Raw genomic sequence first — 165,183 nt, 5'->3', positions numbered from 1 at the left:
TGTGTGAATCCAAGTCTTATTGGTATAGCTCGACTTTTCTTATTTTTAGTAGACATTCGTATTTCGATTCGATTAATATCATATTCTTCATATACATATTGAATAAGTGCTTTAGTGCATCTAGTCATGATGCCTTTCTTTTGGAAATCTTCAGCTAAATAATAACCAATCGACGTGCGTTTGTTAACCAAGTCTAAATAATGTAAGCCAATGACTCCTACAAGTTTTTGGTCATACCAAATGCCACAATGGAATCCATCTCCACGCGCAAATTGTTGTAAGGCCGAATGAATAAACTTCTTACTGTGTTCAACCTCAGTTGTGTACGCTACAAATGGCAAGAACTCCCCTAGAGACTCACGATTACTATCTACTAATTTAAAAAGTTGATCCGCTTCACGTTCTTCCAAAATTTTCAACTTAACATGTTCATTGACCTCGTACCCAAACTTCATCCCGATCCCCCTTCAGTAAAAATTCCTAATTATTCAGTAAATTAAAGTCATAATAGCATAGATATATATATTGTAATAGTATAATTTACATTAAATTTTGAGTTTGAATTTATTTATATTTCCTTTTACTTTAATTTGTAAATAAAAAGCATCCCTTCAAAATGAGGGATACTTTCTTTTAATCCTCTAATATTAGAAATCTTTTTACTTTTTTATTTAATTCAGCTTCGTCTATTAAACTATTTAATATACTCTTTTGCTCTTCGTATTCTTGTTCTTTTTGAGTTTTATAATTATATAAATAGATATTTTCTAATTCGTTTTTATTAATATTATTAAAAATACCTTTTATATATATTAAATCGATATCCGCAAAACTAAAACCATAAAAATATATATTTTCAATTTTTTTGTCGGATAAATCTTCAAACCAATTTTGATTATCTTTATATATTCTAGAAGTATCTTTTATTAACTGATGTTTTAGGTAGTTATTAAAACCAAAGGCTGAATGGCCTATTGAATGAATATTTTCTACTTTTTTATGTCCAAATTCATAACCTACGCCATCTTTAACTACATGAATATATTTAATATTATTCTTATTAATGTTGTAAAGCATTTCCAAAGTAGGGGTATAATTCAAACTTAAAAATATATCTTCATTTTTATTAAATAAATATTTCAAATCTTTTTTAGGAGTTGCTTCAGAAATTTTATCATTTTTTAATTTTTCTATCCACTTTTTAAAAAAAAAGCTAAAACTTGTAGAAAAAGTAATAGCTGGATTTATATACTTATCGCTCTTTTTAACAACGTAATCTAAATCTAGTCTACCTATACTTTCTTCTAAATCTTTCCATAAATTTTCTTGATTTTCTTGATGAGCTATTTCAATTATTTCAAGCAATAATTTCGCATTATCATCATCTGAATCAGCTAAAGATTCTTTAAAGTTTGTATAAGCTGAAGCAATGTGATGGTCTATGTCAAAGCCATTCCCAATTACGTATAAATTCATTTTTGTTCCCCCTTAGTTTATGTTCTAACTAGTAATTACTCTCGTATTATCAAATATTACTGAACTAGCTATAGCATCTGTTAGATTTGTTTTAGTTATTTTTAAGCCTGAACTTGTCATTAGTTTATGTATTTTAGGATAAATCGTTTCTGATCCATCCATAATCGTTTGGACTGGATTATCGGTGTCACCTATCCCTCTCATTTTGTGAGGGACAGCACCAATAAATACATCCGTGTATTGTGTTGAATTTTCTAAAGTAGAAATATCAAAATTTGTTAAATCATCATATTCAACAATTTCATATCTATCTTTTAAACTCGCTTTTTTAAATATGCCGTTAATATCTTTAGCTTTTAAGCCCCCGTTTCTTACCCCTAAAATGAGAACTTTAGCATTGTCATTATAAAGATGACCTTGATTACTATCATTTTTCTCAAATTGATAACGTTCTAAGAAAGTATCAAATTCACTTTGTTGATTGTATAGCCTTGCTTCTTGTTTTAATCTCTCGAACAATTCTTCTAAAAAATCATTTAGTTCTTCGATACTTAATTTACCCAATCCTATTCCCCTCCGTTTTCATTAAAAAGTTGTGGTAATTTTTCTTTAAAGTTTTTGACTTTTTTCAGATAACTATAATATTCGAGTAATTCTTCTTCCATTTTAAAGGCGATGTCTTCTTGAGTTTCTTCATCTAGCATAGACACCTTATATTCTTGCAAAGATTTTTGTGAAATAACATTAATCACAGTTCCTGTCATTAGTTGTTTTAACTGTTCAACACCTATTTCACTTGTTAAAAATGCAAATAAATAGTAAGGACTCACTTTATCGTCTTTAATTCTTAAAATATTAAAATTAGAAGAAATAATTAGATTATCTTTAGCTAAACTTTCGGTAACAATAGCTATTTTTAAATCCGAACTTCTTGTACTTAATACAATATCCTTAGGTTTTAATAGATATCTCTCATATTCATCGAGTATATCTTGACTGATTTGTTGTTTAGGAGTATCAATTTTATAATCTTTTACATCAGATAAATTAAGTAAGTAACCTGATTTATCTTTACTTTCTTCCTCATCTAATCTTTTTTTAGATACATCTTTTCCACGAATCGTTTCTACGATGTTAGTTAACTCGGTAGGACTTACAAGACGATCTTCAATATTAACTAAATAACGAATAGGAGATAAATTATAGTCATTATCTTTGACTTCTTGTTTATTCACTTTTACAGAAATTTCAGTTTCTTCTTCTAGCGCTTTCATAATAGTTGTAATATTTTCATCTTCAAAAGTATTCTGCATTCTGCCCTTTTGAGTATAAATTTCTGAAGCATCAATAAATGTAATCTTATCGCTATTGTCTTTTTGCAAAATTAATAAAGTTGTAGGTATAGCCGTATTAGTAATCAAGTTCGAAGGAAGTTGAATAACTGCTTTTATTAAATTCTTCTCTATCAACTCTTTACGTATATCTTTAGCCATTTCAGTAAATGTAGCAGCGTTTCTTACTACAATAGTTCCTACACCCTTATCCTCTAAATTATTTAAAATACGATTTGTAAATATCCATTCAGAGAATTTACTTCTTGTCTTTAGATAACTGTTAGAAGCGGAATCTTCAATTTGTTTTAAACGTTTATTATCTGCATTTAAAAATAATGCATCTGAATAAATACATTCAAATTTATCATTGCTTCCAAAATTTAAAGTAGAATCAATTTTTTTAATTTCTATATTCGTTTCTGATTGAGATAGAAGCTGTTCGCTAATTTCAGCTACGTTATGATTAATTTCTTCACCCCTTAAGTATTTAAAATGACCTTCCTTATTCGCTCTCCATAGCATATGTCCTGTTCCCGAACCTAAATCTAATAGTGAATTTTGATTACTATAAGTTTTGAAAATCTCTAAAGATAGCGATTCGATAGACTCAGTATAAGTTGATACTGAATGACGATTCATAATTTGCAAGTCATAATAAATACTTTGTAATTCTTGAACTGTCTTATTTTCTAATTGTTTGATTATTTCTTTAGTCGAATTATCCTTAAACTCATTGTCAATTTCTTGTTTGCTAATTTTTTTAATTACTAATTCCTGTAATTCTTCTAATGTCATTGAACCCCTTAATGTGTTTACTTGTTTCAATAAATCCAACATAATTTCCTCCCTCGGTTAACGTTAACCTAAGTATATAGCACTACCCTTTAATTGTCAACGGTTAAATTTAACCTTTTAATTTTTAAACTGAAAAAACTAGCGACTTGATTTTATCGCTAGCTTATAAATCTACTTTATTTTAAATTTTCCATTCGTCACTAAATTCGCGGAGCGCCATAATTACAAATTTATCTTTTTCATCTTTATTTATATTATTTTCATTTATATTTACTGTAAAGCATAATAATATAATTAATTCTCTACATATTCTAATTAAATTAATCCCTAACTCATTTAATTCATCTGATGTAATAGTATATGATAAGTTATCATAATCACTAGTGGCTTGATCTATAAAATTACTATCTAATACCTTTAAATACCTATGTTCCATTATATTTCTTATCGTATAAGTACGTCTTAACTTTTTATCTATACAATCCAAATTCTTTGATTTAGTTTTAGCGAATAAATCTTTATACGTCCAATACATGCCTTTTAAGGCAATATTATTTTTAAACACCTCATATATTTCATTATTAGCACTTTGCCAAATTCTTTTAAAAGAAACTTCACGATCTTTCAATCCTAATTTGAAATATTTATTTAAAAAATATCCAATTCTATCAAACAATGCATAAGCACTTCTATATGCTGCCTTTACTCTTTCTATATTTAAACCATATTTAGGATAGTCAATTGTATTTACTAAATATACATTTTCATCTGAAAAATGATTCTTGTTATTATACATCCCTTCATAAAGTATATATCTGGCAGAACAATACTCTTGTTTAATTTGATTAAAAATTCCATAAAATGATGAATGATCATTAATTGACGTTAATATATTTGGCAAATGAAGAGTGTCTTGATTATTTTTAGTCATATAATCTATATCATTTATTGTGTTCAATGCTAAACTATTTTCTGCCACCCAATCCCAGTAGTCTTCATTAGTAATATTATTTGTAAAGTTATGATCATCTAATCTATCTTTTTTTAATATAGATTCCACATTGTACTCTGTATCATACGGATTAAAATTATCGATTTCATCGAGAATATCAATTTTACTTTGATAAAAAGCTTTTGCATTAGGATGTACTATACTATCCTCATAAGTTAAAGCCGTATCTAACAATTGATAAGCGTATTTATAAAGAGACTCTTTATTATCTGTATAATCAAAACAAGCATAATCAAAAATTTCTGTCCCTAAATTTCCAATTGCCATACCAAACTGAGAAGTTGCTAATTTTCTCATCTCAAATATTGCAGATGAATATTTCCCTATAGAAATAAGTAGATTACAATAATTGGTTTTTACACTATTATATATACCATTTAAATATATGTATTCTATCTCATCAATTTCAGTATCTTTTAAATATTCGTCCATTGAATTAATCGCAGTTCTAGCTAAAAACAAGCTTTTTTCAATTAGTTTTTCCCATTCTACGGTTTCTTTGTTATTAACTTTTATATCAATGTAATTATTTAAACTAGTAAAACTAATGTACAAATAATAAGCATACATCATCTTAGATTCAACATAATCGGTTGATAATTTTTCCAATTTCTCACTAATTTCATATAATGAATTGGGATCCTTTTTATCTAAAGCTTCATCAGCTTTCTTCGCGTAATTCAATAATTGTTCATTTTTATACCACTTCATTCACTTTACCTCTTTTAGTTTTTTGTAAGCTTTTACCTATTGTTCAAAATATATTAAAATAATTATACTCAAAAATGAAGGGAACTAAAATCAATGAAACCATTTTTTATTGATGAAAATTATTTTGAATATGAATACGATCAGCTACTTAAAGAATTAGATATATTCGACTTTTCTAAATTTAATGATTTGATTAATGGTTTGGATAGGTTAGGCTCAAATATAGTTTCTACTATTAATTCTATACATGATACCTGTGAATATTTCTGTAATTCTTTTGTAAATTTAAAATATTCAATAAATTTAATTGAAACTGTTAACGAAGAAGAAAGAAACTATTATTGGGTTTTTTATTTTCATAATATTACTTTACATTTTCTACATACATTAAATGATTTATTATATTCATTAGCTCAAGAATATACTTCACATTATGAAGTAAAAAAAGATATAGGTTTTAAACGAAATTTAGTAGAAAATTTGATAGCTTCAAATAACGACACACATAGACAAATCGGCAATATCCTTAATAAAGATGTTCCTATACGTACTATGAGATATAGAGATGAATACACACATAATATAATGCCTTACAGACCCAATAGTAACCCAACTGTAGAAAATGGCATTACTATGTTTCGAGGCTATTCTACCATGATAACAAGTTTAAATAGTTTAGTGGACGATATTGAATCTGATTTAAAAAAACTAAAAAAAAGAGCTAAGAATATTAAGCAAGTAGTAGGTTTAACTAATGATTAAGCTTCGTATAAATAAATAAAAAAGTATCTATTAATAAGGCTTTGGATTAATCAAAACCGCTATTAAAGCTATAGTAATGTTTGATACTCCTTTGTCTCGTCTAGAAAAATTAGAAACAAAAGAAGATTAGAAAATATGACTAATAGAGTTGCTATCAACAAAATATAAAAGAAGTAAAATTACATTTTTCTATACTTCAAAATTACATGGCTTACTAAGCACGAAAAAAAGCATTAAAATTACAAAACTTTGGGAAGATATGAATAATTATTTCATAATTTCTTTTTAATAATAAAATTTTTATATCTTCTCCCCTCATTTATATTTGTAATAATTTATTTATCAATTTCTTTATTAGTTACATATAATCTATAAAATTATTGAATTATTTGTTTAATAACAAAATATCCTTTTTAATAAAACTCAATTGTTGCTATTGCCTTAAATAATATATATTGATTTTTAAATTAACTTGTAAATGAATAATCAATATTAAATCTTTCTATATAAGAATAAAATAATAAGACCACTAGTCAAAATTGTTAGACTAATGGTCTTATTATTTTATATATTATTTGTAAATATTTTAATTACTTTCTCAATAGCTTTATCCCAAAATGCATAATCATGTTTTCCTGGGCTCTTTATAAAGTCATACTGTACATTTTTTTTATCTAAATAGTTAATAAAATCTAAGTTACCTTTATAAAGTTCATCTTCTGTACCACACATAATTAATAACTCTGGTAAATCAATATTTTTCTCTATAGCTTTATCAACAAGATAATAAGGATCAAAATTACTACCAACTATTTCTTTATTCGTTCCGACTATAGATTCTGGTGAAAAATCATACCATTTGTAATTTTTAAGCATGGAAACGTCGAATGCGGCAGATAAAGGAGCAGCTTTAGAGAACAATTGACTTTGTGTTAGTGCAAATTTAATTGTTCCATATCCTCCCATTGAATGCCCTGCAATAAAATTATCTTCTCTTTTTCTAGACAACGGTAAAATCTGGTGTACATAATTGTAAACTTCTAAAATGTAATCATAATAACTGTGTCCGAAAGCCATATTCGTATAAAAACTGTGATCTGCATTAGGCATTATAATCGCTAATTGATATTCATTAGCATATCGTTCTATACTTGTATATCTTATATACGAGTGAGTGTCGCTAGATAGTCCATGAAATAACAACATTGTTTTAAGTTTTTTTGTCTCGTTCGATGGATCAAAGTAACTGTCATCTTCAGGTAAAATAATATTTAAAGATTGATGCATTCCAAGTGTTTTTGATAAGTAATTCATCTGGATTAAAGCCATATTATCTACTCCTTAAATACTTTATTAATTATTCGTTTGTGTAGCTGGATCTAATTTTTTCTCTACTAGACGTAAAACAATATCTATAAGAACTACTATCACAACAATTGGTAATGCACCAGCCAAGATAAATAGTGTACCATCAGTAGCATTCGTACCACGAATAACGACATCACCAAGTGAAGGCGCTCCAATGAACGAACCAACAGCAACAACACCTATTGCAACTACGAGTGCAATACGTATGCCACCAATAATTACTGATAAAGAAAGTGGTAACTCAATCATACGTAAGACTTGATTACGTGTCATTCCCATTCCTTTTCCAGCATCTTTAATATTAATATCTACTTCTTTAATACCGGTATAAGTATTTTTTATAATTGGAAGTAAAGCATACAAGAATACTGTAAAAATAACCGTATTGATGCCTAATCCTATTACTAACATAAGCATCGCTAACATCGCAATGACAGGAACAGTCTGTATGATATTCGCTAAAGTAATGATAACGCCTGATAATTTTCCAAATCGTGCAATAATGATGCCTAAAGGAATACCTATAATTGACGCAAATAATACACCATACACTGACATTAGGAAATGATTAATAAACAATTCAAAAAGGTAGCCTGAATTTGTTTGATAGTAAGAAATAAGTTGTTCAAATAAATTACCATTCATTAATTTCGACCGCCTTTCTGTTTTGCATCATTTTCAAAATAATCATGTTTTTTCAAGAAATCTTCTGCTACTGTTGCTGGCTCTTTACCTTTTCCATCTGCTTGATAATTTAATTCTTGCATCTGTTCAGTTGAAATCTTACCTTCTAATTTTTCAATAATTGGTTTTAATTGTGGTTTTTCTTTTAATAGTTTATCTGTTGCTAAAGGACTAGCATCATAAGGTGGAAAGAACTGCTTGTCATCTTTCAGTACTTTTAAATCATAAGCCGCGATACGACCATCAGTTGAGTAGCCTACAGCGACATCTAAGTTACCTGAATGTAATGCGTCGTATACTAAACCAATTTGCATTGGTCTAACAGTACCAAAATGGATACCGTATTCTTGTTTAAATCCAGGATATCCATCACCCTTACGATTTTGCCATGAACTATCCATTCCTACTCTCAAATCTTTAGCATGTTTCTTTAAATCAGAAACTGTTTCTAAATTATATTTTTGTGCTGTTTCTTTTGTTACCATTAGTGCATATGTATTTTCAAAACCATATGAATTAAAGAAAGTCTGATTAAACTTTTCTTCAAATCCTTTTTGTGTCACTTTCATTGCTCTATCAGGATCTTTAATTGGATCTTCGCCTAATGCACCAGTTAAATCCGTACCTGTATATCGCGTACCTGACATATTAGCTTGGCCACTCGTAATAGCATTGTGTTGAATTACACTAGACCCTAAGTTATTGATTAAAGTTGGTTTAATCTTTCCATCTGTATCATGTTCAATGAGTAGTCTTAACATATGTGAAATAATTTGAGATTCACTTGTTCCTAGAGATGTAATTCTAACCTCATCATCTGAACTACTATTTTTTAAACCTGGCAAGCTACATCCAGATAACACAGTTAGACATAGCACTAAAACAACAATATACTTTTTACAATATTTCATAATGTCCTCCTTTATTGTTTATCTGGAAATTTTAAGTCCTTTTGGTATAATCCATTTTTCAATTTGAGCTAAAATTAAATCAACGATTAATGCTAACAACGTTACCAAAATCGTACCTACGATAATCATTTCTGGTTCATATAATGCTAAACCATTAAAGATTAAGTCACCTAAACCACCAGCGCCAACATAACTCGCAAGTGCTGCCCAACTAATCACATAGACTGACGACAAACGAATCCCACTTAGAACCATTGGTAATGCTAAAGGTAATTCAATATCTTTCATTAATTGAAAATTAGTCATTCCCATACTGCGGCCAGCTTCTACAATATTACGATCTATATTTTGAACACCCACAATTGTATTATTTAATATAGGTAGTAAAACATATATAAATAACGCAATAATTGCCGTTACTTTACCTACACCAAATAAGGGAATCATTAAAGCTAAAATCGCTAGTGTAGGAATCGTTTGTAAAATACCAGCTATAGTTAACGACACCTTTGATAGCTTTTCTTTCTTTGACAACAAAATACCTAAAGGAATGGCAACAATCATAGCAAGTATGAGAGCCATGATAGAAATGTAAAGATGCTCTAACGTTTTATTCAGTAACATACCACTATTTTCTACTAAATAATTCATACGTTATCAGCCCCAATTTCTTTAGGATCCACAATACCTTGATTTTCAGTAGTCGTTCCACCCCAAAGTGTATCATATACGATATCAACTAGGTTAGAACGTGTTACAAGTCCAATTAAAGTATGTCCGTCCGTATCAACAACAGGAACATTTCTTACATTACGCTTAAGAATGGTACGTACTGTATCTTGTAATTTACTATCTACCTTAACGCGATAAATATCACGTTGCATCGTATCAATTAATTCTTTTTTACTACGTAATCCTTGGTTGATATCTTCAATATCTAAATAACCAAGTAAATGATGTTGATTGTCAACGACAAAAATGGTATCTATACGATATTTTCTCATAATATTAACTGCATCATTTAATGATTCGTCAACATGTACAGTTATCGGCTTAATCATTGCGTCTTCTACAGTTCTAATATTTGGTCTATCTTGAATCAAGCGATTTTGTCCAATGAAGTCTTTAACAAAATCATTAGCGGGATAACGTAAAATATTATCTGGTGTATCATATTGCACTACTTTACCGTTCGTCATAATACAAATTTTATCTGCTAATTTAATGGCTTCGTCCATGTCATGCGTTACAAAAATAAATGTTTTTCCTAATTGTTGTTGTAATTTTTTTACTAAATCTTGTAATGTATCTCTTGTGATAGGATCCAAAGCACCAAACGGCTCATCCATTAAAATAATATCTTGTTCAGCTGCTAGTGCACGAATCACGCCAATACGTTGTTGTTGCCCACCAGATAACTGTGAAGGATATCGTTCTAAATACTCTTCAGGTAAATCAACAAGTTTAATTAGTTCTTTTGCTTTTTTATCTTTTTTTTCTTGCGACCATTTTAATAATTTAGGTACGAGTACAATATTCTCTTTAATTGTCATATGAGGCATTAAACCAATTTGTTGAATTACATAACCAATGCTTCTTCTCAATTCTACTGCATTGATATCTTTAATATTTTTGCCATTAATTGTAATTTCGCCCTCTGATGATTCAATCATTCGATTGATCATTCTTAATGCAGTTGTTTTTCCACTACCACTCGTTCCAATAAAAGCGATAAAGTCTCCTGATTCAATATCAATATTCATATTATCTACCGCTTTCTTACCACCTGCATAGACTTTTGATAAGTTTCTAATGCTTAACATATGTCCAATTCCTCTCTATCTATCATTTATTAAAAAAGAGAACTTAAAGTGAATGTTATACAAAGTTTACTAAGTAAAAACAAGGCACATTAAGTCCTCAATATTTCAAGCATTCGATTATCAATACAAACTTTATTTGTTTCTACTAATTCCGATTTGATGGCCTAATTGTTTAGGCACATTTACATCAGAAGTTTGGTTAAAATACGCTACTATAGATTCTGTAATACTTTTAGGAAATGGAGCCGGTCGGTTTGTGACTGTATCTATTCCCATTAGCATAACTTCATATACTGCGCTACATACCATGTCATCATTTAACATTTCCATAAAGATATGAAGTCTCTTACTATCATAATCATATAAACTCACTCTTACTTCAATAGGTTCATATTTCTTCATTTCTTTCAAAAATGTTATATGATTTTCTAATGTAAAAATGGTATAGTGTAACGATTGAATTCCTTCTTGATCAAGTCCAATGTATGCTAACCAAGCATCAGTTGCATCACTAAACACACGATTATATTCAGCATCATTCATGTGTCCATTGTAATCAACCCAAGATGATTTTACATCAGTATGATAAACAAACTGAGCTGTCATAGCTTTACACCTTCTGATGTTGCTTAGATTTTTTCATTGATGCTGTATCTTTAGGCCAGTATTCTTCTGCGAGTTGTTTTACTTTAATAAGGAATTCATTACGTTTTCGATCAAGTTCTGACATTGTATATCCTTGTGAAGTCGCTTCACTACCGCGTACCACTTTTTCATAAAGATCCTCTGTCAATTCGGGTGCAACTAACTTAGTCCATGGTTTTTTCAATGCAGGACCAAATTGTTTAAGCATATGTCTCATGCCACCTTCTCCACCTGCAAGATGGAATGTCATAAATGGTCCATATTGAGCATAACGTAAACCAGCTGCATGCGTAAATGCTTTATCTACTTCTTCTGTTGTTGCAATACCATCATTAACAATATGTAATGATTCTCTCCATAATGCTTCCATTAGACGATCTGCAATATGTCCTTCAATTTCATTTCGCACATGAAGCACATCCATACCAATACTCTCATAAACTTCTTCAGCCTTAATAACTGTCTCTTCTGAGGTGTTTTGACCTGGTACAATTTCAACAAGAGGTAAAATATATACTGGGTGAAAAGGATGTGCTACTACTAAACGTTCAGGGTGTTTTAAATTCTTTTGTAACTCAGTTGGCATAATACCAGAGGTACTTGAACCGATAATGGCAGACGGTTTCGCATAAAAATCGATTTCTTTTAAAACAGCATCTTTAATCGATTCTACTTCAGGAACGTTTTCTTGAATAAGATCTGCATCCTTAACTGCCGATTTTAAATCAGTAGTAAAGCTTAAATTATCCAACGATGCTCCCTCAGATAATCCCATTTCTTTAGCATAAGGCCAGTTTTGTTTAACTTGTGTTAGCATTCTTTCATAGGCACCATCACTAGGATCTGTAGCAATAACTTCGTGGCCGTGGGCGAGTATTCTTGTTATCCATCCGCTACCAATCACGCCTGTTCCAACTACTGCAAACTTCATTATTTATCTCCTTTATTATTTTTAAGATTAAATTTTTCTCTTGCTTCTGCAGGTGTTAATGGTATTAAATCATATTCTTTCATTATTTTTTTAGCTTCTTCAACTAATGCTTCATTTGTTGCTTTAACACCTTTTGAAATATACAGGTTATCTTCAAGACCAACACGAATATTTCCACCACGTTTAGCAACTTCTCTAACTGTTGGTAATTGCATTCTACCAATACCAAATGCAGACCATTGCGCACCTTCAGGGATTCTTGAAATAAGATAGTCTAACGTCTGAGCATCATTTTCAGCACCCCAAGGTATACCTAAACAAAACTGGAACATAGGTTGTTCGACTAAACCTTCATCAACAAGTTGCTTTGCAAAACTGACATGACCTGTATCAAAACATTCAAGCTCAGGTTGTACACCTGCATCTTTAATCATTTGTGCTTGTTCTCTCAGCCATGAAGCGGGACTAATATATATCGAATCTCCCATATTAACGCTGCCACAATCAAGCGTACACATTTCTGGTAATGTGTCTCCTACTGGTCTATGACGCTCTTTTGGTGTTTGAATCCAGGTTCCTTCACCGCCTGTTTCTGGGTGTTGTTGACTTGGGATAAAGTCGCCACCGCCACCAGCTGTTACATTAATAATAATATCTTCGTCTGCCTCTCTAATGAGTCTTACGGTTTCACTATATAGTTCTGGATCATGACTCACCCCACCTGTTTTAGGGTCTCTAACATGAATATGTGCTACTGTTGCTCCAGCTTTTGCACACTTAATTGCTGAATCAGCAAGTTCTTGAGGTGTTACTGGAACATTTTCATTTTTGTCAATTGTATCTCCAGCGCCTGTAATTGCTGCAGTTAATACCACTTTTTTCAAGGTAAGCACTCCTTTATATTTTAAATACGTTATAAACTATACCAACTGGTCGGTAAAGTTTCAACCATGACATAAAAAATAAGCTGAAAAGTTTCATTCTCACCTAACAGCTTAAAACCTGAAAATTTATTTTTTTTCTTTATTAATACCTACTTCTACTTTTTCTTTTAACCGATTTATTACTTTTTCACGCATTGCTTCGTCAACTGCACTTATTCCAAAAACTTCTGATAACCATAAACCATCAACGGCTAACCTAATGATTGTTGCATCTACTTCATCTAGACCGTCATTAACAATTTGAGATTGCCAATCTTCATATAAAGATTTTAATGGTAAGAGTAGCGCTTTATTTGAACCTTGTGCAGCAAGCATTGCAGAAGTAATAGGCGCATTTTCAACACGATGTTCTTTCGTTGCTTCAATAAACGCATTTAACCATTGTCCTTGTTTACAATGTGTATTATCAATATGGCTATTTACATTTTCTCGATATAATTCATTAGCATAATTGACAAGCTCTTTTATTAAACCTTCTCTATTTTTAACATGATAAAGCAAACCACCCTTGCTTATACCTGCTTCTTTTGCTACTGCATCTAATGTTAAATAGTCAGTACCTTGTCTATTTACTATATTAGCTGCAGATTCTAAAATATACTGTTTCTTAGATTTCCTTGCCACCAATTCACCTTCTTTCAATTAAAATCAATATTGTTTACATATTACTCTTAAATAGATAGAAATTATTATATTATATAAATTATTTTAAAAAAAGTTTTACGTTCTAATCTCTTTAACTATATTCAAAATGATTACACTTAAAAAATGTATAAAGTTAAGAGTAAGATAAAGAATTCAAAATGCTTTCTTCTTTCTATCTCAACTATGTATATAACCTAATTTATATTGAATGTAAACCTCCTTTATGAAAGTTTTAGTTCCAGAACTTAAATCAAATTGAACTTAAATTTTTAACCTTTTGTATTGATTGTATAAGAGTAGAAGCGAAAACTTAATATAAGTGTATTTTTCCATTTTAATTATTGATTACCTTTGTATTAAAATATAAGAAACGCTCATTTAAAACGCTTTCTGTCAAGTAGATAATTAAATAATTAAAAGCTATTATTAATTTTAAATAATTTCTCATCTTTAAATTTGACTTTCATATTCTTTTCTCAACAAGCTATACACATAACTATCTGAGAATTCCCCTTGTAAACATTCATCACTTCTCAATATACCCTCTTGTGTGAATCCAAGTCTTATTGGTATAGCTCGGCTTTTCTTATTTTGGGTATTCGGATTTTATGGTGGAAAAGGGCTTATAAATCACCCTTCTCCAAATTCTTAATAAGTGTGGAAAATCGACACCAAAGTTGTCTGTAATGTCGTGGTCATTCACTTCATACCAATTGAAAGTATCGTATAACATAGCTTTATTGAAAGCACTTGAATTAAATCGTGGCTTACGCTTTTTATGGAGCTTCTCATTGAAAAGGATTTTGGCTCGTAAGGCATCAAACGAGTAACCTCTACCCATTCGCTCTACCTGCCTAATAATGCTGTTAATTGACTCCGTATAAGCATTAGTGAGCCTTTTATCAAAGTAGTTGAATATTTCGACATGCCAGTTGTCTACGGCTCTCACGAGGTCTTTATATGCGTCTTTAGAGTTGCTGGACATACAACGGTGTCTCCATTGACTATAACGAAGATGACCTTCATCTGGATCAGGAGTATCCCATATCCAGTAAAACTCTTCTTTGAGTTCATAGGCTTCTTTTAAAGCAGGAAGATTACCTAACCAAGTATCTAAGAGGAATGATTCACGTTCATTTAGATCGTGTTTACGCTTTAGAAGGATAAACCTTTCACGCATAAGGGTACGTCTTTCTTTTTGGCTCATATGGGCTTTCAAAGACTTTCTGACGTTATCTAAGGCTTGATTAGCCATTCTAACTACATGAAACTTATCTACGACAACTTTAGCGTGTGGAAGGATAGTGTTCACTGCGTCTTTGTAAGGCTTCCACATATCCATTGTGACGTACTCAATGTAAGTCCTGTCACTGATTTCTGAAAGACGTTGGATGAATGTTTCCTTGTTACGGTTAGGCTTGATGTCATAAATAGTCCTGCGTTCAATATTAGTCAATACAAGCCGAGGTCTACGGATAATATGTATCTCGTCTATCCCAAGCCACTTAGGAGTTTCAAACTGGTATTCACGTTCTTTGAGTGCCACATAGTCCTTAAAAACGTTCCTAATGATTTTCTCGTCAACACCAACGCTTTCTGCGACTTCTACAAAGGTCTTAGACATGGATTGCTCTTGAATGGACTTTAAAAGCCTTTTGGTCATACTACGCTTTTCATCTACAGATATTAGGCGTTCCCAGAAGGTAGATCCGCATTCACGACACTTGTATCGTCTACGGTTCAATTGTAAGCCCACTCGCTTTAAACGAATGGGCAAATCCATAATTAGTTGATTTCTTGAACTGTGTTTGTACAACTTGTCAAAACCACATTCAGGACAACGTTCAGGTGGTCCAACTGCTTCAACTTTAAACATCATATCGGTTTCATTTTCTTGTGGCGGTTCTATTGTTTTAATGTCTGGTGGGGATAATAAGTCTGACATATTATTCATCCTTTATTACTCTGCGGTGTTAAGGTATCAATTATAGATTTGATGTCGAAATCATCAGTGTTAAATTATTTTTGTGACCACAAATGCACTTAGAAAATCCCTTAAAGCATTAGCTGGTTCACTTGAATAGGGAGTTGTAAAAAAGTTCCCTTAGCCTGCACAACAAGATAATTTCGAAATATCTTTATCGAACGTAAGTGCAGCTAATTTTAGCCCTTCAGCCATTGTTAAATATGGTGCTAGGGTTTCTGTTAAATCTTCTATCGTTAAGCCAAATTTAACAGCTAATGATGCAGCATAGATGACATCTCCTGCATTCTCAGATACAATATGAACCCCTAATACTTTTAGTGTTTCTGCATCTGCTACTAGTTTAAATACACCGGTTGTTTCACGGTTTACAATTGCTCTTGGAACAGCATCTAAAGGTAATACAGATGTCTTCACATCATACCCTTTCTCTTTTGCTTGTTCTTCTGTTAAACCAACCGTTGCAACCGTCGGATTCGTAAACGTAACAGCAGGAACTACCGATAAATCTATTTTTTTGTTTAATCCACCAATAGCATTATCAGTAATAATTCCACCTTCATAGGCTGCTACATATACAAATTGTGGTCCTAAAGTCACATCTCCTGCTGCATAAATCTTTTCATTACTTGTTTGACCAAAATCATTGATCAGGATTTCATTATTTTTTCCAGTTTCAACACCTGCTGCACTTAAATTTAAAGAATCCGTATTTGGTTTTCTTCCAGTGGCAACAAGTAACTGATCTGATTCAATGACTTCTCTACTGCCATTTACTGTTACGTAAACCCTTTTTATCTCTCCACTTTGTTCAACACACTCAAAAGTTGCCCCTTTGACAAGGTTTATACCCTGTTCAATTAACGCTTTTTCAACTGACTCTGAAATCTCAGGATCATATTAAAAGTCGCTCACTTCTTTGCATAAGCGTTATTTCTGAACCTAAATGATGAAATAGTTGTCCAAGCTCCATTCCAATGTATCCTGAACCAATTACAGTTAATCGTTTTGGTATTTTCTTTAACTCAAGAAGTGTTGTACTAGTTAAATAGTCCATTTTTTCAAGTCCCGAAATTTGGGGCAACGAAGGCGATGCACCTGTTGCAATTAAAAAGCGTTTTGCAGATAACTTTGCCCCATTGACCTCAACCGTACTAGCATCAACGAATTTTGCTTCACCTTTAATTAAATCAAAATTGTATTCATCAATTAAATCCATATATTTTTGATTCCGAAGTTCGCTCACCAATTTATCCTTTTGCGTGATTAAACTAGCTAAATCCACTTCTCCAGCGGATGTTTGTAAACCTATAAACGGATTGTCTTTTGATAAATGATTGATTTCCCCTGCCCTAAGAAGAGTTTTTGACGGAACACAGCCAATATTCACACAGGTTCCCCCAACCGTTCCACGCTCAATCATTCCAACTTTTGCACCGTATTCTATAGCTTTAATTGCCGAAGAAAAGGCAGCAGCACCAGAACCAATAATAAGAAGGTCATAATTGTCTTCATTAATTAACGCCACGTTTTCTAGTGATGATACTTCTTCAATTTCTCCGGCTTGGTAATTTGCTTCATCAATCGCCTTTATTGCACTTTCAACCTCAATATCATCGGGCAGTTCAAATACTGCTTCACCACGACGATAACTAGACTCAATATTTTTAGCACCTATCTTTTCAAGTGCTGATTCTACGTGTTTTTCACAACCCGTACAAGTCATTCCTGAAATGTTTACCTTAAATTTATTCATAAAAAAGCTCCTTTCGTTAATTAATCTCTCATGTTAATGTTTCTATTATTGGACACGAATGTAATTGCTTTTCATCTGGACATCGTTGTTTTAAGTCGTCTAACATAGTTTCAATTCGTTTTAAATCCTCTATTTGTTTTTGCACTTCCTTTTGTTTTTTAGAAACAAATTCGAACATATCTTGACAACGAACTTCATCTTTATCTACAACACCAAGTAATTTATAAATCTCGCTTAAAGAAAAACCAAGTTCCTGTATTCGTTTAATAAACCCAACACGCTTAACGTCATCATACGAATATATCCGATAACCAGCTTCCGTTCGGTGAGGTTCTTGTAATAAATTTTTTCGCTCGTAATATCTGATCGTTTCTTTATTAACTCCACATTTATCTGCAAACTCACTAATGCGATAAATCATCTTATTTCACCCCATGAATATTATAAACCGTGTACCATAGTACACGGTCAAGTAAATTGGACTATTTTATTTTTTTCCCAAAGTATCACTCGTATGTGATTGATACTTTTATATAATACTATTGATTATCCTAACATCCCGCCAGAAAATCCGATTTAAACACCAGTTGTTTTTAAACTATTAAGAAAGTAATTCCACTATATATTCCGAAGACCCCTTATTTTTAATAGACATTTGTATTTCGATTCGATTAATATCATATTCTTCATATACATATTGAATAAGTGCTTTAGTGCATCTAGTCATGATGCCTTTCTTCTGGAAATCTTCAGCTAAATAATAACCAATTGAGGTACGTTTATTAACTAAGTCTAAATAATGTAATCCAATAACACCAATCAGTTTTTTATCACTCCATATTCCACAATGAAACCCATTACCATCGATAAATTGTTGTAAAGCTGAGTGGATAAAGTGTTGACTATCTTCTACCCTCTTTGTATGTTCAACAAAAGGTAAAAATTCCGCTAGATATTTGCGGTTACTATCTACTAATTTAAATAACTGCCCTGCTTCTCGTTCTTCTAATATCTTTAATTTAATATCTTTATCTATTTGATAACCAAAGATCATAACTATCCCACCCGCTTATATAATTATTAATGAACCTTAAAGAAAAAAACCGCTACTAAAGAGGATATGGAAATCCATCTCCACGCGCAAATTGTTGTAAGGCCGAATGAATAAACTTCTTACTGTGTTCAACCTCAGTTGTGTACGCTACAAATGGCAAGAACTCCCCTAGAGACTCACGATTACTATCTACTAATTTAAAAAGTTGATCCGCTTCTCGTTCTTCTAATATTTTTAATTTTAAGTGGTCATTAATTTGATATCCAAACATAATTAAAACCTCCTATATTTTCAAAATATTCGATAAATTATAAGTATAATAACATAATTACATACATTAAAAACATAAACTTATTAAATATTTGTAAAATTTTAAACTTATTCATTATTCTTTTAACGATATATGTTAAGCTTTTATACATCTGTTTTATTAAATTTGAAAGGAGTTAAATACATGGAAAACAAATCTAAACAGTTTTCAAATGTATTTATTTTTGCTTCAGTTATTGTAGGGTTACTGGTAATTATTGGAGCCATCTTCCCTAATCAATTTGGTTCAATTTCTGGAGCAATCGGAAGTTTTATTACAGAAACGTTTGGTTGGTACTATATGCTACTTATTAGCATTATTCTGATATTTTGTATCACACTTATTTTTCATCCAATTGGAAAGCTTAAGTTAGGAAAACCTGATGATAAACCAGAATTTAATACCATTTCATGGTTAACAATGCTATTTAGTGCAGGTATGGGTATTGGACTTGTATTCTATGGATCTTCTGAGCCCATTTCACATTATCTATCGCCACCAACAGCGAGTAAAGAAACAGAAGCTGCTCTAGCTGAAGCCATGCGTTCAAGTTTCTTACATTATGGACTACATCCTTGGGCAGTTTACGGTATTGTTGCATTAGCTCTTGCATATACACAGTTTAGAAAAAATGACTTAGGACTCATTTCTCGTACATTACGTCCTATTTTCGGAAATAAAGTAGAAGGTCCATTAGGTACTGTTGTAGATGTTTTAGCCGTTTTTGCTACTATTATTGGGGTTGCAGTGTCACTTGGTGTTGGCGCCATGCAAATTAACGGTGGTTTAAATTATTTATTTGGAGTGCCAAACAATAAACTTATTCAAGGCATTATTATTCTTATTGTTACAGTTTTATTCTTAATTAGTGCTTGGAGTGGTTTAAGCAAAGGTATTCAGTATTTAAGTAATTTAAATATGCTTTTAGCTGCGATGTTACTTATTATTACTCTAATTGTAGGTCCTACAATTTTAATTATGAATATGTTTACATCCTCAATTGGTGAATATTTGAATACACTTATTTTTAATAGCTTTGATGTTGCTCCACTTAACTCACAAAAACATGAATGGTTACAGTCATGGACGATTTATTATTGGGGCTGGTGGATGAGTTGGTCACCATTTGTAGGTATCTTCATTGCCCGTATTTCAAAAGGTCGTTCGATTCGTGAATTCGTTATCGCAGTATTAGGCGTTCCTACAATTATTAGTATGCTATGGTTTACAGCCTTCGGTATTACTGGTATTGAAATTGGTAAGCAATCTAAACATATCTTTAGTATGCCACCTGAAACACAATTATTTGGTATTTTCAATGAGATGCCTATGGGTGCAATTTTATCGTTTATCGCTATTATCTTAGTAGGCTCATTCTTTATTACATCCGCAGACTCAGCTACATTTGTATTAGGTATGCAAACATCATTTGGTCGTTTAAATCCATCCGGTTTTGTTAAGATTGTTTGGGGCGTCATGTTATCAGCGATTGCCTACGTACTTTTACTATCTGGTGGATCGACAGGTCTAGATGCTCTGCAATCAGCTGCTATTATTTCAGCATTACCATTTAGTTTTGTTGTTATTTTAATGATGATTTCATTTTTCAAAGATGCAAATCAAGAAAGAAAATTCTTAGGTTTAACCTTACAACCTGATCATCAACGTAAAAAGGACTATATTAAACATAACACAAACCAACAATCTAAAATGAAATAGGACAGAACCGGAGACATCATTAAATGTCTCCGGTTTTATATATATTAGTAGTCGATGATTGAATTGAAAAATGCATTTGTCGCAAGCTTTTTTCAAGCTTAGTTCTCTTTTTTGGGGACGACAAATTCAAAATAAATTCTATTTACTCTTGTAGTTTGTATAGGATAAAAACTCTACTATAAAATAAAAGGTCACAACGAATTAAAAATGTTCGTTGTGACTTTATTTTTAAAATGTTCCTGGATTGAAGTTAGTTTTCCATTCATTAAATGGCCAATATCTCCAAACGACTTTACCTACAAGTTGTTTTTTATCTACTAGACCTACAACATCAAATCGGCTATCTATACTATTTTGTCTATTATCTCCTAAAACTAAATATTTATCTTTAGGAAGTTTCATTTCACCATTTGAACCTTTAATTTGACTTGATTTAAATGAGCCTGTTAAATATTGACCTTGTTTATGTTTCTTATTGTAATCTAAATACGGTTCAGACACTTTTTTATTATTTACATATAATTGGTCTCCCTTATATTCTACTGTATCCCCTGGTGTGCCAATCACACGTTTAATAAAATCACGTTTTGAATCTTCATGAAATACAACGACATCACCATTATCAATGTGATTCATAGATTTAGAAATTTTACTTATAATCACTTTATTGCGATCTTGAAACGTTGGATGCATTGAAGATCCAGATACTGTATAAGATTCGCCAATAAACTTTGTTACTACAATAACAACCAGTAGCCCCACTACAATGGATATAACCCACTCCATGATTTCTCTTTTCACATTTCATCCCGCCTATCATCTTTTCTTATTCTCGATTACTTCTACTCTATCATACATACTTTTCAAACACGTTTCATTCTTCTTACGACTGATTATTATTTAAATCTTTCACATTCGTAAGATACACCTCTTACTTTGTAAGGTTAGATAAAGGCACCGCTTCATTCACCCTTTTAAAATAAGAAGTGTAATAGAGATAAGGAGTGATGAGATTGAAATTATTATTAAGAATCATATTAACTATTCTTGTCATTATTGTAGTCATTATAGGTGGTTTATTTGGATTAAACGCATATTCAGACCAACATCCTAACAATCGTTCTATCAATGATTGGAATAAATTAAATCCCTTAGCACCAACGCATGAGTATTATGTTAAGACTCAAAAACCATCAAAAGTGGAAGTCGTTGATAAGGAAAAAGACTTCTATATCTACCATTACAATCAAACAGGTTACACCAAAGATGGTAAAGCTAAAAACATTGATTATACAGCGTCTAAAAAATTAAAACAACATCATTACTTAGTTGTAAGCGAAAAATCTCACACCATTACATCATATAAAGAAGTAAAACAATCAGACATTCCAATTAAAGCGAAAGAAAAATTATAAAACTTACAAGGAGTATGAAAATCATGCCTATTTTAAACGTTAATCATGTATCAAAAATTTATGGAACGAAACAAAAATTTAAAGCACTACACGATATTAACTTTTCAGTCGATAAAGGAGAATTCGTTGCCATTATGGGACCATCTGGTTCAGGTAAGACAACCCTTCTTAATGTTATCAGTTCGATTGATAGCATTTCAGACGGTACTGTAGAAATCAGTGGCAATGAGATAAACCAGTTGTCTAATAAAAAATTAGCACAATTCCGTAAGAAAGAACTTGGTTTTATTTTCCAAGATTATAGCGTTTTACCTACATTAACAGTTAAAGAAAATATTATGTTGCCATTATCTGTCCAAAAAATGAAAAAAGATGAAATGGAAAAAAACTATCAAGATGTCACAGAGGCACTTGATATTTATGATTTAAGTGATAAATATCCTAGTGAAATTTCTGGAGGTCAACAACAACGTACAGCTGCTGCACGTGCTTTTGTACATCAACCATCCATCATTTTTGCAGATGAACCAACAGGTGCACTGGATTCGAAAAGTGCACAAGATTTACTTCATCGCTTAGAAGATATGAACAAACAATTTAATAGTACGATTATTATGGTTACTCATGATCCTTCAGCAGCAAGTTTTGCACAACGTGTCATTATGTTAAAAGATGGCGATATTCATTCAGAAATTCTTCAACAAAGTAAAACAAAATCTAAATTTTATAATGAAATCATTCAATTACAATCAGCCCTAGGTGGTGTGGCAAATGACGTTTAATCAAATTACATTAAAGAATTTAAAAAGTAATATCAAACATTATGTATTATATCTTTTTTCATTAATCTTAAGTATCATCTTATATTTTAGTTTTGTCACATTACAATACACACATAGCTTAAATAATGGTACATCAAAAATAATCAATCAAGGTGCAAAAGTTGGTTCAATTTTTTTATTCATTACGATTATCATTTTCTTAATGTATACGAACCATCTATTTATTAAACGTCGTACACGCGAATTTGCATTATTCGAACTCATTGGACTAACACGTGGTAACATTCTTAGAATGCTTGCTATCGAACAAATCACTTTATTTATTAGTACAGGCATTATTGGCGTCATCGTTGGTATTTTAGGTTCAAAATTATTGCTTTCAATATTAATAAAACTGATGCATTTACATATTCATGCATCTATAGGATTTGAAGTAGCAGCTTTAATTCAAACAATGATCATGCTAATGTTAGCGTTTATTCTAATTATGTTAGAAGATACTATCTTTTTAAAACGAAGAACCATACTTTCTATGATGAAAGACAGTATGAAAACAGAGGCAGTAAAAGCGAAAATCACCACGCCAGAATGTATTGCTGGTATTCTTGGACTCATAATGATGATGTTAGGTTATTATATGTCTACAGAAATGTTTGGTAAATTTCAAGAATTAACAATGGCCTTATTAACGCCGTTTATTATTTTATTCTTAACTGTAGCAGGCGCATATTTGTTTTTCAGAAGTTCAGTTTCAATTATTTTTAAATCTTTAAAAAAATCAAAACAGGGTCGTGTCTCTATCACTGATGTCGTCTTTACATCTTCGATTATGTATAGAATGAAGAAAAATGCGATGTCTTTAACTATTATTACAGTCATTTCAGCAGTTACAGTAACAATATTGTGTTTCGGAGCAATTAGTAAAGCAAATGCTGACTTTAATATTCAATCATCGTCACCTCAAGATATTAACTTTACTAAAGCAAAGACGGCCCAACAATTTGAACATCAACTTAACCAACACGGTATACCCTATACAAAAAAAACGTATGAAAATGCCAATACCCATATTATTGAAAATGATGTCATTAAAAGTAAAACGGGTAATGCAATGCAAAATGAAAGTATATCGATTATGGCTGATCCTCATATCAAAGGTCATCACGCTACAATTACAAATTTACAAGGTCCACTTTCAATGATGTTTAATGTTCAAATTCATAAAGATTTAAAACTAAAAGGACAACAAGTAAAGACATTTTATGTAGATAAAAAAGATTTAAATGAAATCATTCCAATGGATGCTTCACTGGGTGGGCCAGTACTTAAAATTAGCGTAGACAACTATAATGCTTTAAAAACAAAAAATCAACTTACACATCATTATGGTTTTAATATTAAGCATCATAGTGATCTTTCAAAAGCTGAAACATTAGCTAAAAAAGGAAACCAAAATGTAGTTTTAAAAAGTGAAAACAAAAAAGCAATTGATGAAAGTAATGGCATTCTTATATTTGTCACTTCTTTCTTAGGTCTTGCATTTTTAGTAGCAGCTGGTTGCATTATTTATATTAAACAAATGGATGAAACTGAAGATGAAATAAATAATTATCGTATTCTGCGACGTATTGGTTTTACGAATACAGATATGATAAAAGGACTAGCTTTAAAGATTATATTCAATTTCGGTTTACCATTAGTGGTTTCTTTACTCCATGCCTTTTTTGCAGCAAACGCATTTATGATGTTAATAGGTAATTATACATTGACACCTATCTTCATTGTCATGGTTATCTATTCACTTGTATATCTGATATTTGCAGTTATTTCGTTCATTCATTCAGAACGCATCATTAAAGACGCCATTTAAATAATAGATTGAAAGGAAATGTTAAAATGACTATTAAAGAAATGATTCAACACGCATATTACGACTTATTAAGTTTAAAAGTAAATGGGTTTAATGGTATCATGTTAGCTCTGATAGTATTAGTTGCTAGTAGTATTACAACGCCATTTATTGGTGTGCCGGTAGGCTTACTTGGCGGTGGCTATATTTTGAAAAGATACGAAAAAAATAACCATTAGAATAAAAAAAGAAGCTCAAAATGAATTGAGCTTCTCTTTCATTAATATTTTAAAAATATCTCTGTTAAATATATACTCAAATAACACATACATAAAAATAAACCCACTATAAAAATAAAAGATAATATACTAGTAAATATATTCCTTTTTTCACTAGATTTTACTTCGTTTGGATCTTTACCATTCATAAAAGCTACTATTCTATCGTAGTTATCTAAATTATATTTATACTTAATTTTATCAATTTGAGTACCACTATAAAAGCTAATTAAAAAAAGAATAGCAATTATTATAAATCCCCATGAATTAAAATAATATAAGAGAGGACCTATAAGTATAGAAGACAAAGTAAATCCAATAATCATAACTAACGACCAAATGTTCATTTTTCTTTTTATAGATTCTTGTTTATTTGAATTTAAATCTCCTCTAACTAAATCATCTAGTGAGATATCAAACAACTCACACATTACTAGTAAATTATGAATATCTGGATAACTCTTTTCATTTTCCCAATTTGATATTGTCTGTCTAGAAACATATAATTTTTCCGCTAAGTATTCTTGAGAATATTCATCTCTTTCTCGATATTTTCTTATTTGTTGACCGATATCCATTCATTCACCTCGTTATAAATTAAACTATTTTTATTTAATTTTTAAAATCATAATACTATATTTATAAAAGCGTTTTTTCTAATAAAAAGCTATCAATTTTCTTTTACATTATCTTAGTTTTAGTGTAAAAAATGTTTTACATTTTAGTATATCGCAATATTTTAAGATCTTTAGAACAAATATAAGCAAAGTATTGGTAATGAAACTCCTAAAGGGGTAGGACAAATTAAAGATTGAGACCTTAATCATAAATAAACATGAAAAGACTTTGAGTTGACATAAACTGAAACTATCCCCTAGGAAAGCGAAATCGTATAATACTGATTATTAATAAAAAACCCATAGATTAAAATCATCTACGGGTTATATAAGAATAAGAATGATACTCTAATTTCTTATAGTTTCAATATTTTTACTATTCAACATTATATGCATCTAAAATTACTTTTAATAACTTTTTAATATAAGTTTCATTAAGGACGTGAGGTTTAATCAATATATTAAAATAAATCGGTGAAAAAATTAAATCAATAAATAAATCTTGGTCCGCTTCGTCAATATATTTAGAAATAATAGTCTTCAATATTTTACGATTGCTATCAAAATAACCTTTCATAAATATGTCACGTGCTTCAGATGGTTGATAACTAATTAATATTTCAATCACAGCACGACCTAAATGAGTTTGATAAATATTCATAATTCTTATTAGAAAATGATACAATTCCTCGTACATCGTTTTATAATCATTTTCAAAAACGTGGATTCGACTGACAAACATATCGACAATAATAGATGATTTATCTTTCCAACGTCTATAAATTGTCGCTTTAGAAACACCTGTATTTTCAGAAATTTGATCTATTGTTATATCTCTAAAATAAGTCGTTTCTAATAATTGATCAATTTCTTTAAATATTTTTTCATTGATTGTTGGATCTTTCGGTCTTCCAGCCATCTTTTCTCCTTCTTAAACGTGAAATAAATTCTACAATTTCAAAGATAATTACTGCACTAATAAACCATACAACAAAACCAACCAAAATACTAAGTAACCACTCATGTGTAGAATATAACATTGCCCATGTTGCTAAGATACTACATAATACACCTGTCATACCAAAAACTGCACCTCTACTAACATGTTTGGCAACGACATCTCCATGTTGCATACCAGTAATAAATAAAGAAACAAGAAATACTGCAGGTAATGTTGCAAAAACGCCACCTAATTCTTTCCAAGGTAGCATAACTGAAATAATATAACTTAACATAACAGCTAAACCACCCACGAGAAATTTGATAAAAGTTAATTTCATTAAAAAATCCTCCAAATATTAAGAAATGTGTCGTACCGCAAAAATAGCAATTGAAATGACTAACCAACAAATAAATGCAAACGCTGTACCTTTTTTATAATCTCGTTTATTTATATAAATCGACGTAATAAATACTGTAATGATGCAAGAAATAATACCTATTATAGCTCCTGAACTAAGATGTATCGACATTTGAATCAGCTGTTCTCCTCGATGATCTATGGCTAAAGCAATAATAGCTGCTAGGTAGACTGCCGGCATAGTCGCAATAATGCCACCCATTTTTCCTCCTACTTTCTCAGCCATAATCGATGCAAAGGCAACAGCGATACCTCCAATCACAAAATGAAGTATCGCACTTGAAATTGATATTCCGAACACATGAAACCCTTCTTACCTTAATTATTAAACGATACGTTTCGTTTAATAATATTGTAATTCTATTTTTAAACTATGTAAATATGAAATAAAGAATCCATTATTATAAAATAGGTGACAAAAAAAGAACAGGATACTGAATGCAACATTCATTCTACCTGTTCTTTTAGTCATTAACGTTTATATAGTTTTATTTTAATTTCATAATAATCCTCGTGATCTTTATCACGATGCTCAACATGAATACCCGAGTCTTCAATGGCTTGAATACTCTTACCAACTTCATCACGTGCTTGTGTCAAATCTTTAGAAAATTGGAATGTTTTTGCTTTTACTTTTTCAGGGCCTAATTTTTGTTTCACACGAGCTTCTGTCTGTTTGACATTCAATTTCTGAGCAATAACTTGTTCAATCAATTGTTCTTGATCCGCTTCTTTTAAGGATAATACTGCGCGTGCATGGCGTTCTGTAATTTTACCTTCACGTAATCGTACAATTACTTTTGGTGCTAATTTAAGTAAGCGTAATTTATTAGCTATAAAACTTTGGCTTTTTCCAAGACTTTGCGCTAACTCACTTTGAGTGGTTTGTCCAATTTCAAGTAACTTTTTATAAGCTTCGGCTTCTTCTATTGCAGATAAATTTTCACGTTGGATATTCTCAATAAGGGCCACTACAGCAGTTTCTTCATCATTCATATGACGAATAATGACGTCTGCTTTAGATTGATGCAAGGATTGTAATGCTCTAAATCGTCGTTCACCTGCAATAATTTCATACATATTCTCTTCTATAGGTCGAACGACAATGGGTTGTAATAACCCATGTTCTTCTATCGACTCAGCAAGTTCTGTAATTTTACTTGAATCAAACACTTGGCGCGGTTGATAACGGTTAGGTACGATACGCTCTATTTGAATGGATTCCACACTTGAATGACGATTTTCTTCAATATAATCAACGATGTCTTCTTTATTTTTTAAACCAAATAGTTTAGAAAAAGGTTTTTTCATTGTCCATTCACTCCTCTTAAAATCAATTTTAACATGAGTAACCGAAAAATTGATTAATTTTCTAATAAAGGAGCTTTATTAGGTGTACCAGGTTTTCTAGGATATTTTTTAGGCGTTTGACGGCGCTTATCAACTATAATCATTTGTCTTTCACCTGCATCTTCTGGTAAATCAAATGTGTAAGAATCACTAAACTCTCCACCTAAGATGCTTATACCAAATTGTGCTTCTGCTAATTCTTCTTCACCTTTTGCAGACTTTAATGCAATAAACTGCCCGCCTTTTTTAACTAACGGCAAGCATAACTCACTTAGAACAGTAAGTCTTGCCACTGCACGTGCTGTTACCACATCATATGTTTCTCTATTGACACCTTTACCAAATGTTTCTGCTCGATCATGAACAAAACTTACTTGTGTTAATCCAAGTTCAACTGCTAAATGATTTAAAAACTGAATACGTTTATTTAATGAATCGACAATGGTTACTTTCAATTCTGGAAAAACAATTTTTAAAGGAATACTTGGAAATCCAGCACCAGCCCCTACATCACAAAGTGTTAGTGGTTGATTAAAATCATAGTAAAATCCAGCTGTAATAGAATCATAGAAATGTTTCAAGTAAACTTCATGCTCATCAGTAATACTTGTTAAATTCATTTTTTCATTCCATTCAACAAGCAAACGATAATAGGTTTGAAATTGTTGTTGTTGTTGTTCTGTTAATTCAATCCCTTGCTCACTTAACGCTTTTGTTAACCATTCGATGCCACTCATTAATTTTTCACCCTTTGTAATTTACCTTGTTCTAAATATACAAGTAAGATAGAAATATCTGCAGGATTAACACCTGAAATACGTGATGCTTGCGCAATATTTAATGGTTTAACCTCTGCTAATTTTTCTCGTGCTTCAGTGGCTAAACTATCCACTTTACTATAATCTAAGTCTTCTGGAATTTTCTTTTCTTCCATACGTTTAACTTTTTCAACTTGTTGTAATGATTTATTGATGTAACCTTCATATTTCGTTTGAATTTCAACTTGTTCTTCTACCGCTTCTGGTAACTGATGTGTTTCTTCTAATATCTCTAAAATTGTATCATACGTCATTTCAGGACGACGCAATAAATCAATGGCTAAGATACCATCTTTTAAGCGTGAACCACCATGAGCTTCAATCACAGATTGCGTATGTTCATTTGGTTTAATACGGATATTTGATAAACGGTCAATTTCATCTTGAATTTGTTGACGTTTATCATTAAAACGTGCATAACGTTCTTCAGAAATCATGCCTAAGTCATAACCAATATCAGTTAAACGTAAGTCGGCATTATCATGACGTAATAATAAGCGATATTCAGCACGAGAAGTCAATAAACGATAAGGCTCATTCGTTCCTTTTGTTACTAAATCATCAATTAAGACACCAATATAAGCATCTGAACGACTTAGAATTTTTTCGCCTGTACCTAATACTTTACCTGCAGCGTTAATACCTGCCATAATGCCTTGGCCTGCTGCTTCTTCATAACCAGATGTACCATTAATTTGCCCTGCAGTATATAAGTTTTTAATCATTTTAGTTTCTAATGTTGGCCATAATTGTGTTGGCACAATCGCATCATATTCAATCGCGTAACCTGCACGCATCATATCTGCTTTTTCAAGACCCGGAATAGTAGCTAACATTTGGCGTTGAACATGTTCAGGAAGACTGGTTGATAAGCCTTGCACATAAACTTCATTCGTATTACGTCCTTCTGGTTCTAAGAAAAGTTGATGACGTGGTTTGTCATTGAAACGTACAAATTTATCTTCAATAGATGGACAATAACGTGGACCTGTACCTTTAATCATACCTGAGTACATAGCTGATAAATGTAAATTATCATCAATGACTTTATGTGTACGATCATTTGTATACGTGAGCCAACAAGGGAGTTGGTCTAAAATGTATTCGGTAGTTTCAAAACTAAACGCACGACTAACGTCATCGCCAGGTTGAATCTCGGTTTTAGAATAGTCAATTGTTTTAGAATTCACACGTGGCGGTGTACCTGTTTTAAAACGCACCACTTCAAACCCAAGTTCTCTTAAGTTATCAGCTAATGAAATAGATGGAAGTTGATGGTTTGGACCACTTGAATATTTCATATTACCTAAAATGATTTCTCCACGTAAAAATGTACCTGTCGTGATGACTACAGCTTTCGCATGATACTCTGTACCTATATTCGTACGTACACCTTTAACTTCATCATTTTCAATCAATAATTCGTCTACCATGCCTTGCATGATATCTAAGTTATCTTCATCTTCAATGACACGTTTCATTTCTTGTTGATAAAGCACTTTATCAGCTTGAGCACGTAATGCACGAACTGCTGGACCTTTACCAGTATTAAGCATACGCATTTGAATGTGTGTTTTATCAATGGCTTTAGCCATTTGGCCACCTAATGCGTCGATTTCACGTACTACTATTCCTTTTGCTGGGCCACCGACTGATGGGTTACATGGCATAAAGGCGATATTATCTAAATTAATGGTTAACATTAACGTTTTAGCACCACGTCTTGCTGAAGCTAATCCCGCTTCAATTCCAGCGTGACCGGCACCAATAACAATTACGTCATATTCTTGAACCATTGAATTGACCTCCCTATTTTTTCCTTAATTATTATTATTCATTTTAGACTAATGACCGTCTTAATTTTTATTATTTACCTAAACAAAATTGACTAAATAGCTGATTAATTAATTCATCACTTGCTGATTCTCCAATAATTTCTCCTAATATTTCCCATGTACGAGTTAAATCAATTTGAACCATATCCATAGGAATACCAGCTTCAGCTGCATCAATGGCATCTTGAATTGTTTGTCTTGCTTGTTTTAAAAGTGAGATATGTCTAGAGTTTGAAACATACGTCATATCTTGATTTTGTACTTCTCCACCAAAGAATAAATCTCTGATTTGTAATTCTAATTCGTCGATACCTTCTTGTTTTAACATTGATGTTTGAATAAGTGGTGTGTCCCCTATCATAGTTTTAACTTCTTCAATATCTAATCGACGTTCTAAATCTGTTTTATTAACGATAACAATAGCATCTTCAGTTTTTATTACTTCATATAATGTACGATCTTCTTCAGTTAAAGGCTCGTTATTATTTAATACAAAAAGAATTAAATCCGCTTCACTTAATGCTTTACGTGAGCGCTCTACGCCTATTTTTTCTACAATATCTTCAGTATCACGAATACCTGCTGTATCAACAAGTCTTAATGGGACACCACGTACATTAACGTATTCTTCTAATACATCTCGAGTTGTTCCAGCTACTTCAGTGACAATGGCTTTATTATCTTGAATAAGATTATTTAGCATTGAAGATTTACCTACATTCGGTTTACCGACAATCACTGTAGATAATCCTTCTCTCATAATCTTACCTTGAGTTCCCGTTTCTAATAATTGATTAATTTCATTTTTAATTTTTTTAGACTGCGCAAGTAAAAATTCCGTTGTTGCATCTTCAACATCATCATATTCTGGATAATCAATGTTCACTTCAACTTGGGCAAGAATTTCCAATATCGATTGACGTTGTCGTTTAATTAAATCACTCAAACGACCTTCAATTTGATTCATTGCAACTTTAGAGGCTCTATCCGTTTTAGAACGAATGAAGTCCATGACTGCTTCTGCTTGAGATAAGTCAATTCGGCCATTTAAAAACGCACGCTTAGTATATTCGCCAGGTTCCGCCATTCTAGCACCATGTGTCATGGTAAGTTCTAGTATGCGATTGATTGTCAAAATACCTCCATGACAATTAATTTCAATAATATCTTCACGTGTAAAGGTTTTTGGTGCACGTAAAACTGAAATCATCACTTCTTCTACAACTTCGTCTGTCTCAGGATCTATAATATGGCCGTAATTAATAGTGTGTGATGGAACATCTTTTAATTTTTTCTTTCCTTTATATAACTTATCGCCTATTTCAACCGCTTCTGGACCAGACAACCGTACAATACCAATTGCACCTTCTCCCATTGGAGTTGAAATACTTGTAATTGTATCAAAATCCATTATCCATTCTCGCCTCCCTAGTTAAGTAAAATTTCAATATAATATTGTAATAAGTTTCTAATTAAATTGCGAATATATTGTTTTATAACCTAATGGTTAGTCTTCGGTTTGTCTAACGTTAGACTTCCGTCAGTCTAAATTTAATTAATTCTCTTATTAAATACCTTTGCTATTTTCAATACATGTTCTAAACTGCCTTGAATCTCTAAAGTTGACATATTTTTAGCAGGTTGTCTCGCTATTACAATAATATCTTTTGAAATCATATCTTGCTTATGCACTTTAAAGTTTTCTCTAATGGCACGCTTAATACGATTTCGAGTTACAGCATTTCCGATTTTCTTAGAAACGCTAATGCCTAAGCGAAAATGTTCATACTCATTGTTTAATGTATACACAACAAATTGTCTATTGGCTACAGATTTTCCCTTTTTATAAATTTTTTGGAACTCACTATTCCTTTTTATACGATAAGCTTTCTCCACGCTTAAATCACTCGCTTACATTGTTCTTTATGTTACATTCATCTATTAAAATGTGTGGGTTTAAAACGAAAAAAAAGACCACTGAGAAGTCAGTGATCTTATGCTGATAAAACTTTACGGCCTTTACGACGACGACGCGCTAAAACTTTACGGCCATTTTTAGTGCTCATACGTTTTCTGAAACCATGAACTTTACTATGTTTACGTTTATTTGGTTGATAAGTACGTTTTACCATGCAAAACACCTCCATCTACATATTATATCTCGTTCACTAAATCTACTTCTAATGAACCTGACTATTTTAATAGATAAATGATAATTGTTAATATCAAATCATTTTGATTTAATTCGATTTTATCTAGTCATAATTCAAGCAACTACTACAATATAACAAATTACCATTTATAAAGCAAGCAGCTTTTGAAACCAATTAATGATTTTCAAGAATGTCTTTTAGTTATATCATTTTCATTTTTAATATTTATACATTTCATTGATTCAGTAGCTTCTCAATTTTATACATATTTAATACACGTTTATAAATTATTTCCCAAACCTGTTATAGTACATTGAATTATGGTATCATTTTTTATCCACTTATTCACATATAGTATTTAATTTTTTGTGGATAATCAATAGCATATTCACAGATTTATACCAAATTTACAAACATATTCACAGCCATTTGACATCTATTGCAGTTAAAAAGTATAATTGTGTGGATAAGTCGTCTGAATCATTTATCTTATAGGATTTTTTTATAAATTCTATACGTGTTTTTACTGTGTATAAATCATAGCATATATAAAGTTATCCACCGAATGTGATTAACTTGTGGATAATTATTAACATGCTGTGATTATTTTTATCCACGCTTATAAAAACTGTGTATAAGTCTTAAATTTATAGAAAGATGGAGTTTATATATGTCGGAACAAGAAATTTGGAAAAAGGTATTAGAAGTAGCTGAGTCAGAGATTTCGAAAACAACGTTTAATACGTTTTTAAAAGACACTGAACTTAAAGAAATTCGCGACAATGTTGCTTACATCTTTGTTATTCATGAGTTTTATGCTGATTGGTTAAACTCAAATTATAAAGATGTAATTCAAACAATTATGAAAGACATCATTGGTTATGAAGTTGATCCAAAATTTTACACTGCTGAACAACTCGCTGAACTTGATGAAACGAGTCGTAAACAATCAAATACTGTAAACAAAACGTCTGCCATTGATGATAGCCATGATGATATCGATCAATTTAATACGCATAATACGTTTGATACATTTGTGATTGGTCCTGGCAACCGCTTCCCACATGCAGCAAGCTTAGCTGTAGCTGAAGCACCTGCACAAGCTTATAATCCATTATTTATCTATGGAGGCGTAGGATTAGGGAAAACGCATTTAATGCATGCCATTGGTCATCACGTACTAAGTAATAAACCGAATGCCAAAGTGCTTTATACTTCAAGCGAAAAGTTTACAAATGATTTTATTAAATCCATTCGTAACAATGAACCTGAAGCATTTAGAGAAAAATATAGAAATATCGATGTATTATTAATTGATGATATTCAATTCATTCAAAATAAAGAACAAACACAAGAAGAATTTTTCCACACATTTAATGAATTACATCAAAATAAAAAACAAATTGTTATTTCAAGTGATCGTCCACCTAAAGAAATAGCAAAACTTGAAGATCGCTTACGTTCTCGATTTGAATGGGGTCTCATTGTTGATATCACGCCACCAGATTATGAAACACGTATGGCCATCTTGCAGAAAAAAATCGAAGAAGAGAACTTAGAAATTCCAGCAGAAGCATTGAATTATATTGCAAATCAAATTCAATCAAATATTCGTGAACTTGAAGGAGCTTTAACGCGTTTACTTGCTTATTCAAAATTACAAGGTAAACCGATTACAACAGAACTTGCTGCTGAAGCATTAAAAGATATTATTCAAGTTCCCAAATCTAAAAAAATCTCGATTCAAGATATTCAAAAAGTAGTTGGGCATTATTACAATGTACGCATCGAAGATTTTAGTGCTAAGAAAAGAACAAAGTCGATTGCATATCCACGACAAATCGCAATGTATCTATCTAGAGAATTAACTGATTTTTCATTACCAAAAATTGGTGAGGAATTTGGAGGACGCGATCATACTACAGTTATTCACGCACACGAAAAAATTTCGAATGATATTAAGGCGGATCCAATTTTCAAACAAGAAGTCGAAGATTTAGAAAAAGAAATACGTAAACAGTAATAGGAAATATGAATCTGTTATATAACAGCACTGCTAAAATATGACATTCAATATCAAAGATGATTGTGCTTCTAAATAATTTTATAAATATAGCAAGAATCTAGAAAAGGTTAAATTGTGGATAATGTGAAGAAGTAATACACATCATTAACAACTTATCCACATGTGTATAACTTTGATATAAAAGGCGTTTCATAAGATATCCACTAATCCACAAGCCCTACTACTATTACTATGATTTTAAAACCTATATAATTTAAGTATAAACGACTGGAAGGAGTTTAAATTAATAATGGAATTTACAATAAAAAGAGATTACTTTATCACACAATTGAATGATACATTAAAGGCAATCTCACCAAGAACAACTTTACCAATTTTAACAGGTATCAAAATTGATGCTAAAGATAATAATGTTATTTTAACTGGTTCTGATTCAGAAATTTCAATTGAAATCACGATTCCTAAACAAGTAGATGGAGAAGATATTGTTGATATTACTGAAACTGGATCAGTGGTTCTTCCTGGTCGTTTCTTTGTTGACATCATTAAAAAATTACCAGGCAAAGATGTTAAATTATCAACAAATGAACAGTTTCAAACCCTTATCACATCAGGACATTCAGAATTTAACTTAAGTGGTTTAGATCCTGAACAATATCCATTATTACCGCAAGTATCACGTGATGATGCCATTCAATTATCTGTAAAAGTACTTAAAAATATTATTGCGCAAACAAACTTTGCAGTGTCCACCTCAGAAACACGCCCAGTTTTAACTGGTGTGAACTGGCTTATACAAGATAATGAATTAATATGCACTGCTACGGATTCACACCGCTTGGCTGTAAGAAAATTAAAGCTTGAAGATGAATCGGAAAATAAAAATGTTATTATTCCAGGTAAAGCATTATCTGAATTAAATAAAATTATGAGTGATAATGATGAAGACATCGATATCTTCTTTGCATCTAATCAAGTATTGTTCAAGGTCGGTAACGTAAACTTTATTTCACGTTTATTAGAAGGTCATTATCCTGATACAACACGTCTTTTCCCTGAAAACTATGAAATCAAATTAGGATTAGATAACGGAGAATTCTATCATGCGATAGATCGTGCGTCATTACTTGCACGTGAAGGCGGAAATAACGTAATTAAATTAAGTACTGGAAATGAGGTTGTAGAATTATCATCTACATCACCAGAAATCGGTACAGTAAAAGAAGAAGTTACAGCAACTGATGTTGAAGGTGGCAATTTGAAAATTTCATTCAACTCAAAATATATGATGGACGCATTAAAAGCAATTGATAATGATGAAGTTGAAGTAGAATTCTTTGGTACGATGAAACCATTTATCTTAAAACCAAAAGCAGATGATTCAGTCACTCAACTCATTTTACCAATCAGAACATACTAGTCATTAAAGATTAATTAAAAAGTTAAAGTAGAACAGAGTTCTTATTGAATTACTGTTCTACTTTTTTATTGATTAAAACAGTAATTTTAAACTATCTCAGAGGTTCATAGTGAAGCTAAATTTAGTAAAACGTGGTTTTTATCTACAACTCATTATATTCGCTGAAATAGGCCTTAAAATTAAAAATTGAGATATTGTCTCTGATTATTTTTGTCATAATTTCAAAAAATCATCTATTTTTTACATAACAATTTAAAATAACAAAAACTTATTTAAAGGTAAACGGTTTCACACTTCATTTTAAATGAAATTTATTCCTAAAAAAGGTATAATATAGTAATGATATATAAAGAAATGGAGTGATTATTTTGGTTCAAGAAGTAATAGTTGAAGGCGAGATTACGTTAGGTCAATTTCTTAAAACAGAAGGTATCATCGAATCAGGTGGACAAGCAAAATGGTTCTTACAAGATTACGATGTTTTATTAAATGGCGAACGTGAAACACGTCGTGGAAAAAAGCTAGCTGACCAAGATCGTATCGACTTCCCTGATATTCCAGATATCGATTCATTTATTATTATTCATCAAGGTGAGCAATGAAGCTTAAAACACTCCAATTAGAAAACTATCGTAACTATGAAGGGGTTACGTTAAATTGTCATCCTGAAGTGAATATTCTTATTGGAGAAAATGCACAGGGAAAGACAAATTTACTTGAATCAATTTATGTCCTTGCTTTAGCTAAAAGTCACCGAACCTCCAATGACAAGGAACTTATACGGTTTAACTCTGATTATGCTAAAATAGAGGGTGAGCTAAGTTATAGACACGGAACCATGCCATTAACGATGTATATAACTAAAAAAGGTAAACAAGTTAAAGTGAACCACTTGGAACAAAGTCGACTAACACAGTATGTTGGACATCTAAATGTGGTTCTTTTTGCACCTGAAGACTTAAATATTGTTAAAGGTTCTCCTCAAATTAGAAGACGATTTATAGATATGGAATTAGGGCAAATTTCTGCAGTATATCTCAACGATTTAGCTCAATATCAACGTATTCTCAAACAAAAAAATAATTATCTTAAGCAGTTACAACTTGGTCAAAAAACAGATAAAACGATGCTAGAGGTTTTAAATCAACAATTTGCACAATATGCGCTTAATGTCACTTTAAGACGTGAGCAATTTATTGAAGAATTAGAGGCTTTAGCACAGCCTATCCACGCTGGTATTACGAACCAACGTGAAACATTATCTCTAAAATATTTACCAAGTATTAAACTTAGCGATACAAGTAAAAATAAGAGTGAATTATTAGATGAAGTCATCACGTTACTGAATGAATATCAACAACGTGAAATGGATAGAGCAGTATGTTTATACGGTCCACATAGAGATGACTTAGGATTTAATGTGAATGACATGGATGCTCAAACCTATGGATCTCAAGGTCAACAAAGAACAACCGCTTTATCAATTAAACTAGCAGAAATAGAATTAATGAACATTGAAGTCGGAGAATATCCGATTTTATTATTAGACGATGTCTTAAGTGAACTTGATGATTCTCGTCAGACGCATTTACTCAGTACAATTCAACATAAAGTACAAACCTTCGTAACAACTACATCGGTAGACGGTATTGATCATGAAATCATGAATAATGCGAAACTTTACCGAATTAATCAAGGTGAAATTATTAAGTAATAGAAAGTGATGGTGAATACATTGTCAGATGTAAACAACACAGATAATTATGGTGCTGGACAAATACAGGTATTAGAAGGACTTGAAGCGGTACGTAAACGCCCTGGTATGTATATTGGCTCAACTTCAGAAAGAGGTTTGCATCATTTGGTATGGGAAATCGTTGATAACAGTATTGACGAAGCGCTAGCTGGATATGCTAATCAAATTGAAGTAGTGATTGAGAATGACAACTGGATTAAAGTGACTGACAATGGTCGTGGTATTCCTGTCGATATTCAAGAAAAAATGGGACGTCCCGCAGTAGAAGTTATTCTTACTGTACTTCATGCCGGAGGTAAATTCGGTGGTGGCGGATACAAAGTATCTGGTGGACTACATGGTGTAGGTTCATCTGTAGTAAATGCGTTATCACAAGATTTAGAAGTGTATGTACACCGTAATGAAACAATTTATCATCAAGCATACAAAAAAGGCGTGCCTCAATTTGATCTTAAAGAAATAGGTAGTACGGATAAAACAGGTACAGTGATTCGCTTTAAAGCAGATAGTGAAATCTTTTCAGAAACAACAGTTTATAATTATGAAACACTTCAAAAACGTATTAGAGAATTAGCATTCTTAAATAAAGGTATTTCAATTACACTAAGAGACGAACGTGAAGATGAAGAACAACGTGAAGACACGTATCATTATGAAGGTGGTATTAAATCTTACGTTGAATTACTGAACGAAAATAAAGAACCTATTCATGACGAACCTATTTATATTCATCAGTCAAAAGATGATATCGAAGTAGAAATTGCAATACAATACAATAGCGGTTATGCTACAAACTTATTATCCTATGCGAATAATATCCACACATATGAAGGTGGTACACATGAAGATGGCTTTAAACGTGCACTTACACGTGTCTTAAACAGTTATGGGACTCAAAGTAAGATTATTAAAGATGATAAAGAACGTCTTTCAGGTGAAGATACACGTGAAGGTTTAACAGCAGTTGTCTCTATAAAACATGGTAATCCACAATTCGAAGGTCAAACGAAGACGAAATTAGGTAACTCTGAAGTACGTCAAATCGTTGATCGATTATTTTCAGAACACTTTGAACGCTTTTTATATGAGAATCCAAATGTTGCAAGAATCATTGTTGAAAAAGGAATCATGGCGTCAAGAGCACGTGTAGCAGCTAAAAAAGCGCGTGAAGTGACACGTCGTAAATCAGCATTAGAAATTTCAAGTTTACCTGGTAAACTGGCAGACTGTTCAAGTAAAAATCCTGATGAAAGTGAAATTTTCTTAGTTGAGGGTGACTCTGCCGGGGGGTCTACAAAAGAAGGTCGTGACTCAAAAACACAAGCGATTTTACCGTTGAGAGGTAAAATATTAAATGTGGAAAAAGCACGTTTAGATCGTATTTTAAATAACAATGAAATCCGTCAAATGATTACAGCATTTGGTACAGGCATAGGTGGCGAATTTGATATTTCTAAAGCCCGTTATCATAAGATTGTTATCATGACAGATGCTGATGTAGATGGTGCGCATATTCGTACATTATTACTTACATTCTTCTACAGATTTATGCGTCCATTAATTGAGGCTGGGTATGTATACATCGCTCAACCACCATTGTATAAGCTAACACAAGGTAAACAAAAATATTACGTCTTTAACGATCGTGAATTGGATAAATTAAAAGCTGAACTAAATCCTACTCCAAAATGGCAAATTTCTCGTTACAAAGGTTTAGGTGAAATGAATGCCGATCAATTATGGGAAACAACAATGAATCCTGAAAATCGTATGATGTTACAAGTAAAACTTGAAGATGCAGTAGAAGCGGATCAAACATTTGAAATGTTAATGGGTGACGTTGTTGAAAATCGTAGACAATTTATCGAAGATAATGCAGTTTATGCTAATTTAGATTTCTAATTTAACTTAATGTGAACTGACTATAAAAGGAGGATATCTTGATGGCTGATTCTCTACCACAATCAAGAATTAATGAAAGAAATATAACCAACGAAATGCGCGAATCATTTTTAGACTATGCGATGAGCGTTATCGTTTCACGTGCATTACCAGATGTACGTGATGGTTTAAAACCTGTACATCGTCGTATTTTATATGGTCTAAATGAACAAGGAATGACTCCAGACAAACCTTATAAAAAATCAGCACGTATTGTTGGGGACGTTATGGGGAAATATCATCCACACGGCGACTCTTCAATTTATGATGCTATGGTAAGAATGGCACAAACCTTTAGCTATCGTTATCCTCTTGTTGATGGTCAAGGTAACTTTGGTTCAATGGATGGTGACGGTGCTGCGGCAATGCGTTATACCGAAGCAAAAATGACCAAAATCACATTAGAACTGTTACGTGATATCAATAAAGATACTATTGATTTCTTAGATAACTATGATGGTACAGAAAGAGAGCCCGAAGTCTTACCTTCTCGTTTCCCTAACCTTTTAGTGAATGGTGCTTCAGGTATTGCGGTTGGTATGGCTACAAATATTCCACCACACAATTTAACAGAAGTCATTGACGGAGTCTTACGTTTAAGTCAAAATCCTGATATCACAATCTCAGAATTGATGGAAGATATTCAAGGTCCTGATTTTCCAACTTCTGGCTTAATTTTAGGTAAAAGTGGCATTAGACGTGCCTATGAAACTGGTCGTGGATCAATTCAAATGCGTGCACGTGCATCAATAGAAGAACGTGGCGGTGGTCGTCAGCGTATTGTTGTGACTGAAATTCCATATCAAGTGAATAAAGCAAGAATGATTGAGAAAATTGCAGAATTAGCGCGTGAGAAAAGAATTGAAGGTATCACAGATCTTCGTGACGAAACAAGTTTACGTACAGGGGTAAGAGTTGTTATTGATGTACGTAAAGATGCCAATGCAAATGTTATTTTAAATAATTTATATAAACATACACCATTACAAACATCATTTGGTGTAAATATGATTGCCCTTGTGAATGGTCGACCTAAATTAATTAACTTAAAAGAAGCGCTTGTTGAATATTTAGAACATCAAAAAACAGTTGTACGTCGTCGTACAGAATACAATTTGAAAAAAGCGAAAGATCGTGCACATATCTTAGAAGGTTTAAGAATTGCGCTGGATCATATTGATGAAATTATTTCTATTATTCGTGAGTCTGACACAGATAAAGTGGCGATGGAAACATTGCAAGAACGTTTTAAATTGTCTGAACGTCAAGCTCAAGCCATTTTAGATATGCGTTTACGTCGTTTAACTGGGTTAGAGCGCGATAAAATTGAAAATGAGTATAATGAATTATTAAGTTATATTGCAGAATTAGAAGAGATTTTAGCAAATGAAGATGTATTACTTCAACTTGTTCGTGATGAGCTTACAGAAATTAAAGAACGTTTCGGTGACGAACGTCGTACTGAAATTCAATTGGGTGGTTTAGATCACTTAGAAGATGAAGACTTAATCCCTGAAGAACAAATTGTCATCACTTTAAGTCATAACAACTATATTAAACGTTTACCTGTATCTACATATCGTTCACAAAACAGAGGTGGACGAGGTGTACAAGGTATGAATACCTTAGAAGAAGACTTTGTCAGTCAACTTGTAACATTAAGTACACATGATAATGTTTTATTCTTTACGAATAAAGGCCGTGTTTATAAGTTGAAAGGATACGAAGTACCTGAATTATCTCGTCAATCTAAAGGTATTCCAGTCATTAATGCGATTGAGCTTGAAAATGATGAAGTGATTAGTACGATGATTGCCGTAAGAGATTTAGAAGATGAGAACAGTTTCTTAGTCTTTGCTACTAAAAAAGGTATTGTTAAACGTTCTGCATTAAGTAACTTCTCTCATATTAATAAGAATGGTAAAATTGCGATTGGCTTTAAAGAAGATGATGAATTAATCGCAGTTCGTCTTACTGATGGTAAACAAGATATTTTACTTGGTACAGCACATGCCTCATTAATTCGATTCCCTGAAAATAGTTTACGCCCACTAGGTCGTACAGCTTCAGGTGTGAGAGGTATTTCTCTAAGAGAAAATGACGTAGTCGTAGGTTTAGACGTAGCCTATGCTGAAAGTGAAGATGAAGTTCTAGTCGTTACTGAAAAAGGTTATGGTAAACGAACACCTGTAAGTGAATATCGTTTATCTAATCGTGGTGGTAAAGGTATAAAAACGGCTAAAATTACAGAACGTAATGGTAATGTGGTATGTATTACAACGGTAAGTGGTCAAGAAGATTTAATGATTGTAACGGATGGTGGCATTATTATTCGTCTACAAGTTGAAGATATTTCTCAAAATGGCCGTGCCACACAAGGTGTGCGATTAATGAAATTAGGCGATAATCAAGCCGTATCAACCGTTGCGAAAGTCATTGATAAAACTGAAGATGAAGCTGCGACTGAAGCGGCACAACAAACAGAAAATGCGAGTGCTCAAACTACAGAAAGCGCAAATGAACAAGTGATAGATGATACGACACCTGGTAACGCTTTGCATACTGAATCTGATGAAGATGATGAACGCATCGAAGTAAGACAAGATTTCATGGATCGTGTAAATGAAGATATTGAGAATGATTCAGATCAGAATTAAATATAAAAATAAGACTTCCCACATATAGGGAAGTCTTATTTTTATTATTTATCGTTCTAATTCTTTCATTACATAAGGAATTTGATTAATTAATTTTGAAGGGGGCACAACGTACATTTTTTCAGAAAGTTTTTCACCAATATAACTGTGAATATAAGTTGCGCTCGTAACGGCATCTTGTAAGCTATCAAATTGACCTACAAAACTTGTAATCATACCAGCTAATGTATCACCCATACCACCTGTAGCCATTGCAGGTGTGCCAATTGGTAATTTGTATTCTTTATCTTTAAAGAAGATTTCTGTACCGTGTTTTTTTAGTACTACAGTAGCACCTAATTTATCCACAGCTTCTCTATTTCTTTCATACGTTTGTTCTTCAATAGGAATACCACTTAGACGTTCCCATTCTTTTTGATGTGGTGTAAAGATAACACGACATGTAGGAATATCAGGTTTAAGTTTACAAAATATTGTAATTGCATCACCATCTACAATTAAGTTTTGGTGGGGTTGAATATTTTGTAGTAAGAAAGTAATCGCATTATTTCCTTTAAAATCAACGCCAAGACCTGGTCCAATTAAAATACTATCTGTATTCTCAATCATTTTTGTTAACATTTTAGTATCATTAATATCTATTACCATTGCTTCAGGACAACGTGAATGAATGGCTGCATGATTAGTAGGATGTGTGGCTACAGTAATTAAACCACTTCCACTAAAAAGACATGCACGGGCAGCTAACATGATTGCTCCGCCTAAATTTGCACTACCACCAATTAAAAGAATTTTTCCATAATCACCTTTATGCGTTTCGTCATTACGTTTAGGAATTGTCACATTAGTTAATGTTTCCATATGATGAATCCTCCCTATTTAGATTCGAAAGTCATAACTTCTATATATTAAATTAATGAAATGATGAGTTATTAAGACAAGCGAAAATATCATGTGCATTTTAAATACAATAGAAAATATTATACCTGCTTAAGCGTTTCGTCAACACTATTTTAAATAAATTTATAAATGCTAAAATTGACAGAATTTTAACGTATGTAGTTTGTTATATTTGGTTGAGGTAACTGCTTGAAAATTATATATGACTTTGCTATATTAAAATTAACTTAATAAAGTATTGTTCGTAGGCTAAGTAACATAAGGGTATTAATTTCAGAGAGCTTGTGGTTAGTGTAAACAAGTAATTAATTTTTATGCGAATCTACCTACTTATATTGAACAATCGGTTTTAACCGTTATCGATAGTGGAGTGCAATTTAGTTTATTTAATTAAATTGTTAAATAGGGTGGCAACGCGTAGACCACGTCCCTTGTATGGGGACGTGGTCTTTTTTTATTTTAAATCGCTATGGTCACTCAATATAAATTTTTTGGAAGGATGAATATTATATGTTAGACATCAAGCAATTCAGAGACGAAACGGACAAAGTTAAGAGCAAAATTGAATTACGAGGAGATGATTCAAAGGTTGTTGATGAAGTATTAGAATTAGATAATCAACGTCGTGATTTAATTGGTAAAACAGAAGAAATGAAAGCACGTCGTAACAAAGTAAGTGATCAAATCGCTGAAAAAAAACGTAATAAAGAAGATGCAGATGACGTCATTAAAGAAATGCGTGAATTAGGCGATGAAATTAAAGAAAATGATGCAAAATTAAATGAAGTAGATAACAAAATTCGTGATATCTTAATTCGTATTCCAAACTTAATTGCAGATGACGTACCACAAGGTGCTGACGACACTGAAAATGTTGAATTAAAAAAATGGGGTACGCCTCGTGAATTTGATTTTGAACCAAAAGCGCACTGGGATTTAGTAGAAGAATTAAAAATGGCTGATTTCGAACGTGCTGCAAAAGTATCAGGTGCGCGCTTCGTTTATTTAACTAAAGATGGTGCTTTATTAGAACGTGCATTAATGAACTATATGTTAACAAAACATACAACACAACATGGTTATACAGAAATGATGACACCTCAATTGGTAAATGCAGATACAATGTTTGGTACAGGCCAATTACCTAAATTTGAAGAAGATTTATTCAAAGTTGAAAAAGAAGGCTTATATACAATTCCAACTGCAGAAGTGCCATTAACAAACTTCTATAGAAATGAAATTATCCAACCTGGCGTGTTACCAGAAAAATTCACTGGTCAAACTGCATGTTTCCGTAGTGAAGCGGGATCAGCTGGTAGAGATACAAGAGGTTTAATTCGTTTACATCAATTCGATAAAGTTGAAATGGTGCGTTTTGAAAAACCTGAAGATTCTTGGGATGCATTAGAAGATATGACTCAAAATGCCGAAGCAATTTTAGAAGAATTAAAATTACCATATCGTCGCGTGATCTTATGTACTGGAGATATTGGTTTCAGCGCAAGTAAAACATATGACTTAGAAGTATGGTTACCAAGTTACAATGACTACAAAGAAATTAGTTCTTGCTCAAACTGTACTGATTTCCAAGCTCGTCGTGCTAACATTCGTTTCAAACGTGATGCTTCTTCTAAACCAGAATTAGTACACACATTAAATGGTAGTGGACTTGCAGTAGGTCGTACATTTGCAGCTATCGTAGAAAACTACCAAAACGAAGATGGTTCAATTACAATTCCAGAAGCACTTGTACCATTTATGGGCGGCAAAACAGAAATTCGTCCAGTCAACTAATCATTCAATAGAATTCAACTCATAAAGTGATAGAGTGACATAGTCCTCTATCGCTTTATTTATTTTTATATTAAATAAGACTGCTTTGATAAAGGTAGCTTTTAAAAATATCGAAAATTTCTGATATTTTTAAAACATTGAATTATCAATATTTCTAAACGCCCTTCTCTCTAACCTCACTCAAACGGACGTCTAAAGATATTGAAGCGTCTATTAGATTATATTAGACTGAATTTAATTAAAATATATAGTCAATTTGAAAATACATATATAAAGAGGGAGCTAACATGACGTCACATGTAACATTTCAACAAGGAGTCAAAGAATGTATTCCAACACTACTAGGATACATCGGTATAGGACTATCATTTGGCATTGTGGCAGCTTCTCAGGATTTTAGTGTTCTAGAAATTCTTCTGTTATGTTTATTGGTTTATGCAGGCGCAGCACAATTTATTATTTGTGCTTTAGTTATTACTGGTACACCTATATCAGCAATCGTGTTAACAACGTTAATTGTGAATTCCCGCTTCTTTTTATTGTCTATGACATTATCACCTAATTATAAAGATTATGGTATATGGAATCGTTTAGCTTTGTCTTCTCTTCTTACTGACGAGACCTTTGGGGTTGCTATAACGCCACACTTAAAAGGGGAAACAATTAATGACCGATGGTTACATGGATTAAATATTACTGCTTATTCATTTTGGGCAATCGCTTGTGTGTTAGGAGCAGTCTTTGGGAAATACATCTCTCATCCTGAAATGTTAGGATTAGACTTTGCGATTACAGCTATGTTTATTTTCTTGGCTATGGCTCAATTTGAAACGATTACACGTTCCAAAATAAGTATATATATCGTATTAATTGCGTTCGTTATTGTAATGATGTTCATTTTAAGTTGGTTGATGCCCTCTTATGTGGCCATTCTTGTTACATCAATTTGTGCTGCAACACTTGGGGTGGTGATGGATCGATGACGATAACTGGACATATGCTTTTACTCATCGTTTTATGTGGATTAGTGACATTAATTGTACGTGTCGTACCTTTTTTAATGATTTCACGTATTCAACTGTCAGAAACAGTCATCAAATGGCTGTCGTTTATTCCAATTTCATTATTCACTGCGTTAGTTATTGATAGTTTTATCGTTCAACATAAAGGCATGCAGGGCTTTGAATTAAATATTCCATTCATTGTAGCAACCATTCCTACAGTCATTATCGCAATTGTGACGCGTAGTCTAACCATCACTATTATTGTAGGTATTATATTCATTGCAGGTATACGATGGTTCTTTTAACCCATTTATTTACTGCGCATTGAAGTTAACTAGACAATTGTATTAAAATAAATTTAAATTAAACAATGCAATCAATATATAGATACTCTTATTTTGAGAAGTAGAGGGAATTGGCCCTATGAAGCTTCAGCAACCGACAAATCATTGTACGGTGCTACAACCAACGAGATACTCGAATGATAAGTACTAAAGTATTATCGCTTCACACTTTTAAAATTAAGAGTAGAAGCGATTTTTTTATTCTAAGGAGGCATAGCATGACAAATTATACAGTAGATACATTACATTTAGGTGCTTTTACAACAGAATCAGGTGAAACAATTGAGAATCTAAAATTGCGTTATGAGCACGTAGGTTATTCGGGACAACCGCTTGTTGTGGTTTGTCATGCTCTGACTGGTAATCATTTAACTTATGGTACAGATGAACATCCTGGATGGTGGCGTGAAATCATTGATGGTGGTTATATGCCAATCTATGATTATCAGTTTCTTACTTTTAATGTTATTGGAAGTCCTTTTGGTTCAAGCTCCCCATTAAACGATGCTCATTTTCCTAAAACAATAACATTAAGAGATATAGTTAAGGCAATTGAATTGGGAATAAAGGCCCTTGGATTTACTAAAATCGATATTTTAATTGGTGGCAGTTTAGGTGGCATGCAAGTGATGGAATTATTATATAATCATCAATTCGAAGTAGATAAGGCAGTCATCTTAGCAGCTACAGATAAAACCTCTTCATACAGTCGTGCTTTCAATGAAATTGCACGTGAAGCGATTCATATTGGAGGTAAAGAGGGACTTAGTATTGCAAGACAACTTGGATTCTTAACATATCGTTCTTCAAAAAGTTATGACGCGCGTTTCACACCAGATGAAGTAGTCAATTATCAACGTTATCAAGGCAATAAGTTTAAAGAATCCTACGATTTATCGTGTTACTTAACGATGTTGAATGTCTTAGATAGTCATCATCTTGATCGTCAGCGCGATGATGTGGATGAGGTCTTCCAATCTTTAAATACAAAAGTACTAACTATGGGCTTTACAGATGACTTGTTATATCCAGATGATCAAGTTAGAGCAGTAGGAGAACGTTTTAAATATCATCGTCACTTTTTTGTTCCAGACAACGTAGGCCATGATGGTTTTTTACTTAATTTTAATGACTGGGCACCTAACTTGTATCACTTTTTAAAAGTTTCGAAATTCAAACGAAAATAATAGATAAGAGAACAGTTAACACATTTGTTTAATTTGAATATAGAGGTTAAAATAGACGTTATAGTCAAAAAAGTATAGGAGTGGCGAATGTGTTTTCAAAAGTACATCCTAAAGCAATAATTATAGGAACTATCGTGCTTGTAGCAGTTGCTTTAGTTACGTATGTATTGCCAATAATTGGTCTGATTCTATGTTTATTCGCTACCATTCCAGGGATTATCATGTGGCATAAATCAATTGCTACATTTGGAATTGGAGCTTTACTCACTGTAGTCATCACGACCTTATTAGGGAATACCTTTGTATTAAGTGCCATGATTCTAGTTTTATTACTAAGTTTTGTAATTGGCCAATTATTAAAAGAACGTACATCTAAAGAACGCATCTTATATATTACAACAATGTATATAAGTATTGTGACGTTAATTGCATTTATGTTATTACAAGCGTTCAAAAAGATTCCAAATACCGAAGTATTGATTAAACCAGCAAAAGACGCAATGAACAATGCGATTGTAAATTCAGGCGTTGAATCAGATTATAAGATCATCTTAGAAGAAGGATTTCGTCAAATGGCTGTTCAACTTCCAAGTTACATCATTATTATGGTCTTTCTTTTAGTTTTAATTAATATCATCATTACATTTCCAATTTTACGCAAATTCAAAGTAGCAACACCTATTTTTAGACCTTTATTTGCTTGGCAGATGAATCGCACATTATTATGGATTTACATGATTGTGCTAGTATGTGTGATGTTTGCGATGAAACCAAGTATATTCCAAAGTATCGTATTGAATTTCGAAGTTGTGTTATCATTATTAATGTATATCCAAGGATTGAGTTTGATTCATTTCTTTGGAAAGGCCAAACGATTACCTGATGCGGTATCTATATTATTAATGGTCGTGGGGACAGTGATTTCACCCTTTACGCATATCGTATCATTACTTGGCGTACTTGATTTAGGAATTAACTTAAAACGAATGATTAAAAAATGACTTTAAAAAGTGAATAGAGGTGGAAGAATGAACCGTCAATCCACTAAAAAAGCATTGCTTATTCCTTACATTTTGATGGTGCTTACGGCAATTGCAATTGTTATTGTAGGGTTTATATTTAAACCTTTAATTGCAACGTTTACGGCGATTGCTTTAATCATTATGATCGTCATTAGTGCGGTATTGATTAAACAAGCATTATCAAAAATGGATCATTATGTGGATAATCTGAGTGGTCATATTTCAGCAGGAAGTAATAAAGCAATTAAACGCATGCCAATTGGTTTAGTTGTGATTGATGCTGACGATCACATCGAATGGATCAACCAATATATGTCTGAACATCTAGAAACGAATGTCATCTCAGAACCAGTCAATGAAGTTTTTCCGAATATTCTTAAGCAACTTGAAAGAATACAAGAAATAGAAATCGAACATGGTCAGTACCATTATCATGTGCGTTATTCTGAAGAAGAACGTTGTTTATATTTCTTCGATATTACAGAAGAAGTACATACAAATGAATTATATGAAGAATCAAAGCCTATCATTGCAACGTTGTTTTTAGATAACTACGATGAAATTACACAAAATATGAATGACACACAACGTTCTGAAATCAACTCAATGGTGACACGTATTATTAGTCGATGGGCAACTGAATATAACATTTATTTTAAACGTTATAGTTCAGATCAATTCGTAGCGTATTTAAACCAAAAAATCTTAGCAGAAATAGAAGATTCTAATTTTGATATTCTAAGTCAGTTACGTGAAAAAAGTGTAGGCTATCGTGCACAATTGACATTAAGTATTGGTGTTGGTGAAGGTACCGAAGATTTAATTGAACTTGGTGAATTATCTCAATCAGGACTTGATTTAGCCTTAGGTCGTGGAGGAGACCAAGTTGCAATTAAAAACATGAATGGTAATGTCCGCTTTTACGGAGGTAAGACTGACCCGATGGAAAAACGAACACGTGTTAGAGCACGTGTTATCTCTCACGCATTGAAAGATATCTTAACTGAAGGCGACAAAGTGATTATTATGGGACATAAACGTCCCGACTTAGATGCGGTTGGCGCAGCTATTGGAGTATCTCGATTTGCGTCAATGAATAATTTAGAAGCATATGTGGTACTTAATGAAGAAGATATCGATCCAACATTAAGTCGTGTGATGGAAGAAATTGATAAAAAACCTGAATTGAAAGAACGATTTGTGACATCTGATGAGGCTTGGGATATGATGACGTCAAAAACAACGGTTGTTGTGGTAGACACACATAAACCTGAAATGGTATTAGATGAAAATATTTTAAATAAAGCGAATCGTAAAGTAGTCATTGATCATCATAGACGTGGAGAAAGCTTTATTTCAAATCCATTACTCGTTTATATGGAACCTTATGCAAGTTCAACTGCAGAACTTGTCACAGAGTTATTAGAATATCAGCCAACAGAACAACGTTTATCACGTTTAGAATCTACAATTATGTATGCAGGTATTATTGTTGATACACGTAATTTTACATTACGAACAGGTTCAAGAACGTTTGATGCGGCAAGTTATTTACGTGCGCATGGTGCCGATACAATCTTAACGCAACAATTCCTTAAAGATGATGTTGATACGTATATTAATCGTTCTGAATTGATACGTACAGTTGAAGTTCAAGATCACGGTGTCGCGATTGCTCACGGTTCTAATGATAAAATCTATCATCCTGTAACAGTTGCACAAGCTGCGGATGAATTGTTAAGTTTAGAAGGCATTGAAGCTTCTTACGTTGTAGCGAAACGTGAAGATAATCTTATTGGTATTTCAGCACGTTCATTAGGCGGTATTAATGTTCAATTAACAATGGAAGCCTTAGGTGGCGGAGGTCACTTAACAAATGCTGCAACGCAAATAAAAGGTGTCACTATAGAAGAAGCAATCGAGCAATTACAACAAGCAATTACTGAACAAATGAGTAGGAGTGAAGATACATGAAAGTAATATTTACACAAGATGTTAAAGGTAAAGGTAAAAAAGGTGAAGTTAAAGACGTGCCAGTAGGTTACGCAAATAACTTTTTATTAAAAAATAAATATGCTGTTGAAGCAACACCAGGTAATTTAAAACAATTAGAACAACAAAATAGACGTGCTGAAGCGGATAGACAACAAGAAATCGATGATGCTAAAGCATTAAAAGCAAAATTAGAAGATATCGAAGTTGAAGTAAGTGCTAAAACTGGTGAAGGCGGTAAATTGTTTGGTTCTATTAGTACAAAACAAATTGCTGACGCATTAAAAAATCAACACGATATTAAAATTGATAAACGTAAAATGGATTTACCACACGGTATTCACGCGTTAGGTTATACTAATGTACCTGTTAAATTAGACAAAGAAGTTGAAGGTACAATTCGCGTACACACTGTAGAAAAATAAAAAGATTTAGGACAAATAGGTAGTCCATTCTTTTAAAAGCAATTCATAGAAAGATATAATGTTGCACTAGCATGTCGAAAATTTTAAGATAGATGGGTGTAATGATTGATGGATAATATGTATGATCAAAGACAAATGCCCCATAACAATGAAGCTGAACAGTCTGTCTTAGGTGCAATTATTTTAGATCCAGAATTAATAGGTTCGACTCAGGAGGTATTACTTCCTGAGTCGTTTTATAGAGGTGCACACCAACATATCTTTAGAGCAATGATGAACTTAAACGAAGATGCTCATGAGATTGATGTAGTCACGTTAATGGAACAATTAACGAAAGAAGGTACATTAAGTGAGGCTGGTGGCCCTCAATATTTAGCTGAATTATCGAATAATGTACCGACGACACGTAATATTGAATACTATAGAAATATAGTTGCTAATCTTGCGCTTAAACGTCGATTAATTCAAACAGCTGATAGCATTGCGAATGATGGGTATAATAATGCGCTTGAATTAGATGCTATTTTAAGTGATGCTGAAAAACGTATTCTTGAACTCTCAGCAAACCGTCAAAGTGATGGATTTAAAGATATTAGAGATGTCTTAGGTCAAGTATATGAGACTGCAGAGGAACTTGATCAAAATAGTGGGCAAACGCCGGGTATTCCTACTGGATACCGCGATTTAGACCAGATGACTGCGGGCTTTAATAGAAATGATTTAATTATTTTAGCAGCCCGTCCTTCTGTAGGTAAGACTGCCTTCGCACTTAATATCGCTCAAAAAGTAGCCACTCATGAAGATAACTATACAGTAGGTATTTTCTCACTTGAAATGGGTGCCGATCAACTTGCGACACGTATGATTTGTAGTTCAGGAAATGTAGATTCTAACCGTTTAAGAACAGGGACAATGACAGAAGAAGACTGGAATCGATTTACGATTGCAGTAGGTAAATTATCGAGAACAAAGATTTTTATTGATGATACACCAGGAATTCGTATTACAGATTTACGATCAAAGTGTCGTCGTCTTAAACAAGAACATGGTCTTGATATGATTGTCATTGACTATCTACAACTTATTCAAGGGAGTGGCTCACGCTTTTCAGATAATAGACAACAAGAAGTCTCTGAAATCTCACGTACGTTAAAAGCCATCGCTCGTGAATTAGAATGTCCCGTTATCGCACTGAGTCAGTTATCTCGTGGCGTAGAACAACGTCAAGATAAACGACCAATGATGAGTGATATTCGTGAATCAGGATCAATTGAGCAAGACGCAGATATTGTTGCGTTCTTGTATCGTGATGATTATTATAATCGAGGCGATGGTGAAGAAGATGACGATAGTACGCAGTTCGAACCTCAATCCAATGACGATAATGGTGAGATTGAAATTATTATTGCCAAACAACGTAACGGCCCGACAGGCACAGTGAAGTTACACTTTATGAAACAATATAATAAATTTACAGACATTGATTATGCACATGCAGACATGTCATAAAAATATTTTTTTACCGTACATTATTATTATTTTTAATATAAATGTACGGTTTTTATTTTGTTTTTAAAAAGTAAAGTTAAGTGAAGTATGTGTATTAAACATTTGTAAAACTGACTTGAGATACTGGTAAATTAGCAATTTTAAAGGTTTTTTAATAAAAAATACGTATTTATTTGACTGATGTGAATGCTATTTTTAATGTTCGATTTTTATTTGCATTATATGAAACGTATTGATAGAATACTTAGTGGTTAATTGAGAAAACTTTGGAGGTGCTCACATGTCATCAATCGTAGTAGTTGGGACACAATGGGGAGACGAAGGTAAAGGTAAAATTACAGATTTCTTAGCAGAACAAGCAGATGTGATTGCGCGTTTTTCAGGTGGTAATAACGCAGGTCATACCATTCAGTTTGGTGGAGAAACATACAAATTACATTTAGTACCATCAGGTATTTTTTATAAAGATAAATTAGCAGTGATTGGTAATGGAGTGGTTGTAGATCCTGTTGCATTATTAAAAGAATTAGACGGTTTAAATGAACGTGGTATTTCTACAGATAATCTACGTATTTCAAACCGTGCGCAAGTCATCTTACCGTATCACTTAGCACAAGATGAATATGAAGAACGTCGTCGCGGCGATAATAAAATCGGTACAACGAAAAAAGGTATTGGACCAGCTTATGTAGATAAAGCACAACGTATTGGTATTCGTATGGCTGATCTATTAGAAAAAGATACATTTGAAAGACGTTTAAAAGAAAATATTGAGATTAAAAATGCATATTTCAAAGGGATGTTTAATGAAACTTGTCCACACTTTGATGAAATGTTCGATGAATACTATGCCGCTGGTCAACGTTTAAAAGAATTCGTTACAGATACAGCTAAAATTTTGGATGACGCTTTCGTAGCTGATGAAAAGGTTTTATTTGAAGGTGCACAAGGTGTTATGTTAGATATCGACCATGGTACATATCCTTTCGTAACGTCAAGTAATCCTGTTGCAGGTAACGTGACAGTAGGAACTGGCGTGGGTCCAACCTTCGTATCTAAAGTGATTGGTGTATGTAAATCCTATACATCTCGTGTAGGTGATGGCCCATTCCCTACTGAATTATTCGATGAAGATGGTCATCATATTAGAGAAGTAGGTCGTGAATATGGAACGACAACAGGACGTCCTCGTCGTGTAGGTTGGTTCGACTCAGTTGTATTACGTCACTCTCGTCGTGTAAGTGGTATTACAGACTTATCTATTAACTCAATTGACGTTTTAACAGGTTTAGATACAGTTAAAATCTGTACAGCATATGAGTTAGATGGTGAAACAATCACAGAATATCCAGCAAACTTAGATCAATTACGTCGTTGTAAACCCATCTTCGAAGAATTACCTGGTTGGACGGAAGACATTACAGGTTGTCGTACATTAGAAGAATTACCTGAAAACGCACGTAAATACTTAGAACGTATTTCTGAATTATGTGGCGTTCATATTTCAATCTTCTCTGTAGGCCCTGACCGTGAGCAAACAAACCTATTAGAAAAATTATGGTAAGAAAAGCGTATAAACCTAGAGCAATAACGTGCTAAGAGCGAAAATCGGTTTTTGATTTTAGAGATTAGCATATGATGGATGAGAGAATTACGTTTCGAAGCCCGTTAATAATAAAACATTTAATTGTATACATCTAACGTTGTTAAAGTGACTCACTTTAGCAACGTTTTTTATATATAAAATAAGATAATGATAACCGTATCATTTAAATTTGAATATGAATTAATAATGTAAAAGTAAAGAAAAAAAGTATATTGTTATGTAATCTATCTTCAAAACAACTCTTTTTTTCTAAAAATTAAGGAATTATAAAAAAATATTAAAATTATGTAAAAAAGTTCTTGTCTTTAAAATAAAAGCTATGCTATAATCTATCTTGTGCTTAAGAACGGCTCCTTGGTCAAGCGGTTAAGACACCGCCCTTTCACGGCGGTAACACGGGTTCGAGTCCCGTAGGAGTCACCATTTTAGGTCTCGTAGTGTAGCGGTTAACACGCCTGCCTGTCACGCAGGAGATCGCGGGTTCGATTCCCGTCGAGACCGTATTGCTTATCCAAAAGGGTAGGCATTTTTTTTATGCTTTTTTAATATTGCGTCTTTATTTTTATAAATATATAGACGTTATCATGAGTAAAACGATGTGTGTATTACAAATAGGTGACGTCGCAATATATTTTTAATATTTCTCTCTTTTTTTATACATCTTTTATATATCACTCTTAATTTTCAACGACTATCCTCTATCATCATTTTGTAACATTGTATCGTTTCAGTCTTCCTACGACTTTTGTCCAATATTCAAGGCGCTCAACTTATTTGTAATATAAAACGAGAGTGGTAAACTTTAAATTAATGTTATTCTATAATTTTAAATATGAAAATAGAATTAAGTGAATATTAATGTTAAATTATATAGTAGATAAACGTGCGTTAAGACGTAAGATAGCGCCATATAATACAGTTAATGTTTTACTCAAAATATAATAAACATTAAGGTTTAAACTACAATTTGAGAAATGAGGTTTATAGATATGGCTAGAAAAGTTGTTGTAGTTGATGATGAAAAGCCAATTGCGGATATTTTAGAATTTAATTTAAAAAAAGAAGGCTATGAAGTTCATTGCGCTTATGATGGTAATGATGCAGTCGATTTAATTTATGAAGAAGAGCCAGACATCGTATTGTTAGACATTATGTTACCTGGTCGTGATGGCATGGAAGTATGTCGTGAAGTACGTAAAAAATACGAAATGCCAATTATTATGTTAACAGCGAAAGACTCAGAAATTGATAAAGTATTGGGTCTTGAATTAGGCGCTGATGATTATGTGACGAAACCATTTAGTACACGTGAATTAATTGCACGTGTGAAAGCAAACTTAAGACGTCACTATTCTCAACCTGCGCAAGAATCTGAAGGTAAAACGAATGAAATTGCGATTAAAGATATCGTAATTTATCCTGAGGCTTATTCAATTAAAAAACGTGGTGAGGATATTGAATTAACACATCGTGAATTTGAATTATTCCACTATTTGTCAAAACATATGGGTCAAGTTATGACACGTGAACACTTACTACAAACGGTTTGGGGATACGATTATTTTGGAGACGTGCGTACAGTGGATGTAACCATTCGTCGTTTAAGAGAAAAAATTGAAGACGATCCATCTCATCCAGAATATATAGTGACACGTCGAGGCGTTGGATACTTCCTCCAACAACATGATTAGGGGTTGCAAACGATGAAGTGGCTGAAACAACTCCAATCCCTTCACACAAAACTCGTTATTGTTTATGTCTTACTGATTATTATTGGAATGCAGATTATTGGTCTGTATTTCACTAATAGTTTAGAAAAAGAATTAACCAATAATTTCATGAAGAATATTAAACAATATGCGACACAACTCGAAGTCAATATTGAGCGTATTTATAAAGATAATCCTTCAAATGCACAAAAGGAAGTTCAATCGCTACTGAATGAATACGCTAACCGACAAGAGATTGAAGAAATCCGCTTTATTGATAAAGATCAAATTATAATGGCTACAGCGAAGTTATCATCACATAGCTTAATTAATCAAAAGGTGAATGATAATTCTGTTCAAAAAGCAATCTCTCTTGGCGAAGCAAATAGTCATAACGTCTTAAAAGACTATGGTAATGGTAAAGAACGGATTTGGATTTACAACTTACCAGTTAAGAATGGCAATGATGTGATCGGTAATATTTACATAGAGTCAAATATTAATGATGTATATAACCAGCTTAACAATATTAATCAAATCTTTATTATTGGTACGGCTATTTCTTTATTTATCACGGTCATACTCGGTTTCTTTATTGCGCGAACGATTACGCGACCGATTACAGATATGCGTAACCAAACAGTTGAAATGTCAAAAGGGAACTATACACAGCGTGTTAAGATTTATGGCAATGACGAAATTGGTGAACTTGCGCTTGCGTTTAATAATCTTTCTAAACGTGTACAAGAAGCCCAAGCGAATACAGAAAGTGAAAAACGTCGACTCGATTCTGTCATTACACATATGAGTGATGGTATCATTGCGACGGATCGACGTGGTCGTATTCGTATTGTGAATGATATGGCGATTAAAATGTTAGGTATGGCGAAAGAAGACCTCATTGGTTATTACATGCTAAATGTTTTAAAAATAGAAGGCGATTTTTCATTAGAAGAAATTCAAGAGAATAATGATAGTATCTTAATTGATATGAATGAAGAAGAAGGTATTATTGCACGTGTCAACTTTAGCACGATTGTACAAGATACGGGATTTGTTAATGGTTATATCGCCGTATTACACGATGTTACAGAGCAACAACAAGTAGAACGTGAACGTCGCGAATTCGTTGCCAATGTATCACACGAATTACGTACGCCACTAACCTCAATGAACAGTTATATTGAAGCACTTGAAGAAGGCGCTTGGAAAGATGAAAATCTTGCGCCATCGTTCCTTTCAGTCACACGTGAAGAAACGGTACGTATGATTCGACTGGTCAATGACTTACTTCAATTATCTAAAATGGATAATGAGACAGAACAAATTACAAAAGAAATTGTTGACTTTAATATGTTTATTAATAAAATTATTAATCGACATGAAATGGCAGCGAAAGATACAACGTTTGTACGTGAAATTCCAAATGAAACGATTTTCACAGAAATAGATCCAGATAAGATGACGCAAGTATTTGATAACGTCATTACGAATGCGATGAAATATTCTCGTGGAGATAAACGTGTCGAGTTCCACGTGAAACAAAATGCACTTTATAATCGAATGACCATTCGTATTAAAGATAATGGCATCGGTATTCCAATTAATAAAGTGGATAAAATCTTTGATCGCTTCTACCGCGTAGATAAAGCACGTACACGTAAAATGGGTGGTACGGGTCTTGGACTGGCCATTTCAAAAGAAATTGTCGAAGCACATAATGGTCGTATCTGGGCAAACAGTGTTGAAGGACAAGGCACATCGATATTTATTACACTTCCATGTGAAGTGATAGACGACGGTGATTGGGATGAACAGTAAGGAACATATTAAATCAGTTATCCTTTTTCTTTTAGTCATGATGAGTATTGTCCTTACGTATATGATATGGAACTTTACTCCAGATTTAAATAATTTAGACAGCGCGGATAGTAAAAAAAATAATACTAAAACCATTGGTAAACCTTTAGCTGCAAAGATGGACACAGTGATTTCACCTTATCAAGTTGTGTCAGTTAAAGGAGATAAAGTAAAAGGATTGACACCATCAAGATCTCAACTCGCTCAAGTTATTGATCCACTCAAAGATCATGAAGTGAGTAAAGTGGAATTAATGCAAAAAGGGTATAATTTGCAAACTCCGATATTAGACCATGATTTTGTCGTGTTGGATTTTACGTATGATATGCCACTAACAACCTATTTAGGTCAAGTACTTAATAACTCAGCTAAAATTCCTAAACATTTTAGCTTTAATCGAATTTTAATTGATAAAAATCCTAAGGGTGATTTAGAATTATATGCGCTGAGTAAACGTCATCAACAAGTCATGAAAGTGACGATAGACGCTAAGGCAACGCCATTTAATAAAACCATTCATCATTTAGAAAAAGATATGGAAACCTATTCGGAAGTGATTACGAATAAGACGACGATTGATAAATCAACGCATATTTTTGCGCCGAAACATCCAAAAGACCTACGCTCATATCGTATGGTATATGATACGATTTCAGTCGAAACGATGAACTCAATTTTATTTGATGATTCTGTCATTATTCGAAGCGGAAAAAGTGGTTCAACCACATATAATAATAATACCGGCGTCGCAAACTATAATGATGACAGTAAAAAGTACCATTATAAAAACTTATCTGAAGATGAATCAGGTTCGAAAGATATGGATACCTCCATTCCAAGTACATTCGAATATATTAATAATCATGGTGGTTTCTTTAACGATGATTTCCGTCTGTTCAATACGGATAATATGTCAGGAGAATTAACCTATCAATTATTCCTCAATGGACATCCTACATTTAATGATCAGCAGTTAAATGAAATTAACGTGACTTGGGGAGAAAAAGGAATTTATGACTATAAACGTGCTCTTCTACGTTCAAGCGTGCCTTTAGAAGGTGCAACGACATCATTAGATAGTTTGGAAACTGTGCGTGCGTCACTTGCGAACAATCATAATATTGATTTTGAAAAAATATCGAATATGATCGTTGGCTATAAAGAAGATGATCAGCCAGATAAAGATGACATCGAAGTACAACGTAATAGTGAATTTATTCCAACGTGGTATGTTGAGTATGATGGTGAATGGTATGTATATCAGGATGGGAGGCTTGAATAAATGAACTGGAAACTAACCAAAACATTGTTTATTTTCGTGTTTGTTCTAGTCAATATTTTTCTCATTCTGATTTATATTAATAAGGTGACTAAATCGCAAATTAATGAAACTGAAAGCGATAATGAAGTCAACTTCCAGCAAGAAGAGATTAAAGTATCGACAGATGTATTAAATAAAGATGTAAGTGGTACGAAGATGCAAATGATTACTGCTACTTCTAAAAACTTTAAATCATACGCTGAAAATAAATCTTCATTAGAAACAAGTGATTCTGGTTTCACAGTAAGTGGTGACGTAGATAATACTGTAAATGTAAGTGATCGTAATCTTAGTGATTTAAAAGATTACATTATCAATCATATTTATAATGGTAAGGTCTATCAACTTGGCGATATTAATTCAAATGCTGTTACCTATGAACAAACATATGATGGGTACCCATTGCTTAATAACAATAAAGCACGCCTTCGCTTTAATATAGACGATGGTAAAGCGACAATGTATAAACAAACATTAATGAGTAAAATTGAACCTGCAAAAGGTGACAATAATCCTAAGAAGCAAGTCATTACACCGCGTAAAGCAATTGAAAGCTTGTATTTCAATCGTTACTTAAAAGCTGGCGATGAAGTATTAGATGCAAGATTAGGATATTACTCAGTAGTAAGAGAAACCAACGTTCAATTACTACAAGCAAACTGGGAAATCAAAGTGAAACATAAAGGTAAAGAAGAAACGAAAAAATATTATGTTGAAGCCACTTCAGTCAATCCAAAAGTGATTGATAACTAAAAAGTGAATCATTTTAAATAGAGCAAAATGGCGGTCAAATTTGCCCGTTGTTTTGCTCTTACATATTTAATATAAACAGAGAATTGGAATTTTTAGTTACAGGTTGGTATAGTATACTATAAAAGTACTTTTAGAGCGGAAAGTTTCGAACAGAGATACAAGTTCGAAACTATATTTTTTTAGAAAAAAGAGTAAATATAAAATAATTAGACTGAAGGCACTCTAAATAATTAAAACTTAAGATAATGAGAAAGGATGAACCATCTTGATTCGAATGAGCGTATTAGCAAGCGGTAGTACAGGAAACGCGACTTATGTAGAAAGTGAGAAAGGCAGTCTTTTAGTAGATGTCGGTCTTACGGGTAAAAAGATGGAAGATTTATTTAGTCAGATTGATAGGGATATGAAGAATCTGAATGGCATCCTAGTGACACATGAACATAGCGACCATATTAAAGGACTTGGCGTCATTGCACGTCGATATGGTTTACCAGTGTATGCGAATGAAAAAACTTGGAAAGCGATTGAAAAAAAAGATGATAAAATTCCGATGGATCAAAAATTTATTTTCAATCCCTATGAAACAAAATCTATTGCAGGTTTTGATATAGAATCGTTTAATGTCTCTCATGATGCGATTGATCCACAATTTTACATTTTCCATAATAACTATAAGAAATTTACGATGATTACAGATACCGGCTATGTGTCAGACCGAATGAAAGGTATGATTCAAGGTAGTGACGCATTTATGTTTGAAAGTAATCATGATGTGGATATGTTACGCATGTGTCGTTATCCTTGGAAGACGAAACAGCGTATTTTAAGTGATATGGGACATGTGTCAAATGAAGATGCAGGACATGCGATGGCGGATGTGATTACAGGTAATACGAAACGTATCTATCTTTCACATTTATCTCGTGATAATAATATGAAAGATTTAGCACGAATGAGCGTCGGACAAGTATTAAATGAACATGATATCGATACTGAAAAAGAAGTATTGTTATGTGACACAGATAAAGCACAAGCGACACCGATTTACACGTTATAAAATTGAAAAGAAGTATGAAGCTTAATGAAAATCTTAAGGGAATATGAGGTTTTTATTAAGCTCTTTTTTTGGAAAAATTAAAGATATGATCTAACAATTTGGACTATACATGAATATTCATTAAAAAGTGGATAATTAAAGTGATTTACTTAGAATCTGTGAATAAATATAAAAGACGGTCGTGAAGTTATCCCCAAATCTGAAGAAAGTTATCCACTATTGTGAATAATACACACAGAAATACTCACATTATACACAGACTTATCCACAAAAGTGATGGATGAATGAGATTTTTTGTAGATAAATCTTGAATTTTCCACAGAATTTATATACATTACTGTTATAATTAGAGGGAATTCTGTTAACAAGTTGATAACTTGTGGATAAGTCGAATAACTATTATCAACATGGAGGACTATAATGAAGATTACTATTTTAGCTGTCGGAAAATTAAAAGAAAAGTACTGGAAACAAGCGATTGCTGAATATGAAAAAAGACTCGGGGCATACTCTAAAATTGAGATGATTGAAGTGCCGGATGAAAAAGCACCTGAAAATATGAGTGATAAAGAGATTGAACAAGTCAAAGAAAAAGAAGGACAACGATTATTAGCCAAAATTAAACCACAAGCCACCGTTATTACATTAGAAATACAAGGTAAAATGTTATCATCGGAAGGTTTAGCTAAAGAACTACAACAACGTATGACACAAGGACAAAGTGACTTCGTCTTCGTCATTGGGGGATCAAACGGACTCCATCAAGACGTCTTAAATCGCAGCAACTACGCACTCTCATTTAGCAAAATGACCTTCCCACACCAAATGATGCGCGTCGTCTTAATCGAACAAGTGTATCGAGCATTTAAAATTATGAGAGGCGAAGCATATCATAAATGATGCGGTTTTTATTAATTAGTTGCTTAAAAATGAAGTATGCAATATTAATTATTACTAAATTTTGATATATTTAAGGAAAGATTAAGTTTAGGGTGGATGAATGAATGGCTTATCAAAATGAATATGCATTAGAAAATGAGGTACTTCAACAACTTGAGAGTTTAGGGTATGAACGAGTAAATATATATAATGTGAGATCAGAAATCAATGACTATCTTAAAGAACTAGGAGTGTTGAAACATGACTGAACGAGCAAATACTCCCGAACTAAGATTTCCTGAATTTAATACTGATTGGACCACTAATCAAGCAAAAAATTTATTTACTAATGTTTCAGATAAAAAGCATGATGGTGATTTATTAGTTTTATCAGCCACTCAAGATAAAGGTATGGTGCCTAGACAAGACTTAGATTTAGAAATTAAGTATGATAAAAAAATCTATCAAATTATAAAAGAACATTGCCTAATGATTTTATAATCAGTTTACGTTCTTTTCAAGGCGGATTTGAATTAAATACGATTGAAGGAATAGTTAGTCCTGCATATACTGTCTTAAGAGGTGAAGAGGAACTAGCACAACCTAAATTTTTTAAACAATACTTTAAAAGTATTAGGTTTATAAAAAAACTAGATTCTATGATTTATGGTATTCGAGATGGTAAATCTATTAGTTATAAGGAGTTTTCAACTTTCTCTATTAATTATCCTTCAATATTAGAACAACAAAAAATAGGTGATTTCTTTAGCAAACTCGACCGTCAAATTGAGCTAGAAGAGAAGAAATTAGAATTGTTAGAGCAACAAAAGCGTGGGTATATGCAAAAGATATTCTCGCAAGATTTAAGATTTAAGGATGAAAATGGAAATGATTATCCTAAATGGGTAACTCAAAAAATTAAAGAATTAGGTAAGGTTTATACAGGTAATACGCCTAGTAAAAAACAAAGTGCATATTGGAATAGTAATAACTATATATGGGTTACACCTACTGATATAAATAATAAAAAAATGTAAAAAATAGTGAATACATGTTGAGCGATGAAGGATTTAAAAAAGCTAGACAATTACCTAAAAATACATTACTTATTACTTGTATAGCTAGTATTGGAAAGAATGCAATTTTGAGAGAAGAAGGATCATGTAATCAACAAATAAATGCACTAGTTCCTAATAATGATAAGAACGTAGACTTTTTATATTATGCTTTTGAAAAAGTGTCAAAATATATGAAACGTATTGCAGGGAAAACAGCAACTCAAATTGTAAATAAGTCTACATTTGAAAATATTAGTATCGAAGTACCAAATATTGAAGAACAATTAAAAATAGGAAGATTTTTGAATAGTTTTGATAAATTGATTGAAAAACAGGTTTCAAAGATTGAAATATTAAAACAACGTAAACAAGGACTTTTACAGAAAATGTTTGTGTAATTCTGATAAAAACCTATTATGTCAATTGAAATTAGCAAAAAAATAAGCATTAGAGCATCCCTCACTGCAAAGTGAAGGATGCTCTTATTTTATTAGAATATAGCTTTTATTTTGATAAATAATGGTTAATAATCATCTGTAAATCATTATTAAGTACCGTTGTGATACAATCATCGTTCATAAACTCTTCATAGATTTTATCAAGTATTTCCTCGTCATCGATGGCTGTGAAATGATGCACCAGACCTTTTACTATTGAAATGTAATTTTGTGATGCTAAACAACTAGCAACCGTTCGCCAGTCTGAGTATGTGGTTTCATGGTTCATAGATAATCCTTCTTTTATTTCAATGTCCATTTTTGACGTGCTTTAGGGTTAAGTGGATGCATAATTTCATTTGTGGCTGGATTAATGAGCTTTTTGACTTTCTTTTTATGAGGTTTTAACATTTCCATCACTTGTTCGACGCGGTCGATAACAACTGGCCGCTTCGCATAGGCACCATAGGCTAGAATGACTGTTTCGCTCTCACTAATTGCCTTCATCAAGTGAATATCAGTGTGCTCATCGTATGGATTTTTGATATGTTTGAGATTTTCTGGACTTTTAATATTAGAGAATAAATTTACAAGATATACAGCACCGTATCGTTCTGAATTCGCTAATTGATTGAGAATGAGAACCGTAGTAAGATCGAGTGATAATACACCATCTAAATGAGGATACATCGTTATCACTGTACATGCGGGCTTCTTTTCATCCCATGTTTTCTTGAGTAAGTAGCGATGTTGTTCATCATCGCTAAAAATCGCTTCTGTGTGTATCGTATTTTTAATTATATTCATATATCGTCACTTCCTTTAGTATTCTTCGGGTAAAAGCATCACATAATAAAAAGCGTCTACATCATCTTCACGAATGACGTAGACTTTCTTAGGTAATGCATTTTGATTTTTTACATAGTTTGTATAGTGATATTCCAATTTGTATGCGGGTTGTTCTTGTTCATGTGAGATTGAGAGTATATTATTATCTTCGTCTTGTAGTCTGAAAATGTGTAGGTAATCTGTATGAGGTTGATTATCTCTTTCTTTTACCATATTCCAAAGTAAGATTTGAAGGTCTAGAGATAGTTGTTCACTAATGCCTCTTGTGATGTATCGATTGATTTTCATGTTATTTTACCTCGTCTTGAATTTCTTTCATGATGATAATTGCTTGACTAATAATCGTAACAGATATTTGTGCAACTTTGATCCAATTATTCATGGTCTTTCCCTCCTTCTTTTAATAAATGACGTTCATCGATAATCGTATTTTTAGTATCTGTGAGGTACAGAAAGTCCATATCAAAATGATCCAGATAACCAATGCTGATGAGTTGGTTATTAGCATACATTAAAAATGGATAGATACTTAGCTCATGTAGCTCATCATTATAGTAGGTATAAGTTTCAAGTGTAAGATGCGCAAGTGGAGAATTATTAATAAAACGTTCTGGTAGAATATTTTCTGCTGCTTCTTCAAGTGCTTCACATTCCCATGTTTCGCTGTTAGATAGTTGGAATAGACGAGTTATATATTGTTTGAGTTCTTGAGTGGTTGTTTTCATATCATTGCCTCCTAGATAGTGTGATAGTGATGTAGTTGATATACATCATTGGGATAATATATATTTGATTTGCCATTTATTACGGATCCCGTTGACAATATGAGAAAATTCCATATAAAAACCCGCTACAAACGTTGGTGTAACAAGGAAATCCCGAAATCCCACTCATTTTGACGAACAATCAACTCATTATTTATAAGTATTGATGATATGTGTAGGTCTCTCTGCTTCCTTATATATATTATTTATTTATAAAAAATAACGGGATTTTGGGATTGTGCTTGCACAATCCTTCTGCTTCTTCGAATCTGCAAATCCCATTCCTTTCCCGGTAAAAAATCATTGTGGGATGTTCTTTAGCAATTTCAATATAAGCATCGTGTAGTTATGAAAAAAATTACGACAATGACTGTTTCATTAGATAAGTGTTATTGAAATTGATAAAGAGAATTCTAAAACTGGTTAGATAAAATAAGTGAAAGAATAACAGAATAGTCATTGTTTATTCAATAGTTATATATAATGTTTGGGACAAAAATAAAGACGAAGTGCTGAGGAGCACTTCGTCAAGTGGATGATTATCAAATAGTTGTTTGATAATCTCATTATTCAGTTTGAGTGTAACGTAAAATTGCTTCTTACAATGCTCATCTTTTCTTATGTCAATGCGATCGATGACTGTTAGATATAGTGATTTCAATTGAGATTTCTCTAATTTATCTATATCTTTGAATATTGTTTGTAGTATATTGGCAATCATATCAGCATCATAATGTGGAGCTTCCGCTTGTTTATCTCGTTCTAGTTGATGGATTTGATTATTTATTTGATTCAATTCATCTTGGTAGCCAAGTATTGTTGGTTTCAATACGCTATCTAAGTCAGGTGAGTCTTCGATTGTTTTCGTTAGTGTATGCATTTTGGCTTTGATTTCTTCACATTGTGACTGTTTATAAGCGATGTCATGATTCAAAGAGGATTTATCTATTTGGCTTTGTTCATTTACTTTTTCAACCAATTGTTTCAATACCTTTTTACTTTTAATAATTTCTAATATCTGGTCCATAACGTATTTTTCTAATACATCTGCTCTAACACTATTGGCTGAACAAACTTTAGAACCTTTGTTTCTAAAATTACTACATGAGTAATATCTGATTCTTTTCTTAGTGCCATCTTTTAATGTATTGGTTGTATTACTTGCCGCCATTGCTGCGCCACATTTTGGACATTTTACAATGCCAGTCAGTAAGTTTGTCCCTTTACCGTGAACTTGTGGTTTCTTACGACTTTCTTTGCGTTTAAACTGTACTTTATCCCATAAAGCTTTATCAATTATAGGCGCATGTTTACCATCTGCAATAATCGGTTCTTCATTGAGTCCTTTTCGTCTTTTATCGCTCCAGTGTCTATACTTCGCAAACTGTATCTTTCCAATGTAAAAGGGGTTTGAGATGATGTAAGTAATGGACGAAATACTAAACGGTTTACCTTTTTTAGTCACATAACCTTTATGATTCAATGCGTTCGCAATCTTACGATAACCATGACCTTTAGCGTATGACTCAAAAATATATTTAACAATATTCGCTTCATGTTGATTGATTATGAGCTCTTTTTTACTGTCAGGTACTTTATCGTAGCCTAGAGGCAAATTACCTTGATAATAACCTTCAATCGCTCGTTGTCTTTGGCCATTGTAGACATTCTCTACAATCGTATTTCTTTCAAATTCTGCGAAGCTGGCTAAAATTTGGAGCATCAATTTACCTGTTGAGCTGGCAATTTCTATTTTTTCAGTGAGACTAAAAAATTCGACATTAATCTTATACAATTCCTCGACAATATTTAACAAATCTGAGGTATTTCTCGCTAAACGATTGGTTTTGTAGACCATAATACAATCTAATTTACCTTCGTTGGCATCTTTTAACATACGCTGTAATTCTGGACGTTGCATTGTTTTACCCGATATACCTCGATCGGTATATTCATCAACGACTTCATAACCTTGAAATTGACAATACTCTGTAAGTTGATTTAATTGACCATGAATACTGTAACCATCCGTTTGCATTTCAGTTGATACACGTGCATATAATCCAATACGTTTCTTTTTGAGTTGTTTCATATTACTTCATTCCTTTCGGGAGTTATTAAATGTGATTGTTCAACGATATTGAGTGGACTATTTTTAAAGTAGATTCCTTGTAACTGTTTAGTTTGAGTTATTGTAATGTCATCAATCAAAGGTGCTATATCCTGTAAAGTTATTTTATTTTTTATGACATATTTTAATTTGTCATCGATTTGGTAGGTTGAATAAGTAGGATAATTCTCTTCACTTTTACAACTAGCAGATAAACGTTTGAACGTTTTTACATCAATACGATTTTGAGCTAGCTTTTCAATCAATTGTGCTTGTGTTAGATGGGTTTCTTTATGCTTCATTTGTTGCTGTTTTAGGACTTTGAGTATTGTGTCATTCAGTCGATTATGAAACGATTGTTCTTCAAAATACTTTTTACAAGTGTCGAGCACTTTACTTTCAAGTTCTAGTGCATTCATACCTTTAAATGGACACGTATGATAGGCTTCATTCATATTTCTAGGACAGACGTAGTAACGTAGAGAATGATTCGCTTTTTTAATCGTTAAGTTTGTTAATGTTGATTGACAGTACGGACATCTAATTAGTTTCTTTAATTTGTTTTCAGAAATGTGTTGTTTATGATGTTTATTCAAGCGACGTTGCTGTACTTCTTCAAATGTATCAACGTCGACAATAGATGGAACGATATCATTAAACGTGCCATACTTATTGATGACACGACCGCAATAGTTAGGGTTCAAGAGAATATTTCTAACTTGATAGGGTTTACGAGGAATAAGCTTAGGATTTTTATCTAAATGTTGGGAAATCTTTTTGTAGCCTAGACCTTGTAAGTACCAGCGATAGACAGTTTTGACTGTATACGCTTCTTCTTCATGTACAACAAAATGACTTTGTCTGTAACGATAGCCAAAAGGTGCATGAGTTGTGATTAGTTTACCTTGTTTGGCTTTTTCTCTTATTCCATTTCGTGTTTGTTCACTGATATTATTAGACTCCATTTCTGCTAGACTCATGAGTATGTTTAAGCGAAAGCAATCAAACTCTTTAGACAAATCAAAATATCCATCGTTCACACTGATGATTGTGACATGATTCTTTTTACAAATTTCAAAGAATTGTATAGCGTTTTTCAAATTACGATGGAGTCGATTCAGACGATAACAACATAATACTTTACATTTTCCAGATGTAATCATTTCTACCATTTTTTGATAGCCCGAACGTTTTGTATGTCGACCTGTTTTCTTATCATCATAAAATGTTACATTGGACCATCCATATTGCTTAGCAGTGTCTATAATGAGGGATTTCTGAGTGGCTAAGCTTTGTTGTTTGAGTGTACTTTGACGTACGTAAGCAACGGCTTCTTCCATGTTATACACCTCCATAGAGATAATATATGTTTATGAATGAATTAGAATGAAAGGTCCAACGTGTTAAAAGCACGTTGGACCGCAATGATTAATTATCGTTCTGTAACTCTTCAATAACTAAATCAGCTAGTAATTCAATCAATTCATCCATTTTATCTACTCCTGTACGATTGCATCTTTAAGTTATTAAAAATCAATTAAATCATCATTCTGTTTTTTCCATGATTCAAGCATCTTTTTGTTATCCAAGTTAATTTTAGCTTTAATAGGTTCAGCATCTTTAGTTAGACCAAAAATAGATGCATATTCTGAATCTAGTTTTAAATGGTAAAAGACAAGTGACTGTTTCTTACCATAGTCATCTTTAACTGTTCGTTTTGTCGTAATTCGATCACGGTCAGATTCAATAAAACCTTTATCTCTTAGTGCATTCACGACATTGTTGACATCCTGAAAGTGCTGTTCTTTCAGCATATCTTTAAATACAGTCGCAATGATTTTGACTTCGATATAATCATCTTTTAAGGCAATTAGTCCATAATTCTCAATCATATTCTTTAACGCTGTGTCATCAGAAAACTTACCACGATTTTGTGCTACAAATTGCGTAACGACTTCAATCGCTTTATCTGCCAGTGATCGTTCAGAGACTGTATGAGTATGATAATCAATAAAGTAATCTTTTATTTTAGTGATATCAATATCTGTAGATAAAACATGACTAAGAATCTTGGCCGAAGTAGTGATAGCCGCATAGCGCTCAAACATACGAATACCAGTATTATTTGTTTCATCCTTCAATTTATCTTTAAACCAATGATGTAATTCAAAAACGGATCAAAAAACAAAGGGCCCTAGAAACTAGGAGCACACTTACACAAGAACAATTGATAGATAAATTAGCTAAAGGAGCCATCGATGTAGAAACGTTCAGAAAACAATCTCAATCGTTACTTCAACAATCAAAACCAACACTATCAATAAATGAGCAACAAATTCAAAAGTCTTTTGAAAATGTAATTCAACAACACTTCACGTTAAGCATGTTATACCGATATATTGATGAAATTCATATTTCTAAAAACAAAAGCCTTGTGGGAATCTATTTCAAAAATGAACCGCTAAACATTGTAAACCAAGCTACGCAATCATCGATTGCTTAATTAATGAAAGGATGAAAAATATGAAAGAAATGAAAAGAAAATCTGTAGGATGTTATGTTAGAGTTTCAATAATTTCTCAAGACATTGATAAATTTAGTATTAATGGTCAAATTACACAAATAAAGGAATATTGCCAACAGGGAAATTATGAATTGCTATACTGATAATTAAAAGTACCCCCGATCGAACGAAAATATCTTTTTGATGACTATTAGTGATAATTGTAATTTTATCCATTAATAGATGAATGGATTGGAATAATACTAAGCCTATTGCTATTCCACCGAGTAAAATTACCCACCCGCCTAATTCAATACTTTCCGGAATCATTTCAAAAAATAATAAGCCAATTATAAGGCCTGCACATAATGAATAAATAAAGCCATGACCACTTTGAAAACCTTCCATTATCCAAGCGAGTCCACCGCCAACACCAATTACAAGTGCGGAAGCTAACGCCCGATCATCCATACTGCACTCATCCCACTATTCTTAAAAAGGCTTTGTTTATTTTACTCTAAAAAATCAAAACAAAATATATGAATTCATATTAAATATTATTTGATTTTTTATTCAGATGGTTATATCATATATATGAACATATATTAATATATGTAGATAAATAGTGATTATTATATATAAGGTTTTGAATTGAAACCTAAAGTGAGGGAAGGATAATGGAAGAAAAAAAGGAATTAGAGGAAGTAAATAATAAGGATTTAGATGATGAAACATTATTTGTCGTATCGCAAACATTTAAAGCGTTAGGTGATCCTACGAGAATCCGGATTCTCCATTTGCTCTTTTATAAGGAGTATTCGGTAAACGGTATTGCTGAAACGCTACATCTTAGACAATCAACAGTTTCCCATCAATTGCGGTTCTTGAAAAATTTACGGTTAGTAAAATTCCGAAGGGAAGGCACAACATTGTTTTATTCCCATGATGATGAACATACTATGAATATGCTAAAACAGGCGATCGATCACGCCTGTCATCACTAGTATTCCGTAAACCAGTAATGAGTGTTAATAATAATTCACGTCATTAATATTGTTATATGATCATATAACAATATTATAGGCATATGAAAAGGGGGTTTTGCAATGGATATGGAAAACAAAAAAACAGAATGGAAAGCGTTGTATGATATCTCGAAGGAAAGTGAGATGGGTGTAGCAGAGAGGGTTAGTGAATACGGTTGATAAATTCATAGGATGTATTATTGGATACAAAAAGTTTGGATGTGGTCAATTAACGTCCTGGTTTAGTAAAGCTTACTGCGAATATATTGGAACCCGATATATCATATTTATTTAGAAAGGTGATAGAAATGAAAAATATTCAAGAGCAACAAGCACACGAAAGTCATAGCCACGATCATAGTCATGATCATGATCACGGAAAAATGCCAATTATTTCATATTTTATTGGCTTAGTGTTGGCTATAATTGGGCTTTTTTTAAGTGATGCAAATTTATTAATACAAAACATCTTATTTTCAATTGCCACAATCACAGCCGGCTACCATGTAATTATTCTCGAAGGAATTGGAGAGACAGTTGAAAATACTAAATTAAAGGGAAAATTCACTCCTAATTCTCATATTCTAATGGGATTAGCTGCAATCGGGGCTTCTCTGATAGGGAGTTTTTGGGAAGGAACCCTTTTGATACTTATTTTTTCCGGCGCTCATTTTCTTGAAGATTACGCTGAAGGAAGAAGTAAAAGAGAAATTACTAAGCTACTCGAAATGAACCCAACGACAGCTAAATTAATCCTACCTGATGGAAACACAAAAATTGTTGATGTCAGTGAATTAAAAGTTGGAGATCAACTCCAAGTGCTGAACGGTGATCAAGTTCCAATTGATGGGATTATTTTATCCGGTACTACCTCAATTGATGAATCTTCTATTAATGGAGAAAGTATACCGAAAGAGAAATCTAAGGGTGACGAAGTTTTTGGAAGTACGATTAATGGAACAGGTACTTTTACTATGGAAGTCACTAAGGAAAACAAGGATACTGTATTCTCTAAAATTTTACAATTAGTTAGTCAAAACCAAGATAATCAAACAAAAGCTGCCAGTATCATTCAAAAATTCGAGCCTAAATATGTTAATATAGTTTTAATCGCAATACCATTAGTAATGTTACTTGCTCCTTTTCTATTTGATTGGACATGGTCGCAAAGTGTTTACAGGGGATTAGTGATTTTAGTCGCAGCTTCACCGTGTGCTTTGGCAGCAGCTACTGTATCTGTAACATTGTCTACAACATCTAACCTAGCTAAAAAAGGCGTGCTTTCAAAAGGAAGTACTTACCTATCACAATTAGCGGATATAGATGCAATTGCCTTCGATAAAACAGGAACCCTTACGAACGGAGAACCTAAAGTAACAAATTACTATTTCACTCATTCTGTGAACGAAGAAAATATTATTGATATTATAGTCGCCCTTGAAAAGGAATCCAATCACCCACTCGCTAATGCTATTTTAGAAAAATTTGAAGTTAAAAATAAAATAGACATCGAAGTTACTAATCAAATTGGAAAAGGTCTGACAGGAGATTATAATGGAAAAAATTATCGTATTGGTAAGCCTACTTCTTTTGAAAGTGCTTCTGAAGAGTATACCCAGTTCAATCATGATTGGGCATCAGAAGGAAAGACGGTTGTATACGTAGCAGAAAATGAAGAAGTTATTGGGATTATAGCTCTAATGGATATTCCGAATGAGCATGCTAAAGAAACAATTAATTACTTTAAGAAACTTGGTATCCACACGACTTTAATTACTGGTGATTCGGAAATGACGGGAAAAGCTGTAGGCGAACAATTGGGAATAGACGAAGTTATCGCTAATGTAATGCCTGAAGATAAATCCAGAATTATAGAAGAACAAAAAGAAAAATTTGGAGTTACTGCCATGGTTGGAGATGGTGTGAACGATGCACCGGCCCTTGTTAATGCTGATGTTGGTATAGCTATGGGGGACGGTACTGATGTGGCAGTAGAAGTATCTGATTTGGTTTTAATGCAGAACAATTTATCTAAATTAGTACAGTCTCATAAAATTTCCTCAAATATGGGTCGTGTTATTAGGCAAAATATTATTTTTTCAATGGCAGTTGTTGCCTTTTTAGTTGTCGTTAGTTTGTTAGGATTAACTGATATTACAATCAGTGTAATTGTTCATGAAGGAAGTACTTTAGTTGTTATACTAAATGGACTTCGATTATTAAGATCTAAATAATGAACGAATCGATTGACATGAATGAACTTTGAAGTGTGGATTCTACAATGTTCCCATAACATTGGACACTAAAAAACAGAGCAATCTAATAAAGATGTTATGAGTAAAAACAATGCCTTGCATACCGTTTTTATCATACGGGCGGTCAAATAAGCAATTAAAGAGCATGGGAAGCATAAAATCATAAACAGTGACTTAAGGCAGCCAGTTTACATTCAAAAGTTAAATTGACTGTATTAAAAGTTTCGAAACGATTAATATCCGTATGGGGGCAAGCGTCGAGCCAAAGATAATGCCAGGACAGAGCGTCTTTTTCCGTTCTTTTAAGTGGGAAAGGTTTTACCTTCTCTATGCCAAGACAGTCCCAGAGCTAAAAGAGCCAGTTGCTCTTTTTGGGCGTTTGTGAACGGTAATCGCAGGAAGGGGATTTTCCCAACCGCACCTGGTTTTCCATCACAATAAAGTTGGCGGCATTTGTTCTGATATTCTTGGGAATACTTACACTATGAATGGCCGTATTAAGTGATACAGGAGCTGCTATTATTGTAATACTGAATGCTCTCCGCCTTTTGAGGGTAAAAGAATAAAAGTAAGGATAACTAGGTAAAGCTGTTCAATCAAAAATTGAACAGCTTATTTTTCATCAAAATCAAAAACGTTTATTATAATACCTACACTTGTTCTGTTAAACGTACCGATTTTTTAACCTTATTGTATCAGTAATATCTTGAAACGAAGTAAGCGACTAAAATTTCTCTTTTATCATACTTTTATAAAAATACACTTTTAAGAACGGTTTGAAAATTTTTGAAATAGATCAAAATAATCTTCTGGTTAAAAAACCTGTAGATATGATTTCTCTCTTAAATTTTTGTTTGATTAGATTAGATCCTAATAAGACGCATTCAATATGTCTACACGTGAATTTAGTCTTTGAAAATGTAAGGACCATTATTATTATAAAAACCCCAGTATAAAACGATACGCAGAAGCATATCATAAATAAAACTAAAAAATAGATTATGGAAAATATATCTTTGGAGAGTGTCGAATGAAAGACATAGAAGTAGAAAAAAGCCTATAAGATGATGAAAGAACAGGATAAAATAAATTTTGGTAGATATCATAAGACACTATTACATATACATACTCCAGGATCATATGATTTCAAATTATATGATGAATGGAATAAACAATATTTCTATCTATTAGCGAAGATGAAATAATTAGAATTGCTAAAAAAGAAAGTATTCTTTACAGTGAGTATTCTAATATAAATGATTTAAAGGAATTAGATATTTTTAAGAACTATAAGAATCTAAAGGAAATGCTTTCTTATTTTATTTTGATATACAGCATATATACTAATGGAATATCAATAGTTGTTGTTACAGATCATAATACTGTGTGAAGAGTGGAATAAAGAATTCTGTACGGCTTCTGTTCTACTCTTTTTTATTAAAAATATATAATAAAGAATTTTTTAAAATAGTAAAATTTATACTTTGATTAACTTTTGACATAATTATGAACATCTAAATAAGTAAAAATCAAATATTTGAAATTGTGTTAATATGAATGTAGAAACTAAAGTAATAATTTCATTTAAAATAACTTTTAAATTTTATATACATATTAGCGTTGTGATACACGTATAGAGGAGGAATCAAAAGTGGAAACGCTAATGATTAAAGCAATGGGGACGGTGATACGTTTATCGATTGAACATCAACATTCGAGCACATTACTTCAAGAAGCTGAATTAAAAATCCATGATTGGGAATCTCAATTTAGTGCTAATGATCCAAAATCAGATTTGATGAATGTGAATCAACATGCAGGTATCGCACCAGTCAAGGTTAATCCTGAGATGTTTAACATGATACGTTATGGTTATGAAACTACACTATCTTCTAATTTTAAGATGAACATATTGATAGGGCCATTAGTTAAATTATGGAAAATTGGTTTCAAAGATGCATTGAAACCTAAAGAAGAGGATATACAACGTGCTTTAATGTGTATGAATCCTGAAAATCTTGTTCTAAATTCAAAGACACATGAAGTATTTCTTACACAACCAGGAATGGAGATTGATTTAGGAGCCATTATAAAAGGCTATTTTGCTGATCAATTACAGCAATACTTTTTATCTCATGGTGTAGCTTCTGCCATTATCGATTTAGGTGGTAATGTTTTAACAATTGGTAGACAACCGGAAACTCTAGAAAAATGGCATATAGGTATACGCAATCCTTTTTATAAAGACGCATTATCACTCGTTACATTAAATGTAGAGCATCAATCAGTTGTTACTTCCGGCATCTATGAACGCTATTTCATACAAGAACATCAATTATTTCATCATATTTTGGATTCCAATACAGGGTATCCTGTAGATAATGATATCGCTAGCGTGACAATCATATCTGATCATGGGATTGATGGCGAGGTGTGGAGTACAATTTGTAGTTTTGGTCAATCACAACAAAATATTGAATTATTAAACCTCATAGATGGTGTTGAAGGCATCATTGTGACAAGAGATGGAAACGTTTTAATGACTTCAAAAATGCAGAGGTATTTATAAAATTTTAAAGAATACTCATAAAGAGTATTTTATTTTTAAGTATAAATGTGAAAAAAATCACAATGTATTAGGAGGAATTGCTATGAGTAAAGAATTATTTGATACTTTTAAATTTAAATGTGGTGCTGAATTAAAAAATAGAGTATTAATGGCGCCCATGACTATCCAAGCTGGATATTTTGATGGAAGTGTTACATCAGAAATGATTGATTATTATCAATTTAGGGCTGGTGATGCTTCAGCAATTATTGTTGAAAGTTGTTTTGTTGAAAACCATGGGAGAGGCTTCCCAGGAGCTATAGGTATTGATAATGATGACAAAATACCTGGACTTAAACGTCTAGCAGAAGCGATTCAATCTAAGGGGTCAAAAGCGATTTTACAACTTTATCATGCTGGAAGAATGGCGAATCCTAAGTTCAATGAAGGTGAACAACCCATATCTGCGAGTCCTATTGCAGCATTAAGACCTGATGCGGTACCACCAAGAGAAATGACACATGCTCAAATCAATCAGATGATAGAAGATTTCGGAGAAGCGACACGTCGTGCTATAGAAGCAGGATTTGATGGTGTTGAAATTCATGGTGCCAACACATACTTATTACAACAATTTTTCTCTCCGCATTCTAATCGAAGAGAAGATACATGGGGAGGCAGTCGTGAAAAACGCACGCGATTCCCAATCGAAGTACTAACAAAAGTTCAACATGTCGTTGCTGAAAATGAAGCCTCTCATTTTATAATAGGATATCGATTCTCACCTGAAGAAATTGAAGAGCCAGGCATACGTTTTGAAGATACCATGTTTTTACTAAATACTTTAGCAAAATATGAACCCGATTACTTCCATATATCAGCAAACAGTTACCAACGTACGTCCATAGTGAATCAAGAAGATACAGAACCTTTAATTAATAAATATCATAAAATGAAAAGTGCACAGTTGGCACAAATTCCATTAATTGGTGTTGGTAGTATTGCGCAACGAAAAGATGCAGAACATGCCCTTGAACTCGGTTATGATCTTTTAAGTGTTGGAAAAGCCTATTTAGTAGAACCTCAATGGATGGATAAAATTTCACAAAACGAAGAAGTTGAACAATTTGTCGATATACATGACCAAAAAGTACTTCACATACCATCTCCTCTGTGGAAAGTGATGGACTTCATGATTTTAGATAAAGAAGAAGAACATCGTAAATATGAAAGATTAAAAGCACTACAAAATAAAAAAGTGAAATTTAACAAAGGCACGTATCATGTTTATGCAAAAGGTCATAATGGCAATCTACCAATGAAAGTTCAATTGTCGGAAGATAAAATTGTAAGTATTGAAGTAGATGATAGTGGAGAGTCTGAAGGTATAGCGAACCCAGTTTTTGAACGTTTACCTCAAGATATCATCAATGGACAAACGTTAAATGTCGATGTCATATCAGGTGCGACAGTAACAAGTGAAGGCATCGTGCAGGGCATTGCAGATGCAATTGAACAAGCAGGCGAAGATCCAGATATTTTACGAGCACGTCCTAAACCAGTTGTTCAGTGGTCTGATGAGGTCGTTGAAGAGACGACTGACGTAGTCGTGATTGGTACAGGTGGTGCTGGTTTAAGTGCAGCAGCTACGGTTTTAGACGAAGGAAAAGAAGTCATCATGCTTGAGAAATTTGCGGCTATAGGTGGCAATACCATCCGAACAGGTGGTCAAGTCAATGCTGCTGAGCCTAAATGGCAAAGTGCATTCCCTGCACTCGCTGGTGAAAAAGACACATTGATACAGTTATTAAATCATGATGAAAAGGATATAGATGAGGCTTATCTTGAAGATTTCAATACTTTAAAGCGTCAAATTAAAGATTACCTTGAAAAAAGTAGCAATAAAGATGATTATCTTTTCGATTCTGTTGAATTACATCGCATTCAAACGTATCTAGGTGGAAGACGTAAAGATCGTAATAATGTCGAAATTTCAGGTGATTATGATTTAGTTAAAACACTCACAGATAATGTTTTGGAATCAGTATACTGGTTGAAAGATAAAGGGGTACATTTTGATCGTTCATTTGTAGATATGCCTGTTGGTGCACTATGGCGTCGTGGTCATAAACCAATGAAAGCACAAGGTTTAGAGTACATTGAAAATCTAGGAGATTACGTTAAACATCATCATGGTCGTATTTTTACAGAAACTACTGCAGAAAAATTAATTAAAGAAGGTAATCAAGTTGTTGGTATTGAAGCACGTAAAGCAAATGGTGCTAAAGTTAAGATTCACACTCGTCACGGCGTAGTGTTGGCCACAGGTGGTTTTGGAGCGAATACTAAAATGATACAACAATATAATACGTATTGGGATAACATTCCAGATGATATTAAAACAACAAATTCTCCTGCAATTACAGGTGATGGTATACGTTTAGGTGTGCAAGCAGGCGCTGACATTGTAGGTATGGGATTCTCTCAAATGATGCCGATTTCTGATCCTAAGACAGGTGCATTATTCACAGGATTAATCGTGACACCTTCAAACTTCGTCTTCATTAATAAGGAAGGACATCGTTTTGTTAACGAATTTGAAAGTAGAGATGTATTATCTAAGGCAGCATTAGAACAAAAAGACGGTATCTTCTATATTATTGCAGACGCAAATATTAAAGCGCTAGCTATGAATACGACTGAAGACAAAATCAATCAAGAATTAGAAGATGGCACTTTAATAAAGGCTAATACCTTAGAAGAGTTAGCTCAAAAATTAAACATAGATACAACTACTTTTGTGAATACGATTGAAAGATATAATACTTTCGTAGAACAAGGACATGATGAAGATTTTAATAAAAATGCATTTGATTTAAAAATCGAAAAAGCACCATTCTATGCGACACCACGAAAACCTGCAATACATCATACTATGGGTGGTTTAAAAATCAACACACATGCACAAGTCGTTGATGTAGAAGGTCATATCATTAAAGGATTGTATGCAGCTGGTGAAGTTGCTGGTGGTATACATGCAGGTAACCGTTTAGGTGGTAATGCACTGGCAGATATTTTCACTTTTGGTCGCATTGCCGGTCAAAGTGCTGTAATGAAATAAAGGAGAACAGGAGGGCGTTTAATGATGAGTGAACAGTTTAATAAAGGAAAACAACTCATTGTAGCGATTATTTTAGGGATTCTCACATATTGGTTATTTGCACAGTCTTTCTTGAATATCGCACCACATGTGCAACGTTTCTATGATGTAGATATGAGTATTGTTAACATTGCGGTCAGTCTTACATCACTCTTAACTGGTGTGTTTATAGTTGTAGCAGGAGGTTTATCTGATAAGATAGGTCGAGTTAAAATTACTTACGCAGGTTTGATACTTAGTATACTTGGGTCTATTGCATTGATTATATCTCATGCGCCACTTTTATTATTGGTAGGTCGTGTGTTACAAGGCTTATCTGCAGCATGCCTACTTCCGGCAACTATTGCGTTAATTAATTCATTCTTTCATGGTGAAGAAAGACAAAAGGCACTAAGTTATTGGTCATTTGGTTCATATGGTGGAACAGGATTAGCATCACTATTTGCTGGAATGATAGCCACTTTTATTGGGTGGCGTTGGATTTTCGTGTTGTCAATCATTTTCTCAATTCTTGCCTTAATATTGCTTAAAGGCATACCAGAATCTAAAGATGAATCTGCACATAATAAAAAATTTGATATTATCGGTATCATTATTTTTGTCATTATGATGTTAAGTATTAACATAGTAATAACGCAAGGTGGTAGAATTGGATGGTTAAATCCTATTATTGTAATATTAATTGCCATATTCATTGTGACATTAATAGCTTTCTATATATTTGAAAAACGTCAAAATGAACCTTTCATAGATTTTAGTTTATTTTCAAATAATATTTATATTGGCACAACATTAGCTAATTTAATGGTGAATATGGATATAGGCTCACTTGCATTATTTAATATCTATGTTCAAGATGATAAACATTTAACAGGCGCACAAGCGGGTTTAATTACAATTCCATATATGTTGTGTAGTTTGTTAATGATACGTGTAGGTGAACGTTTTATGCAAAATCGAGGGCCACAATTGCCACTTATGTTAGGTCCTTTATCAATTACAGTGGGTATTATACTTTTAGCCTTCACTTCGTTGCCTAACATGATTTACTATATTGTGGCGTGCATCGGATTTATCTTTATAGGTCTAGGATTAGGTTTCTTTGCGACACCAGCGCTATCTACAGCTGTATCTAATGTTCCGGCAGAAAAAGCTGGTACTGCATCAGGAATTATCAAAATGACTTCTACACTCGGTGCAGCATTCGGTATCGCTGTTATAACTACAATTTATACAGCATTGTCTGTCAATCATCCAGCACAATTTGCAGCTACAATCGCATTTATCGTGGGGGCAGGTTTAGTGTTTATCGCATTTATTGCCGCGTATTGTTTAATTCCTAGAAAGAATGTAGATGCTTAAATCGGGAGTTGGCGCAGTAAATATTATTGCTAGAATTTTGATCGTATGTTGAATGATGAATAAATGGTTAAACTTGATGATAGCCTCCAAATAGAATATGCGTTTGAAGCCTTTTCTTCAAAAATTAAACTTAGAAGATATCGAGAACCATCTGATGCTGCAAACTTAGTATCATTCCTAGCTTCTAATGATTCTGACTATATCACTGGTCAATTCATTTTAACTGATGGTGGATTAGTGTATAGATAAAAAGGGATACTTCGTCATGGTAATTAACGGATAAAAAAGCGTTTAAATATTTATATATAATGATTGTGTGCTTATACAAAATGTCAACTCAATGCATTCATGTGAGAGTGGGATGATGAGTCTGAGACATAAAGTCTCTGGATAAGTCAAAAAAGACAATTTCTATTGAAATAATATAGAAATTGTCTTTTTTATAATTTTTTGATTATTTTCAGATCAATTGAGCTGCTACTTTTCTCATATTGAGTGCCGTTCATACAAATCCAAATTCTCTTTTAACTTTATTTATTCCTCTTACGGACATTCGAGTGAAGCTCATTTCAATTTTAGTAGAAGTAATTTAGGTTTGAACCTACCTAAATGAATATATGAGTTATTTTTATGCTACAAAATATATTCAGATTTCAATAATGACATAAAATAGGCATCTTTATATTTACCTTTAGTATAGAATTGCTCTTTGAGTAATCCTTCTGTTTTAAATCCTTGTGACTCGTATATATGCACAGCTTTTTTGTTATCTGTATCAACATATAGATAAATTTTGTGCATGTTTAATATATCGAATGCATAATTTATCGCTTTTTCGAATGCGAATTTTGCATAACCTTTACCACTGAACTCAGGTTTAATAATTATTTGTATTTCACAATTACGATGGATGTAATTAATTTCTACTAATTCAACAATACCTACGACTTGATTTTCATCTTCAACAATAAAACGTCTTTCCGATTCATCTAATAAATGTTTATCAAATAAATATTGAAGTTCCGTTAAGGATTCATAAGGTTCTTCAAACCAATAAGCCATAATAGAATATTCATTATTTAATTCATGAATAAAAAGTAAATCACTATACTCTAATGCTCTTAGTTTCATAATTCCACTCCCAAGATTTTCTTATATATTTGCATTATAAATATAAATAACAAATAAGTCATCATTCACTGTGAACACTTTATTTTAACAATTCATCACATACTAATTCTCATTTTCTTGTTATTCTCGATTGATTACTCTTACTATGAAACCTATAAAATTCTCATATTTGATTGTATTAAGAATAAATACATCAATAGTAACAATAAAAAAATAAATAATAAAGCATCCCTCACCGTAAAATTGAAGGATGCTCTAGTTTTATTGTAAGTAGTATGATATTCATTTTGATAGATATTGGTTAATAATTGCCTGTAAATCATTGTTAAGTACCGTTGGAAATAAAACATTAAATAAGGAAAGGGATATTAAGTTTGACACGGGGACCAAAAAAAATTAGAAGTGATGCAAGACGAAATAAAAATATAATTATGTCATCAACAATTGAGTTATCACATAGCAATATAGATATTACAGAAATGAAGATGTCAGATATTGCTAAATATACTGGTGTAGGTGGGAGGACATTATATCGACATTTTGAGAGCAAGGCACGTCTATGCGAATCAGTTATGGACAAGTAGGTTGAAGCTATATTTCAAGAAATTGATACGTATTTAGAAAAACATAGAAATAATTCTCCTTATTAACGTGTTTTTGGCATTTTAAGCTATTTTTTGAATTTAAAAGAGACAAACTTTACAATTCTATCGTTTATTGAAAAGTCCTCAAACCCTGCTGGATCCTTAATCCATATTCCATTTTATCATTCACTAGCTGATTTGATTAAATTGCAATTTAAAAAAAGAATATTGAAAGTCTTGACTTTTAAGGTTGATATAATGCTCAATTGTTTTTCTTCAGACTTCTACTATTATTCAAAACATACATAGAAATTGTCTAGAATGGAATTTTTAGAACAAGTTTTAAACTTTATTTTTAAGTGAACATTGGATTCAAGAAATAGAAATATGAATTTTACAGATTTAGAAAAATATATTGAAATTGGTAAAAATGATAGAAATAGTTATTCTAAAAACAGGTCATGACGTGATATTTGTGAGAATGAAAGAAGAACACATGAAAAATAAATAATCTAACCAAAAATATAATTAACAGGTAGAGATAAATTTTATACAACTCAATAGAATTTGTCTTTTTTCACGTATTCAGAAACTTTACATTCCGGATTCCGCAATAACTAATAATTACGTTTCTGTCTTTCAATAAGATGATTAGTTAGTGATACAATAAGTTCATATAAAAAAGTATAAGAACCATTAAAATTCATATAAGTATAAAAAACCGCCTCATTAACCGATACGCAAAAGTACCTCACAAAAGCAATAAAAAAATAGATTGCATGATATATTATAAACTTACTTATTAAATAAAGGAGAAATGAATAATGACGATGTTTCGTGAAGCACTGATATGGATAGTGCTTCTCATATTTAACTTAATAAACACGTTTTTAGTACTTGTGGGAAAATCATCATTATTCAAGGTTCCACTTTGGAGTACATGGTTAGTTTGGGGAATAGTTACTATAATTATAATAGGTGTTTTGCTTTTTAGAAAACATTTACAAAAAAAGCATCCACGCATTAATAAACGTCTCAATAATAATAAAGATTTTGAAGCGGGAGAATTCTTTGTACAAATGCCTTTATATATCATTGAGAAACAAAGCAATGTGATATACGGTAACGAAACCATAACGTATAAACCCGTTTTTGTTAATATATTTCATAAATTATTGAGTCTCTTTGGTGTTCAAACAAAATATAGTCTATATATGACTTCTAGTGAGAACAATGTAAAAGTAATTCGTACAAATGTTGTGGCTAATAGACCTCAATATACGATGTATTTGAATAATGAAGAAGTAGGCACGCTTGAGATGAAACAGTTTTTCAAAAGTGGGGGAAAGCAACACATTCCTTATACGTTTAATTACAAATCTGAGGTATTTGATGTAAGTAGCCCATTTTTTAGTAATGAAACGAAAATCACATTTGAGAATGACGTAGTATTAACCGCAAAGCGTAGTTTTTTAGATATTTCAAAAAGTAAACGAACTAAAAAACGAGGAGAAAAACACGATATACACATTCACAGCACTAGCGTAGAGAAAGAAATATTACTAGCCATTTACTTACAATGCGTAATCAATAAGCAAACACGATAAATGAAGTATAGCGATAGTATAAGGCGACCCGTATATTAGCGAATAAAAATTTTAGTACAAATATACCCTATGATCATAACGGCTAAAAAAGATAGTGAGGGTAATAAAACAAACCATATTGACATAGCTATCTCTCCTTACTTACCATATTTTGTATTTAAAAGTTAAACTTATAAGTAAAAGTGATCGATGATTTTAAATATAGTTTAACAAAAATAATTAAAAATGAAATAACTCACAATTGATATATTAAAATGTATATAAAAGTGTTAAAGATAAAATAAGTTATATATCCCTCACTTGGAAATGAATGGACTAAGAATGTTACAATGCAAATGAGTAGAGGAGAGTGTTTATGAAAAAGATAATATTATTAGCTAGTCTACTGAGTTTGTCTTTTATCTTAGCAGCTTGTGGAACATCGGGAGAACAGAAAGAACCTTCTAAAGATAGTCAAAAGTCAGAGAAATATACATATGAGTATTATGAAGTGCTAAATAATGGTTCAGAAGATACACCCAATGTGGAAATAAAATATAAAGATAAAAATGGTAAATCACATTTACAAAAGACGGATTTAGAACACGTTTATGAACATATTTTAAATGATGGAAATAAAAAGCCTTATATAATTAAAGATGGCAAAAAGATTCATGTCTATCGTCCACCATATATGATTTATGGCGATGACGATATTGAAGGACAAGTTACTGCTAAAGATGAAGTGTCTAAAGAGTAAGAGGTGAGTGGGTGAAGTATAAAGTATTAAAAATGATAAGTATAATGATAATCTTTAATGTGACTTCGCTTTGTATATTGTCTACAAATTTAGAAGCTGTAACCTCAAGCACGAGTAGCTCAAGTTCGAGTAGTAGTTCGTCATCTTCTGCGGTTAGAAGTTCAACGTCTTCAAGTTCGTCAATGAGTCGTTCAAGTACAATGAATGCTTCACGAGTTGCAAAACAATCAAGTCAGCGTGCAGCTCAACAAGCACGATCAATGGTGTCTACAAGACATCGATATAGACCAGGAGCTTCATATACGTCACAATTTATAGCCACTTCATATTATAATAATTGGTTATATTTTTATTTTATTACATCCGGTATGTATAAAAATAAAACCAATCGTGTTGAATACCAAAAAAATATGTTGAAACAACAAATGAAAGCACATGAGAAATTATATACCATTACCGTTCAAACTAATAAAGGCAAACGTTTAGTTGTTGTCCCGAAAAAGCAATACGATAAAATTAAAACCGGTGAGAAAGTGAAAATTAAAAATAGTGTATTGCAATAACTCACATTGAGTCGTTCAACGTTCTTAATCGAAGGGAATTTTAGTAAAGTTAAAGTGTGTTCATCATTTTAAAACTCTGTAATCGTCTAAAATGGCATATTAAAAAAAGCGTCTCAATGATATTGAGACGCTTAAAATTTATCTAGCCTTAAATGAGTCAATGGCTGCTTTGATTTCATCTCTAACACGTTGGAATTCTGACCAAGGTTTGCCTGCTGGATCATCAAATCCCCAATGTTCCTTCTTTACATTAGGCGGCAATACAGGACAGTTTTGATCAGCATCGCTACATAGAGTTACTACTAAATCAGATTGGTTTAGTATAGTGTTGTCAATTAAATTAGAAGTATGGTTTGAGATATCAATTCCGACTTCTTTCATCGCTTCGATTGCTTTTGGATTGACACCGTGTGCCTCAATACCGCCAGAATATACTTGCCATTCATCACCTAAGATGTTCTTAGCCCAACCTTCAGCCATTTGGCTACGGCATGAATTACCTGTACATATAAAGTAAATTGTTTTTTTATCCATAAATAGTTTCCTCTTTTTTTAGAAAATAATAAGTGTTAGATATAACCCTAACAGTGTGATAAATAATACCGGAATCGTTATAATAATACCGATTTTAAAGTATTGTCCCCAAGAAATTTTAACACCTTTTTGAGTAAGCACATGTAACCAGAGAAGTGTTGCTAACGAACCAATTGGTGTTATTTTAGGTCCTAAATCAGATCCGATAACATTCGCATAAATCATGCCTTCCTTGAGTATGCTTGTTGTTTGAGATTGACCAATCGCTATTGCATCTATTAAAACAGTTGGCATGTTGTTCATAATGGATGAAAGGAATGCAGCTATAAAGCCCATGCCCATGATACTACTAAATAAGCCGTAATTTGAAATATTTGTTAGTACATCACTAAGAAGCGTTGTGATGCCCACATTTTTTAGACCAAATACCACAAGATACATACCAATAGAGAATAAAACAATATTCCATGGCGCACCTTTAATTACTTGTTTCGTATGCACAGCCTTAGACTTACTTGCTAATAATACAAATATTAAAGCAATGATACCAGCAATAATTGATACTGGAATATTTATAAACTCACTTATTAAATAACCAACTAGCAATACAGTGAGTACAATCCATGAGATATTAAAAAGCTTTTTGTCCTTAATCGCTTCTTTTGGTTCTCTAATATTTACTGCATCAAATTTTCTTGGGATAGACTTTCTAAAATAAAGCCATAAGACAAGAATACTTGCGATTAAAGAGAATATATTAGGTATAATCATTTTACTGAAGTACTCAACAAATCCAATATCAAAGTAATCAGCAGAAACAATATTAACTAAATTACTAACAATTAATGGAAGAGACGTAGTATCTGCGATAAAACCACTAGCAATAATAAATGGGAATATCGCTTTTTTATCAAATCCTAAACTACGTACCATTGCTAAAACAATAGGCGTCAGTATTAAAGCCGCACCATCATTTGCGAAGAAGGCTGCTACAACTGAACCTAAGAGCATGATAAAGATAAACATTTTCAAGCCATTACCCTTTGATGCTCTTACCATATGTATGGCAGACCATTCAAAGAATCCAATTTCATCTAATATGAGTGAAATAAGAATAACTGCAACAAAAGTTAAAGTCGCATTCCAAACAATTCCAGTAACTTCTAGTACGTCTGAAAAGCTTACAACGCCAGTGATTATAGCAACTACAGCACCAATTAATGCAGTAATACCAATATCTAGACCTTTAGGTTGCCATATAACAAAAATTAACGTTAATACAAATATTGTGATTGCTAATATCGTCATCATTAACACTCACCTTTCTCTACTGTTTCACATATACATGGGCCAGCACTGGAACTCAATAGAGTCAGTCGTGATGTAACGTCATCCAATACGTCATGATTCAATTTGTATAAAATTTTATTACCATCTTTTCTGGATGTAATTAAATTATTGTCTTTTAATACTTTCATATGATGACTTAATGTGGGTTGAGAAAAAGAAAAATGCTCTAATAAATCACAAGCGCATAATTCACCACAAGATAACAAGTCTAATATTTCAAGGCGGCTACTATCAGCAATCACTTTTAAGTATTGTGAAATTTTTTTATAATTCAATTTTTCTTCTTCCTTTCTACTTGAAACCTTTTATAACGTTGATAATTTTTATTACCACCTGACAAATTAAACACTTGTTTAAAACCTAAATTAATAAGTACGTTTTGTGCAGCATTCCCAGTAGTACCTTTATTACAATAAGTCACTATCTTTTGATTTTTATCTAATGTTTTTGCATAACTTCTCAATATTTTCAATGGGACGTTAATCGCTCCATCAACATGATTAACTTCAAATTGCTTTGGAGAACGTACATCTAAAATCAATAAGTCATTATTTTGTTTTATGACTTCTTCAGGCGTTATAATTTTGCGTCCTCGAGTAATATTGTGTCCAATCATCCCTGTATAAATAACAGGATCTTTAGTTGTAGAAAAAGGAGGCGCATATGCTAAATCTAAATGAAATAAATCTTCTGCATGGGCGCCAAACGTTATAGCAGTAGCTAGTACATCTATTCTCTTATCTACACCTTCATACCCAATAATTTGAGCACCCAGTAATTTAGAATTGTTTTTATCAAATATAGCTTTAATTACCATTTCTTGGCCTTGCATATATTCTGGACGATTCGGTTTCACATTGTGTAATACGTCAATATCAATATCTAAATCAATAGCTTCTTTTTCAGTTAAGCCTGTTTGGGCAATTGTCATATCAAATATACGAACAATGCCTGTTCCTAAAATGCCTTTATGTTCTAGATTTCCACCAGTTAATCGATCTCCTAAAATACGTCCCATTTTATTTGCTGTAGAACCTAGCGGTCTATATATAGGGTCACCAGTAATTAAATTATAACTTTCTGCTACATCACCAATTGCATATATGTGAGGAATATTTGTTTCAAAATACTTATTGGTTTGTATTGCTCCAGATTTTCCAATATTAATACCAATTTCTTTAGCTAATTTAGTATTTGGTGTGACACCAATCCCAATAATGATTAAATCTGTATCAATTAATTCGCCAGTTTTTAAGCTTACTCTATTTATTGTATGATTTTCATCATAATCAATACTATCTATTTCATTATAGGTATATACGTTAGCTTTATCTTCAATATATTCTTGAATCATAAAACTGATATCGTAGTCTAAATGAGGCATAAAAGTACTGCGTTGAATAATTGAAGTATTGTAGTTAGATAATTGTTCTAACATTTCTAGACCAATAAATCCACCACCAATGATTGTTATATTCTGAACATCATTGCTCTCAATATAATTATAAATTGCTTTCGCATCATTAATATTCTTAACTTTAAATACATTGTTATATTCTTCGCTATTTAATTGAGGAAGTTCCTTAGGCGATGAGCCTGTTGCTAATACTAATTCGTCATATTCTTGAATCATCTTTTCATCATTTACTAAATTGGTAACAGTTATTGTTTGATCAGTATCATTTATCTGATTCACTTCATATTTTGTATAAATATCTATATTAAAGCGCTCTTTAAACCATTTAGCATTTCTTGGCGTGAGTTCATCAATATCAGATACATTACCGCCTATATAGTAGGGGATACCACATACTGAATACGAAATATCATTATCTTTATCAAAAACGATAATTTCCACATCTTCACTATTTCTTCTTGCTTTAGCCGCGACACTTGTACCGGCAGCAACTGAACCGATGATTACAATTTTTTTCATTATGATACCCCCCCATAAGGTATGACAAAATAATTATCAAGACTTTCATTTTTAATCTTGTTTATCCAAAATGATTCATCTTCTTTTTTGTTACTAAAAAGGTCATCACGTTGATTTAGCGTAACTAACGATTGATTAACAACCCACCAATTATGGCCTATATTAGCTCTATTTAAATCTTCTACTAAACGTTTAGATTCTAAATAAGGTGTTTTTTCTGCTAGTGTTACGATTATCATCTGTGTTAAATTTTTATTTTGAATTTTAGGTAATAATGTTTCAACATTACTGGTAGTTTGAGTTGATTTTTTCTTTAATTCTCTATGATGATTTTCACTAGAATCAAGTAACAGCAAGGTATGGCCTGTAGGAGCTGTATCTACAATGACGTAATCCATGTCGTCTTGATTCTCCATAATGTCACTAAAGGCTTTGAAAAATGCTATTTCTTCTGTACAAGGTGATTTTAAATCTTCCATAATATAATCAATATCGTCTTGTGGTGTATCATCATTCACTGTGGCTAGTACTTCTTTTTTATACTTTTCTAATGCTTGTTCTTCATCAATATAAGCAGTATTTAAATTACTTGTAGTTTCAACATTAATTTCTTTAGTAGGGTCAGTAGTTGCTAAAAGAACACGATATCCTTTATTAGATAATGCTGTAGCTAATTGCGTTGCTACTGTCGTTTTACCAACGCCACCTTTTCCCATTGTAAATAAATATTGAACTTTACTATTTTCAATTTCATCGATTAATTTATTGAATTGCGGATGATCTTCAACAATAAAGTCATCATTTTCAATTAAGTTATCATCATTTAATAGATTAGTTAAATTTTCTATACCTTCTTCTTTCTGCTTTTTATATGGAACGTAATAAGCATGATTGTTATTTAACCATTCGGTAAAATGATTAATGTTTTTATCTTGTTCTGATTTCATCTGACTCGAAATTAAACCGTGACTTTCTTCTATATAGTTGTTAATGATTACTTTGAATTTAGAAATTGACAGTTGTTGTAATTCTTGTTGCGCTCTTTGAATTTCATATATAGAAGAGTGAGTAGGTCTCGCAACTAACATCATGGTCGTATCATCTTGGTTACGTAGTTTTTCAAGTGCTGAATTATATTTAACTCTATTTTCATTTAAACCTGATAATTGACCTAAGCAAGAAGCGTCATTACTCGTTGTATTTAAATAATCTGTCCATGCAGAAGGTAATTCAAGCATTCTCAAGGTGTGACCTGTAGGAGCTGTATCAAATATAATGAAATCAAATTCTTGTTCTAAAGTTTTATCGGATAAAAAATTTGTAAATTCATTAAATGCTGCTACTTCAACTGTACATGAACCACTTAACTGTTCTTTCATTTCAGAAAGCACATCTTCTGGTAGAATACCCTCATAAGGTTCTATAGATTGTGCTTTATAATCGTCTGCAGCAGCAATCGGGTCAAAATTGGCTATAGAGAGATTAGGTATAGGTTGATATTTAGTTAATTTATTAGATAATTCCATTTGAAATACATCTTGTAAATTACTAGCTGGATCAGTACTTACTAAAGCTACTTTCTTTCCATTCTCTGCTAAGTTTAAAGCAATAAAACTTGATATCGTTGTTTTGCCTACGCCACCTTTACCAGTAAAAAACAAATATTTTGTTAACTCAATGTTATCTAAATTCAATTTATTTAAGTATTTAACAGCATCCATCTCCACCACAGCATCCTCCATTTCTCATTTGATTAACTGTAATAATTTCATCGGCTTCTTCTTGGGTAATATAAGCGCCCGTTTTAGCTATACCGCCTTCTATAAAAGTGATGGGTAAAACTTCATCACCTTTTTCTTGAATTAAACGAATAACTTCTTGATTTTTAATGAATTCATTCGGATTATTATTCATATTATAACGTTGAACTTCTATTTGATTTTGTTTTAAATATTCATTGATTTGGTTCGCTTTTATTAGTGTTTCATCCGGTTCTGGACCACATACCCCAGTAGAACAGCACATAGCTTCTTCGTATATTTCAATATTTAACATTATACTCACCTCATTAATTAATTTACGATTATAGACTAACATCTATATAGATGGATGTCTATGTTTTTATTTGAGTTTTAAAAATTTTACTAAATTTAATTCTTAATAATACAATTTATAAAAAATTATTTTAGTATTTCTGTGAGCAATACCTAAGTTTATGTAAAATTATAGGTTTTCTTCTTGCGATAATATGGATATTGATTTATATTTAATACATCAAAAAAAATTGATGTATTAAATGATATAAAACTACGTTGACAATAAGGAGGCGTGCTTGATTGCGAGTAAACCATGCAAGTACTTTAACTGTTGGTTATTTTGTAAGTTATTTAAATCTTGTTATGCTATCAAGAGAAATCAATTTAAAAGAAGCTACAATATATATGGAAAAGGAGTTCTTTAAAGGGAACATTAATCAGTATGGCGAATCAACAAAAAATAACTATAAACAAGCAATTCAAGAATTGAAATAAAGATAATATAAACTCAATGAAATATTATAAAAAGGATGGTCTTTTATGGAAGTTATTAAAGCAAAGACTGATATGAGTGAAGATCAACAATTTGACTTTTATGAAAATATGTTTAATGCACTTGCCGATAAAATCAGATTAAAAATACTAAATCAAATTAGCCAAAGCTTCAATAAATCATTATGTGTATGTGATTTAGAAGAGTTATTAGATATAAAACAATCTAAACTTTCTTATCATTTAAAAAAATTAGTAGATGCAAATGTTCTTATTGCTGAAAAGCATGGCACATGGAATTATTATAAAATTAATGAGCAGCAAATACAGGTTGTTTTAAATGAAGATACTTGTTGTAAGATATTATGAGTATCTTTTTTAATGTAGTATTAATCAATTTTTTTTGATTAATACATCAAGAAATATTGATTAATTAAATTTGGAGGCATTATACTCATGTTAGATTCAATTATGGAATTTATAAAAACATTTGTGATGTTGTTTTTTGAACTATTCATACTATTTATCATCGTGAGCTTTATTGTAAGTATCATCCAGCAGATAGTTTCAGAAGAAAAAATAAAATACTTTTTAAGTAAACCTAATCAAGCTATTAATTATATTTTGGGAATGGCTTTTGGTGCGATGACACCATTTTGTTCTTGTTCTACAATTCCTATACTTGCAGGTTTATTAAATTCTAAAGTTCCATTTGGCCCTGCAATGAGTTTTTTAATTGCGTCACCTTTAATGAATCCATTAATGATATTTATGTTATGGGCCTTATTAGGTTGGAAAGTTGCTGTTGTTTATTTTATTGTACTAGCAATCTTTAGTGTCTTAACGGGTCTAGTATTTTCAAAAATGAATTTATCTAAAAGTTATAAAGGTGTAAATGTTAAAGGCGATGGGTTTTTCGCTAATAAACATGGATCTCGTTTTAAACAAGCATTAAATGATGCTTGGGCATTCTTATATCCAATGATTCCTTACTTATTTATCGGTGTATTTATTGGTGCTTTTATATATGGCTTTGTACCCGAAACATTTATTACTAAATATGCGAGTGGAGGCGGCATTATATCCGTATTTATTGCTTCTATTATAGGTATTCCTATGTATATTAGACCTGAAACCATGTTACCTATAGCTGAAGCATTAGCTTCAAAAGGAATGTCGCTTGGGACAGTTGTTGCTTTGATCATTGGTGGTGCTGGTGCAAGTATTCCAGAAGTTGTATTATTATCGAAACTATTCAAGAAAAAATTTGTAATCTCATTCGTTATCGCCATTTTAGTTGTAGCTATTTCTACAGGTTTGATGGTGAACATCGTTATTTAAAGGAGGTGAGATAATGGGAGTCAAAGACGTATTAAAAAAATTAAAACCTCAAGAACAATCTTGTTGTTCTGTAGAAATTGAAGAAAAAAAAGAGAAAAATGAAAAAGAGCAACAGGATAATAATTGTTGTTGTAACAATTAATTTAGAAGTCTGTAAAATATATGCTTCTAATAAATGAACGACAAATTTCAATGTAATAGTATGGAATTTGTCGTTCTTTCGTTTCAATTAAGGAAAATGATGTTGTTTATTTAGTATTTCTTTAAGACTTATAACAAAAAGACGTTAATTAAAAACCGCATCATTAACCGATACGCAGAATCATATTATAAATAAAACTAAAAATGAGGTTGTATATAACTCACTCTGAAATTGATTGAATATATAGTATCTTTAATAAAATGCAGCTATTGTGGCGTAGAATTTGAGAATCAAAAAATGATTAATTTAGTTTGAAAAGACTGAATATAAATACTAGAAAAATAGCCAGTAAATGAGTTTATTATGAATTCATTTACTGGCTTCATTAAATAATGATCTAGACAATTTGCTTTTCTAGACCTACTTTGAAATGCGTTATTTTCTTTAAGAATAGTAATATATGATTTGTGTTGATAATGCTAACCTTGGTCAGAGTGTATTGTCATGCGATAGTTCAGATGAGATTTTTTAATTAAAACCTTGTTTTAAACATCGATGACAAGGTCTAATGTAGGACGTGTAGACATCATTTTCAGAATGATATAAATAAATCCATAAATGGAGATAAATCGAAACTATTTATACCCTAGGGGGGTATATGTTATAGTATAAGTAGTTTTACTATAACATTTTTATTAGGAGGGGTTAATTTGAATAATAATGGTGAAGCGCATAATCATCAAAATCACATGAATCATTCCAATCACATGCATCATGATAACCATGAATCACATAATCATCATAGTGGCCATGCACATCATCATGGAAATTTTAAAGTTAAGTTTTTTGTTTCATTAATTTTTGCAATACCTATCATTCTTTTATCGCCAATGATGGGTGTTAACTTACCTTTTCAATTCACATTTCCAGGTTCTGAATGGGTAGTGTTAATATTAAGTACAATTTTATTCTTTTATGGTGGTAAACCGTTCTTGTCTGGTGGTAAAGATGAAATTGCTGAAAAAAAACCAGGCATGATGACCTTAGTTGCTCTAGGTATTTCAGTAGCTTATATTTATAGCTTGTATGCTTTTTATATGAATAACTTTAGTAGTGCAACTGGTCATACAATGGACTTTTTTTGGGAATTAGCAACCTTAATTTTAATTATGCTATTAGGACATTGGATAGAAATGAATGCTGTCGGAAATGCTGGAGATGCTTTAAAGAAAATGGCAGAACTGTTACCTAATAGTGCGATTAAAGTTATGGATAATGGCCAACGCGAAGAAGTTAAAATATCAGACATCATGACTGATGATATCGTCGAAGTAAAAGCCGGAGAAAGCATTCCAACAGATGGTATTATCGTTCAAGGACAAACATCTATAGATGAATCCCTAGTCACTGGAGAATCTAAAAAAGTACAAAAAAATCAAAATGACAACGTCATCGGGGGTTCTATTAATGGGTCTGGAACAATACAAGTCAAGGTTACAGCTGTGGGAGAAGATGGATATCTTTCTCAAGTTATGGGACTTGTTAATCAAGCACAAAATGATAAATCTAGTGCTGAATTGTTATCTGATAAAGTAGCGGGTTATTTATTCTACTTTGCTGTAATTGTTGGCGTGATTTCTTTTATTGTCTGGATGCTCATTCAAAATGATGTTGATTTTGCATTAGAACGTCTTGTAACTGTGTTAGTCATTGCTTGTCCACATGCTTTAGGCTTGGCAATACCTTTAGTCACTGCACGTTCGACTTCAATTGGTGCACATAATGGTTTAATTATTAAAAATAGAGAGTCTGTAGAAATAGCTCAACATATCGATTATGTAATGATGGATAAAACTGGTACTTTAACTGAGGGTAACTTTTCTGTGAATCATTATGAGAGCTTTAAAAATGATTTGAGTAATGATACAATATTAAGCCTTTTCGCCTCATTAGAAAGTCAATCTAATCACCCATTAGCTATAAGTATTGTTGATTTTGCGAAAAGTAAAAATGTTTCATTTACTAATCCACAAGACGTTAATAATATTCCGGGTGTCGGATTAGAAGGTCTAATTGATAATAAAACATATAAAATAACAAATGTCTCTTATCTTGATAAACATAAACTTAATTATGACGATGACTTGTTTACTAAATTAGCTCAACAAGGTAATTCAATCAGCTATTTAATTGAGGATCAACAAGTCATTGGCATGATTGCTCAAGGAGATCAAATTAAAGAAAGCTCAAAACAAATGGTAGCTGATTTACTATCAAGACATATTACACCAGTCATGCTTACAGGTGATAATAATGAAGTGGCACACGCTGTCGCAAAAGAATTAGGTATTAGTGATGTCCACGCACAACTCATGCCAGAAGATAAGGAAAGCATTATAAAAGATTATCAAAGTGACGGTAATAAAGTCATGATGGTCGGAGACGGTATCAACGATGCGCCGAGTCTTATAAGAGCCGATATTGGTATAGCAATTGGTGCAGGCACAGATGTTGCAGTGGATTCAGGTGATGTCATACTTGTTAAAAGTAATCCATCAGATATCATTCATTTCTTGACTCTTTCAAATAATACTATGAGAAAAATGGTGCAAAACTTATGGTGGGGTGCAGGTTATAATATTGTTGCTGTACCTTTAGCAGCTGGCGCATTAGCTTTTATCGGCTTGATTTTATCACCTGCAATAGGTGCTATTTTAATGTCACTAAGTACGGTTATTGTTGCAATTAATGCCTTTACATTAAAATTAAAATAAAAGATAGGAGTTTTATTATGATTAAAAAATTATTTTTTATGATATTAGGATCATTACTAATATTATCAGCTTGCTCCAATAATGATGAAAAAGATAAAGACACTAATGACCAAAAAAGTGAGAGCCATATGAAGCATAATGATGAAAGTAAAGTTCCTGAAGATATGACATCGACTAATGAGGGTGAATTTAAAGTAGGAGATAAAGTAACGATTACAGCAGGACATATGCCAGGTATGAAAGGTGCAGAAGCTACTGTAAAAGGTGCGTATAAAACATATGCCTATGTTGTAAGTTATAAACCCACAAATGGAAATGAAAAAGTAAACAATCATAAATGGGTCGTAAACGAAGAGATCAAAGATGCACCTAAAGATGGATTTAGTAAAGGCGATACTGTTAAATTAGAAGCAAATCATATGTCTGGTATGAAAGGTGCTACAGCCAATATAGATAACGTGAAAAAGACTACTGTTTACGTGGTTGATTACAAATCCAAAGATAATGGTAAAATCATTAAAAATCATAAATGGATGACAGGAAATGAACTGAAAGCACGCTAAAAATCTAGTTCTAAATTGAGAAATAAATAGATATAAAAATTAAAAAGAAGTCTTAGAAGAATAACATTTATCAAAAAACGCTTAATAGACGTGAAGAATATCGTCTATTAAGCGTTTTATATTAATATTTTATCAGTACATTGCATTTTTCTACGCCAAACAAGGTAGTTAAATGATACTAGTCTTAATTTTTCACAACATACTATTCGCAATCATAATGCGCAAATATCTTCTCGTAAACTATAAATGATGACCCTTAAATTATTCGTCGTGTTTAAGCACACGAGTCATTTCTTCAATCTTGCCGGCATGTAATGGAACATGGAAGGCATTTAGTACTAATAATTCATTAAGTGTTTGACAACCAGCAATAGGTTGTTTAAGTTCTTGTGATAATTGTTCATCCGTTAGTTTGCGCGCACGTTCAGGAAGTGTTTTTAAGTTTTCTTTAATCGTTTCGATTGCTGGAACATCTTGTCCTTCCCAGTTAGCAGGACTAGATCCATAACCAAATAGTTTAGTATATTTAGCGATATCTACGGCATTTTGACCACCTATTGATAAAGCAGAATCGAAAATCGTTAAAACGTGTCCAAATTGCCAATGTAACGTATTTGGAAAAACATCATTTTCTTTATCTAATACGCGTTCAACATTCCAATTATCATACACAGATAGTAAATGATTTACACCTATATCGATGACATCGTAAACTGTTTTATCATTCATTTAAGTTTCCTCCTATATTAAAAAGTGTATTACTAGAATTCTACCCGTTAAAAATTAGTCACAAACACTGTGATTAGAAGTATGAGTTTTAATTACTGTATAGCACAAATGGATGTAAAGAAGATGAAGACTAGACAAGTATCGAAGCTGTATTACTGAAAAAATGTTATTAAAACTGCAATAATAAATATTTATAACAGAGAGACTGACAACATCATCTATTGAATTTCTTAGAAGGTAACTTAAGCTAGTTATCCTTAGCTTGTTTTGTTTTTTCGAATTCTATTCTTACAATGAAGAAATTTCTTAATCATAGCATCAAAATAATTGAAAAAAAGAGTGGGACAGAATGTATTTTGAAATCATCGTCTCATTTCACCAAGTTTATCAAAAAGAATTAGGATTGAAAAAAGCTTAGCATAAGTGCATTTTCAACTCAGTCATCGACTGCTAACATATTAAAAATGCCCAAGATACTTAATAATGTCCTGGGCTTTTTTATCTATTTGTTCAATAAGTTACGTATATATTTTTTTATTTATATAGTCATTATTGTGGTTTTAAAATGACTTTAATATTGTTATCTTTTTTCTGATCGAAAATATCATACGCTTGTTTTGCTTCTTCTAAAGGCATGGTATGCGTTATAATTTCTGTTGGATCAAATACTTCATTTTTAATCATTTCATATAATTTTGGCATTTGATGAATAACTGGCGCTTGACCACTTTTTACTTGAACATCTCTATTAAAAATTAAATCTATTGGAAAATTATCTGCAGGTGTAGCATAAATACCAGTTAATTGAATGGTACCAAATTTTCTTACTGATTCTGCTGCTGTAATAATTGGACTAATATTACCGCGTTGTGCTGAATTTGAACTCATCTCTAAATCATCTTGAGCGACTTGTCCATCCATTCCCACACAATCTATCACAACATCTGCACCACCACGTGTAGTTTCACGAAGTAATTTTCCGATATTATCTTCTTTAGAAAAATTATACACTTCAGCACCATTGAATTTTTTCGCATGGTTTAATCTATGTTCCACATTATCAATGGCAATCACACGTTCAGCACCTTTTAATTTAGCAAATTTTTGTGCCATTAAACCGATTGGACCACAACCTAGAACAATAACAGTATCACCAGATTTTACGCCCGCATGTTCTACACTCCAATAAGCTGTTGGGACAACATCAGATAAAAATAATACTTGTTCGTCTTTCAAATCACTATCTGGAACTTTGAAAGAAGAGAAGTCAGCAAATGGAACTCTTAAATACTCTGCTTGTCCTCCCCAGTGATTCCCGTGCATGGCACCAAAACCGAAAAGTCCACCATTGTCCATTTTCCAATTTGCAGGGGATGGATTAGAGTTGTCGCATTGAGATTCCATATGGTTATTACAATAGAAGCAGTTACCACAACCGATGTTAAAAGGTATAACCACTCTATCCCCTTTTTTTAAGGTCTTAACGTCTTTTCCTACTTCTTCTACAATTCCTATTGGCTCATGTCCAATAACAAAGCCAGGATCCATAAATAAATCGCCTTGATGATAAAGATGTAAATCAGAACCACATATACCTGAAGCGGTTATTTTAATAATTGCATCTGTTGATTCTTCTATCGTTGGATCGTTTACTTCACGAACTTCCATATTTTTATGACCTTGATAAGTAACTGCTTTCATTAATATCGCCCTCCTCCTGCCAATCTACCCCTTGTAACATATTATAAACGCTGAAGAGTCATATATTATGTTGAGATGATATAGATATGTTCGAATTAGAGGTTATTTTAGTAGAAAGGATATAGACGCATCGATGTTACATTCATTTATGGAAATGAAGAAAAATTAGGGGAGAGTCTTGTAACAACAGGACTTAAACGTGAAGACGTATTTATCACTACTAAATTATGGTTAGACGATTTTAGACGAGACAACGTAGAAAAAGAATATCATTAATCATTAGACAATTTTAGTTTAGATTATTTGGAGTTATATTAAGTACACTAACCAGATACAAATGAGGTGGTAATGATTGATACATGAAAAGGGAAGAAAGATTGATATCAATCAGACAAAGTTAAAATATTGGATTAAGTTACTTTAATAGAGAAGTTTTGCTTTAGAAATTTACATGATGATGAGCAATACTATTGAAGAAGATAAAAAAAGAGATTATACCATCCGTATAATCCCCGTAGATACATAATATATAATTGAACTCCCAACTCATACATAATCTTTCCCCTAAGGCCATTATGCGACTATGCCTTGTATTTGTCTATGTTCAAATATGTTAATAATAAAAAAATGAGTATAACGTTTATATAAACGTGTACATGGTTTTTACACGATCTGCCTAGTTAGGTCATAAGAAATGAACTATCTATTCAAGACCATACGCAAATTTGATTTTATATAGTTCATGGTCGCTTAAATGAAATTCATTAGTATGGAATACATATTTGCCAAATATATTTTTAGCTTCTTTAGGTGAGATAATATATTCATTTTTTAATTTTTCTAACTCTTGAGCTACACTTGTTGCAAAATTATATTGATCATCACGTGTGTGATAATCATTAAAACCATTTTCTGATTGTTTTATTAAGTTTTCTATTTGAGTTGAATCCTTATTATTTCTTGATAATCTAGATTTTCTAAGTCTTTCTAACGTTTTCATCGCTTTAGCGTATTTATCTTCGATCGCTTTTACTCTATTTAATGTTTTTAATGAAGCTCTATTTGGTATAACGCGAGGTGATGAATCATAAGCATATTTATCTTCAATTGCTTTTAAAGTGTCATTAAATTTATCTGTAGCTTGATTTTCATTGTTTTGACTTGCTCTATTTAATTCACTATATGCATTTTGTATTTCTAATTGCTTGGCGACTTCTTTTAAATATTGTGTTAATTCATTCATCTAGACAAACTCCTTTATTTATTTAATTTTCTTTATTGAACATTTTCTTCATTTGTATATATATATATCACTTAATACATATAATAAAACATTATGATTTAATTATAAATTATTTAACAAGATATAATTATTTAGTATTAAGACTATTATATATATTAAATGTAAAAAAACGATAACAATCAATATTAAATATTGTAAAAAGTATAGTTGGAATCTATAACTGATGAACTGTTTATCTTAAATAGTGAGAGAAAGACTAACAGAAACTTAATATAATAGTTAAGTAATAAAAAATGCCCACATCTCATGGGCATTTTTATGATTACATTGTACTGATATCAATAACAAAACGATATTTAACTTTAGATGCCAACACTCTTTCGTAAGCTTCATCAATATCATCTGCTGTAATTAATTCAATTTGTGGGGCGATATGATGTTCGGAACAGAAATCTAACATGTCTTGCGTTTCTTTAATACCACCGATAGCAGATCCAGCAAATGAACGGCGATGACCAATTAAATTAAATACTTGTAAGGATACAGGCTCAGCTGGGGCACCAACATTAACGAGTGTACCATCTAAGGCTAATAATTTAAGATAGTCATCTATGTCTAATTTTGCACTTACAGTATTAATAATTAAGTCAAATGAACCAGCAAGTTCTTTAAATGTTGATTCGTCACTTGTTGCATAATAAGCTGAAGCACCAAATTTTAAACCATCTTCTTTTTTATTTAACGTACGTGATAACACAGTCACGTTAGCGCCCATTGCATGTGCAATTTGAACTGCCATATGTCCAAGACCACCCATACCAATGATTGCTACATTCTTTTTACCTTCATAGGCTTTCCAATGATTTAAAGGTGAGTAAGTTGTAATCCCCGCACATAGTAAAGGAGCAGCAACCTCTAAACTGATATTGTCAGGAATACGTAATACGAAATCTTCTTGGACAACAATATGTGTTGAGTAACCGCCTTGTGTTTTCTCACCATATTTGTCAGTACTTGCATAAGTACCTACACTTCCATTTAAGCAGTATTGTTCTTCGTTATTTTTGCAGTTTTCACATTCACCACAAGAATCCACCATACATCCAACACCTACACGGTCGCCAACTTTATATTTAGTGACGTTAGGACCGACTTCTTTAACAATACCTGCAATTTCATGACCTGGTACGAGTGGATAATCGACAGGCCCCCATTCTTCTCGAGCAGTATGGATATCAGAGTGACAAATACCCGCATATTTAATTTCTATTAATACATCATGTTTATCCAAATCACGACGTTTAATTTCAGTAGCGAAAAATTCAGAATCTGGGCCATTTACAGCTCTTGCTTTTACATTCATCACAGTCATTTCCCCTTATACATATAAGATAGAATATACGCGTTTGTATGATTCTTCATATTGACAATAGAGACTTAGATTAATTAAGTCAACACATTGAACTCAATATGTATAGCACAAGGTGATTTTAAACTAATCGTTGTGAAGCATGTTTCAATGACTTCATATTAGAAAGGAAAATAAAAACAGATCAATAGGCTTTTAATAGAAATGTAATTATATTGATAACATGTTGAGGGACATCCAAGAGACAGCTCTGATAAATATAGAAGTGGAGGAACAAACGATGAACATTGGTATTATTGGGGCAACAGGTAAATTAGGAACTAAAGTATTAGATGAAGCACAACAACGTGGACATGAAGTCACTGCGATTGTAAGAAATGTTGCTAAATTAGATGCTGATAAAGATGTTAAAGTGATTGAAAAAGATGTATTTGATTTAACTTCAGACGATATTAAAGATTTAGACGTGGTAGTCAATGCATTTGGCGCGCCATTAGGTGAAGAAGAAGTGCACGTTGAAGTAGGACGCATATTGATTAACATATTAAAAGATGTAGATACAAGAGCCATTATTGTAGGGGGTGCTGGTAGTCTATTCGCAGATGATGCGCATACTATACGTGTTATGGATACACCAGATTTCCCGGAAATAGTGAAACCAACAGCTAAAGGATCAAGTCGTAACTTACAAGACTTACAACATGCTGAAGGAATTACTTGGACCTTTATTAGTCCATCAGCGGAATTTGACTTTGAAGGTAAACGTACAGGCACCTATACGTTAGGAAAAGATCAATTATTATTTAATAGTAAAGGTAATAGTTATATCAGTTATGCAGATTTTGCTATTGCTATAGTAGATGAAGATGAAAATAAAGCGCATATTAATGAACGTTTCACAGTTGTTGGTGAAGAAGAATAATAGTGACTCTAGATGCCCTTTAGGAGAAATAATTAAAACGGCCAATCTAAATTAAAAGTAATTAGCCAAAATATAATGGTAGCCATAAAAACATTAAATGAACTGTTTAAAGAATGTCCTCCTATGTATCTACATGATGGTATTTAGGAGGATATTTTAGCGTGAGACTACATTATTTTGTTTTTTAATAATAGATTCATAACTCATTAATTATATAAAAGTAGGGTATTAAATATAGTAAGACTTTAAAGGAGAGAATGATGATTAATATTAAAAAAGTTACAAGAATTGTATTACCTTTAGCAGGTGGAATGGTTATTGGGAGATTAACAGCTAAAGCTCAAAATGATTATAAACATTATGAAAAACCACCTTTTTCACCTCCAGCTAAAGTATTTCCAATTGTATGGCCACTACTTTATACCTCAATGGGAGTAGCTTATCAATTATCATATGCGCATGCAGCTCATAAAAGAGAGAAACAGTCTATAACACGTGCTCATTATGCACAATTAGGATTGAATTATGCGTGGACGATACTTTATTTCAATTTAAAACTGAGAAAGACATCTTTAATTGAAAGTTATGTATTACTTGCAGCTGGAAATATTACTGCACATCGTTTTTATGCATCTAATAAGTATGCTGGTTTATTAATGTTACCTTATGTCATTTGGTTAAGTTACGCAAGTTATTTAAACGGAGGTAATGTAATCTTAAATGAAGATAAACCAGGTTATACTAGGGATTAACACTGAGTGATATGTATGACAGAATATATAGTAGGATATATTAAGTGACAGTAGGAGATTAATTTTAAGTATTATTCTTTTATAAATTATGTAAAAAAAGCACAAGCACGTATACATACATGCTTGTGCTAAAATTTATGTTTAAACAGGGACAACATTTGTTGCTTGTTTGCCACGTTGACCTTCAGTGATGTCAAACTCTACTTTTTGACCTTCTTCTAACGTTTTATATCCATCAGTAGCGATACCTGAGAAGTGAACAAACACATCGTCACCGTCTTCTCTTTCGATAAATCCAAACCCTTTTTCTGCGTTAAACCATTTAACTGTACCGTTATTCATATAGAATACCTCCAAGTGCTTTTGCACATCATATTTGTAACAAATTCATAAATTAAAAGAGAATATTCTATAAAAATATACTACAATCCAAAATACGAGCTTTTATTACGTGAAACCAACTATACACCTTTTGAATGAATAAGTACAGGATTATTTTGAAATTTAGCATAATTTCTTTTGGAATTATAAAAATACATAGATAACAAGACTAAGATTTATAATTTATTAAGATCGTTATTTTACATATATCGAATAAATATATGTAAAATGAATGCTACGGTGGCGAAACATCTAAGATTTTAATTACTTTTTAATATATCCTAAATTGCCACCAACAGTTTCATAAAAATCAAAACGCATGCCTGATTTGATAACTGAGCCATTTAAATCTTTATCTAAAACTGTAAGAGCTAATTTTCCATCAGGTAAATTCTTTGTTGTAAATTGAACAGTATATTCTCCAGATTTAAAACGATGTTTCTTAATATCTAATACGATGAATTGAGTTGGATTTTTTCGATGTTTTACTTCTAGATACTTTAACTCAGAGTTTTTAGAAAGTATTTTTAAGAACACCTTATCATTCTCTTGAGAGATTTTTAGTAATGTAGGATGCATTCTTTTTTTGTAATGTGTTCCTTTAAACGAATAGTAATATATATCGTTTTTCTCATGAAGCGGCTTATCATCTTTTTTAAGATAGAATTTAACAAAACTGATAATGTCTTCTTTATTCCCCTCACGTATTAGTTTGATGGCTTGTCGGTTTAAATCATCATCTGCATAGTCTAAAGCATCGAAATGTTCATCTACCATATGAATGATATTTTGAAAAATAGGAAGTAACTCATTTATGTTTTTAATAAAGCTTTTTTTATAGAATTTAGCTTCTAAAACATCTTTATTAATAATACGATATAGTAAATTAGGCATTAATTTATTATTTTTATACTTACTCATTAAGTGACGATAGGCTTCACCTTGCCATTTCATACGATTAATATGTGTTGATTTTTCTGATTTTACTAAAGAAATATTATCGTCGTAACGGTTAGCACAATAAACCACATCTTGTGTTGTACTAATACGTTTAGTATTGAAAAAGACTTCTGCGAAAAATTGTAAATCTTCTCCAAAAATCATTTCTGGAAATTGAATATGATTCTTTTTAATGACGCTAGCTTTAATCATACGACCAGCAGGTGCTAAATGATAAAATGATTTTCTAAAGTGTTTTAAATCTACTTTATTATATGCAATTTTAGATAGAGCAACGCCACTTCTAGCTATGCGATCACTATGTACATATTTTGTTAAGCCTGTAGCATAGTCTGTCTTGTTTGTTTTTAAAAGTGTATATAACTTTTCTAGAGCATCTTCAGGTAACCAATCATCACCGTCTATAAACATGATGTACTTTCCCTTACTTAAATCAATAGATAAATTTCGTGGTTTCGCAGGTGTACCCGAATTTTGATCTAATTGAATAAATTTGTAATTAGAAAAACTGTCTATTTTTTTAGAAACAATATCAACGGTTTGGTCAGTAGAACAGTCATCCACCACGATTAATTCAAAATCTCTCATATCCATCGATTGTTTTAAGACACTATCTAATGTTTTATTAATAAATTTTTCTTTGTTATACGTACTAATTAATACACTTACTTTAGGCCTATGATTGATTTCTTTACTCTTTATAACCTTCATTTTTATACTCCTTTAATTAGTAATCTTTTTGATAATCTAATGTATTTTAAAAAGTAGTTAAAATACAAATAATAATCTAATTATATTTAATATAATCAATTTTTTCTATCGTTATTTATTGTAATAATCTAATTATAGATTATGTTATATATTTTGTTTTTAAGTATTAATATATCTATTATCATCACAATAATCTTTAATTATCTATAAAAATACCTAAATTAGGTAATTATGATATATATGAGATTAGAAAATAAAATGAACTCTGATTTATTTATAGGGGATGCGAGCGTTTCCAAAGAAACTCAAAAATGTTATAATTACAGTTGAAAACGATTCCAATAAATTGTTATTTGATATAGCTATTTAATCATTGAATTAAATGACTATATCAAGTAATAAATAGGAGAGATAGAAATGAAAGATACAGATCAAATACATACTAAAAATACTGAAGAACAAGGTATCACACTACCCTATTTAAAAAAAGCAGTTATTTTTTCTATTACATTTGGTTTCTTCGGAGTAAACATGGCATTTGCACTTCAATCAGCAATGATGGGAAGAATATTTCAAACGCTAGGCGCCGACCCTAATAATTTAGGTTGGTTTTTTATTTTGCCGCCATTAGCAGGAATGATTGTACAACCACTTATTGGATACTATTCTGATAGAACTTGGACTAGATTTGGACGTCGGATGCCATATCTTTTAATTGCTGGTCCCATTGGAGCGATCGTATTAGTCCTACTACCTAATGCAGGTTCGTTTGGATTTGGATATGCATCACTTATGGCGTTATCATTTGGTGCAATCATGACGTTACTTATGGATTTGACTTCAAATGCGTGTATGCAGCCCTATAAAATGATTATTGGAGATATGGTAAACGAAAAACAAAGAGATATGGCCTGGTCATGGCAACAAATCTTCTCAAATTTAGGTGGTATTATTGCTACACTATTACCATTTTTACTAACAATTATGGGAATGAGTAATGTAGCGCCTAAAGGGGAAGTACCGATGACAGTAAAAATAGCTTATTATATTGCAGCAGCGGTATTACTCATTGCTTCTATTTGGACGGTTCTTTCCGTTAAAGAATATGAACCTAAAACATATAACTATTATCACGGCATTTCAGATGACAATAGGAATGAGAAATTAAATTTATGGCAACTGTTAAAAACTGCGCCTAAACAATTTTGGCAAATTAGTGTAGTTCAATTTTTTAACTGGTTTGCATTAATGTATCTCTGGACGTATTCAACAGGTGCAATAGCAAAAAATGTATGGAATGCGACAGACCCTTCTTCAGCAGGATATCAAGCAGCAGGGAACTGGTATGGTGTGTTATACTGTATACAATTTTTAAGTTCAGTTATTTTTGGTTTTGTCATTGCAAAATCTAAACCCTCTCAAAGAAAATTTTGGTATAGTTTTGGATTAATTTTTGGTGGATTAGGTCTTATTTCAATGTTCTTTATTCATAACCAATGGTTACTCATTATTTCATTTATATTCATTGGTATTAATAACTTAACGATGAATACTCAACCATTTACACTATTAACCGAAGCAATTGATGGAGAAAATTCAGGTGCTTATCTAGGCTTATTTAACACAAGTATTTGTCTACCACAAATTGTCGCTTCTGTAGTAAGCTTTGCACTTTTCCCACTATTAGGAAGTTCAATGCCTGCGATGTTATTATTTGCAGGAATCATGATGCTTCTGGGTGCAATCTCAGTTAAATTTATTAACGCAAAATTTGAATGAAATACTAAAAAATAAAAAATTTATTTATAATTTGTAAGAGCGAAAAATTATTTTTCGCTCTTTTTTTATAAAAACTATCAGCAATGTTTCATAAACAATATCATTGATGTCATTAAAAATTTAATACCTTTAAGAAATACCAAACTTTGAAGTATAGGTGAGGACATACTAATGATTACGCGGTAAATCACTCGCCATAGAAAAGTCATATAACACGTCATTCATTTAATTAACATTGACAATCTTAAAAATCATTGTACAATTTAAATCGTAATAATTACGATTTAAAAAGGAGAGATACAAATGAGTAAGATACCTGTAACTGTATTTAGTGGTTATTTAGGCTCAGGGAAGACAACGTTACTAAATCATATTTTAAATCATCGAGAAGGTCGTCGTATTGCAGTTATTGTAAATGATATGAGTGAGGTCAATGTTGATAAAGATTTAGTTGCTGATGGTGGTGGGCTCTCTAGAACAGATGAAAAATTAGTTGAACTATCTAATGGATGTATTTGTTGCACGTTACGTGACGATTTATTAAAAGAAGTTGAACGACTGGTACATAAAGGCAATATTGATTATATCGTTATTGAATCTACGGGCATTTCTGAGCCAGTACCTGTAGCGCAAACGTTCTCGTATATCGATGAAGCGATGGGAATAGATCTCACTTCGATTTGTCGTTTAGATACGATGGTTACGGTCGTTGATGCGAATCGATTTGTTAATGATATTCATTCTGAAGATTTACTTGTGGATCGTAATCAAGGTGCGGATGTGACAGATGAACGTTCAATTGCGGATTTATTAATAGACCAAGTTGAATTCTGTGATGTACTTGTATTGAATAAAACAGATTTAGTTACAAATGAAGCGCTAGATAAATTAGAACATATACTTAGAACATTACAACCAGATGCAAAAATAATTAAAACAACGCAGTCTCAAGTAGATATTAATGATGTCTTAGATACAGGACGATTTGATTTTGAAAAAGCTAGCAATTCTGCAGGATGGATTAAGGAGCTAACAGAAGGCGGCCATGAGGCACATACACCGGAAACTGAAGAATATGGTATGAGTTCGTTTGTCTATTCAAGACGATTACCGTTTCACGCGAAACGTTTCAATGATTGGTTAGAACAAATGCCTCAAAACATTGTTCGTTCAAAAGGTATTGTATGGCTTGCGCAATATAACGAGGTTGCGTGTTTACTGTCACAAGCAGGATTGTCATGTAATATCAGCCCAGTTACATATTGGGTTGCATCAATGCCTAAAGAAAAACGTGAAGAGATACTTGCTCAACGTCGTGACGTAGCGGAAAGCTGGGATATTGAATATGGGGATAGAAATACACAATTTGTCATTATTGGTACCGACTTAGATCAAGAAAAAATCGAAAAAAAACTCGATGAATGCCTGCTAAATAGTAGCGAAATGAATTCTGATTGGTATCAACTTGAAGATCCTTATCATTGGAAAATAAGAAAACCTTAAGAAATAATGGATATTAAACAAGTTATGATGATAAAAATATTGATTACAACTTTCATATAAACATCATACAACTTTTCGTAATATAGTATTGCAAGCGCAATCTAATACTAAAACGACCAAACCTTATTATAATTACAGTAGACAATCATAATGGAATAAAAGTATATATATAATTCTCACAAACAACATTATAGTATTGCTTTTTATACTGAAAACGATAAAGTTTAAAATATTTGATTGGTCATTTTTTAGTTTCATACAACAAGAGATTAATAAAATTAAAGAGGAAACGACGAGATTATCGTCACTTCCTCTTTTTTTTTATGGCATCATTAATTTAATACCTCTAATGATATTTTTTAAAAATAGCACAAGTGCCCATATAAAGAAAAGAACTGCGATGAGGATTGCAATGATCCAACCGATACCGCGTTCACTATTTACAAAAGCCGGGGAAATAGATAGGGTTACTAATCCTAATACCACCATAACCCAACTCATGATGTGATTGAATAACGCATTTCTAGCATGGGTCGAAGCTGGTGGTTGTGCGACGATCCATACAATAAGTGGAAATAATACTGGTGCAAAGAAGACACTTAAATAGCTAATGCCTCCTAAAATATCATTTTCTCTATAGTTTTCATTTGGCATATCATGATCACCTCAATTCTATAAAAACATATAATAAAATAAATAGTAAGTAAGATATTCTAAAATTACAACACTGTAAGTTAGTATAAGGTTGATGTTGAAAATAGTTAATTAAATATTTTGATGAATATAGCATATAAATGTATTAAATTGTACAATATTAATATATTAACTTTTAAAAGGTGGATATTATGCGGGAATTTTTAAATCTGTTAGGGGCATTACTAACAATGATCATTACATTTAGCATTTCAATTTTATTTAGTTTCTTAATACCTTTAATGGTCGAAGGAAATATTTTAAACATGGGGAAATTAAATCATCCGACATTTATTATGTTGTGGATTATTTTTAGTGTTATATTCAATATTATTATTCTTATTTTAGCTTTTTCAATGATTCAGTTTAGTAGTGACTTTGTAAATAAAATGAAATTAATGGCGATGTTAACTTTTTTTGTAATTATTAGTTATGCAAGCTTTAGTCATATAGATATGCAAGCTTTAACTGATCATTTAACATTAACGAGTTCTAAACATACCCGAGAGTTATCAATCAAACTTTTACCATTTGTTTTAACGATATCATTAGGATGTTATAGCGCTATTTTATCCTACTTACAGTATCAAATTGATAGCGAAGAACGTATGATATAAATTTTGAAAGCGCTTTACATATTAATACTAATTTTTTTGAAATAGTGCTAAAATAAAGATGAGAACAGATAAGGGGGAGATTAAAATGTTATCATACAAAAACATTTTAATTGCAGTTGATGGATCAAACGAAGCAGAATGGGCCTTTAATAAAGCCGTTGATGTAGCAAAACGTAATGATGCAAAGCTAACGATTGTGCATGTGATTGATACAAGAACATATACCGCTTATGAAGTGTACGCATCTCAATTCGATCCGTCTAAAGAGTATTCTGAGAAATTACTTGAAGGCTATAAAGAACTCGCTGTTAAAGAAGGCGTGACAAATGTAGAAACACGACTTGAACTTGGCCCACCAAAATTACTCATTCCTAAAAATTTAGCAAATGAATTGAATGTTGATTTAATTATGTGTGGTGCTTCAGGCTTAAATGCAGTCGAACGTTTTATGATTGGTTCAGTATCAGAAGCAATTGTACGTCATGCGCCATGTGATGTATTAGTCGTACGTACTGAAGAAATTCCAGAAGACTTTGAATCAAAAGTAGCAACTCCAGAATTTAGAAGACGATATTTTGAAAGTTCAGACCATAAATAATAATGATTTAATATATGACTTCATTCTCACGAAGTAGTGAGGATGAAGTTTTTTATGGGAAGTATAAATCAAGTGATGATTTTAGATAAAATATAAAATATGGTATCATTTTTATTTAAGTGTCGTGTTCTAAATAATGGCGCACAATCATTTAAAAATATAAGTATAAAAGGAGAATCATATCAACGTGAATCAAATGAAACAACTGTTTATTAAATTTGTTGAACCATTAACGAAGATAGAGTTTTATCAAAATTTACTAGCCAATATTTTAATTATTATTGCCTATATCTTATTAGGTATGATTGTTATTGCAATTTCTAGAAAAGTAGTAACAAAATTTTTTAAAGTCAATGAGAAGAAGAAGACACGTTATAAAATTAAAAGAAGTGAGACACTTTCAACACTTGTTCAAAATTTAATTAGTTATGTTGTTTGGTTTATTGTTCTTACATCGGTTCTCTCTCGTTTTGGAATTAGCGTCTCAGCTATTTTAGCTGGAGCCGGTGTCGTTGGTTTAGCCGTTGGTTTTGGTGCCCAGACTGTTGTAAAAGATATCATTACCGGCTTTTTTGTTATTTTTGAGGGACAATTCGATGTCAGCGATTATGTTCAAATTAATTCATCAGGTGTAACGATTGCAGAAGGAACCGTACAAACCATAGGATTACGATCTACTCGTATTCAATCTGATACTGGAGAAGTGTATACCTTACCTAATGGCACAATTAGTGAAATTGTAAATTATTCTAAGACAGATGTATCACCCCTTATTGCAATTCCAATTTCTCCAAATGAAGATTATGACGTTATTGAAAAAGAATTAAAAGCATTCTTACCAACATTAAAAGATAAATACGATATGTTCGTTGCGGCACCTGATCTACTCGGTTTAGATAGTATTGATGGTAATGAAATGGTAATTAAATTATTAGCTCATGTTAAACCGGGCATGCATTTCCCAGGCCAACGTTTATTAAGAAAAGAAATCATAAGTTACTTTAATGATGTAGGAATTCATACGCCTAAACCAACACTTGTGAAATTAGAAGATGAAGAAAAATAAACAAATGCTTATCATCATAGGTTTTTAAAATTTTTCCATAAGTTCTTTATAACAACTTTTAATGACCAAAAATTCATTTAATTATCATCATATAAACGGATAAATAATTAATAATTTCTAATTATTTAAGATTTGCCTACATTACACTTTGGGTGTAATATCAAACTGTAATAAATAGAAAGGGATGATAAGTAATGTGGGTGAAAGACTTTTATTATGATGGTAATGAGTACATCAATAAAACTGTATGGGAGTACATGTGTAAAGATAATGTGACGTTTGATAAAGCCATTGAGGTGCTTAATTTAAATTATAAAGATGCAGTTGCGAATGAGAGGGACATTCCAAATTTAGACATCGAGAGAAAAAGTATTGTAACAAGTGACTTTTGGTAAGCAATGGCTATATCAATAAACAGCAGTTTCTACGTCAAATACGTAGAAACTGCTGTTTTATTATGTTCTATATTTAAATTGTTCAATCGCATTTTTAATGTCATCTCGAACACGTTGGAATTCTGACCAATTTTTTCCGGCTGGGTCATCGAAGCTCCAATGTTCTTTTTTAACACCTGATGGAATAGTAGGACAATGTGCATCAGCATGACTGCATAATATGTTACTATTAAGTTTGATTGTTTTAAAATAGTATCATTAATTAAATCCGAGGTATGATTTGAAATGTCGATACCACTTCTTTCATTGCTTTAATGTCTTTAGGATTAACACCATGTGTTTCAATGCCTCCTGAATATACATTCCACTCATCACCTAAAATTGCTTTTCCAAAACCCTCAGCCATTTGGCTACGACAAGAATTCCCTGTACAAATAAAATAAATGGTCTTTTTGGTCATGATAAACCTCTCTATCTATAAAATTAATCTGACTTTATTCTACACTAAACCTAACCATTTCCAATACGTTAAGCTAAATAAAATCACAAGAATATAACCTATAATAGTGAGGGGGATACCTGATTTTAAGAAATCTTTAACAGTAAATGTATCCGTACCATAGGCCAACATATTTTGTGGTGCACTCACTGGTAATAAGAATCCAAAGCTAATCACAAATTGTTGTATTAAAACGAAACCGATAGAATGATCGCCTAAACCTAATGTTGAAGTTAATGAAATAAATACTGGGATCAATGCAGATGATAAGCTTGTTGCACTCGCAAAGCCTAAATGAATTAAAATATTGAATAATGTAATGAGTGCAATCGTTGCGATAATTGGTAACCCTTTTAGGCCCATTAATCCAAATGTTTTATCACTGAGCCATTGAGCAGCGCCTGTTTTAAGTAAAACGTTACCAAGTGAGATGCCTACACCAAAGACGATAATTGTTCCCCATGGAATTTTCTTTTCAACGCCTTTCCAAGTAATCACACCGATTTTAGGCATTAACATCATACCTAATGCAATTAGAGTGACACTTGCTGAATCGATAGGGTGAAGTACTTTTTCGGTAGACCAAAAGATCAGTAATAAGATAGAAATGACAATGAGTCGCCATTCTCTAGCACTCATTGGGCCTAGTTCGTTTAAGTCATGTTTAATCAATTCTTTACCACCTTCAATGGCATCTCGTTCAGGTGGCATCACTTTCATCATAATGAAATATAAGGCAATAGACATCAGTATAGACCATGGTGCGGCGTATAAAAACCATTCACCCCAAGACACGTTATAGCCTAAGTTTTGATTAATGAAATTGATAGCGACGATATTTTGTGCAGCCGCAGTTTTGATACCGATATTCCAAATCGATACAGCTTGTACGGATGTAATAATAAGAAGTGATGCTAGTTTACTATCTTTACTCACTTTAAAGGCTGCAATCATTCCAAGTAAAATGGGTATGACAGCACCGGCACGAGCCGTAGCAGAAGGTACAAAAAAGGCTAATACAATTGATACTAAAATTGCACCGATAACAATATTTTTTGTTTTATTTCCTACAATTGAAAGGACATAAAGTGCTAGTCGTTTATGAAGATTGGTTTCTTGCATGGCAACTGCTAAGAATAAAGCGGCGGTCACAAGTGCCACTGCAGAAGTAGAAAAGCCACTAAATGCGAGACTCAGAGCATTGTTTGTGCCTAATAATTCGCTTCCCTTCAGAATGGCGTTTCCACTTTTAGGATGACCAAGTTGTTCTGAGAGATGTTGAACAGGACTAAAGCCAAGTAATAATATAATAAGTCCTAAAATTAAAGTAGCTGAAACTGGATAAGATACTGCTTCAGTAACCCACATGATTACAGCAAAAGCAAGAATGGCAAGTGCTGCTTTAGCCATGACCGGTAAGCTACTTGAAGTAGGTAATAATAAAATCATTACTAATACGATAAAACTAATCACAATCCATAATGGTTTATATCCTTTATTAGATGTTTCTTTTTTAGATTGATTAGTGATTTGATTCCCCTTTGTCATTATCATCGTCCCCCTTAAAATAGTTACACTATTATTTTAACAAGAAAGCGCTTTATTTTAGGAGTTATATTTTAAAATACACAAAATTTTCAAAAAACTATTAATTAAAGCTAATAAACATAGAAATATTGAGATGAAAAGGAACGAAACAATGAATTTAATGGGAATTCTGTTTCACTCTGTTACTTATATATTAAAGTTGTCCGAAATCATTTTTCTTAATATTGTTAACTTAACAGTTGGTTCTTTAGGTTCAGTAATATGGATATGTTGATCATTTTTAATTTTATTTATAGCAATACATTCTCCACTCATTGTTTCAGGCATTACTTTACTTTTGCTATTAAATGTTTCAATAATGCCTTATTTATCTAGAAGAAATTTTTTCATAATAAAAATCCTTTTATAACTTTCGGTCCTTTTTCTGACTGTAGTAAAACAACAATTATATATAATTATTTAATCATTTTCATTTTTTTAAATCGTCCATTGACAATTTCGATATGAAATGCGATTATTAAAACGTAATAATTACGATTTAGGAGAGAAGAAAATGATTAAGAAAAGTTTAATGTTAGTCTTCATCAGTATTTTAACGTTGTCACTTGTAGCTTGTGGAACATCCAATAGTGGTAGTGATAAAGATAAAAAATCAGAGAACAATGAAAAGCTTGAGGTAAAAACGACAGTATATCCACTGAAATCTTTTGCTCAACAAATTGGTGGTAAATACGTCCATGTTGAATCAGTCTATCCGAATGGAATGGATCCACATACATATGAGCCGAGTCAAAAACAAATGGTCGATATTGGTAAATCAGATTTATTTGTATATACAGGGGATAATCTAGACCCAGTCGCTAAAAAAATTGCAAATGCGGTGAATGATAAAAATAAAACATTATCATTAGAATCATCTTTAAATAAAGCCGATTTGTTAAAAGGCGAAGAGGATGAACATGAACACGGTGAACACGAAGAACATGGCGAGCACGAAGAACATGAGCATCATCATGGTAAATATGATCCTCATGTTTGGTTAGATCCTGTATTAAGTCAACAATTTGCGAAAGATATAAAAGATGAATTCGTTAAAAAAGATGCTAAACATAAAGATGACTATGAAAAGAATTATAAAAAATTAGTTAGTGATTTGAAGGATTTAGATAAAGATATGAAACGTGCTGTTAAAGGTCAAGAAGGTAAAACAGTATATATTTCACATGATTCTATTGGTTATTTAGCTGATCGCTATGGTTTTAAGCAAGAAGGAATCGAAAATATGAATGCTGAAGAACCAAGTCAAAAAGATCTTACAACTATTGTAAAACAAATTAAAGAGGATAAGGTAAACTATATCCTAGCTGAAGAAAATGTGTCGAATAAAGTTGCAGACACGGTTAGAAAAGAAACACATGCAAAAACAATTTCATTTTATAATATGGGTTCTCATACTAAACAACAAGATAATGACAGTAATACGTATCAATCATTTATGAAGAAAAATATTAAAGCTATTGAAAAAGCTTTAAAAAATGAATCTTAAAATTAAAGTATATTAAAGTAAAGAAGTAAGATATGAAGATCAAGTAAATTCTATCTTACTTCTTTTTTATAGGCTTCCTTTTTCAAAAAAAAGTGGTATATTAAATTTAAATAATATGTAGGGCATTATTTATTATTTTTATGAAGTAAGGGTTTATCACTAATAGATTGGAAGGAGACAGCGTCATGAATATTTATAGACTACGTTACCAACACCATAAAGACATTGTAGATGACAATATTTTAACGGTATTTGTATTGGCCAAAAATGAAGAAGATGTAAGGAAATTTGCGAAAACGGTAAATTACAAATTTGAAGATGTTAAACATACAACATATGAAGCTTATGAAGAAGCTAAAGCAAAAGGTGAAACATATCGCCTTGAACATGCAGATACATATATTAGCTAAGTCTGTATAACTAAAAATTATATAATTAAGGATAAATATCGATGAGTATAAGGTTACACTTAAAACTTCTTTTTGCATAAAAAATGAATGTAATCATGCAAAGAGAAGTTTTTTTATATATTATTATCTAACTTTTTTAAAAATTCTAAAGAAATTGATTTTAAAAAAATGTATAATATCTATTATGACTTTAAGAGGGAAACGAGGAAAGACAATGAAACAGAAACTTACATTTAAAGAGAATCTCTTTATTGGGTCGATGCTTTTTGGTTTGTTCTTTGGAGCAGGAAACTTAATTTTTCCACTTCATCTAGGGCAAATGGCAGGCGCAAACGTATTACTTGCGAATTTAGGATTTTTAATTACAGCAATCGGGTTACCATTTTTAGGAATTATTGCTATCGGTATTTCTAAGACGAATGGTGTATTTGAAATTTCTTCACGTGTAAGTAAAATTTATGCATACATATTTACGATTGGTCTTTATCTTGTTATTGGACCCTTCTTTGCTTTACCAAGACTTGCAACAACATCATATGAAATTGCTTTTTCACCATTTGTTTCTCCAAGCAGTGGAAAATGGATTTTACCTGTCTTTAGTATGTTGTTCTTTATCGTAGCTTGGTTTTTTGCACGTAAACCCTCTAAAATCTTAGACTATATTGGCAAGTTCTTAAATCCAGTCTTTTTGATTTTATTAGGTATCGTGGTCGTACTTGCATTGATTCACCCAATGGGCAGTATAAGTCATGCACCAATAAGTCCTGACTACAATAAGAGTGTATTATTAAAAGGTTTTATCGATGGGTATAATACATTGGATGCACTGGCATCACTAGCATTTGGCATCATTATTGTAACGACTATTAAAAAATTAGGTATTACAAACCCTAATGATATCGCTAAAGAAACAGTGAAATCGGGAGCCATTAGCATTATTGGCATGGGTGTCATCTATACACTTCTTGCAGTAATGGGAACAATGAGTCTTGGAGAATTTAAAGTAAGTGAAAATGGAGGCATTGCCCTTGCACAAATTGCCCAACATTATTTAGGTGATTTCGGAATTATTGTTTTATCACTTATTATTATTGTGGCGTGTTTAAAAACGGCAATTGGTTTAATTACTGCTTTTTCAGAAACATTTACAGAACTATTTCCTAAAACGAACTACATTGTATTAGCCACTATGGTTAGTGTATTGGCGTTTATATTTGCGAATGTCGGATTAACAAAAATTATTATGTATTCATTACCCGTATTAATGTTTATTTATCCATTAGCCATTACACTGATTTTACTAACCTTAGTAAGTCATTTATTTAATAATTCGTCAATTGTGTATCGATTTACTACATTATTTACAGTGATTGCTGCATTTTTTGATGGTATTAAAGCGAGTCCAGAACCTTTTGTGAAAACAAACTTCGCGCAATCATTAATCGGTTTTGCTGAGAATTATTTATCATTCTTTGATATGGGGATGGGATGGATTGTCCCAGCATTAATTGGATTTATTATCGGACTTATTGTTTACAAAGTTCGTGGTAACAAACACGAAGTTCAAGCATAATTAAGCCATTTACTATAAGCTATAAGAAGTTGAAATCATACGATCTTATAGCTTATTTTTTATATTTTTAAAGGTATAAATATATTTATAAAATGTATTAAAATGAAGATAATAATGATTTTGAGGAGAAATAAAGATGGACTATAAGATAGATAAAACATGGGCAATCTTTTATAAAGAACTCGCAAAAAAACTTTTAAATTTCCAAAATAATCGTGACGACCTAATAGAAATTATAAAAAAAATTTATGAAGTTACTGATATTAAATTTCCAACATTAGAGCGAAATAATGAACTTACAGATATTGATCCGTTCACGGTATTTGGTCTGTTTAATAAAAGTTCGATGAAATCATCTAATAAAATTAAAATATTAGATAAAATGAAGGAATTTTTCCACATTCAAGCCAAAGTACCATATCATTTTGATAGCATACCTACAATTAACAATATGAATGCAACTTTTTACTATTTTGAAGGAGAAAGAGAATTTCAAGATATAGAAAACTTGTGGTCGTTATTTGAAATTGCTTTATTATATTCTAATAATAAAGATGAAGAAAATAAAAATAAATTTATTAGAAAGTTTAACCTTGTTATGGCACAACCAGGAATTGGTAATAGTAAATTGACAAGTGCTTTATATTGGATTGATTCTGATACATTTGCCAATTTAGATTCTCGAGCGATTTGGTATATTTTTGAAGAAAGCGAAATCAGTACAAAGTATATCAATTTTGAGGTTAACTTAAAAAAATCATTAACTGCGACCACGTATTTAATGATTATTGAAAAATTAAAATTATTTTTAAAAGAAGATAACTATTTGAATGATTTTATTGATTTAAGTTATGAAGCATGGCGCAAATCAAAAGAAGTCAAGCAAAACTCAAAAGTAAAAGATATCGATGCAGATAAGGATTTAGAAGTCGTGAATTATTGGATTTATTCTCCAAAACCACAAGATGTTGATTTTGCTTCTTTTATTGAGAATGGAGAAATGTCTATTGGATATAACGAGTTAGAAGATTTCTCGAAATATGCATCTAAAGAAGAGATTAATCAAAAATTACAACAATTGAACCATAATCAGCATCATTATATTCATACGGTTAATGCCATATGGGAATTTAGTAAAGAAATGAAACGTGGGGATATTGTTTATGTGAAAAAAGGACAGACTGATATTGTAGGATGGGGCGTTGTTTCATCCAATCATCAATATAAAAATGATAAAAATATCATTCAGCTTGTTTGGAAGGAGAAAGGAAACTGGAAGATTCCAATAAAAACATTAAATAAGACGCTCACTAAAATCACGCCATATAGTGAAACGATTCGGAAATTTAATGAGTTATTTTCAGTTGAACATTCTGATGGAGTGGTTGCTACACAAACGACTTATCCCATTTATACAGCAGAACAATTCTTAGACGACGTATTTATGAATGAAGAAGACTATGACACGCTTGTGCAATTAATGAGAAGAAAAAAGAATGTCATCTTACAAGGGCCACCAGGCGTAGGTAAAACGTATGCAGCGAAACGATTGGCTTATTCAATGATAGGTGTTAAAGATAAAGAACGTGTGAAACTTGTACAATTCCATCAAAGCTATTCATATGAAGATTTTGTGATGGGTTATCGTCCTACTGAAACTGGCTTTGAATTGCGTACCGGTGCGTTTTACAATTTTTGTAAGCAAGCAGAAGAAGATAATGAGAAAGACCATTTCTTTATTATCGATGAAATTAATCGTGGCAATTTAAGTAAGATATTTGGTGAGTTGTTTATGTTAATTGAAAATGATAAGAGGGGAATGGAAATAGAATTACTCTATGCAGATGAGAAATTCTGTGTTCCAGATAATGTTTATATTATTGGTATGATGAATACAGCAGATCGAAGCTTAGCCATTCTTGATTATGCACTACGACGTCGATTTGCATTTTTTGATATGAATCCTGCCTTTGAAACCATACAGTTTAAACAATATCAAGAAAATTTAAAAAATCCACAATTTGATGCATTAATTGATACAATTCAAGCATTGAATGTCGACATTCGAGAAGATGATATGTTAGGTGAGGGGTTCGTCATTGGTCATAGTTATTTTAGCAATATAGTTAATATCACAGAATCTGAATTATCTAATATTATTGAATTCGAAATTATTCCATTATTAAAAGAATATTGGTTTGACGATCCTTCAAAAGTGGATATTTGGAAGGTACGTTTAAGGGATGCGATTCAATGATTAACATTCATAATATTTATTATATGTTGTCTTATGCGTTTACAGTTTTGAATAAGAAAGGCTATCAACATATAGCAACAGAATCATTTAATAATGTGGCAGATTTGTATAGTGCACTTCTCATTAAAGGCGTATCGAGTCAATTAAAATATGGTCTTCAACATGACTATTTAGAACACAACGACTCGCTTAATGTGATACGAGGAAAGATTAATGTCACAGCATCCATAAAACAAGGAACGATGATGCATAAACGGTTAAATTGCACGTATGATGAATTTTCAATTAATACGTATATGAATCAAATTCTAAAAACAACAATGCTTAATGTTCTAAAATTAGATATTTCGCGCACACGTAAAAAAGCGTTAAAACGACTGCTGATATATTTTAAACACGTAGATATATTAGATTATCGACATATTGATTGGCAGTTACGATTTGATCGTCATCACGAAACATATCGTATGTTAATGGCTATTTGTTACCTTGTTACACAAGGACGAATTCAGTCAGAAAGAAGCGGTTCAAGAGAAACAATGATGTTCGAAGATGAACAACAGATGGCGCGTTTATATGAACGGTTTGTTAGGGCTTATTATAAAAAGGAATTTCCACAGTTAAAAGTCACCGCGTCTCATATTCCATGGGCCATTGATGATGATCATCGTCACATGTTACCGACAATGAGAAGTGATGTCATGCTCACTTATGGCAAACAATGCTTAATCATTGATACGAAGTATTATACGTCCACGTTACAACAATATTTTGATACAAGAACGATTCATTCTGGAAATTTATATCAAATATTTGCGTATGTAAAAAATGAAGCACTTCATTTAAAACCTAAGCAGATAAATGTTGCGGGGATGTTACTGTATGCGAAAACGGATGAACAACTTGTACCTGATAATACGTTTCAGATGAGTGGCAATACGATTAGTGTCAAAACATTGGATTTAAATCAAGATTTTATTCATATTGCTAAACAACTGGATAATATTGTATATAATTATTTTAAGATATAAAATAGTTAGTAGATATTGTAAAATTTCAACAATCCATATATGATATATGTAAATTAAAATGACAATTTTGACTTATAACAAAGGGGTTAATGACAATGAAACACATGCATTTATCTGTTTTAGCTTATAGTACAGGTCTACATCCTGCCTCTTGGAGACTACCACATTCATATGTTGAAGAAGTTGGAGATATTAATTTTCAAATTAAGTTAGCGAAATTAGCCGAAAAAGGTAAACTGGATGCTTTCTTTCTAGGAGACGGTCAATATATTTCTGGAGAAGAAACGGGACATATTTCTTATTATTTTGAACCACTAACGGCACTTGCTGCCATTTCACGTGAAACACATTCAATTGGCTTGATAGGTACCATTTCTTCTTCTTTTTATGAACCTTATCTTGCAGCACGTATGCTTTCAAGTTTACATCAAATATCTCATGGGCGTATTGGGGCAAATATTGTAACATCTCAATTTGATTTAGAAGCACAAAACTATTCGATGCAAGCTTTACCACATCTTGAAAAACGATATGAACGAGCAGATGAATTTATTAATGTAATGAAAAAATTATGGGAGTCATTTACGGTAGAGGCTATCGTTAATCACAAAGACTCAGGGATTGGCTTAAATCATCAGTATATTCATCCACTTCATTATCAAGGAAAGTATTTTCAAGTTGCCGGAGCTATTAACATTCCAACACCAAAATATGGTCGACCACGTTTATTTCAAGCAGGAACTTCCATTCCAGGGCGTGATTTAGCAGTACGACACGTGGATGCTATTTTTTCAATTGCATGGAATTTACAAGATGGCCAACAGTTCAGACAAGACATTCATCAACGTGCCATGGAAGCAAATCGTCAAACCCCTCTTGTATTACCAGGTCTCACCGTTTATGTTGATGAGAATGAAGAGGATGCTTATAAACTTAAGCAACAATTAGATGATATGATTCCACTTGAAAAACGCAAAAAACAATTATCTAAAGCCATTGGTCTAGATATAAGTGAATGGAAACTAGATGAAGTCGTACCATCATTACCACCTTATGATGCGTTAGAGAAAAAAGTTGTAAAATCTGTGTATGAAGCTGTACAGCGTGCTGTTATGACCGAACACCTTACCTTACGAGATGTATTAGATCGATTTGGTACTTGGGTAGGACATAAAACGATAGTGGGGACACCGGAACAAGTAGCGGATGAAATGATTGAATGGTTTGAAAAAGGAGCGTGCGATGGTTTTATGTTAATGTCACCAACCTATCCAAACGCATTTGAAAAATTTATTGATTTAGTCATTCCAGTTCTTCAAGCGCGTGGCGTGTTTAGAAAAGAATATGAAAGCCATATGTTAAAAGATCATTTAAATATAAATACAGAGAAACTATAATTAAGCTTCTCTTTTATTTAATAGATATCATTAAAAAAGACTTCCTCCATTAGGGGGAAGTCTAAAATGTTCTTTATATTATTCCATTTTAACTTTCGCTTTGTCTGATTCTTTTTTATATTTTTGATACATAATCCAAAGAATAATTGCCCATACGGGTATAAATAATACTCCAATTCTAGTTGAACTGTTAATTAATAAGATAATAAAGATAAATGCGAAGAAAGCTAGAATCGCAAATGCCATATATTTTCCACCAGGCATTTTGAACTTACTATCTTTGTGTAATTCAGGATTACGTTTGACATAATTTAGATAGGCAATCATGATAAGTGTCCAAATTAAAATATTCAATACTGTTGAAAATATCGTAATTTGCACGAACACTTTTGTTGCATCTTTAAATATTGCATTTAAAATAACTGAAATACTTAATAAACCGCATGTAACTAAAATAGCATAGTGAGGTACACCATGTTTATTTGTTTTATGCAAGAATGGTGGGCCTTGTTTACGACCTGCTAAACCGTACATTGTACGACTATTTGCAAAAATACCACTATTACATGATGAAGCAGCTGCTGTTAAAACGACAAAGTTAATAATACCGGCAGCAAATGGAATACCAATCAGTCCGAATAATTTTACATAAGGACTATCCGCAGGGTTTAGTTTGTCCCAAGGTACTACAGACATAATCACTGCTAATGAGCCAATATAGAAAATTAAAATACGCGCAGGTACATTGTTAATTGCTTGAGGAATCGTTTTGTGTGGGTTTTTAGTTTCCCCAGCTGTAATTCCAATTAACTCAATACCAATAAATGAAAAGATAGCCATTTGGAATGCCATCAAGAACCCTTGAATACCATTCGGGAAAAATCCACCTCTAGACCAAAGGTTCGTTACACTGGCTTGCCCGTAAGAGGTTTTCATTCCAAGCACAATCATCACAATACCAACAATGATTAAGGCTACAATTGTTATCACTTTAATAATTGACAGCCAGAATTCTAACTCTCCAAATAGCTTTGCACTGAATAAGTTCAAAGCGACTAATACTAAGATAGTAAATGCCGCTGTTAGCCAGTTTGGTACTGTTGGATACCAATATGAAACATATTTAGCAACTGCTGTCACTTCTGCCATGCCTGAAATAATCCAAGTTAACCAATACGTCCATCCGACCATAAATCCAGCAATTGGTCCAATATAATGATGGGCAATATCCCCAAATGATTTGAATCCTAAATTTGATAAGAGGATTTCTCCCATTGCTCTCATAAACATAAATAATACAAAACCGACAATAACATAAGTCAATAAAATAGACGGTCCGGCTAAATGTACAGATTCACCTGATCCAAGGAACAATCCTGTACCAATTGCGCCCCCAATAGCGATAAGTTGAATATGTCTATTACTTAACTCTCTTTGCAGTTTATCTTCTGCCATAATTTTCTTCCCTTTCCTGAGTAACCTTATGACTGAAACATTATGACTGAATCCAATACCCTTTGTTATAACATAAATAATTTTTTAAAACTTCAAATTATTTAATTTGTTAAGTTTAAGAATACCCTATTTAGTTAATATTAATCAAATAATAGTTTAATAGATAAGTGTTAATACATTATTAAATATAGTTAATAATGTATTAAATTGAGTATCTTTTTAAATCTATAAGCAAATTACTTCTCTTTATTTTCAATTTATTTAATAATCTAAGTTACGTAATTAAAATATGAAAGTAGGGAAATGAATGAACGATTTTAACGAAATATTAGAAAGTAGAAAATCTGTTAAAGGATTTGATCCAAATTATAAAATTCCACATGACGAAATGAATGAAATCATTAGCAAGGCAACAAAAGCACCTTCATCAGTGAATATGCAGCCATGGCGTTTTGTTGTTGTAGAAAGTGATGAAGCGAAAGCAAAATTACGCCCGTTAATTCGATTTAATACATCACAAAATGATACATCTTCAGCGATGATTGTTATTTTTGGTGATTTACAATGTTATGAGGAAGGCGAATTCATCTATAACAAAGCAGTTGAAGAAGGACATATGCCTCAAGAAGTAAAAGACCAAATATTACCTTTTGTAATGGATACTTACAAAAATAGTTCACGTGAAGTTATGAGTGACATCGTAAAAGTGGATAGTAGTTTAGCTGCGATGCAATTAATGTTAGTTGCAAAACAATATGGCTATGATACGAACCCTATCGGTGGTTTTGAGCATGACAAAATTGGCGAAGCATTCGGATATGATTTAGAACGTTACGTTCCAGTGTTAATCGTTGCGATTGGTAAGAAAGAAAAAGAACCTCATACATCATATAGAATGCCAGTTGATAAGGTAGTAGATTATCAATAATTAAAGTTTAATATAAAATATCAAAAAATATATTTCCATAAACGATTATAAAAGAAAGTTCTTTAAATAAAAATTTATGGGAATATATTTTTTCTTTAAAATGATTAATTCTTTTATAAATGGGAATAACTAACTGTATTCCGTAATAAGGAAACAATGTACATAACAATGTATTTACGATACCAATCTATATCTAGGAGAGATAAGTATGGATCAATCAAACAAAAACAAAAAACAACAACAATTAGATGAGTTAAGAAAAAATAATGATGGTACAGCAATGACTACAAATAGTGGTATGAAAGTAAGTGAAGATGAACATTCACTTACAGTAGGGGATAGAGGTCCGACTTTACTAGAAGACTTCCACTTCCGTGAAAAAATGATGCACTTCGACCATGAACGTATTCCTGAACGTGTGGTACATGCTCGTGGATTTGGGGCACATGGTGAATTCCAAGTGTATGAAGATTTAAGTGAATATACAAGTGCGGATTTCTTAACACACCCTGAAAAAACAACACCTGTCTTTGTGCGTTTCTCTACTGTACAAGGTTCTAAAGGATCTCCAGATACAGTACGTGACATTCGTGGTTTTGCTACTAAATTCTATACTGATGAAGGTAACTTCGATTTAGTAGGTAACAACGCGCCTGTATTCTTTATTCAAGATGCAATTAAATTCCCTGACTTTGTACATGCATTAAAACCAGAGCCACATAATGAAATGCCACAAGGTGGTTCAGCACACGATACATTCTGGGATTTCATTGGTCAAAATCCTGAATCTATGCACGCAGTATTCTGGGCAATGAGTGATAGAGGTATTCCTAAAAACTTCCGTCAACAAGAAGGTTTTGGTGTACACACATTTAGACTTGTAAATAAAGAAGGTCAATCTTACTTTGTTAAATTCCACTGGAAACCTAAACAAGGTTTAGAAAGCTTAGTATGGGATGAAGCACAAATCTTACATGGTAAAGACATTGATTTCCATCGTAAAGATTTATATGAATCAATTGATAAAGGTGACTATCCTGAATGGGAATTAGGCTTACAAATTATCAAACCTGAACAAGAATTTGACTTTGATTTTGATATTTTAGATCCAACTAAATTATGGCCAGAAGATCAAGTACCTGTGAAAATCGTAGGTAAAATGACATTGAACCGTAATGTAGATAACGTTTTTGCAGAAACTGAACAAGTTGCGTTCCACCCTGCGCATATCGTTCCAGGTATTGATTTCTCTAATGACCCATTATTACAAGGTCGTTTATTCTCTTACACAGATACACAAATTTCTCGTCTTGGCGGACCAAACTTTAACCAAATTCCTATTAACCGCCCAGTTGCAGAAGTTCATAATAATCAACGTGATGCAATGCATCAATCATATATTCATCAAGGTCAAACAGCCTACCATAAAAATGGCTTGAACAATAATAACCCTCATACAACACCTAAAGAACAAGGTGGTTTCGAGCATTATCATGAAAAAGTAGAAGGTTATAAAGTACGTCAACGTAGTGATAGCTTCAAAGATTACTATACTCAAGCTAAATTATATAAAAACAGCTTAACTGAAGCAGAACAGCAACATTTAGCCGATGCCTTTTCATTTGAAATTGGTAAATGTAAATCACCAGAAGTAAAACAAAATGCTGTTAATCAAATTAATAAAGTTGATCGTAAATTAGCTGAATACGTAGCAAACAATGTAGGCGTAGAAGTTCCAGCAGAAAATGAAGAAGTGCAATCAGATGCTAAAGATAGCCAATTAACATTAGAAAAATTTGATATTCCATTAAAAGGACACTCTGTAGCAGTGCTTGTAAATGGTGATATTAGCGCTGAAACATTAAAATCATATGCAGAAGTATTTGTTAACAACGACTTAAACTATGCATTTGTTGGACAAACAGCTAAAAATCTTAATGATGATGAAATTGGTATTACTGAAACTTATAGCACAGCAAGTTCAACAGTATTTGATAGTGTAATCGTTCTTTCAGATGGTAAAGAGATGTTACCGACTGCTATTGACTTTGCTGAAATGAGTTATAATCATAAAAAACCTGTTGTAATCACTGAAGAAGCGAAAAATGTATTACAAAGCAATCGTATTGATTTAGATGCGCCTGGTGTTGTAGTCTCTAGCGAACCACAAGCTATCCTTGACGCATTCAAACGTTACAGATATTTCGATAGAAAATAATGAATAAGTTTTTGAAAAAGCCTGAGACATAATGCGTTGTCTTAGGCTTTTTTAATATATTGGCAGTCGATGATTGAATTGAACATGCGTTTGTTCCAAATTTTTTTCAATTGTAGTCTCGGCGTCCAACATACAGACTTTCAATAAGAAAGTCTACGTCCAATGCAAGTTGAAGATACGTTACTGAGGTGAACGACAAATTCAAAATGAATTCTGTCTTGCACCTTTTGATTAAGGAGGAGATATGATGAATCGAGGTATTAATCATATCGGTCTTACGGTTCCTAGTATTGAAGAAGCCACTGCTTTTTTTAAACAGGGACTAGATGGAAAAATTGCATATGATAGTCAAACTAAAAAAGATGAGCCAAGAGGTGGCGAATATGTCGAGCATATCTTAGGGCTAGAAAAAGGAGCTTTAATTATTCATAAACGCATGATGGTGTTTGGTTGTGGTCCTAATATTGAAATGTTTGAATTCCAACACGCGCAACAACATGAACCACAATCACTACAAGATATAGGTTTTACACATATTTCTTTTTATATTGAAAGTGACGCATTTGACCATGTATTAGAGCGTGTGAAACAGGCAGGAGGAGAGCCATTATCTGAACCACATTCTAATACAAAATATGAGGATACAGAGAATAATAAAACCGTTTATATTCGAGCGCCATGGGGAAGCTTAATCGAACTTCAAACTGTACCTAATGGTTTTTACTATCCTGATGATAGTGAAGCGAAGGTATTTATTCCTAAAAGCAATGATGAGTAATAAAATGGACTCAATCATGCATAGAGTTTTTCGACAGTGACGATTTTGTGTATTTTTTCTCGAAACAGGGTAATAAACTAGAAAGCCTAGCAAAAGGTTTAATGACAGTTTAAGGGAGTAGAAAAAATGATTGATATTCAAATTCAAAAATGTGACTTAATTGAAGTCATTGGATCAATAATTAATGAAAAAGTTGAAGTTGAAAATCAAGATGCATGTGAATATTTAGCAACTGAAATTGTGAATGGATTGGAAGATTACAATAGTGAAGAAACTCAAGCCAATAATTTATTAGGCTTGAACAGTGAATTACGTCATGAAGTCAAAGAATCAAATCACGCAAAAAAAGTAATCCTTTCAGCAAATGAAGAAGCATTCTCGTCAAACGATAATAATGTAGATGTACATTCACCTAACTAGATTGAAAAACTTACCACACTTTATAACATCATTTTCTTCTAAATTTTACATAATAAAAAGCACTTCCTAACGAGTGAAAATGTCTTCATCTCATTTGGAGGTGCTTTTATTTATATTAAATTAGAAAAATAATGCTTTAACTATTCTGAAGAAAGAACCAAGTAATTGAAAGAAATCACCAGACATTAGACAACCACCTTTCCATAAAAATGATATTAAGCTTCGTTAGTTGACGTTAGCGCTTCTGTTTGAACTAAATCATCAGCTAAATCATACCAAAACTGTTGTAATTCTTCTCGTGTACGTTTTGTATCTGTACTATCTTGACCCACAAAGTCGACATGATCCCAGTCATGTTTAGTAGGTGTTACTTGCCAAATGCCTTTTTGATTTGTATCTGTTGCTTCTGTATAAGCTTGATTGAAAGGATGTTGAGATGAAATAACAGAGACAAGACCATCATTTTCTCTCCATTCTTTTTCAGTAGCTTTACCAATGACATTAGCAGTAACTGTGAATGGTAAGAAGAGATTGTAATCTGCTTTATATTTACCAAATAATGTAGGGTGTGTTGCTTCGCCTGTATATGTTTTATAAACAATATTTGGATTAAGTGACGTTTTGCGATTAAGATCCGTCGCGCCATCACGTGTTAAATCGTATAGAGCATTATCTTTCGTTTGCCATAACTTAGATGTTTTAGTACGTGAAAGGTATGATAAATAAGATTCATCAGGTTGTTGTTTTAGACCCCATTGAGACAGACCGAAGTCTACTCGAGAGTTTTTATTGCCTAGTCGCTTACCTAAATCAAAGGCGATTTGACGAACGATGGCTTCATTACCTATTTTATCAGAGGCATGTGTACCATTATGTGGTGTGCCTAGTGTTGTGATTGAAGAAACCATATTATCATGATTACCTTGGAATAATGGAGAAATGTCGCCTCCGTGTTCTTTTTGGTATTCAATTTCTTCTTGACTACCATTTCTTAATAATTCTTCTAATTGACGAACAGTTTGGCCTCCCATACTATGACCAACTAGATGCACTTTTTGACCAGGTTGCCAATCTTTATAAACACCTTCGTATGTTTTACCATAGCGTTCATGACCATATCTTTCTGCATGTGCAGCACCATAATCTACAGTACCACCTTTAATATAGTAATAAAGTTCAACAGCACGATCATAGTTACTACCAAACGCACTGATACTTGCTTCATAAGCGTTATAACCATTTTGTTCTAAGTCTTGACGAATGTTTAATTTATCGCCACCCCAATAATGTGATAAAACATTAGGATTAATATCATCTGTAAATCCATTAAAACCATGAACAAGAATAATTGGGTCTTGGTTTTTGTATTGACCTTGTTTAGCAACTTTATTAGTTTGATCTTTTGTTTCTGTTGTACCTTGTTGTTGAGATGTATTATTTGTTGTTGCTACTCCATTGTTAGCTAATGTCTCTATGCCGGCTTGTGAATTTTTTTGATCTTTAGCATCTTTATTTCCAATAGTTTCATTTGTTGTACCATCAATTGAGATCGCTTCATCTTTAGTGTTTAAAGTATTCTCTGTAGGTGTAGTAGAATCTGTTGGTTGTTTAGCTGTCACTGTTTGTTGTGTTTCAGTTGTGTCTACAGTATCATTTGTTTTTCCAGTAGACGGCGCCTCTACATCATTATTTTTTATTGCATCCTGATTTACATTTGAATCTTGTTGAGTTTTTGATGGTGTTAATTCTTTACTCTCTGTTAGAGGTGTTGACTGAGATGTTTTTGTTGAATGACTGTCAGTTGTTTTTGAAGTATTGTCTTTTGTAGATGATGTGTTGGTTTCAGCAGTCGTTGTTTGAGTTGTTGAATGGTCATGAGTTGTTGTTTTCTCTTCTGTCGGACTTTCATTTGTCACGTTTTCTGAAGAGTGAGATTGATTTTTAGTAGTTGACGTTTCAGTTGTGTTATCTTTTTTATCTGAAGTGATTGTGTCTTTTTGAATTGTGTCTTTAGTATTATTTTGAGATTGCTCAGAAAACGCTTTGCTCTCTTTTGTTGAAGATGATTGTGATTCATCTGAAGGAGTTTCTTTAGTTAATGCGTCTTCAGATTGATTTGATTGATGTTTAATAGTTTGATCAGTTAGGTTATGTTCAATTGTTTCTTCATTAGTGTTTAATTGATCAGTATCATCTTTAACTTGAGTTGAAGTTTTATTTTCATTATGTAAGCGTTGTGTTTCATTTTCATTAGTTACTGATTGAGATGTAGAAGTAGCTTGTTCGTCAGATTGAACATTGTCTTGTTGTGTTTCTTGATTATCAGATTGTTTTTTATTATCCCCAATAGATTGTGCTACAGCTGATTCAGGATTTCCCTCTTCCTGATGTGTTTCTGCTGCCTGTGCAGCACCGCCTCCCATAAATAGCAATGTTGCTACTAAAATGGATGATGCACCCACACTGAATTTACGAATACTGTATCTGTTTTCACTTTTTTTCATAAATAGCACCTCTATTAATTGTTTTTTGTTATAAAATATATAGATTAAATAAAAATATTAATTATTGAACGTGGAATAAATCCAAAAAGTTTACTAAATATCGCTTTAATATTTTCCAAAGTAACCATCCTTTCTTAACCGACAATTTAGAAAGCGTTTACAAATGTGATGAAAAATTGTCGTATGTAGAACAGAGCTACATACGAGATTTAACCATCAACGTTGTCTATTGAATGTAAATAGATAGTAACGCTATATGAAAGCGTTGTCAATAATCTGTCACAATTACATAGAGTAAATATACATTTTAAGAGTATATGAAATTGAAATGTGTAATAACATCGTAAACTAAGGAGCGAAACCCTAATAAAGTAAACTGTTCCTTAAAAATCATTACTTGTGTGTATTCAAATGTAACTCGGGGTTTTTAGGCGAACGAGGTGGTGTAATACGTCTCCCTTTTCCAAGAGACATTTGAATAATCGATGATACTAACATAATCGAATTGAAAATAATCATTAGTAGAAATACTTTATGATCAGCATCAATAGCAATATCTTTTATACGCTTAATATAAATTGAAGTGTTTGTAATATTTTCTGTATAAACAGATTGTGTTCCTTTTTGAATATTATATTTAATCAGATAGGCAATCACTGGAACAAGAAATGCTGCCGCGTAGTTACGTATTGTGTGCATCGTTTGAGAACGCTGACCAGCTTGAAGTAAATCGCCATCTAATAATGTTGCCATAGCACCACTTACAAGTGTCATACTTGCACCAAAACCAAGTAGGAAACCTTGAATGTAAAGTAAATGAATATTTACGATATCATGTAAAATCATCCAATGAACACTGACATAAAGTAACGCTGATGAGCCTAATGTGCCTAAAACACCAGCTCCTACTGCACTATAGATAAACATTTTAATCAATCCTGTCACAATGACACCTATGAAAAAGAATAAATAAAAGTGTAAAGATATAGTGAAAGGTAATTTTAAGATTCTAATTATATACACATTAATTCCTGCAATACCACATAATAAGGCTAAATGTGAAGATATAGCCATTGTTGCACCAACAAGTGGTTTCTTTGTTAATAACGTTTTAAAGTGAACAAATGGATGTTTTGCTTCATGATTAAAGACTACAAAATTTACAATGAATAAAATTGCTATAATTAGGATAGGCCAGACCCAGAGAGACCCGTACCCTTTTTGTGTAAGCATCCCCATCGGTAGCGTAAGAGCAATCGTACTAAGAACTAATGAAATAATCATAGGACGACTAATATGAATAGGTTCAGAATGTTGATATTCTTCTTTTGTTAAGAATATTGAACCTAAAATAAGACATAAGATAGCTGAAATAATATTAATAATAAAGATCCAATGCCAACGATCTAATTCTAAAGATAGACTACCTGATAGACCTCCCAATGCATTTGCGCCAAATAAACCTACAATAACCATTAATAAGAATACATTGCGGTATTGTTTAGGGAAATTGAGAAAGAGTTTTGGTAAAAGTGTGAAGAATAAGACGCCGGTACTTAAACTTTGTAACCCTTTAGCAATAGATAAAATAATTAAGTCGAAGGAAAAAAGCCCAATAATCGAGCCGATTAAAAATAGAGTTACAAAGAATAAAAAATTACGTCTAAACCCGAATTTGTGTGTCAATGTATGTCCAAGTGGCACGCCAAGTGCAAAGGCAAAGTTAGCAATCACAGAAGGTATAATGAGATATTGAGAACCTATACCAAATGATGTTTGTAAAATACCTTGATTTAAACTATAAGCCAAATTTGAAAAATATTGTGAACCAATGCCGAAGATAGTTAGTATGCCAAGTATTGATATTTCTAGCATTTTTCCTTTTTTAGATGACCAAAAGTCCATTTTTTTCACTCCGATATATGAATATGGTGTATCGTCATTTCGCAACTTAACTATTGTACTCTTATAAATGGGAAAAATAAATAAGAGTGTTTTATATATAAAATATGAAATAAAAAGAAACCTAAGAATTTAATCTTAGGTTTCTTAGATAGCGGAGGGAGAAGGATTTGAACCAACGCGAGCTAAAAGCTCCTACTAACCATAAAATGGTTAGCCTCTTAAGCCAGGCTTGAGTATCCCTCCATAATTTTACTTTAATACTATACTATATATTTTGAAGTTTGTAAAGAAAAATATTTTTTATGTAAATAATTTATAAATGTACATTAAAGTTAAAAATAAATTGTTTTATAAAAAAGACGCATACTGTCCTTTGTTTGTTTTATAATATTGATGTACATATTTTATTTTAAACATAAAACCAATTCATTTTTAAATGGAAGAAAGCAGGGGACAAATTAATGCTAAAATCTAAATTTGGTAAATCATTAGTAGCGAGTGTCGTTATTGGTGCCAGTGTACTAGGATATTCTGCCCAACATCAAGAGGCTAAAGCTGTAGAAACCAACTATTATTATGACGGGATACAAAGAGGATCATATCAAGCGTATTTAAAAGCGAAAAAAATTAGTAACAGCAGTATTTCAATCCAACGCTATCCAAATGCCTCACAAAATAATTTAAAGGCGATTGGCCGTGTATCTAATTTAAATGGCTGGAAAAAAGGCTCTCGCGATGCATCTGTAAGAAAGCAAGATTCTATGGGAACAGGAACAGTGATTGGGGCACATACATTTGTAACCAATGCACATGTTATCGATGATCAATATGGTCGTGCAGCGGCTCCGAAATATATTAAATTTCAAATGAATCGTGATGGAAGTCGTATGCCATATGTTTTCCAAGCAACAGAAGTGATTAAAGTACCACAATATGATATTGCAGTGGTTCACACAAAACAAAATATGTCTAAATATGTGAAACCAGTTAAAATTGCAACGGATTCAGAGATTAAACAATTGAAATTCAATTCGCCACTTTATTCATTAGGATATCCATGGCAATATAACGACAACACAAAAGCGTATTTTAATAAACTTCGTGTAACTCAATTCTCAACAAATGGTACAGAGATTCAAACGAAAGATATTTTTAGATCAGGTGCTTCAGGCTCACCAATGTTAAATAGTACATTTACAAAAATGTATGGCTTAAGAACATATGGATATAACTTAATGGGTGGTTCAACGGATGCTTATGCTAAACAAGAAATGTCTGGTGGCGAATCGTTTAAAGGATATGCTGGTCGTTTCGTACGTCAACATATTAAGTAATTAATATAAAAAGTACATGCTTTAGATAATGAAGTGTGTACTTTTTCATAACGACATACAGTGTCTGTTTAATATTGTAAGTTAAGGTATATATTTTTTTATTTTAAAAGGAGCGAAACAAATGAAGAAACATTACTTAGCTATCGGCGCTATAACGGCGACAACTTTACTTGCAGGTTGTGATTTAGGAGATATGATTGGGCTCAATAATTCTAGTGAAAAATCAGAACATACGACATCACAAAGTAACCAATCATCAAATAAAAACACTTCAGATAATGATAACAATAATACCCAACAAGATAGTAATAAAAGTTCAAATGATAACAATCAACAAGAAAATAAAACAAATAGTAATGTCGACAACTTATCTCAAGCTGAAAAAGTAGCGTTAGCTTTAAATGATCCTTCAGTGTCAGATTATGCTATTAACGCAAATGAATTAAGAAATCATAGTTATCTTGAACAAGGAAATGTGAGTAAAATTCATAAAAATATTGATACATACAAACTAGCTTCTATGGATTATCCTATTAATGGTTCACCATCTGGAATGGTATTTTACAGCGCATCTCCTTCGAGAGGAGCTTTTGTAACAGTTATTGGAGTAAGTAACGATAAAGTACTCGTGGCAGGTACACAATACGATGCAAACTATCAACAATTAAGAGATAACGGTAAAGAATTGGATGTAAGTACATTATATGATAAATATAATAATTCTGATTATGAAGAAATAGCAAAACAAATAGTATTTGCAGGAAGTCAAAGATCGTTAAATACTGATTCTGACGAATCTTCATCTACTGAAAAGGTAACACGTGCAAACGTCATTGATAAGGTAGAAGATTATGAAGGTCATCAATTAGATACAGAGACGTACACATATAAAGAACCAGAACAAGATGAAAACGGAGATTGGGGCTTCTCAATTTTAGATAAAAATGGAGATTTAGTTGGCTCATATATCGTTACTTCTGACGGTATAGTGACAAAATATGATGAACACGGAGATCCAATTGATTAATAAAAAGCAACAGCTGATTTTAATGGTCAGCTGTTGTTTTCTGTGTAAGTACGTTTAATTTCATCTAAACGGTCAATAAAACTATCGATATATGATTCCGGAGCGATAATTTTTGCTAAAGGAGCAAGTTGATAAGCAATGTAATAAGCATCAAACCGTGTGCAATTTACCCATGCCAAAATGGTGTCTTCATTACGTGAAACAATCTCTTTAATTGAAAATTGTTGTTTAAATTGATTCCAAATGGTTGTACTCGTTTCAAATAATACTGCATTATTCGCGAAGTCTTTAGAAAATTTTGTATCTAGAACGTGTAAGGATTGTATCGATTTCAAAGAAACGGTATGTATTTTATGTTGAAATTCGTAAGTAAACCAATAATCATAATGCATATACAAAATAGATAATGGTTTAATAGTCATTTTGTTATGATCTACTTCAATACGCACTCTATGTTTATTGACGATTGCTTTTTGAAGGTCCATTAATATTTTTCCAGGAAGTAAATCATCACGTACTTTGAATTGATGTAACATCGTCATCAAAATATGTTTATCTTCTATTCTGACAGACGACATCGCATGTAAGAAAAATTTGTAAATATCGTAATGAAGAATAGGTGTGAGACTTTGTAACTTAATGAGTAAACTTAGTACACCAAGACTTTGTTTGTTCGTAGTATCATGGGTGAGTTCATAACCACCTAATTGATAATTATAGACAATTTTAGTATGATTGCTTCTCCAAAAATGACTTTCATAAAAAAATGTATTAATTGTATTAATATCACGTTGAATAGATTTTTTGCTGACATTTGTAAAGCGATCTAAGTCTTCTTGAGTGACAACATGACCATTTAATAATAATGTCAAAATATTAAGTATACGTGTTGCTTTATCCAAAGATATATCTCCCTTTTATTAAAGTGAAAAATTTTTCAAAAATAATTATATAGCTTGTAATAGAGTTTGTTACTATATAATTTGACAAAATATTAATAGTTAAACATTGATTTTAACATTAATATTGAATGGATAAAGAATGGTGAGACCGTAATAATGCATAAACTGTATCTAACGATGGCGTAGAGAGGTGATGTGTTCTAGCCTTACGGTAAATAAAACCTTGAATTGCTTCTACTTCAAGGGGCTGATGATTTATAACATCATAATACATACTTGTCCCCATATGATCTGGATAACCAGCATAGATATGCATAATATCTTCAACAATCGTGTCGGGTAATGTAATACCTTCTGCCATAGCGACTTGTTTACCTTCTTCTAATAAGCGTGTGCATAATTGATAGACTTCTGAAATTTTTAAAATTTGTGCAGTGTTGCCACCTAAAGCAGTAATCGAATTAATACCAAGATTGACAAGTAATTTATACCAAATCGTTGTTTCTATGTGATCTTCTAATATAAGTTCTATTTTAGTATGTTCTAAATAGTGTTTAAGTTGTTCAGTACGACGATCATGCTGAATATGCAAACGGTAATCTCTGAAATGGATTACTTCATCGTCTTTTTTCTGCCCACTAATATAGACCACAGCTTGGTAGACATATTTAAATGGTAAAGTTGAACGTAAACCATATCCATTTTGAGCTAAAATAATCGTTGTCTCCTCATGAGTAAGACGGTTTAAGTCTGGAACTAAAGATTCAAGTTGATGCGTTTTGACTGCCACGATAATCACATCGAAGGAGTTAGTCATAGACTTAATATCTTTAACAATGACATGTTGATTTGCAGGTTGAAAGTGAATGGACTTATTTGTTCTTCCAAGTAATGTGATATGAGGTAATACTTGTTGTAATTCGTAGGCAATCGTCGTACCTACAGCGCCTGGTCCAATAATCGCAATACGCATTTATAACTTTCCTTTCTTTAAAATATTACATATAATTATACGTGATATTATTGAGATAATGTTATAGGAGATCGATAAAATAATGAAAAATTTGTCAAAACTTATGGAAATGAAGCAAAATGGTACAAAAATTTCAATGGTTACAGCATACGATTATCCAAGTGCAAAACAAGCGCAACAAGCCAATATTGATATGATTCTAGTTGGTGATTCGCTAGGAATGACAGTTTTAGGTTATGATACAACCACTCAAGTTACTTTAGATGATATGATTCATCATGGTAAAGCTGTTCGTCGAGGCGCCGATGATACATTTATCGTTGTAGACTTACCTATCGGAGCGGTAGGCGTAAGTGCGGAACATGATTTAAATCATGCGATAACGTTATATCAACAAACCAATGCGAATGCATTAAAAGCAGAAGGTGCCCATTTAACTGACTTCATTAAAAAATCGACACAAATGGGTATTCCAATTGTTGCACATCTTGGTTTAATGCCACAAAGTGTCGGTGTTATGGGTTACAAGTTACAAGGTGGTACAAAAGACGCAGCAGAACAACTTATTCGTGATGCACATGCCGTTCAAGAAGCAGGTGCAGTGGCGTTAGTATTAGAAGCTATTCCAAGTGACTTAGCTGGATTAATTAGTAAACAATTAGACATTCCAGTTATTGGTATTGGGGCAGGTAAAGATACAGACGGACAAGTATTGGTGTATCACGATATGTTAAATTATGGCGTAGAACGTTATGCTAAATTCGTAAAACAGTTTGCAGATTTATCTGTAGGCATTGATGGTATGAAGCAATATGATAAAGAAGTGAAAGCAGGAGCATTTCCTGCAGAAGCACATACGTATAAGAAAAAAGTATTAGATGAGGTTAATAAAAATGACACAAGTAATTAATACTGTAAAAGAGATGCAAACAATCGCACAACGCATAAAAGCGTCTGGTCAATCAATAGGTTTCATTCCAACAATGGGTGCGCTTCATGAAGGACATTTAAGTATGATGCGACGTTCAGTTGAAGAAAACGATGTGACAGTCATTAGTGTATTTGTAAACCCATTACAATTTGGACCTAATGAAGATTATGATGCATATCCTCGCCAAATTGATAAGGATGTTTCTTTAGTTAAAGCTATTCATGTCGATTATGTATTCCATCCTTCCGTTGAAGAGATGTATCCAGATGAATTAGGCATCACATTAAAGGTGGGACGTCTAGGGGAAGTCTTAGAAGGCCCACAACGTCCTGGACATTTTGATGGTGTCGTTACAGTAGTTAATAAATTATTTAATATCGTAAGTCCTAATAAAGCCTATTTTGGTAAAAAAGATGCACAACAATTAGCAATTATTGAGAAAATGGTAAAAGATTTTAATCATCCTATTGAAATTGTCGGCGTCGATATAGTACGTGAAGACGATGGACTGGCGCGTAGTTCTCGGAATGTGTATTTAACTGATGAAGAACGTAAAGAAGCGGTTCATTTAAGTAAAAGTTTAACATTAGCAAAAGATATGTATGAAGAAGGTGAACGTCGAAGTCATATGCTTGTAGGTGCAATAAAAACATACTTACAAGAACATACAAGCGGTCATATCGACGAAGTCGCAATTTATAGTTATCCTGAACTTGAAGTTGTTAATGAAATAAATGGGCAAATTTTTATCGCTTTAGCTGTGAAATTTTCTAAAGCACGTTTAATAGATAATATTATTTTAGGGAGTAAATAGAGAAAATGATTAGAACAATGATGAATAGTAAAATTCATAGAGCACGTGTCACAGAATCCAATTTAAATTATGTAGGAAGTATTACGATCGATGCCGATATTTTAGATGCGGTTGATATTCTTCCAAATGAAAAGGTTGCTATTGTAAACAATAATAATGGAGCACGTTTCGAAACATATGTGATTGCGGGTGAACGTGGTAGTGGAAAAATTTGTCTCAATGGTGCTGCATCTCGCTTAGTAGAAGTAGATGATATTGTTATTATTATGACTTATGTACAGTTGGACGAACGTGAATTAATCGATCATGCACCTAAAGTAGCGATTATGAACGAAAATAATGAAATAATTCAAATGATTCATGAAAAAGAAAATACAATAATTAAGTAATTAAGTGAGCGTGCAGTCTTAAAGAGATTATTTTGGAAAGACTAGCACGCTTTTTATATATTAAGAGTATAGAGTTATGGGTTTTTTAGAAAGTTTTGATGCATAGTGATGTTATTATGGGAAAAATAAGAGGAAAACCATCAAACGAAATAAGAATATTAAGAGGTTTTATATGTGTTTATTCTAATTAACGAAGGGTAGATACGAGTAAAGGTAAATAAAAGGGATGATAGAAATGAATTATATAAAATATTTAGAATCAAAAGATGGAACTAAACTCTATACAAAGGTTAATGAAGTTAAAGAAAGTAAAGCAAATATTATAATTGCACATGGTCTTGCAGAGCATCTAGACCGTTATGATGAATTGGTCGCGTTTTTAAATGAGCATCATTATAATGTCGTTCGTTTTGATCAACGTGGTCATGGGCGTTCTGAAGGTAAGAGAGTATTTTATAGTCATGTGGATGAAATCATTGATGACTTGGATAGGATAATTAACTACACTAAGGAGAATTATAGTGGAAGAGTATTTTTAATCGGACATAGTATGGGAGGTTACGCGGTAACTTTATTTGGTACCAAATACCCTAATAAAGTAGATGGCATTATTACTTCTGGCGCACTAACGCGCTATAATAAACGTACATTCGGAGAGCCAGATAAAAATATTTCAGCAGATACATATGTCAAAAATGAACTGGAAGACGGTGTTTGTTCTGACGAAGAAATTATCCAAAAATATAGAGATGATGATTTAGTCGCTAAAGAGATTTCTATAGGCCTCATATTTACCCTGATGGATGGTATTGCCTATCTAAAAGAACATCCAAGCCATTTTATAGATCCAGTACTCATCTTACATGGTAAAGAAGATGGTCTCGTAAGCTATAAAGATTCTATCGATTTATATAATGAAATTGCTTCTAAGAAAAAGTCTCTGTATATTTATGAAAATTTACAACATGAAATTTTCAATGAGTCGTCATATAATCAAAGTATTTTTAGAGATATCATTGATTGGTTGGATAGTAAAAATAGATAAAATATGATGTTTGACGTGAAACAATGAAGTTAATATTAAAACAACCATGAGTAGGAGTATTCTCACTCATGGTTTTTAATTGACTAATAATATGTGTGGCGAAGTTATTTTAATCCTACATATTCTTCTAAAGTTTTACCAGATTGATATACTTTGGTTGCAGTATCTTTTCCTAAATAACGTAAATGCCATGGTTCGTATTGATAACCAGTAATTTTTTCTTTTCCTTTAGGATATCTCACGATAAAGCCGTATTTATGTGCGTTTTTCGCAATCCATTGACCTTCTTTTGTTTTTCCGAAACTTGCATATAAGTTTTTATCTGAATTAACGCCACCGATGTCAAATGTAAGACCTGTTTGATGTTCTGAGTAGCCAGGACGTGCGCTATATTTATCTGCAGCTTTTTTACCATCGCGTGCAGCATAACGATTGTATAGTTGAACTTGAGTAGGATAACTTCTGTAGCCACTCATTTTGTATAAGTTAATACCCTCTTTTTGTGCAGCACTAAATAATTGTTGTAAGGCTTGTTGGGCTTTTGGATCTTCACCAGGATTATAATTTGAAGGAAGACCTATATTTTTATTTACAATTAAAATACCATCGATATATGTACGACCCTCTTTAATAACTTTTTTATGTTTTTGTTGATTGTCATCACTTTTATTAGTTTGAGATGTTTGTTTAGTATTATTTTCATTTTCATCATTACTATGTGAGCAAGCTGAAAGTAATAAAGCGCTTGTCATTAGGACTGCAGAGAATTTTTTCATGCTTAAACTCCTTTAAATTTTAATTACTATAAACAATAATGAAACATTGTACACAGTGTAACATAGTTTTTTAATTATATAAGACGCAACTTTTATGAAAAAAAGTGGTATTTTAACAAAATTTATATTTATCTTCCCCTTCAAATAATGTATAAATAATGTATAGTATATTAGTAAAATAAGAAGAATGTATGAGGGGCCAATAGATGAAAAAATTTTTATTTTTGGGTAGTATCATGATGATGTTATTAGCTGCTTGTAGTACGCATGAATCTTCAAAAGAAGATAATAAATCAAAATCAAATCAAAATAACGTTCAAAAAGCTAAAAAGAACGAATCAGATAAAAAAGATGAAACGTCATTAACCAATACGTCTAAATTATCAACGAAAAAACGATTAGCATTAGCATTCTGTATTGATGGTGTCGATCAATATACATTGACTAAAAATGAAATTCTAACTGGAATTTATGAATATAGATTACCTACGGGCAAACATAATTATAAATTAGTTGATTTTACATTAGTTAAAGTGAAACAACCAGTAAAACATGCACCAAAACATATGCAGTTCTTTACGGTTTATCCAGATAAAAGTACCTATCAAGCGCTAATTGGAGTTAATAAAGATACAGTTTATGTAGGACGTATGCAAAAAGGTACATTGGATTATAACGATTTACTTGATAAAGGAAAAGAAGCTAGTTTAGAAGAAGTATATAAACATAATAAAGATAATAAAGCTTTACCAGAACTTATAAGTAAAATGCATATTTCAAACTCGTTACCTGATAGTGCTAATGATAATGGGAATCCGTTAGCTTCAAATGATTTAGAAAAATCTGGTAGTGTAAATACGCGTTATCGTAACGAAGTGTATCAATTAATTTCTGATTTTGATGACGTAGAATTAAAAAAATCAGGTTATTTATGGGATGATGTCAAAATGACAGATCATAATGGTAACTGGATTGTGAACTATCGTAACAAAAAAGGCGAGATTCTAGGTACATATAGAATGAAACACGGAAAAATTCAAAAATTAGATGAAAATGGAAAAGTGGTAAAAGAAGAAAAATAAATGAATTGTTAATAAAACGTTGTGAGATGTTTAAATTAAGACATTTTACAACGTTTTTCTTTTTATTATGATACGATGAATAAGATTGTAGGAGGTTCGGAGCAAATGAAATATAAAAATACAACATTTCATTTTTCTAGGGATACATGGCAGTATTTAAAGCATAAAAGTGGTGATGATAGATGATGACTTTTTTAGCCATTACCATTTTTGTACTCACATTAATTTTTGTAATTTGGCAACCCAAAGGATTAGATATTTCGATTACTGCTGTAATTGGTGCAGTTGTAGCACTTCTGACGGGCGTAGTAGGATGGTCAGATGTTATGGAAGTGACGAGTATAGTATGGAATGCAACGCTAACATTTGTGGCTATTATTCTTATTTCACTTATTTTAGATGAAATTGGCTTTTTTGAATGGGCAGCACTTCATATGGTAAAGGCATCTCAAGGCGATGGACGAAAGATGTTTATTTTCATTATGATACTTGGAGCGATAGTAGCAGCATTTTTTGCGAATGATGGGGCAGCACTTATTCTCACTCCTATAGTATTAGCAATGGTACGTCACTTAGGTTTCAAAGAAAAGATGATATTTCCATTTATTATCGCCAGTGGTTTTATTGCGGATACTACATCTTTACCGTTTACAGTGAGTAATTTAGTAAATATTGTTTCAGCAGATTATTTTAATATTGGATTTGTAGAATATTTAAGTCGTATGATACTTCCAAATATATTTTCATTAATCGCAAGTATTATTGTATTGTGTCTTTATTTTAAAAAGGCAATGCCAAAGCAAGTGGATATAAAAAAATGAAGGCACCTCAATTAGTTATTAAAGATGCTTCATTATTCCGTATATCGTGGTTCGTATTAGTTTTATTACTTATAGGTTATATGATGAGTGAGTTTGTTCGTGTGCCTGTCTCTATTATTGCAGGTAGTATTGCTCTTATTTTTCTTATTTTAGCGGCGAAATCGAATGCTGTTCCAGTTAGAAAAGTTGTAAAAGGCGCACCATGGAATATTGTTATATTTTCACTGGGAATGTACTTAGTTGTCTTTGGTTTGAAAAACGTGGGAATCACTCATGTGTTAGGTCATATATTTTCAAATATCGCGCATCAAGGTTTATTTACTAGTATTATGGGTGTTGGTTTTATCTCAGCTATACTCTCTTCAATAATGAATAATTTACCTACCGTACTCATTGATGCGATTGCCATTCATCAATCAGCAGTTACTGATGTACTCAAAGAGGGAATGATATATGCTAACGTAATAGGTTCAGATTTAGGACCTAAAATTACACCGATTGGTTCTTTAGCTACATTGTTATGGCTTCATGTTTTAGCTCAAAAAGGAATTAAAATATCATGGGGCACCTATTTTAAAACAGGTATCGTTATTACCCTTCCAGTTTTATTCATGACCTTACTAGGTTTATATTTAACATTAAAATTGATATAGACAGACTTATTAAAAAGAAGCCAAAAATGATATGATTTTTGGCTTTTGTTATATAAAACAAAAAGTTTAAAATTATTAAAAATGTAATATTATCATTTTTGTTTAAATAGGTTATGATAAATTATATATATTTTGATTTTTGATTCATATGTAATGAATAACAAGGGGATGACATAAATGAAAAAGAATAAAACTGGAAAGTTTAAACTAGAAATGCCGCACACCTATGCAATATTAATGTTGATTATAGTAATTTCCTGGTTACTTACTTATATTATTCCTGCTGGAGAATATGCGAGAGAAAAGAAAAACGGACAAACCATAGTTATTCCTGGTACCTATCACACAGTATCTTCAGAACATCTAAATTTTTTGAATATATTTAGAGCTGTCCCAGAAGGATTGATTAGTGGGGGAGAAATTGTTTTTTATGTATTTTTAGTGGGTGGCGCTTTTGGAATTGTCCACAAAACAGGTGCTTTTGAAAATGGTGTAAATAAAGCTATGAGAGTTTTGGGAAAAGCCAACTTTTTAATGATCCCACTAACGATGATCATCTTTTCAATATTAGGTTTTACAATAGGTTTAGCTGAAGAAACTATTATATTTGTTCCCATTGGTATTATTATTGCTCGTACCTTAGGTTATGATGCATTAACTGGTGCTGCCATGGTTATTTTGGGGGCAGCTAGTGGTTTTAGTGGGGGCATGTTAAATCCTTTTACAGTTGGGGTGGCTCAAACAATTGCTGAACTTCCAATGTTTTCAGGTTGGGGCCTTCGAACTATCATATATCTTTTTATATTAGCAACGGCCATTTCAACTGTAATGTTATATGCTAGTAAAGTTAAAAAAGATAAAACTAAAAGTATTGTGTATCATTTAGAAAAAGAAGAAGGACAAGTTAATCAAGACATCGATTATCAACACTTTAGTAAAAAACAAGCATTTAGTTTAATGATTATTATGGCAACTATCCTCTTCAATATATTTGGTATTTTTAAATTTGGATGGAGTTTCAATGAAATGAGCGCTAATTTCTTATTTGCAGGAATTTTAGCGGGCTTAGTAGGTGGCTTAGGGTTTAATGGTACGTTTGATGCTTTAGTAGATGGAATGAAAAATATTCTATTTGGAGCAATGATTGTTGGTGTCGCAAAAGGAATTATCGTACTGTTAGAAAATGGGAAAATCATAGATACCATTGTTCATGCATTGACGACCTTATTATCAGATGTACCAACGTCATTAGTGATTATAGCTATGTTTATTTTACAATTCATTCTTAATTTCTTTATTCCATCAGGTTCGGGTCAAGCATTAACGACGATGCCCTTAATGGTTCCTATCTCTGATTTGTTACATATTAATCGTCAGCTTACTGTCTTAGCCTTCCAATATGGTGATGCAATAAGTAATATTCTATTTCCTACATCAGCAATTTTAATGGGAGCTCTAGCTGTAGGTAAAATTTCTTATACTGAATGGTTGAAGTTTGTATGGAAACCTATATTAATATGGATAATTATATGTAGCGTTGCTATGTCTATTGCTTTAGTAATAGGATACTAAAAAAATCAGGTAAGACTGACGGTTGTCTGAAGTTAGTGAGATGGATGTCTTAAAAATCTTGTGAAAATAACGAAAGAGCGTGTGTTCGTGTTAAATGAACGCACGCTCTTTTTTATACATTAACCTTTTGATGAAGTACTGTTTTGATAACGACCATGTACAAAGAAATATAAAATCATTGCAATAATAATTAGACCTGCCATTGCAAGATATAAATAGCGATAGCCCATAAATGGAATGAGTAGACCTAAAATGAAAGGACCCATGCCTGCACCAAAGTCCACAAAAATATAGAACGTTGATGTAGCTAATCCCATCTTACTAGTGGGTGATTGTTGAATGGCAATGGCTTGTGCAGTTGGAACGATGGTTCCATAACCAAAGCCAATAAATGCTGCAGATAGTAATAGTAAAAATGGAGAACTTACTATACTTAAAATAGCTAATCCTATTGCAAAACTTAGAAGTACAGGATACATGACTTTATTTTCGCCAAAATGATCATAAATCTTTCCAGTGAATGGACGTGTCACAAAGGTCACAACTGCAAATACAATAAAGAAGAAACTAGATGCAGTAACTAAATGTAACATTTCACTGTATATTGATAAGAATGAAAGTACACTTGCATAAGCAATTCCTACTAAGATGACGACACATGAAATAGGCAATGCTTCTTTTTGTAAGAAAGCACTGAGACCTTTAGGACGTGATTGTTCTTCAGTAACTATGTCATGATTCATCGGTAATTTTTTAATTAATAAAGTAAAACTAAATGAAACGACAATGCTAATCAAACTGATGCCAAAAATTGAAGAAAATCCTAAATTATTATTTAATACTAGTCCTAAGAATGGGCCAAAAGCGGAAGCAAGCGTCACGCTTAAACCGTAGTAACCGATACCTTCACCTTTACGTTCTTCTGGAATTAATCTAGAAGAAATCGTACCCGTTGCTGTTGAAGAGAAACCAAAGGCAATTCCATGAATAAAACGAACAAACATCAAAATAAGAATACTATGAATTGTAAAATATAAAGCGATAGCTATAATAGAGCCAATGACACCGCCAATGAGCACGTTCTTAGGTTGAAGATGATCGATGATTCTTCCAGCGCCTAATCTTCCAGCTAGCATGCCAATGATAAATACACCAGCTGCTAATCCGCCAATACTTTCTGAAGCATGGTACGTTTCGATTGTGAATTGTGTAATTGTCACAATAAGCATGTAGTGAATTAAATACATAAATAAATTCACAATCGTTACAAAGATAAAGTCTTTCGACCATAAACGTTGCGACATGTTTAACCTCCTCTATTTAATCCTATTTATCTTAATTTATACTTAATTATTATAATATTAGTAAGACTTAATGTATAATTAGAATAATTTAATTTAATATAAGTAAAACTGATATAAAGGAGGAGAACATATGAATTTTGAACAGCTAATATATGTTAAATCAGTATACGAACAAGAATCAATGATTCGTGCAAGTGAACTAATGCATATTAGTCAATCTGCCATGAGTCAATCGATTGCTAATCTGGAAACAGAATTAGGATATTCATTATTTTATCGCTCCAGAAAAGGGACAATACCGACAGAAATTGGCAAACGATTGATTCCAAAAATATTGGAAATTTTGGAAGCGAAAGAACATCTCATGCTAGAAGTAGAACGTTTACAAACACATATAACAGGAAAATTAACCATAGCCACTATACCAACGTTATTTCACAAACTACTTCCTAAAGTCATTTCTCAATTTAAAGTTGATTATCCAAACGTAGATATTGAAGTTATAGAATCTGACCGTGAAAATATTATAAAAATGTTGAGAAATAATGAGATAGATTTAGGATTAATTGGTAAAAAAGAATCAGATAAAACAATGTCCTTAATTCATGAATTTCCTCTTAATTTATCGACGAATTTTAAACTTATTGTACCTGCTAAATCTAAACTTACGTTTAAAGATACTGTTAATTTAGAGGATATTAAAGACTATCCATTTATCCTCTATGATCGTAGCTTTTACCATCATCATTTGAAAAAATTCGAAGAAGAAAATGGAGAATTAAAAATTGTATTTCGTACGCATAATCCCATCGTTTTATTAAGAACTGTTGCAGAAGGCTTAGGTGTAGGTATGATTTCTAGTTACATGATCGAAGACGAACCCATTTTAAATGACGAATATATTGAGGCCATACCTCTAGGCCATCCTTTTGATTATTCAGTGTATTTTACAGCGATAGTCAATGACAACAGAAAAAATGAAACCTCTTTATTACGATTTATTGATTATTTAAAAAGTAATCATTAACAAAACTTTGTTCAAAAGTTCACAAACTTTTCATGGTATTTTACATACAAAGTGCTAACATAATAATTGAAAGTTATATTACTTTAAGAGGTGTAGTAAATGGGCAATTCTAAAAAAGTAGCACTTGTTACAGGTGCAGCACAAGGTATTGGTTTCAAAATAGCAGAACGTTTATTTAATGACGGTTTTAACGTTGCTATTGTCGACTTTAATGAAGAAGGCGCAAAAAAAGCTGCTGAAGCACTTTCAAAAGAAGGTCAAGAAGCAGTAGCATTTAGAGCTGACGTATCCGACCGTGAAAATGTTTTTGATGTGACACGTAAAGTTGTAGAACATTTTGGAGAGTTAAATGTAGTCGTAAATAATGCTGGTTTAGGACCAACAACACCTATTCATACAGTAACATCTGAACAATTTAATCAAGTTATCGGAGTAAATGTTGGAGGCGTATTCTGGGGCATTCAAGCAGCTTTAGAACAATTTGAAAAATTAGGTCATGGCGGTAAAATTATAAACGCAACATCTCAAGCAGGTGTTGAAGGTAATGCGGGATTATCTTTATACAGTAGTACTAAATTCGCAGTTCGTGGATTAACTCAAGTTGCTGCACGTGATTTAGCTGACAAAGGTATTACAGTAAATGCATTTGCACCAGGTATCGTTGAAACACCTATGATGGAAGGTATTGCTAAAAAATTAGCCGAAGAAAATAATCAACCAGAAGAATGGGGTTGGAAACAATTCACTGATCAAATCACATTAAAACGTTTATCTAAACCAGAAGATGTAGCCAATGTGGTTGGTTTCTTAGCTAGCAGTGATTCTGATTACATTACTGGTCAAACTATTATTGTTGATGGCGGTATGAGATTCCACTAATTTAAACAACAAATATATATTATTATTTTTAAAACTGATACGCACCCCAAAAGTTGGACTTAAAATCTAATTTTTGGGGTGCATTTTTATATTCTTTTAGTAGATACTATCTGCATATTGATGAAATACTTAACCTTATTGTTTTTTTATGTACTAGTCTAATTGATGACAACGTTACCTTTCCTATAAATATAGACCAATAATGATTGGACTCATCGCAATTGTATAACTCATTAAAAATGAGTATTTAGCAAAAATAATAAGCAATAAAAGCTAATACACCTACAAGTAACAAAAAGATTTAGAGACGCAATCAAAGATAAAATACGCTTATTTAGATATTTATTAATGAGAGTGTTTTATATTTTTAAAAAATAATGATATATAGTAAATTTAAATGTAAATATAGTATATAATGTTATTAATATCTTACAGAAAGGAAGACATCAATGAGAATAAACAATATGAATATAGTTTCTGGTATCTTATGTGTATTATCATTTCTACTTGCAGTTTCGATTACATTTACAGATATGTTTTGGTATTTACCTGGCTTTTTTGTCATGCTATTGTCAGTGGTTTCAAGTGTTGTAGGTCTAATGAGTAGCAGCAAAGTATTTAATGGTATCACGTTATTTTTAACAATTATTTTCTTTCTTATTTTTTCAAGTCCATTATTACTTGCTTAGAAAAGAAAACGATTTTATATCGTACTAATATGAATGGCAATCTTTACAGCTATGATGTGAAGATTGCTTTTTTAAATTAAATTAAAAAAAATATTGAAACGCTTTCAATTAGTACGTATAATATTTACTAGTTTGAAAAAGGAAGGATAGTATATGAAAGTAAATAAATATTTGATTTTTATTTTGGGTGCTTTAGGAGGTTTGCTTTACGGTTATGATAACGGTATTATTTCCGGCGCATTACTTTATATTCCTAAGGACATCCCTTTACATAATGGGGCGATAGAAGGGTTAGTTGTGTCATCAATGCTTTTCGGAGCGATTGTAGGTGCAGGTGGCAGTGGACCTTTATCAGATAGAATTGGTCGTCGTCGCTTAGTACTATTTATCGCATTGGTATTTATTGTTGGATCACTTGTTTTAGCATTTTCAACAAATATTGTCATGCTTATTATTGGTCGTGCCATTGTTGGACTTGCCGTAGGTGGTTCAATGTCAACAGTACCTGTATATCTTACTGAAATGGCCCCTACAGAACTACGTGGATCTTTAGGTTCACTTAACCAATTAATGATTACAATTGGTATTTTAGCTGCATACTTAGTGAACTATGCCTTTGCAGATATGGGTGCTTGGCGCTGGATGTTAGGTTTAGCTGTGGTTCCTTCATTAATTTTATTAATTGGTGTAGCATTTATGCCTGAAAGTCCACGTTGGCTTCTTGAAAATAGAAGTGAAAAAGTAGCGCGTGACGTAATGAAAATCACATATAATCCAGATGCAATTGATGCTGAAATTAAAGAAATGAAAGAAATAGCTTCTCAATCAGAATCAACATTCTCAGTAATCAAATCACCTTGGTTACGTCCGACGCTTATTATTGGGTGTATCTTTGCGATTTTTCAACAATTTATCGGAATCAACGCAGTTATTTTCTATGCCCCAACGATTTTTACAAAAGCAGGTCTAGGTGGCTCTGCTTCAATTATCGGTACAGTTGGTATTGGTGTGGTAAACGTATTAGTAACGATTTTGGCATTATTTATTGTTGACCGTGTCGATCGTAAAAAACTCCTCGTTATAGGAAACATCGGAATGATTGCTTCACTGGTTATTATGGCGATGCTTATTTGGTCAATCGGTATTCAATCATCAGCCTGGGTCATTATTATTTGTTTATCATTATTTATCGTGTTCTTTGGAATTTCATGGGGCCCAGTTTTATGGGTAATGTTACCTGAATTATTCCCAACGCGTGCAAGAGGAGCAGCAACCGGTATTGCGGCATTAGTATTAAACTTTGGTACGTTAATCGTTGCACAATTATTCCCAATTTTAAATCATAATTTAGATACAGAATGGGTATTCTTAATTTTTGCTGCTATTGGCGTACTAGCGATGTTCTTTGTGATTAAGTATCTTCCAGAAACACGGGGTCGCAGTTTAGCTGAAATTGAACATGAATTACGATTACGTACAGGTGTTAAATCTGAATAACGTATGTATATCGCTACTTCAATGATTTGGAGTAGTGATTTTTTATTTTTTAAAAAAAGGGTAAACATAAAAAAGCAATGCTATGAACGGAGGAATTAAGATGAAACAGTCAAAAGATTTAGAACGATTACTTAAATCTTTAGACGGACAAAAATATGGCGCTTATAAACGAATGAAAGGGATATATCAATTTGATCAATTCCGTCTAGCTATCGATCATGTCCAAGTCGATCCTTTTGCGCCACCTTCAAAAATGCGTGTCATTATTGGGAAACATGAGACTGAAATTCCTAATGAATTATTAGACACTAAAGATAAACGTATAGCGACTTCAGACTTTTTAACTCGAACAGTGGATACCCAGTTAAAACATTTCAATCGTACAGTGAAAGGTTCGGGTAAAAATGGGAAGATCTTTATCGATCATCCAGGACAAGAAATACTCGAACGTACATCTGTAGTGATTAATGATAAAGATATTGAAATACGTATTGAAGTTGGGCTACCAGCAGCCGGACGTAAGATTCTAGGAAAAGTAGCATCACATACGATAATACATGGCATTCCTCAAATGGTAGAAAAAGCGATACGATACGAAAATTTAAATCAACAAGCATTGAACGAACAAGTCGCATTAAAACTAGACCAGACTTATATTAGACAACAACTTGAAACAGAACATTTAGTCGCATTTGTGGCAAATGGTTCAATTTTACCAAGAAAAAGTGGTGTGTCAGACGCTCCAATGAAAAGTGCCATTCAATTCACAAGTCCTAAGAAATTTGAACATACATTCAATCTTCCAAGTGGCCGGGCAGTCACGGGGATGGCTATTCCACAAGGGATTACACTTATTGTCGGTGGAGGTTACCATGGTAAATCGACACTATTAGAAGCGCTTGAGCGTAGTGTATATGATCACATTCAACATGATGGCCGAGAATTTGTGGTGACTCAACATGATGCGATGAAAATACGTGCTGAGGATGGTCGAAACGTTGAAAATGTCGATATTAGTCCATTTATTGATAATCTTCCAGGAAAGAAAGATACGACACACTTTTCTACAGAAAACGCAAGTGGTAGTACATCTCAAGCCACAAATGTAATCGAAGCTTTAGAAGCAGAAAGTTCATTATTATTAGTCGATGAAGATACATCAGCTACCAATTTTATGATTCGTGATGGTCGTATGCAACAACTGATTGCTCCAGAAAAAGAGCCGATTACTCCATTTTCTAATAAAGTAAAATCATTATATGAAGATTATAATGTTTCTACTATTCTTATTGTGGGTGGTTCAGGAGATTATTTTGATGTTGCTGACCAAGTGTTAATGATGGATGAATATCATTTAAAAGATGTAACAGAAGAAGCAAAAGAAATTACGAATACTGACGGCTATAAGCGAGAAATTGATGGTGAGCAGTCATTTGGAGTGCTATCTCATCGCATACCGTTAACAGATTCTTTCTCTATAAAAGGAAAAGAAAAACGTTTTAAAGCAAAAGGATTACATTCTATTATGTATGGTCATGAGCCTATTAACCTAACAGGATTAGAACAACTTGTGGATGATAGTCAGACCAATGCTATTACGGTGATGTTAGATTACTTTAGACGTCATGGTATCAATAATCAGAATTCCATAATTCAAGCAACAAATGAAATGTATCATTTAATTGAGCATGAAGGGTTAGAAGCGCTCTCTCATTTTAATGGACATCCAGGACATCTTGCCTTACCTCGTAAACAAGAATTTATCGGTACCTTAAATCGATATAGAGGATTGAAAGTGAAATAAAAAGAGTATATCTTATCTTTTTTAGTAGGCAGGTAGTCTTACTTTTAAAAAATTAAAAGTCTGATTAATAGTGAAGCATCTGAATTAATACCGGAAGAATACGGGAAACTACGAAAAAAAGATTAAAAAATAAATATTTGTAGATTAAACATAAGTAAATCATAGACTCACTTTTCTTTTTATTAAAGGAAAGTGAGTCTTTTCTAATTAAAATAGTAAAAGTATTAGAGAGTGGAACAGTAAATTTAAAATAAATTCTATCTCTCACCTTCAATATTTTAGAAATGTTTGGATATTTATCATTTGATTAATCGCGCACGATTGTTTATACTAAAATCAATCGCGAACGATAGAAAAGAGGTGCTGTGTTGAAAAAGGATGAAATGACATTAGCGAATCAATTATGTTTTTCGGCATATAATGTGAGCCGCTTATTTGCACAATTTTATGAACAACAATTAAGGCCATTTGGATTAACGTATTCTCAATATTTAGTGTTACTGGCTTTATGGGAAGAAGATAATCGAACATTACATGAGATTGGTAGACAACTTGATTTATCAAGTAATACGTTGACACCACTTTTAAAAAGATTAGAACAATCAGGATGGGTCATAAGAGAACGTTCTGAAACTGATAAACGTCAACTGATGGTGACACTTACTGAAAAAGCACACCAACAACAAGAAGCAGTTTTTGAAGCTGTAGCCGAATGTTTACCTTCAAATTTTGATAAAACGAATTATAACCAAGCAAAAGACGTATTAGAACAATTAGAACATGGTTTGAAACAACTCAATAAAAAATAAAGAAGAGGATGAGTTAAATGAAAACATACGACGTTACATTTATTGGTAGTGGACATGCAGCTTGGCATGCAGCTTTAACATTAAAACATGCAGGTAAAGAAGTAGCAATTATCGAAAAAGAGCGTATTGCGGGAACATGCACAAACTGGGGCTGTAATGCTAAAATCTTACTTGAAAATCCATTTGAAGTGTTAGAAGAAGCAACACACTATCCTGGTATTGTTGAATCACAAAATCTTAAAGTAAATTGGTCAAACTTAATGGATTATAAACATAAAGTGATTGATCCAATGGCTGGTCAGTTAAAATCATTATTTGAACAACAAGGTATTGATGTATATGATGGTACAGGTGTAATTAAAAATGAACATACAGTTGAAGTAAATGGTGAATCGATTGAAACTGAAAATATCGTCGTTGCGACAGGTCAACATAGCAATAAATTACCTATCGAAGGTAAAGAATATACACATGATAGCCGTGACTTCTTATCGATGGAAGACACACCAAAAAGTATCACATTCATTGGTGGCGGAATTATCAGTATCGAATTTGCATCTATCATGATTAAAACTGGCGCTGACGTTCATGTGGTTCATCATACAGATGAGATTTTACCAGGATTTAACCGTAATCATGTAGATAAATTAGTTGAAAAATTAGAAGATGAAGGCGTTAAATTCTATCTAAATGAAAATACAGTTGCAGTTAAAAAAGAAGGAGACGCGTTTACACTAACAACTGAATCTGGATTATCAATCAATACAGAATATGTACTTGATGCAACAGGAAGAGTTCCAAATGTTGAAGGTATTGGATTAGAAAATGTCGGTATCAATTATAGTAAAAAAGGTATTGAAGTAGATGAGTACTTAAGAACAAATGTTAAAAATATTTACGCAAGCGGTGACGTTTTAGATAAAACGATTCCTAAATTAACGCCAACAGCAACATTCGAGTCAAATTATATTGCTGCACATATTTTAGGTATGGTACAAGATGAAATTAAATATCCAGCTATTCCTTCGGTACTTTATTCGCTTCCACGTTTATCACAAATTGGTGTAACTGTAGAAGACGCAAAAGAAAATGATCAATATACAGTAAAACATGTGCCATTCGGTAAACAAATGGTATTCGAATATAAGAATGAAACAGAAGCTGAAATGTATATTGTACTAGATGAACATAAACACTTAGTAGGTGCTGAAATCTATGCAGATGCTGCCAATGATTTAGTAAACTTACTTGTATTTATCATTAATCAACGTTTAACAGCCAAAGAATTAAGTCAATTGATTTTTGCTTTCCCAGGCGCTTCAACAGGCGTGATCGATTTATTAAGATTAAACATGCTATAGGTAATAATAAAACGGTTAGTCCATGTGGCTAATCGTTTTTTTTATAAAAGAATGAAATGTTTAAATTTCTCTAAAACGTAAATAACTATATTGTACGAAAAATGAAACGTCATCTCATTTGGAGGGATTTATATTATGGGTAAAGAATTTGAATCGAATGGTGTTAAAGTAGAAATACCAGATGAATTAGAATCAGTCGTTGCGTTAGAATATTCTTTTGTAGAAGCATTAGCTAAATTAGAATTGAATGTCACAGGTATTGCTGATGACAAAGATAAAAATAACTTAGAAAATTCTATTAAACACTTAGTAGGTAACTATACATCTGTTGGTTCACGTTTGGAGCCTGATACAGAATTAATTAAAAAAGCAGAACCACAATTAATCTTAGCAGATAAAACAAGACATGAATCAATATTTGAAAAATTAAATACGGCAGCACCGACAGTATTATTAGAAAGTTTTGATGCTAACTACGATCAAAGTATTGAAACATTTAAACAAATTGCAGAACTCGTATCTAAAGAAGATAAAGGCCGTGAACTTGTTGTTCAACACAATGAAAAAGTTGAAGACTTAAGCAAAGATATTAAACTTGATAAAGACGTATCAACTATTGCTGCTGTACCAACACATGATGGCTTATATGTTCATGCATCACATTCATATGTTGGACAATTCTTGCAAAAAGTTGGTTTTAATGGTTCTATTCCTGAAGATATGGAGAACCACCTACCTGAATATATGGGTGCAGATTACTTAAAAGTAGATACAGACCGATTTGCAAGCTTCAATCCAGAACGTATATTGATTATGGTAGATGAAGATAACAAAGCAGATTATGAAAAATTAAAAGAATCAGAAGCGTGGTCAAATATTGAAGCAGTTAGAAATGATCGTGTACACGATGTAAACCGTGAACGTTGGGCAAAATATAGAGGCTTAATCGCATCAGAATTAATCTTAGAAGACTTAACAAATATTGAAGAATAATCTGATAAACCCAGCATGTTATATGTAATATGCTGGGTTCTAATTCATTTAAATAGTAAAACCACCATCAACATATAAGGTTTGTCCAGTTATGAAGTCACTCCATTGTGATGAAAAAAAGAGAACAGAGCCTGCAATATCATTAGGTGTAGCTATTCTTCCTAGAGGTGTTTGATGTATGATTTCTTCTTTTAAAGATTCTTTTGTATTTATGGTTCCTTTAGTAGGATAAACTAACCCTGGAGCAATACAATTAACGCGAATGTTATATTGTCCAAGTTCCCTGGCGAGATTTTTAGTATAACTTTCTAAAGTGGACTTAGCAATATTATATTGATGATATGGAATTATAGGTCGTTTAGTTAAATTACTTGTAATATTTATGATAGAACTATTGGATTGTTTTTTTAAATGAGGCAGACAATATTTTACTGTATTGTGAGTATATTTTAGAGCTCCTTCAAATTGGGAAAGATAATCATTCCACGTTATTTCTTCAATTATCTTACGATTTTCAGAATTAAATTCGAAAGAAGCAAATGCATTATTAACTAAACAAGTTAACTTTCCGTAATTTTTAATTATATTATCAATCATTTTTTTTACTTCAACTTCGTTTTTAATATCTGCCTTAATCGCTTCAGCATGTCCTCCTAAACTTTTACAATCTTCCACAGTTTTAAGCGCAGCTTTTTCATTTGCTAAATAATTAATTATAACCGTAGATTTTTCTTTAGCGAACGCCAGAGCAATAGAACGTCCTATGCCCCTACTGGATCCTGTAATTAATATTACGTGTTCTTTAAATGTCGTCATTATATAATCATCCTTAATTAATTATATTTCGTAAGTAGTGTATCGCTCACTTTTCTGCAATAAACTTTGTTCTATATCAACGTAAAAAACTAAATCTTTTAAATTAAAACCACCATCGTGATGCCAAGCTGCTTCTGGTAATGTCATAGAATTTATACTTGAAAAGCGGTTAGCACCTATATTAGCCAATTTTTCACACCATTTAAAGGTAGTTTCGACAGAAGCAGCTATACCAACTGTTTGTAAATAATTTTTGAATGGACTAAATATATGTACAAGATTATGAATATCATCAAAAGGCATGATACGAATAAATCTATTTAAAGGACTTGGGGTAAATTGTAATTCTTCTTGATAAATTAAAACCCAAGAAGAATCTTTATTAGTATATACCTCTCGATTATTATTAAATAATGATTTCATTTCTTCATCTTTCAATCGATTAAGACGTTCCATACTTTCATCAATTGATAATGTATGAAGAGGGTATTGAAGTTCTAACTGCTGTAGTGCACTCTTGATCATTTGAGCAAACATTTTAGGTGTTATCTTAAGTGAACTTTCTATAAATATCATTTGAGGAGAATAACAACCTTGTTGATCATAACGAATAATTTCAAGTGCGATATCTTGAGCTAGGCTTTTAACTTTATTAGGTTTTAAAGCTTCTTTACTAATAATAGCTAAACTAATTTTCTCATTATAAGATAAAAATCTTTTAGTAACAGGGATACGTTTAGAAACTTCATTTAGAGTATTGTTGTCACCATAACCAATGATAATATCTGAATGTTTAATCGCTACACGTTCTATATCAGTAACGCCTCCTTGCCAATATAGCACAGCAATACAAGCTCCAATTGTTGGATCAATTTCATTAATTATCTGAGCGAACCAACTTCCTATAAATGGTTCTGATTTAGGTAATTTGCAAATATTTCCAGATTTTACTAATAAACTACTAATTAAACTCCATAATGGTAGACCAGGGACATTTCCAGACCATAAATGCGTAACAATATCTGAACTAATAGCTTTTGAGTAACCGCCTTTAGAATTGGGGACAAATTGATTTAAAATATTGGGATTAGTAAAATCTTCTGTTAAAAAACGAGAAAGCTCATGTTTTCTAAATCTAGATAAATATTTCGTGAATCCTACTTTAATTGTTTCATAGCTATATCCAGTGATTTGAGGAATCACTTCTTCAACTTGAGAACGCCAAGGACTATTACGATCGAGTAGAATATGAATAGCTTGATCAATAACATTAATAATATAATCAGTAGAATATTCGGATAATTTTTTTTTATTCTTTTTTATTTGTAGAGCAACAGTTTCTAATTGTTGTTCGCTTAAAATAGGAACTAAACCGGTTATGTCTGCAAACTCTAATCTTTTATAATTTAGTTGCTTTTCTACAATAAAAGGAATATGTCCTAATTTAAATTCCATATTAAATCTCCTTATTGTGTAGCATTTAGAAAATCTTCCATCGCTAATGAGCATCCTTTAGCTAATGATCCTTTAGTTCTACCATGTAAAACGAAACCTTTTTCTTTATATTCTCCTATATCTTCCATTAAAATTGCTGCAACTGAATTGTAGTTAGCTAAATCATAGTGAATAAGAATACCTTTCTCTCCTTCAGATACTTCTTCCATTGTTAAAGGATTTACAATTCTACTTCGACACCAATGAGGACTATATTTAGTTGAAGGAGAAATGGTATTACCTTTATCGTAAAATTGGGTACTTAATTCTGTAACACCATACATGTTGACACAATTTTCTTTAGGAATACCAAAAGTAGTTGTTAATCGTTCGTAAAAATCATGTTGAGGTAATTCTTTGGAACGATTTTTGTAACCTCCTGTATCTAATATGCGACTACCTTTGGGTAAATGAAATTTAATGTTATGGTCATCAAGATATTCTAATAAATGTACCATACTATAAGTTGCCCCTAAAAGAGCAAATGGTTTTTGATTATCCTCTGAGTTTTTCAAATCTTTTATTAATGATTCATATTGAATACCATGTTCATCGATATAATTTTGACTATCTTTCGTTCCAAAGTTAGTTCTAGCCACTTCAAGATAATGAGCCAATGAAGAGTTAGGCATAGCTTGAGGAGTGGGGAACAAAACGCCTATTTTTATTTTCTCAATATCCGGTATGAACATCTTTTTAAAAAAAGAAGTTAATGCTAAGTCATAAACCTCTAAATCCATATGATAGTTTTTTCCTTTAATACCACTCGTTGTTCCACTGGTCATATATGTATATTTAGTATCCTTAAGTGGTATAGCGCTAAACGTAGCATATTTAAATGCATTGATTGGAACAGCAGGTATTTCTTTCCAATTTGAAACATTTTGTGGTGTTTTACCTTTAGAGATACTGAATTTTTTATAATCTTCGTTTTCATTAAATTGAAATTTGTAAATTTTTAAAGCCATTTCTGGAAAATCATCTGAATTACCACGTTCAATAAAATCTAAAACACTTTCTTTAATTTGATTAATGTCCATATATTAATCTCCTTTCATAAAAAAAGAGAGCAACAAAAAGTGCTCTCTGTGTAGTAGTAATGACAACAATTACTAAATCACTTTCCTACGTTGGTTTTAACCATAACAGGTTCAATGGTTGAAGCGACATATTAGCTTCTCTCAGCAAGTAGCACCCATAGTGATATATATTCAATCTAATATCTGTATTATATTTTAAAATAAATAAAATAGCAAAATTGTTCTTTGACAAAAAAATAAAAAAATTTTATATTTATTTTATAGTAGATATAAGTACTAGGGGTGTTTATAAACTGAGATGGAGTTATCCAAACCCTTTGAACCTGAACTAGTTAGTACTAGCGTAGGGAAGTATATAATAGGTTTTTACATACATATATATACTTTTAAATGCGCAAACTATCTAGAAGGGATATGTTTGTGTTTTTTTATGTGTTTTCACTTAAAAATTCAGATAGGAGTCTAAATATTATGAAAAAATTAAAATTAGCGGATATTCTAGCAACAGTATTGATTAGCTTTATATTTGGCTTATTTTATAAAGTAGTTGGATTAATGGTTGCTGGTTTAAAACCAATAGGATTACATTTAGATCAAATTGCGTATGGATTATGGTTCGTTGCCGCAATTGTTGCGTTCTTAATTATTAGAAAACCAGGAGTAGCCTTGTTAGCAGAGTTAGCAGCTGGGGCAGGAGAAACAATATTATCTGGGGAATTAAATATGTCGATTTTATTACATAGTTTTGCTCAGGGATTAGCATGTGAATTGATATTTTTAATTTTTAAATATAAATCTTATAAATTAATAGTGGCGATGATAGCTGGAGCTACTGCAGGAATATTTACTATACCAGTAGATTGGGTATTTAATTATTTAGGAGATTTGCCTACTTGGAACGTTATATTACTTTATACGATAAGAATTATTAGTGGCACAATTTTATCTGGTATGTTTGGTTATTATATTGTAAAAGCATTAGAAAAAACAGGAGTTACAAATTTGTTCCAAAGTTCTTCGAAAAAAGATATTGATTCTTTATAATCATTAATAATATATAAAGATCAGAAAAACCTATTAAAATCTACGAAACTTTATGGGTATGATTTTAATAGGTTTAATTTACTAATAAAATACTTTAATAATTGTAAAAGTTATTCCAGATAGACAAATTGAAGTTATACATATCACTATGAAAGGTTTAAGTGCTTTTGAAATAACTTCTTTTAAAACGATATTCAATCCTAGAGCAACCATCGCCATTAACATACATACCGTTGTAATAACATTTATAATATTCATAAGTAATGAAGGAATAGGAACAAATGTATTGATAAAAGCCATTATGATAAATCCAATGAGAAAGTAAGGAATATCGATTTTTTGTTGTACTTGGCTTGAGTGTGACTTATAACGCATATACAAAATTAAGACAATGCTTAATGGAATAAGTAAAAACACACGGCCTAATTTTCCAAGTAAAGCAAATGTCATTGCCTCTGGCCCGCCAATATCTGCTGCTAAGACGACATGAGCGATTTCATGCAAACTCACACCTGTCCAAGCGCCATAAGTTATAGTAGGTATGTTAAAAATAGCCTCGATAGCTGTATAAATAAGTGCAAATATAGTTCCAACTAGTGCAATAATACCTACACTTATTGCAATGTCTTTTTCTTTAGATTTTAAGATTGGTGCTGTAGCTGCAATAGCTGCAGCTCCACATACTCCTGTACCAATACCAAGTAGTATAGAGATATCTTGATTTCCTTTAATAATTTGATTCAAAATTAAAGTTAAACTTATTGAAAAGATAATTACGATAATATCAATAAGTAGTAATTTCCAGCCTTTACCTAGAATATCTCCCATATTTAATTTTAACCCATATAAGATAATCGCAAATTTTAATAAACGTTTCGATGCGAACGTAATACCTGGACGAATGTGTTCTGGATATCCCATCACTTGGCGATATAGCATCGCAAAAATGATAGCAATAGCTAATGCCCCAATCGTATGTAAAATAGGAAATTTAGCTAATATATAACTGATCATTGCGATCATAAATGTAAACATAATACCTTTCATAAATGAAGGCTGCGTGATTGATTTCATAGTACTTTCACCTCGATATGAAATCTTAGCACGTTATTGTTATAACGTTAAATAAATAATAAGTATAGTATATATATCAAAAATGTTATATTAGACTTAAAGGAGAATGATGCATGGATCCGTATAAGGTATTAATTGAAGTAATCAAAACAGAAAGTTTTACTAGAGCAGCAGAAAATTTATATACTTCGCAGCCTTCTGTGAGTCGTGATATTAAACGTTTAGAATTAAAATATAATGTTAAAATATTTGAATTTAAATCTCCATATTTAAAACTAACTAGAGATGGCGAAAAGCTATTACAATACGCATTGCAGCGGGAAAGTATTGAACAAGAATTATGGCAAAACTTAACATCGGAATCTGAGATCATCTCAGGCACTTTAACAATTGGAAGCAGTTATACATATGGTGAATATTTATTATCAGAACAGCTTACCAGTCTTATGCAACAATACCCTAAGTTACATATTCATTTACGTGTTAATAATTCAGATTCTGTTATAAATGATATTAAACACAACAGAGTAGATATAGGTATTGTAGAAAAGGAAATTCAAGACAATGTAATAAAATGTAAGAAAATAATAGAAGACGAAATGGTGTATATTTACAAAAAATCGGTTCAACCTAGAATGGATATATGTTTCGTTAGAGAAAAAGGGTCTGGAACAAGGTTTTATCAGGAAGTAGGTCTTTCTGAGTTAAAATTAAATCCATATTTGATAGAAATTAATAATATTAAGATTATCAAACAAATGGTAGAGGCTGGAAATGGGTTTGCGATTATTTCAAAATCAGCAATTCATCCCGAGGATTATGAAAAATTAATGATAACAACTTTAAATGTGAAACGTCACTATTACCTTGCTCAACATGTTGATAAATATATTGATAAAAATATTAGAGCTGTCATTGAAATGATTATGAAGTAGAGTATGTAAAAAAGCTGGATCTTTCTAAAGATTGAAAGGTCCAACTTTTTTATTAACACTGCGGGGTGTCTTATTTATTGTTTTTTAATTCAAAGAATTTTTCAGCTACAGCTTTACCAGATTGTGGATTTTGACCTGTGATAATGTGACCATCAATAACAGCGAATTGGCTCCAGTTGTCACCTTTTTCGTAATTTGCACCACGATTTTTAAGTTCATCTTCTGTTAAATAAGGTACTTTATCTGCTAAGCCAACTGCTTCTTCTTCAGTATTAGAGAAACCAGTTACAGTTTTACCATTAATAATAGAATTACCTTCACTATCTGTAACATTTAATAGTCCGATAGCACCATGACATACTGAAGAAACTGCATCGTTATTTTCATAAATTTTACGTGTTAATTCTTGTAAATCTTTATTATCTTTGAAGTCCCAAATTGTTCCGTGACCACCTGCGTAATAGATAATATCATAATCTTCAGCACGTACAGCATCTGGTGTAAGTGTACTACCAAGACGTGTCATGAAGTCTTTATCTTGATAATATTTCCAATCTAACTCAGACATCATATCTTCTTGTAGACTTGCAGGATCAATAGCTGTATAGCCACCTTCTGGACTAATATAGTCGATATCATAACCATTTTTGTACAATACATCTGCAAAGTGAACGACTTCACCTAACCATAATCCAGTTGGACGATTCATATCAGGATATTTTGAAACACTTGTAACAACTACTAATGCTTTACTCATTGTATACCTCCTAAATTGTTTACGTAATTCATAATTACCCATTTTTAAGGAGGAATAACACATGCTAGGTATATTTTTTATATTAAAATTATAAATTAATGTGATTGAAAATAATGTTACAAAAATTGTTTAAAAACGTTAAATAGTGGTACATATTAATATACAATTTACCAATTCTATGAATTCGTAAAAGTGGCCTCACTAATCAATCGATTAGTGAGGTTTTTTGTATTCCAATAATAGATAAATTATACTTGTAGTAATCTTTAAATATAAAAAGGAGAGATAATAATGGCCCAAGATAATGGAAAATTAAATTGGTCAAGTTTAATCATTGGTACGTTATTACTAATTATTGCTGTGGTTATATTTAGTAATCCAGTGCAAAACTTTTATACACTTACTTGGCTGATTGGCTTACTCATTATGATAGGCGGTGTCATTCAACTTTTATTCCGTCGTACGGCAAAAAAACTCGTAGGTGTAAATACAAAATTAATTTTAATTAATGGTATTATCGATTTAATCTTTGGCATTCTTGTTGTATTTAATGTTGGAGCAAGTTCAGTATTCTTTGTATTTATGTTTGCGTTTTGGTTTATTTTCAGTTCGGTTATCGGTCTGTTTACCATATCACAACAACATCAATTACGCGGTTTATCAATTATTATAAATATTCTAGGCATTATTTTAGGGATTATCTTATTATTTAACCCAATGATGGGTATGATTTTTGTTTCAACATTAATTGCATTTACATTCGCAATCCTAGGTGTGACATACGTGATTGATGGTCTAGCATAATGTATTTATGTCAAACGTATTAAATTTTAAACTCTTCACTGCTGTAAAAGTGAGGAGTTTTTCTTTTAAAAAGAATATCTGTTGCGTTGAATGAAAAGTAAAGTTGATATACAGAATATGACGTAAGTATTAGAATGATAATTGATAAAACACATGAACATGTTTAGGAGGAACTATCGTGAATTACAATTTTGATGAAATCATTGATCGTCGTTATACAAATTCAATGAATGTGGAAGGCTATAAAGGTTATCTTTTTGGTAATACAGATACGTCAGATTTAAAAGATAATGATGAACTGATTCGTATGTGGGTAGCAGATATGGACTTTAGTACACCAGAAGTCGTATTAAATGCGATTCGTGAACGTTTAAATAAGAAAATTTTAGGCTACACAAACGTCTTCGGTTCTGAATATTATGAAGCTTTTGTTTCTTGGACAAAGAAACGTTATGGTTTTACTTTTCCTCAAGAGCATCTTGTATTCTCTCATGGTATTGTGGCTGGATTAATTGAACTTGTAGGTTATATTTGTGATAAGGATGATAAAGCACTAATTTTTACGCCGAGTTATGGTCCATTTAAAATGGCATGTGATAAAAATCATATTTCAACAGTATATTCTCCACTAATCAATCATCATGGATATTATGAGATTGATTTTGACGATGTACGTAAAAAAGTAGAAACAGAAAATATTAAATTATGCATTTTTGCGAATCCACATAATCCAACGGGACGTGTCTGGTCAGAAGAAGAGTTAGACACATTGGGTCAAATTATGAAAGACAATGATGTATGGCTCATTTCAGATGAAATCCATTGTGATATCAAACGTTCAGATCAATCACATGTGCCATTTGCCAAAGCTGTCCCAGATTACGACAAAATCATCACTACTATGTCTCAAAGTAAAGCCTTCAACATTGCAGGTTTGATGTTTTCAAATATCATTATTCAAAATGAATCACTTCTAAAAACTTGGAACACCCATCACTTTGGTACGGAAAATCCTCTAAGTGTGGTTGCCACGCAAGCTGCTTATGAAAAAGGCGAAGATTGGTTACAAGCAATGAATAATTATTTAGATGATAACTTTAACTATTTAGCAGATTTCCTAGAAAAAGAACTGCCGCATGCAGAATTTAAAATTCCAGAGGCGGCGTATTTAGCTTGGGTAGATTTAAGCTATTATATTAAAGAAAAAGATATTGATGAATCGATGGCGAAATTCTTTATTAAAAACGCTGGTGTCATCATTGAAGGCGCAGAGCAATTTGTTCATAACGCAGAGGGTCACATTAGAATTAATATTGCAGTGCCTAGAGAAGTGATGAAAAAAGGACTACAAAAAATAAAAGCGGCTTTAGTTTAAATGGAAGTGATATATCATGGCTATTATTGAACCCTCACACATAGGTCATACACCATTTCAACAATTATTAGGTCATCATGAGGACATTATGAAGACGTGGTCAGCATTGAGTGACACACTAGAAAATACTAATGCTTTAAACGCAGAACTCAAAGAAGAGATACGCCGTATGCTAGCGCAGAAAAATGGTTGCCAATATTGTAAAGCAAAAGGCAAGCCTACCGGGAGTCTAACAGATGAAAAATCAGCAATATGTATTGGATTTACAGAAGTCTATATCAAACTGGGAGATCAAATACCTACAACGTACACAGAAATCTTAAAGTCTCATTTGTCAGATAAAGAAATCGTCGAACTTATTACGTTCATTACATTTACAAATGCCCAACAACAATTTGGTGCGATGATGAAATTAGAACCTTAAATAAAAGGACTCTAGCTTAGGTTAGAGTCCTTTTATAATTTTCATTTAAAATAACATTCCCCAAATCGTCTGCAAGGTATGGTTTTCGATAATAATAAATAAACCAAGTCCAATATAGACCACTGCCATTATCCAACGACTGAACTTCTCTACAGTTTCTCCGATTTCAGGAATAGATGCAAGCTTCTGTGCAGTAAACACTAAGACATAGATTAAAATTAAAAAGACGATTAATGTCACAATGAGTTCAGAGACACTTAATGTGACAAAGTAAGGGACAAATAATCCGATGTTATCTGCTCCGCAACTTGCGATCGTCACTAACGCAACCGTGCCAATTAGTTTAGTTAATCCGTGTTTGTCTAGTTCTTGTTTCGCTCTTTTTTCTCCTTCACAATCATCAAAAATAGCTACTTTTAATCCTAAATAGATAGGAATAAGACCAAGTAATCCTAAAATCCATTTTTCAGGCACATAATTTAAGACAAAGGCAAAGAATAAACT

148 protein-coding genes, 3 tRNA genes, 12 pseudogenes, 3 riboswitches and 1 other annotated feature are annotated in these 165,183 nt (G+C 32.2%); of the genes and pseudogenes, 91 read left to right on the top strand and 72 right to left on the bottom strand.

What is annotated here, in order from left to right:
• The 5 genes from HMPREF3131_RS06810 to HMPREF3131_RS06790 all read right to left on the bottom strand — a co-directional run.
• Positions 1 to 455 (bottom strand): GNAT family N-acetyltransferase (locus tag HMPREF3131_RS06810; protein WP_256262198.1); only part of this gene is annotated, 455 nt, incomplete at its 3' end.
• A 178-nt stretch (positions 456 to 633) separates the two neighbouring features.
• A complete protein-coding gene (locus HMPREF3131_RS06805; protein WP_017175654.1) occupies positions 634 to 1,476 on the bottom strand; it encodes an AbiH family protein in 843 nt (280 codons plus the stop codon).
• A gap of 24 nt (positions 1,477 to 1,500) precedes the next feature.
• Positions 1,501 to 2,040: a hypothetical protein gene (locus HMPREF3131_RS06800; protein ID WP_017175653.1), complete on the bottom strand. Its 540-nt coding sequence runs from the start codon at positions 2,038 to 2,040 to the stop codon at positions 1,501 to 1,503.
• A 2-nt stretch (positions 2,041 to 2,042) separates the two neighbouring features.
• Positions 2,043 to 3,647 (bottom strand): N-6 DNA methylase, encoded by a 1,605-nt coding sequence (locus tag HMPREF3131_RS06795; RefSeq protein WP_017175652.1) that lies wholly within the window; start codon positions 3,645 to 3,647, stop codon positions 2,043 to 2,045.
• 139 nt (positions 3,648 to 3,786) lie between these two features.
• Entirely contained in the window at positions 3,787 to 5,328 is a 1,542-nt protein-coding gene (locus HMPREF3131_RS06790; RefSeq protein WP_017175651.1) for an LA2681 family HEPN domain-containing protein, read from the bottom strand.
• Between the two features lie 93 nt (positions 5,329 to 5,421).
• Here HMPREF3131_RS06790 and HMPREF3131_RS06785 point away from each other — a divergent pair, with 93 nt between their 5' ends.
• Complete coding sequence (locus tag HMPREF3131_RS06785) at positions 5,422 to 6,090, top strand: Cthe_2314 family HEPN domain-containing protein (RefSeq protein ID WP_017175650.1); 669 nt, start codon at positions 5,422 to 5,424, stop codon at positions 6,088 to 6,090.
• A 564-nt stretch (positions 6,091 to 6,654) separates the two neighbouring features.
• Here the strand turns inward: HMPREF3131_RS06785 and HMPREF3131_RS06780 are convergent.
• The 15 genes and pseudogenes from HMPREF3131_RS06780 to HMPREF3131_RS06715 form a co-directional block, all read right to left on the bottom strand.
• Positions 6,655 to 7,419 carry an alpha/beta hydrolase gene (locus tag HMPREF3131_RS06780; protein ID WP_017175649.1) on the bottom strand — a complete coding sequence of 255 codons (765 nt, stop codon included), beginning with the start codon at positions 7,417 to 7,419 and terminating at the stop codon, positions 6,655 to 6,657.
• A 24-nt stretch (positions 7,420 to 7,443) separates the two neighbouring features.
• Positions 7,444 to 8,103 (bottom strand): ABC transporter permease, encoded by a 660-nt coding sequence (locus HMPREF3131_RS06775; protein WP_017175648.1) that lies wholly within the window; start codon positions 8,101 to 8,103, stop codon positions 7,444 to 7,446.
• Positions 8,103 to 9,053 (bottom strand): osmoprotectant ABC transporter substrate-binding protein, encoded by a 951-nt coding sequence (locus HMPREF3131_RS06770; RefSeq protein ID WP_017175647.1) that lies wholly within the window; start codon positions 9,051 to 9,053, stop codon positions 8,103 to 8,105. Before HMPREF3131_RS06770 ends, HMPREF3131_RS06775 begins: the two co-directional genes overlap by 1 nt.
• A gap of 18 nt (positions 9,054 to 9,071) precedes the next feature.
• Positions 9,072 to 9,704, bottom strand: a complete 633-nt coding sequence (locus tag HMPREF3131_RS06765) for an ABC transporter permease (RefSeq protein ID WP_017175646.1) — start codon at positions 9,702 to 9,704, stop codon at positions 9,072 to 9,074.
• Complete coding sequence (locus tag HMPREF3131_RS06760) at positions 9,701 to 10,876, bottom strand: betaine/proline/choline family ABC transporter ATP-binding protein (protein WP_017175645.1); 1,176 nt, start codon at positions 10,874 to 10,876, stop codon at positions 9,701 to 9,703. Before HMPREF3131_RS06760 ends, HMPREF3131_RS06765 begins: the two co-directional genes overlap by 4 nt.
• A 132-nt stretch (positions 10,877 to 11,008) precedes the next feature.
• The gene (locus HMPREF3131_RS06755; protein ID WP_017175644.1) at positions 11,009 to 11,482 is read right to left on the bottom strand and encodes a thioesterase family protein; all 474 of its coding nucleotides are present in this window, start codon (positions 11,480 to 11,482) and stop codon (positions 11,009 to 11,011) included.
• Between the two features lie 4 nt (positions 11,483 to 11,486).
• Positions 11,487 to 12,452 (bottom strand): 3-hydroxyacyl-CoA dehydrogenase NAD-binding domain-containing protein, encoded by a 966-nt coding sequence (locus HMPREF3131_RS06750; RefSeq protein WP_017175643.1) that lies wholly within the window; start codon positions 12,450 to 12,452, stop codon positions 11,487 to 11,489.
• On the bottom strand, positions 12,452 to 13,336 hold the full coding sequence (locus HMPREF3131_RS06745; RefSeq protein ID WP_017175642.1) for a beta-keto acid cleavage family enzyme: 885 nt from the start codon (positions 13,334 to 13,336) through the stop codon (positions 12,452 to 12,454). The genes HMPREF3131_RS06750 and HMPREF3131_RS06745 overlap by 1 nt, the downstream gene beginning before the upstream one ends.
• Positions 13,337 to 13,462: 126 nt before the next feature.
• Entirely contained in the window at positions 13,463 to 14,020 is a 558-nt protein-coding gene (locus HMPREF3131_RS06740; RefSeq protein WP_017175641.1) for a TetR/AcrR family transcriptional regulator, read from the bottom strand.
• A 471-nt stretch (positions 14,021 to 14,491) separates the two neighbouring features.
• Positions 14,492 to 14,641: pseudogene (locus HMPREF3131_RS11185) on the bottom strand (GNAT family N-acetyltransferase); the annotation flags it as partial.
• Positions 14,642 to 14,664: 23 nt separating this feature from the next.
• Positions 14,665 to 15,986, bottom strand: a pseudogene (locus HMPREF3131_RS06735) (ISL3 family transposase).
• A 159-nt stretch (positions 15,987 to 16,145) separates the two neighbouring features.
• Positions 16,146 to 17,781 (bottom strand): annotated as a pseudogene (merA, locus tag HMPREF3131_RS06730) (mercury(II) reductase).
• Positions 17,782 to 17,809: 28 nt separating this feature from the next.
• Positions 17,810 to 18,202: an Hg(II)-responsive transcriptional regulator gene (gene merR, locus HMPREF3131_RS06725; protein ID WP_001863748.1), complete on the bottom strand. Its 393-nt coding sequence runs from the start codon at positions 18,200 to 18,202 to the stop codon at positions 17,810 to 17,812.
• A 189-nt stretch (positions 18,203 to 18,391) separates the two neighbouring features.
• Positions 18,392 to 18,832, bottom strand: a pseudogene (locus HMPREF3131_RS06720) (GNAT family N-acetyltransferase); the annotation flags it as partial.
• Between the two features lie 88 nt (positions 18,833 to 18,920).
• Positions 18,921 to 19,106 (bottom strand): annotated as a pseudogene (locus HMPREF3131_RS06715) (RimJ/RimL family protein N-acetyltransferase); the annotation flags it as partial.
• 183 nt (positions 19,107 to 19,289) lie between these two features.
• Between HMPREF3131_RS06715 and HMPREF3131_RS06710 the strand changes: the two are divergent.
• Complete coding sequence (locus HMPREF3131_RS06710; RefSeq protein WP_049382452.1) at positions 19,290 to 20,864, top strand: BCCT family transporter; 1,575 nt, start codon at positions 19,290 to 19,292, stop codon at positions 20,862 to 20,864.
• A gap of 228 nt (positions 20,865 to 21,092) precedes the next feature.
• Here HMPREF3131_RS06710 and lepB read toward each other — a convergent pair whose 3' ends face one another.
• Entirely contained in the window at positions 21,093 to 21,665 is a 573-nt protein-coding gene (gene lepB, locus HMPREF3131_RS06705; protein ID WP_049382454.1) for a signal peptidase I, read from the bottom strand.
• A 206-nt stretch (positions 21,666 to 21,871) separates the two neighbouring features.
• Here lepB and HMPREF3131_RS06700 point away from each other — a divergent pair, with 206 nt between their 5' ends.
• The 4 genes from HMPREF3131_RS06700 to HMPREF3131_RS06685 are packed head-to-tail and all read left to right on the top strand — an operon-like array spanning position 21,872 to position 25,149.
• Complete coding sequence (locus HMPREF3131_RS06700; RefSeq protein ID WP_049415213.1) at positions 21,872 to 22,279, top strand: YxeA family protein; 408 nt, start codon at positions 21,872 to 21,874, stop codon at positions 22,277 to 22,279.
• Between the two features lie 23 nt (positions 22,280 to 22,302).
• Positions 22,303 to 23,061 carry an ABC transporter ATP-binding protein gene (locus HMPREF3131_RS06695; protein ID WP_049415210.1) on the top strand — a complete coding sequence of 253 codons (759 nt, stop codon included), beginning with the start codon at positions 22,303 to 22,305 and terminating at the stop codon, positions 23,059 to 23,061.
• Positions 23,051 to 24,931, top strand: coding sequence for an FtsX-like permease family protein (locus HMPREF3131_RS06690; protein WP_070436573.1), 1,881 nt, complete (start codon positions 23,051 to 23,053; stop codon positions 24,929 to 24,931). The genes HMPREF3131_RS06695 and HMPREF3131_RS06690 overlap by 11 nt, the downstream gene beginning before the upstream one ends.
• A gap of 26 nt (positions 24,932 to 24,957) precedes the next feature.
• On the top strand, positions 24,958 to 25,149 hold the full coding sequence (locus tag HMPREF3131_RS06685; RefSeq protein WP_070436572.1) for a VraH family peptide resistance protein: 192 nt from the start codon (positions 24,958 to 24,960) through the stop codon (positions 25,147 to 25,149).
• A 41-nt stretch (positions 25,150 to 25,190) separates the two neighbouring features.
• Here HMPREF3131_RS06685 and HMPREF3131_RS06680 read toward each other — a convergent pair whose 3' ends face one another.
• The 10 genes from HMPREF3131_RS06680 to rpmH all read right to left on the bottom strand — a co-directional run bounded on the left by HMPREF3131_RS06680 (position 25,191) and on the right by rpmH (position 33,300).
• A complete protein-coding gene (locus HMPREF3131_RS06680; protein WP_017175631.1) occupies positions 25,191 to 25,766 on the bottom strand; it encodes a helix-turn-helix transcriptional regulator in 576 nt (191 codons plus the stop codon).
• Positions 25,767 to 26,181: 415 nt separating this feature from the next.
• Positions 26,182 to 26,724, bottom strand: a complete 543-nt coding sequence (locus HMPREF3131_RS06675) for a TetR/AcrR family transcriptional regulator (protein WP_049335806.1) — start codon at positions 26,722 to 26,724, stop codon at positions 26,182 to 26,184.
• Positions 26,690 to 27,085: a DUF3147 family protein gene (locus HMPREF3131_RS06670; RefSeq protein ID WP_017175629.1), complete on the bottom strand. Its 396-nt coding sequence runs from the start codon at positions 27,083 to 27,085 to the stop codon at positions 26,690 to 26,692. Before HMPREF3131_RS06670 ends, HMPREF3131_RS06675 begins: the two co-directional genes overlap by 35 nt.
• Before the next feature lie 18 nt (positions 27,086 to 27,103).
• The gene (locus HMPREF3131_RS06665; RefSeq protein ID WP_019834696.1) at positions 27,104 to 27,466 is read right to left on the bottom strand and encodes a DUF3147 family protein; all 363 of its coding nucleotides are present in this window, start codon (positions 27,464 to 27,466) and stop codon (positions 27,104 to 27,106) included.
• A 170-nt stretch (positions 27,467 to 27,636) separates the two neighbouring features.
• Entirely contained in the window at positions 27,637 to 28,476 is an 840-nt protein-coding gene (gene noc / locus HMPREF3131_RS06660; protein ID WP_017175627.1) for a nucleoid occlusion protein, read from the bottom strand.
• 53 nt (positions 28,477 to 28,529) lie between these two features.
• On the bottom strand, positions 28,530 to 29,252 hold the full coding sequence (gene rsmG, locus HMPREF3131_RS06655) for a 16S rRNA (guanine(527)-N(7))-methyltransferase RsmG (RefSeq protein WP_048762524.1): 723 nt from the start codon (positions 29,250 to 29,252) through the stop codon (positions 28,530 to 28,532).
• Complete coding sequence (mnmG, locus tag HMPREF3131_RS06650; RefSeq protein ID WP_048679401.1) at positions 29,252 to 31,129, bottom strand: tRNA uridine-5-carboxymethylaminomethyl(34) synthesis enzyme MnmG; 1,878 nt, start codon at positions 31,127 to 31,129, stop codon at positions 29,252 to 29,254. The genes rsmG and mnmG overlap by 1 nt, the downstream gene beginning before the upstream one ends.
• Before the next feature lie 70 nt (positions 31,130 to 31,199).
• Positions 31,200 to 32,579, bottom strand: coding sequence for a tRNA uridine-5-carboxymethylaminomethyl(34) synthesis GTPase MnmE (mnmE, locus tag HMPREF3131_RS06645; protein ID WP_048679397.1), 1,380 nt, complete (start codon positions 32,577 to 32,579; stop codon positions 31,200 to 31,202).
• Between the two features lie 140 nt (positions 32,580 to 32,719).
• Entirely contained in the window at positions 32,720 to 33,064 is a 345-nt protein-coding gene (gene rnpA, locus HMPREF3131_RS06640; protein WP_048679394.1) for a ribonuclease P protein component, read from the bottom strand.
• A 98-nt stretch (positions 33,065 to 33,162) separates the two neighbouring features.
• Positions 33,163 to 33,300 carry a 50S ribosomal protein L34 gene (gene rpmH, locus HMPREF3131_RS06635; RefSeq protein WP_000240855.1) on the bottom strand — a complete coding sequence of 46 codons (138 nt, stop codon included), beginning with the start codon at positions 33,298 to 33,300 and terminating at the stop codon, positions 33,163 to 33,165.
• A 691-nt stretch (positions 33,301 to 33,991) separates the two neighbouring features.
• On the opposite strand from rpmH, the gene dnaA reads away from it, so the two are divergent.
• The 6 genes from dnaA (at position 33,992) to gyrA (ending at position 43,121) form a co-directional block, all read left to right on the top strand.
• Positions 33,992 to 35,344 (top strand): chromosomal replication initiator protein DnaA, encoded by a 1,353-nt coding sequence (dnaA, locus tag HMPREF3131_RS06630; protein ID WP_002488122.1) that lies wholly within the window; start codon positions 33,992 to 33,994, stop codon positions 35,342 to 35,344.
• Positions 35,345 to 35,633: 289 nt separating this feature from the next.
• Positions 35,634 to 36,767 carry a DNA polymerase III subunit beta gene (gene dnaN / locus HMPREF3131_RS06625; RefSeq protein ID WP_025987126.1) on the top strand — a complete coding sequence of 378 codons (1,134 nt, stop codon included), beginning with the start codon at positions 35,634 to 35,636 and terminating at the stop codon, positions 36,765 to 36,767.
• 359 nt (positions 36,768 to 37,126) lie between these two features.
• Complete coding sequence (gene yaaA, locus HMPREF3131_RS06620; protein ID WP_170999996.1) at positions 37,127 to 37,369, top strand: S4 domain-containing protein YaaA; 243 nt, start codon at positions 37,127 to 37,129, stop codon at positions 37,367 to 37,369.
• Positions 37,366 to 38,481: a DNA replication/repair protein RecF gene (gene recF / locus HMPREF3131_RS06615; protein ID WP_070436571.1), complete on the top strand. Its 1,116-nt coding sequence runs from the start codon at positions 37,366 to 37,368 to the stop codon at positions 38,479 to 38,481. The genes yaaA and recF overlap by 4 nt, the downstream gene beginning before the upstream one ends.
• Positions 38,482 to 38,490: 9 nt before the next feature.
• Positions 38,491 to 40,425, top strand: coding sequence for a DNA topoisomerase (ATP-hydrolyzing) subunit B (gyrB, locus tag HMPREF3131_RS06610; RefSeq protein WP_019834694.1), 1,935 nt, complete (start codon positions 38,491 to 38,493; stop codon positions 40,423 to 40,425).
• Positions 40,426 to 40,466: 41 nt separating this feature from the next.
• Positions 40,467 to 43,121, top strand: a complete 2,655-nt coding sequence (gene gyrA / locus HMPREF3131_RS06605; RefSeq protein WP_019834693.1) for a DNA gyrase subunit A — start codon at positions 40,467 to 40,469, stop codon at positions 43,119 to 43,121.
• A 48-nt stretch (positions 43,122 to 43,169) separates the two neighbouring features.
• Here the strand turns inward: gyrA and HMPREF3131_RS06600 are convergent, their stop codons facing one another.
• Complete coding sequence (locus tag HMPREF3131_RS06600) at positions 43,170 to 43,982, bottom strand: NAD(P)H-hydrate dehydratase (RefSeq protein ID WP_002488487.1); 813 nt, start codon at positions 43,980 to 43,982, stop codon at positions 43,170 to 43,172.
• A gap of 270 nt (positions 43,983 to 44,252) precedes the next feature.
• Positions 44,253 to 44,456, top strand: a binding site (T-box leader).
• Between the two features lie 75 nt (positions 44,457 to 44,531).
• Here HMPREF3131_RS06600 and serS point away from each other — a divergent pair.
• The 21 genes and pseudogenes from serS (at position 44,532) to HMPREF3131_RS11635 (ending at position 63,939) form a co-directional block, all read left to right on the top strand.
• The gene (gene serS / locus HMPREF3131_RS06595; protein WP_002488451.1) at positions 44,532 to 45,815 is read left to right on the top strand and encodes a serine--tRNA ligase; all 1,284 of its coding nucleotides are present in this window, start codon (positions 44,532 to 44,534) and stop codon (positions 45,813 to 45,815) included.
• A 287-nt stretch (positions 45,816 to 46,102) separates the two neighbouring features.
• On the top strand, positions 46,103 to 46,798 hold the full coding sequence (locus HMPREF3131_RS06590; RefSeq protein WP_017175619.1) for an AzlC family ABC transporter permease: 696 nt from the start codon (positions 46,103 to 46,105) through the stop codon (positions 46,796 to 46,798).
• On the top strand, positions 46,795 to 47,124 hold the full coding sequence (locus tag HMPREF3131_RS06585) for an AzlD domain-containing protein (protein ID WP_048680094.1): 330 nt from the start codon (positions 46,795 to 46,797) through the stop codon (positions 47,122 to 47,124). Before HMPREF3131_RS06590 ends, HMPREF3131_RS06585 begins: the two co-directional genes overlap by 4 nt.
• Positions 47,125 to 47,209: 85 nt before the next feature.
• Positions 47,210 to 47,310, top strand: a riboswitch (SAM riboswitch).
• A gap of 71 nt (positions 47,311 to 47,381) precedes the next feature.
• A complete protein-coding gene (locus HMPREF3131_RS06580) occupies positions 47,382 to 48,350 on the top strand; it encodes a homoserine O-acetyltransferase MetX (protein ID WP_017175617.1) in 969 nt (322 codons plus the stop codon).
• Positions 48,351 to 48,439: 89 nt separating this feature from the next.
• Positions 48,440 to 49,351, top strand: coding sequence for a YybS family protein (locus HMPREF3131_RS06575; RefSeq protein ID WP_017175616.1), 912 nt, complete (start codon positions 48,440 to 48,442; stop codon positions 49,349 to 49,351).
• 27 nt (positions 49,352 to 49,378) lie between these two features.
• On the top strand, positions 49,379 to 51,346 hold the full coding sequence (locus tag HMPREF3131_RS06570; protein ID WP_017175615.1) for a DHH family phosphoesterase: 1,968 nt from the start codon (positions 49,379 to 49,381) through the stop codon (positions 51,344 to 51,346).
• Complete coding sequence (rplI, locus tag HMPREF3131_RS06565; RefSeq protein WP_002488452.1) at positions 51,343 to 51,789, top strand: 50S ribosomal protein L9; 447 nt, start codon at positions 51,343 to 51,345, stop codon at positions 51,787 to 51,789. The genes HMPREF3131_RS06570 and rplI overlap by 4 nt, the downstream gene beginning before the upstream one ends.
• Positions 51,790 to 51,897: 108 nt before the next feature.
• Positions 51,898 to 53,298: a replicative DNA helicase gene (gene dnaB / locus HMPREF3131_RS06560; protein WP_070436570.1), complete on the top strand. Its 1,401-nt coding sequence runs from the start codon at positions 51,898 to 51,900 to the stop codon at positions 53,296 to 53,298.
• A gap of 280 nt (positions 53,299 to 53,578) precedes the next feature.
• Positions 53,579 to 54,862 (top strand): adenylosuccinate synthase, encoded by a 1,284-nt coding sequence (locus tag HMPREF3131_RS06555; protein ID WP_017175614.1) that lies wholly within the window; start codon positions 53,579 to 53,581, stop codon positions 54,860 to 54,862.
• A 390-nt stretch (positions 54,863 to 55,252) separates the two neighbouring features.
• Positions 55,253 to 55,327 (top strand) — tRNA-Glu (locus HMPREF3131_RS06550).
• Between the two features lie 5 nt (positions 55,328 to 55,332).
• Positions 55,333 to 55,405: transfer RNA gene (locus tag HMPREF3131_RS06545), tRNA-Asp, on the top strand.
• A gap of 488 nt (positions 55,406 to 55,893) precedes the next feature.
• Positions 55,894 to 56,595 (top strand): response regulator YycF, encoded by a 702-nt coding sequence (yycF, locus tag HMPREF3131_RS06540; RefSeq protein ID WP_049379434.1) that lies wholly within the window; start codon positions 55,894 to 55,896, stop codon positions 56,593 to 56,595.
• Between the two features lie 12 nt (positions 56,596 to 56,607).
• Complete coding sequence (gene walK, locus HMPREF3131_RS06535) at positions 56,608 to 58,434, top strand: cell wall metabolism sensor histidine kinase WalK (protein ID WP_002449341.1); 1,827 nt, start codon at positions 56,608 to 56,610, stop codon at positions 58,432 to 58,434.
• Positions 58,424 to 59,755 (top strand): YycH family regulatory protein, encoded by a 1,332-nt coding sequence (locus tag HMPREF3131_RS06530; protein WP_049379433.1) that lies wholly within the window; start codon positions 58,424 to 58,426, stop codon positions 59,753 to 59,755. The genes walK and HMPREF3131_RS06530 overlap by 11 nt, the downstream gene beginning before the upstream one ends.
• On the top strand, positions 59,756 to 60,547 hold the full coding sequence (locus tag HMPREF3131_RS06525) for a two-component system regulatory protein YycI (protein WP_017175611.1): 792 nt from the start codon (positions 59,756 to 59,758) through the stop codon (positions 60,545 to 60,547).
• A 274-nt stretch (positions 60,548 to 60,821) separates the two neighbouring features.
• A complete protein-coding gene (locus HMPREF3131_RS06520) occupies positions 60,822 to 61,604 on the top strand; it encodes an MBL fold metallo-hydrolase (protein WP_029376799.1) in 783 nt (260 codons plus the stop codon).
• A 420-nt stretch (positions 61,605 to 62,024) separates the two neighbouring features.
• Positions 62,025 to 62,504 carry a 23S rRNA (pseudouridine(1915)-N(3))-methyltransferase RlmH gene (gene rlmH / locus HMPREF3131_RS06515; protein ID WP_017175609.1) on the top strand — a complete coding sequence of 160 codons (480 nt, stop codon included), beginning with the start codon at positions 62,025 to 62,027 and terminating at the stop codon, positions 62,502 to 62,504.
• Positions 62,505 to 62,608: 104 nt separating this feature from the next.
• Complete coding sequence (locus tag HMPREF3131_RS06510; protein ID WP_017175355.1) at positions 62,609 to 62,752, top strand: hypothetical protein; 144 nt, start codon at positions 62,609 to 62,611, stop codon at positions 62,750 to 62,752.
• Entirely contained in the window at positions 62,745 to 62,984 is a 240-nt protein-coding gene (locus HMPREF3131_RS06505) for a hypothetical protein (protein WP_049436162.1), read from the top strand. The genes HMPREF3131_RS06510 and HMPREF3131_RS06505 overlap by 8 nt, the downstream gene beginning before the upstream one ends.
• A pseudogene (locus HMPREF3131_RS11640) lies at positions 62,966 to 63,389 on the top strand (restriction endonuclease subunit S); the annotation flags it as partial. The gene HMPREF3131_RS06505 and the pseudogene HMPREF3131_RS11640, both read left to right, overlap by 19 nt.
• Before the next feature lie 145 nt (positions 63,390 to 63,534).
• Positions 63,535 to 63,939 (top strand): restriction endonuclease subunit S, encoded by a 405-nt coding sequence (locus HMPREF3131_RS11635; RefSeq protein WP_037546737.1) that lies wholly within the window; start codon positions 63,535 to 63,537, stop codon positions 63,937 to 63,939.
• Positions 63,940 to 64,045: 106 nt separating this feature from the next.
• Here HMPREF3131_RS11635 and HMPREF3131_RS06495 read toward each other — a convergent pair whose 3' ends face one another.
• The 7 genes and pseudogenes from HMPREF3131_RS06495 to HMPREF3131_RS06465 form a co-directional block, all read right to left on the bottom strand.
• The gene (locus HMPREF3131_RS06495; protein ID WP_029376781.1) at positions 64,046 to 64,267 is read right to left on the bottom strand and encodes a hypothetical protein; all 222 of its coding nucleotides are present in this window, start codon (positions 64,265 to 64,267) and stop codon (positions 64,046 to 64,048) included.
• 14 nt (positions 64,268 to 64,281) lie between these two features.
• Positions 64,282 to 64,785, bottom strand: coding sequence for a DUF1643 domain-containing protein (locus HMPREF3131_RS06490; RefSeq protein WP_017175359.1), 504 nt, complete (start codon positions 64,783 to 64,785; stop codon positions 64,282 to 64,284).
• A gap of 15 nt (positions 64,786 to 64,800) precedes the next feature.
• Positions 64,801 to 65,115 carry a DUF960 family protein gene (locus HMPREF3131_RS06485; protein ID WP_031864168.1) on the bottom strand — a complete coding sequence of 105 codons (315 nt, stop codon included), beginning with the start codon at positions 65,113 to 65,115 and terminating at the stop codon, positions 64,801 to 64,803.
• A gap of 86 nt (positions 65,116 to 65,201) precedes the next feature.
• Positions 65,202 to 65,552 (bottom strand): SAUGI family uracil-DNA glycosylase inhibitor, encoded by a 351-nt coding sequence (locus tag HMPREF3131_RS06480; protein WP_049436158.1) that lies wholly within the window; start codon positions 65,550 to 65,552, stop codon positions 65,202 to 65,204.
• Positions 65,553 to 66,054: 502 nt separating this feature from the next.
• Entirely contained in the window at positions 66,055 to 67,683 is a 1,629-nt protein-coding gene (gene ccrB / locus HMPREF3131_RS06475; protein ID WP_017175146.1) for a cassette chromosome recombinase CcrB, read from the bottom strand.
• Positions 67,680 to 69,041, bottom strand: coding sequence for a cassette chromosome recombinase CcrA (gene ccrA / locus HMPREF3131_RS06470; protein WP_002473153.1), 1,362 nt, complete (start codon positions 69,039 to 69,041; stop codon positions 67,680 to 67,682). Before ccrA ends, ccrB begins: the two co-directional genes overlap by 4 nt.
• A 186-nt stretch (positions 69,042 to 69,227) precedes the next feature.
• Positions 69,228 to 69,857 (bottom strand): annotated as a pseudogene (locus tag HMPREF3131_RS06465) (hypothetical protein); the annotation flags it as partial.
• 8 nt (positions 69,858 to 69,865) lie between these two features.
• Between HMPREF3131_RS06465 and HMPREF3131_RS06460 the strand changes: the two are divergent.
• Positions 69,866 to 70,204, top strand: a pseudogene (locus tag HMPREF3131_RS06460) (recombinase family protein); the annotation flags it as partial.
• Positions 70,205 to 70,315: 111 nt separating this feature from the next.
• Here the strand turns inward: HMPREF3131_RS06460 and HMPREF3131_RS06455 are convergent.
• A complete protein-coding gene (locus HMPREF3131_RS06455; protein WP_017175149.1) occupies positions 70,316 to 70,675 on the bottom strand; it encodes a ZIP family metal transporter in 360 nt (119 codons plus the stop codon).
• 206 nt (positions 70,676 to 70,881) lie between these two features.
• Between HMPREF3131_RS06455 and HMPREF3131_RS06450 the strand changes: the two genes are divergently transcribed.
• The 6 genes and pseudogenes from HMPREF3131_RS06450 to HMPREF3131_RS06425 all read left to right on the top strand — a co-directional run.
• Positions 70,882 to 71,208, top strand: a complete 327-nt coding sequence (locus HMPREF3131_RS06450; RefSeq protein WP_000391495.1) for an ArsR/SmtB family transcription factor — start codon at positions 70,882 to 70,884, stop codon at positions 71,206 to 71,208.
• Between the two features lie 329 nt (positions 71,209 to 71,537).
• Entirely contained in the window at positions 71,538 to 73,463 is a 1,926-nt protein-coding gene (locus HMPREF3131_RS06445) for a heavy metal translocating P-type ATPase (protein ID WP_070436568.1), read from the top strand.
• Positions 73,464 to 75,147: 1,684 nt separating this feature from the next.
• On the top strand, positions 75,148 to 76,053 hold the full coding sequence (locus HMPREF3131_RS06440) for an FAD:protein FMN transferase (protein WP_049415116.1): 906 nt from the start codon (positions 75,148 to 75,150) through the stop codon (positions 76,051 to 76,053).
• Positions 76,054 to 76,135: 82 nt separating this feature from the next.
• Positions 76,136 to 79,153 (top strand): NADH-dependent flavin oxidoreductase, encoded by a 3,018-nt coding sequence (locus HMPREF3131_RS06435; RefSeq protein ID WP_049415096.1) that lies wholly within the window; start codon positions 76,136 to 76,138, stop codon positions 79,151 to 79,153.
• Positions 79,154 to 79,177: 24 nt separating this feature from the next.
• Positions 79,178 to 80,554: an MFS transporter gene (locus HMPREF3131_RS06430; protein ID WP_070436581.1), complete on the top strand. Its 1,377-nt coding sequence runs from the start codon at positions 79,178 to 79,180 to the stop codon at positions 80,552 to 80,554.
• Between the two features lie 63 nt (positions 80,555 to 80,617).
• Positions 80,618 to 80,803, top strand: a pseudogene (locus HMPREF3131_RS06425) (SDR family oxidoreductase); the annotation flags it as partial.
• Between the two features lie 97 nt (positions 80,804 to 80,900).
• On the opposite strand, the pseudogene HMPREF3131_RS11030 reads toward HMPREF3131_RS06425, so the two are convergent.
• A pseudogene (locus tag HMPREF3131_RS11030) lies at positions 80,901 to 81,131 on the bottom strand (IS5/IS1182 family transposase); the annotation flags it as partial.
• A 56-nt stretch (positions 81,132 to 81,187) separates the two neighbouring features.
• Positions 81,188 to 81,685, bottom strand: a complete 498-nt coding sequence (locus HMPREF3131_RS06420) for a GNAT family N-acetyltransferase (RefSeq protein ID WP_049379371.1) — start codon at positions 81,683 to 81,685, stop codon at positions 81,188 to 81,190.
• Positions 81,686 to 82,059: 374 nt separating this feature from the next.
• Here HMPREF3131_RS06420 and HMPREF3131_RS11540 point away from each other — a divergent pair, with 374 nt between their 5' ends.
• The 4 genes from HMPREF3131_RS11540 to HMPREF3131_RS06400 all read left to right on the top strand — a co-directional run bounded on the left by HMPREF3131_RS11540 (position 82,060) and on the right by HMPREF3131_RS06400 (position 85,178).
• Positions 82,060 to 82,269 carry a TetR/AcrR family transcriptional regulator gene (locus tag HMPREF3131_RS11540; protein ID WP_256262197.1) on the top strand — a complete coding sequence of 70 codons (210 nt, stop codon included), beginning with the start codon at positions 82,060 to 82,062 and terminating at the stop codon, positions 82,267 to 82,269.
• A gap of 824 nt (positions 82,270 to 83,093) precedes the next feature.
• Entirely contained in the window at positions 83,094 to 83,876 is a 783-nt protein-coding gene (locus tag HMPREF3131_RS06410; RefSeq protein WP_070436566.1) for a hypothetical protein, read from the top strand.
• Between the two features lie 355 nt (positions 83,877 to 84,231).
• A complete protein-coding gene (locus tag HMPREF3131_RS06405; protein WP_049379373.1) occupies positions 84,232 to 84,615 on the top strand; it encodes a hypothetical protein in 384 nt (127 codons plus the stop codon).
• Between the two features lie 11 nt (positions 84,616 to 84,626).
• Positions 84,627 to 85,178, top strand: a complete 552-nt coding sequence (locus HMPREF3131_RS06400) for a hypothetical protein (protein ID WP_070436565.1) — start codon at positions 84,627 to 84,629, stop codon at positions 85,176 to 85,178.
• A gap of 138 nt (positions 85,179 to 85,316) precedes the next feature.
• On the opposite strand, the gene arsC (HMPREF3131_RS06395) is transcribed toward HMPREF3131_RS06400, so the two are convergent.
• Genes arsC (HMPREF3131_RS06395) through arsD form a run of 6 tightly spaced genes read right to left on the bottom strand, consistent with a single transcriptional unit; the run spans position 85,317 to position 91,053 of the window.
• Positions 85,317 to 85,712 (bottom strand): arsenate reductase (thioredoxin), encoded by a 396-nt coding sequence (gene arsC, locus HMPREF3131_RS06395; RefSeq protein ID WP_019835552.1) that lies wholly within the window; start codon positions 85,710 to 85,712, stop codon positions 85,317 to 85,319.
• 18 nt (positions 85,713 to 85,730) lie between these two features.
• Positions 85,731 to 87,023 carry an arsenite efflux transporter membrane subunit ArsB gene (gene arsB / locus HMPREF3131_RS06390; protein WP_070436564.1) on the bottom strand — a complete coding sequence of 431 codons (1,293 nt, stop codon included), beginning with the start codon at positions 87,021 to 87,023 and terminating at the stop codon, positions 85,731 to 85,733.
• Positions 87,023 to 87,337 (bottom strand): ArsR/SmtB family transcription factor, encoded by a 315-nt coding sequence (locus tag HMPREF3131_RS06385; RefSeq protein ID WP_001830569.1) that lies wholly within the window; start codon positions 87,335 to 87,337, stop codon positions 87,023 to 87,025. The genes arsB (HMPREF3131_RS06390) and HMPREF3131_RS06385 overlap by 1 nt, the downstream gene beginning before the upstream one ends.
• On the bottom strand, positions 87,334 to 88,998 hold the full coding sequence (locus HMPREF3131_RS06380) for an FAD-dependent oxidoreductase (RefSeq protein WP_002488499.1): 1,665 nt from the start codon (positions 88,996 to 88,998) through the stop codon (positions 87,334 to 87,336). Before HMPREF3131_RS06380 ends, HMPREF3131_RS06385 begins: the two co-directional genes overlap by 4 nt.
• The gene (gene arsA / locus HMPREF3131_RS06375) at positions 88,998 to 90,719 is read right to left on the bottom strand and encodes an arsenical pump-driving ATPase (RefSeq protein ID WP_176743906.1); all 1,722 of its coding nucleotides are present in this window, start codon (positions 90,717 to 90,719) and stop codon (positions 88,998 to 89,000) included. Before arsA ends, HMPREF3131_RS06380 begins: the two co-directional genes overlap by 1 nt.
• Positions 90,706 to 91,053 carry an arsenite efflux transporter metallochaperone ArsD gene (arsD, locus tag HMPREF3131_RS06370; RefSeq protein ID WP_002449502.1) on the bottom strand — a complete coding sequence of 116 codons (348 nt, stop codon included), beginning with the start codon at positions 91,051 to 91,053 and terminating at the stop codon, positions 90,706 to 90,708. Before arsD ends, arsA begins: the two co-directional genes overlap by 14 nt.
• Positions 91,054 to 91,334: 281 nt before the next feature.
• Here arsD and HMPREF3131_RS06365 point away from each other — a divergent pair, with 281 nt between their 5' ends.
• From HMPREF3131_RS06365 to HMPREF3131_RS06345, 6 genes are all read left to right on the top strand, one after another.
• On the top strand, positions 91,335 to 91,529 hold the full coding sequence (locus tag HMPREF3131_RS06365; protein WP_002441924.1) for a hypothetical protein: 195 nt from the start codon (positions 91,335 to 91,337) through the stop codon (positions 91,527 to 91,529).
• 45 nt (positions 91,530 to 91,574) lie between these two features.
• On the top strand, positions 91,575 to 91,895 hold the full coding sequence (locus HMPREF3131_RS06360; protein WP_002449352.1) for an ArsR/SmtB family transcription factor: 321 nt from the start codon (positions 91,575 to 91,577) through the stop codon (positions 91,893 to 91,895).
• Positions 91,896 to 91,982: 87 nt separating this feature from the next.
• Entirely contained in the window at positions 91,983 to 92,867 is an 885-nt protein-coding gene (locus HMPREF3131_RS06355) for a permease (RefSeq protein WP_049335230.1), read from the top strand.
• Between the two features lie 13 nt (positions 92,868 to 92,880).
• Positions 92,881 to 93,009, top strand: coding sequence for a hypothetical protein (locus tag HMPREF3131_RS11535; RefSeq protein ID WP_002449516.1), 129 nt, complete (start codon positions 92,881 to 92,883; stop codon positions 93,007 to 93,009).
• Between the two features lie 710 nt (positions 93,010 to 93,719).
• Complete coding sequence (locus HMPREF3131_RS06350; protein WP_070436562.1) at positions 93,720 to 95,783, top strand: heavy metal translocating P-type ATPase; 2,064 nt, start codon at positions 93,720 to 93,722, stop codon at positions 95,781 to 95,783.
• A 17-nt stretch (positions 95,784 to 95,800) separates the two neighbouring features.
• On the top strand, positions 95,801 to 96,346 hold the full coding sequence (locus HMPREF3131_RS06345) for a YdhK family protein (RefSeq protein WP_002488449.1): 546 nt from the start codon (positions 95,801 to 95,803) through the stop codon (positions 96,344 to 96,346).
• Between the two features lie 261 nt (positions 96,347 to 96,607).
• Here the strand turns inward: HMPREF3131_RS06345 and HMPREF3131_RS06340 are convergent, their stop codons facing one another.
• Both HMPREF3131_RS06340 and HMPREF3131_RS06335 read right to left on the bottom strand, forming a co-directional pair.
• Positions 96,608 to 97,075, bottom strand: a complete 468-nt coding sequence (locus tag HMPREF3131_RS06340) for a bacillithiol transferase BstA (protein ID WP_070436561.1) — start codon at positions 97,073 to 97,075, stop codon at positions 96,608 to 96,610.
• A 549-nt stretch (positions 97,076 to 97,624) separates the two neighbouring features.
• Positions 97,625 to 98,776, bottom strand: coding sequence for a zinc-dependent alcohol dehydrogenase (locus tag HMPREF3131_RS06335; RefSeq protein ID WP_070436560.1), 1,152 nt, complete (start codon positions 98,774 to 98,776; stop codon positions 97,625 to 97,627).
• 129 nt (positions 98,777 to 98,905) lie between these two features.
• Here HMPREF3131_RS06335 and HMPREF3131_RS11630 point away from each other — a divergent pair, with 129 nt between their 5' ends.
• A complete protein-coding gene (locus HMPREF3131_RS11630; RefSeq protein WP_128805162.1) occupies positions 98,906 to 99,052 on the top strand; it encodes a hypothetical protein in 147 nt (48 codons plus the stop codon).
• Between the two features lie 427 nt (positions 99,053 to 99,479).
• On the opposite strand, the gene HMPREF3131_RS06330 is transcribed toward HMPREF3131_RS11630, so the two are convergent.
• Together HMPREF3131_RS06330 and HMPREF3131_RS06325 are read right to left on the bottom strand one after the other, a co-directional pair.
• Positions 99,480 to 100,019, bottom strand: a complete 540-nt coding sequence (locus HMPREF3131_RS06330; protein WP_002454599.1) for a hypothetical protein — start codon at positions 100,017 to 100,019, stop codon at positions 99,480 to 99,482.
• A 322-nt stretch (positions 100,020 to 100,341) separates the two neighbouring features.
• Positions 100,342 to 101,385 carry an NAD(P)-dependent alcohol dehydrogenase gene (locus HMPREF3131_RS06325; RefSeq protein ID WP_049417543.1) on the bottom strand — a complete coding sequence of 348 codons (1,044 nt, stop codon included), beginning with the start codon at positions 101,383 to 101,385 and terminating at the stop codon, positions 100,342 to 100,344.
• A gap of 283 nt (positions 101,386 to 101,668) precedes the next feature.
• Between HMPREF3131_RS06325 and HMPREF3131_RS06320 the strand changes: the two genes are divergently transcribed.
• On the top strand, positions 101,669 to 102,310 hold the full coding sequence (locus tag HMPREF3131_RS06320; protein ID WP_070436559.1) for an NAD(P)-dependent oxidoreductase: 642 nt from the start codon (positions 101,669 to 101,671) through the stop codon (positions 102,308 to 102,310).
• 260 nt (positions 102,311 to 102,570) lie between these two features.
• Complete coding sequence (locus tag HMPREF3131_RS06315; protein WP_002449492.1) at positions 102,571 to 103,062, top strand: TspO/MBR family protein; 492 nt, start codon at positions 102,571 to 102,573, stop codon at positions 103,060 to 103,062.
• A gap of 141 nt (positions 103,063 to 103,203) precedes the next feature.
• Here HMPREF3131_RS06315 and HMPREF3131_RS06310 read toward each other — a convergent pair whose 3' ends face one another.
• A complete protein-coding gene (locus HMPREF3131_RS06310; protein ID WP_002449489.1) occupies positions 103,204 to 103,404 on the bottom strand; it encodes a cold-shock protein in 201 nt (66 codons plus the stop codon).
• 303 nt (positions 103,405 to 103,707) lie between these two features.
• The gene (locus tag HMPREF3131_RS06305; protein ID WP_070436557.1) at positions 103,708 to 105,114 is read right to left on the bottom strand and encodes a glycosyltransferase family 2 protein; all 1,407 of its coding nucleotides are present in this window, start codon (positions 105,112 to 105,114) and stop codon (positions 103,708 to 103,710) included.
• A gap of 417 nt (positions 105,115 to 105,531) precedes the next feature.
• On the opposite strand from HMPREF3131_RS06305, the gene HMPREF3131_RS06300 reads away from it, so the two are divergent.
• On the top strand, positions 105,532 to 106,893 hold the full coding sequence (locus tag HMPREF3131_RS06300; RefSeq protein WP_037541663.1) for an SLC45 family MFS transporter: 1,362 nt from the start codon (positions 105,532 to 105,534) through the stop codon (positions 106,891 to 106,893).
• 303 nt (positions 106,894 to 107,196) lie between these two features.
• Positions 107,197 to 108,396 (top strand): GTP-binding protein, encoded by a 1,200-nt coding sequence (locus HMPREF3131_RS06295; RefSeq protein ID WP_070436556.1) that lies wholly within the window; start codon positions 107,197 to 107,199, stop codon positions 108,394 to 108,396.
• Positions 108,397 to 108,717: 321 nt separating this feature from the next.
• On the opposite strand, the gene HMPREF3131_RS06290 is transcribed toward HMPREF3131_RS06295, so the two are convergent.
• A complete protein-coding gene (locus HMPREF3131_RS06290; RefSeq protein ID WP_017174720.1) occupies positions 108,718 to 109,050 on the bottom strand; it encodes a magnetosome magnetite crystal formation protein family in 333 nt (110 codons plus the stop codon).
• A gap of 191 nt (positions 109,051 to 109,241) precedes the next feature.
• Here HMPREF3131_RS06290 and HMPREF3131_RS06285 point away from each other — a divergent pair, with 191 nt between their 5' ends.
• From HMPREF3131_RS06285 to HMPREF3131_RS06270, 4 genes are all read left to right on the top strand, one after another.
• On the top strand, positions 109,242 to 109,706 hold the full coding sequence (locus HMPREF3131_RS06285) for a hypothetical protein (RefSeq protein ID WP_017174721.1): 465 nt from the start codon (positions 109,242 to 109,244) through the stop codon (positions 109,704 to 109,706).
• A gap of 85 nt (positions 109,707 to 109,791) precedes the next feature.
• Positions 109,792 to 110,304 (top strand): universal stress protein, encoded by a 513-nt coding sequence (locus HMPREF3131_RS06280; RefSeq protein ID WP_017174722.1) that lies wholly within the window; start codon positions 109,792 to 109,794, stop codon positions 110,302 to 110,304.
• Between the two features lie 196 nt (positions 110,305 to 110,500).
• On the top strand, positions 110,501 to 111,370 hold the full coding sequence (locus HMPREF3131_RS06275; RefSeq protein ID WP_093514785.1) for a mechanosensitive ion channel family protein: 870 nt from the start codon (positions 110,501 to 110,503) through the stop codon (positions 111,368 to 111,370).
• 194 nt (positions 111,371 to 111,564) lie between these two features.
• On the top strand, positions 111,565 to 111,765 hold the full coding sequence (locus tag HMPREF3131_RS06270; protein ID WP_017174724.1) for a hypothetical protein: 201 nt from the start codon (positions 111,565 to 111,567) through the stop codon (positions 111,763 to 111,765).
• A 60-nt stretch (positions 111,766 to 111,825) separates the two neighbouring features.
• On the opposite strand, the pseudogene arsC (HMPREF3131_RS06265) reads toward HMPREF3131_RS06270, so the two are convergent.
• The 3 genes and pseudogenes from arsC (HMPREF3131_RS06265) to HMPREF3131_RS11325 all read right to left on the bottom strand — a co-directional run bounded on the left by arsC (HMPREF3131_RS06265) (position 111,826) and on the right by HMPREF3131_RS11325 (position 114,139).
• A pseudogene (arsC, locus tag HMPREF3131_RS06265) lies at positions 111,826 to 112,225 on the bottom strand (arsenate reductase (thioredoxin)).
• Positions 112,226 to 112,264: 39 nt separating this feature from the next.
• A complete protein-coding gene (locus HMPREF3131_RS06260; protein ID WP_017174726.1) occupies positions 112,265 to 113,812 on the bottom strand; it encodes an SLC13 family permease in 1,548 nt (515 codons plus the stop codon).
• Between the two features lie 186 nt (positions 113,813 to 113,998).
• The gene (locus HMPREF3131_RS11325; protein WP_153801330.1) at positions 113,999 to 114,139 is read right to left on the bottom strand and encodes a hypothetical protein; all 141 of its coding nucleotides are present in this window, start codon (positions 114,137 to 114,139) and stop codon (positions 113,999 to 114,001) included.
• Between the two features lie 226 nt (positions 114,140 to 114,365).
• Between HMPREF3131_RS11325 and HMPREF3131_RS06255 the strand changes: the two genes are divergently transcribed.
• The 6 genes from HMPREF3131_RS06255 to HMPREF3131_RS06230 all read left to right on the top strand — a co-directional run bounded on the left by HMPREF3131_RS06255 (position 114,366) and on the right by HMPREF3131_RS06230 (position 122,026).
• On the top strand, positions 114,366 to 115,358 hold the full coding sequence (locus HMPREF3131_RS06255; RefSeq protein ID WP_017174727.1) for a metal ABC transporter solute-binding protein, Zn/Mn family: 993 nt from the start codon (positions 114,366 to 114,368) through the stop codon (positions 115,356 to 115,358).
• Between the two features lie 185 nt (positions 115,359 to 115,543).
• Positions 115,544 to 115,768, top strand: a complete 225-nt coding sequence (locus HMPREF3131_RS06250; protein WP_070436555.1) for a hypothetical protein — start codon at positions 115,544 to 115,546, stop codon at positions 115,766 to 115,768.
• 214 nt (positions 115,769 to 115,982) lie between these two features.
• Positions 115,983 to 117,341, top strand: coding sequence for a branched-chain amino acid transport system II carrier protein (gene brnQ / locus HMPREF3131_RS06245; protein WP_070436554.1), 1,359 nt, complete (start codon positions 115,983 to 115,985; stop codon positions 117,339 to 117,341).
• 136 nt (positions 117,342 to 117,477) lie between these two features.
• Complete coding sequence (locus tag HMPREF3131_RS06240) at positions 117,478 to 119,598, top strand: AAA family ATPase (RefSeq protein ID WP_070436553.1); 2,121 nt, start codon at positions 117,478 to 117,480, stop codon at positions 119,596 to 119,598.
• Positions 119,595 to 120,629: a 5-methylcytosine-specific restriction endonuclease system specificity protein McrC gene (mcrC, locus tag HMPREF3131_RS06235; protein WP_017174729.1), complete on the top strand. Its 1,035-nt coding sequence runs from the start codon at positions 119,595 to 119,597 to the stop codon at positions 120,627 to 120,629. The genes HMPREF3131_RS06240 and mcrC overlap by 4 nt, the downstream gene beginning before the upstream one ends.
• A gap of 95 nt (positions 120,630 to 120,724) precedes the next feature.
• Complete coding sequence (locus HMPREF3131_RS06230; protein WP_070436552.1) at positions 120,725 to 122,026, top strand: NtaA/DmoA family FMN-dependent monooxygenase; 1,302 nt, start codon at positions 120,725 to 120,727, stop codon at positions 122,024 to 122,026.
• Between the two features lie 78 nt (positions 122,027 to 122,104).
• On the opposite strand, the gene HMPREF3131_RS06225 is transcribed toward HMPREF3131_RS06230, so the two are convergent.
• Entirely contained in the window at positions 122,105 to 123,481 is a 1,377-nt protein-coding gene (locus HMPREF3131_RS06225; RefSeq protein WP_049335269.1) for an amino acid permease, read from the bottom strand.
• A 307-nt stretch (positions 123,482 to 123,788) separates the two neighbouring features.
• On the opposite strand from HMPREF3131_RS06225, the gene HMPREF3131_RS06220 reads away from it, so the two are divergent.
• The 4 genes from HMPREF3131_RS06220 to HMPREF3131_RS06205 all read left to right on the top strand — a co-directional run bounded on the left by HMPREF3131_RS06220 (position 123,789) and on the right by HMPREF3131_RS06205 (position 127,825).
• The gene (locus tag HMPREF3131_RS06220; protein ID WP_017174732.1) at positions 123,789 to 124,409 is read left to right on the top strand and encodes a nitroreductase family protein; all 621 of its coding nucleotides are present in this window, start codon (positions 123,789 to 123,791) and stop codon (positions 124,407 to 124,409) included.
• A 208-nt stretch (positions 124,410 to 124,617) separates the two neighbouring features.
• Positions 124,618 to 126,627, top strand: coding sequence for a catalase (locus HMPREF3131_RS06215; protein ID WP_048680502.1), 2,010 nt, complete (start codon positions 124,618 to 124,620; stop codon positions 126,625 to 126,627).
• 244 nt (positions 126,628 to 126,871) lie between these two features.
• On the top strand, positions 126,872 to 127,405 hold the full coding sequence (locus HMPREF3131_RS06210) for a VOC family protein (protein WP_070436551.1): 534 nt from the start codon (positions 126,872 to 126,874) through the stop codon (positions 127,403 to 127,405).
• Between the two features lie 126 nt (positions 127,406 to 127,531).
• Positions 127,532 to 127,825 (top strand): hypothetical protein, encoded by a 294-nt coding sequence (locus HMPREF3131_RS06205; protein ID WP_019835036.1) that lies wholly within the window; start codon positions 127,532 to 127,534, stop codon positions 127,823 to 127,825.
• 215 nt (positions 127,826 to 128,040) lie between these two features.
• On the opposite strand, the gene lip is transcribed toward HMPREF3131_RS06205, so the two are convergent.
• From lip to HMPREF3131_RS06190, 3 genes are all read right to left on the bottom strand, one after another.
• The gene (gene lip / locus HMPREF3131_RS06200) at positions 128,041 to 130,329 is read right to left on the bottom strand and encodes a YSIRK-targeted triacylglycerol lipase (RefSeq protein ID WP_070436550.1); all 2,289 of its coding nucleotides are present in this window, start codon (positions 130,327 to 130,329) and stop codon (positions 128,041 to 128,043) included.
• A 393-nt stretch (positions 130,330 to 130,722) separates the two neighbouring features.
• Positions 130,723 to 132,234, bottom strand: coding sequence for an MFS transporter (locus HMPREF3131_RS06195; RefSeq protein WP_048761068.1), 1,512 nt, complete (start codon positions 132,232 to 132,234; stop codon positions 130,723 to 130,725).
• 152 nt (positions 132,235 to 132,386) lie between these two features.
• Positions 132,387 to 132,477, bottom strand: a tRNA-Lys gene (locus tag HMPREF3131_RS06190).
• A gap of 218 nt (positions 132,478 to 132,695) precedes the next feature.
• Here HMPREF3131_RS06190 and HMPREF3131_RS06185 point away from each other — a divergent pair.
• Both HMPREF3131_RS06185 and HMPREF3131_RS06180 read left to right on the top strand, forming a co-directional pair.
• Positions 132,696 to 133,568, top strand: coding sequence for a trypsin-like serine peptidase (locus HMPREF3131_RS06185; RefSeq protein ID WP_048761071.1), 873 nt, complete (start codon positions 132,696 to 132,698; stop codon positions 133,566 to 133,568).
• Between the two features lie 121 nt (positions 133,569 to 133,689).
• Complete coding sequence (locus HMPREF3131_RS06180) at positions 133,690 to 134,595, top strand: hypothetical protein (protein WP_017174738.1); 906 nt, start codon at positions 133,690 to 133,692, stop codon at positions 134,593 to 134,595.
• Between the two features lie 26 nt (positions 134,596 to 134,621).
• On the opposite strand, the gene HMPREF3131_RS06175 is transcribed toward HMPREF3131_RS06180, so the two are convergent.
• Complete coding sequence (locus HMPREF3131_RS06175; RefSeq protein WP_070436549.1) at positions 134,622 to 135,497, bottom strand: HTH domain-containing protein; 876 nt, start codon at positions 135,495 to 135,497, stop codon at positions 134,622 to 134,624.
• Between the two features lie 118 nt (positions 135,498 to 135,615).
• On the bottom strand, positions 135,616 to 136,470 hold the full coding sequence (locus HMPREF3131_RS06170) for an oxidoreductase (RefSeq protein ID WP_070436548.1): 855 nt from the start codon (positions 136,468 to 136,470) through the stop codon (positions 135,616 to 135,618).
• Between the two features lie 82 nt (positions 136,471 to 136,552).
• Between HMPREF3131_RS06170 and panB the strand changes: the two genes are divergently transcribed.
• From panB to HMPREF3131_RS06150, 4 genes are all read left to right on the top strand, one after another.
• Positions 136,553 to 137,380, top strand: coding sequence for a 3-methyl-2-oxobutanoate hydroxymethyltransferase (gene panB / locus HMPREF3131_RS06165; RefSeq protein WP_017174741.1), 828 nt, complete (start codon positions 136,553 to 136,555; stop codon positions 137,378 to 137,380).
• Positions 137,364 to 138,215, top strand: a complete 852-nt coding sequence (gene panC / locus HMPREF3131_RS06160; RefSeq protein ID WP_070436547.1) for a pantoate--beta-alanine ligase — start codon at positions 137,364 to 137,366, stop codon at positions 138,213 to 138,215. Before panB ends, panC begins: the two co-directional genes overlap by 17 nt.
• A gap of 5 nt (positions 138,216 to 138,220) precedes the next feature.
• Positions 138,221 to 138,604 carry an aspartate 1-decarboxylase gene (gene panD, locus HMPREF3131_RS06155; RefSeq protein WP_002449536.1) on the top strand — a complete coding sequence of 128 codons (384 nt, stop codon included), beginning with the start codon at positions 138,221 to 138,223 and terminating at the stop codon, positions 138,602 to 138,604.
• Between the two features lie 235 nt (positions 138,605 to 138,839).
• Positions 138,840 to 139,649 (top strand): alpha/beta hydrolase, encoded by an 810-nt coding sequence (locus HMPREF3131_RS06150; protein ID WP_049416069.1) that lies wholly within the window; start codon positions 138,840 to 138,842, stop codon positions 139,647 to 139,649.
• Between the two features lie 104 nt (positions 139,650 to 139,753).
• On the opposite strand, the gene HMPREF3131_RS06145 is transcribed toward HMPREF3131_RS06150, so the two are convergent.
• Positions 139,754 to 140,425, bottom strand: a complete 672-nt coding sequence (locus HMPREF3131_RS06145; RefSeq protein ID WP_017174744.1) for a M15 family metallopeptidase — start codon at positions 140,423 to 140,425, stop codon at positions 139,754 to 139,756.
• Positions 140,426 to 140,631: 206 nt separating this feature from the next.
• Here HMPREF3131_RS06145 and HMPREF3131_RS06140 point away from each other — a divergent pair, with 206 nt between their 5' ends.
• The 3 genes and pseudogenes from HMPREF3131_RS06140 (at position 140,632) to HMPREF3131_RS06130 (ending at position 144,553) form a co-directional block, all read left to right on the top strand.
• Positions 140,632 to 141,507: a hypothetical protein gene (locus HMPREF3131_RS06140; protein ID WP_070436546.1), complete on the top strand. Its 876-nt coding sequence runs from the start codon at positions 140,632 to 140,634 to the stop codon at positions 141,505 to 141,507.
• 185 nt (positions 141,508 to 141,692) lie between these two features.
• A pseudogene (gene arsB / locus HMPREF3131_RS06135) lies at positions 141,693 to 142,981 on the top strand (arsenite efflux transporter membrane subunit ArsB).
• A gap of 177 nt (positions 142,982 to 143,158) precedes the next feature.
• The gene (locus tag HMPREF3131_RS06130; RefSeq protein ID WP_048682385.1) at positions 143,159 to 144,553 is read left to right on the top strand and encodes a YfcC family protein; all 1,395 of its coding nucleotides are present in this window, start codon (positions 143,159 to 143,161) and stop codon (positions 144,551 to 144,553) included.
• A gap of 119 nt (positions 144,554 to 144,672) precedes the next feature.
• On the opposite strand, the gene HMPREF3131_RS06125 is transcribed toward HMPREF3131_RS06130, so the two are convergent.
• The gene (locus tag HMPREF3131_RS06125; protein WP_017174748.1) at positions 144,673 to 145,857 is read right to left on the bottom strand and encodes an MFS transporter; all 1,185 of its coding nucleotides are present in this window, start codon (positions 145,855 to 145,857) and stop codon (positions 144,673 to 144,675) included.
• 130 nt (positions 145,858 to 145,987) lie between these two features.
• Here HMPREF3131_RS06125 and HMPREF3131_RS06120 point away from each other — a divergent pair, with 130 nt between their 5' ends.
• From HMPREF3131_RS06120 to HMPREF3131_RS06085, 8 genes are all read left to right on the top strand, one after another.
• Positions 145,988 to 146,884, top strand: coding sequence for a LysR family transcriptional regulator (locus HMPREF3131_RS06120; protein WP_070436545.1), 897 nt, complete (start codon positions 145,988 to 145,990; stop codon positions 146,882 to 146,884).
• Between the two features lie 99 nt (positions 146,885 to 146,983).
• Positions 146,984 to 147,763 carry a (S)-acetoin forming diacetyl reductase gene (locus HMPREF3131_RS06115; protein WP_070436544.1) on the top strand — a complete coding sequence of 260 codons (780 nt, stop codon included), beginning with the start codon at positions 146,984 to 146,986 and terminating at the stop codon, positions 147,761 to 147,763.
• 449 nt (positions 147,764 to 148,212) lie between these two features.
• Positions 148,213 to 148,452 (top strand): hypothetical protein, encoded by a 240-nt coding sequence (locus tag HMPREF3131_RS06110; protein ID WP_017174751.1) that lies wholly within the window; start codon positions 148,213 to 148,215, stop codon positions 148,450 to 148,452.
• 153 nt (positions 148,453 to 148,605) lie between these two features.
• A complete protein-coding gene (locus HMPREF3131_RS06105) occupies positions 148,606 to 149,949 on the top strand; it encodes a glucose transporter GlcP (RefSeq protein WP_070436543.1) in 1,344 nt (447 codons plus the stop codon).
• A 100-nt stretch (positions 149,950 to 150,049) separates the two neighbouring features.
• Positions 150,050 to 151,753 carry an ABC-ATPase domain-containing protein gene (locus tag HMPREF3131_RS06100; RefSeq protein WP_070436542.1) on the top strand — a complete coding sequence of 568 codons (1,704 nt, stop codon included), beginning with the start codon at positions 150,050 to 150,052 and terminating at the stop codon, positions 151,751 to 151,753.
• Positions 151,754 to 152,121: 368 nt separating this feature from the next.
• Positions 152,122 to 152,562, top strand: coding sequence for a MarR family winged helix-turn-helix transcriptional regulator (locus HMPREF3131_RS06095; protein ID WP_048761099.1), 441 nt, complete (start codon positions 152,122 to 152,124; stop codon positions 152,560 to 152,562).
• A 17-nt stretch (positions 152,563 to 152,579) separates the two neighbouring features.
• Positions 152,580 to 153,923: a dihydrolipoyl dehydrogenase family protein gene (locus HMPREF3131_RS06090; RefSeq protein WP_070436541.1), complete on the top strand. Its 1,344-nt coding sequence runs from the start codon at positions 152,580 to 152,582 to the stop codon at positions 153,921 to 153,923.
• 135 nt (positions 153,924 to 154,058) lie between these two features.
• On the top strand, positions 154,059 to 154,916 hold the full coding sequence (locus HMPREF3131_RS06085; RefSeq protein ID WP_017174755.1) for an ABC transporter substrate-binding protein: 858 nt from the start codon (positions 154,059 to 154,061) through the stop codon (positions 154,914 to 154,916).
• Between the two features lie 48 nt (positions 154,917 to 154,964).
• Here the strand turns inward: HMPREF3131_RS06085 and HMPREF3131_RS06080 are convergent, their stop codons facing one another.
• From HMPREF3131_RS06080 to HMPREF3131_RS06070, 3 genes are read right to left on the bottom strand one after another with little or no spacing between them, the layout of a single operon-like run.
• Positions 154,965 to 155,732, bottom strand: coding sequence for an SDR family oxidoreductase (locus tag HMPREF3131_RS06080; protein ID WP_017174756.1), 768 nt, complete (start codon positions 155,730 to 155,732; stop codon positions 154,965 to 154,967).
• A 21-nt stretch (positions 155,733 to 155,753) separates the two neighbouring features.
• Positions 155,754 to 157,187, bottom strand: a complete 1,434-nt coding sequence (locus tag HMPREF3131_RS06075) for an acyl-CoA reductase (protein WP_070436540.1) — start codon at positions 157,185 to 157,187, stop codon at positions 155,754 to 155,756.
• Positions 157,188 to 157,198: 11 nt separating this feature from the next.
• On the bottom strand, positions 157,199 to 158,266 hold the full coding sequence (locus HMPREF3131_RS06070; RefSeq protein ID WP_070436539.1) for a LuxE/PaaK family acyltransferase: 1,068 nt from the start codon (positions 158,264 to 158,266) through the stop codon (positions 157,199 to 157,201).
• A gap of 65 nt (positions 158,267 to 158,331) precedes the next feature.
• A riboswitch (TPP riboswitch) is annotated at positions 158,332 to 158,435 on the bottom strand.
• Between the two features lie 99 nt (positions 158,436 to 158,534).
• Positions 158,535 to 158,633, top strand: a riboswitch (TPP riboswitch).
• A gap of 104 nt (positions 158,634 to 158,737) precedes the next feature.
• On the opposite strand from HMPREF3131_RS06070, the gene HMPREF3131_RS06065 reads away from it, so the two are divergent.
• Positions 158,738 to 159,310 (top strand): ECF transporter S component, encoded by a 573-nt coding sequence (locus HMPREF3131_RS06065; protein WP_017174759.1) that lies wholly within the window; start codon positions 158,738 to 158,740, stop codon positions 159,308 to 159,310.
• Positions 159,311 to 159,391: 81 nt separating this feature from the next.
• On the opposite strand, the gene HMPREF3131_RS06060 is transcribed toward HMPREF3131_RS06065, so the two are convergent.
• Positions 159,392 to 160,384, bottom strand: a complete 993-nt coding sequence (locus HMPREF3131_RS06060; RefSeq protein WP_049420678.1) for a YeiH family protein — start codon at positions 160,382 to 160,384, stop codon at positions 159,392 to 159,394.
• Between the two features lie 113 nt (positions 160,385 to 160,497).
• Between HMPREF3131_RS06060 and HMPREF3131_RS06055 the strand changes: the two genes are divergently transcribed.
• The gene (locus tag HMPREF3131_RS06055; protein WP_002454638.1) at positions 160,498 to 161,319 is read left to right on the top strand and encodes a LysR family transcriptional regulator; all 822 of its coding nucleotides are present in this window, start codon (positions 160,498 to 160,500) and stop codon (positions 161,317 to 161,319) included.
• A gap of 70 nt (positions 161,320 to 161,389) precedes the next feature.
• On the opposite strand, the gene HMPREF3131_RS06050 is transcribed toward HMPREF3131_RS06055, so the two are convergent.
• Positions 161,390 to 162,076 (bottom strand): type 1 glutamine amidotransferase domain-containing protein, encoded by a 687-nt coding sequence (locus HMPREF3131_RS06050; protein WP_017174761.1) that lies wholly within the window; start codon positions 162,074 to 162,076, stop codon positions 161,390 to 161,392.
• Positions 162,077 to 162,367: 291 nt separating this feature from the next.
• On the opposite strand from HMPREF3131_RS06050, the gene HMPREF3131_RS06045 reads away from it, so the two are divergent.
• From HMPREF3131_RS06045 to HMPREF3131_RS06035, 3 genes are all read left to right on the top strand, one after another.
• Positions 162,368 to 162,880 carry a DUF308 domain-containing protein gene (locus HMPREF3131_RS06045; protein ID WP_017174762.1) on the top strand — a complete coding sequence of 171 codons (513 nt, stop codon included), beginning with the start codon at positions 162,368 to 162,370 and terminating at the stop codon, positions 162,878 to 162,880.
• A gap of 178 nt (positions 162,881 to 163,058) precedes the next feature.
• Positions 163,059 to 164,255, top strand: coding sequence for a 3M3SH-releasing C-S lyase (locus HMPREF3131_RS06040; RefSeq protein WP_070436538.1), 1,197 nt, complete (start codon positions 163,059 to 163,061; stop codon positions 164,253 to 164,255).
• Positions 164,256 to 164,271: 16 nt separating this feature from the next.
• Positions 164,272 to 164,679, top strand: a complete 408-nt coding sequence (locus HMPREF3131_RS06035; protein ID WP_017174764.1) for a carboxymuconolactone decarboxylase family protein — start codon at positions 164,272 to 164,274, stop codon at positions 164,677 to 164,679.
• 45 nt (positions 164,680 to 164,724) lie between these two features.
• Here HMPREF3131_RS06035 and HMPREF3131_RS06030 read toward each other — a convergent pair.
• On the bottom strand, positions 164,725 to 165,183 hold a 459-nt coding region (locus HMPREF3131_RS06030), incomplete at its 5' end, for a CadD family cadmium resistance transporter (protein ID WP_070517418.1).

It is taken from the genome of Staphylococcus sp. HMSC14C01 (genome assembly GCF_001808085.1).
GTDB classification, from domain to species: Bacteria; Bacillota; Bacilli; order Staphylococcales; family Staphylococcaceae; genus Staphylococcus; species Staphylococcus hominis.
The sequence above is the reverse complement of the archived record's forward strand: the minus strand, read 5'-3'. Positions and strand labels throughout refer to the sequence as shown.

Excerpts from the sequence above, each read along its gene's own strand:
- HMPREF3131_RS06805 (WP_017175654.1), bottom strand. The coding sequence starts at position 1,476 with ATGAATTTATACGTAATTGGGAATGGCTTTGACATAGACCATCACATT.
- HMPREF3131_RS06795 (WP_017175652.1), bottom strand. The coding sequence starts at position 3,647 with ATGTTGGATTTATTGAAACAAGTAAACACATTAAGGGGTTCAATGACA.
- HMPREF3131_RS06790 (WP_017175651.1), bottom strand. The coding sequence starts at position 5,328 with ATGAAGTGGTATAAAAATGAACAATTATTGAATTACGCGAAGAAAGCT.
- HMPREF3131_RS06785 (WP_017175650.1), top strand. The coding sequence starts at position 5,422 with ATGAAACCATTTTTTATTGATGAAAATTATTTTGAATATGAATACGAT.
- HMPREF3131_RS06780 (WP_017175649.1), bottom strand. The coding sequence starts at position 7,419 with ATGGCTTTAATCCAGATGAATTACTTATCAAAAACACTTGGAATGCAT.
- HMPREF3131_RS06775 (WP_017175648.1), bottom strand. The coding sequence starts at position 8,103 with ATGAATGGTAATTTATTTGAACAACTTATTTCTTACTATCAAACAAAT.
- HMPREF3131_RS06770 (WP_017175647.1), bottom strand. The coding sequence starts at position 9,053 with ATGAAATATTGTAAAAAGTATATTGTTGTTTTAGTGCTATGTCTAACT.
- HMPREF3131_RS06765 (WP_017175646.1), bottom strand. The coding sequence starts at position 9,704 with ATGAATTATTTAGTAGAAAATAGTGGTATGTTACTGAATAAAACGTTA.
- HMPREF3131_RS06760 (WP_017175645.1), bottom strand. The coding sequence starts at position 10,876 with ATGTTAAGCATTAGAAACTTATCAAAAGTCTATGCAGGTGGTAAGAAA.
- HMPREF3131_RS06755 (WP_017175644.1), bottom strand. The coding sequence starts at position 11,482 with ATGACAGCTCAGTTTGTTTATCATACTGATGTAAAATCATCTTGGGTT.
- HMPREF3131_RS06750 (WP_017175643.1), bottom strand. The coding sequence starts at position 12,452 with ATGAAGTTTGCAGTAGTTGGAACAGGCGTGATTGGTAGCGGATGGATA.
- merR (WP_001863748.1), bottom strand. The coding sequence starts at position 18,202 with ATGATTTATCGCATTAGTGAGTTTGCAGATAAATGTGGAGTTAATAAA.
- HMPREF3131_RS06710 (WP_049382452.1), top strand. The coding sequence starts at position 19,290 with ATGGAAAACAAATCTAAACAGTTTTCAAATGTATTTATTTTTGCTTCA.
- HMPREF3131_RS06700 (WP_049415213.1), top strand. The coding sequence starts at position 21,872 with ATGAGATTGAAATTATTATTAAGAATCATATTAACTATTCTTGTCATT.
- HMPREF3131_RS06695 (WP_049415210.1), top strand. The coding sequence starts at position 22,303 with ATGCCTATTTTAAACGTTAATCATGTATCAAAAATTTATGGAACGAAA.
- HMPREF3131_RS06690 (WP_070436573.1), top strand. The coding sequence starts at position 23,051 with ATGACGTTTAATCAAATTACATTAAAGAATTTAAAAAGTAATATCAAA.
- HMPREF3131_RS06685 (WP_070436572.1), top strand. The coding sequence starts at position 24,958 with ATGACTATTAAAGAAATGATTCAACACGCATATTACGACTTATTAAGT.
- HMPREF3131_RS06680 (WP_017175631.1), bottom strand. The coding sequence starts at position 25,766 with ATGGATATCGGTCAACAAATAAGAAAATATCGAGAAAGAGATGAATAT.
- HMPREF3131_RS06675 (WP_049335806.1), bottom strand. The coding sequence starts at position 26,724 with ATGGCTGGAAGACCGAAAGATCCAACAATCAATGAAAAAATATTTAAA.
- HMPREF3131_RS06670 (WP_017175629.1), bottom strand. The coding sequence starts at position 27,085 with ATGAAATTAACTTTTATCAAATTTCTCGTGGGTGGTTTAGCTGTTATG.
- noc (WP_017175627.1), bottom strand. The coding sequence starts at position 28,476 with ATGAAAAAACCTTTTTCTAAACTATTTGGTTTAAAAAATAAAGAAGAC.
- rsmG (WP_048762524.1), bottom strand. The coding sequence starts at position 29,252 with ATGAGTGGCATCGAATGGTTAACAAAAGCGTTAAGTGAGCAAGGGATT.
- mnmG (WP_048679401.1), bottom strand. The coding sequence starts at position 31,129 with ATGGTTCAAGAATATGACGTAATTGTTATTGGTGCCGGTCACGCTGGA.
- mnmE (WP_048679397.1), bottom strand. The coding sequence starts at position 32,579 with ATGGATTTTGATACAATTACAAGTATTTCAACTCCAATGGGAGAAGGT.
- rpmH (WP_000240855.1), bottom strand. The coding sequence starts at position 33,300 with ATGGTAAAACGTACTTATCAACCAAATAAACGTAAACATAGTAAAGTT.
- dnaA (WP_002488122.1), top strand. The coding sequence starts at position 33,992 with ATGTCGGAACAAGAAATTTGGAAAAAGGTATTAGAAGTAGCTGAGTCA.
- recF (WP_070436571.1), top strand. The coding sequence starts at position 37,366 with ATGAAGCTTAAAACACTCCAATTAGAAAACTATCGTAACTATGAAGGG.
- gyrB (WP_019834694.1), top strand. The coding sequence starts at position 38,491 with ATGGTGAATACATTGTCAGATGTAAACAACACAGATAATTATGGTGCT.
- gyrA (WP_019834693.1), top strand. The coding sequence starts at position 40,467 with ATGGCTGATTCTCTACCACAATCAAGAATTAATGAAAGAAATATAACC.
- HMPREF3131_RS06600 (WP_002488487.1), bottom strand. The coding sequence starts at position 43,982 with ATGGAAACATTAACTAATGTGACAATTCCTAAACGTAATGACGAAACG.
- serS (WP_002488451.1), top strand. The coding sequence starts at position 44,532 with ATGTTAGACATCAAGCAATTCAGAGACGAAACGGACAAAGTTAAGAGC.
- HMPREF3131_RS06590 (WP_017175619.1), top strand. The coding sequence starts at position 46,103 with ATGACGTCACATGTAACATTTCAACAAGGAGTCAAAGAATGTATTCCA.
- HMPREF3131_RS06585 (WP_048680094.1), top strand. The coding sequence starts at position 46,795 with ATGACGATAACTGGACATATGCTTTTACTCATCGTTTTATGTGGATTA.
- HMPREF3131_RS06580 (WP_017175617.1), top strand. The coding sequence starts at position 47,382 with ATGACAAATTATACAGTAGATACATTACATTTAGGTGCTTTTACAACA.
- HMPREF3131_RS06570 (WP_017175615.1), top strand. The coding sequence starts at position 49,379 with ATGAACCGTCAATCCACTAAAAAAGCATTGCTTATTCCTTACATTTTG.
- rplI (WP_002488452.1), top strand. The coding sequence starts at position 51,343 with ATGAAAGTAATATTTACACAAGATGTTAAAGGTAAAGGTAAAAAAGGT.
- dnaB (WP_070436570.1), top strand. The coding sequence starts at position 51,898 with ATGGATAATATGTATGATCAAAGACAAATGCCCCATAACAATGAAGCT.
- HMPREF3131_RS06555 (WP_017175614.1), top strand. The coding sequence starts at position 53,579 with ATGTCATCAATCGTAGTAGTTGGGACACAATGGGGAGACGAAGGTAAA.
- yycF (WP_049379434.1), top strand. The coding sequence starts at position 55,894 with ATGGCTAGAAAAGTTGTTGTAGTTGATGATGAAAAGCCAATTGCGGAT.
- walK (WP_002449341.1), top strand. The coding sequence starts at position 56,608 with ATGAAGTGGCTGAAACAACTCCAATCCCTTCACACAAAACTCGTTATT.
- HMPREF3131_RS06530 (WP_049379433.1), top strand. The coding sequence starts at position 58,424 with ATGAACAGTAAGGAACATATTAAATCAGTTATCCTTTTTCTTTTAGTC.
- HMPREF3131_RS06525 (WP_017175611.1), top strand. The coding sequence starts at position 59,756 with ATGAACTGGAAACTAACCAAAACATTGTTTATTTTCGTGTTTGTTCTA.
- HMPREF3131_RS06520 (WP_029376799.1), top strand. The coding sequence starts at position 60,822 with ATGAGCGTATTAGCAAGCGGTAGTACAGGAAACGCGACTTATGTAGAA.
- rlmH (WP_017175609.1), top strand. The coding sequence starts at position 62,025 with ATGAAGATTACTATTTTAGCTGTCGGAAAATTAAAAGAAAAGTACTGG.
- HMPREF3131_RS06510 (WP_017175355.1), top strand. The coding sequence starts at position 62,609 with ATGGCTTATCAAAATGAATATGCATTAGAAAATGAGGTACTTCAACAA.
- HMPREF3131_RS06505 (WP_049436162.1), top strand. The coding sequence starts at position 62,745 with ATGACTGAACGAGCAAATACTCCCGAACTAAGATTTCCTGAATTTAAT.
- HMPREF3131_RS11635 (WP_037546737.1), top strand. The coding sequence starts at position 63,535 with ATGTTGAGCGATGAAGGATTTAAAAAAGCTAGACAATTACCTAAAAAT.
- HMPREF3131_RS06495 (WP_029376781.1), bottom strand. The coding sequence starts at position 64,267 with ATGAACCATGAAACCACATACTCAGACTGGCGAACGGTTGCTAGTTGT.
- HMPREF3131_RS06490 (WP_017175359.1), bottom strand. The coding sequence starts at position 64,785 with ATGAATATAATTAAAAATACGATACACACAGAAGCGATTTTTAGCGAT.
- HMPREF3131_RS06485 (WP_031864168.1), bottom strand. The coding sequence starts at position 65,115 with ATGAAAATCAATCGATACATCACAAGAGGCATTAGTGAACAACTATCT.
- HMPREF3131_RS06480 (WP_049436158.1), bottom strand. The coding sequence starts at position 65,552 with ATGAAAACAACCACTCAAGAACTCAAACAATATATAACTCGTCTATTC.
- ccrB (WP_017175146.1), bottom strand. The coding sequence starts at position 67,683 with ATGAAACAACTCAAAAAGAAACGTATTGGATTATATGCACGTGTATCA.
- ccrA (WP_002473153.1), bottom strand. The coding sequence starts at position 69,041 with ATGGAAGAAGCCGTTGCTTACGTACGTCAAAGTACACTCAAACAACAA.
- HMPREF3131_RS06455 (WP_017175149.1), bottom strand. The coding sequence starts at position 70,675 with ATGGATGATCGGGCGTTAGCTTCCGCACTTGTAATTGGTGTTGGCGGT.
- HMPREF3131_RS06450 (WP_000391495.1), top strand. The coding sequence starts at position 70,882 with ATGGAAGAAAAAAAGGAATTAGAGGAAGTAAATAATAAGGATTTAGAT.
- HMPREF3131_RS06445 (WP_070436568.1), top strand. The coding sequence starts at position 71,538 with ATGAAAAATATTCAAGAGCAACAAGCACACGAAAGTCATAGCCACGAT.
- HMPREF3131_RS06440 (WP_049415116.1), top strand. The coding sequence starts at position 75,148 with ATGATTAAAGCAATGGGGACGGTGATACGTTTATCGATTGAACATCAA.
- HMPREF3131_RS06435 (WP_049415096.1), top strand. The coding sequence starts at position 76,136 with ATGAGTAAAGAATTATTTGATACTTTTAAATTTAAATGTGGTGCTGAA.
- HMPREF3131_RS06430 (WP_070436581.1), top strand. The coding sequence starts at position 79,178 with ATGAGTGAACAGTTTAATAAAGGAAAACAACTCATTGTAGCGATTATT.
- HMPREF3131_RS06420 (WP_049379371.1), bottom strand. The coding sequence starts at position 81,685 with ATGAAACTAAGAGCATTAGAGTATAGTGATTTACTTTTTATTCATGAA.
- HMPREF3131_RS06410 (WP_070436566.1), top strand. The coding sequence starts at position 83,094 with ATGACGATGTTTCGTGAAGCACTGATATGGATAGTGCTTCTCATATTT.
- HMPREF3131_RS06405 (WP_049379373.1), top strand. The coding sequence starts at position 84,232 with ATGAAAAAGATAATATTATTAGCTAGTCTACTGAGTTTGTCTTTTATC.
- arsC (WP_019835552.1), bottom strand. The coding sequence starts at position 85,712 with ATGGATAAAAAAACAATTTACTTTATATGTACAGGTAATTCATGCCGT.
- arsB (WP_070436564.1), bottom strand. The coding sequence starts at position 87,023 with ATGATGACGATATTAGCAATCACAATATTTGTATTAACGTTAATTTTT.
- HMPREF3131_RS06380 (WP_002488499.1), bottom strand. The coding sequence starts at position 88,998 with ATGAAAAAAATTGTAATCATCGGTTCAGTTGCTGCCGGTACAAGTGTC.
- arsA (WP_176743906.1), bottom strand. The coding sequence starts at position 90,719 with ATGGATGCTGTTAAATACTTAAATAAATTGAATTTAGATAACATTGAG.
- arsD (WP_002449502.1), bottom strand. The coding sequence starts at position 91,053 with ATGTTAAATATTGAAATATACGAAGAAGCTATGTGCTGTTCTACTGGG.
- HMPREF3131_RS06360 (WP_002449352.1), top strand. The coding sequence starts at position 91,575 with ATGGAAGTTATTAAAGCAAAGACTGATATGAGTGAAGATCAACAATTT.
- HMPREF3131_RS06355 (WP_049335230.1), top strand. The coding sequence starts at position 91,983 with ATGTTAGATTCAATTATGGAATTTATAAAAACATTTGTGATGTTGTTT.
- HMPREF3131_RS11535 (WP_002449516.1), top strand. The coding sequence starts at position 92,881 with ATGGGAGTCAAAGACGTATTAAAAAAATTAAAACCTCAAGAACAATCT.
- HMPREF3131_RS06345 (WP_002488449.1), top strand. The coding sequence starts at position 95,801 with ATGATTAAAAAATTATTTTTTATGATATTAGGATCATTACTAATATTA.
- HMPREF3131_RS06340 (WP_070436561.1), bottom strand. The coding sequence starts at position 97,075 with ATGAATGATAAAACAGTTTACGATGTCATCGATATAGGTGTAAATCAT.
- HMPREF3131_RS06335 (WP_070436560.1), bottom strand. The coding sequence starts at position 98,776 with ATGAAAGCAGTTACTTATCAAGGTCATAAAAATATGGAAGTTCGTGAA.
- HMPREF3131_RS06330 (WP_002454599.1), bottom strand. The coding sequence starts at position 100,019 with ATGAATGAATTAACACAATATTTAAAAGAAGTCGCCAAGCAATTAGAA.
- HMPREF3131_RS06320 (WP_070436559.1), top strand. The coding sequence starts at position 101,669 with ATGAACATTGGTATTATTGGGGCAACAGGTAAATTAGGAACTAAAGTA.
- HMPREF3131_RS06315 (WP_002449492.1), top strand. The coding sequence starts at position 102,571 with ATGATTAATATTAAAAAAGTTACAAGAATTGTATTACCTTTAGCAGGT.
- HMPREF3131_RS06310 (WP_002449489.1), bottom strand. The coding sequence starts at position 103,404 with ATGAATAACGGTACAGTTAAATGGTTTAACGCAGAAAAAGGGTTTGGA.
- HMPREF3131_RS06305 (WP_070436557.1), bottom strand. The coding sequence starts at position 105,114 with ATGAAGGTTATAAAGAGTAAAGAAATCAATCATAGGCCTAAAGTAAGT.
- HMPREF3131_RS06300 (WP_037541663.1), top strand. The coding sequence starts at position 105,532 with ATGAAAGATACAGATCAAATACATACTAAAAATACTGAAGAACAAGGT.
- HMPREF3131_RS06295 (WP_070436556.1), top strand. The coding sequence starts at position 107,197 with ATGAGTAAGATACCTGTAACTGTATTTAGTGGTTATTTAGGCTCAGGG.
- HMPREF3131_RS06290 (WP_017174720.1), bottom strand. The coding sequence starts at position 109,050 with ATGCCAAATGAAAACTATAGAGAAAATGATATTTTAGGAGGCATTAGC.
- HMPREF3131_RS06285 (WP_017174721.1), top strand. The coding sequence starts at position 109,242 with ATGCGGGAATTTTTAAATCTGTTAGGGGCATTACTAACAATGATCATT.
- HMPREF3131_RS06280 (WP_017174722.1), top strand. The coding sequence starts at position 109,792 with ATGTTATCATACAAAAACATTTTAATTGCAGTTGATGGATCAAACGAA.
- HMPREF3131_RS06275 (WP_093514785.1), top strand. The coding sequence starts at position 110,501 with ATGAAACAACTGTTTATTAAATTTGTTGAACCATTAACGAAGATAGAG.
- HMPREF3131_RS06270 (WP_017174724.1), top strand. The coding sequence starts at position 111,565 with ATGTGGGTGAAAGACTTTTATTATGATGGTAATGAGTACATCAATAAA.
- HMPREF3131_RS06260 (WP_017174726.1), bottom strand. The coding sequence starts at position 113,812 with ATGACAAAGGGGAATCAAATCACTAATCAATCTAAAAAAGAAACATCT.
- HMPREF3131_RS11325 (WP_153801330.1), bottom strand. The coding sequence starts at position 114,139 with ATGCCTGAAACAATGAGTGGAGAATGTATTGCTATAAATAAAATTAAA.
- HMPREF3131_RS06255 (WP_017174727.1), top strand. The coding sequence starts at position 114,366 with ATGATTAAGAAAAGTTTAATGTTAGTCTTCATCAGTATTTTAACGTTG.
- HMPREF3131_RS06250 (WP_070436555.1), top strand. The coding sequence starts at position 115,544 with ATGAATATTTATAGACTACGTTACCAACACCATAAAGACATTGTAGAT.
- brnQ (WP_070436554.1), top strand. The coding sequence starts at position 115,983 with ATGAAACAGAAACTTACATTTAAAGAGAATCTCTTTATTGGGTCGATG.
- HMPREF3131_RS06240 (WP_070436553.1), top strand. The coding sequence starts at position 117,478 with ATGGACTATAAGATAGATAAAACATGGGCAATCTTTTATAAAGAACTC.
- mcrC (WP_017174729.1), top strand. The coding sequence starts at position 119,595 with ATGATTAACATTCATAATATTTATTATATGTTGTCTTATGCGTTTACA.
- HMPREF3131_RS06230 (WP_070436552.1), top strand. The coding sequence starts at position 120,725 with ATGAAACACATGCATTTATCTGTTTTAGCTTATAGTACAGGTCTACAT.
- HMPREF3131_RS06225 (WP_049335269.1), bottom strand. The coding sequence starts at position 123,481 with ATGGCAGAAGATAAACTGCAAAGAGAGTTAAGTAATAGACATATTCAA.
- HMPREF3131_RS06220 (WP_017174732.1), top strand. The coding sequence starts at position 123,789 with ATGAACGATTTTAACGAAATATTAGAAAGTAGAAAATCTGTTAAAGGA.
- HMPREF3131_RS06215 (WP_048680502.1), top strand. The coding sequence starts at position 124,618 with ATGGATCAATCAAACAAAAACAAAAAACAACAACAATTAGATGAGTTA.
- HMPREF3131_RS06210 (WP_070436551.1), top strand. The coding sequence starts at position 126,872 with ATGATGAATCGAGGTATTAATCATATCGGTCTTACGGTTCCTAGTATT.
- HMPREF3131_RS06205 (WP_019835036.1), top strand. The coding sequence starts at position 127,532 with ATGATTGATATTCAAATTCAAAAATGTGACTTAATTGAAGTCATTGGA.
- lip (WP_070436550.1), bottom strand. The coding sequence starts at position 130,329 with ATGAAAAAAAGTGAAAACAGATACAGTATTCGTAAATTCAGTGTGGGT.
- HMPREF3131_RS06195 (WP_048761068.1), bottom strand. The coding sequence starts at position 132,234 with ATGGACTTTTGGTCATCTAAAAAAGGAAAAATGCTAGAAATATCAATA.
- HMPREF3131_RS06185 (WP_048761071.1), top strand. The coding sequence starts at position 132,696 with ATGCTAAAATCTAAATTTGGTAAATCATTAGTAGCGAGTGTCGTTATT.
- HMPREF3131_RS06180 (WP_017174738.1), top strand. The coding sequence starts at position 133,690 with ATGAAGAAACATTACTTAGCTATCGGCGCTATAACGGCGACAACTTTA.
- HMPREF3131_RS06170 (WP_070436548.1), bottom strand. The coding sequence starts at position 136,470 with ATGCGTATTGCGATTATTGGACCAGGCGCTGTAGGTACGACGATTGCC.
- panB (WP_017174741.1), top strand. The coding sequence starts at position 136,553 with ATGAAAAATTTGTCAAAACTTATGGAAATGAAGCAAAATGGTACAAAA.
- panC (WP_070436547.1), top strand. The coding sequence starts at position 137,364 with ATGACACAAGTAATTAATACTGTAAAAGAGATGCAAACAATCGCACAA.
- panD (WP_002449536.1), top strand. The coding sequence starts at position 138,221 with ATGATTAGAACAATGATGAATAGTAAAATTCATAGAGCACGTGTCACA.
- HMPREF3131_RS06150 (WP_049416069.1), top strand. The coding sequence starts at position 138,840 with ATGAATTATATAAAATATTTAGAATCAAAAGATGGAACTAAACTCTAT.
- HMPREF3131_RS06145 (WP_017174744.1), bottom strand. The coding sequence starts at position 140,425 with ATGAAAAAATTCTCTGCAGTCCTAATGACAAGCGCTTTATTACTTTCA.
- HMPREF3131_RS06140 (WP_070436546.1), top strand. The coding sequence starts at position 140,632 with ATGAAAAAATTTTTATTTTTGGGTAGTATCATGATGATGTTATTAGCT.
- HMPREF3131_RS06130 (WP_048682385.1), top strand. The coding sequence starts at position 143,159 with ATGAAAAAGAATAAAACTGGAAAGTTTAAACTAGAAATGCCGCACACC.
- HMPREF3131_RS06125 (WP_017174748.1), bottom strand. The coding sequence starts at position 145,857 with ATGTCGCAACGTTTATGGTCGAAAGACTTTATCTTTGTAACGATTGTG.
- HMPREF3131_RS06120 (WP_070436545.1), top strand. The coding sequence starts at position 145,988 with ATGAATTTTGAACAGCTAATATATGTTAAATCAGTATACGAACAAGAA.
- HMPREF3131_RS06115 (WP_070436544.1), top strand. The coding sequence starts at position 146,984 with ATGGGCAATTCTAAAAAAGTAGCACTTGTTACAGGTGCAGCACAAGGT.
- HMPREF3131_RS06110 (WP_017174751.1), top strand. The coding sequence starts at position 148,213 with ATGAGAATAAACAATATGAATATAGTTTCTGGTATCTTATGTGTATTA.
- HMPREF3131_RS06105 (WP_070436543.1), top strand. The coding sequence starts at position 148,606 with ATGAAAGTAAATAAATATTTGATTTTTATTTTGGGTGCTTTAGGAGGT.
- HMPREF3131_RS06100 (WP_070436542.1), top strand. The coding sequence starts at position 150,050 with ATGAAACAGTCAAAAGATTTAGAACGATTACTTAAATCTTTAGACGGA.
- HMPREF3131_RS06090 (WP_070436541.1), top strand. The coding sequence starts at position 152,580 with ATGAAAACATACGACGTTACATTTATTGGTAGTGGACATGCAGCTTGG.
- HMPREF3131_RS06085 (WP_017174755.1), top strand. The coding sequence starts at position 154,059 with ATGGGTAAAGAATTTGAATCGAATGGTGTTAAAGTAGAAATACCAGAT.
- HMPREF3131_RS06080 (WP_017174756.1), bottom strand. The coding sequence starts at position 155,732 with ATGACGACATTTAAAGAACACGTAATATTAATTACAGGATCCAGTAGG.
- HMPREF3131_RS06075 (WP_070436540.1), bottom strand. The coding sequence starts at position 157,187 with ATGGAATTTAAATTAGGACATATTCCTTTTATTGTAGAAAAGCAACTA.
- HMPREF3131_RS06070 (WP_070436539.1), bottom strand. The coding sequence starts at position 158,266 with ATGGACATTAATCAAATTAAAGAAAGTGTTTTAGATTTTATTGAACGT.
- HMPREF3131_RS06065 (WP_017174759.1), top strand. The coding sequence starts at position 158,738 with ATGAAAAAATTAAAATTAGCGGATATTCTAGCAACAGTATTGATTAGC.
- HMPREF3131_RS06060 (WP_049420678.1), bottom strand. The coding sequence starts at position 160,384 with ATGAAATCAATCACGCAGCCTTCATTTATGAAAGGTATTATGTTTACA.
- HMPREF3131_RS06055 (WP_002454638.1), top strand. The coding sequence starts at position 160,498 with ATGGATCCGTATAAGGTATTAATTGAAGTAATCAAAACAGAAAGTTTT.
- HMPREF3131_RS06050 (WP_017174761.1), bottom strand. The coding sequence starts at position 162,076 with ATGAGTAAAGCATTAGTAGTTGTTACAAGTGTTTCAAAATATCCTGAT.
- HMPREF3131_RS06045 (WP_017174762.1), top strand. The coding sequence starts at position 162,368 with ATGGCCCAAGATAATGGAAAATTAAATTGGTCAAGTTTAATCATTGGT.
- HMPREF3131_RS06035 (WP_017174764.1), top strand. The coding sequence starts at position 164,272 with ATGGCTATTATTGAACCCTCACACATAGGTCATACACCATTTCAACAA.